The organism is Sphingomonas sp. H160509 (assembly GCF_024124765.2).
Taxonomy (GTDB): Bacteria; Pseudomonadota; Alphaproteobacteria; order Sphingomonadales; family Sphingomonadaceae; genus Sphingomonas.
The window spans coordinates 946,769-1,177,454 of the sequence record NZ_JAMXSR020000002.1; the positions used below are offsets into that span (position 1 = coordinate 946,769).

Consider the following 230,686-nt stretch of genomic DNA (forward strand, 5'->3'; position numbering starts at 1 on the left):
TGTCGGTGGCCGAGACCATGATGCCCATGCCGCAGGCCGACAGCAGGATCAGCACCGGATATTCCGGACGCAGATCGTCGCCGTGCGTGCGGGCGAAGAAGCGCGGCGCCATCACGATCGCGACCGCCGAGGCGATGTAGATCAGCACCTTGGCGAACGCGCCGAACGCGTCTGCGCGGTACAGTCCATCGAACGCATAGCCGCCCGACGACGCCGGACCGACCAATGCGATCCCTGCCCCAACGAGGACGAACACGGCGGCAATCGAGACGGCACGCGTGGACTTGTCCCCGCCCCAGGCCGAGACGAGCATCAGGGCGATCGCACCCAACGCCAGCACCAGTTCGGGCAGCGTCATTGCGATGTTAGCGGCGTAATCCATCAGTGTGCCTCCCCGTGCGCGGCACTATGGACGGTTGCGGCGGGCTTCCCCGCAGTTGGGTTGGAATCGCTGGCCGGCTTGGCGCGGTCGACACGAGCGAGAAGCACGCCCACGTCCTTGCGCATCGGTGCCAGGAAGCTCTCGGGATACACGCCCATCCACAGCACGACGGCTGCGATCGGTGCGAGCAGCCACATCTCGCGGCCCGACAGGTCGACCATCGCACGGACGTCGTCCGACTTGATCTCGCCGAACACGACGCGACGGTACAGGAATAGCATGTAAGCGGCGCCGAGGATGATGCTCGTCGTGCAGAGCAGCGCAGTCCAGGTCGAGACCTGATACGTGCCCATCAGCGACAGGAACTCGGCGACGAAGCCGCTGGTGCCTGGCAGGCCGATCGACGCCATCGTGAAGAACAGGAAGAAGATCGCATACTTCGGCATGTTGATCGCGAGGCCGCCATAGCGCGAGATCTCGCGGGTATGGAGCTGGTCGTAGATCACACCGACGCACAAGAACAACGCACCCGATACCAGGCCGTGGCTCAGCATCATGATCATCGCGCCTTCGATGCCCTGCCGGTTGAAGGCAAAGAGCCCGATCGTGACGATCGCCATGTGCGCGACCGACGAATAGGCGATCAGCTTCTTCATGTCCGACTGAACGAGCGCGACAAGCGACGTGTAGATCACCGCGACCGCCGACAGGCCGAAGATCAGCCAGGTCAGCTGGCCCGAGGCTTCGGGGAACATCGGCAGCAGGAAGCGCAGGAAGCCGTATCCGCCAAGCTTCAGCAGCACGCCCGCCAGGATGACCGAGCCTGCGGTCGGCGCCTGGACGTGCGCGTCGGGCAACCAGGTGTGGACCGGCCACATCGGCATCTTGACTGCGAACGACGCGAAGAACGCCAGCCACAGCCACGTCTGGACGTGCGCGGGGAAGTCGTAGTTCATCAGCGCCGGGATGCTGGTCGTGCCCGCAGTCTTCGCCATGTACAGCATCGCGATGAACATCAGGACCGAGCCGAGCAGCGTGTACAGGAAGAACTTGTACGACGCGTAGATCCGGTTCGCACCGCCCCAGATGCCGATGATCAGGTACATCGGGATCAGGCCGGCTTCGAAGAACACGTAGAACAGGAACAGGTCCTGCGCCGCGAACGTGCCGATCATCAGCACTTCGGTGAACAGGAACGCCGCCATGTATTCCGGCACGCGGGTCGTGATCGAGCGCCAGCTGGCACCGATGCAGATCGGCATCAGGAACACGCTGAGCATGATCAGCATCAGCGCGAAGCCGTCGATGCCGAGAGACCAGCCGAACGGGCCGAAAATGCCGGGGGGCATGCTCGACGAACTGCCACTGCGCGCCGCCGATATCGTAGTTCATCCACAGCATGATGCCGAGAACGAAGTCGATCAGCGTTGCCGCCAGCGCCAGCATCCGCGCCGTGTTCGCCGAGACGAACAGGCACACGACAGCCGCGATCATCGGGACCGCGATCAGGACGGAAAGGATAGGAAAGCCGGTCATTACAGTCCGATCGCCCAGGTTACGGCTGCGGTCAGCCCGATCAGCATGACGAAGGCATAGGTGTAGAGGTATCCCGTCTGGAAGCGGTTGGCCACGCGGCTACCGATCTGGACGACCCAGGTCGCGCCGTCGGGCCCGAACCGGTTGATCGTCTTCTCGTCACCGCGATGCCACAGGAAGCGGCCGATCGCGAACGCCGGGCGAACAAAGATCAGGTCGTACAGCTCGTCAAAATACCACTTATGCAGCAGAAAGTCGTAGAGCACGCCGAATTGTTCGACGACCTTGGCCGGGAACGTGGGTGCCTTGATATAGGCGTACCAGGCGGTCAGCAGGCCGAGCAGCATCGCGATCGTCGCCGACAGTTTGATCAGCAACGGGACGCCGTGCATCTCGTGCATCAGATGTTCGCGGAACGCGAGTGCGCCCTTCCAGAACTCCTCGCCTGCGGTCGGTTCGATGAAGAAGCCGTGGAACACGAAGCCGGCGAGAACAGCACCGATCGACAGGACGATCAGCGGGATCAGCATCGGCAGCGGGCTCTCGTGCGGGTGATACCCACCATCGCCTTCGGCCGGCGCATGCGCTGCGTCGTGATGATCGTGCGGCGCGTGGCCTGCGTCCTCGGCCTGAGCCGGGTTCGCATGATGATCGTCGACACGATGCGCATCACCGTGGTCATGGCCATGCGCGTCATGGAGCGCATGCTGGATGTGCTCCGATGCGGCCCAGCGCGGCTTGCCCCAGAAGGTCAGGAACATCACGCGCCACGAATAGAAGCTGGTCAGCAACGCGACGAGCACGCCGACGAACCACACGCCCGGCTGGCCCGCAGCCCAGCTCGCCTCGATGATCGCATCCTTCGAATGGAAGCCTGCAAACCCGATCGCCGTGTTGCCGAAGATACCGGGGATACCGACGCCGGTGATCGCGAGCGTACCCGCCATCATCGCCCAGAACGTCACCGGGATCTTCTTACGCAGGCCGCCATAGTACCGCATGTCCTGCTCGTGGTGCATCGCATGGATGACCGAGCCGGCGCCAAGGAACAGCAGCGCCTTGAAGAACGCGTGCGTGAAGAGGTGGAACATCGCCGCGCCGTACGCGCCGACACCGGCCGCGAAGAACATGTAGCCGAGCTGCGAACAGGTCGAATACGCGATCACGCGCTTGATGTCGGTCTGCACGAGGCCGCAGGTGGCGGCGAACAGGCAGGTCGCGGCACCGACCGAGGTGACGACGGTCAGCGCGACCGGGCTCATCTCGAACATCGGCGACAGGCGGCAGACCATGAACACGCCGGCGGTGACCATCGTCGCCGCGTGGATCAGCGCCGACACCGGGGTCGGGCCTTCCATCGCGTCGGGCAACCAGGTGTGCAGGCCGAGCTGTGCCGACTTGCCCATCGCACCGACGAACAGCAGCAGGCAGAGCACGGTCATCGTGTCGAAACGGTAGCCGAGGAAGCCAAGCGTCGAGCCCGCCATGCCGGGGGCCGCGGCGAGGATCTCGGGGATCGAGACCGTGCCGAACACCAGGAAGGTGCCGAAGATTCCGAGCATGAACCCAAGATCGCCGACGCGGTTGACGACGAACGCCTTGATCGCGGCTGCACTTGCCGACGGCTTGCGGAACCAGAACCCGATCAGGAGGTAGGACGCGAGGCCCACGCCTTCCCAGCCGAAGAACATCTGGACGAGATTGTTCGCGGTCACGAGCATCAGCATCGCGAAGGTGAACAGCGACAGATACGCGAAGAACCGCGGCTGGTCGGGATCCTCGTCCATATAGCCCCAGCTATACAGGTGCACGAGCGCCGATACCGACGTCACGACCACGAGCATCACCGCGGTCAGCGCATCGACGCGCAACGACCACGCGACGTTCATGTCGCCCGAGTGGATGAAGTCGAGCAGCGGCGCGACGGTGGCCGTGCTGGTGCCCGAAAGGAAGCCGATGAAAATCGGCCAGGACAACAGGCACGATGCGAACAGCGCAGCCGTGGTGACGAGTTTCGCCGGCACGTTGCCGATCGCGCGATTGCCGAACCCGGCAACGATCGCGGCCAGTAACGGCAGGAAGACGATAAGCTGGATCAACCGTATTACCCCTTCATCCGGTTGACGTCGTCGACCGCGATGGTGCCGCGACCGCGGAAATAGATCACGAGAATGGCGAGGCCGATCGCGGCTTCACCCGCGGCGACCGTCAGCACGAACATCGCGAACACCTGTCCGACGAGATCGTGGAGGAACGCCGAGAACGCGACGAGATTGATGTTCACCGCCAGCAGGATCAGCTCGATCGCCATTAGGATGACGATGAGGTTCTTGCGGTTCAGGAAGATGCCGAGCACCCCCATCGTGAACAGGATCGCCGCGACGACCAGATAATGGACGAGACCGATCGTCACAGTTCGACTCCCTGCCCGACGACCGGGCTCGTGTTGCGCGTGGCGTCCTGCGGACGGCGCGCGTTCTGGCGGCTGATGTTCTGCGCCTTGACGCCGCCACGCTGGCGATGGGTCAGCACGATCGCCCCGATCATCGCGACCAGCAGCACCAGGCCGGCACCTTCGAACACGAACAGATAGCGCGTGTAGAGCAGGTTACCGATCGCCTGGATGTTGGGCACGGTATCGTCGATCGGCGCGGCACGACGTGCGAGCTGGATCGGACCCGTGCTCCAGGCGCCGATCGCGATCATCACCTCGGCGGCGAGTGCGACGGCGAGCGCGAGGCCAATCCCGAAATACCGGGCGACGCCTGCACGCAGTTCGGTGAAGTCGATATCGAGCATCATGACCACGAACAGGAACAGCACCGCGACCGCACCGACATAGACGATGACGAGCAGCATCGCGATGAACTCGGCACCGACAAGGATCATGAGGCCGGCCGCGTTGAAGAACGCGAGGATCAGCCACATCACCGAATGGACCGGGTTACGCGACGCGATCGTCAGCGCGCCCGACAGGACGACGACAAAGGCGAAGAGGTAAAAAGCCAAGGCCTGGATCACGCGATCACCCTCCCCGTCGCCCCAGCGAACGCTGGGGTCTTCACGTTGGTGGGTGCGCCCGTGCGGCGCGAGATCCCAGCCTGCGCTGGGACGACGGAGTTAATCTGTGTCATCGCGGCGCTCGCTTAACGGTACGGCGCATCGGCGGCAAGGTTCGCCGCGATCGCGCTTTCCCATCGGTCGCCATTATCGAGCAGCTTCGACTTGTCGTAGATCAGCTCTTCGCGCGTCTCGGTCGAAAATTCGTAGTTCGGACCCTCGACGATCGCATCGACCGGGCACGCCTCGGCACACAGGCCGCAGTAAATGCACTTGGTCATGTCGATGTCGTAGCGCGTCGTACGGCGCGAACCGTCGTCACGCGGCTCGGCTTCGATCGTGATCGCCTGCGCAGGACACACCGCCTCGCACAGCTTGCACGCGATGCAGCGCTCTTCGCCGTTCGGATAGCGACGCAACGCATGCTCGCCACGGAACCGCGGCGACACCGGGTTACGCTCGTACGGATAATTGATCGTCGCCTTTTCCTTGAAGAAATAGCGAAGCGTCAACGCGTGCGCCTTCACGAATTCCCACAGGGTAAACGACTTGATGATCTGAGCGACGCTCATGAACCCACTCCAACGCGCGTCAGCATGAGATAGCCCGACACGAGGAAAACCCAGAACAGCGAGACGGGAAGGAAGACCTTCCAGCCGAGCCGCATCAGCTGATCGTAGCGATAACGCGGCACAGTCGCCTTCACCCAGCTGAACAGGAAAAAGAAGAACAGGATCTTGGCGAACAGCCAGATGATCCCCGGCACGTAGTACAGCGGCGCCCAGTCGACCGGGGGCAGCCACCCGCCCCAGAACAGCGTCGCGTTGAGCGCGCACATCAGCAGCACGTTGGCGTACTCGCCGAGCCAGAACAGCGCGAACGACATCGACGAATATTCGGTCTGGTACCCGGCGACGAGCTCGCTCTCCGCCTCGGTCAGATCGAACGGTGCGCGCTGCGTCTCGGCCAGCGACGAGATGAAGAACATCACCGCCATCGGGAACATCAGCGGGTTCAGGATGTACCCGTTGAAGAACCAGACGTGCGACTTCTGCGCCATCACGATCGCCGACAGGTTGAAGCTGCCGGTCCACAGCACGACCGAAATCAGGATGAAGCCGATCGCGACCTCATACGACACCATCTGCGCGGCTGCACGAAGCGCCGAATAGAACGGGTATTTCGAGTTCGACGCCCAACCCGACAGGATGATCCCGTAGACGCCGAGCGACGAGGCCGCGAGCACGTAGAGCAGCCCGACGTTGATGTCCGCAAGCACGACGCCGACCCCGAACGGCACCACCGCCCAGACGATCAGCGCGACCGTGAAGGTGATGATCGGTGCCAGCAGGAACAGCGTCCGGTTGGCGGCTGCGGGGACGATCGTCTCCTGCAGGAACACCTTCAGGCCGTCGGCAAAGCTCTGCAACAGACCAAACGGACCGACGACGTTGGGACCGCGACGCAGCGCCATCGCCGCCCAGATCTTGCGGTCGGCATAGATGATCATCGCCACCGCCAGCATCAGCGGCAGTGCGATCACGAGGATGTCGATGATCGTCGCGAGGAAGAACGCCCAGTCGTAACCGAGCGAGGATTCGAACCAAGAGATCATTCGGCTGCCTCCGCGTAGTCTTCCCCGTGGAGAAGTTCGGCCGAGCAGCGCTGCATCGTCGGCGACGCACGGCAGATTGCGTTGGTCAGGTAGAAGTCCTTGATCGGATAGCCGGCAAGGACGCCCTCAGCTGCACCGTTGAGCGAAGGCGGGTTCCACTCGAACGGCGCGAGCGCCTGATGACGCAGTGCAGGGACGTCCGCGTACATTTCCTCGCGCAGCCCCTCGAAGCTGTCGAACGGCAGCGTGTGGCCGAGCGTATCGGACAGCGCGCGGAAGATCGACCAGTCGTCACGCGCGTCGCCCGGTGCGAAAACCGCGCGCTCGCCGCGCTGTACGCGGCCCTCGAGATTGACCCACGTGCCCGACTTCTCGGCATAGGTGACACCCGGCAGGATGACGTCGGCAGCCGCCGCACCCTTGTCGCCGTGATGGCCCACGAACACCTTGAAGCCAGCGAACTTCGAATAGTCGACCTCGTCCGCGCCGAGGAAGAAGCCGAGCTTCGCCCCCCATCACGTCGGCGATTCCGCCCTTCTGCGCATAACCGAGCATGAGCCCGCCCATCCGCGAAGCCGCCATGTGGACGACGTTGAAGCCGTTCCAGTCCGCCTTCACGAGACCAAGCGTATCGACCAGCTTCAGCGCAGCCGCATGGCCACCCTTCAGCGCGCCGCCACCGACGATAACCATCGGACGCTCGGCCTTGCCGAACGCCTCGGTTACCGCCTCGGGCAGATTGCCGAGCAACGCCAGATCGTCGCCGAGCCACTCGACCTTGTACGTCAGGTCCGTCTCCGGCCCGATCGCGAAGACCTTCGCGCCCTTCTTGATCGCTTTCCGCACCCGCGTGTTCACCAGCGGCGCTTCCCAGCGCAGGTTGGTACCCACCAGCAGGATCGCATCGGCGCGCTCGGTGCCGGCGATCGTCGTGTTGAAATTGACCGCGGCGATGCTCGTCGCGTCATAATCCATGCCGGTCTGACGGCCTTCGAGCAAGCTCGAACCCATCTTCGCGAGCAGCGCCTTGGCCGCGTACATCGTCTCGCAATCGACCAGATCGCCAGCGACAGCCGCAACGCTCGACCCGGCGTTGACCGCCTTGATCGCCGCGAAAGCCTCGTCCCAGGTAGCGGGCTGGAGCTTGCCGTTCACGCGGACATAAGGCTTGTCGAGACGGCGACGCACGAGGCCGTCGATCGCGTGGCGCGTCTTGTCGGTCGCCCATTCCTCGTTCACGTCCTCGTTGATCCGCGGTACACAACGCAGCACCTGACGACCACGGCTGTCGAGCCGGATGTTGGTGCCGACCGCGTCCATCACGTCGATAGTGAGCGTCTTGCGCAATTCCCAAGGACGCGCCTCGAACGCATACGGCTTCGACGTCAGCGCGCCGACCGGGCACAGATCGACGACGTTGCCGGAGAGCTCGCTCTTGACCGCATTCTCCAGATACGAAGTGATCTGCATGTCCTCGCCGCGGAAGATCGCACCGATCTCCTCGACGCCGGACACTTCCTCGGCGAACCGGATGCAGCGCGTGCACTGGATGCAGCGGGTCATGACCGTCTTGACGATCGGACCCATATACTTCTCGGTGACCGCTCGCTTGTTCTCGTCATAGCGCGAATGACCGCGACCGTACGCGACCGACTGGTCCTGAAGATCGCACTCGCCGCCCTGATCGCAGATCGGGCAATCGAGCGGGTGGTTGATCAGCAGGAATTCCATGATGCCCTCGCGGGCATTCTTCACCATCGGCGAGTTGGTGAAGATCTCCTGCTTGTCCGCCGCCGGCAGCGCGCACGACGCCTGTGGCTTGGGCGGACCAGGCTTCACCTCGACCAGGCACATCCGGCAATTGCCGGCGATGCTCAGCCGCTCATGATAACAGAAACGCGGGATCTCCTTGCCGGCAAGCTCGCACGCCTGCAGCACGGTGGCGCCCTGGGGCACCTCGATCTCTACGCCATCGACTTTGACTAAGGGCATTACTCTGCGGCTTCCATCATCGGCGCGGTGTCGCCACCGCGCTCACGGATACGGCGCTCCATCTCGGGGCGGAAATGCTTGATCAGGCCCTGGATCGGCCATGCGGCTGCGTCGCCGAGCGCGCAGATCGAGTGACCCTCGACCTGCTTGGTGACCTGCTGGAGCATGTCGATCTCGGACAGCTCGGCGTCGCCGGTGCGCATCCGCTCCATCACGCGCCACATCCAGCCGGTGCCCTCGCGGCACGGCGTGCACTGGCCACAGCTCTCATGCTTGTAGAAGTACGAGATGCGGCTGATCGCGCGGACGATGTCGGTCGACTTGTCCATGACGATGATCGCCGCGGTGCCGAGGCCCGAGCCGACCGCCTTCAGGCCATCGAAGTCCATCGCGCAGTCCATGATCTGCGCGGCAGGCACGAGCGGCACCGAAGAGCCACCGGGGATCACCGCGAGCAGATTATCCCAGCCGCCACGGATACCGCCGCAATGCGTCTCGATCAGGTCGCGGAACGAGATGCTCATCTCCTCCTCGACCACGCACGGCTTGTTCACATGGCCGCTGATCTGGAACAGCTTCGTGCCGCGGTTGTTCTCCGCGCCGAAGCTGGAGAACCACGCCGCGCCACGCCGCAGGATCGTCGGCGCAACCGCGATCGATTCGACGTTGTTGACCGTCGTCGGGCAGCCATAAAGACCGGCCCCTGCCGGGAAAGGTGGCTTCAGCCGCGGCTGGCCCTTCTTGCCCTCGAGGCTCTCCAACATCGCGGTCTCTTCGCCGCAGATGTACGCGCCGGCACCACGATGCACGAACACGTCGAAGTCGTAGCCCGACCCGCACGCATTCTTGCCGATGAAGCCGCGGTCATATGCCTCTGTGACGGCTGCGAACAGCGTCTCGGCCTCGCGGATATATTCGCCGCGGATGTAGATGTACGCCGCACGTGCACGCATCGCGAACCCGGCGATCAGCGCGCCTTCGATCAGCTTGTGCGGATCGTGGCGGATGATCTCGCGATCCTTGCAGCTGCCGGGCTCCGGATTCATCGGCGTTGATGACGAGGGAAATTCGGCCGATCGGGCTTCGGCTCCTTCGGCATGAACGACCATTTGGTGCCGGTCGGGAAGCCCGCACCGCCACGGCCACGCAGACCAGACGCCTTCATCACGTCGATGATCGCGTCCTGGCCGAGCGCCATCAAGTCCTTGGTATTGTCCCAATCGCCGCGCATGATCGCCGCGTCGATGGCCCACGGCTGGAAGCCGTAGACGTTAGTGAAGATGCGGTCCTTGTCGGCGAGCATCAGGCCCACTCCCCCGGTAATCGTGGTTCGCGTCGACCATCGCCTTCAGCGAGGTCGGGCCGCCTTCGGGGCAGCTTGCGCGACGACCGAATTGCGGACCCGGCGTCGGGTGCCCGCCATTGGCCAGCGCCTCCAGTATCTCGGTCGTCTTGTCGTAATCGAGGTCTTCGAAGTTATCGTCGTTGATCTGCACCATCGGCGCGTTCGCGCACGTGCCCAAGCACTCGACCTCGGTCAGCGTGAACATGCCGTCCGGTGTCGTGCCGCCCTTGACCAGCCCGCGGTTCTTGCACGCGGCCAGAACGTCGTCCGACCCACGCAGCATGCACGGCGTGGTGCCGCAGACCTGGACATGGAAGCGACCGACCGGCGCCAGATTGAACATCGTGTAGAAGGTCACGACCTCATACACACGCATGTACGGCACGCTGATCTGACGCGCGACGAACTCGATCACCGGCACCGGCAACCAGCCCTGCGTCTGCGTTTCCGCACCGACCTGGCGCTGAGCCAGATCGAGCAACGGGATCGAAGCAGACTGCTCGCGCCCCCTTGGGATAGCGTCCGAGGATCTCGTTCGCTTTCACCTGGTTCTCGTCCGTCCACGCGAACGAACCCCAGCGTGCGCGAGTCTCGGCCTCGTCGGGAATTTTGGGTGCTTCAGCCATCAGCCGTGATCCGTAAGTTCTAGGCGGCGTTCGATCCGCTCGACACGATCGGACATCCGATCGAGCCGCGAATTGACGCCGGAAATCGCGATGATCGAACTGCCGAGATGCTCCTCGACCATCGTCATCCGCGTCTTCAGATCGCGGACGTCGAATTTCATCTCGGACATATCGCCCTGCATCTTCTGCAGAACCGAATAGATCAGCTCGTTGGTGACTGCGCCGTTCTGTGCGGGGGTCATCGGTCGCACTCGCCGAACACGATATCCATCGCGCCGAGGATCGCGGTCGTATCCGCCAGCATGTGGCCCTTCGCCATGAAGTCCATCGCTTGCAGATGCGAGAACGCGGTGGGGCGGATCTTGCAGCGGTACGGCTTGTTGGAGCCATCGGCGACCAGATACACGCCGAACTCGCCCTTGGGGCTTTCGGTCGCCACATAGACGTCGCCGGCAGGCACGTGGAAGCCCTCGGTGTAAAGCTTGAAGTGATGGATCAGCGCTTCCATCGATTGCTTCATCTCACCGCGCTTGGGCGGCACGACCTTGCGATCGAGCGACGCGATCGGGCCCTCGGGCATGTCGCGCAGGCACTGCTTCATAATCCGCGCCGACTGACGCACTTCCTCGACGCGCACCATGAACCGGTCATAGCAATCGCCGCGCGTGCCGACCGGCACCTCGAAGTCCATCTTGGCATAGGCGTCATAGGGCTGCGACTTGCGCAGATCCCAGGCGATGCCCGAACCGCGGATCATCGGACCGGAGAAGCCCCACTTGATCGCGTCGTCGCGGCTGACCACGGCGATGTCGACGTTGCGCTGCTTGAAGATGCGGTTATCCGCGACGAGCGAGATTGCATCCTCGAACAGCCGCGGCAGGCGCGTGTCGAGCCAGTCGCCGATGTCGGCGAGCAGCTTGAGCGGTGCATCCTGATGCACGCCACCTGGACGAAAATAGTTCGAATGCATGCGCGCGCCCGAGACACGCTCGAAAAAGTTCATGCAGTCTTCGCGGATTTCGAACAGCCACAGGTTCGGCGTCATCGCGCCGACGTCCATGACGTGCGAACCCAGATTAAGCATGTGGTTCGAGATGCGCGTCAGCTCGGCGAAGAACACCCGCAGATACTGCGCGCGCTCGGGCACTTCGAGGTCGAGAAGCTTCTCGACCGCCAGCACCCAGCTGTGCTCCATGCACAGGGGCGAGCAGTAATCGAGACGATCGAAATACGGCAGCGCCTGCGTGTAGGTCTTGTACTCGATCAGCTTCTCGGTGCCGCGGTGGAGCAGGCCGACATGCGGATCGACGCGTTCGACGATCTCGCCGTCGAGTTCCATGACGAGGCGCAACACGCCGTGCGCGGCCGGATGCTGCGGACCGAAGTTGATCGTGTAGTTCTGGATCGTGACGTCGCCGGTCGTGGGATCGGCTGCGTCCGCTTCGCCCAGAAGCTCTTCGACATACAGACTCACTGGTTCTGTCCTCCACCCTTGGTCGGGACCACGTCGGGGTTCGCAGGCTTCGGCGTCGCATCGGACTCCGACTTGCCGGCGCCCGTCTGCGCGGTCGACTCGGTGCTCTTGGGTTCGGTCGGCGCCTGCGTCGGCGACTGCGCCGCATTGGCCTTGACGATCGTGTCCGCCGACAACGGCGTCTGCGCGCCCTTGGCCTGGGGCAAAGCGCCCTTCTCGTCGCCGGGGAGCACGTAATTCGTGCCCTCCCATGGGCTCATGAAATCGAACGTACGGAAGTCCTGCGCAAGCTGCACCGGCTCGTACACGACGCGCTTCGACTCTTCCGAGTAGCGTAGCTCGACATACCCGGTCAGCGGGAAGTCTTTCCGCTGCGGATGACCGCGGAAGCCATAATCGGTCAGGATGCGGCGCAGGTCCGGATTGCCGCTGAACAGCACGCCGTACATGTCGTACACTTCGCGCTCGAGCCAGCCGGCGACCGGCCAGATGTCTGTCACCGACGGCACCGACTTTTCCTCGTCGGTCGCGACATGCACGCGCAGACGGTGATTCCGCGTCAGCGACAACATGCAATACACCACCTCGAACCGCTCCGCGCGATCCGGATAGTCGACGCCGGCGATCTCCATAAGCTGCTGGTAGGCAAGCCCCGGTGTATCGCGTAGCGCGCTCATCGCGTCGTACAGGTCTTCGCGACGGACGTGCAGCGCGACCTCACCGACATGATCGACCGCGTCGAGCAGCATGCCGCCGAGCGCCGCGCGGGCGCTGTCGATCACGCCGTCGTTCGACGTGTACGCTGGTGCGGGAGCCCTCAACGCTCGATGCTCCCGGACCGCCGGATCTTCCGCTGCAACTGCATGATGCCGTAGAGCAGCGCCTCAGCCGTCGGCGGGCACCCGGGGACGTAGATGTCGACCGGCACGATCCGATCGCAGCCACGCACGACGCTGTAGCTGTAATGATAATAGCCGCCGCCGTTCGCACACGATCCCATCGAGATCACGTACTTCGGCTCCGACATCTGGTCGTAGACCTTGCGCAATGCAGGGGCCATCTTATTGCACAGCGTGCCGGCAACAATCATCACATCCGACTGACGCGGGGACGCGCGCGGTGCGGCGCCGAAGCGCTCCAGATCGTAACGCGGCATGTTGACGTGGATCATCTCGACCGCACAGCAAGCGAGCCCGAACGTCATCCACCACAGCGAGCCGGTACGGGCCCACTGGAACAACTCTTCGGTCGACGTGACGAGGAAACCCTTGTCCGTCAGTTCACCGTTCAAACCGTCGAAAAAGCCCTGGTCGGGTGGCACCAGCGAACTGGATGCGCCGCCCGCGGGCTGAAGCTCTACTCCCAATCGAGTGCTCCCTTCTTCCATGCGTAGACGAGGCCAAGGGCCAATTCGCCGATAAAGATCATCATCGAAATCCACGCGGTCCAGCCGAGCGTGAAGACCGAGACGGCCCAGGGATACAGGAACGCGGCCTCAAGATCGAAGATGATGAAAAGGATGGCGATCAGGTAGAAGCGTACGTCGAACTGGCTCCGCGGATCCTCGAATGCGGGAAAGCCGCACTCGTATTCGCTGAGCTTCTCAGGCGTAGGCTTGTGTGACCCCGTGAGGCGCGAGACGGCCATCGGCAGGAACACGAACGTGCTCGACAATGCGATGGCGATCCCGAGGAACAGGAGGATCGGAAGATAGTGCGACAGGTCGACCAAATTGCTTCTCGCAAGTGCGAACGGAACGGGGCCGCTTTAGGCCGATGGGTGGTGATGGGCAAGGCGTGGAGGGTGTGAGAATCACTCGCAAGTGGAGGGGCGTGGGTGGTGGGAAACATGCGTTACTCGGCGTGCTCGGCTGTACTTTGTGCCCGGCTACAGCTGGGACTGCTGCAAATAGCGCAACATCGCCAAACTCTGTCCGTCACCCCGGACTGGTTCCGGAGTCCACGATGCCGCAAATCAACGGTGGGAGAGGTTGCGGAACGGTGGATGCCGGAACGAGCCCGGCATGACGGACTTGAATGAAGTCCGCACCGCAACCCACTCCGCCCCCCACCTACCCGTCACCCCAGCGAAAGCTGGGGTATCATGGTTGGCGAGCGCGCCGGCTATCACGGGATACCCCAGCTTTCGCTGGGGTGACGGATAGGGTGGCAGTACCACGTTCACCCGGGTGGACGGATTGCTCTCCGCCCTCACGATCCTCCCCCGCGCGCGTCATCCTGACGAAAGTCAGGATCCAGAGCCATCCAGGCTATCGCTTGAAACCCTGGGTCCTGACTTTCGTCAGGATGACGGGAGAAGAGTGCCGATCCGCTGCGGAACTGCCGTTACGATCCGCCTGCCTTAGCGCAACGCGCCGGCCACCAGCTTATGCAACCGCGAGTGAAGCGCATCGTTCGCAGCCAGGAATTCGTTGCGCTCCATAGCGCGATCGCCGCCGCGGAAGTCGGTGACGAAGCCGCCGGCTTCCTTCACCAGCAGCATGCCCGCCGCAACGTCCCAAGGCTTCAGGTTCGATTCCCAGAACCCGTCGAACCGGCCCGCTGCAAGCCATGCCAGATCGAGCGCAGCAGCGCCCAAACGACGGATCCCCGCAACCTCAGGTGCAACCGCGCCGAAAATCCGGCTCCACTGCGCGAAGTCGCCATGCCCCAGGAACGGAATCCCCGTCGCGATCAGCGATTCCGGACAGATCACGCCGCGACGACACGCGGAGACGCTGGTCGGTGAGCCAAGCCCCCCGGCCCTTCTCGGCCCAGAAGCTCTCGTCGGTCAGCGGCTGATACACCAGCGCGGTGGTGACCTCGCGCTTGCCGTTCGGCATCGGCTCCTCGACCGCGATCGAGATGCAGAAATGCGGAATGCCGTGGAGGAAGTTCGACGTCCCATCCAGCGGGTCGACGATGAAGCGCGGCTTGTTGGGATCACCCTCGACCTCGCCGCGCTCTTCCATAAGCATGCCCCAGTCGGGACGGGCGTGGCTGAGCTCTTCGAAGATCGTCTGCTCGGCGCGCTGGTCGGCTTGGCTCACGAAGTCGGCCGGCCCCTTGCGGCTCACCTGCAACTGCTGGACCTCGTTGAAGTCGCGGCGCAGGCGCGGCGCGGCCTTGCGGGCGGCGCGCTCGATGACGGTCATGATGCCGGAATGGCTAGGCATTGTATTCTATCTCCCCCCCTCCCGCAAGCGGGAGGGGCCGGGGTGGGCTCGCGCTATAAGCGTCGCGCGGCATCGAAATTGTTCGCGCCAGTATCGTCGCGTAAAATGGAGGGCGGGCGCCCACCCCGGCCCCCTCCCGCTTGCGGGAGGGGGAGCAGTTGTCAGTCCGCGCGACGCACGTAGGTCTGCTCGTAAACATCGACCACGATCCGCGTGCCCGCGCCGATATGCGGTGGCACCATCACGCGCACGCCGTTCTCGAGCACGGCAGGCTTGTAGCTCGACGAGGCGGTCTGCCCCCTTAACAACAGCATCCGCCTCGACGATCAGCGCCTCGATCGTGTCGGGCAGCTGGACCGAGATCGGCCGCTCTTCCCAGAGCTCCATCACCACGTCCATGCCGTCCTGCAGGAACGCCGCGGCGTCGCCCAGGATGTCGGCGTCGAGCGAGATCTGCTCGTAATTGATCTTGTCCATGAAGGTGAGCATGTCGCCCTCGCGGAACAGGAACTGGAAGTCGACGGTCTCGAGCCGCACCTTCTCGACGCTCTCGGCGGAACGGAAGCGGATATTGTTCTTGCGGCCGTCGATGAGGTTCTTCATCTCGACCTGCATATAGGCACCGCCCTTGCCGGGCTGGGTGTGCTGAATCTTGACGGCGCGCCAGATGCCGCCCTCATATTCAAGAATGTTGCCGGGACGAATCTCGACCGCGTTGATCTTCATGACCTATTCCTGCTGGAAAGAGCTAGGGGCCGTCCGCGAAGCATGACCCTAGGGCATGACTCTGCGGAAACCCGAAGCGGCGGGCTTTAGCGGGACGACCCCGTTCCGGCAAGCAGCGGGTACGGGTTCACGTTCTCGCCCTGCCACCAGCGCTCACCCGGCCGCATCTTGGTTAGCCCGAAATGCAGGTGGTAATTGCCTGCCCCCGCATCGCCGGTATCGCCGACATAGCCCAGCGTGTCGCCCGCCTTGACTGCCATCCCCTCGCGGATGCCAGTCGCATACCCCGCAAGGTGCGCGTAATAATAGGTCCAGCGGCGGTCGGGCGAACGGACGTACAGCGTGATCCCGCCAAGCCCGCTCTGGAACAGTTTCTCAACCTGCCCCGGCGCAGCCGCGACGACGGGCGTGCCACCCGGTGCCATGATGTCCGTCCCGTGATGGCCGCGTAGACCGCCGCCCCGCGCATCGTTCCAGCTATCGGCAATCGCTTTCCGCGACACGCCAGCCACCGGAACGGCCAGCGCTCCCAGCGTCACCGAAACAGTCGGACCCTCCGCGGCGGGCACCGGCTTGCGCCAAGGTATCCGCCGCTCGATGCCGCTACCACTGCTGCCGAACGACACCATCGAGGCGAACGCGCCGACTGCCACCACGATCAGCCCGAGAATGATCCAGAACGTCCGCGTCATCGCTTCAGGCCTGGAACACGGCCTTGGTTCCCGGCTTGATCATCATCGACAATCGCGCCGCATCCCAGTTGGTCAGGCGGATGCAGCCATGACTCTCCGCACGCCCGATCGTCTCGGGGTTGGGCGTACCGTGAATGCCGTAATGCTCCTTCGACAGGTCCATCCAGACGACGCCGACCGGACCGTTCGGCCCCGGCGGCAGCATCTCCTTCTGCTGCCCCTTCTTCGCATCCCAGAACAGCGCCGGATTGAAGTGGAACTTCGGATTGTAGTCGGAGCCCTTGATCGTCCACGTACCAAGCGGCAGCGGGTCATGGCTCGACCCCATCGTCGCGGAGAACTGCGCGATCAGCTTGTCGTTAGCATCGAGGACGCGCAGCACGCCGTCCGACTTGTCGACGACAACGTGATCCGCCCTGGGCTGGTTCGCATCGACGTTGAGCATGGTCAGCGTCGCGATCCAGTCCGGCTTCAGCTTCGGATCATAGGCGCGCGAGGTCGGCAGCGCATTCGGGAACACCACCTTGGTGCCCGGCGACAGTTTCGTGGTCGGCGAGTTCAGAGCAACGATCACCGCCGGCGTCGTGTGGAACATCTCGCCGAGCTTCTCCATGACATTCTTGTAGCCGAGCGCGGGGAGTTCGGCCTGCTTGGCGGGATCCTTCGGGAACGGATTGACGAACGGCCCCGCCAGCATCTCCGGCGTCAGCGCGACCGTCACGGTCGGCCGCGCGGCGCGGTACGGATACAGCGCCTGCAACGTCCGCGCGTCAGACTTGCCGGTAACTGGCAGCCCCTTCGCCTCCTGGAACCCCTTCAGCGCGGCGACCAACGACTGCCCGCCGCGACCGTCCAGTACGCCCGGCCCGAAGCCGAGATGGTCGAGGATCACCTGCACGTGCAGGATATTGCGATCGATCGGTACGGGCTTGGTCGGCTCTGTCTGCGCCAACGCGGGCGACGCGCCCCCGAACAGGCACGCCGCAAGAACCGAAGCTTTCGTCACAAATGCCGTCATGCCCGTCATCCCAAACCGTTACGCTCGTGCATCAAACGGTCGGGACGACGGTTGTTTCCAACGGTTCAGCGCGATCTCAGCGCCGGGCGAGAACCTCGCCGAAGGCCTTGATGGCCGCGACCTCGTCGCCGCCCCAGACGGCGCCCGACACCGCAATGAAGTCCGCGCCAGCCGCCACGAGCGGCGCGGCGTTTTCCGGCGTGATGCCACCGATCGCGACGCAAGGCATCTCGAACAAGGTCGACCACCAGGACAGGATCACCGGCTCGGCGGTATGCGTAGCGACCTTCGTCGTCGTCGGATAGAACGCCCCGAACGCGACGTAATCGGCCCCCGCCTCGCCCGCTTCCATCGCCAGATGACGACTGCCGTGACAGCTCACGCCGATCTGCGCATTGGGGCCGAGCTGCGCGCGCGCCTCGCGCGGATCGCCATCGTCCTGCCCAAGATGCACGCCGTCCGCATCGAGCCGCTTCGCCAGCCCAATATCGTCATTGACGACGAACGCGACATCACGCTCGGCACAGATCGCGCGCAACGGCTCGCCGAGCGCGGCCGCCGCATGCTGGTCGATATCCTTTACGCGAAACTGGAATGCGGCGACCGGCCCAGCGTCAAGCGCTCGCGCGAGACGCTCCGGAAAGTCGCCCCCGACGTCCAGCGGCGACACCAGGTAAAGCTGGCAAGCCGGCCGACCCATGTCGCGGCGGAAATTCTCGGCGAAATTGGGATCGAGCGCCCCCAGCGGATCTTCGAATTCGTTCATGTCCGCCCCCTAGCCGCTCATACCCGCCACGTCACCCCGGCGCATAACCGAGGTGACGTGCAGGCAAACCGAGGCTTACTCTTCGTTCTTGTAGATCCGGATGATCCGGTCGAGCATCGCCAGCGCTTCGTCGCGCGGGCGCTGGAAGGTGTTGCGGCCGATGATCGAGCCGTTGCCGCCGCCGTCGCGAATGTCGCGCGCATCCTGGAAGATCGCGTCCTCGCCCTTCGACGCGCCGCCCGAGAAGACGTTGATGCGACGTCCGGCAAAGCTCGACTGGACGACGTGCTTCACGCGGTCCGACTGCTTCGACCAGTCGGTGTTCGCGTAGAGCGGCTTGGCTTCCTTCTGCTCGATATGCGCGGTCGGCAGCTTGGTCTTGATGATGTGCGCCCCGAGCAGCGCCGCGATGTGCGCGGCATAGGCGCCGACGTCCAAGGCGAGTTCGCCGTCCTTGGTCAGCTCGCCACCGCGCGGGTACGACCAGATCACCGTCGCGATCCCGACCGACTTCGCCTCTTCGCTGAGCTCACGGATTTCCTCGACGAGGTCGAAGAACTGGTCCGCCCCCCGGATAGATCGTGAAGCCGATCGCCGCCGACCCGAGCCGCACCGCGTCCGACACCGTCGCCGTCACAGCCTGGTCGATTGTCGTCGCCCAGCTGTTCGAGCTGTTGCACTTCAGGATCGTCGGGATCTGCCCGGCAAACGTATCCGCTCCCGCTTCGAGCATGCCGAGCGGCGCGGCATAGGCACTAAGCCCCGCGTCGATCGCCAGCTGATAGTGGTAGTGCGGGTCATACGCCGCCGGATTGACCGAGAAGCTGCGCGCCGGGCCATGCTCGAAGCCCTGGTCGACCGGTAGGATCACAAGCTTGCCGGTGCCGCCAAGCTTGCCCTGCATCAGTATGCGCGCGAGGTTCGCCTTCATCGCCGAACTGGTGGCTTCGTAATTGTCGAGAATGGTTTTGACTTGAGGAGTGATCGTGGATGTCATGGGTAAATCCTCTTTCAGTATTTTAAAGTTCCAGCCATCGGCGCAGTGCCTGATCGACCGCAAACATGGTTTCGTTGGAAGCAGCACCGACCCGTCGACCGATCCGATGCCGCCAGACTGACTGCACCTTGTCGATACTGACCTCGCTCGGCTTAAAGAGCCCCGTGTCGGGGTTTGCAACGATCGGAATGCGGAACATGCCGAGGCCGGCAAGCTGGCTGGTAATCAAACACACCGTAACGCTGTCGTGGTCCCGCAGGAACGCGTCGGTCTGAACGACGAGTGCCGGGCGCGGCTTGCTGGCAAAGTCCCCCGCGCTGGCGTCGGCAATAGTGACAATATCACCGCGTTTCATTCGGCGGCATCACGGCGATTGCTGGCAGGCTCCGGATCATCCCAGGCAACACCCAACCGCTCCCATGCATCGTCTTCTTCGGTCCAGCCAAGTGCCGCCGCCGCGAGCGACTGCCGCTTCGCCTCCGCCAGAAAAGCCTCGTCGTGGCGCTCGACATACCGACGCACTGCTTCACGTGCGATATCGCTCTTGCTGCGCCCTTGGGTGCGCGCAACCGCCGCGAGTCGCTCTTCGAGTTCGCTATCGAGCCTGACGCCGAGCATCCGAGTCTCCGTTTAACATGTTAAACATAGCTCGGATGCACACGTATTTCAACCGTGGAGCGCGGCGACCCCGGGAAGCGTCTTGCCTTCCATCCACTCAAGAAACGCGCCGCCTGCGGTCGAGACGAACGTGAACGCGTCCGCGACGCCGGCGTGATTGAGCGCCGCAACCGTATCGCCACCGCCGGCGACCGAGACGAGCGATCCGCCTTCGGTGAGTGCCGCAGCGGTCTTGGCGAGCGCCACGGTCGCCTTGTCGAACGGCGGCGTCTCGAACGCGCCGAGCGGGCCGTTCCACACCAAGGTGCGGCAGTTCTTCAGCACGTCGCCGAGCGATTCGACCGCGGCCGGGCCGACGTCGAGGATCATCTCGTCGGCGGCGACTTCGTGCACGTTGACCGTACGGGTGGCGGGGTTCGGCTTGAACTCCTTGGCGACCACGACGTCGTACGGCAGGTGAACCGTGCAGTTCGCCTTGTCGGCAGCTTCCATGATCTGTTCGCAAACGCTCGCAAGCTCATGCTCGCAAAGGCTTTTACCGACATCGACGCCGCGTGCCGCCAGGAAGGTGTTCGCCATGCCGCCGCCGATAATCAGATGATCTACCTTGGTGACGAGATGCCGCAGCACGTCGAGCTTCGACGACACCTTCGCGCCGCCGACGACCGCCGCGACCGGATGCTCGGGCGCGCCGAGTGCTTTCTGGAGCGCATCGAGTTCGGCTTCCATCGCGCGGCCCGCAAAGGCGGGAAGAACGTGGGCAAGGCCTTCGGTCGAAGCATGTGCGCGGTGTGCGGCGGAGAAGGCGTCGTTGACGTACAGGTCACCGAGGCTCGCGAACCGGGTCACCACCGCCGCGTCGTTCGTCTCCTCGCCGCCGAAGAAGCGCGTGTTCTCCAGCACCGCGATGTCGCCGGGCTCCAGCGTCGCGACAGCGCCATCCGCCCCCTTCCCAATCGATGTAGCGGACTTCGCGGCCGAGCACTTCGCTGTACGGCTTCACGACTTGCGACAGCGAAAATTCGGGGCTCGGCACGCCCTTGGGACGACCGAAATGCGCGAGGACGAGGACGATCGCGCCCTTGTCGGCAAGCTCGCCAACGGTCGCTACGGTTGCGCGCAGGCGGGTGTCGTCGGTGACGCGACCCTCGGCCATTGGCACGTTGAGGTCTTCGCGCACGAGCACGCGCTTGCCCTGGATGTCGCCCATATCGTCGAGCGTCTTGAATGGCTTGGTCATGGTTCTTCGATCCTGATCTCATCACCGACGGCGATCCTGCCGCCCATCAAAACTCGGGCGCACGCCCCGCCCCGCCAGTCCGGCGTCAGCGCGGCGAACAATCCTGGCGCCAGTGCATCCATGCGGTCGCACGGATCGGTGTGGCGCGTCACCTCCAGCACGACGTCCGCGCCGATGCGGAGCCGCGTGCCGGCTGTCTGGGGAAGGTCGAAGCCGTCGACCAGCAGATTGGCACGCCGTTCGTACCACGGAATATCGCGCCCGACTTCGGCCATCGCCGCGTCCCAGTCGCCACGTTCGAGCAACGTGACCTGCCGCCGCCCGTTGCCACCGGGTTTCACGCGACCGCGGAAGTCGCCGTGCAGGCCAGCCTCGATGGTGATCTCGACATCGTCGATGACCTCCATCGGGGCTTTGGCGCGGGCGTGGCGAGCGATCCCGGCGAGCGTGCCAACTGCCATCATCACGTCACCCCAGCGCAAACTGGGGTCTCCCGATTGGCGGGCGCTGCGACCCGAATGGGGAGATCCCAGCTTTCGCTGGGATGACGGTTTTGGTCGGACCGGAAGTTGTAGGAACGCAGCGTCCGTCTACCTCAGATGAACTTCGCCATCGCGGTTGCCGTATCGACCATGCGGTTCGAGAAGCCCCACTCATTGTCGTACCAGCTGACGACGCGGACCAGCTTGCCGTCGATCACCGCGGTCTCCAGGCTGTCGATCGTCGACGACGCCGGGGTATGCTGCAGATCGATCGACACCAGCGGCTCGTCCGACCAGTCGAGCACGCCGACCAGCGGGCCGCTCTCGGAGGCTGCCTTCAGCACCGCATTCACCTCTTCACGCGTCGTATCGCGCGACGGCGTGAAGGTCAGGTCGATCAACGAAACGTCCGGCACCGGCACGCGGATCGCCGAACCGTCGAGTTTGCCCTTGAGCTCCGGCAACACTTCGGCAACCGCACGCGCGGCACCCGTCGTGGTCGGTATCATCGACATCGCCGCAGCACGCGCGCGACGGAGATCCGGATGGATCTGGTCGAGGATCTTCTGGTCGTTGGTATACGCATGCACCGTCGTCATCAGGCCGCGCTCGATGCCGATCGCATCGTTCAGCACCTTGGCGACGGGCGCGAGGCAGTTGGTGGTGCACGACGCGTTCGAGACGATCGTGTGCTCGGCGGTCAGCTTGTCGTGGTTGACGCCGTAGACCACGGTCAGGTCGACGTTCTTGCCCGGTGCCGAGATCAGTACCTTCTTGGCACCCGCATCGAGATGCTTCTGGCAGCTCGCCTTGTCGGTGAAGAAGCCGGTGCACTCGAGGACGATGTCGACGCCCAACTCGCCGTGCGGCAAGTTGGCGGGATCACGCTCGGCGGTGACGCGGATGCGCTTGCCGTCCACGACCAGCTCGTTGCCCTCGGCCGAAACCTCACCCGGATACTTGCCGTGCACGCTGTCGCGCTTGAACAGCCAGGCGTTCGACTTGGCATCGCCGAGATCGTTGATCGCGACGAGTTCGAGTGCGCCGTTCGACTGTTCGAGTACCGCACGGGCGACGAGACGGCCGATGCGCCCGAAACCGTTGATCGCAACCTTGACCGTCATTGCTGTCTCTCCGCTACGCCCGCGAGTCCGTTCCGGGCGCGCAGCCTTTGCGGGGCGGTGGGGCGCCCTGTCAACACCGTGGATGGTGATGGGTTTCGCCTAAACCGACTTGTCGCACCCCCCGTCCATGCTATCTCGCATGGCATGTCAGAAACACTTCCCGACGGACCAACTGCCGTCGAACGGATCGACGCCGCGATCGCACGGATCGAATCCGCCATTGCAGCCCGCACCGAAGCCGGCGACGCGCTCGCCAAGCGCCACGCCGCCCTCAAGGCGCGGATGGCCGAAGCCGTCGCCGCGCTCGACGACGTCATCACGCGCGGGAGCCCCAACTAATGGCCCAGGTCATGCTTGATATCGGCGGCCGCCCCCACGCCGTCGCCTGCCGTGACGGCGAAGAGTCGCGCGTGCGCCTGCTGGGTGCGATGGTCGCCGAGCGCTGGGCTACCGCGGACCGTGCCGCAGGCGGTCTCAGCGCCGAGCGCGCGATGCTGTTCGTCGCGCTGATGCTCGCCGACGACCTCGACGAAGCCGCGCATCGCCCACCCGAAGGTTCGGCGGTCAGCGAGATCGCACTTACCCGGATCGCCGATCGTCTCGAAGGGCTTGCACAAGCCCTTGAGCTAAGCCCTCCGAACGCCTAGATTGGCTGTGGCGGGTTCTGCCCGGTACGAGCCTTTATTATCCCTGAGGCTATTCATCATCCATAGGGGGCTGTCCCTGTTAGGATCCTGGTCCGAAGCACATGGTCCCCACCTGACGTACCGTGCGTCAGTGGATAACCCGGCACACGGCCATGGTGGGCCCGCCACACCACCATCTTCTCCCTATCTCAGGGTCGCAAGCGCATGACCGACAAGAGCGCGCTGAGAGCCTCGCTCCGCGCCGCGCGGGAAGCGCGCCCGCCGGTCGAGCTTCCTGTGCCGTCGGCGTTCCTTGCACGGCTGAAACCCGGACTTACGGTCGCGTCCTACGTCCCGTTCGGGGGGCGAAGCGGACCCCTCGCCCTTTGCGCGCGCCGCCGTCGAAGCCGGATGCGTCATCGCCCTGCCCCATGTCATCCGCCGCTCGCTGCCGATGCGTTTCCTGTCCTGGGCGACCGAGGCGGCGCTGATCGCCGGACCGTTCGGGCTGCACCAGCCTGCAGAGGACGCGGCCGAACTCGAACCCGACATCATCCTCACGCCGCTCGTCGGCTTCGACCGCAGCGGCAACCGGATCGGCCAGGGCGCCGGCTACTACGACCGCGCCTTCCTCGCGCACCCGAACGCGTGGCGCGTCGGGGTTGCGTTGTCGGTGCAGGAAGTCGACACGCTGACCCCAGACCCGTGGGACGTCCCGCTCCACGCCATCGCCACCGAATCAGACTGGATCACGCCATGACGCCAACCTGGCGCAAACCCGTCGGCATGCTCGGCATCTTGCTCCTGATCCTGGTGTGGTGCGTAGCCATCGTCAGCTTGTCGAACATCGTGGGCAGCTGGCACTGGCTGGGGCAACTGGTGTTCTACCTGTTCACCGGCCTGATCTGGATAGCACCGCTGAAGCCGGTCCTGCGATGGATGGAGCTCGGGCGGTAACCCAGCCCCGCCTGTCGGCTCCTTGATCGGCTCCCTGAGCGGATGCGTTCCGCCCCCCACTACCGCCTCCCTGAGCCGCCGCGCTCCGTCCCCCTACCGTTCGTCCTGAGTAGCCATCGAGTAGCCGCACAGCGGCGTATAGAGAGGGCGTATCGAAGGACAGGTTGGCGCGGGGAACCCATGCTTCGATACGAACCCTCGATACGCTTCTTCGAAGCTACTCGGTCTCTACTCGGCACGAACGGAATGGGGGGATGATCCAGACCTCGGAGGTTGGACGGGATGCTCGCAGCACCCAAAATCTAAAAAGGATTTCGGCCACCCCATTAGGGTGGCGCGAGTGACGGGACTCGAACCCGCGACCTCCGGCGTGACAGGCCGGCGCTCTAACCAACTGAGCTACACCCGCATTCCCAATGACGAACCCTAGCGTCCCAAGGGACACGCGGGAAGGCTCGTCAAAAACCTCACCACTATCTCGAACCATCTACCCGGTCAGGGCAAACGATGGCGCGAGTGACGGGACTCGAACCCGCGACCTCCGGCGTGACAGGCCGGCGCTCTAACCAACTGAGCTACACCCGCTGAAACAGCGTGGAGGCGGCAACTAGGCGAGGGTTCGGATACCGTCAACCCAAATTATCCGCCAGTTTCACGTTGCGCCTCGGGCGGGTCGCCACGACGGCGATTTCGCCCGGTCTTGGGCTGCACCAGCGTCCCGTGCTCGAACAGGAACCCGGCGATATCAGGCTTGCCAGCGGCCTTCACGATCGTCTGGATGATGATCAGCAGTGGCACCGCGAGCAACGCGCCCGACGTGCCCCACACCCATCCCCAGAAGCTCAGCGAGATCAGGATCAGCAACGGGCTGATCGTCAGCCGGTGCCCGACCACGAACGGCGTGATCGCATTCGCCTCGACCAGATGCAGCCCGTACATCAGCGCCGGCGGGAGCATCGCCATCCAGATGTCCGAGAACGTCATCAGCCCGCCCAACGCGAGCAGGAACGCACCGATCACCGGCCCGAAATACGGGATGTAATTGAGCAACGCGACGATCCCGCCCCCACATCGCCGGATACGGCATGCCGATGAACCACAGCGCTACCCCGGTAATGATCCCGAGAACGATATTGATAAGCGTGATCGTGCCAAGATAGGCGGACACGTCGTCGACGATGTCCTGGATGACGCGCGCCGTCGCCATCGCCCCGTCGAAGCTGGTCCGCCCGGTGATCGTCTGCCGCCGCATCCGCGTCCACCCCGACAGAAAGAAGAACACGATCAGGATACCGAACAGGAACTGCACGATCACGGCTGGCGCCGACGTCGCGGCAAGTTCGAGGATCGACCCTGGTGCCGCAACCCCCGCGGTCGCCGGCTGCTTAATCGGCGTCGACGCGACCTGCCGCAGCGTCTTGTTCACGTATTTCTCGAGGCTCGAATACAGGTCGAGCAACGGTGCGAGATTGTTCTGAATTCGGTCCAATCGCGTCGGCAGCAACCGGAAGAAATCGGTCGCAGGTACGAGGATCGCAGCGATCGCGATGTTCGCCGCGATGAGGAAGACGAGAATGCACAGGATCGCGGCAAGCGGCGAAGGAACATGCCGCCGCTCGAGCCATTCCAGCACCGGCACGAGCGCGACCGAAATCACCAGCGCGATGGTCAGTGGCAGAAAGAACTCCGCCCCAGATTTCAACGCAAACGGCGTAGCGAGGGATCAGCCCGACACCCGCGGTCAGCGTCAGTGCCGCGAGCAACCGATCGCGCCGCTGGGCGATCCGCATCGCATCCTCGACCCCGACCGCGATCGGCAACCCGAACGCGCTCTCGGCCGGTGGACCTTCCGCAACGACGCCGTCCCCGCCCCCGGCTGGTGCGTTTCGTGGCGAAGACCCTCATCCGTCATGGCAATTCCTTTGTTCCTCCATCCCGTAATCGTGGCTAGCATTCAAGCATGCCGAACGACGCCAAAGATCTAATTCTCGTCATCGACGAGGGCACCACGTCCACCCGCGCCATACTGTTTGCGACCGACGGCTGCTGCGTCGCTAGCGAAGCTCGGGCACTCGACCAGAAATACCCCCGCGCGGGCTGGGTAGAGCATGACGCCGCAGAGATCTGGCGCAAGACTCTCCGGGTAACCGCGGCGATGGTCGCGCAAGCCGGCGGCGCACACCGGATCGCGGGGATCGGCATCACCAACCAGCGCGAGACGATCGTCTTCTGGGACCGCGAGACCGGCGAACCGCTCGCGCCCGCGATCGTCTGGCAGGACAGGCGTACCGCCGAAACCTGCCGGGACCTGCGTGACCAAGGCCACGAAGCCGAGGTCCAGGCCAAGACCGGCCTGTTGCTCGATCCCTATTTCTCCGCCTCGAAGATCGGCTGGGCCATGCGTGAATGGCCGCATCTCGCGGACGCCGGCGCGCGCCTTGCAATCGGCACGGTCGACAGCTGGCTGATCTGGAAACTGACCGGCGGGTTGCACGTGACCGACGCGACCAACGCCTCGCGCACCGCCTTGATGGACGTGCACAGCGGCGGCTGGGACGACGGGCTCTGCGCGCTGTTCGGCGTGCCCCGCGCAGCGCTGCCCGAGATCGTCAATTGCGCCGGACAATTCGGGGGGGACGACCGCGTTCGGCGCGGCGATTCCGATCTGCGGCATCGCCGGCGACCAGCAGGCCGCGGCGATCGGCCAAGCCTGCCTCGCGCCCGGCCAGACCAAGGCGACGTACGGGACAGGCGCGTTCATCCTCACGCATGCCGGCGCGACGCCGCCGATATCGGGGCACCGGATGCTTTCGACGGTCGCGTGGCAGTTGGACGGCGAGCGAGCTTATGCGTTGGAAGGCTCGGTGTTCGTCGCCGGCAGCCTCATCCAGTGGCTCCGCGACACGCTCGGCCTGATCGGCACGGCCGCCGAAACCGAAGCACTGGCCCGCAGCGTGCCCGACACCGGCGGCGTGTACCTGGTGCCAGCGCTGAGTGGCTTGGGTGCGCCGTGGTGGGAGCCGGACGCGCGCGCGAGCATCTCGGGGCTGAGCTTCGCCACCGGCAAGGCCCACGTGGCACGCGCGGCGCTTGAGGCGATGGCATACCAGGCGCACGACCTGAAGACCGCCTTCGCCGCCGACGGCATCGACTGGCACAGCCTGCGGATCGACGGCGGCATGGTCGCCAACGACTGGATGGCGCAGGACATGGCGGACCTGCTGGGGATCGAGGTGGAGCGGCCGAGGTTCGCGGAGACGACCGCACTGGGGGGCCGCCATGCTGGCGGGCGTCGGTGCCGGGCTGTTCGCAGGGCTGGAGCAGGCGACGGCGATGCGCGGCGAGGTGGAGACGTTCACGCCGTCGCTGGAAGAGGACGAGCGACAGGCGCGGCTGGCGGGATGGAAGGCAGCCGTGGATACCGTGGTAGCTGCCGGCCGCTGCGAAAGCGCAACATGCCCCCCATCCCTGAAAGGGAGGGGTTGGGGGTGGGTCGGCCGGTTTGGGGCACAACGGTTCGGTTTTGCGGCAACCCACCCCCCCCAGCCCTCCCTTCCAGGGAGGGGGAGCAGAAGGTTCACCCGTCTTTTCCGCCTCGATCCGCGAACAGCACCTGCAAATCCTTCTTCAAGATTTTCCCGTTCGCATTCCGCGGCAACGTCTCGTGCACGAAGCGCACCGCGACCGGCGTCTTGAACGCCGCAAGATGCTGCCGCACCCAGCCCTGCAACTCCGCCTCGGTCGTCACTGCACCCGGCGCGAGGTGGACCACCGCCGCCGGCTCCTCGCCGAGAATCCGGTGCGGAATGCCGATCAGCGCCGCGTCGGTCACCGCGGGATGCGCGTAGAGGACGTTCTCGACCTCACTGGAGTAGATGTTTTCGCCGCCGCGGATGATCATGTCCTTGGCGCGGTCGACGATGTAGCAGAACCCCTCGTCGTCCAGCCGCGCTAGATCGCCAGTGCGGACCCAGCCGTCGACGAACGTCGCGGCGCTCGCATCCGGCTTGTTCCAGTATCCCTTCACGATCATCGGCCCGCGCGCCCAGAGTTCGCCGACCTCGCCCAGAGGCATCTCGGTCACGCCGTCGTCCGCCATGATCTTCAGGTCGGCAGCCGCGACCGGTGGCCCCGCACTGGTCGGCCGATTGAGGTAATCCTCGCCGCCGTGATGCGTGACGGTCGCCATCGTCTCGGTCATGCCCCAGCCATTGCCGGGCATCGCGCCGAACTCGGCATAGATGCGCTTCACGAGTTCGGGTGCGGCCGGCGCGCCGCCATAAGCGATCGATTCGAGCGACGAGAGGTCGTATTTCTCGCGGTCGGGATGCTCGAGCAGCTGCCAGGCAATGGTCGGCACGCCGCCGGTGATGTTGACCTTCTCGCGCTCGATGATCTCCATCGCGCGGATCGTGTCCCATTTCCGCATGAATATCATCGTACTGCCCGTCGCGATCACCCCCCATCATCCCCGCCGAGCAGGCGGTGACATGGAACAGCGGGATCACCGTCAGCGTCACGCGCGGCGTCGGTTCGGGCGGTGCCTCGCCGCGGCGCAGGAAGGAGCGGGCGGAGGAATAGCCGCCGGACATGATGTTCGACATCATGTTGCGGTGCGTGCCGAGCGCCCCCTTCGGTGCGCCGGTGGTGCCGCTGGTGTAGAAGATCGTTGCATCGTCGTCGGGTGCGATCGTCGCTTCGGGCAGGCCGACATCGGGCAACGCAGCCCAGTCGTGCGGGGTGCCGATCACGTCCTCCAGCCGCGTCACGATCCCGGTCAGCGGCTCCGCGGCGCGCGCGACGAACACGTGCTCCAGCGCCGGCAGCGTCGCATACGCCGCCTCCAGCCGGTGATGCCGCTCGTCGTCGGTGATCAGCACGCGCGCGCCCGAATCGGCTAAGCCGTATTCCAGCTCCGCGCCGGTCCACCACGCGTTGAGCGGCACCATGATCGCGCCGATGCTCGCACCCGCAAAGAACGCGACCGGCCATTCGGGCAGGTTGCGCATCGCCAGCGCGACGCGGTCGCCGGGGCCGATCCCCATCTCGCGCAACCGGTGCGCCAGCACCGCGATCGCCCGAAAGTTCGCCTCGTAGGTGACGCGCTCGTCCTCATAGGCCGTGAAGACCCGTTCGCCATGCGCGCGCGCCGCCTCGGCCAGCCAGCGCAACGACGGTGGCGCGTTCTTCCAGATGCGCGTCTCGATGCCGTCGATCGTCAGCATCTCCATCTCGAACTTCGCGCCGGGCGCGGTCAGCATTCGCTCGGCATCGGCGAGCGACATCGCGGGCCAGGAGGGATCGAGTGCGATGATCGGTTCGCTTGCCAAGACCGTTTGACTCCAGAGTTGAATTTCGGGTTTGGCTTATCGCCTGTTCGAAGACAGGTTATAGTTGATTCCTGCCGCACTCAAGGCAATAGAGGCAGCAAGTTCGAACTAGGGGGTATGGAGCGGGTCATGGCACGGACGGTCGAATCGTGAAAATCGCTGAACCTGCCGCGCACGGCTTCGATGCGAGCCGATTGGCGGCGATCGATACGCTGCTCCGGACGCGCTATATCGATTCGGGCAAGCTGCCGAATGCGCAATTGCTGATCGCGCGGGACGGCGAGATCGTCCATTTCTCGAACGCGGGCGCGGCGCGTGAGGGGCGGCAAGAGCGTCGACGAAGGATCGCTGTTCCGGATCGCGTCGATGACCAAGCCGATCACCTCGGTCGCGTTCATGATGCTGGTCGAGCAGGGCCTCGTCGCGGTCGATACGCCGGTCCACCACGTGCTGCCCGAGTTCAAGGATATCGGCGTCTATGACGGCGGTGGCGGCGGCGTGCCGTTCGTGACCAGGCCGACGGCCGAGCCGATGCGGATGGTCGACCTGCTTCGCCATACCTCGGGGCTGACGTATAGCTTCCAGAACCGCTCGAACGTCGATGCCGCGTACCGCGACGGCAAGATCGAGGGTTGGCATGGCGGCCATGACCTCGACGGCTTCATCGGCGCGCTGGCGAAGATCCCGCTCGAGTTCTCGCCCGGCACCGCATGGAATTATTCGGTTGCGACCGACGTCCTGGGCGCGGTCGTGCGGCGCGTGTCGGGCCTGCCGCTCGACCAGTTCTTCAAGACACGCATCTTCGCGCCGCTGAAGATGGACGACACCTTCTTCCAGGTCCCTGCCGACAAGCTCGACCGGTTGACCGACTGCTACACGCTGGCGCCGGGCAAGAGCCGCGTGATGTACGATCCCGGTGCGGAGAGTGCGTGGAGCCGGCAGCCGAAGCTCGTTTCCGGCGGCGGGGGGCTCGTCTCGACCGCGCTCGATTATCACCGGTTCAATACGATGCTGCTGAACGGTGGCGAACTCGACGGCGCGCGCATCCTTGGGCGCAAGACGCTTGATTTGATGACGCAGAATCATCTCCCCGGAAAATCGGATCTCGCGGCGATGTCGAAGTCGCTGTTCAGCGAGGCGTCGAACGCGGGTACCGGCTTCGGGCTCGGGTTCGCGATCACGGACGACGTCGCGAAGACGATGGTGCCGGGGTCGAAGGGCGAATTCTACTGGGGCGGGATGTTCTCGACCGCGTTCTTCGTCGACCCCGTCGAACGCCTGTCGATGGTGTTCATGACGCAGCTTTCGCCGAGCAGTTTCTATCCCATCCGTCGCGAGCTGAAGACGATGATCTACGCGGCGATGACCTGATCCCCCAACGGCCGTCATCCCGGCGGACGCCGGGACCCAGGGCCGCACGCACACCGAATTTGGCTCTGGGTCCCGGCGTTCGCCGGGATGACGGGGCCGGCACCAGGAGACTAGAATGACCAACCCGATCCGCACCGAACGCCATGACGACGTGCTCGTCATCATCTCGAACAATCCTCCCGTCAACGCGCTCGGTGCTGCGGTGCGGCAGGGCCTCGAAGCCGCGATCAAGGACGGCGTCAACGACGACAGCATCACCGCGATGGTGATCCGCTGCGACGGCCGCACGTTCTTCGCGGGTGCCGACATCACCGAGTTCGGCAAGGGAAATGGTCGAGCCCGGCCTGCCGACCGTCGTCGACATGATCGAGGCGTCGTCGAAGCCCGTCGTCGCGGCGATCCACGGCACCGCGCTCGGCGGCGGCTGCGAAGTGACGCTCGGCTGCCATTACCGCGTCGCCGTTCCCTCGGCGAGGATCGGCACGCCCGAAGTGAAGCTCGGCCTGCTCCCCGGCGCGGGCGGCACGCAGCGCATCCCGCGCATAGCCGGCGTGAAGCTCGCGCTCGAGATGACCGCGAAGGGCGATCCGATCTCGGCGAAGAAGGCGCTCGACGCCGGCCTGATCGACAAGATCGTCGGCGAGGACTCGCTCGAGGCCGATGCCGTCGCCTTTGCACGCGAGATCGCGACCAAGCGCCCCCTGCCCCGTGCGTCCGAGAAGACCGCGCAGGCCGATCCGGATGCCGTGGCTGCGTTCAAGAAGGAGAATGCGCGCCGTTTCCGTAACTTCGACGCGCCGGCTGCCAACATTGCCTGCGTCGAGAAGGCCGCCGACGGTTCGAGCTTCGAAGAGGGCATCGCGTTCGAACGCCAGGAATTCATGAAGCTCATGATGGGCGTGCAGTCGGCCGCACAGCGCCACATCTTCTTCGCCGAACGCCAGGCCGCGAAGATCGACGACGTCCCCGCCGACACCAAGCTGCGTGAGATCAAGCGCGTCGGCGTGATTGGCGCGGGCACGATGGGCGGCGGCATCTCGATGAACTTCCTGTCCGCGGGTATCCCGGTGACGATCGTCGAGATGCAGCAGGAGGCGCTCGACCGCGGCACCGGCGTCGTACGCAAGAACTACGAAGCGACCGCCGCCAAAGGCCGGATCAAGCCCGAGCAGGTCGAGCAGGCGATGGGCGCGCTGAAGCCGACGCTCGACTTCGCCGATCTCGCCGAATGCGATCTGATCATCGAGGCGGTGTACGAGACGATGGAGGTGAAGAAGGAGATCTTCACCAAGCTCGACGCGATCGCCAAGCCGGGCGCGATCCTGGCGTCGAACACGTCGTATCTGGATATCGACGAGATCGCCGCGTGCACGAAGCGGCCCGAGGACGTGGTCGGGATGCACTTCTTTTCGCCCGCCAACGTGATGAAATTGCTGGAGGTCGTGCGCGGCGACAAGACCGCGGACGACGTGCTCGCGACCGTCATGGCGCTCGCGAAGAAGATCAAGAAGGTCGCTGTGGTGGCAGGCGTCACCTACGGTTTCATCGGCAACCGGATGCTGATGCCGCGGCAGGTCGAGGCGACCAAGCTGTTGCTCGAAGGCGCGAGCCCGGAGCAGATCGACAAGGTGCACGTGGCGTTCGGGATGCCGATGGGGCCGTTCCAGATGAGCGATCTGGCGGGCGTCGACATCGGCTGGCACCGCGATCCGAGCCGGATCGAGAACATCCGCGATGCGCTGGCGGCGGAGAACCGCTGGGGCCAGAAGACCAAGGCGGGCTTCTACGATTACGACGAGAAGCGGACGCCGTCGAACTCGGCGCGGGTCACGGAGATCATCGACGACTTCCGCAAGAAATCGGGCGTGACGCCGCGCGAGATCAGCGACGAGGAGATCGTCGTGCGGACGCTCTACACCATGGTCAACGAAGGCGCGCTGATCCTCGAAGAGGGCAAGGCGCAGCGCGCGTCGGACGTCGATGTGGTGTGGATCTACGGGTACGGCTGGCCGGTGTACCGCGGCGGGCCGATGTTCTGGGCGCAGTCCGAGGGGTTGCCGAAGGTCGTCGCGGGGCTGGAGAAATACGGGTTCCCGGTGGCGAAGTCGCTGAAGGACGCGGCGGCATCGGGTGGTCGACTGAAGTGATCGGTTGCGGTCGTTTCTTGCCGGTAGTCGATCGCTGATGGAGCGGTCTGCGCTCCAGACGGCGGCGGCGATTCGTGCGGGCGAGACGACCGCGCTCGCCGAGTGCGATGCGGCGATCGCGCGGATCGAGGCACGCGACGGTGCGATCAACGCCGTCGTTGTGCGCAATTTCGCGCGTGCGCGTGAGGCGGCGCGGGCGCTCGATGCGGAGGGTCCGGACGACCGGCCGCTGTTCGGCGTGCCAATGACGGTGAAGGAATCGTTCGACGTCGCCGGCTTGCCGACCAGCTGGGGCGTCGGCGTCCACCGTGACAACATCGTCGACCGCGATGCCGTCGCCGTCACCCGGCTAAAGGCGGCGGGTGCGGTGATCCTCGGCAAGACCAACGTGCCGGTGCGGTTAAGCGACTGGCAGGCGGACAACCCGATCCATGGCCGGACGAATCATCCCATCGATCCGACGCTGACACCCGGCGGATCGTCGGGTGGTGCCGCGGCTGCGCTCGCTTCGGGGATGGTGCCGCTCGAGCTCGGCTCCGATATCGGCGGCTCGATCCGCGTGCCGGCCGCGTTCTGTGGCGTATGGGGGGCACAAGCCGACCTATGGCGCCTTGTCCGATATCGGCCACCGCGTGCCCGGCACCGATGGGGCGAGCGCGGCTCTCGGCGTAATTGGGCCGTTGGCGCGCAATCCGGAGGATCTGGCCGTTGCGCTCGACGTCCTAGCCGATCTTCCGCTGTCTCGCCCGAGCGTCGACCTTTCCCGGCCGCGCATCCTGTTGCTGACCGCGCATCCCTCGGCACGCGTCGATTCGTCGATCGTCGGCGCGATCGGGCGCGTCGGTGAAGCCCCTCGCCGCGGCCGGCGCCATCATTTCAAGCGCACCCCCGCCGATCGACCTCGCTGCTCAGCATGCCGACTATATGCGGATGCTCGGCATCGCGATGACCCGTGGCGGACCCGCGCGCGACGGCAAGGTCGCGACGCTGTCGCACTGGTTCGACCTACTCGATTCGCAGGCGCGGTTGCAACGCGCCTGGGGTGCGCTGTTCGAGCAGTTCGACGCGGTGATCGCGCCGGCCAGCGGCGTGAACGCCTTCCCGCACATCGCCGAGCGCAACGTCGCGCGGCGCACGCTGTCGATCGACGGCGAGGACGCCCCGTTCGGCGTCCAGTTCGCCTGGGCGGGCCTCGCCACCTTCCCCAATCTGCCCGCGACCAGCGTGCCCGTCGGGATCGACCCGCGCGGCCTGCCGATCGGCGTGCAGGTCATCACCAACCGTTACCGCGACCACGACGCGATCGCCGTCGCCGCGCTGTGCAATCGACTAAGCAGGAGCTGATCCGATGTCCGACCTCGATACTTTCCGGTCCGAAACGCGTGCGTGGCTCGCGGAGAATTGCCCGCCCGAGATGCGCAAGCCGGTGCGCTCGGAGGACGACGTCTGCTGGGGCGGGCGCCAGTTCAAGCCGTCGTCGCTGGCGCAGAAGGAGTGGCTCGACAAGATGGCCGCCAAGGGTTGGACCGTGCCCGATTGGCCCAAGGCCTATGGCGGCGGCGGTTTGTCGCCCGCCGAGACCAAGATCCTGCGTGAAGAAATGGCGGCAATAAAGGCGCGCAACCCGCTCAATTCGTTCGGGATTTCGATGCTCGGGCCGGCATTGCTCAAATACGGCACTGAGGAGCAGAAGCTCGATCACCTGACCAAGATCGCACGCGGCGAAATCCGCTGGTGCCAAGGGTATTCGGAGCCCAATGCAGGGTCCGACCTTGCCGGGCTCGCGACCTCGGCGGAGGACAAGGGCGACCATTATCTCGTCAACGGGCAGAAGGTGTGGACCTCCTACGCCGACAAGGCCGACTGGATTTTCTGCCTCGTCCGCACCGACAAGACCTCGAAGCAGGGCGGGATCAGCTTCGTGCTGTTCGACATGGCCTCGCCGGGCGTGTCGACCAAGCCGATCCTGCTGATCAGCGGCAATTCGCCGTTCTGCGAGACTTTCTTCGATAATGTCGAGGTGCCCAAGGTCAACCGCGTCTACGAGGAGAACAAGGGCTGGGACGTCGCGAAGTATCTGCTCGGGCATGAGCGCGAGATGATCTCGGGGATGGGGCTGGCGTCGAGCGGCGGCAATCCGCTGATCGACGGGGCGATCGCGACCGTCGGGCTCGGGCATGACGGGCGGCTGGCGGATCCGTTGCTGCGCGCGTCGATCGCGTTGTTCGAGGTGCGCGCGAAGGCGTTCGGGGCGATGTCCGAGCGGTTCATCGACGAGCTGAAGGCGGGCAAGGCGCACCCGGCCCAGCCGAGCATGATGAAATATTACGGGACCGAGCTGAACAAGGGCCGGTACGAATTGATGATGGCGGCGGGCGGCTCCGGATGCGCTCGAATGGGACAGCGATCGGTCGCGCGGCGGGGCGATCCCACGGTCGTGGCTGCGCACCAAGGCGAACTCGATCGAGGGCGGGACGAGCGAGATCCAGCTCAACATCATCGCCAAGCGGATCTTGGAATTACCGGCGTAATTCCCTCGCCCCCTTCGGGAAGAGGGTACCGCAGCGAAGCGCAGGCGGGAGAGGGGGCAGTGAGGCTCGGACGATCCGACCCAACAGAGCCTCTCCCCGACCCCTCTCCCCGAAGGGGCGAGGGAGCAGAAGGACGAAAACATGCCACTGTATCTAGACGACGACCAGACCGTCCTTCAGGACACCATCCGCGATTTCGTCGCGGAGCACGCGCCCGTGAGCCACATGCGGGCGTTGCGCGATGCCGACGACAAGACCGGTTTTTCGCGCGACCTGTGGAAGCAGTTCGCGGAGATGGGCTTTACCGGTATCCTGATCGGCGAGGACCAGGGCGGGCTCGGGCTCGGCCACGTAGAGGCTGGCGTGGTGCTGGAGGAGATTGGGCGGAACCTGTCGCCTTCGCCGTTCCTGTCCACTGCGGTTGCGGCGGTCGAGGCGCTCAAGGGCACGGGTCAGGCTGAGCGCTGGTTCCCCAGCATCATCGCGGGCGAGACAGTTGCGGCGTTGGCGATCGACGAGGGCGCCAAGCACCGCGACACCGTGGCGATGACCGCCGAACGCTCGGGCAACGGGTTCAAGCTGACCGGCGCGAAGCGGTTCGTGACGCATGGCCACACCGCCGACCTGATCATAGTCGCCGCGCGGACCGGTGGTAGCGCCGACGACAAGGACGGTATCACGCTTTTTGCAGTGCCGAAGGACGCTGCGGGACTGACTGCGAACGCCGAGCGGTTGGCTGATTCGAGCTTGGCCGCGCGGCTTGAGTTCGAGGGTGTCGAGGTCGATGCTGACGCGGTAATCGGCGAGGTCGATGCGGGTCGCACGCCTCTCGACCGCCTGCTCCGCGCAGGGCGAACCGGTGCGTCCGCGGAACTGCTCGGCGTCGGCGGTGGCGCGATGGACATGACGATCGGCTACATGAAGGAGCGCAAGCAGTTCGGGATGCTGATCGGCAGCTTCCAGGCGCTCCAGCACCGTGCCGCGCACCTGTATTCGGAGATGGAGGTGGCGCGGGCCGCCGTGCTCAAGGCGCAGCAGTTGCTCGATCAGGGCAGCGATCGGGCGGACGAGGCAGTGTCGGTGGCCAAGGCGATGACCGCGCTGGCGACGACGCTCAGCGTGCAGGAGGGCGTGCAGATGCATGGCGGCATCGGCATGACCGATGAGTACGACATCGGCTTCTACATGAAGCGCGCGCGGGTGCTGGCGGAGATGTTCGGGGATGCGAACTTCCACGCGGATCGGCTGGCCGTAGCCGCGGGGTATTGACCGTAGGGTGCGCCCCCGCGAAGGCGGGGCCCAGTCTGGGCTCCCGCCTTCGCGGGAGAACACGGAGGTCAGATGAGCTTGGATACTGCCGATACGTCGCCCGAAGCTCTCGCGCAGGGGCTCGTCGATCTGCTCGAAATCGAGGGAGGTCGATACCGATCTCTACGTCGGCAAGCGCCAGCCGGGCGGGGTCGGTCGTGTGTTCGGGGGGCAGGTGATCGCGCAGGCGCTCCAAGCCGCGCAACGCTCGACCGAAAGCCCCAAGGCCGCGCATTCGCTGCATGCGTATTTCATGCGGCCGGGGAACGAGGATTATCCGATCGTCTTCCGCGTGGTCCGCGACTTCGAGGGGCGGAGTTTCGCAACCCGGCGCGTGATCGCGATGCAGAAGGGGCAGCCGATCCTCAACATGGCGGCGTCGTTCCAGACGCCGGAGGACGGCCTCCATCATCAGGACGCGATGCCCGATGTCGCCCCGCCCGAAGACCTGCGCTCCGATCGCGAACTGCGCCTGGAGAGCATCGACGGCATCCCCGAGAAGTTCCGCGCGCACATGCTGCGCCAGCGCCCGATCGAGATCCGTCCGGTCAACCCGCGCAGCTGGATCGAGCCCGTTCCGCAACCCGCGGCCCACGCCAACTGGTTCCGGCTGGTCGCACCGATCGGCGACGACCCAGCGATGCACCGCGCGATCCTGTCCTATGCGTCGGACATGGCGTTGCTCGGTACCGCGCTGCTGCCGCACGGCGTCAACTGGATCACGCCGGGGCTGCAGACCGCGAGCCTCGACCATTCGCTGTGGCTGCACGAGGATTTTCGCGCCGACGACTGGCTGCTCTATGCGTGCGACGCACCGTGGTCCGGGCATGCCCGCGGGTTCAACCGCGGGCGCATCTTCTCGCGCGACGGCCGACTAGTCGCCAGCGTTGCGCAGGAAGGGCTGATCCGGATGCGGCAATAACCCGCGCGGTTACTTGCGCACCCAGACCTTTTCGCCGCCGATCCACGTCTCGCTGACCTTGGTCGCGCGTAGGTCGGTCGGCGAGGCCATTGTCGGGTCGCGGTCGACGACGATGAAGTCCGCACGCTGGCCCGGGGCGAGCGCACCGAACTGCTTCTCCGCGAACCCGGCATAGGCCGCGGCGCCGGTCATCGCCCACCACGCCTGTTCGCGCGTGACGAGTTCCTGCGGCTGCCAGCCACCTTGTGGTTGCCCATCGGCGTCCTGGCGCGTGAACGCCGCCGCCCAGGTCGCGAACGGATCGGGCTTCTCGACCGGAAAGTCGGTCCCGAAGGCGAGCTTCGCGCCGTTGGTCAGCATCGATTTCCACGCATAGGCACCGGCCAGCCGGTTCGGGCCGAGCCGTGCCTCCGCCATCGTCCGGTCGCTGGTTTCGTGCGTGGGCTGCATCGAGGCGATCGTGCCGAACTTGCCGAAGCGCGGCAGGTCGGTCGGATCGACGATCTGCGCATGCTCGATCCGCCAGCGGCGATCGCCGGTATAGGTCTCGCTCTCGACCTGGATCGCGTCGAGCACTTCCCGGTTCGCCTTGTCGCCGATCGCATGGACCGCGACCTGGAACCCGTCCATCGCCGCGCGGCTCATCTGATTCTGGAGCTGGTCGTCGGTCAGGAAGCCGAGCCCCGACTGGCCGGGCGCATCGGTATAGGGCTTCAGCAACCACGCACCGCGCGAGCCGAGCGCGCCGTCAGCGTAGAGCTTCACGCCGCCCATCCGCAGGTGATCATTGTACAGCCACGGCGTCGGCCCCTTGCCGCCGATCCGGCTCGCGGTCTCGACGCCCATCGCATAGCTCATGATGCGGACGCGCAACCCGCCGATGTCCGCCATCCGACGATAGGTGAGCCAGTCGTCGAGCGTCGTGCCCATGTCGGCGACCGCGGTGACGCCGTAGCCGAGGAGGATGCGTTGCGCGGTGAGGAAGGCGGCATCGCGCTCCTTGGGAAGCGGTTGCGGCACGACCTTCTCGATCAGTCCTTGCGCGCCGTCGACGAACACACCCGCGGGCGCGCCGCCGGTCTTCTCGATCCGCCCGCCCGCCGGCGATACGGTCGAGCCGGTGACGCCGGCCTCGCGCATTGCCTCGCGGTTCGCCCAGCCGGCATGCCCGTCCGCGCGCGACAGCCAGATCGGGTGGCCGCCGGAAACCGACTCAAGGTCGGCGGCGGTCGGGAAACGACCCAGCCCCCACGCCTCCTGGTTCCAGCCGCGGCCCAGGACCCATTTGCGATCGGGATTGCCGGCGATGTAGGCGGCGATCCGCGACTTCGCCTCATCGAGCGACTTGGTCATCGACAGGTCGAGCGACAGGGCGCCGAAGCCCATTTCGAGAACGTGGCCGTGTGCGTCAATGAAGCCCGGCAACACTGTCTTGCCCCCCATGTCGACGCGCCAGTCGTAGAGCGGCTTGCCAGCGTTCTTCTTGAGTTCCTTGCGGCTCAGCTTCGGTGCTTCCTCGCCGGGGGGGACGAGACGCGTGACGCGACCATCCTTGTCGACCAGGATCGCCTTGAAGTGGATCACGCGTCCGCCGTCAGCAATCGTGACACCGTTGACGTTGTCGACGATCCCGTCGGCAAGCGCGGGGGTCGGGAGGAGTAGCGCCGAAAGCGCCAACATTGCTCCCCTCCCTGAAAGGGAGGGGTTGGGGGTGGCTCGGCTGGTTGGGGCAACGTGCCGCCTGAACGACGGGCCAACCCACCCCCGGCCCCTCCCTTCCAGGGAGGGGAGCAGTGTTGCAGTGACGGAGGCATTCTCGATGAAGGGAAGCAGTGCTGTGGTGTTGCGCTTGATCACTTCGGCAATCTCCGTACCAGCGCGCTCGTGTCCTGGCGGGCGCCGCCCATTGCCTGAACATCGGCGTAGAATTGATCGACCAGCGCCGCGACCGGCAGGACCGCGCCGTTGCGTCGTGCTTCGTCGAGCGCGAGGCCTAGGTCCTTGCGCATCCAGTCGACCGCAAAGCCGAAGTCGAACTCGTCTTTTGCCATCGTCGGCCAGCGATTGACCATCTGCCAGCTCTGCGCCGCGCCGCCCGAGATCGCCTCGAACACCTTGTCGAGATCGAGCCCGGAGTTTTGCGCGAACCGCAGCGATTCGGCGACGCCCTGGATCACGCCAGCGATCGCGATCTGGTTGCACATCTTGGTGGTCTGGCCCGCGCCCGCCTCGCCGACGTGGACGATGCGTGCGGCATAGGCCTGCATGAAGGGTTCGGCCTTCGCCATCGCCTCGGCCGAACCGCCGCACATGATCGAGAGCTTGCCGTTCTCCGCGCCAGCCTGTCCGCCCGACACCGGTGCGTCGACTACCAGCGTGCGCTCGCCCGCGAGGCGTCGCGCGATCGAGGCCGAGACGGTGGTGTGATCGACGAACACCGCGTCGTCGCGCATTGCCGCGAACGCGCCGTCTTCGCCCAGAGTCACCGAGGCCAGATCGTCGTCGTTGCCGACGCAGGCGAATACCGCATCGGCGTCCTTCGCCGCGGCGGCCGGCGTGTCGGCGACCTTGCCGCCATATTTATCGGCCCATGCCAACGCCTTGGCCTGTGTCCGATTATAGACGGTGACGTCGTTCCCTGCCGCGGCGAGGTGTCCCGCCATCGGCGCGCCCATGACGCCGGTTCCGATGAATGCCAGTTTTGCCATAGCGTCCGCGCATAAGCGGTGTTTCCCATGCGCGCCAGATGGTCTAGCGGGTCGGGCATGGCTACCCACGCTGCCGTAGCGGCACCCACCCTCCCCGTCTCGATCGACGACGTCCGCGTCGCGCATGACCGGATCCGCGACTCGATCGTCCGCACGCCGACGCTGATCAGCAAGACGCTGAGCAAGATGACCGGCGCGACGGTGTATCTGAAGTTCGAGAACCTGCAGTTCACCGCGGCGTACAAGGAGCGCGGCGCGCTCAACACGCTGTTGCAGCTGTCGGCCGAGGCGCGCGCGAAGGGCGTCATCGCTGCGTCGGCGGGCAATCATGCGCAAGGCCTCGCCTATCATGCCAACCGGCTCGGCATCCCGACGACGATCGTGATGCCGACCAACACGCCGACCGTGAAGGTCATGCAGACCGAAGGGCACGGCGCCAACGTCGTGCTGCACGGCGAGACGTTCGATGCGGCCTATGCGCACGCGCGCATCCTGGAGGGCGAGTGCGGCTTCACCTTCGTCCACCCGTTTGACGATCCCCGCGTCATTGCCGGCCAAGGCACTGTCGCGATCGAGATGCTGGAGGACGTGCCACAGCTCGATACTCTGGTCATCCCGATCGGTGGCGGCGGTCTGATCTCGGGCATGTCGACGGTCGCGCGGGCGTTGAGCGAAGCGCCCGGCGGTCATCCGATCGAGGTGGTCGGGGTGCAGGCCGAGCTGTTCCCGTCGATGTATAACCGGATCAACGGCACCGACATGGCGTGCGCCGGCGACACGCTGGCCGAGGGTATCGCGGTCAAGGAGCCGGGCGCCATCACCTCGAAGATCGTTGCCGAACTGGTCGACGACATCGTCCTCGTCAGCGAACGGAGCCTGGAAGAGTCCGTCAGCCTGTTGCTCCAGATCGAGAAGACGGTGGTCGAGGGGGCTGGCGCTGCCGGGCTCGCCGCGCTGCTGTCGCATCCCGAGCGGTTTGCGGGGAAGACCGTCGGCATCGTGCTGTGCGGCGGCAATATCGATACGCGGCTGCTCGCCAACGTTCTGTTGCGCGATCTGGCGCGGTCGGGGCGGCTCGCGCGGCTGCGGATCCGGTTGCAGGACAAGCCGGGCGCGCTGTTCCATGTCGCGCGGATTTTCGACCAGGAACGCGTCAATATCATCGAGATCTATCACCAGCGCGTCTTCACGACGTTGCCGGCGAAGGGCCTCATCACCGACATCGAATGCGAGCTTCGCGACCGTGCGCATCTCGATCGGCTGGTGGGGGCTTTGCGGGCTGGCGGGTACGAAACGTCGACCGTCGAGCTGGCATAATCCCATTCTGATACGGTGATTTACCGCGTTAACCGACATTCGTGGTAAACCGATTGCACGTTGCCGCAGGGCGGCCATATACGGGGCGACGCGGCTGATCGCGCCTGCCTGAAGGACTTTTCGCTCGGTGACCGCGCCTTTCCGTTTCCCGCGCTTTTTTCGTCACCAGCCCTGCGCCGTGCCCGTATCTGCCGGATCGGCAGGAGCGCAAGGTGTTCACCGAACTGACCGGGCCGCATGCGAACGAGCTGAACGATGCGCTCGGGCGGATCGGCTTTCGTCGCAGCCAGGGTGTGGCGTATCGGCCGTCGTGCGCGGGGTGCATCGCCTGCGTCTCGGTCCGCGTGGTGACCGACGAGTTCGTGCCCAACGCGACGCAGCGAAAGTTGCTGAAGCGGCTCGGCGACATCGAAGTGACCGCGTGTAAGGCGTGGGCGACCGACGAGCAGTTCCAGTTGCTGCGCCGTTACCTCGGGACGCGGCATCCGGGCGGCGGCATGGCGGGGATGGACGAGGATGATTACGCGGACATGATCGAGCATTCGCCGGTCAATTCGGTGATCGTCGAGTACCGCGAGCCGTCGGTCGACGGTGTGCAGGGCGCGCTGATTGGCGCGTGCCTGACCGATCGGCAGGCGGACGGGTTGTCGATGGTCTACAGCTTCTTCGCGGCCGACGACACCGCGCGGCCGGGGTTCGGCAATTTCATCATCATGGACCACATCCTGCGCGCGCGCGATGCGGGGCTGCCGTACGTGTATCTTGGATACTGGGTGAAGGGCTCGCCGCGGATGGAGTACAAGACGCGGTACCGGCCGCTGGAAGTGCTGGGGCCGGCGGGGTGGCGGCGGCTGGAGGATGCTGATGTGGTGACTCAGGCTGCGCGGGTTGCGGCGTTGGTTTGAAGTTGGCGCTTAAGCCGATGGCTTTGGTTGAGTTGTACAGATTCCCCGAAGGCTACCTCCCCGGCGGAGGCCGGGGCCCAGTTGGGGAACGTTGCCGATTAAGGTCCGAGGTTCGTTACTTCCACCTTTCCAACTGGGCCCCGGCCTCCGCCGGGGTGGTGGTTCCTCAGTGGTTGCCGTCGACTGTCGAACAATAGAACCCCCTGTCCCCTTGTTCTCCCGCGAAGGCGGGAGCCCAGTCTGGATCCCCGCCTTCGCGGGGAAACAGTCTCAGTCCTCGCGCTGCACGACCACATCGACGTCGAGTTCCTCGCCACCCTCGCCCAGTCGCGAGCCCGCCACCGGCGCAGCGCCCGCCGCATCGAGCGCCATCGCGACGCGGACGTAATGCTCCTCCGGCGACATCCCCGTGCACGGATCGAACCCGACCCAGCCGAGCCCGTCGACGAATGCCTCCGCCCAGCCATGCGGCGTCGGCAGATGCACGACCTCGTGATCGTTGTGATGATACCCCGACACGTACCGCGCCGCGGCGCGCCGAGCGACCGTGCGGCAACGGCGAACATCTGCGCCATGTCGCGCGGCGTGGCGCTGTCCATGCGAAACGCGGCGGCGGCCGTGCGCCCCGGTTCGGGACGCCCGGCGTAGAACGCGAACCGCTTGTGGAGCGCTCGGTTCAAACGATGCAACGCGCCGATCCGATCGCGGGCGCCCTCGGCGGCATTGACCGCGAACTTGGCGATTGCCGTATCGAGGGCGGTCGCCTCGGTGGACCGAAGGTACAGCGCTGGCGGCAGCGTTTCGTGAACGCCGTGCAGGACGCCGTCGGAATGGCTGGTCAGGACCTCGCCTTTGACGGTGATCTCGATCCCGTCGACCGGCCCTTCGGCGTAGAGCATGGTCACTGCGTTACCGAAGCCGTCGCGACCGGGGCGCAATCGCGCATCACAATCGACGTCGATCCGCCATGACGCCACGGTCTGATCGTGGGTGTTCTCGGGAGTGAGACGGAGCATCTGCACCAAGCGGCCCTGCGGCTGCGCGAAGCGGTAGATCGTGTGATGGTCGATCGAGAGGCGCATCAGAGGAACTTGAACTGACGGCCGATCGCGCCGTGCAGCAGCGCGTTCTCGGCGATGAACGCCTGGAGATACTGGTGCAGCCCGGAGGCGATGACCTCGCCCGATCGCGTCTTTGCCATCCGCGACGCACGCATCCGCGCCATCCGGTCGGCCTCGCCGTGATTCCCGGTCCGCTTGGCGAGCAGGTTGAGCACGTCGACCGTCTCCTCCACTGACGCGGCGAGACTGCGCGGCAGTTCGGACCGTGCGAGCAGCAGGTCGATGACGTCGGCAGGACGCAGCCCGTCATTGTAGAGCCAGCGATAGGCCGTGACCGCCGACACGGTCTGGAGGATCGTCGTCCACTGGTCACGGTCGATCGCACCGCCGAGCCGTTCGCCCTCGGGCAGCAGGATGTGGTATTTGACGTCGAGCAGACGCGCGGTGTTGTCCGCGCGCTCAACCGCCTGGCCGAGCCGGATGAACCACGTCGTCTGGTTGCGGAGCATGCGGTGGACCGCGCCTTCGAAGCCGCGGGTCTCGTTCTTGACCGCCTCGACGAGGTTCAGCTGCGAGGTCGTGCTCCCCGGCGTCGCGCGGTTCTCGAACAGCAGCCATGCGCGGTTGATCGCGGTCCAGGCCTCACGGGTCAGCGCGGTGCGGACCGCCTTGGCATTGTTGCGCGCCATGTCGAGGCAGCGGACGATCGATCCTGGATGGCTTGAATCCAGCGTCAGGAACCGGACGACGTCGCGCTGCCCGATCTCGACGCCGGTCGCGGCGAAGGCCTCGTCGGTCTCGGTGACGGCCAAAGCGGATGCCCAGGCGGCGTCGCCCGAGGGTTGCGACGAGAGCACGTCGAGGCGGACGGTGGCTTCGACGAGCCGGGCGATGAAGTCGGCCCGCTCGAAATATCGGCCGAGCCAGTAGAGCGAGGGATGCGGTGCGCGACAGCATCAGGCGGTCCCGCCCGACGTCTGTGCGCGCGATGTCTGTGCACCGAGCATCTGCGTCATGCCGCCCATAGTTTGGGTCATCCCGCCGGCGTTCATCCGCTGCGATTGATCGGCCATGAGGACGAAGCTGTCCTTGGTGCCGCCGCCCTGGCTCGAATTGACCACCAGCGATCCCTCCTTGAGCGCAACGCGGGTTAGGCCGCCGGGAACGACCTGCACGCCCTTCGACCCGCTCAGCACGAAGGGGCGGAAGTCGACGTGACGGGGGCTGAGGCCGCCTTGTGCCATCGTCGGGACGGTCGACAGGGCAAGTGTCGGTTGCGCAATGTAGCGGTGTGGCTCCGCAATGAGCGCGGCGCGAAAATCCTCGATTTCCTGTTTCGAGGCGGTCGGGCCGACCAGCATGCCGTAGCCGCCCGAACCGTCGACCAGCTTGACGACGACGTCTTCGAGGTTGTCGAGGACGAACTTCAGCGCCTGCGGTTCCCGGCAGCGCCAGGTCTCGACGTTACGCAGCTTGCACTCGCCGCCCGAGTAGAACTTCACGATGTCGGGCATGTAGCTGTAGATCGCCTTGTCGTCGGCGATGCCATTGCCCGGCGCGTTCATGATCGCAACGTTGCCGGCCGCATAGGCTGCGATCAGACCGGGGACGCCCAGCGCGGAGTCGGGACGGAACACAAGCGGGTCCAGATAGTCATCGTCGATCCGGCGATAGATCACGTCTACCTTCACGCGACCCGCGATCGTCCGCATCCAGACGATGTCGTCGTCGACCACCAGATCGGCGGCTTCGACGAGCTCTATACCCATCGAATCAGCCAGGAAACTGTGCTCGTAATAGGCCGAGTTGTAGTGGCCGGGGGTCAGCAGCACGCAGGTAGGGTTCGAGCCCGTGCCGTGCGGGGCTACCGACTTCATCGTCTCAAGTAGCAGGTCCGGATAGCTGTCGACTGCCGCGACACGGAACTCGCGGAAGAGTTCGGGGCAAAGACGGAGCATCGCCTCGCGGTTTTCAAGCATGTAGCTGACGCCCGACGGGGTGCGGGCGTTGTCTTCGAGCACGAAGAAGTCGTCGGGGCCGGTGCGGACGAGATCGATGCCGCAAATATGCGCCCAGACGCCGTGCGGCGGGCGGATACCGGCGATCTCGGGCCGGAACTGCGCGTTGCCGAGCACGAGGTCTTCGGGGAGGATTCCCTCCTTCAGGATGCGTCGTTCGCCGTAAATGTCGTCGAGGAACGCGTTGATTGCCTCGACGCGCTGGACGAGTCCTTCGGACAGCCGGGTCCACTCGTCGTGCAGGAATACGCGCGGGACAATGTCGAACGGGATGATCCGCTCGGCGGCCTCGTTCTCGCCGTAGACCGCGAAGGTGATGCCGAGTTGCCTGAACGTCGTTTCGGCGGCTTCCTGCCGGCGTCGCAGCTCGGCGTCGGGCGTATCCCTCGATCCACTTGCCGAGAGCCGCCAGTTCGGGCCGGGCGGTCGTGTCGCCCGGGGTGCCCATGATCTCGTCGAACGCTTGTTTCCCCATCGAAACGGTCAATTCCCCATCAAGCGTTGCGGTTCCATGCTGCAACGCATCGCTGCGCTGCACAAGGTCTGAATGTGTATTTGCTCCCCTCCCTGGAAGCGAGGGGCTTGGGGGGGTGGGTCGGCGTGAGGCAGGTACTGCGCCAGCCAATGGACCTACCCACCCCTAACCCCTCCCTTTCAGGGAAGGGAATCCTCTTAGGCTCCCAAGCCTTCCAGTAGGCCGGGGGGTAAGGACCTGTGGGAGGACCATGGGTTCGGCTGCGCCCGGCGCATAGTATAGGTACAGCGGCACGCCGGCGCGGTTGTGGGCTTGGATGAAGCGGCCCATGACCGGGTCGCCGTCGGTCCAGTCGCCGATCAGCGCCGCGACCTTGTGCTTGGCGAAGGCGTCGCGGACGCCGGTCGTGTCGATCGCCGCTTTCTCGTTGACCTTGCACGTCAGGCACCAGTCGGCCGTGAAGTACACGAATACCGGACGCTTCTCGGCGCGCAGCGAGGCGAGCTTGGCCTCGGTGAACGCTTCGTCGCCCGCGGTGGCGGTCTTGGCGGCGACCGGCGGTGCGCGTGAGATCAATACCGCGCTGCCAACGAACAAGACGAGCAACAGAACCTGCGCGACCGCGCCGAACGACTTGCCCTTGCGCTGGCGCGAGCCGCCGATCCACAGCACCGCGCCGACTGCCAGCACCGCGACCAGCGCGAGCGTCAGCGTATCCACGCCGGTCTGGCGCCCGAGCACCCAGCCGAGTGCGATCGCGGTGAGGAACATCGGCACCGACAGGATGTGGCGGAACGTCTCCATCCACGCGCCGGGCTTTGGCAGCCAGCGCCGCCACGAGGGGATGAACCCGATCGCGAGGAACGGGAGCGACAAGCCGATGCCGAGCCCGCCGAACACGGCGAGCGCCGCGGGCCACGGCAGCACCAGTGCCGCGCCGAGCGCCGCGCCCATAAACGGCCCGGTGCACGGCGTCGCGATGAACGCAGCGAGTGCACCGGTCGCGAACGCGCCGCTCGCGCCACTCTCGCCGGCAAACCGCGGTGTCGGGACCTCGAACAGCCCGGCGAGGTTGAACGCGATCGCGGTGCTCAGCAGCAGCAGCGCGACGATCGCGCCGGGATGCTGCAACTGGAACGCCCAGCCGACCGCGGACCCGCCTGCGCGCAGCGCCAGGATCGCGCCGCCGAGGCCGAGACACACCAGGACGACGCCTGCGGTGTAAGCCAAGGCCTCGCCCCGTGCGTCCTTCTCGCTTGCGCCACCGCGGGCGAGGCTGAGTGCCTTGAGGCTAAGGATCGGGAACACGCAGGGCATGATGTTGAGGGATCAGCCCGCCGAGCACTGCGCCAGCGAATGCGATCAGCGCGGTAAGCCAGAGGCTTTCGCCGCTGGCGTTGGTCGCGTCACCGCCGGCTGCTTCGGCCACCGCGCCGGGCGTCGCCTTGACGCCGAGCCCCTGCCCGTCGCCGATCCGCAGCACGCCCTCGATCGGTCCGCCAACCTTGGCGTTCGCCGCGACCTTGGTGCTGATCGTCAAACGGTCGCCGTCGCGCGTGACCGTCTGCGCTGCGCCATTCTCGATCGCGCCGGTGGTGACGGGGAAGAAATACGCCTTGTCGATCTTCGCGCCTGCGGGGAACGGCACCGCGATGCGCATCGTGCCGTTGCTTGTCGCGTAGGTCGCGCCGGCATCGAGCGGCTTGGGAATCGCCTGACGCCAGCCGGCGAACGCGGCGGCCTGCGATGACGCGCCGTCACCGATCGTGAGGTCGAGCGAGAGCGCCTTCTCTTCGGGTACGCAGATCGTCGCCGAGCAGACGAGATAGCTTGTCTTCAGGCGGATCGGGAATCTCGTGCCTGCCGCGAGCCCCGCCGGGACCTGGATCGTCACGAGCGGCGCATAGGGCGCCTCATAGACATAGTTCATCAGGCCCGCGATCAGCAGCGTCGTCGGCACCGGCCATTCCGGCTCACCCGCCTTCGCGCCCGTCGGCAGCGTCCAGTCGAACGTCGCCGGAAAGCCCGCATCGCCCGGGTTGCGCCAATAGCCGTGCCAGCCGGTCTCGGGCGTCGTCGCGAGCGCGATCGTCAGTGGCGCGCCGGCCTTCGGGTGATCGCTTTCGGCGACCAGCTTCATCATCAGATGCTGGCTGGAACCGTTCAGCGACTCTGCAAGCGCGGGCGCACTCGCCAGCCCGCAGACGGCCAGCAAGACCGTCATGAGGACGCAACGTAATCCGCGCATGGCCATCCTTGTTTCGTTCATCGCGCAAAGCCATAGCGGTGACCTTGTCGTATTGCACTTCAAAGCGACGGCCTCGCTCGATGGTGGTCGCTTGCTAAAGGACTGTTCGTGAAAGCACTTATCGCCGCGCTCCTGCTGACTTCGGCCGCTTCGGTCTCCGCCCAGACGGCACCGCCTCCCGCGGCGACTCCGAAGACCCCGCCGAAACTGATCGTCGCGATTTCGGTCGACCAGTTCGCCGCCGACCTGTTCCAGCAATATCGCAACCATTATACCGGCGGCTTCACCCGACTGCTGAACGGCGCGGTGTTTCCGAGCGGGTATCAGAGCCATGCCGCGACCGAGACGTGCCCTGGCCACTCGACGATCCTGACCGGCATGCGGCCTGCGCATACCGGCATCATCGCCAACAACTGGATCGACCAGCGCGCGGGGCGGCCCGACAAGGTCGTCTACTGCTCGGAGGACGAGCGCGTTACGGGCAGCACACACGACAGCTACACCGTGTCCGACATGCATCTGAAAGTGCCGACGCTCGGCGAGATGATGAAGGCGCGCGATCCGCGGACGCGCTCGGTATCGGTCGCAGGGAAGGATCGCGCGGCGGTGATGATGGGCGGCCACAAGGTCGACGAGCTCTGGTGGTGGGACGGCAAGACTTACGTTTCATATGCTGGTCGCGCGGTGCCGCCGGCGGTGCAGCGGACGCGCGACGCGGTCGCCGCGCTGATCGCCAAGCCGCAGGCGGCGCTGCCGCTGCCCGGCTATTGCGCGGGCGTGAACCATCCGATCGTGATCGCGGGCAAGACGTACGGCCAGGGGCGCTTCGAGCGCGAGGCTGGCGACGCGAAGGGCTTCCGCGTGTCGCCGGCTTCGGATGCGGCGGTGTTCGCGATGGCGGCGGCGCTGGTGCAGGACATGAAGCTCGGCAAAGGGCCGCAGACCGACATCATCGATATCGGCGCATCGGCGACCGATTATGTCGGGCATACCTACGGCACGCAGGGCACGGAAATGTGCATCCAGATGGCCGAGCTCGACAAGACGCTGGGCGATTTCTTCGCGGTGATGGACGAGACCGGCGTCGATTACGAGGTCGTACTGACCGCGGATCACGGCGCGCATGACGCGACCGAGCGCCAGCAGCAGCGCGCGATGCCGATGGAGGCGCACATGGACGAGAACGTGCTCGCCAAGCAGGTCGGCACCGCGATCGCCAAGGACATGGGGCTGCCGGGTAGTGTGCTGCTCGGGACCGAAGGCGACGTGTATATCGACGACACGCTGCCGGCCAAGACGCAGGCCAAGGTGCTTGCCGAGGCGCTGCGTCGCTATCGGGCGATGCCGCAGATCGCGGGCGCCTACTCCGCCGCCGAGATCATGGCGACGCCGATGGCGAAGTCTCCGCCCGAGACGTGGACGCTGATCGAGCGCGCGCGGGCGTCGTTCTATCCGGAGCGGTCGGGGCAGATGGTGGTGCTGCTCAAGCCGCGCGTGACGACGATCGTGTCGCCGGCGGGGGGCTATGTGGAGACGCATGGGTCGCCGTGGGATTACGACCGCCGCGTGCCGATCCTGTTCTGGCGCAAGGGGATGACGGGATTCGAGCAGCCGTTGTCGGTGGAGACGGTGGATATCGTTCCGACCTTGGCGGCGACGATCGGTTTGCCTGTGAGTGGATTGGACGGGCGGTGTCTGGATCTCGATCCGGGGGCTGCGAGTACATGCCCAGGCTGAGCGCCGCGTCTCCCCGAGAAGGTTTGTTCTCCCGCGAAGGCGGGAGAACATACTAGACGAGTATGGCGCCCCCTCGCCCGTTACTCTGGATCCTGACTTTCGTCAGGATGACGGAGACGGGGTGGCGAGGGTACGAACGCTCACCGCGTCTCGAACGGCCGCAACCCGGTGCCCAGCCGGTTCGCGCCGAGTGCGAGCTTGTCGTGGCTGTAGTCCGCCAAGAACGCCGGGCTGCTGCTGTCCCCAGGTGACAGCCGCGCGTCGTTCCCCTCGACCCGCAACCCTGTCGATCGGTACGTCTGCGCCTCTGCCGCAACCACAATTAGACCGGTGTGGTTCTCCTTGTTGCGCCCCTGCACGAAGGTGTTGCGCGCGATCAGCCCGGTCGCCCCTTCGGGGGAGGTCGATCATGTAGTTGGTCTTCTTCCCAGCGGTATCGTCGAAGCTGTTGTCGGTGATCGACACATTAGGCACGCGGAGCTTGACGTAATGCCCGCCCGTCCCGCGCTCGAACCGCGAGTTGGTGATCGTCACGCTGCCCTTGTTGGCGAGGTAGATCGCGTGCGAACAGCCGGGCGATTCGTCGCACTGGCCGAGCCCGGCGAAGGTGGAATGGTCGATCAGGATCTTCTGACCGGTCGGTTCGCCGCCGAGGATACCCCTCCTGGCTGTCGAGGAACATCGCGTTGGTGACGGTCAGGTCGCCCATCTCGGTGCGGATGCCGGCGCCGTTGCCGTCCGACACGCGGTAACCGCGGAAGACGAGGCCGTCGACGACCGAACCCTGCCCGCGCAGGACCAGCGCCGCCTTGTCCTCGCAGGCGACCTTCTCGAAGATCGCGGTGCCGGGCTTGACCGCCTTGAAGGTGATGTGGCCGCCGGCCTGGACTGCGCATTGCCGGTAGGTGCCGGGCGCGATCAGGATCGTCGCGGTGCCCAGCCGGATCGACGAGACCGCCTCCTGCAACGTCGCGAACCCCTGCCCGTTGATCGTGAACGGCGCGGAGTTCTGCGCAAACGCGGGAGCGGCGAACAGCGCGAGTGCCAGCAACGATCGTTTCATCCGAAATCCTCTTCGTTCCGCGGCGGTTGCCCACCGACGATATGGGCTGCGTGATCGCACGGAACGTCGCGCTTCGACCAGTCCGTTCGCCCCGCTTTGGCGACGCCTGTCCCGTTATGAAGCATTGGAAAGAATGAACCGGCCTGGGCCGATCCCGGCGGCCGCATATTGTCGTGACCGCGTCGAACGCATAATACCGCTACCGTAACAAGGCCGGCGGGGGGAACCGTCCGGCGCGGGGGATCCACATGCACGCCATGACGCCGACGGAGGTCTTCCTCCTCGCGATACTCATCATCTTTACCGTGCCGTATCTGGTGTGGCGGCTCGGGCGGACCGATTACTGGGCGCCGCTGGTGGTGGTGCAGATCTTCGGCGGCATCCTGCTCGGGCCGGGCGTGCTCGGCGCGGCGTATCCCGATTATTACGCGACGGTCTTCACGCCCGCGACCTTGGGCTCGCTCAACGGCATCGCGTGGTGGGCGGTGATGATGTTCGTGTGGGTCGCCGGGATCGAACTCGATCTCGGCGAGGCCTGGAAACGCCGCGGCGAGACCGGCGTGACGGCGGGGTTAGCGCTCGCAGTGCCGCTGATTACCGGCAGCATCGCCGCGGTGCTGATGTTGCGTTATCCCGGTTGGCGGGGGCCGGACGGCGCGACGTGGCAGGTGGTGCTTGGCATCGGCATGGCCTGTGCCGTGACCGCGCTACCGATCCTGGTGCTGTTCCTCGAGAAGCTCGACGTGCTCCGCCAGCCGATCGGCCAGCGGATCCTGCGTTATGCGAGCCTCGACGACATCGCGATCTGGGGCGTGCTGGCGATGATCCTGCTCGATTGGGAGCGTGTCGGTCGTCAGGGCGGCTTCCTGGTCGGGTTCGCGATTGCCACGTTGCTCGTGCGCAAGTTGATGGCGCGGATCGAGGAGCACGATCGCTGGTATGTCAGCCTGATCTGGCTGGCCGGCTGCGGGTTCGCGGCGGATTGGGCGGGGCTGCACTTCATGGTCGGCGCGTTCCTGTCGGGCGCGGTGCTCGATTCGAAGTGGTTCACGACCGCGAAGATGGACCAGTTCCGCCACTTCGTGCTGCTCGCGGTGATGCCGGTGTTCTTCCTGTCTACGGGGCTGAAGACGCAATGGGCGGTCGGCGGTTACGCGGTGTTCGGTGCGGCGGCGCTGCTGCTGGTCGCGTCGGTCGGCGGCAAGCTGGCCGGGGTTCACGCCGCCGGGCGGATCCTGAAATGGCGGCCGGGCGAGGCTTCGGCGATCGGCTGGCTGCTCCAGACCAAGGCGTTGATCATGATCATCTTCGTCAACATCCTGCTGGATAAGAAGATCATTACGAATGAGACGTTCACGGCGCTGCTGCTGATGGCGCTGGCGAGCACGATGCTGACGGTGCCGGTGGTTGCGCCGAAGTTGAAGAAGCTGGTGGGGTTGGTGGGGAAGAGCGGGTGACGTTTTCTTCCCCCCTCCCTGGAAGGGAGGGGTTGGGGGTGGGTCGGCCTGCTCGTGCCGCCGACTTTGCCCGATGCGGAAGCCTACCCACCCCCCGCCCCCCTTTCAGGGAGGGGGAAGTAGGCTTAGCCGCCCGCGTTAAGCAGGTCGTGGCGTTTCAGGGCGTGGCGGAGTTGATCGTAGCTTAGGCCTAGCGCTTCGGCGGTGGCGCGCTGGTTGAAGCGGTGTTCCGACAACGCGCGCGAGAGCAGGTCGCGCTCGAAGCGGGAGACGCGGGATTTGAAGTCCGAGGGGCCTTCCTCGCACGCGACGACCGGGTCCTCGCCTTCGTCCGGTTCGGCAGCGCGCGGCGCCACAACCACAGGCTTCGGCGCAGTCGACCCGCCGGGGCGGTGTGGCGACTGGAACGGGTCGATCTCGATCGCGTCGATCGGTCCCGCCTGCTCCCAGCGATACACCGCGCGCTCGACGACGTTGCGGAGTTCGCGGACGTTGCCGGGCCAGCGGTAGGCGATCAGCGCATCCATCGCCGCCGGGCCGAACCCCTCCCAGCGTTCGCGCCCCAGCTCGGACGCCATGCGTCGGCCGAAATGTTCCGCAAGTACCACCACGTCGCCGGTCCGCGCGCGCAGAGGCGGCAACGTCACCACCTCGAATGACAACCGGTCGAGCAGATCTGCGCGGAATTCGTGGCGGTCCACCTTGTCGGGGAGATGCTCGTTGGTCGCAGCGACGATCCGCACGTCGACGCGCATCGGCCGAGACGAGCCGATCCGCGTGATCTCGCCATATTCGACCGCGCGCAACAGCCGGTCCTGCGCCGCCATCGACAGCGTACCGAGTTCGTCGAGGAACAGCGTGCCGCCATCGGCCTCCTCGAACCGCCCTACCCGCGCCTTGGTCGCGCCGGTGAACGCGCCCGCTTCATGCCCGAACAATTCCGCCTCGATCAGCGTCTCGGGCAACGCCGCGCAGTTCATGATCACCAGCGGCTGATCCCACCGCGGCGACAGGCGGTGAAGGCGTTCGGCGACCAGTTCCTTGCCCGTGCCGCGCTCGCCGATCACCAGCACGGGCCGGTCCAAGGCGGCCGCCCGCGACGCGCGTTCGAGCGCGGCCATGAACGTGCCGGATTCGCCGATGACCTGGGTTGTTCGTTCCATGGCGAAGATGTGGCGCGGATTCCCAACTCTTGGCAAGCTTCCGCCACAGCCCAAACACCTGAAATCACGCAAACCCCCTGCAATTCCGCCATTTTCGAAACTGGCACGACAGATGCAGTGCTTCAGGCAACCCGCCGAATAGCGGAACCGACCATCCTCAAAGGGGACCCACCATGTTCAACACCAATATCGCCCGCACCGTCGTCGCCGCCCTCTGCACCATCGTCGCCAGCGCAACCTGCGTCATCGGCGCGGTAGGACCTGCGACAGCAACCAACATGACGCCTATCGCGGCAACCACCGCAATCGTGGCATAAGACTCCCGACGCTCGCCGAGAGCATCGGGCCGACCCCTGGAGTAGGATTTACATGGGCATCTTTTCCCGCACCCGCGACATCGTCGCCGCCAACTTCGCCGATCTCATCGAGAAGGCCGAAGACCCGTCGAAGATGATCCGCATGATCATCCTCGAGATGGAGGAAACGCTGGTCGAGGTTCGCGCCTCCGCCGCGCGCACCATCGCCGACCAGAAGGAGATGCGCCGCCATATCTCGAAGCTGGAGCAGCTTCAGGACAACTGGACCGAGAAGGCCGAACTGGCGCTGAGCAAGGACCGCGAGGACCTCGCCAAGGCTGCGCTGGTCGAGCGCCAGAAGGCGTTCGACATGGCCGAGCAGCTGAAGGCCGAAGTCGGCGTGCTCGACGACGCACTTCGGGCTTCCGAAGAGGACATCGCCAAGCTCCAAACCAAGCTCCGCGAGGCACGCACCAAGCAGAACGCGGTGCAGACCCGGCTTGAGAGCGCGAACAATCGCACCCGGCTGCGCGAGATGTACAACGGGCCGAAGACGCACGAAGCGTTCAGCCGCTTCGACATCCTCGACCGCCGCGTCGACGAGGCCGAGGGCCGCGCGGACGCGATGGGGCTCGGGGTCGTCAAGACGCTCGAAGAGGAAATCGCCGAGCTGCGCAGCGACGACAAGGTCAACGCCCAGCTCGCCGCGCTCAAGGCGCGCATGAAGAAGGACGACTGAGATGGATGACCTGACCCCCGTTCTCGTCTGCGCGGTCCTCTTCATCGGGCTGCCGTGGGTGATCCTGCACTACATCACCAAGTGGAAGCAGGCGCCGCGGATTACCGAGGAAGACGAAAAGCTGCTCGACGAGATGCAGGCCTTGGCCCGCCGCCTCGAAGACCGCGTGATGACCGTCGAACGGATCATCGCCGCCGACAATCCCGACTGGAAGCCGGGTCTCGGTACCACGCAATCGCCGTATCTGTCGGACCTTCAGTCCGACCGCACTTCTGATCGGAGGAACTGAAATGTCCGGCAGCCGCACACAGTTTTACCTCGATAAGCAGAACGCCAAGTGGAAGGGCGTCTGCGCCGGGATCGCCGACTATACCGGCGTCGATGCGCTCTTCGTCCGTGTCGGCATGGTCGTCCTGACACTTGCGGGGGGCTTTCCCTGGACGCTGCTGGCCTATTGGATGGTCGCCTGGATGGGGCATGCCAAGCCGATCGGCCTGTACGAGACGCCCGACGACGCGAAGTTCTGGCAGGGCGTCCGGTCGAACCCGAAGCGCTCGACCGCCGAGGTCCGCAGCAAGTTCCGCGACATCGACCGCCGCCTCGCCGACATCGAGACGCACTATACCAGCCGCTCAAGCAACAGCCTCGCGGCAGAGATCGACAGCCTGCGCTGAGACGCGGCGTCAACAGGGAGACAGACGATGGATTGGGGTTTGATCATACCGATCGTGGCGATTTCGATCGGACCGGTTGCCTGGGTTGCGAACAACTGGGTGCGCGCAAAGCATGGCTTCGAGCCAGAAGCGCGCCGCCGCAGGCGCGGGCGGGACGGCGATGTCGACGGTGAGCGCCAGGTATTGCTGCTCAGCAACGAGAACGAGCGCCTGACCGGGCAGGTCTCCCGCCTCGAGGAACGGATCGCGGTCCTCGAGCGCATCGCCACCGATCCCGCCGAGCGTACCGCTCGCGAGATCGAAGCACTCCGCGATCGCTGAGGGACATCGATCATGGACGGATTTACGGTTTTCATGCTCGCGATCGTCTGCGTCGGCGCCCCCGTCACGCTCGGGATCGGCAGCGAGATGTTCAAGAGCTGGTTGCGGCACAAGGAGACGATGGCCACCGCGCTGAACGCGCAGACCGCGGAGAAGGCGGCGCAATATGCCGCCCACACCGAACGTCTCGAACAGCGCGTCCGCGTGCTGGAACGGATCGCCACCGATCGCGGCACCGGCGTCGCCGACGAGATTGAACGGCTCCGGGTCGAACCAACCCCATCCCAGGCGGTACTGTCACCCGCATCCCCACCGATCGCGCTGACGGCCCGCCACCCGAGCCTCGTTGAAGGAGAAACACGATGAACCCCTTTTCGATGGTCGTCTGCATCGTGCTGATCGTGATGGCCGCCAAGGTGCTGACCGCGCGCTACCGCGCGATGGGCGACGCCCCGGCCAAGCCGGCCGACAGCATCGATACGCTGCGGCTGCGCGACGAGGTGCAGCAGATGAAGGAGCGCATCCAGGTGCTGGAGCGCGTGATCACCGACAACCACAAGAGCGTCGATCTCGACCGAGAGATCGAACGGCTCCGCGACCGCTAGGAGGCGGACATGATCGAACCGAACGTCTATATCACCCTGGCGCTGGCGAGCCTTGCGGGACTGGCGATGATCGTCGCCGGTGGATTGGCCGGATGGCGCGAATGGCTCTCGCTGCGGCGGATGGAACTGGATCACATGCAGGACGGCCGCATGCCGGTCGCGGTGTCGACCGGCTCGCGGATCGAGATCGCGGACTTGAAGGAGCGGATCAAGAAGCTCGAGGCGATCGCAGCCGGGGTGGATCTTTAGGGCTCGCCCCGCAAGCATGTTCCCCGCGAAGGCGGGGGGTCCAGACTGGGCCCCCGCCTTCGCGGGGGAACACTGTAGTTGTGGCGCTAAGGCCGACCCGCTACCGCCCACGGCATGGCCACTCTCACCGACATTCTCGAGGAATACGACTTCCTCGAACCCGACGACCGCTATCGCCTGCTGATCGACCTCGGTAAAGAGCTCGAACCGATGCCGGATGCGCTGAAGACCGATGCGACGTTGGTGCGGGGATGTTCGGCTTCGGTGTGGGTGTATCCGACCACGACCGATGATGGCCGGCTGCACTTCCTGGCGGATTCGAATGCGGCGATCACCAAGGGGATCATCGCTCTGGTATTGCTGACGGTGCAGGATCAGGTGCCGGATGCGATCGTCGCGACAGATATCAAGGCGGAACTGGCGCCGTTCGACCTGAGCAAGCAGCTGAGCTCGAACCGGACTCAGGGGATTCCGAATATGATCGCTTTGATTCGCGAGACGGCGGAGCGGTACGCCGGCTGAACCTTTCGATCCTCCCCCGCCAGGGGGAGGTGTCGCCGAGGTGACGGAGGGGGAGGAACACGCAACGGAGGTTACCCCTTCCTCCCCCTCCGTCTGGCAAGGGCCAGCCACCCTCCCCTGGCGGGGGGAGGATCGTCAGGTTGCTGCGTATTCGGTGAGGTTCGCAACGACCTCGGTCAAGTCCGCACCAGCCGGGACGAGCATCCACCGATCCGGCCGAGCGCCATCGACCATCACCACTGCGTTCTTCGGGCAAACCCCGAGGCACTTGACCTCGACCACGCCGCGATCCGCCTTGCGGCCCTTCTTCACGCCGAGTGCCTGACGAAGCAACTTCACCAGCGGTGTCCGGCCCTTTTCGCCAAACCCACCGTCCAGCTTCTTCGAGCATTTGCCGCAGACCAGAACGCTACCTTGCCAGCGACTGGCGAGGACCCGGATCACGCCGGTTTCCAGGTCCGCTGGTCTTCGGCCACCTTCAGAACCTCGTACGCTGCCTGAACGCCCTGGAACCGCTTGGCCGCGTCCTTGTCGTTCGGCCGCACGTCCGGATGGTTCGCCTTCGCCATCCGGCGCCACGCCGCGCGGACGTCCTCGAACGTCGCGTCGGGCTCGAGGTCGAGCACCTCCAACGCGCGCATCTCGTCGCGCGAGCGGCTGCCGTCGCCCGAGCCGGCCCAGGCGTAATGCTTGGGATCGGTGTAGCCGTCCGCGGTACGCGTTTCCGCCGCCTCGCGCTCCGCCGCCTCCTCCGCGCTCAAGCCTTCGAAATAATTCCAGCCGCGATTATACTCGCCTGCGTGGTTCATGCAGAAATACCAGCGGTCGGGACTGTTGGGCGATTTCGGCGCCGGGCAGTTGCCGGGCTCGTTGCAGCCATGCCGATCGCACAGCCGGACGGTCACCGCCTCGGTGCTCGCGCCATACTCGCGCCAGCGCGGGAAACCCCAGTCGGAAGATCGTGTCGTGCTTCGAGCCATAGCGGTCCGAGATAGGCGTCCCCGCGGACAACGCAACCATACGCGGCAAGGCCGGCCGAAACTCCTCGGATTCGCCTATCTTCCGCACCGCAACATTCCGCCTTGAGTCAGACACCGTTCATCGATTACTGAACATGAACTATTTGTCATGTGGCATGGATAGATGCGTCCGGTGCGGACGTATTCCCGGCCGACACCTTAAGGACAGGAGCCCTGGTGCCGACTCTCATTCCAAAGCTTACCACATGGCGCGCGGATCTTCCCGCTTCCATCGTCGTCGCGCTCGTCGCGCTGCCCCTCTGTCTCGGCGTGGCGCTCGCCTCCGGGGCGCCACTGTTCGCCGGCATCATCTCAGGCATTGTCGGCGGTATCGCGGTCGGCCTGTTCTCCAAATCGCCGCTGTCGGTTAGCGGCCCCGCCGCCGGCCTGACGGTGATCGTGCTGACCGCGATCGAGAGCATGCCGAGCTATCAGATGTTCCTGATGGCCGTCGTCTTGGCGGGCGTTCTCCAGATTTGCTTCTCGCTGACCCGTGCCGGCATCCTCAGCGAATTCGTGCCGTCGTCGGTCATCACCGGCATGCTCGCGGCGATTGGCCTCATCCTGATCCTCAAGCAGATCCCGCACGCTGTCGGCTTCGACCGTGAGGCCGAGGGTATCTTCGAATTCACCACCGCGAACGGCATCAATACCTTCTCGCGCATCCTAGACAGCCTCAGCGCGGCCGTGACGCCGGGCGCGATCCTGATCGCTTCGGTCAGTCTCGCCTTCCTGTTCTGGTGGGATGGCGCCAAGCCCAAGGACGGCCCGTTGCGCTTCGTCCCCGGCCCGCTCGTCGTCGTGCTGATCGGCATCTTCGGCAACATGCTGCTCGGTGTCGTGAAGCCCGACTGGCAGCTTCAGGCGACGCATCTGGTGCAGGTGCCGATCACGCAGACGTTGTCGCAATTCCCTTCGCTGTTCACCTTCCCCGACTTCTCCGGGATCACGATGGGTATCGTCTGGAGTAGCGCCGTCACGCTCGCGATCGTCGCCAGCCTCGAATCGCTGTTGAGCGTCAAGGCGGTCGACGAGATCGATCCGCGCCGTCGCTCGACCGACAAGAACTGGGAGCTGATGGCACAGGGCGGCGGCAACATACTGTCGGGCCTGATCGGCGGCCTGCCCGTCACCTCGGTGATCGTCCGCTCGTCGGCGAACGTCGATGCCAAGGCCGAGAGCAAGCTGTCGACGATCCTGCACGGCTTCTGGCTGCTGGTCAGCGTCGCGCTGATCCCCGCAGTGCTGAACCTTATCCCGCTGTCGGCGCTCGCCGCGGTGCTGATCGCGACCGGCTACAAGCTGACCAAGCCCAAGCTGTATACCGAGCGCTTCAAGCAGGGCTGGACGCAGTTCATTCCGTTCGTCGTCACGGTGGCTGCGATCCTGTTCACCGACCTGCTCGAAGGCATCGTCATCGGCCTTGCGGTCGGCTTCGTGTTCGTCGTCGCGCGCAACTTCCGCACCGCGATCACGTTTGCCTGCGACGACGAGGGACTGCCTCGTCCGCGCGCGACGCAACCTGTACTTCATCCACAAGTATGAATTGCAGAAGTCGCTCGCCAAGGTGCCCGACAATGCGAACCTGCTGATCGACCTGTCGTCGACCAGCTATGTCGATCTCGATAATGTCGACATCATCAACGCGTTCATCAAGGGCGCGCAGTATCGCGGCATCACCGTGCTTATCCGCGGCGATCTCGCGATGCGCACGGTCAAGCTGATCAACGCCCCCCAGACCGAGGTCCGTTTCGCATGAGGCAGTACAAGCAGCTCTTGCTCGCCAACAAGGCGTGGGCGGCCGAGATCATTGAGGAGAGCGCCGACTTCTTCCAGCGCCAGCTGGTCGGCCAGAACCCGGAGTTCCTGTGGATCGGCTGTTCGGACAGCCGCGTAGGGCCCGAGCAGATGACCATGACGCCGCCCGGCAACATGTTCATCCACCGCAACATCGCCAATCTCGTCAACGACGACGACATGAACCTGATGTCGGTGCTGCAATATGCGATCGACGTGCTCGGCGTGCGGCACATCATCATCTGCGGGCATTATGCATGCGGCGGGATCCGCGCGACGCTGGACGGCGGCACCACCGGCCCCGTCGACGACTGGCTCTCGACCGCACGCTGCGTGCTGCACGACCATGCCGACGAGATCGACGCGCAGCCCGATCGCGAGCAGAAGGTCAACCGGCTGGTCGAGGTGAACGTCCGCGACCAGCTAGTCCGCCTCGCGCGTACCAAGACGATCCAGGGAGCGTTCGCGCGCGGCCAGGAAGTGCTGCTCCACGGCTGGGTCTACGACATCCGCGACGGGCTGATCAAACCGATGATGGAGATCGATTCGACGACCGTGCTCGAAGAGGTCGGTCGGCCGGACAAGGTGCTGGTGTAAGGCGTTCCCCCCTTCCCACCTTAGCCGTGGGAAGGGGCTATCTTTCGCTTACGAGCCGCGCCGCGCGGAGTCTGGCAGCATGAACTTGATACGGGTCGTCGTGGCGCCGCAACCGAGCCCCCCGTCGGGACGATACGTCTTGGCGTATTTGGCCTTGGTGAAGAACTTGGTCCCCGCCTCGGAGAAGATGAACGGGGGATAGCTCAACAGCGCACGCTGGTTGATGACGTTGCCGTCCGCGCCGATGTCGAACTGAACCTGGGTCCAGCCTTCGAAACCCCAACGCATCGCTTCCATCGGGAATGCTTCCGATCCCGGCTGGGATACCATCTTCGGTGGCGCATCCATGATCGCGCACTGGTTCGCGGTCAGACCACTCGACGCGAATGTCGCCCGCGCCGCGTCGATCTCGCCGTTGCGCTCCTCGATCGATGCGATGCGGATCAGCGCGCCGACGCGCAGCGGATCGTTCGGCTTCAAGGCTTTGTCGTCCGCCACCTGCCGAAGCGTGACGATCGCCGTGTCGTTCTTCTCGGATTTTCGCGTCCGAGCCACGGCGCCGTCGACCATCATCAACCGGATCGCCGCCCGCGCCTGGGGGTCGTTCGCATAGACGGGTTCCGATACCATCGGCGTCAGCGTCCGTTCGAATACCCCCTGGCCGCCAGATGTCGGTCACCGCATCGACGCGTCCCGGCAGGTCGAACGTCAGCCGCGCACTAGGCGGTGCATCGTTTGCGACCGCGATCGCCAGACCCCGCGCAGCCAAGGCCGCACGCTCTTCCCGCGCTACGGTAGGATTGTTCGTCAGGCGGTAGATTGCGGCGAGCGTACGCAAACCATTAGGCGACTGGGCGGTCGCCGATGCGAGTTCGGCGCGCTGTCCGGCGAGTGCGGCCGCCTGCGAACCGGTCGGTGCAGGGGCGACCGTGATGCCCTTGCTGGAAAGCCACTGTTCCAGGACGTCGTCTAGTCCGTCGTCGATCGACGGCCGCTCGAACGCGGTCGAACAGCGCATCTCGACCCGCACGTGATAGCGATAAAAGGCGGGGATCGCCTGGACCTTTTCGGCAGGCCACGACCAACCCTTGACCGCCCGCGCGAACTCCAGCGCGACCTGGCCGCCACCCGCGGCATAGATCGGTGCCGCCTGGTCGATCGTACCGTCGGACGCGATGTTGAATTCGACCACCGCAACGTCCTGCGGCTTGAGACCGGCATCGCCGCCACAATCCGGCGAGCGCATCTCCGCGGCAGGGTCGAACGATCCCTTCACCATGCGTCCCGCACCGGTATAGGCCATGTACCGCCGTGCCTCGTCCGCGTTCCCGCTCAGCAGGTACGCGATCGCGGCATCGGACCGCGCCGATGCGTCCATGATATCGACCTTGTCCGTTTCGAGGCCGCCGAGAAGCCGGATCGCCTGCAAGGCGCTGGCGCGGGCGCCGGCGATGTCCCCGGTGTTGAGCTTCAGGAGCGTCCGCTCACGCGCGAACCACGCGGCGACGCTCTTCTCGAGCTTCACCGTGCCGATCAACGCGTCGCTGCGTGCCAACGTCGCCGCCGCGGCGGTGGGATCGATGAAGATCTGCGCGGTCACCAGCGACAGCATCGCACCCAGCTTGTCGGCGGTACTGATCGCGCTCGCCTCCGCCTGCTGGAGCGCGGTCACGGCGCCCGCATAATCGAGCGTGTCGGTCGCGACTTGGCCGAGGATCAGGAAGGCGCGCGTCCGGTCTTCTGCAAGACTGGCATCGTCCGCCGGCAGCAAGGCGAGCCCGGCCCGTGCAGCCTTAACCGATTCGTCGGCGCGGTTCAGGGCGAACAGTGTCGGCGCCTTGCGGACCAGCACGATACCGCGGCTGCGTGACCCGGACTTGGTCCGCGTTTCCAGTTTCTCCCAGGCAGCAAGCGACGCCGCACGATCGGCCTTCGCATCCAGCGCCGTTGCCGCATCGAAATCTTGCTGGATCGTCGTTGGCGGCGGCGTCTGAGCGCCAACGGGAACTAGCCCACCCGCCATCGCCAACACGCCTGCACCCAACAGCGCGATCGTCTTGATACGCATCACATTCCCCACGTCGCAGCCCAGCGCTATTCCGCCGCAGTCTGCAATGGTTCGGGGAAGGATGCCAGAGGGTCTGTAAGCCGGGTTCTGTCCATTTCCGATCCTTCGATACGGAAGTTAGGCGACCATTCCTCTAGGACGACGGTTGCCCGCCGCCTCAAGCAATCAACCCGGGTGACGAGCTGAAACGAAGCCCATGTGCCACCCCCTATTCGATCTTGCTCCCGGTGGGGTTTGCCGTGCCGCCCCTGTTACCAGGCGCGCGGTGCGCTCTTACCGCACCCTTTCACTCTGACCGCCCCGACCAAAGCCGAGGGTTGGCCGTCTGCTCTCTGTGGCACTTTCCCTGAGGTCACCCTCGCCGGGCGTTACCCGGCACCGTCGTTTCGCGGAGCCCGGACTTTCCTCGCGTGTCCGAAAACACCCGCGGCCGCCCGACCCTCTGGCGAGGCGAGCCCTAGCGCGGGTGCGGGCGATGCACCACCGTTTTCGTTGGCGTATTTTGCGATCCTCCCCCGCAAGGGGGGGGAGGTGGCGCCGAAGGCGACGGAGGGGGGCGGATACGGAGCAGATGTTTCGCATGCCTCCCCCTCCGTCTGGCAAGTGCCAGCCACCTCCCCCCTGGCGGGGGAGGATGAGGATTAGTCGTCGCCCATCGGCTTGGGCAGCAACAACGCAAGAAGAATACACCGGCACTCCGCATCGACTTCGCCGTCGACCAGTTCGGGACGGAATCGCCGCTGGAACGCCATCGTCGCCGCCATGCGGTTCTCGACATCATAGCCGAAGCGTTCGAGTGCGAGGCAGAAGCCGCCCCTCGGTCCAGCCCGGGTCCATCAGATTCTTGGTCGGCCGCGGCAGCGCCAGCCGGCGCCGCGCGAGTTCGTGCCACGGGAACAGCTCGCCGGGATCGCGCTTGCGCACCGGTGCGATGTCCGAATGGCCGACGATGTTGCCGCGCGTGATCTCGTGGCGATCCTTGATCTCGGCGACCAGCTGCACGACCGATGCGATCTGCTCGGGCGGGAACGGACGATAGCCGAACTCGTGACCGGGATTGACGATCTCGATGCCGATGCTCGCGGAGTTGACGTCGTCGACGTCGCGCCAGTGCGACTTGCCGGCATGCCAGGCGCGCTTGTCCTCCGCGACCATCCGCAGGACCGTCCCGTCCTCTTCGACCAAGTAATGCGACGACACCTTCGCCTCGGGATCGCGCAAACGCGCGATCGCCGACGCGCCGTCCTTCATGCCGGTATAATGCAGCACGATCATCGTGATGGGCAGCGAACGATCGTCGAAATTGGGTGACGGGGTCTCGATGAACTTCAAGCCAGCTTCCCTTTTTGCCAACGGGCCAGCACCGATGGCGCAGTCTCGACCGCGATGATCGTGACGTTGCATTGTGACGCCACCGCTCGACCGCATCAATAGCCTACGCGCGTAAGCAGACGCTTCGTGAGGCGCGCGCGGACGGGGCTACACGTCATTTGGCGCGTCCCTCTTGCCGTCGGCCCGCTTCCGGGCGAAAGCCGCTCCCGAAAAGGGAGTTGCCATGTCCGTGATGTCCGACCGCTGGATCCGCGAGCGCGCGCTGGGCGATGCGATGATCGAACCGTTCCACGAAGCGCAGCGCCGCGACGGCTGCATCTCGTACGGGCTGTCGTCCTATGGCTACGACGCGCGCGTTGCCGACGAATTCAAGATCTTCACCAACGTCGACAGCGCAATCGTCGACCCGAAGGACTTCGCGGCGAACAGCTTCGTCGACCGCAAGACCGACGTCTGCATCATCCCGCCGAACAGCTTCGCGCTGGCCCGCACCGTCGAATATTTCCGCGTGCCGCGCGACGTGCTGGTGATCTGCCTCGGCAAGTCGACCTATGCGCGGTGCGGGATCATCGTCAACGTGACCCCGCTGGAGCCGGAATGGGAGGGGCATGTGACACTGGAATTCTCCAACACCACGCCGTTGCCGGCCAAGATTTATGCGAACGAAGGCGCGTGCCAGTTCCTGTTCCTCAAGGGGAACGAGCCTTGCGAGGTGAGCTATGCGGATCGCGCGGGGAAATACATGGGCCAGCGCGGGGTGACGCTGCCGCGGCTTTAGGGTTGGGCTTGGGCTTGGGCTTGGGCTTGGGAGAAACTGAGTCAGGCGGCTACCGCGAACCTCGAGGCAACAAGCGGATCACACGTCCCCGCACCCGACCTCCCCAGCGGAGGCCTGGGCCTCAGTAGCAATGTCTCGGTTACGGCGCTCACCGTTCAATTGACAGCGTCCCCAATTGGGCCCCGGCCTTCGCCGGGGTAGTGCCGTGCTTTTGTTGGTCGACGATGTTTACGGGTATCGACAACGGTACGATCGCTTAGGAAGCGCACACCCGCGGACAAAAATGACACATCGTCGTCTGCATGCAACCCAACAGCGGACGACTCGCCTGCTGCCAAGACGGCACGTCCATATGGCGTAGTGCTTTACAGCAGATAATAGCTCGCCGCCCGGCAGATACAGATCCTATCTACCTGTTTCAGCTTGTTTCCCCGCGAAGGCGGGAACCCAGACTGGGCTCCCGCCTTCGCGGGAGAACAAGGTAGCAAGCCGGCTTTCAGATCACCCCGCTCTGACGAACAGAGAGTGGTGATCGTCGCGCGGTACTCAGCGAGTCGCAATCTGCTGCGATTGTCGCGCCAATGCACGGCTAGCCAGATCGTGCGACGAGGCCACTGCGCCCGATGGCAGGTCCATCGCGACCGCTGGGCGGTCGAGCACCGCCGCATACAGCGCGCGTGCCTCCGACTCGCGACCGGTGCGATGATAGACCGACGCCAGGTTGAGCATCAGTTCGGGGCGCTGTGGGAAGATCTTCCGCTCGGCGACGATGCGCTGTTCCGCCGTCGACAGGTCGCCAGCTGCGATCGCGACGTAGCCAGTGCGATCAGTCGACGCGGACTGGTCCGCCAACGCCGGCGTGGCTGAACCCAAGGTTGCTAGAACGAACAGGACGGTCTTGCGCATCATCCATCTCCACTGACCTTCGCGTATCGGAAGGTTTCATTTTTGTGACAACGGTGTGTCACTTCGATGACTGTCATACAAGTACATTGATCAAGTTCGGTCCCGCGAGCGGATTATCTCTATTCGATGCACCACGACGCGTTCCGCCGCTTCCGTTCGTCCGACGTCCGGTGCCGACCGCACGACAAAAAAGGGCGGTCCCGGAGGACCGCCCTTTGGACGTTCGATACTGTACGCAGCAGGACCTAGAAGGCGTTGCGATACTGCTCGTTGCCGATGAAGCCGAGCTTGGTGATCGCAGACCGCTTGATGACGGCCAGCGTGCGATCGACCACTTCATACTTCGACTCGGGATCGGGCTGGAAGTGGAGTTCGGGCTCGGGCGTCATGCCGGCGGACTGGTCCAGATACTGGCGCAGCGTCACCTCGTCGACCGGCGAACCGTTCCACGCAACCGTACCGGCGGGATCGATCGAGATCTTGTTCTTCTGCGGATCGACCGGGTTCTGCGGCTGGTTCTTGCTGTTGACCGGAAGGTCGACCTTCACCGCATGCGTCTGAATGGGGATCGTGATGATGAACATGATGAGGAGAACGAGCAGGACGTCGATCAACGGCGTCATGTTCATTTCCATCATCGGCGCGCCATCTTCTTTGCCGCCGCTCATTGCCATCTTATACTACTCCTAAATACGTCCGAGCGATCATCAGCGTTCGGCATCAGCGTTCGCCATCAACGTTCGGTGGTGCCGCCGGGAGGCGGTTCGGAGATGAAGCCGACGCGGGCGAACCCAGCCTGCTGCATCGTGTAGATCGTCGCGCCGATGCAGCGATACGGTGCGTTCACGTCGCCGCGGATGTGAGCCTCGGGCAATTCGAGACCAGCCGCGTTGACACCGCCCTGACGTGCGATCTCAGCCTTCAGCTTGTCGACGGCACGCTGCAGCAACTCTTCGTGAGTCACCGGCGAAAGACCCCAGTACACCTGGCACTGTCCGCCAGCCGACGTTACCGACAGCGAGACGTTCTCAGGCTTGGTCATCGTCGGATCGAACCGAACATCCGGCAGCTTCAGCTGCACAGCCTGGACCGCGACGGTCGTCGTCACCAGGAAGATGATCAGGAGCACGAGCATGACGTCGACCAGCGGCGTCGTATTGATGTCCGATATCGAACTCTCGGTGGAATCGCCACCAACACTCATCGCCATGTGCGAACTATCCTATCCATATAATCGCCACCGGAACCGCCGGCGGCAATGAAGCGGGGCGGCTGCGAACAGCAGCCCCGCCTTTCGCGTCTTAGTTGGCGCGCGGTACGCCACCGGTCTGGCCGGCAGTCGTGGTCGTCGTGGCAGGCTTGGCCGAAACCGGCTTGGCAGCCGTTGCGATCGACGGACGCACTGCGCCGTTCGAAGCCAGGAAGCCGAGCACGTCGTTCGAGAAGGCCGACAGGTCCTCTGCGATCGACTTGTTGCGGCGCTGCAGCCAGTTGTACGACAGAACGGCAGGAACCGCGACGACCAGACCGAGGGCGGTCATGATCAGTGCTTCACCGACCGGCCCTGCGACCTTGTCGATCGATGCCTGACCCGAAGCGCCGATCTTCACGAGTGCGCGGTAGATGCCGATAACCGTACCGAACAGACCAATGAACGGCGAAACCGAACCGACCGTTGCGAGGAAGGCGAGACCGCCACCCAGCTTCGAGTTGATCGCTGCTTCCGAGCGAGCCAGCGAACCGTGCAGCCAGTCATGCGCCTCGACCGGATCGGTCAGCTTCGAATGCTGATCCTGAGCGGCCAGACCGTCGTCGACGATCTGCTTGTAGGCCGAGTTCTTCTCGAGCTTGGCCGAACCTTCGCGAAGGCTGTTCGACGACCAGAAGGCCTGACGGACGCGCTTGCCCTGACCGATGATCTTCTGCTGCTCGAACAGCTTCGAGAACAGGATGTAGAACGACACGACCGACATCAGCACGAGAATGCCGAACACGGTCTGCGAAATCAGGCCGCCTTCTCGAAGTGCGGCTTGCAGGCCGTACGGGTTGGCGTCGGCTGCGGCGGGCGCTGCCGCTGCAAGAATGGTGGTGATCATGTTCGCTTAGTCCCTCTGACTGAATTTTATCTGGTGCGGTTGACGTAGGATGGATCATTCCTGAGGCAGGACCCACCTGATGTTCAGCTGGTACGACGACCCGACGGCATTGCCGTTCTCGTCCTTGGCAGGCGTGAAACGCACCCTCGCCTTGGAGATCCGGCAGGTCGCATCATCCAGCGTCGTGTTGCCGCTGGACGACGTCACCGAACAGTCGGTCACGCGACCATCCGTACCGATCGTCAGCTTCGCGGAAACGCGACCCTGAGCACCCTCGCGCTGTGCCGACGGCGGATAATTGTCCGCGCCGAAATACTGCCCTGGGTTACCCTTGAGACCAGCAGCCTGCGAGACCCGTGGCGTCGGCGGCGGTGCCGGCGGCGCTGGTGGTGCGGGCGGCGACGGCGGTGCCGTCGGCTGGAACCGAGGAATGATGCTCGACGTCGTCAGCGCGGGCGCTGGCTGCGGCGTTACCACGACTGGCGGCGGCGTCACGACCGTGGTCGGTGGCGGCGGCAGGTTTGGCTGGTCGGGTGGCGGCGGCGGGGGCTCGTCGGGCGGAGGCGGCGGCGGTGGCGGCTCCACGTCGAACGTCGTCATCTTTTCCTGGGCCTTTTTCACGTACTGGTACGCGAGGCCAGTGACGAAAGCATAGCCCAAGGCCGCATGAATCAGCGCGACGATCACGATCGCGACGATTTTGCCTCCGGACATCTTTTGGTCAGTATAGGCCATTCAGAAACGACACTCCCTTAATCTGCCTGCTCCGTACGCACGTGCCCGCAATGGGTACGCGGCACATGCGTCTGCCGTTGGCCGGAATAACCACGGGGCAGTGAGCAAGTCCTATCGCCACGTTCTGCGACACGCAAACGCTTTGTCGGACGCAACAAACGTACAACCATAGGATGGCAGAATTATTTCTGTATCGTTCAGCTTGCGTAGCGTAGCCTGAAGACATGAATCTTCTCTTTCACGTTACGGCTTCGGCCCTCGCCGTCATCATCGCAGCAACTCCTGTCAGCGCTCAGGAAACCCCGGCCGCACCCCGGGTTTTTGCCGATAGCGCGGGTGCGCCGCAGGGTGCGGTGCAGCGAGAAGCGGCTGGCGGGATTGGATATTCCGACATCGCCGACCTGGTGCTTTCCGCCCCCGTGATCGCCGACGCGACCGTCCGATCGACGACCAAGATCAAGCCGGCCGAGGCGCCGAATCTCGCGGCGGGTCATGTCAGACTATATGTCGAGGTCGACGTCACCGCGCTGATCCGCGGCGCCGACGGGCTGCCACCGCGAATCGGGTATCTGCTCGACGTGATGCCCGACGCAGCCGGCCGGGTGCCGAAATTCAAGAAGGCGCGCGTGCTGATCTTCGCTAGACCCGTGCCCGGCGCGGTGAATCAGGTCCAGCTGGTCGCGCCCGACGCGCAGCTCGATTGGACGCCGACCGCAGATGCACGCGCACGGAAGATCGCCCGCGATGCACTGGCGAGCGATGCGCCGCCGGTCATCACCGGCATCGGCAACGCGTTTCACGTGCCGGGCGCGCTACCCGGTGAAGGCGAGACGCAGATCTTCCTGACGACCGCGGACCAACGCCCGGTGTCGCTGTCGGTGCTGCGTCGTCCCGGCGAACAGCCACGCTGGGCGGTTGCGCTTAGCGAGATCGTCGACGAGTCGGCCGCACCGCCTGCGGCGGAGACGCTGCTGTGGTACCGGCTGAGCTGCGCCTTGCCGCAGGCCTTGCCGGACCGCAGCACGGGATCGCTGGAGGCCGCCGATGCGACGATCGCACGCGAGGATTACGCGTTCGTCCTGGCCGCGTTGGGGCCGTGCGGACGGACTCGGAAAAGCTGAACTACCCTGGGAAGCGCGCAGGCTAGCCGACGACCAGCAATTGTCCGGTCGTGGAGCGCGCCTGCTCGAGAAACGCGACCGCGGCGTCTACATCGGCGCGTCGAGCCGCCTCGGCCGGCACCACCGCATTCACGCGAACCGCTGGCGCCAATTCGATCGCGAGGGGGCCGATCGCCGCCCTCGCCTGCGCCATCGTCAGCGGATCGAGGTTCGCGGGGATCAACACGACCCGCGATTCGCCGATCGCGTCACGGACGAGCGCCGCGATGTCCCCGCCCGGCTCCAGCGTCAGTAGCATGCGATCAGCGGCGATGTCGGACGAGGGTCACGCCGATCGCCTCGTCGGCCTCGGCGATCGCGAGCTTCACGATCTTGACCTTTACCCGCAGCACGCGCGCGTCCTGCAGGAACAACGTCTCGCAGATATGATCCGCGACGCCTTCGATCAGCGTGAAATGCACGCCGGGCGGCAGCGCGGTGGTCGCGGCGTTCTTGAGGTCGAGATAGTTCTTGGATGCCGACAACGGCGTATCCGGCGCGAAGTGTCTCGGGCAGACCATGTCCACAGTCAGCGAGATCCGCAGCGGCTGCGGCAGGTGCGTCTCCTCCGAGTAGATACCGGTCAGGACCTGCACTTCGAGATCGTGGACTTCGAGTTGGAGACTGTCTTCCATCTGCGCGCCTCTAGCAGACGCACCGCAAGATGAAAGTCACACCGTTCGCGCGCCGGGTCGCCCGAGCGTCGATCCGGTTATCCTTGCGTTCAGCGTCGCCAAGGCTAAAGCGCGCTGCCCTTCCCGCGTGTACGCGGCGCAGTCCGGGCCGGAGATGCCGTTGATCACTCTCGTTCCCCTGGCCAGCATCAACCCGACAGCGGTCGAGATGCTGCTTGATGCCGCTTTCGGCCCGGATCGGTTCACGCGAACCGCGTACACGATCCGCGGTGGCACGAAGCCGGTCGCCGCGCTCAGCTTCGCCGCGGTCGAGGATGGCGTGTTGGTTGGCTCGATCCAGTGCTGGCCGATTGCGCTGATCGACGACAACGGACTGTTTCCGCTGATTATGGTCGGCCCGGTCGCCGTAGTACCCGACCATCAAGGCGATGGCATCGGTCGCCGCCTGATGACGCAGGCGCTCGATGCGGCCGCCGTCACTGGGCTCGACGATGCGCTCATGCTGATCGGCGACCCCGACTATTACGGCCGCTTCTTCGGCTTCTCCGCCGAGCGCACCGCACGCTGGGCCGCCCCCGGCCCAGTCGAGCGCCACCGCCTGCTCGCCCGCGGCGATGCGGTGCCGGACAGCACCGGCATGCTCGGTCCCCGCGTTGCCGAGACCATGCCGGTCGCCGCATCCGCATAAGCCACCGCTTTACCTCCGCCCCCCTGCCCGCCTAGTCCGCCGCCATGCCCATGGATGCCATCCCCGATATCGCCTCGCTCAGTCTCGCCGAAATCGCGAAGCTCGTCGAAGAGGCGAAGCTCCCGCCGGTCGAGAAATGGAACCCGACACACTGCGGCGACAGCGAGATGCGGATCGCGCGCGACGGCACCTGGTATCACCAGGGCTCGCCGATCGGCCGCCCGGCGATGGTTCGGCTGTTCTCGACGATCCTGCGCCGTGAGCCCGACGGCAGCCACGTCCTCGTCACGCCGGTCGAGAAGCTCGATATCGAGGTCGAGGACGCGGCCTTCATCGCGGTCGAGATGAAGGCCGAGGGCAGCGGTCGCGATGCGAAGCTCGCCTTCCGGCTCAACACCGGCGACCTCGTTACGGCGGGTCCCGAGCATCCGCTGCGCTTCGTCGAGGACACGACCGACGGAGATGGCGGCCCACGCCCGTATCTCGCCGTCCGCGGCGGGATGGAGGCGCTGGTGGTCCGCTCGGTCTATTACGAACTCGCCGAGCGCGCGATTGCCGACGACGCGACGCCCGCCGGGCTGTGGAGCGATGGCGCGTTCTTCCCGCTGGAGCCCGCTGCATGAGCCTGACGGAACGGATGACCGCGGCGCTGGCGAAGGGCGCCGGGTCGCACATGATCCTGCTTACCGGCGACCAGCATGACGGCGACCTGACCGCCGCCGACACGTTGCTGCCCGCCGCGGTGCTGATCGTGGTGACCGACCGCGCCGATCCCGGCGTGATCCTGACGCAGCGTACCGACACGATGAGCCGCCACCCTGGCCAGATCGCGTTCCCCGGCGGTCGGATCGATCCCGGCGAGGACGTCGTCACCGCCGCGCTGCGCGAGGCCGAGGAGGAGATCGCCCTCCCCCGCGACAAGGTCCGCGTGATCGGCGAGGCCGACAGCTACCGCACCGTGACCGGCTTCCAGGTGACGCCGGTGATCGGCATCATCCCGCCCGACCTGGTCTTCACACCCAGCGAAGCGGAAGTCGCGAGCGTCTTCGAAGTTCCGCTCGCGTTCCTGCTCGACGAGGCGAACCATGTCGAGGCGACGCTCGAATGGCAGGGCCACGACCGGCATTACTATGAGATCATGTGGAACGAGCGGCGCATCTGGGGTGCGACCGCCGCGATGATCGTCAACCTTGCCCGCCGCCTGAGGTGGTCTTGATACTCCCGGCGGCGCCGTGGCGCGAACGGGACGGCCTGGACGCACTGACCAAGGTTCTCGGCGCGGCGGAGGGCGAGTCGCGCTTCGTCGGTGGCGCGGTGCGCGACACGCTGCTCGGGATCGACGTCGCCGATGTCGACATTGCCACGCGCTTGCCCCCGCAGGAGGTGATCGAACGACTCCAGGATGCGCGGATCAAGGCGGTCCCGACCGGCCTGGCGCACGGTACGATCACGGCAGTCACCCCCCGCGGGTCCGGTCGAAGTTACGACGCTGCGCCGCGACGTTTCGACCGACGGTCGCCACGCGATCATCGCCTATACCGACGACTGGCGCGAAGACGCGGCGCGCCGCGATTTCACGATGAACGCGCTCTACGCCGATCCGGCGACCGGCGAGATCTTCGATTATTTCGGTGGTCTCGACGACCTTGCGGCCCGGCGCGTGCGCTTCATCGGCGACCCGTTGCAGCGGATCGCCGAGGATCACCTGCGCATCCTCCGCTTCTTCCGCTTCCACGCGCGGTTCGGCACTACGATCGACCAAGCCGGTCTCGATGCCTGCACCGCGCGCGCCAACGACCTGATGGCGCTCTCCCGTGAACGTATCGCGAGCGAAGTGTTGAAGCTGCTGGTGGCGGCCAACGCCGTGGCGGTCGTCGCGCTGATGGTCGAGCGCGGCATTTTTCGCGCGGTACTGCCCGAGATCGACGCCGGGGAGCGGCGCGTTTGGGCGTGCTGGCCGAGCGAGAGACGGACGCTGGCATCGCACCGGACCCGATCCGCCGCCTCGCCGTGGCGATCGCGCCTGCCGCCGCCGAAGCCGTCGGAGCGAGGCTGAAGCTGTCAAACGTCGACCGCAAGCGCCTGATGGCTGCCACTGCGGGACCCGGTGAGGAAGGCCCGCTAGCCTTGGCCTATCGCGTCGGCGTGTCGGGCGCGGTCGACCGTCTGCTTATCGCTGGCGAAGACGTGTCCGCAATCAAGGACTGGACGCCGCCTGCGTTCCCGTTCTCCGGCGGGGCTCTGGTCGAGCGCGGACTTCGCAAGGGGCCGGACGTGGCTGCGATGCTGCGCCGGGTCGAGACGCAGTGGATCTCGGAAGGGTTTCCGGGCGCCGAGCGCGTGGCGGTCATCGCCGACGGACTGGTGGCGGAGGTTTCCGCCTAACTCGTTTTGAGCCGGCGTGGGCGCCAGTCAGTTCGTAGCAGTTATAGAGTTGATCATCGCATACGCCGCATCCGGCTCCAGCGGTCGTGCGTAGAAATAGCCCCTGCCCGTACGTGCACCCCAACGCCGCGAGCGTCTGGGACAATTCATGCGTTTCGACCCCCTCGGCCGTCGTCCGCATCCCCAGTGCCTGCGCAAGACTGAGGATAGCGCGGACGATCGACACCTTGTCGCGGTCCGCGAGCATGCCCGTTACGAAGCTTCGGTCGATCTTGAGAATGTCGATCGGCAGCTTCTGGAGATAGGCGAGGTTCGAATACCCCGTCCCGAAATCGTCCATCGCCAGGTTCGTCCCGAGCGCTTTCAGCGCGTGCATCGTCCCCGCGATCCGGTCGGGATCCGAGACGATCGCGCTCTCGGTCAGTTCGAGCGTGAACCGATCTCCCGACAGCCCTGTCGAGTCCAACGCCGCCTGCAGCACCGGGGCGATCGCATCGCGCTGCAACTGGATCGCCGACAGGTTGACGGCGAGCCTCACGCCGCACGGTCCGCCATTCGCAGTGTCCCAGCGCGCCAGCGTCTGCGCCGCTTCCTCGATCGCCCATCGCCCCAGCGGCACGATCAACCCCGATTCCTCGGCGACCGCGATGAATTCGGTGGGCGAATGTTCGCGGCCATCCTTATCGGTCCAGCGCGCCAGCGCTTCGAACGACACGATCCGGCCGGTCGCCAAGTCACAGATCGGCTGATACGCCAGCCGCAGGTCGCGGTGCTCGATCGCACGGCGGAGCGCGGTCTCCATACCGAATTGCGCGCGCGCGATCGCGAAATCCTGGACCTGGTAGAACTCGGCGCGACCACTGACTTTGGCGCGTTTGACCGCAAACTGCGCGTGGCGGACCAGATCGACATTGTCGCCGGACTCATCGGCACCAAAGGCGATTCCGACCGAGCACTCGACGTTGATCTCGTAATCGGTCAACCGGAACGGCGTTTGCAACGTCCGGTGGATCCGCTCGGCAAGCGCCTGCGCCTCCTCACGATCCTGATCGATCAATATCAGGATACCGAATTGATTCCCGCCAATCCGCGCCAGCGTGTCGCGCGCGCGCAACGCGCCCTTGATCCGACGCGCCACCGTGATCAGCAATTCGTCACCCGCCAGCGAGCCAAGGCACGAGTTCAGCCGGCCGAACCGATCGAGATCGATCGCGAGTACGGCCCTGACCGTATGGTCTTCGAGCTCCTCGATCAGGTCCGCGAACCCTTCCCGGTTCAACAGTCCCGTCAGGCTGTCGGTCGTCATCTCGCGACGCAGACTGCGCTCGGTCTGGACCTGCGACGTCAGGTCGATGAAACTGATCGTACACCGTTCGCGGAATATGGGATCGGAACGTGCGATCGTGACGCGGTAATGGCGGCAGTCAATCTCGTCGCCCAGGACCCAGTCGAAGTCGGACCTGATCTGCTCCGACCCGAGAAACGCCCGGATCCGGTCGCCGAGCTCGGCGATCATCGGCGAACGTTCCGCAACGACGCCGAACCCCGCCAGACGATACGCGCGATTCATCGCGAACAGCTCGAGTTGCCCCGCGTTCAGGACGATATGAACCGCGGGGATCGGCACGAGTTCAAGCCCGCGTGCGACCATATCACTCGTCACAATCGGCTTTGCAGTCTGTTCGAGGGCGGTCGATGGCATGCTCCCCGGTACCGCGGGTTCGTTAAGAGGCTCTGAAGGACCCTGAATGGGGCCTTTCTCATCCATTATCCGAACCGATTATCGCGCGGAAAGCCCGTTGGCGGCATCCGCCCGGCGGCTCCGCGGGCAGCGCGCCAGGGCCCAAGGTCCGATTCGGTCCGAGTGCGGCCGGTGCCGCCGCCCATCGCCCAGCTGAGGCCCTCGGCGAACGTGAACGTGATCGCATCCGCCAGCCCACCGTCGCGGTAACGCTGCAACTGGAGCCCCTGCCCGCGCGTCATTTCGACCAGTTCGGCGAGCGGGAACACCAGCATCTTCCGATTGTCGCCGATCGCCGCGACATAATCGTCATTGGGGCCGATCGGCCGGACGATCTTTAATTGCGCACCCGGGCGCGGCGTCATCACCGTCTTGCCCTTGCGGGTCTCGGCGATCACCTCCGCCGAACTCACCGAGAAGCCACGCCCGTCGGTTGCCACCACCAGGAGCTTGGGATGCTTGCTCGCCGGCAGCAACGCGACGATCCCGATGCTGCCGTCGAGATCGATCATCGCGCGCACCGGCTCGCCGAATCCGCGTCCGCCCGGCAACTTGTCCGCCGCCAAGGTGTAGAACCGCCCGTTCTCGGCGGCGAGCAACAGCTTGTCGGTGGTCTGCGCGTGGAACGCATAGGCCGGGCCGTCGCCCTCCTTGAACTTCAGCGCTTCCGGGCTCGCCAGATCGTTGTGCCCCCTTCATCGCGCGGATCCAGCCGCGCTGCGACAGAATCACGGTGATCGGCTCGCGCTCGATCATCGCCTCGAGCGGGATATCGCGCGTCGGTGCATGTTCCTCGATCGTCGTCCGACGTTTGCCGAGCACCGTTTCCAGCCCATAGCGATCGCGGATCTTCGCCATGTCGCGCTTCATCCGCGCGCGCTGCTTCTTCGGATCGGCGAGCAGCGCGGCGAGCGTCGCCTGCTCCTTGTCGAGCTTGTCGCGCTCGGTCTTGATCTCGAACTCTTCGAGCCGCCGCAAGCTGCGCAGCCGCATGTTGAGGATCGCCTCGGCCTGACGATCGGTCAGCGCGAACTCGGCGATCATCACCTTTTTGGGCTCGTCCTCGGTGCGGATGATCTCGATCACGCGGTCGAGATTGAGATACGCGATCAGATACCCGTCGAGCAGCTCGACCCGGTCGGCGATCTTCGCCAGCCGGTGCTCGGTACGCCGGCGCAACACGACGAACTGGTGATCGACCCATGCCGCCAGCGCCTCACGCAGAGACATCACGCGCGGTGTGCGATCCTTGTCGAGCACGTTGAGGTTGAGGCTGATCCGCGTCTCGAGATCGGTCAGCCGGAACAGCCCGTCCATCAGGATCTGCGGATCGACCGTGCGGCTGCGCGGTTCGAGCACGATGCGGATCTCGGTGTCCGATTCGTCGCGCACGTCGGCGAGGATCGGCAGGCGCTTGGCGTTGATCAGGTCGGCGATCTGCTCGATCAGCTTGCCCTTCTGCACGCCGTACGGGATCTCGGTGACGATCAACTGCCAGCCGCCACCCTTCTCGCGCTCGATCTCCCAGCGCGCACGGACTCGGAACCCGCCCCGCCCGGTCGCATAGGATTCGCGGATGACGGCGGGCGGATCGACCACCAGCCCGCCGGTCGGGAAATCGGGACCCTTCACATGCTCCAATATCGCCGCATCGTCCGCGTCGGGCGTATCGATCAGGACGATCGCCGCCTCAAGCAGTTCGGCGGCGTTGTGCGGCGGGATGCTCGTCGCCATGCCGACTGCGATCCCGCTCGCGCCGTTCGCCAGCAGGTTCGGGAACAGCCCCGGGAACAGCTCGGGCTCGTGATCCTCGCCATTATACGTCGGGCGATACGCGACCGCGTCCTCGTCGAGCCCGTCCATCAGGTCGATCGCGACCTGCGTCAGCCGCGCCTCGGTGTAGCGGTAGGCTGCCGCGTTATCGCCGTCGATATTGCCGAAATTGCCCTGCCCGTCGACCAGCGGATAGCGCATCGCGAACGACTGCGCCAAGCGGACCATCGCGTCGTAGACCGACTGGTCGCCGTGCGGATGATATTTGCCGATCACGTCGCCGACGACGCGCGCGCACTTCTTGTACCCCCTGCGCCGGATCGAGCTTGAGCAGCCGCATCGCCCAGAGCAGACGCCGATGCACCGGCTTCATCCCGTCGCGCACGTCGGGCAGCGACCGCGCGGTGATCGTCGACAAGGCATAGACGAGATACCGCTCAGACAGCGCGCTGTCGAAGGGGGCGTCGACGATGGAGTCGAACGGATCTTTGAAATCGGTGGCCATTGCGCGCAGCGATAGCAGCCGGGAACGAAACGATCAAAGCATGAACGTACGAAGCGGCCTGCGCGTTCGATCACGATGATATGCCCGCATGACGCGCTCGATCGAGCCCGCTACACCAACCCCATGATCCGCAATGCCTTTCTAGCGCTCGCCGCAATTTCCTCACCCGTCATGGCGCAAACGCCTGCTCCCCCACCGGCCAAGCTGCTGACGTGGCCCGACCTGACCAAGCGGCCAAAACCGACGCCCGACGCGACTATCGGCTATGGCACCGACGAGATGCAGAAGGTCGACGTCTGGCTTCCTAAGGGCAAGGCCAAGGGGCCGTTCCCCGTGGTCGTGATGGTCCATGGCGGCTGCTGGACGGCGAGCATCGCCGATCGCAGCCTGATGAACTGGATCGCAGACGACCTCCGGAACACCGGTGTCGCAGTCTGGAACATCGACTATCGCGGTGTCGACCGCACCGGCGGCGGCTATCCCGGCACCTTTGCGGATGCTGCGACGGCGGCGGATCAGCTCAGGGTAAGCGCCAAGACGTTCAACCTGGACACGCGCCGCGTGCTCGCGATCGGTCACTCCGCCGGTGGTCACCTCGCGCTCTGGCTAGCCGCCCGCCCTAAGATCCCTGCGTCGAGCCCCCTCCGTACCGCGCATCCGCTCCGCATCCGCCATGTCATCAGCCTCGGCGGCCTGCCCGATCTCGAAGCCACCGCGACTAACGCCGACAATGGCTGCGGCACCGAAGTCGTCGCGAAACTAGTCGGCACGCCCACGCCGCAGCATCCGGACGTCTATGCCGACACCTCGGTCCCGCGCGTGCTGCCGCTCGGCGTGAAGCAGGACCTGATCAACGGCCGCGAAGACCGGATCATCCCCTTCGTCATGGCCACCGACTATGTCGCCAAGGCAACTGCGGCCGGCGACACCGCCACGCTCCACACCATCCCGGCGACCGGCCATGTCGAACTGATCGCGCCGGAAACGCCTGCATGGGCCGAGGCCAAACGCCTGATCCTGTCCTATTTCGGAAAGAGCCAGTGACACTCGAAGACGCCCGCGCACTCGACGCGACCGATCCGCTCGCCGCCTACCGCGACAAGTTCGCGCTCCCCGAGGACGTGATCTACCTCGACGGTAACTCGCTCGGTGCGCTGCCCAAGGCCACGCCCGCAGCGCTCGCCGATGTCGCCACCCGCCAATGGGGTAACCGCCTCATCCGGAGCTGGAACGAAGGCTGGATCGAGGCCCCCCAGCGGATCGGTGCGAAGATTGCTCCCCTGATCGGCGCTGCACCGGACGAGGTTATCATCGGCGACACCACCTCGACGCACCTCTTTAAGGCCTTGGTTGCAGGTCTTCGCAGCAACCCCGACCGCCACACCGTCATCAGCGAGGCCGGCAACTTCCCCACCGACCTGCACATCGCCGAGGGTGCAGTCGCCTGCGTCCCCGGCGCGCGGTTGAAGGTCGTCGCCCGCGAGAACCTTGCCGCCGCACTCGACGACGACACCGCGGTGCTGCTGCTCACCCACGTGCACTACAAGACCAGCGACCGCTTCGACATGGCCGCCTGGACTGCCCGCGCGCGAGATGCCGGCGCGTTGATGCTCTGGGACCTGAGCCACAGCGTCGGCGCGGTCCCGATCGACCTCAACGGCGCGAACGCCGACCTCGCCGTCGGGTGCACCTACAAATACCTCAACGGCGGCCCCGGCGCGCCCGCGTTCCTCTACGTCGCCAAGCGCTGGCAGGACGCGCTCGCCAGCCCGCTCTCCGGCTGGATGGGCCACGCCGCGCCCTTCGCGTTCGAGGACACCTACCGCCCCGCCCTCGGCATGAAGCGCTGGCTTGCCGGCACGCCTGCGATGCTCTCGACCGGTGCGCTGGAAACCGCGCTCGATCTCTGGGCTGGCATCGACCAGCACGCCGTCGCGAGCAAGAGCGCCCAACTGTTCGACATCCTCGCCGCCGCCGGCGACGCACTAGGCCTCGACTGCGTCAGCCCACGAGACCCCGCCAAACGCGGCAGCCACATCAGCTTCCGCCATCCGCACGCCTATGAAATCACTCAAGCGCTCATAGCCTGCGGCGTCATCGGTGACTTCCGCGATCCCGACATCCTCCGATTGGGCCTGACACCCTTGTACCTCAGCCATGAAGACGTCTGGCGCGCAGGCAAGATATTGCGGGATACGGTGGAGACCGAAAGCTGGCGCGACCCGGCATATTCACAACGGCTCGTCGTGACCTGAGCACGCTTGACGGCATATCCCAGTTAATCGATGGTGTTTCGATCGATCACGGGAGACTGTCCATGAAGTGGGTTGTTAGTGGCGCTATCGCGTTGTCCCTCGCCGGTTGCAGCAAGGCTCCGGAAAGTAGCGCCGGGGAGCCCGATATTGCCGGCAACTCGGTTGCCGGCGTGGCCTTCGACTATAGCTATGACCTAACGCTTCCCTCGTCCCGGATCTCGGATCTTCAGGAAGAGCATGCGCGGGCCTGCGAACGGCTCGGGGCAACACGCTGCCGTATAACGGGATTGCGCTACACGGTTGGGCAACAAGGCGACGTCAGCGCAAGCCTGTCGGTCAAGATTGCCGCCCCCCCTAGCGCGTGCCTTCGGCCGGGCCGGGGTGAAGCAGGCCGAGAGCGTCGGCGCGACGCTGACGGGGGGCCGATATCAGCGGCACCGATGTCGCCACGGCTGCCGCGGCGACCGCGACCGAACGGACCGACGTCGCTGCCGAACGCGCTCGGATCGACCGCGAACTGGCCCGTGTCGATCTGTCCCCGCGCGAACGTACCGAGCTCCGCCAGCAGCAGGCGGTCGCGCAGGGCCAAGCCACGGCAGCCGCCGCGACGGCATCCGAACAGCGCGAAAGTCTCGCCAATACGCCGATGTCGTTCGACTATACGACCGGCCGCGGGACTGGCCTGGTCGATCGGCTGCAGGACGCTGGCGACACTGCGCTCGGCTCGATCGGATTGACGGTCACGGCGCTGCTATGGGTATTGGCGGCACTCGGCCCGCCGCTGCTGGTGATCTTGCTGGTCTTCCTGGTCTGGCGACGCTGGATCCAGCGTTGGTGGACAGAGTTGATGGCCCGCATCGATCGTCGAACCAGCCGACCGCTCGCGACTGCCCACGACACGTCGTCCCCGCCCTTGCGATGACGTCGGGCAGTATTCCGGGGGCAGTCATGCGCCGCGATTGCACCCCCGCACCCTTCGCCTATAGGCGCGGCCTATTCCGGCCTCGGCTTCGCGGTACATAGCGCGTGGGCTGGGGCCGCTCGATTTTCATCGCTCGATTTCCAGGGGACCGCGCATGGCTCGCCGCCGCCAGATCTACGAAGGCAAGGCCAAGATCCTCTACGAGGGTCCCGGAGCCGGGCACGCTGATCCAGTATTTCAAGGACGACGCGACCGCGTTCAATGCCCAGAAAAAGGGTACGATCAACGGCAAGGGCGTGCTGAACAATCGGATTTCCGAGCACATCTTCACGCTGCTCGACCATATCGGTGTGCCGACGCACTTCATCCGCCGGCTCAACATGCGCGAGCAGCTGATCCGCCAGGTCGAGATCGTCCCGATCGAAGTCGTCGTGCGCAATGTCGCCGCGGGCTCGATCTCGACGCGCCTCGGGATCGAGGAGGGCACCAAGCTGCCCCGCACGATCATCGAATATTACTACAAGGACGATGCGCTCGGCGATCCGATGATCTCCGACGAACACATCGCCGCGTTCGGCTGGGCGAGCCAGGAGGAGATGCACGACATCGCCGACCTGGCGATCCGCGTGAACGATTTCCTGTGCGGGCTGTTCGCCGGCGTCGGCATCCGCCTGGTCGACTTCAAGCTCGAATTCGGCCGCATCTTCGACAACGACTTCGGTCGGATCATTCTCGCCGACGAGATCAGCCCCGATGGCTGCCGCCTGTGGGACATGGAAACCAACGAGAAGATGGACAAGGATCGCTTCCGTCGCGATCTCGGCGGCGAAGTCGAAGCGTATCAAGAGGTTGCACGCCGTCTTGGCCTGCTGCCCGAGGGAGCGGACAACGCCGTCCTCGACCTCGAAAAGCATCGCAAGAACCGGGGCAAGTAAATGAAACTCAAGGTTTTCGTGACATTGAAGCCCGGCGTGCTCGATCCGCAGGGCCGGGCGATCCACCACGCGCTCGGCAGCCTCGGCTTCGACGGCGTGCAAGACGTCCGCCAGGGCAAGCTGATCGAACTGGAAGTCGCCGACGATACCGACGACGACGAGACCATAGACGGCATGTGCCGCAAGCTGCTCGCCAACACGGTGATCGAGAACTACCGGGTCGAGCGCGCATGAAAACTGCGGTCATCGTCTTCCCCGGCTCCAATTGCGACCGCGACATCGCCGTCGCGCTGGAGGCGGTGACCGGCGTCAAGCCGCTCATGGTCTGGCACGGTGATGCGGACCTGCCGTCGGATGTCGGCCTGGTCGCGGTCCCCGGTGGGTTTTCGTATGGCGACTACCTACGCTCGGGCGCGATCGCGGCACGGTCGCCGATCATGCGCGCGGTCGTCGAGCAGGCTGGCAAGGGCTTGCCCGTGCTTGGTGTCTGCAACGGCTTCCAGGTGTTGACCGAGGCGGGGCTCCTGCCTGGCGCGCTGATGCGCAACGAAGGGCTGAACTTCGTCTGCCGCGACGTTGCGCTGACGGTCGAGACGGCGAGCTCGACGTTCACCTCGGGCTACTCAGCCGGTGAGCGCGTGTCCTTCCCGGTCGCGCATCATGACGGCAATTATTTCGCTAATACCGAGACACTCGACCGCCTCGAAGGTGAAGGCCGCGTAGCGTTCCGTTATGCGGAGAGCGTCAACGGTTCCGCGCGCAACATCGCGGGGCTGCTGAACGACAAGGGCAACGTGCTTGGCATGATGCCGCATCCGGAGCGTCGTATCGAAGCGGCGCACGGCGGCACGGATGGCCGGCGTTTGTTTGAGGGCCTGCTGGAAGCCGTCAGCGCTTAACCCTTGTTCCCCCGCGAAAGCGGGGGCCCAGGATACCACTCACATCGACTGTGACCCTGGGCCCCCGCGTGCGCGGGAGAACAGTCAAGGTCGAGGCGTCAAACTCGAGTCCGAAACGGCGAGAAGTCCGTCCCCCGGTCGTACACATCGACCCCCTCGCGCCGCTTCAGCCACCCCACCGCCATATACGTCAGCGGCGTCAGCAGCACCTCCCACGACACCTTCAGCAAGAACTGGCTGACCATCACCATCAGCATCGCCTCCACGGGCCAGTCCGGCGCGCCGTAGAAGGCGAGCGGGTAGAAGATCAGGCTGTCGAACGCCTGCCCCACCACGGTGCTGCCGATCGTCCGCGTCCACAGCATCCGCCCCTGCGTCCAGACCTTCATCCGCGCGAGCACGAAGCTGTTGGCGAACTCCCCCCACCCAGAACGCGCAGATCGACGCGAAGACGATCCGCGGCACTTGGCCGAACACGGACTCGTACGCAGCCTGCCCGGTCCATCCGGCATCGGGCGGCAGCGCAACGACGACCGCCGACATGAACACCATGAACAGCATCGCGCCGAACCCCGCCCAGATGCAGCGCCGCGCATACGCATAGCCGTAGACCTCGGTCAGGACGTCGCCGATCACATAGCTGACCGGAAAGAAGAGAATGCCCGCGCCGAACGGCCACGCGCCGATGAACGGCAGGTCGATCACCGCGCGCTTGCCCGCGCCGATCACGTTCGACAGCAGCAGGATCGTGACGAACGCCGCCATTACGAAGTCGAAATACCGAAACTGCACCCTACCGACTGCATTCGCGTCGACCGGTTCGAGCCCGGGCGCCTGATCCGTTCCAATTTCCATGCCCGGCGTTATGATCGAGGTTCCAAGCCTGCACAATCCGCGCTAGTCGTCGCCGCAGCGCGCGCCCGTAGCTCAGCTGGATAGAGCAAGGAGCTTCTACCTCCTCGGTCGGGGGGTTCGAACCCCTCCGGGCGCGCCAACTCGCAAGCCGCCCACGCCGCGCTTTAAGCAACCATGGGACCTTGCGGATGATTGCCAGGCTGGGCGCTATGATATCGATACCACGGTTTTGCAGCGCCTCTGAGGTTTTCTGTACGCAGTAATCGGCTGCCGAACACCGCCTTCTCATATTTTAATTGTGCGATTAATCGGTCGCGTTTACTTGAATCGTCGTTTCGTCTGGGACGGGTCACCGACGTGACGTCAGGATTGGGGACTTGACGCTGACGCTGCGCAGCATACGGTACCGCTAACAAAAACGGAGGGGATAACATCGTGGAGATCGCATTCACGTCGGCGGGGGCTTTGCCCGTCGACTGGGAACAGGCGGCGTTGCTCGGTCGTATCGACCTTGGCGACGGTCCTACGCCCGTGATCGTTCGCGGTGGCCGCGTGTATGACATGTCCGCCGTCGCACCCACAGTCGCCGATTTGATCGCGGATGGGAATTTCGATACCGATGCCGGCGCCGATCTTGGCGCCCTAGACGATTTGGGCCTCTCGCCGGAAGCAGGTGCTAGGACCCAATTGCTCAGCCCTATCGATCTGCAGGTCGTCAAGGCATCGGGTGTAACCTTCGCCGTATCCGCGCTCGAACGCGTGATCGAGGAACGTGCTCGCGGTGACGCCTCGGCCGCGACCGCTGTGCGCGCCCGTCTCGAAGAGCGCGTCGGCGGCAGCATCCGCTCGGTCGTCCCTGGCTCGCCCGAAGCCGCTGCGCTGAAGGCCGCGCTGATCGAGGACGGCATGTGGTCGCAATATCTCGAAGTCGCGATCGGCCCCGATGCTGAGATCTTCACCAAGGGTCCGACGTTGTCGACGATCGGCTGGGGTGGCGAGATCGGCATCCGCTCTGATTCCACTTGGAACAACCCCGAACCGGAAGTCGTGCTGGTCGTCGATCGCACCGGCAAGACGGTCGGCGCGGCGCTTGGCAACGACGTCAACCTGCGCGATTTCGAGGGGCGCTCGGCGCTCCTGCTCGGCAAGGCCAAGGACAATAACGCGTCGTGCTCGATCGGGCCGTTCATCCGGCTGTTCGACGAGAATTTCGGCATGGACGACGTCCGCGCCGCGCAGATCGCGCTGACGATCGAGGGCGCGGACGGCTACCGGCTCGACGGCAGCAGCTCGATGGACCAGATCAGCCGTGATCCCGAGGAACTCGTCCGTCAGGCGATGAGCGAGCATCAGTATCCCGACGGCTTCGTGTTGTTCCTCGGCACGTTGTTCGCACCGACGCAGGACCGCGACGAGCCCGGCCGCGGCTTCACGCATGCGGTCGGCGACGTCGTCACGATCTCGAACCCGAAGCTCGGCGCGTTGGTCAATCCGGTGACGACGTCGAAGGATGCGGCGCCGTGGAATTATGGAATCGGCGACCTGATGCGCAATCTCGCGAGCCGGGGGCTGCTCGGCCATACCAAGAATCAAGGGGCGTAAGCGCGTGTTGCAGAAGACCGAAATGGCCGACCAGACGGCGATCTATCCGAGCCTGAAGGGCAAGCGCGTCCTGATCACTGGCGGCGCGTCGGGGATCGGCGCCGGTCTGGTCGAGGCGTTCGCGCGTCAGGGGCGCATGTCGCGTTCGTCGACATGGCCAAGGACGCCGCGGAAGCGCTGATCGAGACGCTGACGCCCGACGTCGCGACCGCACCGATATTCCTGCCGCTCGACCTGCGTGACGTCGATGCGCTGAAGACGACCGTCGCGACGATCGAGGACCGGCTCGGCGGGATCGACGTGCTCATCAACAACGCCGCGAACGACGATCGCCACACGATCGAAGAGATCACGCCCGCCTATTGGGACGAGCGGATGGCGACCAATTTGCGCCATTTGTTCTTCGCAGGGCAGGCCGTGGTGCCGTCGATGAAGCGGGCCGGCGGCGGCGTGATCCTCAATTTCGGCTCGATCTCGTGGCATCTCGCGCTGCCCGAACTGCTGATCTACCAGACCGCCAAGGCAGGTATTGAGGGCATGACGCGCGCGATGGCGCGCGATCTCGGTGGCGACGGCATCCGCGTCAACACGATCGTCCCCGGCAACGTCGAGACGCCACGCCAGCTGAAATGGTACACGCCCGAGGGTGAGGCCGAGATCATTGCGGCGCAGTGCCTCAAGACCCGCGTCCAGCCCGCGGACGTCGCGGCGCTGGTGCTGTTCCTCGCGTCGGACGATGCGCGGATGTGCACCGGCCACGACTATTTCGTCGATGCCGGGTGGCGTTGAGATGAGCGGCGCGGTTCCCGTCGAAACGACTGCGGAAAGCATTTGTGACGTCGGCGCGACGCTCGGCGAGGGCCCGATCTGGATCGCGCGCGACGCAGCGCTCTGGTTCGTCGACATCAAATCGCCGTGCGTGCACCGGTTCGATCCGGCGACGGGAGCGCTCGACACCTGGAAGGCGCCAGACCAGATCGGCTGGATCATTCCGGCAGACGATGGCGGGTTTCTCGCCGGCGTCCGTGGCGCCCTCCACCGGTTCGATCCCGCCACCGGCGCGTTCGAGGAGATTGCGGTCGTCCATGCCGAGACTCCCGGCAATCGTCTCAACGATGCCGCGCGCGATCCCACCGGGCGCGTATGGTTCGGGACGATGGACAATGCCGAGTCCGAGGACACTGGCCACGTCTATCATTGGCATGACGGTGAACTGACCAAGACGGAGATCCCGCCCGTCGCGATCACCAATGGCCCCGCGATCTCGCCCGACGGCCGCACGCTGTATGCGGTCGACACGCTCGGCAAGCGGATCGACGCCTACCCGATCGGCGCGGACGGTAATGTCGGCGAGCCACGCCTTTTCCTGACGATCGGCCCCGACGATGGTCACCCCGACGGGGCGATCTGCGATTCCGAAGGTGGCGTCTGGGTCGGGTTCTTCGGCGGCTGGGCGGCACGCCGGTTCGCGCCGGACGGCACCTGCACCGACATTGTCCGCTTCCCCGTCGCGAACATCACCAAGATCGCGCTCGGCGGCCCCGACGGTCGCACCGCCTATGCGACGACCGCCGCGAAGGGCCTCGACGACGAAGCGCTCGCCGCCCAGCCGCTGGCCGGAAACCTGTTCACCTTCCGCGTCGCCATTCCCGGCGTCCCGGTCGAACCCGTCCCACTTTAGTGCACCCCATTTTACGACACCCCATTCACGATAAGCGTCGCCGTTAGAGCGCCGTCACGGAGAGGAAAACCAATGACTATAGCGGCAGAATCCGCGCCCCAAGTGAACCGAGCCCTGATTGCGATGATCGTCATCGTCGCGACCATCGGCGGGTTCATGTTCGGCTATGACTCGGGCGTCATCAACGGCACGCAGGCGGGGCTCGAGAGCACGTTCGCGCTGTCGTCGCTCGGCACCGGCTTCACCGTCGGCGCGATCCTGATCGGCTCGTCGGTCGGAGCGTTCATGGCCGGGCGGCTTGCCGACAATCTCGGTCGCCGCAACGTGATGATGATCGCCGCGGTGCTATTCATCGTCAGCGCACTCGCTGCGGGTGCGGCAACGTCGGCGACGATGTTCGTGCTCGCCCGCATCGTCGGCGGTCTCGGCATCGGCGCCGCCAGCGTGCTCGCGCCGGTCTACATCTCCGAAGTCGTCCCTGCGAACGTCCGCGGCCGGCTTTCGAGCGTGCAGCAGATCATGATCATCACCGGCCTGACCGGCGCGTTCGTCGCTAACTGGTATCTCGCCCGCATCGCCGGGTCCTCGACCGCGTTGTTCTGGCTCGACTATCCGGCATGGCGCTGGATGTTCTGGATGCAGGTCATACCCGCCGCGATCTATCTCGCGACGCTGTTCCTGATCCCCGAAAGCCCGCGCTTCCTGGTGCTCAAGGGACGCTACGACGAGGCGCAGGTCGTTCTCACGCGCCTGTTTGGTGCCGCCGAGGCGACGCGCAAGGTCGCCGAGATCCGCGGCTCGCTGTCAGTCGATGCGCATCGCCCCAAGCTGTCCGACCTGATCGACAAGGCGAGCGGCAAGATCCGCCCGATCGTCTGGACCGGCATCGGCCTCGCGATCTTCCAGCAGTTCGTCGGCATCAACATCGTGTTCTATTATGGCTCGGTGCTGTGGCAGTCGGTTGGCTTTAGCGAGAGCGACGCGCTGCTCATCAACATCCTGTCAGGCTCGCTGTCGATCATCGCCTGCCTGCTCACCGTCGCGCTGGTCGACAAGGTCGGGCGCAAGCCGCTCCTGCTGATCGGTTCGGCCGGCATGACCGTCGCGCTGGCGATCGTCGCGATCTGCTTCGCCAGCGGCGCGATCGTCGAGGGTTCGCTGCACCTGTCGGATCGCAACGGCTTGATCGCACTGATCGCCGCCAATGCGTATGTCGTGTTCTTCAACCTGAGCTGGGGCCCGATCATGTGGGTGATGCTTGGCGAGATGTTCCCGACGCAGATCCGTGGTTCGGGTTTGGCGGTCGCGGGCTTTGCGCAGTGGTTCGCCAACTTCGCGATCTCGGTGAGCTTCCCCACGATGGCGATCTCGCTCGGCCTGTCGCTCACCTACGGCTTCTACGCCCTGTCCGCGTTCGTCTCGTTCTTCTTCGTCTGGAAGATGGTTTCGGAAACCCGCGGCCGCGAGCTGGAAGATATGGTGGGGTGAAGCCGAGTACCGGACCGCGGCTTGGGTTGCGGTCCGGGTAGGTACGGGTCATCTCGGGGTTCGACTTAGCGTGGTCGTGTCAGACCGCCATTGTCCTTCCCACGATAGCACTATCCCGGCGGAGGCCGGGGCCCAGTTGGCGAGGCCGAGATAACGGCACGCCTTCCTCCGTTAGCAACGTCCCCCAACTGGGCCCCGGCCTTCGCCGGGGAGGTGCTTTTGAAGGACGACTTCGGTTCATAATACCGCGTTTTTTTAGCCGCTTAACCGCCTCCCTCGGTCACTCCAGCGGGCGCGCGAAACCATATTGGCTGACCCTTGCGCATTTATTGCAAAGGTCAGCCAGTATGCATTTTCGACGCTGAAGATGATCAGTCGCGTAAAGATGGGGGCGGGACACCGAGCCCCGCCCTCAGGCCTCACGCCTCAGTGATTATGCCGAGGCGTCTTCGCCGAAATTCCGCGATACTTCACCGCGAAATCGAGCACGCCGCCCTCGGCAAGCTGCCCGGTCTTCTCGCGGTATAGTTCCTCCCACGGCGTATTGCTCTCGGGTACCGGCGGCAGCCCCTCGCCCTTGCGTCGCGCGATCTCGTCGGGCTCGACCAGCGCATCGCACCTACCTGCAATCAAATCGATTCGTACTACATCGCCCGTCCGGATCCACGACAAGCCGCCGCCGACCGCGCTCTCGGGCGACACGTTCAGGATCGACGGACTGTCCGACGTCCCAGACTGCCGCCCGTCGCCAAGCGTCGGCAGCGCCAGCACGCCGCGCTGGATCAGCGCGTCGGGCGGCTGCATGTTGACGACTTCCGCCGAGCCCGGCCAACCGATCGGCCCCGCCCCGCGGATCACCAGGATGCAGCCCCTCGTCGATGTCGAGCGCAGGATCGTTGATCCGGTGGTGATAATCGTCTGAACCCTCGAACACGATCGCCCGCGCCTCGAACCGATCTTCCGCGCCTGGCGTCGAGAGATAGCGCGCGCGGAACGCCGGCGAGATCACCGAGGTCTTCATGATCCCGAAATCGAACAGATTGCCCTTCAGCACCAGGAAGCCGGCGCGCTCCATCATCGGCGCGTCGAACGGCTTGATCATCTCGCGATCGCGCGTCTCGCGGCCAGCGATGTTCTCGCCGATCGACCGCCCCGTGACGGTCAGGCAGCTCGTGTCGAGCTTACCGCCTGCGATCAGTTCGTGAAGCACCGCCGGCACACCGCCCGCCCGGTGGAAGCGCTCGCCGAGATACTTGCCCGCCGGCTGCATGTTGACCAGCAACGGCAGGTCATAGCCGTGATCCGACCAGTCCTCCGGATACAGCGTCACGCCGGCATGCTGCGCCATCGCCATGATGTGCGGCTGCGCGTTGCTCGACCCGCCGATCGCGCTGACCACGCGGATCGCGTTGAGGAAGCTGTCGCGCGTGAGGATCTTCGAGGGGCGCAAATCCTCATAGGCCATCTCGACGATCCGCCGTCCGGTCTCGTACGCCATCTGCCCGCGCTCGCGGTACGGCGCGGGAATCGCCGCGCAACCCGTCAACGACAGCCCGAGCGCCTCGGCGACCGCGTTCATCGTCGAGGCCGTGCCCATCGTGTTGCAATGCCCGGCGGACGGCGCACTGTCGGTGGCGCGGTTGAGGAATTCTTCCTCGTCGATCTCGCCCGCGGCCAGCTTGCGCCGGCTGCGCCAGATCACCGTTCCCGATCCGACCAGCTCGCCGTCATGCCAGCCGTCGAGCATCGGCCCGCCCGACAGCACGATGGCGGGGATATCGACGGTCGACGCGGCCATGATGCCCGACGGCGTGGTCTTGTCGCACCCGGTCGTGAGAACGACGGCATCGATCGGATAACCGTACAGCGTCTCGACCAGACCGAGATAGGCGAGGTTACGATCGAGCGCCGCAGTCGGCCGCCGGCAATTCTCGAAGATCGGATGGACCGGAAACTCCATCGTAATGCCGCCTGCGTCACGAATGCCGTCGCGCGTTCGCTTGGCGAGTTCCAGATGGATGCGGTTGCACGGCGAAAGGTCGCTGCCCGACTGCGCGATGCCGATGATCGGCCTTCCCGAGCGCAACTCCGCCGGGGTCAGCCCGTAATTCATGAAGCGTTCGAGATAGAGCGCGGTCATGTCCCGAGCGGGCGGGATCGGCGAACCAGTCGCGCGATCGGAACGGCTTCACCGGTACACGGTCCACTGCAAACTCTCCTGAACGCGGTCGATTATCTCATGGGAGCGCTACCGCGACGGTCGTCGGTCGGTCAAGCGCCAGTCGATGCTATGCGTGAACGCGCGATGGTGGTCGGCGGCGCGGCGCGGCATCTGACTGACGGCGCACCAGCGTATAATCGAGCACGACGTGGCCGTTCGCATCCTTGCCGCCGCTGCGACGATTGAAGATCGCCGAGACGAGCAGTTCGACCGCCGCGCGCGACATGTCGGCGATCGGCTGGTGGATCGTCGTCAGTTCGGGCCAGATCGTCGTCGCGAGCGCGCTGTCGTCGAACCCGCACACCGTCAGGTCGCCCGGTACGTCCAGACCGCGGCGATGCGCGACCGCGACGGTCGCCGCCGCCATGTCGTCGTTGCTGGCGAAGATCGCGGTGGGCGCATCCTTCGCGTCGAGCAATTGCTCGGCACCGTCGAGACCGGAGCGATAGGTAAACAGGCCGCCCACCACCAGCGACTCATCCGGCGCCAGACCGGCATCAGCGATCGCCGCGAGATACCCCTCGTGACGAAGCCGGCTCGCGGTCTGGTTCGGGTTGCCGATAATGAATCCGATTCGCGAATGACCAAGTTTAACAAGGTGTTCGGTCATCGCGCGGGCCGCTTCGAAATCGTCGATCGTGACCGCTGCCGATCCTTCCGGTGGGGAACCGGTCGCGACGACCACGGTCGGCACGCCGGCCTCCGTCAGCACGTCGAGCACCGCGCGCGAATCGCACAGCGGCGGCGGCAGGATGACGCCGTCGATCCCGCTTTCGATCATGTGCCGCGCAACCTCGATCTCATGGTCGCCGATGTCGCATTTCTCGACGATCAACTGCACGTCGCTGCGGCTCGCCTGTTCCAAGCTGCCGACCAGGAATTCGCTCAGATACGCCGCGCTCGGATTGCTGTAGAGTAGGCCGATCCGCATCTGCCCACCACCGGCCAGGCTGCGCGCGGCGCGGTTGGGCGCGTATCGGAGCGTATCGATCGCGACGTTGACGGCCTCGCGTGTCGCCTCCCTGACCTTCGCTTCCCCCGTTGATGACGCGCGAGACTGTCATCGGTGAGACGCCTGCGAGAACCGCGACGTCGGAAATGGTGGGTGCGCCGCTTCTGCGGCCCGAAGTGTTGCGCGGCTTGCGCGTGGCGAGGCTCATGCCCCGCTTTTTAGCAGGTGATTGCAATATTATCAGCATGTAATCTGAGTTACCGTGGTCGTATACTCAGAGAACATCGCGCCGTGGCCGTTCGCTCTTGCGTGTTATCGCTCCCAAGATTAGTCGGACAATCGGGTTTTGCCTTACCGGGCAGTAAGCACACAGGGGGACGGACGGGGAGTGTGCGTGCGATACGATCTGATCCGTACACTCTACCCCAAGCCATGGCCTCGGTGTCACATTGCCGTCCGCGACTGCTGCTACGCACTGGAACATGGTTCGCCTTCGCACCACATTGGAGCAGGTAGCCGAGAGTGATAGCGCGACCTTTGTGGCCTCGGCGCATCTTGGCCGACGATTTCCCGGCGCACCGCCGTTCCGGTCGGTGCGTCCCTCGATTTGATTTGGAGAACTGACATGGACGGTACCTTCCCGATCGGCGCGCGCGCCGTAGACAGCGACGTCACCTTCCTCGCGATCGACCCGTCGACCGATGCAAAGATCGAGCCCGCCTTTGCCGTTTCGAGCGAGGAAGACGTCGCGGAAGCCTGCAAGCTCGCCGAAGCAGCGTTCGATACTTTCCGCGAAACCGATCCCGAAACGCGTGCAAAATTCCTCGAGACGATCGCCGACGAGATCGAGGCGATCCACGAGCCGCTGGTCGCCCGTGCGATCCAGGAAAGCGGCCTGCCCCGCCCACGCCTCGAAGGCGAGCGCGGCCGTACCACCGGCCAGCTGCGCCTGTTCGCCAAGCATCTCCGCGCCGGCACCTGGGCCTCGGTCATCATCGACGAAGCACAGCCCGATCGTAAGCCCGCTCCCCGCGCGGACCTGCGCCAGCGCCGCATCGCGGTCGGCCCGGTCGCGGTGTTCGGTGCGTCGAACTTCCCGCTCGCCTTCTCGGTCGCGGGCGGCGACACCGCCTCCGCACTCGCCGCCGGTTGCCCGGTCGTGGTCAAGGGCCACCCCGCGCACCCCGGCACGTCGGTGATGGTCGGCAAGGCGATTCAGGCCGCGGTCGCCAAGTGCGGCCTGCCCGAAGGCGTTTTCTCGCTGGTCCAGGGTCCGGCGAACGAACTCGGTGCGGCGCTCGTCAAGGACGCGCGCATCAAGGCGGTCGGCTTCACCGGCTCGCGCGGCGGTGGCTTGGCCCTGGTGGCACTCGCCGCAGCCCGCCCCGAGCCGATCCCGGTCTATGCCGAAATGAGCAGCGTCAACCCGGTGATCCTGTTCCCCGCGGCCCTTGCGGCGCGCGGTGAAGCGCTTGGCAAGGCCTATGTCGGCTCGCTGACGATGGGCTCGGGCCAGTTCTGCACCAACCCCGGCATCGTTATCGCGGTCGACGGTCCTGACCTCGACACCTTCGTCGAAGCCGCCTCCGCTGCGCTTGGCGAGGCCGCGCCGCAGGTAATGCTGACCCCCGGCATCCACGCCAGCTACGACAAGGGCGTCGCCGCGCTTGCCGGTCACGACGCGGTCGAGACGCTCGCTCGCGGCACCGAAGCCGAAGGCGCAAACCGCGGTCGTGCGGCGTTGTTCTCGACCACCGGGAAGGCGTTCGTTGCCGACGCTGCGCTGTCGCATGAAGTGTTCGGGGCTGCCTCGATCATCGTCCGCTGCGCCGACCTCGCCGAGGTCCGTCAGGTTCTCGAACAGGTCGAGGGTCAGCTGACGATCACCCTGCAGATCGACGAAGGTGATTATGCCGACGCTGCGACGCTGGTGCCGGTGCTTGAGCGGAAGGCCGGTCGCATTCTCGCGAACGGCTGGCCGACCGGCGTCGAGGTTGCTCCTGCGATGGTGCATGGCGGGCCTTTCCCCGCGACGTCGGACCCGCGCACGACTTCGGTCGGTACCGCGGCGATCGAGCGCTTCCTGCGCCCGGTCTGCTACCAGGACCTGCCGGATGCGTTGCTGCCGAAGGCGGTCAAGCACGACAACCCGCTGGGCTTGCCACGCACTGAGGGCTGATCGACTCGAGAGTACGAGGGGAGGTGGCGCCATCGCAGGGCGGCCCCCCTCTTCCTTGTTCTCCCGCGAAGGCGGGAGCCCAGTCTGAGTCCCCGCCTTCGCGGGGAAACAGGGTTGAGTTCGGCTACCCCTCACCGGCACCACCCCGGCGAAGGCCGGGGCCCAATTGGGTGAAGTTGTCAATTTAGCGTCACCCTTCGTTACTGCGACCTTTCCAATTGGGCCCCGGCCTTCGCCGGGGTGGTATGAGGGAGGGGCAGAGCTTCCCAAACACCCCTAATCATTGACACGCGCGCGCCGCATACCCACTAGTCCGGCATGACAACGCCTGACTCGTCGCGCACCATTTCCCTGCCCGCAGACCTCGGCAGCTATATCGACGAATTGACCGGCGGAGGGCATGGCGACGCCGCCGCCATCGTCCGCACCGCGCTCCAACAGATGCGCGACCGCGACGCTGCCTCGGCCGCACCAGCGGAAATCCTGATCGGCGGCGGCGAATGCGGGATGCTCGTCCGCCAGCGCGATTGGAGCGCGACCTCGCTCGGCCCGATCGACTCGTGGCCCGCCGAACTCCGCGTCACGCTCGCCAACATCCTCAACTCGCCCGTCGCCAAGGTCGTGATGTGGGGGCCCGAGCACATCATGCTCTACAACGACAGCTACCGCGCCGTCGCAGGAGACCGCCACCCCGCCGCACTTGGCAGCCCGGTCGCGACCGCGTTCCCCGAGGTGTGGGACTGGAACCGCGCGGTCCTCGAAGCAGGCTTCCGCGGCGAGACCGTCGCCTACCGTGACCAGCCGATCCTGTTCCAGCGCCCCGAAGGCCTCGAGACGCTAACGCTCGACCTGTTCTATACGCCCGTCTATTGCGCCGGTGGCACAGTCGGCGGCGTCCTGTGCACGATGGTCGACAATAGCGGCCGCGTCGAAGCCGAGCACCGCCTCGCCGCCAGCGAAGCCGAGTTGCGCCGTGTCACCGACGCCGTGCCGATGCTGATCTCGTACATCGACCGCGATCACGTCTACCGCCTCGCCAACGCGCAATATGACGAATGGCTCGGCGTCGCGCCCGAAACGATGATCGGCAAGTCCGTTCGCGACGTGCTCGGCGACGCGGTTTACCAGGATCGCCGCCCGTCGTTCGAGCGTGCGCTCGCCGGCGAGAGCTTCATCGCGCAGACCGTTTTCCCGCACCGCGACGGCCGTCCGCGCCGCTCTGAATTCCGCTATGTTCCGCATGTCCAGGCGGACGGCGCGGTCGCCGGTATCTACGTGCTCGGCATCGACGTCGAGGACCGTGCCGAACGCGAGGCCGCACTCGGCATCAGCAACGGCCGCTTCCGCACCGCGATGGACGCGGTCCACGGCGTGCTCTGGACCAACAGCCCGGACGGCCGGATGATTGGCGAGCAACCCGGCTGGGCCACGCTCACCGGCCAGTCGATCGACGAATACCAGAATTTCGGCTGGGCCGACGCGATCCACCCCGACGACGTCGCATCGACGATCAAGGCGTGGACCGCCGCGGTCCTGAACAAGTCGATGTTCGTGTTCGAACACCGCGTCCGCCGCCATTGCGGGGCATGGCGCACGTTCGCGGTCCGGAGCCTGCCGATCCTCGACTCAGGCGGCGAAGTCATCGAATGGGTCGGCGTCCACACCGACATCACGCATCAGCGCGCCGCCGAGGCCGCCTTGCGCGAACAGGCCGAAGCGCTTGCCCGTCAGGTCCGCCACCGCGAGCGCGCCGAGGATCAGCTCCGCCAGCTCAACGAGACGCTGGAGGCGCGCGTCATCGCCGAGATCGGCGAGCGCCGCGAGGCCGAAGCCAAGCTGGCGCAATCGCAGAAGATGGAGACCGTCGGCAAGCTCACCGGCGGCGTCGCGCACGACTTCAACAATCTGCTCCAGGTCGTCTCGGGCAATCTCCAGCTGCTCGGCAAGAACCTCGCCGGCAACGAGCGTGCGGAGCGCTGGGTCGCCAACGCGATGGCTGGCGTCACACGCGGCTCGAAGCTCGCGTCGCAGTTGCTTGCGTTCGGACGTCGCCAGGCGCTCGAGCCCAAGGTCGTCAACGTCACGCGGTTCGTGCGCGGGATGGACGACATGCTGCGCCGCGCGATCGGCGAAGGCGTCGAGATCGAGACGGTGGTCGGCGGTGGCCTCTGGAACACGTTCATCGACCCCGCGCAGATCGAGAACGCACTCCTGAACCTCGCGATCAACGCGCGCGACGCAATGGAGGGCCAGGGCAAGCTCACCATCGAACTCGGCAACGCGCATCTCGACGATGCCTATGCCCGCAGCCACGAGGAGGTCGAAGCCGGGCAATACGTCCTGCTCGCGGTGTCCGACACCGGCAGCGGCATGAGCCCGGAAATCATCGAGAAGGTGTTCGAACCGTTCTTCTCGACCAAGAGCGAAGGCAAGGGGGTCGGGTCTCGGCCTGTCGATGGTCTACGGCTTCGTCAAACAGTCCGGCGGCCACGTGAAGATTTATTCTGAGGTCGGCGAAGGCACCACGATCAAGCTCTATCTGCCGCGCGCGATGGAGAGCGAGGATTTCGAGGTCGTCGCCGATGCAGGGCCAATCTGCGGCGGCACGGAGACGGTGCTGGTGGTCGAGGATGACGACGAGGTCCGCACCACCGTGGTCGAGCTGCTGACCGACCTCGGCTACAGCGTGCTGAAGTCGGTCGACGCGGCCAGCGCGCTCAACGTGGTCGAGAGCGGCGTGCCGATCGACATCCTGTTTACTGACGTGGTGATGCCCGGAACGTTGAAAAGCCCCGAACTCGCGCGCAAGGCGAAGGAACGGCTGCCCAATCTCGTGGTGCTGTTCACATCGGGCTATACCGAGAACTCGATCGTGCACGGCGGCAAGCTCGATGCCGGCGTCGACCTGTTGTCGAAGCCGTATTCGCGCGAGGCGCTGGCACGGAAATTTCGCGAAGTGCTGGCCAATCGGCAGCGCGGCGACTCGCCTGCTGCCAAGGTCGCGCGCGATGCGCGGATCGAGGCGGAGCGACGGCTGGACGCGTCGGCACGGCGCACCGTCCTGTTGGTCGAGGACGACGAGATGATCCGCGCGAACACTGCCGAGATGCTGCAAGGGGAGTGGCTTCGTGGTGGTCGACGCGGCGAGCGCGGAGGACGCGATGACTGCGCTTCAGACCGTGCCGATCGACGCGCTGGTGACCGACATCAACCTCCCCGGCGTGTCGGGACCGGACTTCGCCCGCACCGCGCGCGCGCTGCGACCGGGTGTGGGGATTGTGTTCGCGAGCGGCGATACCGCGTCGGTCGAGGGCGATACGGACGCGATCATGCTGGGGAAGCCGTACGGGCTCGACGCGCTGACGGCGGCGGTGCTGGCATCGCTGGGGGAGACGGCGCTGGTGGAACCGCTCGCGGCGGACCGGGTGGACTCGGCGGAGTAAAGCCGGTCGGCGTGACTTACGCGCCAGCCTAACGATCCTCCCCCGCAAGGGGGAGGTGGCGGGCACTTGCCTGACGGAGGGGGAGGCAGGTGCACCGATGTTGCGTGTTCCTCCCCTCCGTCACTTTCGGCGACACCTCCTCCTGGCGGGGGAGGATCGTGAGACGGACGATCGGTCTGCATCCCCCCGTCTTGAGCCGTTGGCAGCCTCAATGGTGGAGTGGGTCGAACCACACCAACTAACCACCCCCGGCGAAGGCCGGGGCCCAGTTGGGGAACGTTACCAACTGAGGTGGTGCGTAGTTACGCTGACCGTTTCGATCGGCTATTCCGCTGGAAATAGCTTCACATTTCTACACCCGGGTCTTGCGCCAAACAGGCGCCGCGGCAAAGCCGCGTCGTCGGACGGGGCTCTTGGCCCCGCCGGCCGGGCGTGATGCGGTCGCGGCGGAGCTTGCGCTCCGCCTGCTGCATCACGCCGCAAATTGATTCATCGTATTATGCGCGCCCCCCCGCCTTCAGAGCCGCCTCACCCGCGAAATACTCTTTATGGTCATCGCCAAGATCGGAGCCCGACATGTTCTGGTGCTTCACGCAGGCAATGCCCTCACGGATTTCCTTGCGCTGGACGCCCTTCACATAACCAAGCATCCCCGCGTCGCCAAAATACTCTTTCGCGAGATTGTCGGTCGAAAGCGCCGCCGTGTGATACGTCGGCAGCGTGATCAAATGGTGGAAGATGCCCGCGCGTTTGGCCGAATCCGCTTGGAAGGTGCGGATACGTTCGTCAGCTTCGTCGGCCAAAGCCGTGCCATCGTAATCGACGCTCATCAGCCGCGCGCGCTCATAGGCGGAGACGTCCTCACCCGCAGCCGACCACGCATTGAACACCTGCTGGCGGAAGTTCAGCGTCCAGTTGAAGCTCGGCGAGTTATTATAGACGAGCTTTGCGTTCGGCACGACCTCGCGGATGCGATCCACCATGCCGGCGATCTGCTCGATATGCGGCTTCTCGGTCTCGATCCACAGCAGGTCCGCGCCGTTCTGTAGCGACGCGATGCAGTCCATAACGCAGCGATCCTCGCCGGTCCCCGCGCGGAACTGGAACAGGTTCGAGGGCAGGCGCTTGGGACGGAGCAGCTTGCCGTCCCGGTTGAGGATGACGTCGCCGTTCTGCGCGGTCGCCGGGTCGATCTCCTCGCAATCGAGGTACGAGTTATACTGGTCGCCCAAGTCGCCCACTTCCTTGCTGACCGCGATCTGCTTGGTCAGGCCGGCGCCGAGCGAGTCGGTGCGCGTGACGATGATGCCGTCCTCGACGCCGAGTTCGAGAAACGCGTAGCGGCAGGCGCGGACCTTGGCCAAGAAGTCCTCGTGCGGCACGGTGACCTTGCCGTCCTGATGGCCGCACTGCTTCTCGTCGCTGACCTGGTTCTCGATCTGGAGCGCGCAGGCCCCCCGCCTCGATCATCTTCCGCGCGAGCAGATACGTCGCCTCCGCGTTGCCGAAGCCCGCGTCGATGTCGGCGATGATCGGCACGACGTGCGTCTGGTGGTTCTCGATCGCGTTGAGCAGGCGCTGTTCCTCGATCGCGTTCCCCGCGGCGCGCGCGGCATCGACGTCGCGGAACATCATGCCGAGTTCGCGCGCGTCGGCCTGGCGGAGGAAGGTGTAGAGTTCCTCGATCAACGCGGGGACACTGGTCTTCTCGTGCATCGACTGGTCAGGCAAGGGGCCGAACTCGCTCCGCATCGCCGCGACCATCCAACCGGAGAGGTAGAGATAGCGGCGGTCGGTGGTGCCGAAATGCTTCTTGATGCTGATCATCTTCTGCTGCGCGATGAACCCGTGCCAGCAACCGAGCGACTGCGTGTAGTTCGCCGGATCTGCGTCATAGGCTGCCATGTCCTTGCGCATGATCGCCGCGGTATAGCGCGCGATGTCGAGACCCGTGGTGAACCGGTTCTGCAACCGCATCCGCGCGACGGACTCGGGCGAGATCGCGTCCCACGTGCCGTTTTGGTCGGCGATGAGGTTGGTCAACTGGGCAATGTGCGTCTGGTAGGTCACGGGCGATCCTCGTCTGCTGCGATGATCGACGTGTAGGTATATTTACATGATTAAGTGGCCAAATTGCCCCGAGATTGGCGTGCGCGTGTAACGAACGCCGCTTCCCGAATGTGACGATGTAAACTTTGTGACACTGGGCGGATTTTGCGCGGGGCCGAATGTCCTGATCGATATCAAGTCTTGCAAATTCAAGACCAAGGCGGCGGAACATAGGACTTCGGACACTGTTGGAAGGACTTCGCAGCCAGGAGACGGTGATGACTGAAAGCGATCCAAGAGATGACGCCCCACTAAGCACGTCCAAGCGAAGCGACGCCGTAGCGGACGCTACGCGCGACCTTGCGGACGGCAAGGGCAGCAGCATCGTTGCCCGTGCGGTTACGATCAATCGCCCGGTCGGCGAACTGTTCGCCTATTTCCGCGATTTCGCGAACCTTCCGACCTTCATGGAGAATGTCGAGCGTATCGACGTCCTCGGCCAGCGCCGCTCGCATTGGGTGGTCAAGGGTCCGGCGGGCAAATCCTATGAATGGACGTCGGCGATTACCGACGAAGCGCAGGACAGCTTCATCGCATGGTCGTCGGAGGATGGCGCGGATGTGCCTAACAGCGGCCGCGTCGAGTTTCGGGATGCGGGCGCGCGCGGCACGGTGGTCGTTGCGACCATCCTGTACGATCCGCCGGGTGGCGTGATCGGCAAGTTGATCGCCAAGATGTTCCAGCGCGAGCCTGCGATCCAGGCGCGCCGGGACCTACGCCGTTTCAAGCAGTTGATGGAAACCGGCGAGATCGCGACTGCCGCGATGAACCGCAAGCAGCATGAAGAGGAACTCGCCTAATGCGCGCTCTGGCATGGCACGGTAAGCACGACGTTCGCGTTGATACGGTCGACGATCCCGAAATCGTCAACCAGCGTGACTGCATCATCAAGGTCACTGCGACTGCGATCTGCGGCTCCGACCTGCATTTGTACGACGGCTATATCCCGACGATGCAGGCCGGCGACATCCTCGGCCACGAATTCATGGGCGAAGTCGTCGAGGTCGGCGCCAAGTCGACGCTGAAGAAGGGCCAGAAGGTCGTCGTCCCGTTCACGATCGCCTGCGGCAGTTGCTACCATTGCGGCAAGCACCAGTATTCGGCGTGCGACAACGGCCTCCCCTGCCGACAACCAGGACATCGCGCAGGAGATTTACGGTCAACCCATGTCCGGGTTGTTCGGCTATAGTCACATGACGGGCGGCTATGCCGGCGGCCAGGCGGAATATGTCCGCGTGCCGTTCAGCGACGTCGGCCCGATCGTCATTCCCGACGGCGTCGACGACGAGAAGGTGCTGTTCCTCTCCGATATCCTGCCGACCGGCTGGATGGCGGCGGAGAATGCGCAGATCGAACCCGGCGACACGGTCGCGGTCTGGGGTTGCGGTCCGGTCGGGCTGTTCGCGGTGCAGTCGGCGTTCCTGATGGGCGCCGAACGAGTCATCGCGATCGACCACTTCCCCCACCGACTGGAGCTTGCCAAGAAGTTCGGCGCCCAGACGATCAACTACGAGGAAAGCGCGGTCTACGAGGCGCTGATGGTGATGACCGGCGGCATCGGTCCCGACGCCGTCATCGACAGCGTCGGGCTGGAGGCACACGGCTTCTTCGTCGACAACGTCGTCGATCAGATCAAGGCGTCGACATTTCTCGGCACCGATCGGACGCATTCGATCCGCCAGGCGATCATCGCGTGTCGCAAGGGTGGGCGGGTGTCGATGCCGGCGGTGTACGGCGGGTTCGTCGACAAGTTCCCGCTCGGCGCCTTCATGGAGAAGGGGCTGACGCTCAAGACCGGCCAGACGCATGTCCAGCATTACATGCCCGCGCTGCTCAACGCGATCATGGAGGGCAAGATCGACACCACCTTCCTGATCTCGCACCGCATGGACCTGGAGGACGCCCCCAAGGGCTACGACATGTTCAAGAACAACCAGAACGAAGTGACGAAGGTCGTGCTCAAGCCCGGCTTCAACTGAGGATGACTGACAATGGCTGATAAATTCGCGATCATCACCGGCGCCTCGACGGGCATCGGCTTCGAACTGGCGACCCTGGCGGCGAAGGACGGCTACGACATACTGGTCGTAGCCGACGAGGCGTTGATCGACGCCGCCGCGCAGGACTTCAAGCAGTTCGGCACCGATGTTCAGTCGCTCCAGGCCGACCTCTCGACGATCGAAGGCGTCGACCAGTTGCTTGCGGCCACGAACGGCCGGACGATCGATCTGGTCTGCGCGAATGCCGGGCGCGGGCTCGGCAAGGCGTTCCTCGACCAAGATCTGGCCGAGTGGCGCAAGGTCGTCGACACCAACGTGATCGGCACGGCGTATCTATTGCAGAAAACCCTGCCGCCGATGGTTGCGCGAAACGCAGGCAAGGTGCTCGTGACCGGATCGATCGCAGGCTACATCCCCGGTGCGTTCCAGGCCGTGTATAACGGTACGAAGAGCTTCGTCGACAGCTTCGTCGCGGCGATCCAGAACGAGATCAAGGATGCGGACGGCGTCACACTCACCAACCTGATGCCCGGCCCGGTCGATACCGAATTCTTCGACCGTGCGCACATGATGGACACCGATGTCGGGACCGATCCCAAGAAAAGCGATCCCGCGGACGTGGCGAAGGACGGCTGGGACGCGCTGATGTCCGGCAAGGCGGCGGTCGTCTCGGGCTGGAAGAACAAGGTCCAGTCGGCGATCGCCAACGTCACGCCCAACGCCGTGCTCGCCGAGATGCACCGCAAGATGGCCGAGCCCGGCACCGCGAACGATTGAACGACAGTTTCAACAGGAGAGAGAAGACCATGACACGATTTCTGACTGCCGCCGCGCTGATCGCGCTGCCAATCGCTGCCGTCTCCGCACAGGCGCCGATGCCCGCATCGACCTATGTGATGAAGGCCGGTGCCGGCGACCTGTACGAGAAGACGTCGAGCCAGATCCTGCTCGAGACGACCACCAATCCGAAGCTCAAGAGCTTCGCGCAGATGATGATCACCGATCACACCAAGAGCACCGAGGACGTGAAAGCCGCGGCGATGGCGGCGCATGTAAAGGTCGCACCGCCCAAGCTCGATCCGATGGGTGCCAAGAACGTCGCTGCACTTCGCGCGGCGAAGGGCACGGCGCGCGACCGGCTGTACGTGACGCAGCAGAAGGCGGCGCATGCCAAGGCGTTGACGTTGCAGCAGGGCTATGCCGACAAGGGCACCGTGGCGGGCCTGAAGACTGTTGCAGCCGGGATCGTACCGGTCGTCCAGTCGCACATCACCGAACTGCAGACGATGTAATCATACGGCGTCCTATCGACGGCGGATTACAGACGGCGCTCGCTTCACAAAGCGGGCGCCGTTCTGCATTCGGAACTCCTAATCGTCTGGAAAGCCATCCCCGGCCCCGCTAGGTCAGCGCCATGGAAACCGATATCGCCATCGCTCGCAGCGTCGCCCTGCGCCCTATCGCCGCCATCGCCGAGAGCCTGCACATTCCCGACGACGCGATCGAACCTTACGGCCGGTACAAGGCGAAGATCTCGCTCGAATGGCTGAACGCACCCAAGTCTTCAGCGAACGGCAAGCTCATCCTCGTCACCGCGATCAACCCGACCCCGGCAGGCGAGGGCAAGACCACGACCTCGATCGGGCTCGCCGATGCGCTCCGCCATACCGGGCGCAAGGCCGTCCTTGCCCTTCGCGAGCCCTCGCTCGGGCCCTGTTTCGGCACCAAGGGCGGCGCTACGGGCGGCGGTCGTGCGCAGGTCGCGCCGATGGAGGACATCAACCTCCACTTCACCGGCGATTTCCACGCAATCACCGCGGCGCATAACCTGCTCGCGGCGATGATCGACAATCACATTCACTGGGGCAACGCGCTCCAGATCGACGTGCGGCGCGTGGTCTGGCGGCGCGTGCTCGACATGAACGACCGGGCGCTGCGCGATATCGTCCAGTCGATCGGTGGCATCGCCAACGGCTATCCGCGCAGAATCGGGTTTCGACATCACGGTCGCGTCGGAGGTGATGGCGATCCTGTGCCTCGCCGACGGGCTCGCGGACATGGAGCGACGGCTGGGCGATATCGTCGTCGCCTATACGCGCGACCGCACGCCGATCACCGCGCGCGACCTGAAGGCGGACGGCGCGATGGCGGTGCTGCTGGCGGAGGCGATCAAGCCGAACCTCGTCCAGTCGTTGGAGGGGACGCCAGCGTTCCTCCACGGCGGGCCGTTCGCCAACATCGCGCATGGTTGCAACTCGGTGATCGCGACACGGGCAGCGCTGTCGCTCGGCGACTACGTGGTGACCGAGGCGGGCTTCGGCGCGGATCTCGGCGCGGAAAAGTTCTTCGACATCAAATGCCGCCAGGCGGGGCTGGCCCCCGACGCGGTCGTGATTGTCGCGACCGCCCGTGCGCTGAAGATGAACGGTGGCGTCGCCAAGGCCGATCTGGGGCGTGAGGACGTCGACGCGGTCCGCCGCGGCGCGGTCAATCTCGTGCGGCATATCGAGAACATCCGCCAGTTCGGCGTGCCTGCGGTCGTCGCGATCAATCATTTCTACACCGACAGCGACGCGGAGATCGCCGCGATCGTCGAGGCCGCCGCACACCACGGCTCGCGCGCGATCCTCTGCCGGCATTGGGCCGAGGGTGGCGCCGGCGCGGTCGAACTGGCCGATGCGGTCGCCGAGCTTTGCGACGGGCACGGGGGCGGGTTCGCGCCGATCTACGGCGACGAGCTGTCGCTGTTCGACAAGATCGATACCGTGGCACGCCGCATCTACCGCGCCGAGCACGCCGTCGCCGAGCCGAGCGTGCTGGCGCAGTTGAAGCGCTGGGAGGATGCGGGCTACGGCCATCTGCCCGTCTGCCTTGCCAAGACGCAATACAGCTTCTCGACGGACCCTGCCCTGCTTGGCGCGCCGACCGGGCACATCGTGCCGGTGCGTGAAGTCCGGCTCGCGGCGGGTGCCGGGTTCGTGGTCGCGATTTGCGGGGAGATCATGACGATGCCGGGCCTGCCGCGCGTGCCGGCCGCCGAGGCGATCCGGTTGAATGACGATGGGCTGATCGAAGGGCTGTTCTAAGTCTCAATCCTCCCCCGCCAGGGGGAGGATTGCATGATTGCTACCCGAACATCCGCTTCATCGACCGCTCGAGCATCACGAACTGCCACAACGTGCGACCGTGCTCAGCACGCCCCATCCGGTGCTCGTCGGCGATCCGCGCGATCGTCGCCATGTCGAACCACCCCGTCTCGCCTAGCGTGCGCGACTTGGCGAGCGCCGACGCTTCCCCCGCCAGCGCACCACGGAACCAAGCGCTGATCGGCGTCACGAAGCCCATCTTTTGGCGATAGAGGATGTCGCGCGGCAGATACGGCTCCATCGCTTTCTTCATCAGCCATTTGCCCTCGCCGTGCCGCAACCGCATGGTCGCCGGCAGCGTCGCGCAGAACTCGATCAGGCGGTGGTCGAGCAGCGGTTCGCGCGCTTCGAGGCCGACCGCCATGCTGGTCCGGTCGACCTTGGTCAGGATGTCGCCGGGCAGCCAATGCTTGACGTCGGCATATTGCGCGCGGTCGATCGCGTCGCGCGCGGGCGCGTTCGCCATCGTCGCGACATAGCGGTCCTCGGCGCGGTACCCGCCGAGCTTCGCGCGAGCGCCGGCGTTGAACAACTGCGCGCGGAGTTCGGGTGTGGTGACGCCGACCGATCGGGCATAAGCCTCGCCGCCACCTTGTGCGAGCGCAAGCAGCGTCGACTTTGCGCGAAGCGGCCGCGGCGCCCAGTCGGCCTTCGGATACCAGCGGCCGAGCGTCCCGAAGACGTCGGCGCGGAGATGCGACGGCAGCAAGCCGCGGATGCGCTCCTCGACCGACTGAAACTTGTAGCGCCGATATCCGGCCAGCGCTTCATCCGCGCCGTCTCCAGACAGCGCGACGGTAACGCTCTCGCGGGCGAGTGCGCAGACCTGGTAGGTGGCGAGCGCGGAGGCGTCCGCAAAGGGCTCGTCGAAACTCGCGACCAGCGTGTCGATCAGTCCGAAATCGCCCGACTCGACGACGCGCTCGCGGTGATCGGTGGCGAAGCGGCGCGCGACGGTGTCGGCATAGCTGCGTTCGTCATGCCCGGCCTCGTCGAACCCGATCGTGCAGGTGCGGACCGCCTTGGGGCTCGCCTCGGCCATCAACGCGACGACCGCGGAGCTGTCCACCCCGCCCGACAGGAACGCACCCAGCGGCACGTCGGCGACCATCCGCGACCGCACGCCCGCACGCATCCGGTCGACCAGTTCCTCGCCTAGCGCCTTGGCAGAGCTGGTCGCGCGGTTGGAGAAATCGATGTCCCACCATTTGCGCGGCTGCGGCACTGACTTGCCACGCTCGACCAGCAGGAAATGCCCAGCCGCGAGCTTCTTGACGCCCGCGACCATGCAGGAGTCATCGGGGACGTACCCGAACGCCAGGTAGTCCTCGACCGCGCCCAGATCGGGTACTCGGCGGAGTTGTGGATGCGCGAGCAGACCCTTCAATTCGGACGCGAACGCCAGCGACCCGTCCGCCAGTTCGACATAGTGGAGCGGCTTCACGCCCATCCGGTCGCGCGCGAGGAACAGCGTGTGCGCAGCGGTATCGTGGATCGCGAAGGCGAACATGCCGTTCAGCCGGTCGAGCATCGACGGCCCCCCAGGCGCGCCACGCGTGCAGCAGGACTTCGGTATCGCCGGACGTCCGGAAAATCGCGCCCTTGGCGGCCAGTTCGTCGCGCAGTTCGGCGAAGTTATAGACCTCGCCATTGTAGGTGATCGTCAGGCTGCCATCGGACATCGGCTGCGGCGAGCCTTCGAGGTCGATGATCGACAGCCGGCGATGGCCGAGACCGACGCCGGGCGCAGTCCAGATGCCGTCGCCGTCGGGGCCGCGATGCGACAGCGCCGCGATCATCGCGTGGACGCGGTTCGGGTCGACCGGCTTGGGCGTGCCGGGGTGGAAGATCCCGGCGATGCCGCACATCTAGCGCATCCCCGCGGCGTGATCGGCGACCGGTGCGATCGGTCCGAGCGCGGCCAGGAAGCGCGCGATCGGACGCGCATCGGCGCCCTCGACCGACAGGTGGATCGCCACCGCGCGTTGCGGCCCCCCGAGCAACCGCGCCTTCATCGTCTCGATCTTCACCAGCGTTTCGTCCTGCGTGGTCGTGTCGCCGACCCGGTACCACGTCGCGACGATCCGCTCTACGGGTCCGGGTGCCGTGATCCGCATGACGCTGCCGCCTTCGATATCCGGCAAATCGGCGACGCGGACCCAGCGATCTTCCTCGCGCAACACGCCGGTCCCGTAGGCGATCAGTTCCTTGCCCTCTTGCTGGCTGCCGAACACCGCGACGCTCATGTCGACCAGCGCACCGGTCGCGTCGGCGTAGCGGCCGAACAGATAATGGTCTGCGCCGGGGTAATAGGGCGTCCACGGCGCGCGCGTGCTAACGGGAACGCGATGCCAGCCGGGGATCTCGGGAAGGTCGATATGCGCGGGGGAGTGGCTGCGCGCGGCTGGCGATCGCTGCGCTCCACGCCGGGAACGCTGCAACCGTGGCTAAGGCTAACGCCGTCGCGATGGCAAGATCGGTCCGGTGACGGGGTGTGACCTGGAGCTTCGCCGGATCGAACGCGGAATCATCCGGTGCGCGGTCGAACCAGCGCCAGCCGATCGCCAACACGCCTGCCATGACCAGCGCGAAGAACACCCAGCCATAGACGATATGATCGATCCCCGTCGCCGCCTCGACCGAGGTGAGGTCCGCCGCCCAGATCGTGCCGAACGCGCGAAAGCCGTTGGCGATGACCGGCACCACGACCGAGACCACGAGGAACACCGTGCGGCGCTGCCACGTCACGAAACAGAGGTTGGCGACGAGCACGCCGAACGCGACCATCGCGATGACGAACTTTGAGCCCGAACAGGCCTCGGCCACCTCGAAATAATAGCGCCCGGCGTGGATCAGCACGCCGTCGACCACCGCGGGCACGCCAACGAAATGCAGCAGCGGCATGACGATCGCGACCGTCACGGTCTGCAGCGGCGGTTCGAGACCCTCGCCGAACGGTACGAGGAAGAACGCGTAGGCGAGCGGGAAGAGCAACCCTCGCGCGACGTTGGGGCCGAGGATCGTCACGACCGCACCTTGCAGCATCATGATGAGCCCCAACTGGCGCGCGAACCCGACCGAAGCTGCATCGCCCATCAGCCAGCCGAACCCGCCGATCGCGACGAGTGCTAGGCCGGGCCACCAACCGGTCGGGGTCAATTGCGCCAGCTCGGCGCGGCGTTGCCAGACGAGCCATGCGATTACCGGGCCGATGAAGAGGCAGTGGCCGAAGGTAGTGCTGGTCCACCAGATATGCGCGAGATCGGCGACGTCGCTTCGGAACGTCAGGAGTATCAGCACCGCGACGACCGCGAGCGCGATGCCGTGACGACGCCATGCGGTCATGCCGGGAGGCCGAGCAGCGCGTCGAGCGGCGCGAGGCGGGCGTCCCAGCCGTAGCGGCGGATGACTTGCGCGCGGGCGGACTGGCCGAGCGTTGCCGCGGTGTCTGGCGCTTCGAGCAGGTCGCAGATACGGTCCGCAAACGCCTGCGCGGTCGCGGCAATCCGGATCGTGCCGGCATGATCGATGCCCTCGGCCGCGGCCGTCGAGGCGACGACGGGGCGCGACATCGCCAATGCCTCGAGCACCTTGTTCTGGATGCCGCGCGCGAGTTTCAGCGGGGCGACGCAGACGTCCGCAGCCGCCAGCCAGCCACGGACGTCGTCGACCGCGCCGGTGACGGTGACGTGATCGCTCGCGAGCGCCTGGACGGCGACGGTCGGCGCGCGGCCGACGATCGCGAAGTGGGCGGGGTGGCGCTGGCGGACGAGCGGGAGGATGTCGCGCGCGAACCACGTCACCGCGTCGATGTTGGGCCGGTAGTCCATCTGGCCCGTGAAGACGATCAACGCTTCTGCCCCCCTCCCTGGAAGGGAGGGGTTGGGGTGGGTCGGCCTGCTTGGGTTACGCCCGGTTGCGCCTGGGAAGCCGACCCACCCCCGGCCCCCTCCCTTTCAGGGGAGGGGGGAAGATCGGCGGGCGTCTCTGGCTGCCGGATCGAACTTCGCCGAGTCGATCCCGTTCTCGACCGCAATGATCCGCCCGGTCGCTCCACCCTCCCGGAACAACCCAGCTTCAGCCTCGCTGACGAACAGGCTGGCCGACACCCTGCTCGCCACCTCGCGCTCGAACATACCGAGCAGCCGAGCCTCGCGGCGCATTATCCAACGCATCGGGCCTCGCGCATCGTCAGCAAAACCAGCGAACTTGGCGGAGTCGACGTCGACGAAATCCATCACGACCGGCGGACCGCCAACCGGCAGATACTGCGCCATCTGACCCGAGAAGCAGTAGACGGTACTTATTCCGGGCAAAACGCGATCGACGGCATCCTGCATCGCGGCGCTCGCAAAGGCGGTCAACGAAACCGGCTTACCGGTCGCGAGCGCCTCGATCGCGGCACGCTTCTGCGACTTCCGACGGGGCAAGATCGTGCAACTCGCCAGCATATCGGTGAATACCGCCGGCGGATCGAAGTCCGCCTCGTCGTCGGCAAACGCCACCAGATGCACCGGCGTTCGCTTCGCCAGATACTGGAGGACATGGAAACTGCGGATCTTGTCGCCACGGTCGGGCGGAAAGGGGACGCGGTGCGCGAGGAAGAGCAGGCTCACCCCAGGCCTCGGGAAATCCACGGTCCTGCTGCGTTGGCCGCCCATAGCGGAAGCTTCTTCCACGTCCGCACCATCAGCGCGTATTTCGGGTTCAGCGGGTTCACCTCGCGCGCCGGACCGTTGCTGCGCTTGGCATAGAGCCGCGGTTCGGGCGTGAAGCCCCAGTTCTTCTTGAACGCCGCCGCCCCGGTGCCGGTCTTCGAACGGCCGAAATCGAACCGCGTGCAGCCCCGCGCGCGCGCATGCGCCATCAGCGCGAAATACATCCGGTCGTTGGCGCGCAATCCGCGCGCGGCTTCAGTCCCGCCGCCCCAATAGGGATAGACCGTGCCGTCGAAATACAGGCTCAAGACGCTGGCGACCGCGCGGCCTTTGTGTCGAACGGTGAGAACATCGGCATCCATCACGCTCGCAACGCTGCGGAAAAGCTTGGCGGGAAAAACCGGTGTGCCGAGATTGCGAACCGACTCCGCATAAACCTGATAGTGCTCGGCAAGCAGTTTCCGATCATTGCCGATGACGATCTCAAGGTCGAAGCCGAGCGCACGGCGGACTTCGGCGCGCTGCTTTCGGGGAATCGCGAGCAGTTCCGCATCGTCGTCCGCGGCTAGATCTCGAACGAAGCCGAGATAGCTGGTGTCATCGCTATCCCAGCCGATCGGTGCAGGACCGCCGCGCAATTCTATCGAAGGGCAGCCGATCCGCAGCGCAAGGTTCCAAGCCCCCCGCCGACAGCGCTTCGACCGCGTCACCCAAAGCGCCGCCATCTACGCCAAACCCGGTCGACACCAGCGCACGCCCGAACAGCGGCGAGCGCATCTCGGTCAACGGCAGCACGCCGTCGATCGCGCCTCCGCTCTCCGAAACCAGATAGTGCGCGCGCTGGCCGCAACCGTCCTGCACCGCGAGGCTCCAGGCGGGCAGATGAAACGGCGTGGCACCGTCGCTAGCCTCGACGAACGCCGTGATCCGCGCGCACTCGACCGTATCGCGAAGGTCGACTTCACGCACACCGACAGGCATCGGAGCGGTCACGCCAGCCGGGCCGCTTCGCGTGCGACGACCGTATCGACACGGCCCCATGCGTGGCGCCCGAGCAACCCACGCAGCTTGCCGGCCATCGCGCCGAGGCGCGAATAATGGCGGATCTTCGAACGCATCGGTGCCGCGTCGACCCGAGGCTGCGACGGATCGATCTCCCACGGGTGAAAGTAGAACATCGCCGGGCGGTCTTCGCGATTGACCTGGCGCACCGCGAGATCGGTGATCGCCGCCGGAAGCAGCCGGAAGAATCCGCCGCCCGTCGCCAGCTTGCGCTCGCCGAACTTGGCGACCGTCACTGGGACTTCGATCAAGGCGCTGTCCGCGAGCGGCTTGAACCCGTAGCGCGGCGCATCGAGCCAGCCGTAATGATCGTGCTTCACTGGAGCGACGCTGGAGGAATAGGCATAGCCTGCCTCGGCAAGTTCGACGTGCGCCCAAGGCGTCCGCTGATCGATCGAGAAGCTCGGCGCGCGATACCCCGTGACCCTCGTCCCCGCCGCGTCCTCGATCGCAGTCCGAGCACGTGCGAGGTCGGCGCGAAACACGTCCGGCGTCATGGTAAAGACGCGTTGGTGGTCCCAGCCGTGACTGGCAACCTCATGTCCGGCGTTGACGATGCGGCGGATCAGGGCGGGGTAGCGGTGGGCTACCCAGCCTAAAGTGAAGAACGTTGCCTTCGTGTCGCGCTCGGCAAATAGGGCCAGGACCGCGTCGGTGTTGGCCTCGACGCGCGGCTGGAGCGAGTCCCAGTCGGCCTTGTCGATCACCTTCTCGAACGCGCCGACCTGGAACCAGTCCTCAACATCGACCGACATGCCATTGAGAACAGGCATTTCAGGCAGCATCGTGCCAAGCGGCCACACCGCGGACGGGCGCGTATTCCGGCTTGGTATCGTCGCCCTCGACCCAGTCGACCAGCAGCGTCAGCACGCGACGTAGCGCCTTGTCCTGCATGTCCACCCGCGCCTCGAGTTCAGCGAGCCGCTCCTCGACCGCAGGATCGGCGATAGGCGTGTCGACACGCGGCGTGGAGACGGGTTCGCGCGGTTCGTGCGCGTTATGCGCACCTTTTCCCCGGTCCTGCGCGATCATTGGCAGGTCGCCCTCAAGGTCACGTTGCACCGCCCGCACCGTATCGCCGTCGATCACCGTGAGGTCGTCGATCGCCGCATGGAGCATCACGCGCCCCGCAAGCTGGTTCAAACGACGCGGCACACCAGCCGACCCGTTGAAGAACGCCGCGAACGCATCCTCGGTAAAGTCGGGATTCCCCGTCCAGCCGACCACCGTCAGGCGGTGCGCGAGATACTCGGAGACCTCATGCTCCTCCATCGGATCGAGATGGTGGATCGCGATCACGCGCTGGCGGAGCTGTTCGAGACGCTCCGAGCCGTGGAGGCGGTCGCGGAACTCGGGCTGGCCGAGCAGGACGATCTGCAGCAGCGCGTGGCCGCCGGCCTGGAAGTTCGACAGCATCCGCAGTTCTTCGAGCGCATCGACGGGCAAGGCCTGCGCCTCGTCGACGATCAGCAGCGTCCGCTTGCCGGTGCGCGCGACCGCGTGCAGCCCGCGCTCGATCGCGGTGAGAAGCTCGGCCTTGCTCAGCCCGGCCGGATCGACGTGCAGGTCGGTGGCGACGATCCGCAGCAGGTCGTCCGCCTCGATCGCGGTCGAGACGAGCTTGATCGCGTTCAGGCGCTGTAGGTCGATCGTGTCCATCAGGTGACCGACGAGCGTCGTCTTGCCCGCGCCGATATCGCCAGTGATGACGATGAAGCCCTCGCCCTGCGCCAGACCATAGCCGAGATACGCCATCGCCTTGCGGTGGGTGGCGGTCTCGAACCAGAATTTGGGATCGGGGGTGAGCTGGAAAGGCCGACCCGTCAGTCCATAATGTTGATCGTACATAAGCTGCTCGCCTTCAGAACTGGTACCGCGCACCGATCAGCGCCTGCGCCGACCAGTCGCTGTCGAGGTCGCCGACCTTGAAGCTGTAAAGCCCGAGCGACGCGGTGGTGCCGAGACGCCCGAAATTGTGAAAATATGTCCCCGTCCCGCCGTAAGACCACACGCCGGTATCGCCGGTGATGTCGTCGACGCCGCTGTCGTAATAATTGACGAACAGGTCGGCGTTGACGCCGGAAACCGGGGTCAGCCTGCGCGTGTAGAAGAGCTGGCCGTAATAGCTTTCGTCATCGAGACCCGCGACGACCAAGCCGGGCGCGAGCCGCGGCGCATAGAGCTTGCGATTGGCGTAGCCGATGCCCGCGCCCCAGGTGGAGCGCCCGCGCGTGGCGGAGATCACGCCGTCGATCCCGCGTGCGCGGTAGCTGGCGGTCGAGATCGACTGGAACACGTCGTTGAGGCAGCCGCCGGGTTGCGCACCGGTGGAGCCGAACACGCAGCCATTGAACTGCTGGCCAAAACCCTGCTGGTTGCCGCTCAGGAAGCTGGTCGGCAAATTGCCGATACCGGTCCGGAGCTGACGGCCGAAGGTCTGCACGCCGTCATACACGTTGACCGCGAGGCCGACGGAGTCCGATGCCTGATAGGTCGCTGTGCCGGTGTAGCTGAGCGATCCGTAGCGGCGCCCGACATGCCCCTCCACCGAGGTCCGGCGATTGGGCCGCCAGACGACACCGGCGTCATAATAGATGCCGTCGGTGCGATAGGCGACGCGGCGCGGCGATGCCTCGTTGGTGACGAAGCGACCGTCGCGATCGAGTACGGGCGTGCCGGTCGCGTCGACGACCGGATCCTTCTGGCTCGTCTCGATCTTCTCGTAACCGACGCCGGCGGTGAGCGCGACATAGGGCGAGATCGGCTGGAGTATGTCGCCGCGGCCGTAATAGCCCTCGTAACGCTGCTTCAACTGGCTGGCGGTCTCGCGGTCGTAAGCACCGCTGACCGTGAGCCCGAACGGCGCGATCGCACCGGGGCGCACCGAGGCGCTGGCGGTCACGGTGTTGCCGATCGAGATCGTCGTAATAATCGAGCCGCTGCCCACCCAGGCCGGCATCGCCGAACGTCGGCGTGTCGACCTTGGTATAGCCGAGCCGGTAGTTCGCGTTCAGCGTCACCGGGCCGGCGTTGCTGGTGAAGCTGGGGCCGGCATAGACCGAATAGATCTGACTGACGTTGCTGACATTGCCGACGAGGACGCCCGGCGCCGCGCCGCGGATATCCGAGCGCGACCGGGTGGCGATACCGGCGGCCTCAAGCGTGAGGTTCGGCGTGACGCGGGCATCGACGCGCGCGAGGCCCGAATGGATATCGTCGTCGCCGAGACGATCGCCCCAGCCGAATCGATGCTCGTACCGATAGCTGACTTGGCCCGAGATACGCTGGGTCTGGACCGCCGCGTCGACGCCGGCGGCGAGGCTGGTATAGGTCAGCACATCGCCACCGTTGAGATCGGCGGACAGCGTCTGGTTTGCCTCGACATACGGATTGATCGTGATGCGGCGCGACGATTGCGCGGGCTGCGTCGGCAGATCGGCCTGCGCGACGACCGGCGTGGCGGGCAGTGCGGCGAGCACGCAACCGCCGGCGATCAACGCCAGCTTCAGGGCCATACGCCTAGTGTGCAGTGTCCGCATCACGCCGCATGTCCGTAATAGCTACCGAAGCGTGCGCCGCCCTGGACGAACGACACGGCATTCAGCACGAGCTGGATATGCTCGCACCCGTCGAGCAGGTTCACTGCCGCCCGCAGTTCGTTCTCGGGGGTGTGGTCGGCGCGGACGACGAGCATCACCTGCCCTACCCGCATCGCCAGCACCGATGCCGGCGACGCCGCCAGCGCAGGGGGTGAATCGAAGATCACGACACGGCGCGGATTGGCCTCGAGCAGGCGCGCGATCACCGACTTGGTCCGCGCGCTGGCGAGCAGTTCGGTATCCATGCTGGTCTTGGACCCGGCAGGCAGGATCGAGAGATGCGGCACGTCGGTCTGGATGACGAGATCCTCGACGTCGATCCGGGTATCGCCCAGCGCATCGAGCAGTCCGGGGCCATCGGTGAGGCCGAGCTGCGCGACGACATCGGGCTTTGCGACGTCGGCATCGACCAGCAGCACTTCGGTGTCACGCTCGGCGGCGATCGAGAGCGCGAGGTTGATCGCGCAGAACGTCTTGCCGTCGCCGGGGCGCGCCGAGCAGACCAGGATCATGCGCGCCTTGTCGGCGCTCCCGCTCTCCGCGATACGCGCCCCGGTGATCAGCAACTGCCGCTTGATCAGGCGGAACTCCTCGGCAAGCGGGCCGACGGGCGCACCGGGGACGATCATGCCGTTCGCGGCCAGCATGCCGCGATCGATCCGCACGGTGTCGGATGCTTCGTCGGGTAGGTAGAATTCGTCGGGAAGCTCGTCACCGACCGGTGCGCGCAGTTCTTCCGGGATCGCTAGGAAGGTGGGGTCGACGAATTCGTGCGGCGGCTCGGCCTCGGATACCGGCGCAGACGCCGCAACAGGCGTTTCTTCGACCTGCGTTTCGAGCTTCGGCGACTCGGTTTCCGGCACCTCGACGACGGGGGGACCACGGGCGCGACCGGGGGCGCGACCGGGGGCGCAACCGGGGGGCGCGTCGACCTGCGGCGGAGTCGGCACAACGGTACCGCGCAGCCGGGCGTGCGCGTTGAAATCATACACCTTGGCCGCTCGTTCGAGCAGCGAGGGTTCGCGATCAGGCTTCGTCACGGTCATCCCCCCTATGCCGCCAGTCCGCGCTGGAGGATCTCTACCCCCAGCAACAAGACATAGGCGACGCCCAGTGCGGCCGTACCGCCCAGGAACATCTTCAACTTGTGCCGACGCTGGCCGGATTGCACGCGCGTCACCACTTCGCCGATCGACCCGATCACCGGCATGCCCGCCGCCTTTTCGAGCCGCGCGGTCGTTGCGAACGTGGATCGCAGCTGCCCCATCGCAAAGGCCGCGCCGATCCCCGCCGCGAGTCCCGCGATCAGAACCCCCCGTGAGTAGCAGCAATCTGTTCGGCGCGCTCGGCTTGCTCGGCATCGTCGGCGGATCGATCACGCTGAACTTTACGTGATCGCTCTGCGACTGCGCCTGGCCGACGATCGCGGTCTGTTCGCGCTGTTTGAGCAGCGCGTCGTACTGGTCCTTCAGCACCTGATAATCGCGATCGATCGAGCCCTGTTCGGCGGCGACTTCCGGATCGCCCGACAGCTTCGAATTGAGCAGGTCGAGGTCGCCCTGCAACTGGCTCCGCCGCATCCGCAGCGAGGCGACGGTGGCGGTGCGATCCGCGACCATCGACTGGAGCGACGCGTAGAGCGGGTTCTGCGCGCTGCCCCCTGCACTGCCGCCTGACAGCGGCTCGCTGCGCGCGGCCGCGGTGGCCGATGCGAGCTGGCTCTTCAGCGCGATCACGTCGGGGTGGTTCTCGGTATAGCCGCGCGCGCGAGCGTCGGCGAGCTGACCCTGGATCGCCTGGAGCCGTGCGCGCGCCGGCCCGGCCGCGCCAGCGACGCCCCCCCGTCCCCGCGACCGTTGCCGGCGTCCCGGCCATCTGGCCCTGGACCGCGGCGAGGCTGGACTGCGCGGCGGCGAGATCGCCGTCGACTTGCGACATCTGCGACCGCGCGGCGCTGATCCGGTCGCTGACCGAACCCGTGCCGGGCAGAGCGCCGAGATAGCGGTTCTGGAAGTCGGCGCGCTTGGCCTCGGCATCGGCGAGCTGCTTCTGGCGCGAGGCAAGCTGCTGGTCGAGGAAGGTCAGGCTCTGCGTCGTCTTCGAGCGATCGCCGGCGAGGTTCTGCTCGACGAACAGGTCGATCAGCTTCTGCGTGATCTGGCGTGCGAGCTTCGGGGTCGCGGCGCTCGTCGTGATCTGGAACAGATTATCCTGTTGCGACACGATCTTGATGTTCGGGGCCAGCGCCGCGACTCGGTCGGCGACGTCGCGGTCGCTCGACACGGTGTTCGCGAGATCGGTGCCGCGCACGACCTTTTCGAGGTTTACCGCGGAGATCAGCGTCGTGCGGATCGTGTCGACCGTCATCGGCGCGACCTGTGGCACGCCGTCCATGCCCGAGGGCAGGATCGTCTGCATCTGCACGAAGACGCGCGCGGTCGAATCGTAGCGGCTCGGGATCTGCGACACGACCAGCCAACCGAGCACGCACACGCCCCACGCCACCGCCAGCGCCAGCCAGCGCCGCGTCCAGATCGCATGGAGCGCGATCCGCACCTCGTCATAGATCCCGTTCATCCCGATCGCCTCAGAACATCGATTCGGGGATGATGATCACGTCGCCCGGCGCGAGCCGGACGTTGGCCGACGAATCGCCCTTCTTCAGCAAATTGTTGATCTGCAACCCGAACTCGGTCTGCTTGCCGGTCGCGCGATCGTAGCGCACCAGCCGCGCCTTGTTGCCCGCCGCATATTGGCTGAGCCCGCCGACCGCGATCATCGCATCGAGCAACGTCATGTTGGCGCGGTACGGGATCGACGCGGGCTTCTCGGTCGCGCCGACGATGCGGACCTGCTGGCTGTAGGTGCCGCTGAAATTCTCGACGATCACCGAGACGATCGGGTCCTTGATATAGGCCCCGAGCGCCTTCTTGATGTCGTCGCTGAGCATCGCGGGCGTCTTGCCGACCGCGGGCAGGTCGTTGATCAGCGGCGTCGTGATCCGGCCGTCGGGACGCACCTGTACCTTCGACGACAGCTCGGGATTGCGCCAGACGAAGATGTTGAGCTGATCGAGCGGGCCGATCACATATTCCTCGCCCGGCAATTCCTGCTTCGCGACGAACGAGGCGGGCGGCAGTGCGGGCGGCGTGCTGCCGGTCGTGCACGCGCCGAGCGTGGTCGCGGCGAGGCCTAGGGTCAGCAGGGATTTCGATACAGATCCGGAACGCATGGGTAACTTTCTCCTGGCGCCGCGCCGTCCATCGGTTGCCCGACGGGCGGCTAACTCAGCCTTCGCTATGCAAGTAACAGGTGAAGATAGCGTTAGGAGCGCCCCGTAACCATGCCCCGCCAAGGCACTGCAACTGCGCCTTATATACCAGAAACGATCTCGGACGCCGGTGGATGCCCGAGAAACGCAGTCGGGCTGGCGCTCGCCCCGTAGGCGCCGGCCATGAAGATCGCGATGAGGTCGCCGACGTGGACGGGGGGCAGCGCGACCTTGTCGCCGAGCCGGTCGAGCGGGGTGCAGAGCGGGCCGACGACGGAGACGGTTTCGGCCGGGGCGTGGCCCATCCGCGCGGCGACCGCGATCGGGTAGTTGCGGCGAACGACGGTGCCGAAATTACCGCTGGCGGCGAGCTGGTGGTTGAGGCCGCCGTCGACGACGACGAAGGTCTCGCCCTGGCTTTGCTTTATGTCGATGACGCGGGTGAGGTAGACGCCGGCTTCGGCCACGAGCCAGCGACCGAGTTCGATCGCGAATCGTGTTTCGGCGAGGATCGCGGGGCGGGATGCGAGCGCTTCGGCCAGCGCCTCGCCGACCCGTTCGATGTCGAGCGCCGCGTCGCTGGCGAAATACGGCACGCCGAAACCGCCGCCGAGGTTGACGAGCGGGGGGCGACGCCGGCCTCCTCTGCCAATCGCGCCGCGAGTGCGATCGTCGCGGCCTGCGTCTCGATGATCGCTCCGGCATCGAGCGCTTGGCTGCCGGCGTAGATATGGAACCCGCGCCAGTCCGCGCCCGCTGCGACGATCGCCTTTACGAGCGCTGCCGCCCGCACCGCGTCGACCCCGAACGGCGAGGCGCGACCGCCCATCCGCATGCCCGGAGCCGCGGAGCTCGATGTCGGGGTTTACGCGGACCGCCATGCGCGGTGTTTGCCCGAGGCGGTCGCCGATCGCGAACGCCCGCGCCGCCTCGCCTTCCGATTCGACGTTGAGCGTGGCGCCGGCGGTGATCGCGGCGGAGAGTTCGTCGTCGCGCTTGCCGGGACCTGCGAAACTGATCGAGGCGGCGGGTTTGACGATCATAGCCTTCGCGAGTTCACCCGAGGAAGCGACGTCGAGCCCGTCGACCAGCGGCGCGATCGCGGTCAGCAGGTCGGCGTGCGGATTGGCCTTGATGGCGTAATGGAGGTCGATCGCCGGCATCGCCGCACGAAACCGCGCGATGCGGGCAACGACGATCGCCATGTCGTACACGAACAGCGGCGTGTCGGCAGTGCGCGCGGCCCAGTTGTCGGCCGTCCGTCCGCCGATCTTCAGCAGGCCATTTTGCTGTGCGAACTCCAGAGGAAGAGCACCCATCGGCTTCATGACGCGCTCCCCTCCATGTTCCCCCGCGAAGGCGGGGGCCCAGACTGGACTCCCGCTTCCGCGGGAGAACAAGCTTTTACCTCCGACGCGATGGCAGACCGGTCCAGCTTCCCATTGGCATTGCGCGGTAATTCGTCCCGCCAAAGGTATATCCCCGGCTGCATGAAGCTTGGCAAAGTTGTCCGCAGTCGCAACCGCAACGCCGGCTCCTCGCTCGCATCCCCGGCCAGCATCACGACGATCGCCTGCCCCAGCCGCTCGTCCGGCACACCGATCGCGACTGCCTCGCGCGCCTCGCCGCCTGCCAGCACCGCCTCCTCGATTTCGAGCGGACTGATACGGTTGCCTGCGCTCTTGATCATCTCGTCATCGCGACCGACGAATCGGAGCAGACCGTCCTCGCCCTCGACGACGGTATCCCCGGACCAGACCGCCATACCGTTACCATCGGGCGCCGGCCGGAACCGCTGCGCCGTCCGCGCTTCGTCCTGCCAATAGCCTTGCGCTACGAGTGGGCCCGCATGCACGAGTTCCCCCGCCGCCCCCGGCGCAGCGCGCGTGCCGTCGGGCTTCACCACTGAGACCTCGGCAAACGGAATAGCCCGCCCCATCGCATCGGGATGCGTATCGATCAGCGCCGGGTCGAGATAGGTCGACCGGAACGCCTCGGTCAGCCCGTACATTGCATACACTTCCGCCGTCGGGAACCGCTCGCGCAGGCCCTGCACGAGTCGCGGCGTCAGCGCGCCGCCCGAGTTAGTCAGGCGCTTCAGCCGCGCGGCGGTTTCCACCGGCCACTCTGCTTCCAGTAGCTGAACCCACAAGGGCGGCACACCTGCCAGCGTCGTCGCCTCGACCCGCTCGACCGCCTTCACCACGTCGCGTGCGACGAGGTAGTCGAGCGGCGCTATCGACGCGCCGGCTGCCCATGTGGAGAATAGCTGATTCTGGCCGTAGTCGAACGACAAGGGGAGTACGCCGAGCACGCGGTCTTCAGGCGTCAGCTTCAGATAGTGCGCGACGGAGATCGCGCCGAGCCACAGGTTGGCGTGGCTTAGCATCACGCCTTTCGGGCGGCCGGTGGAGCCGGACGTGTAGAGGATCGCGGCCAGGGTATCGGGATCGGCGTCGGAGGGACCCAACATTCCGTTCCCTCGCAAAGGCAGGGGGCCAGGAATCACTGGCGTCGCGCTCTGCAATCCTGGGCCCCCGCGTTCGCGGGGGAACGAGAGTAGCTCCGTCTCGTCCACGATCGCGCAGCCGTCCGGTACGTCGCCATCGTCTAGCGTCCCGGCCCTCGCGCTTTGGGTCACCAGTAAGCGAGCGCCGCCGTCCCCCAGAATATGCGCGACCTGCGCTCGCCGGAGCAGTGGGTTGACCGGGACATGCACCAGCCCTGCTCGCGCCGTCGCGAGCGGCATCAGGCAGGCGATGCGCGTCTTCGGTAGCCACGTCGCGACGCGGTCGCCCGCCGACAGCCCCCGGGCAGCGAGCCACCCCGCCAGTGCACAGACCCCCTGCCTCAAGCTCGGCAAACGTCATCGTGCCCGCCTTGTCGACCAGCGCGACGGCATCCGGCGCACCACGCAGCGCGATGTGGTCGATGGGGTACGGCTTGGGGTCGAGCGCGATCATGCGCCCCTAATAGCGCCAAGCCCCGTTAGCGCGAACCCGTTGCCGAATTCACCCCCCACACGCTAGCGGAGCCGGGTTCCTAACCGTTCAGGCGATGCTCGTGATCTTCGAAGGCACTTCCCAAGTCGAAACGACGGTACGCGCCGTCCTCGCCGATATTCTCGGCCTCAGCGCCGATCGCGTCGCCGCGTTCACCGCCGACACACCGCTGTTCGGCGCGCTGCCCGAACTCGATTCGATGGCGGTGGCGAGCGTGCTGACCGAACTCGAGGACCGCCTCGGTATCCTCATCGAGGACGACGAGATCGACGGCGAGATGCTCGAGACGTTCGGCGCGCTCGTCCAGTTTGCCGCGAGCAAGGCACTGGTCTAGCCTTAACGGGCGGTCTAGCCTCACCCGTGATGACCGCCCTGCGCTTCGATACCTATGACTGGAGCGGTGGCCGCGAAGCGATGCTGCGGTTCGGCCCCGATACGGGCCCTGTCGTTATCGCCGCCCTCCCGCTGTTCGAAGAAGCGAATCGGACCCGCCAGTTCCTCGTCACGATTTTACGCAAACTTGCTGATCATGGGATCGGCAGCGTGCTTCCCGATCTGCCCGGCACCGGCGAGAGCATCGTCGTCACCGGCGAAGCGCGGCTCCGCGACCAGCGGACAGCCTATACCGAGCTTGCTCAGCGACTTGGCCGGAACACTTACGGCATTTCGATAAGAAGCGGTGCGCTCTTCGATACCGACGCGGCGCTTGCCGGCCGGTGGCAGCTATCCGCGCAAACCGGCGAAGATCTGTTGCGCGAGTTGGATCGCACGCGAACGACGTCCCGGTCCGCTCCCGCTAACGAAACCGAGTATGCGGGCAACACGCTGTCCCGCGAAATGTTGGCCGACCTACGCGACGCCACACCCTATGCTGGAGATGGCCGCCTGCGAGGTGTCAGGCTCGAATCCGATCCGCGGGACGCAGACGTGAAATATGCAGCATCGCCCCTGTGGCGCCGCTCAGAGCCAGACAACGATACCGCGCTGGCTCAGATACTTGCCGACGACATCTCACACTGGATCGCATCGTGCGAAAGCTGATCGCGTTCGCTTGCGAAGGCGAAAGCCTTGCAGCAACGCTGGACGAGGCAGAGGGGTCTACAGGACTGCTCGTCGTGTCCGGCGGCAATGAGATTCGCAGCGGCGCCCATCGCGGCATGGCGATGCTGGCGCATCGACTGGCCGCCGCTGGCATACCCGTGTTCCGTTACGACCGCCGCGGCGTTGGCGATTCGACGGGCGACAATGAGGGCTTCCTCAGCGCCGAACCTGACCTGATCGCAGCCGCCGCCGCGTTCCGCCGCGCGGCACCCAGAGTCACTCGACTGGTCGGCTTCGGCAATTGCGACGCGGCCAGCACGCTTGCGCTGTTCGGACGATCGGCGGGGATCGACCGGATCATCGTCGCCAACCCCTGGGTCGTGCAACCGATCGACGACCTGCCCCCCGCCGACGCGATCCGGGCCCGCTATCAGAGCGCGCTTCGCGACCCCGCGACGTGGCGGCGTGCGCTGGAAGGAAAGGTCAGGTTTACCAAGCTTCTCAGAGGCTTGAAAAGGATTGTGACCGCCAAGGCTGAAGAGCGTGCTTCACTAACGACTAACGTCTTGGCCGCACTTGACGGCTGGCACGACGACGCCGCCATCGTCCTTGCGACGGCCGACGCGACCGCGATCGCCTTTGCCGCACGGTACCGCGGTGGCGCGCAAGTGAAGCGGTTCGACACGGCGTCACATAGCTTTGCCGGGGCGGAGAACGCCGCAGCGCTCCACGCCGCGATCGTCGACGGGATCGAGCAGGAGTAGCTACTCTGGTCCTGATGAACGCAGGACCAGCGCCATAACCGCTATCGTTTGGAAACCTGGATCCTGACTTTCGTCAGGATGACGATGACGATGACGAAGGACGCGGGCGTTATTCCGCGGCTTCGGCCAGCTCCGCAAACTCGGCCGCCGCGAGGAAACGCTCGGCATCCAGCGCCGCCATGCAGCCCGTGCCCGCCGCCGTCACCGCCTGCCGGTACACCTTGTCCGCGACATCGCCACACGCGAACACGCCCTCGACGCTGGTACGGGTCGAACCGGTCTCGACCGAGATATACCCGTCCGAATCGAGGTCGATATGACCGCGGAACAGCTCGGTCGCCGGGTGATGCCCGATCGCCACGAACCCGCCATCGACCGCAAGCCGCGAGCGCTCGCCGGTCACCGTGTCCTCGAGCTCCAGCGCGACCAGACCCGCATTGCCGCCGCCATCGACGAACTCGCGAACCTCCTTGTTCCAGAGCACCGTCACGCCCTTGTGCGCGAACAGGCGTTCCTGGAGGATCTTCTCCGAACGGAGCGAATCGCGGCGGTGGATCAGCGTCACGTCGGGCGAATGGTTGGTGAGGTACAGCGCCTCCTCGACCGCGGTGTTGCCACCACCGATCACGGCGACCTTCTTGCCGCGGTAGAAGAAGCCGTCGCAGGTCGCGCAGGCGCTGACGCCCTTGCCCTTCATCGGCTCCTCGCTGTCGATCCCGAGCCACTTGGCCTGCGCACCGGTCGCGATCACCAGCGTGTCGCCCTCATACACGTCGCCGCTGTCGCCGATCAGGCGGAACGGGCGGCTGGTCAGGTCGACCTGCGTGACGGTGTCCCACATCATCCGCGTGCCGACATGCTCAGCCTGTGCCTGCATCTGCTCCATCAGCCACGGCCCCTGGATCACGTCCTTGAAGCCGGGATAATTCTCGACATCGGTGGTCGTGGTCAGCTGGCCGCCGGGCTGGATGCCCTGCACGACGATCGGCGCCATCCCGGCACGCGCGCCATAGATCGCGGCGGAGAGCCCGGCTGGGCCCGAGCCGAGGATAAGCATGCGGGTCGTGTGCGTCGTCATCGGAGTTCCTTGGAGATTCGAGACTGCATCTAGGGGATGCGCGGGCGGATTTGAACCGCCGGTAAATCTGTCGCGCCTGCATCGAAAGCTTTGCCACTGCGTTGAAGGACAAAAGCGGAGATGAGCATGAGCGACGACCGGACCGTAGAGATCGAGGATTACACCGCACCAGCTGGCGGCTGGGGGTCGATGAAGTCGCTCGTCGAGATTTCCGCGCGCGAGAAGGTCGGGCCTGAGGTGATCCGCGAACTGGCCCGGCAGAACAAGCCGGATGGCTTCGCTTGCGTGAGTTGCGCGTGGGGCAAGCCGGCGCATCCGCATGTTGCCGAGTTCTGCGAGAACGGGGCGAAGGCGACCGCCTGGGAGCTGACTTCGTTCCGGGTGACGCCTGCGTTCTTCGAGCAGCATACGGTCGGCGAACTGATCGGCTGGAAGGACTACGATCTCGAACAGGCCGGGCGGCTCACGCATCCGCTGAAGTATGATGCCGCGACCGACAAGTATGCGGCATGCAGCTGGGACGAGGCGTTTGCCGGCATCGGCGCCAAGCTGAAGACGTATGATCCGACCAAGGTTATCTTCTACGCGTCGGGTCGCGCAAGCCTCGAGACGTCGTACATGTATAGCCTGCTCGCGCGGATGTATGGCAGCCAGAACCTGCCCGACAGCTCGAACATGTGCCATGAGACGACCTCGGTCGGGCTGAAGTCGGCGATCGGTTCGGCGGTCGGCACGATCCACCTGTCGGACTATGAGAAGTGCGACGCGATCTTCTACTTCGGGCAGAACCCTGGGGTGAACAGCCCGCGGTTCCTGCATCCGCTGCGCGATTGTGCGAAGCGCGGGGTCGAGATCGTCGTGTTCAATCCGCTCAAGGAGCGCGGTCTGGAGAAATTCCAGGATCCGCAGAACCCGATCGAAATGGTGACTGGCAAGTCGACGCCGATCGCCTCTCAATACCATCAGCTGAAGACCGGTGGCGACGTCGGCGCGATCATGGGGATGTGCAAATATCTGATCGAGGCCGACGACAACGCCAAGCGGATCAACGGCCTGCCGGTGCTCGATCACGCGTTCCTCGCCGAGCACACGATCGGCTTCGAAGCGTTCGCCGATGTCGCGCGCGCGACCGAATGGGCGACGATCGAGCATGAGAGCGGCCTGCCCCGGACCGAGATCGAGGCGGCGGCGAAGGTCTATGCCAAGTCGAAGGCGGTCATCGCGGTGTACGGCATGGGGCTGACGCAGCATGTCGGCGGGATCGACAACGTCCACATGGTCGTCAATCTGATGCTGCTCCGCGGCAATATCGGCAAGCCGGGTGCGGGCATGGGTCCGGTTCGTGGTCACTCGAACGTCCAGGGCCAGCGCACCGTCGGGATCACCGAGAAGCCCGAGCTCGCCCCGCTCGACAAGCTTGCCGAGCAATACGGGTTCGAGCCGCCGCGCGAGAAGGGCTGGGATACGGTCGAGGCGTGCGAGGCGGTCCTCGACGGCAGCGCGCAGGCGTTCGTCGGGCTTGGCGGCAACTTCGTCCGTGCGATCCCGGATCATGCGCGGATGGAGCCAAAGTGGCGCGCGCTCGACCTGACGGTGCATATCGCGACCAAGCTCAACCGCTCTCACCTGCTGCCCGGCGAGACGTCGTATTTGCTCCCCTGCTTGGGCCGGATCGAGACCGACATGCAGGGCACCGGGCCGCAGAGCGTGTCGATCGAGGATTCGTTCAGCCAGATCTACGGTTCGAAGGGCAAGGCGACGCCGGCTTCCGAGACGTTGCTGTCCGAGCCTGCGATCGTCGCGGGGATCGCCAAGGCGACGCTCGCGCCAAATCCGAAGCTCGATTGGGACGCATGGGTGCGCGATTATGCGCGCGTTCGCGATGCGATCGAGGTGACGTATCCGGACCTGTTCAAGAACTTCAACGACCAGATGTTCACGCCCGGCGGCTTCTGGAAGGGCGTGCCGGCGGCACACCGCGAGTGGAAGACGAAGAGCGGCAAGGCGGAGATCAACGTGCCGCAGGCGCTGAACGTCACCGGGTTCGAGGAGGCGGAGGGCCGCTTCCGGCTGATGACGCTGCGGTCGAACGACCAGTTCAATACGACGGTCTATGGCTATCACGACCGCTTCCGCGGCGTGAAGGGCACGCGCGACATCGTCTTCATGAATCGCAGCGACATGATCCGAATGGGGATCAACGATGGCGACGATGTCGATCTGGTCGGTGACGCAGGCGATAATTCGGATCGCCGCCTGAACAAACTGCGCGTGGTCGAATATGCGATCCCCGAAGGCTGCATCGGTGCCTATTACCCCGAAGGCAATCTGCTCATACCGGTCGCCCACCATGCTCGCGAAAGCCATGTTCCGGCAGCCAAATCGGTACCTGTGCGGATCGAGAAGACGCGCTGACCGAGCGGCGTATTCTCGGCGTCGTACTGGCGGGCGGGCGGTCGTCTCGCTTCGGGTCCGACAAGGCGATGGCAGTGTTGGACGGACGCGTGCTGGCTGAGCATGCGCGGGCGCTGCTGTTGCCTCATGTCGAGGCCGCGGTGATCGCGGGACGCGATGGGGCGATCCCCTGACCTGCCGAGGGCGGATGTCGGGCCATTGGGGGGCATCGCAGGCGCGCTCGGTTACGCAGCCCAGCGCGGGTTCACGTCGGTGCTGACAATCGCGTGCGACATGCCATGGTTGCCGGACGAACTGCTGACGGCGCTGTCCCGAGGCGCCTCCGCCTATTGTCCCGACGCTCCGGTGCTCGGGCATTGGGAGACGGGTTTGCTCGGCAATTTGCTTTCCCATATCGAGGCCGTGCCGCGGCGATCGGTTCGCGAGTGGGCGGAGGCGATCGGGGCTATCCCGATCCCGGCGGGTGCGCCTATCCCGAACGTCAACACGCCGCAGGACCTCGATACCTTATGACCACGTCGCGCAACCAAGCGATCAAGATCCTGCGGCCTGACTCGATTACCGCGGGCGAGCGCGCCATCGCGGTCGAAGTTCCTGTCGCGATCGAGATCGACGGGCTTGGTTATGCGGTGATGATGATGACGCCCGCCGATTTGGCTGAATTTACGACCGGCTTCCTTTTGACGGAGCGGCTCGCGGACAGCGCGGACGACGTGCGCGACATCGACATCTTCGAAGCTGAGGCGGGCTGGATCGTTCGCGTCGGGCTGTCCGATCGTTGCAAGGGCCGCATCCACGACCGCGTCCGCCACCGGACCAGCGACACGAGTTGCGGGCTGTGCGGCATCTCCGGGCTCGAACAGCTTCGCAAACCGGTCCCGAGGACGCCGCCAAAGCCCGACACGCCTGTCGACGCGCTGTTTGCCGCTCTTGGTGGCCTGCGCGCTCACCAGCCTCTTAACGCGGCTACGGGCGCGATCCATGCCGCGGCCGCGTGCGATCGCGAGGGTCGGATCGTTGCGGCGTATGAGGACGTCGGCCGTCACAACGCGCTCGACAAGCTCGTCGGCGGCATCGCGATCACGGGGCAGCCGATCGATGGCTTCATTCTCGTCACGTCGCGGATCAGTTTCGAGATGGTCGACAAGGCGCTGATTGCCGGTGCGCCGATGCTGGTGGGAATATCCGCACCGACCAGCCTGGCGATCGATCATGCGCGCGAGCACGGCCTGACGCTGCTCGCGCTCGCCCGCAGCGACGCGATCTTGGTCGTCAACGATCCGTGGGACGTGTTCGCGTAGCAGCAGACCCGCTGCTGCTACGCGACACCGCTGTTACTTGGCGGCCTGTACCGCGTCCGTCTTCGACGCGACCAGATAGCCGCCGACGACGAAGACCAACGCACCGATCGTGTTGCCGACGGTGACGATCGCGAGATTGCGGATCATGCCGGCGAGGCCGATCGACGAGTTGGGCACCAGCAGGCCGAGCGTCAGCGCGGTCATGTTGGCGACCGAATGCTCGAACCCGGCGGCGACGAACGCGAGCAGGATCCAGGCCATCGCGATGCACTTGGCGGTGTCGCCAGTCATCCGCGCCGCGGTCCAGATCGCGAGGCAGACGAGCCAGTTGCACAGGATCGCGCGGGCCATCAGCGCGGTCGCGTCGACCGACACCTTGTGCAGGACGTACGCGTGGAACATCGTATCGGCGTTGGCGAAGATCGCCCCGCCGCCGCCTGCCGCGAACACCAGCGACAGAACGACGCCGCCGACGAGGTTGCCGATCCACACGACGACGGCGAGCTTGAGCGCGTCTCCGATCGTGATCGTCCGGCGCGCGAGGCCGAAGCCGAGATACATCACGTAGCCGGTAAACAGCTCGGCGCCGGCGAACACCGTCAGGATGAGCCCGAGCCCGAAGGTCGCGCCCATCACCAATGGTCGCACGCCGGGTTCGAGCCCCGAGCCCGTGCTGAGCGCGAGGATCATCGCGATGCCGATATACGTGCCCGCAAGGATCGCGCCCGCGAAGAACCCCGCGGGAGAACGCCGCAACGCCTCCGCCTTGGTCGCCGCTAGGGTCGCATAGGTGTCGATCGTCGACGAATAGCCGGTGCTCATGCGTGTACTTTACTCTCGTGCCCGACGATCCCCGCGCGCACCACGCCGCGATCCGAACCCATGTCGGCGGCGGCGGGACGGACGGTCACCGGGATGGATTTGTAGGAAGGGGTGAAGCTCTGCGGATCGTGATCCTCGAGCGCGATCAGTGGCTGCGTCTCGGGGTAATAGGAGGCGACGCAGCCATCGGGCAGCGCGTAGCGGACCAGCATCAGCTTCTGCACGACGCGGTCGGGCCGCGCGAACTGCAGCGCGGTGGCGATGTCGACGACGTCGCCCTCCTTGTGCCCCAGCCGGGCCATGTCGCGCTCGTTTATGAACAGGATGTCGCGGCGCCCGAACACACCGCGATAGCGATCGTCGAGGCTGTAGACGGTGGTGTTGTACTGGTCGTGCGCCCGCAGCGTCGTCAGACGCAAAACGGTCGGATCTCCCGCGCTTTCGTCCTCCTCGACACCCTTGGCGACGAGGAAGTTCGCCTTGCCGCTGTCCGTCTTCCACTCGCGCATCGCTGCCGAGTTCGGCAGGTGAAAGCCGCCCGGCTTGCGGATACGTGCGTTGTAGTCGGCGAACGCTGGGAACACCGCCTCGATCTTGTCGCGGATCAGGCTGTAGTCGCCGACATAGGCGTCCCAGTCGATCTCGACCGGCGCGCGGCCCTTGGCGGCAAAGGTCGCTTTGGCGATCTCGCCGACGATCCAGATCTCCGACTTAACGTTCTCACCCGGCGGCATCAGGAAGCCGCGCGAGGCGTGGACCATCGACATCGAATCCTCGACCGTCACCGATTGCTGGCCAGTCGCCTGCATGTCGAGTTCGGTCCGGCCGAGGCACGGCAGGACGTACGTGGCCTTCGCCATCAGCAACTGCGTGCGGTTGAGCTTCGTGGTGATGTGGACCGCGAGGTCGAGGTTGCGGAAGCCCTCCGCACACGCCTGCGGATCGGACGAGGCGATCGCGAGGTTGCCGCCGAGGCAGACGATCGCCTTGGCATGGCCGTCGCGCATCGAGGCGATGCTCTCGACCACCGAATGACCGTGATCGCGTGGCGGCTCGAACCCGAACACGTCGCGCATGTTGTCGAGCAGCAGAGGCATTGGCCGCTCGGTGATGCCGACGGTGCGGTCGCCCTGAACGTTGCTGTGGCCCCGCAGCGGGCAGATGCCTGCGCCTGGCCGGCCCATGTTGCCGCGCAGGAGAAGCAGGTTCGCGATCTGCTGGACGTTGGTCGTGCCGGTGCGGTGCTGCGTGACGCCCATGCCGTAGCAGCAGATCGTCGACTTCGACTTCGAATACGCCAGCGCGACCTCTTCGAGGTCCTTACGCGAAAGCCCGCTGGAGCGCTCGATATCCGCCCATTCCGTCGTCGCGAGATCGGCGATATACTCGTCGAGGCCCGCGGTATGCTCGGCGATGAACGCGTGATCGAGCGCGGGCTCGGTGCCGGAGACCTTGGCAGCTTCGTCGAGCGCGACGAGCGCCTTAGCAATTCCCTTCAGCGCGGCTGCGTCGCCGCCGACCTTCACCTGATAATAGCTGCTCGCGATCGGGGTGGCCGACATCGTCGCCATCTCGACCACCGACTGCGGCGATTCGAAGCGTTCGAGCGAGCGTTCCTTGAGTGGGTTGAAGACGATGATCTTGCCGCCGCGCTTCGATACTTCACGCAGCGTCGCCATCATTCGCGGGTGGTTGGTGCCGGGGTTGTGGCCGATCGACAGGATCAGGTCGGCGTGGTCGAAATCCTCGAGGCTGACGGTGCCCTTGCCGATGCCGATCGACTTCGGCAGCCCGACCGAGGTCGCCTCGTGGCACATGTTCGAGCAGTCGGGGAAGTTGTTGGTGCCGTAGAGCCGCACGAACAGCTGGAACAGGAACGCCGCCTCGTTCGAGCAGCGGCCCGAGGTGTAGAACTCGGCCTGGTTCGGATCGGGGACAGCGGCGAGGCCTGCGCCGATCTCGCGCATCGCGTCCGCCCAGCTCACGACTTCATAGTGATCGGTGGCGGCATTGTAGCGGAGCGGCTCGGTGACGCGGCCCTGGTCCTCGATCCAGTGATCGCTCTGCTTCCAGATGTCGGACACGCTGTGCGCGGCGAAGAAGTCGGCGCCGATCGTCTTGGCGGTGGATTCCCACGCGACGGCCTTCGCGCCGTTCTCGCAGAATTCGAACGAGGAGGTGTGTTTCGGGTCGGGCCACGCGCAGCTCGGGCAATCGAAGCCGTCGGGCTGGTTCGACTTCAGGAGCGTCTGGCCGCCGCGGACGACGATCTGCTGCGCCTTAAGCGAGACGGCAACCGCCTTCAGCGCACCCCAGCCGCCGGCCGGACCCGTATAATCGGCGATCCCATCAGGGCGTTTGTCGCGCATACTCGTATCTCCCGAACGGTCGGGCCGACGCGTGCGCCCGAGATGCGGCACACTGGCTGACCATTAACCCAAGGCAATAGAAGCGCATTTTGCGATTGCGAAGACGAGTTTCCCGCAGTTGGTGATCGCTTGCGTCGGTCTGCGGGGATGTGCCGGCGGCGGCGCGCGCCAGATCCGAAATGGTAGCGAAGGAGGGACTTGAACCCCCGACCCCAGGATTATGATTCCCGTGCTCTAACCAACTGAGCTACTTCGCCGTACCGTCCGTCAGGGAAGCGTTCTTCCCTGCGAGGCGCGGCCTATAGGAAGCGGTTTCCAGGCGGTCAAGCGAACATGTGCCGGGAAATCGCTTCCCATGGTCCGCCGCGATACCACCACGCGCCCAGACCGGCGATTTCGACGTCCTTCGGGGGTGAAATCGCGCTGCAGATTGCCGAGCAGGAGCTTGGCGACTTGCGGGCTGACCTTGTTCTGGATCGTGACGTGCGGACGCCAGCCGCCGGCGTCCTGCGGCGTCAGCATGCCGGTGAACGCGTCGGCGAGGCGCGCGCGGATGCCGACGAGCTCGGGGACTCGATCCGGTAGGCCACACCGCGGCCGAGCGACATCAGGCCGCCCACACGGGCCTGTGGGGCACGGATGCCACGCGTTTCCTGGTTGAGGCGGTGCTTGAGCTCGTCGAGGCCCGAGGGCGGCAGATGGTGGAACAGCGTCAGGTGCGCATCGAGCTGGTTGCGCTCGGGCGGGAAATGCTCGCGGCGCATTGCATCGAAGAACGCGGTGTCCTGGCGACCGAACAGGGCCGTGACGATGATCGGGGCTACTTCGGTGGGGCCGGTCATCGGGAAAACACCGCCCCGGCGAAGGCCGGGGTCCAGTTGGGAAACGTCGATGACGGACGTGGCGTTTCGTTACTGCAACCTTTCCGACTGGACCCCGGCCTCCGCCGGGGCGGTGCGACTTTGGCGGAGCGTATGGGGTAAGCCATCAAATCTCGACCTGGCTACCGAGCTCGACCACGCGATTCGTCGGCAGGCGGAAGAATTCCATCGCGCTTTCCGCGTTGCGCAGCATCCACGCGAACAGCTTTTCGCGCCAGATCATCATGCCGGGTTTGTCCGACGCGAGCAGCGTCTGGCGCGACAGGAAGAAGCTAGTGTCCATCATCTTGAAGTCCGCGCCGCAATTATGGACCTGGCGCAGCGCGGCGGGCACGTCGGCGTCCTCCATGAAGCCGTAGCGCAGCACGAGGCGGTGGAAGCCGTCGCCAAGCTCCTCGCGCACCGCACGGTCGTGCGCGGGCCAATAGGGCTGGCCGACGATCTTGACGGTTAGCAGGATGACGCGCTCGTGCAGCACCTTGTTGTGCTTGAGGTTGTGGAGCAGCGCATGCGGCACGCCGTCCGCGGTCGAGGTCATGAACACCGCGGTGCCCGGCACGCGCGATGCCGAACTCGCGGCCGAGCCGATGAACACCTTTATCGGCATTGCCGCCTCGTGCATCCGGTCGATCATCAACTGCCGCCCCTTCGACCAGGTCGTCAGGAAGGTGAAGATGATGAAGCCGACCAGCAGCGGGAACCAGCCACCGGCCGGCACCTTGGTCAGATTGGCCGCGAAATAGGCGCCATCGACTGTGAAGAAGATCGCCAGCAGCGGGATCGCCGCGATCTTCGGCCAGTTCCAGAGGCGGAACAGCACCACCCCGAGCAGGCACGTGTCGATGAACATCGCGCCGGTCACCGCGATGCCGTACGCGCTCGTCAGGTTCGACGAGGTGCGGAAGAACAGCACGAGCAGGATCACCATCACCATCAGCGCACCGTTGACGAGCGGGATGTAGATCTGGCCGGCGGTCGAGGCACTGGTATGCTCGATGCGCAGACGCGGGATGAAGCCGAGCTGGATCGCCTGCTGCGTCACCGAGAACGCGCCGGAGATCACCGCCTGCGACGCGATCACCGCCGCCATCGTCGCGAGGATGACGAGCGGGAGCTGGAGGCTTTCGGGCGCGAGATTGTAGAACGGGCTAACGAGCGCCTCGCGACCATCACGAAACAGCAAAGCGCCCTGCCCCATATAGTTGAGGATCAACGCGGGGAGCACGAAGAACAGCCACGACAGGCCGATCGGCTTGCGCCCGAAATGCCCCATGTCCGCGTACAGCGCTTCCGCGCCGGTGACCGCGAGGACGACCGAGCCGAGTGCAAGGAACGCCCGCTCCGGGTCGATGATGAAGAACTCGACTGCGTAGTGTGGCGACAGCGCCCAGAGCACTTCGGGGGGTCTGGACGATGCTGAGGATACCGAGCACCGCGATGACGCTGAAATACACTAGCATGATCGGCCCGAACACGAGGCCGATGCGCGCGGTGCCGCTCTTCTGCACCCAGAACAGTCCGATCAGGATGACGATCACGATCGGCAGCACGAGGCCGCCGAAAGCGGGCGCGGCGACGGCCAGGCCTTCGACCGCGGACAATACCGAGACGGCGGGCGTGATCATGCTGTCGCCGTAGAACAGCGCCGTCGCGAACACGCCGAGCAGGATGATGCCCTTGCTCCAGCGCTTGGTCTTGGTCTTGCCCGAAACGAGTGCGAGCAGCGCCAAACTGCCGCCTTCGCCCTTGTTGTCCGCGCGCATGATGATGATGACGTACTTGACCGTCACGACGATCATCATCGACCAGAACATCAGGCTGATGACGCCCATGATGTGCGCCGCGTCGAGCGCAAGCTTGTGGTGGCCGGCGAAGGTCTCGCGGAAGGCGTAGAGCGGGCTGGTGCCGATATCGCCGAAGACGATGCCGATCGCACCGAAGGCGAGCTTCAGCATGCCGTCGGAGTTGTGATGCCCCGTCTCGAGATCGAGATTGGCGGGTGGCACGGTCGAGGCCGCGGCGGTCTGGTCGACGCTCACTGGACGGTGAATCGACCCGGAAGTGCAGCAATCTTCATCGAATTTCCGATTTCACCCTGTGCCCCAAGCGCGCGCATTTAGCATGAGGGCCGGAAGGCGGCAACGGCGAGGCGGGCAACGTGGATTAACTGGGGCTGATCGGACCGGCACTTGAGGTGAGAACACTCCGGTTCTCCTGCGAACGCAGGAGCCCAGGGTAACAGGCGCTGGTGTTCTTGACCCTGGATTCCTGCGTTCGCAGGAAAGCGCTATCGCCTGATCACCTCGCGGATGACGAAATGCGACGCCAGCCGCGTCACCCCCGGCAATTGCGACAGTGTCTCGCGATGGATGCGTTCAAACGTCTCGCCGTGACGGATCTCGACGTGGAGCATGTAATCCGCCTCCCCGCTCATCAGGAAGCATTGGACAACCTGCGGACACTCGACGATCTCTGCCTCGAACGCCGCCATCGTTTCCCTTGCGCTGATCCCGCAGCGTGACGTTGACGAGCACGATGCTGGGGTCGCCGCGCGCCGTTTGCGACAGCACCGCACGATAGCCGGTGATCGCGCCACTTTCCCGTAATTGCGCGACCCGGCGATGCACGGCGCTCGCCGACAGCCCGACCGCGTCACCAAGCTCGGCGCTGGTGAGGTCGGAATTGGCGGCGAGCAGCTCCAGAATCCTGCGTTCGATCGTGATGCTCAAGATTATCCCGTTTCGAGGGCAAAGGATGCAATCATCTTGCAGATGCGGTATCGTATCGCGACCAGTTTGCGAACCCTTCCCGTCCAAGGCGCGCTAGTATGGCGCAAACGATAATGGAGTGGAATCAATGCGCGTCGGTGTCCCCAAGGAAATCAAGAACCACGAATATCGCGTCGGCCTGACCCCGCCGTCGGTCGCCGAACTGGTCGCCGCGGGCCACGAGGTCGTCGTCGAGACGCAGGCCGGATCGGGCATCGATTTCGAGGACCAGGACTATGTCGACGCGGGCGCGACGATCCTGCCGACCGCCGCCGCCGTGTTCGCCGGCGCCGACATGATCGTGAAGGTCAAGGAGCCGCAGCCGAGCGAGATCGCGATGCTCGAGCCGCGCCATCTGCTGTTCACCTATCTCCATCTTGCCGCCGACAAGCCGCAGGCCGAGGGGCTGATGAAGTCCGGCGCGACCTGCATCGCGTACGAGACCGTCACCGACAACCGTCGCGGCCTGCCGTTGCTCAAGCCGATGTCCGAGGTCGCGGGCCGCATGTCGGTGCAGGTCGGCGCGCATTACCTCGAGAAGGAGCAGGGCGGCCGTGGCGTGCTGCTCGGCGGCGTGCCCGGTGTCGCGCCGGCGAAGGTCGCGATCCTCGGCGGCGGCGTCTCCGGCGTCAACGCCGCGCAGATGGCGGTCGGCATGCGCGCCGACGTGACGATCTACGACATCTCGAACGATCGTCTTGCCGAACTCGACATGTTCTTCTCCAGCCAGATCAAGACCGCCTACGCCTCGAAGGCCGCGATCGCCGCGGCGGTGAAGAATGCGCATCTCGTGATCGGCGCGGTGCTGGTACCGGGAGCCGCTGCGCCAAAGCTTGTCACGCGCGAGATGCTGAAGACGATGAAGCGCGGCTCGGTGCTGGTCGATATCGCGATCGACCAGGGCGGGTGCTTCGAGACGTCGCACGCCACGACGCACGAGGATCCGGTGTTCGAGGTCGACGGCGTGATCCACTATTGCGTCGCCAACATGCCAGGCGCAGTCGCGCGCACCTCGGCGTTCGCGCTGAACAACGCGACGCTGCCGTTCGCGCTGAAGCTAGCGAATCTCGGCGCTGAGGCGGCGATGAAGGCTGATCCGCATCTCGCCAACGGGCTGAACGTCTACAAGGGCAAGATCGCGTACAAGGCGGTCGCCGATGATCTAGGTTTACCTTACGAAGCATGGGCTGGCTGACTCGGGAACGGATACGGAACATGGGTGTTGGACAGGGGAAAGGAATTTCCAATGTCCGACACCCCGAACCCCAAGTCCGAACCGTTCTCGAACGCCGAGAAGGACCCGGACGACTGGACCACCGGCGACGAGAAGATGACCGGTGCGCAGGCGAGCTACCTCAAGACGCTGTCCGAGGAAGCGCATGAGGAATTCGACGAGACGCTGACCAAGGCGGATGCGTCGAAGAAGATCGACGAATTGCAGTCGAAGACCGGCCGCGGGCAGTAAGCCATCATCCCGTCATCCTGGGTTTGACCCGGGGTGGCGGGATTATTTTGGGCCTGCATTCGGCGTATCCTGCATAGCCAGAAACCGATCCAGCAATGCCAACCGACTAGCGATCTCGCCTCGGTATGAGATGTTGGCCGGCGTCAGCGCCAGCGCCTTTGCCCAATATGGCCGAGCCGTCGCGAATTCTCCCGCACGCACATACGCCAGCCCCAGGAAGAACGGCGGAGCGGGATGTTTCGGCGCCAATCGCATTGCTTGCTGGAAGGCGAACAGCGCGGGCGGCGAAACCTGGTTGGCATCGTGCGCCGCCAGCGCGTTGGCGAGCCCGGTCCACATCACCACGCTCTTTGGGGCGATCCTGAGCCCCCGAGCAATACCTGCACAGCCGCGCGACGGTCGCCGATCCGCGTCATCGCGTCTGCGGCAACCAGGTACGCTGCGGCGCCCGTATACCGCTCGAGCATCTGGTCGCGCAGTTCGAGCATGGCGCTGTCGTCCGGCGTTGCGGCAAGCCCGAGCGACGCTTCATGGCCGGCAAGCCCTGGCTGCCCCTGCCACGCATACCCCGCCGCACCGAGCATGAGCGACGCCGCGACCATCGTCCACAGGACGCGGTTCACCTTCAATACTGCGAGCAGCGCAAACGCACCGGCTCCGATCGCGGCCAGCCAGACGTACCCCATCAGCGTGTTCTCCGCCGGAAGCTCGACCGCGCGATCCAGCCGCCGATGCCAAGCAGCAGGATCGGCGCTAGCCACAACGGCCATGTGAGCCCCGATAACGGCGGATCGTACGTCACGTAGTCGCCGTAGCGTGCGATCAGCCAGTCTCGGATCGAGGCAGGCTTTTCGCCGCGCTCGATCCGCTCGCGGACGAGCGCGCGCATGTCGGCCGCCATATCGGCATCGCTGTCGGCGATCGACTGGCCTTGGCAGACAAGGCAGCGCAGCGTTTCCATGAGCGCTCGGGCGGAGGCTTCCTTGGCGGGGTCGGCGAGTTGCACGTTGGCGTAATGCGCTGGCGGAGTGACCGGCTGGGCGGCGGCTGGCGCGATGCAGAGCAACAGCGCCGCGAGAACCTCCCCTCCCGCTCGCGGGAGGGGTCGGGGAGGGCCGGACCCGCGCGGGTGCTTGGTGAGACACGAGAAGCCCCTCCCTAACCCCCTCCCGCAAGCGGGAGGGGGAACTTGGTTGCGCACGCTCACCGCGCGTCCTTCACGGCTTGCACGATCTCGGGCACATTTTCAGGCCGGATATCGCCGATGATCTGCTTCACGACGATCCCGCGGCCGTCGATCACGAACGTCTCCGGCACGCCCGACGAGCCCAGCGCCAACTGCACCTGGCTGGCGCGATCGCTGCCGATCCGCTCGTACGGATCGCCGTTACGGCGCAGGAACCCGGCAATCGCCGGCGCGGTATCGCGGATCGCGATCGCATCGATCGGCACGCCCATCGCCTTAAGGCGCATCAATTGTGGCGCCTCGGCGATGCACGGGATGCACCAGCTCGCGAAGACGTTCAGCAACCGCGGCTTGCCCTGCCGGAACGACGCGCTGGTCAGGCCCGGCTTGCCGGGGACCATCGCCGGCAGTGCGAAATCGGGGAGCGGTTTGCCGACCATCGCCGACCGCACCACCTTCTCGGCGGGTCGGAACAGCCCGCTCGCCACCACCGCGAACAGCAGGGCGAAGATCGCCAGCGGTGCCCAGAGTGCGAACCGCTTCATGCCCACTCAGCCCGTATCGTAGCGCGTCGCGCGCGCCGCACCCGGCCGAGAAGCGACAGCATGCCGCCGAGCGCGATCAGCACGCCGCCGAACCAGATCAGCGTCACGAACGGCTTCCACCAGAGGCGGAGCTGCCAGCGCCCCCGCCCGTCCGGCTGGCCGAGCACGGTATAGAGCTGGCCATCGAGCACGGTCAGGATCGCGGACTCGTTCGTGCTCGTCGGCGGGTTGGCGAAGAAGCGGAGCTGCGGGCGCAGGATGCTTCCGCTTCCGCTACCGCCACGCGTCGCGGTCAGGCGGGCTTCCAGGGCCGACCAGTTCTCGCCGATAACGGGCGAAATGCCGTCGAGTGTCACGGTGTACGGACCGACCCTAGCCGGCTCGCCCGTCCGCACCGCGACCAGCGTTTCCTTGGTGAAGGCACTGTCCGACGCCATCCCGGCAAGGCTGACCGCGATGCCGAGATGCGCGATGACCATGCCGTAGGTGAACAGCGGCGTGCGCCTCAGATTGCGCTTCCACAAAGGCGCGACGCTGGCGACGGCGAGCCCGGCGGCCAGCGAAAGCCCGGCCCAAGGGAGCACGCCCGGCCAGACGAACAGCAACGCGATTGCCGCCACCAGCGTCGCGCCGATCGGCAACATCACGCGGCGCAGCACCGCTTTCGCATCGTCCCGTCGCCAGCGAAGCAGCGGCCCGACCGCCATCACTGCGACCAGCAGCAATGCGATCGGCCCCGCCGCCTTATTGAAGAACGGCGGCCCCACCGACAGCTGCAAGCCGAAGCTCGCGGCGACGATCGGGTAGAGCGTGCCGATCAGGACGATCCCGAGGATCACCGACAACAGCAAATTGTTCGCGACCAGCCCGCCCCTCGCGGCTGACCGGATCGAAGGTCGTGCCCGCGCGGACGGTGCCGATCCGCGCGGCGAACAACGCGAGCGCACCGCCGATGTAGATCGCGAGTAACGCGAGGATAAACGCGCCGCGCTCCGGATCGACCGCGAACGCGTGCACGCTCGTGAGAATGCCTGAGCGCACCAGGAACGTGCCGATCATCGACATTGAGAATGCGACGACCGCTAGCATGATCGTCCACGCGCGCAGGCCGTCGCGCGTCGCGAGCACCGTCACCGAATGGAGCAAGGCGGTGGCGGCGAGCCACGGCATCAACGAGGCGTTCTCGACCGGATCCCAGAACCACCACCCGCCCCAGCCGAGCTCGTAATAGGCCCAATACGATCCGGCGGTGATGCCGAGCGTCAGGAATATCCAGGCGATCAGCACCCAGGGGCGCATCGCTTTCGCGAACGCCGGCCCGACGTCGCGCGTGACCAGTGCGCCGACCGCGAACGAGAACGCGACCGAGAGGCCGACATAACCGGTGTAGAGCGTCGGCGGGTGGAACGCCAAGCCGGGGTCCTGCAACAGCGGGTTGAGCCCGAGGCCATCGGCCGCGGCGGGGCTCAATCGCGCGAACGGGTTCGAGGAGAACAGCAGGAACGCGTAGAAGCCGAGCGCGATCGTCGCCTGTGCGCCCAGCGTCGCCGTCAGCGTGCGTTCGGGCAGCGAGCGCTCGAAGATCGCCACCGCGCCACCGGCCAGCCCGAGGATCGTCACCCAGAGCAGCATCGAGCCTTCGTGATTTCCCCACGCACCGGCGAACTTGTAGAGCCACGGTTTGGCCGAATGACTGTTTTCGACGACCAGCTTCACGGACATGTCGGAATCGAGAAACAACTCGATCAGCAGCGCCATAGCCAGCAATGCGAGCAGCCCCTGGACGATCGCCACCGGCCGCACCGCCGCCGCGACGTCGTCACGATCGCGCGCGATACCGATCGCCGCCATCACGAGCTGCAACGCCGCCAGCGCCCCTGCGAACCATAGCGCGGCGAGGCCTGCTTCGGCGATCATTGCTTGGCGTCCGGTTCGAGCGTCTTGGTCTCGTGCATCTTGCCGGCCATCTGCGGCGGCATGTATTTCTCGTCGTGCTTGGCGAGCAGGTTCGACGCGACGAAGCTGCCGTTGGGCTGGAACTGGCCTTCGGCGACGACGCCCGATTTCTCGCGAAACAGGTCGGGGACGATGCCGAGGAAGACGACGGGGGTGGTCGCCTGACCGTCGGTGACGGTGAAATGCACGGTGATGCCGTCGGCGGCGCGCTTCACCGAACCGCCCTCGACCATCCCACCGAGCCGGACTGCGCGACCGAGCGGCAGGCCGTCGCGACGCACGTCGGACGGCGCGTAGAAGAACGCGGCCTGGTCCTTGAGTGCCGACAGCGCGAGCAGGCCAGCGACGACGACCGCACCAAGCGCCAGCAGTGCCAGCGTCAGGCGTTGATGCTTGGCCTTCATCGCTCGGCCCTACGCATCGCGAGGTAGCTCAACAACGCGATGATCGCGCCGCCGCCCAGCGTCACGACATACGCGGCAGTCACGAACGGCCAAGGGTTCATGCTCGCGCCATCCGACGCATGCGGGCTTCGGATTTTGCGACGGCCAGCATCGTCCGCATCCGCATCAATACTATCCCCGCGAACACGAACGTAAAGCCGGCCAGCATGATCGGCAGCGGCCACGGGATCGAGGCATCGATCGTGGACTTGGTCAGCCCGATGCTGGGCCCCTGGTGCAGCGTGTTCCACCACACCACTGAGTATCGAATGATCGGCAGCAGCACCGACCCGGCGATCCCGTAGAGCGCCGGCACGCGCCCGTCGCCGCCACGATCCGCGTCGGCTTTCGCGAGCGCCATGTAGCCGAGATAGACGAAGAACAGCAGCAGCATCGAGGTCAGCCGGCCATCCCATTGCCACCACGTCCCCCAGGTCGGCCGTCCCCAGATCGAGCCGGTCATGAGACATAGAGCCGCAAACACCGCACCCGGCAGCGCGATCGCACGCGCCGCGACGCTGGCGAGCGGGTGACGCCAGACGAGGAACATGATGCTGAAGATCGCGATCCCGCTCCACCCGCCCATGCCGAGCCACGCGGCGGGGACGTGGATGTAGAGGATTCGGACCGTCTCGCCCTGGAGGTAATCCGGCGGGGTCTGCGTAAGGCCTGCCCAGCAACCGACGATGATGAGCACGACGCCGGCCCAGAAGAGCGCCGGCGTCAACGGCTTGGCGATCTTCAGGAAGCGCGCAGGGTTTGCGAAGGCGTGTAGGGTGGCCACTAGGGACAGCCATTATGGCAACAATACGAGGCTGTCACCTTGGACTTGAGGCCATCTCTCCATCGGGGAGAGGTAGGCGCCCGCCGCACTTGCGGTCGGAGGGTGAGGGGCGTGAGGCTCGGGTCGTTTACCCCAACAACCCCTCATCCGGCACTGCGTGCCACCTTCTCCCCCGGAGGGGAGAAGGACCGTTACCGGCCGATCAGGCGCTTTGCGATCGAGTCCGACACGTCGGAGGCCGGCTGGCCGGTGCGGTCGCTCTCGTTCCAGACCTCAATCAGGCGCTCGGGGATACGCGCGATCCGTGCCTTAACCTCGGCCTCATCGCCGTGACCCAGATACTCCAGCCCGACATTGATGATCCCGCCTGCGTTGATGACGTAATCCGGCGCGTACAGGATCCCGCGAGCATGCAGCCGAGCACCGTCCTCGCGGACGCTCAGCTGGTTGTTCGCGCCACCGGCCACGACCTTCGCCTTCAATGCGGCGATCGACATCTCGGTCAGGATCGCGCCCAGCGCGTTCGGGCTGAAGATATCCGCCTCGGTCGTCAGGATCGCCTCTGCCGCCACCGCGGTCGCGCCGAGTTCGCCGGCCAGTTTCTGCGCCCGGCCCTCGTCGACGTCCGCCAGCGTCAGCACCGCGCCGTCCTTGGCCAGCAACCGAGCAAGCCCGCCGCCAACCGAACCGACGCCCTGGATCGCGACGCGTACGCCCTTCATGTCGGTCGTGCCGAGCCCGCGTTGCGCCGCCGCCTTCACGCCGAGATAGATGCCGAGCGCGGTGTACGGCCCCGGATCGCCACCCGCAGCGCCGCTCGCGACCGGCAGGCCGGAAACGTAGCGCGTCTGGCTGGCGATCACCTTCATGCGGTCTTCGGACATGCCGACGTCCTCGGCCGTCACATAGCGCCCGCCGAGCGAGATCGACCGCGCGGCCGAACGCCTCGAGCTGGGCGGTCGTGATGACGTCGCCGGGCTTGGCCGCGAGGACCACGCCCTTGCCGCCGCCAAGCTCCAGGCCCGCCATCGCGTTCTTGAAGCTCATGCCGCGCGACAGGCGCAACGCGTCGGTCACCGCACGGCCGTTGTCGGCATAATGCCAGAAGCGTGCGCCGCCGGCTGCCGGCCCGAGCTTGGTCGAGTGCACCGCGATCACCGCGTGCAGGCCCGATTCGGGATCGGTGAAGGCATGAACGCCCTCGTGGTCGTCGAAATCGGGAAGGTCCCAAACCGCTGTCATCGCCGGCTCCTGAGGAGAATAAAATTACCGGGAGGCGAAATATTATTTTCCGGCCGGTTTTACCAGCCCAAAGCGCTCAAGTTGGGGAGGCTCGGTAAAATAATGGGAAAATGGGGCGACCGACGGGACTTGAACCCGCAACATCCGGCATCACAAGCCGACGCTCTAACCAATTGAACTACGACCGCCGCGTAGGCATCGCCCCCTAGCGGGGGTCGCCGGGCGGCGTCAACCGTCGACTTGCCAAAAAGACGTCAAAAACGTCCTTCGATGGCGAGCTTGTACCCGTTCGGGCCGCTCACGAAGCCCGCCTGTTCGAGCTTCTGGACCGCCAGCGGATCGGACGGACGCAGCGACAGCTCGGCGCGGTAGGTCCCCGCCCCCCTCGATCCGGAGCGCGATGCTCTCGGTCCCGGATTGGCTCGCCAGCGGCAACAGCAGTGCCGTGCCGTCGCACCGTGCGGTGCCGCTCACCGACTGCGGCAAGGTGATCCCGCCGACGTCACCCGCGAGCGTCGCGCGGACGCGGCCCTCGGCGGCTTCGCACTGGCCATCGCGGAAGCGAACCGAGACGTCGTCAAGGTCGAGCGCGGAGACGGGCACCGGCGCGAACAGCCGGCCGGTCGCGACCGTAGCGGTCATGTGGTCGACGCCGAAGCCGTGGCGACTGACGCTCGCCGACCCACGCAACGGCTTGGTCGACACCGATTCGGGACCGGCAAAGACGATCGTCGCACGACCGACCAGCAGCGGCAGGGGCGACAGCCGAGCGTGCAGATCGCCGAGCGCGAGATCGCCGAACCGCGCCTCGGTCAGCGTCGCGCCCCCAGATCGTCCCCGACACGCGCCGCGCGACCAGCCCTTCGTCGCCGACGCCGACCCAACCGAGCACCGCGCGCATCGGCAGGAAGACGATCATCGCGATCAGCAGCATCCCGCCGAACAGCGCGGCGGGGCCGGTACGCAAACGGATCCGCCTCATGCCGCGCGTGCCTTCAACGTGAGCGCGACGCCGACGGTCTTGTCCCCCTTGTCGGTCATCGCCACCGAGATCGACAAGGATGCCGAGCCGTTCGAGCCGCGCGAGCCATGCGACAAGTGCAGCAGGACGCGCCGACTGGATGCCGACCCGTACTCGGCTCGCCCCATCCTGATCGAGCGAGGCGAGCGCAAAGCCTGCCTGGTCCGCTTCGGCGCGCACCGCGTCGGCGAGCGTGCCGGTCAGCGGGGTGGCGCGGGTCCGCTGGATATCGCGCAACGTCGCGACTTGCGCGCGCGTTTCGCCGAGCCGGGTGACGGCGTCGGCGTGACGCTCGCGCGCGCTCGACAGGCCGTCGCCGACCGGGCGGATGATCAGCGCCCAGAGCAACGTGAGGACCGCGAGCCCCGCCATTACGAGTAACAGCCGCCGCTCCCGAAGCGAGCGTCCTTCGAACCACGTCTTCAGTCCGGTCATCGTCCGCTCTCCGGGCTTATCGTGAGTTCACCCGTCACGCGGCCGGCGGCGGCCTGGAACACGCCCGCGCGGACGGAGAAGCCGGCGAATTCGAGCGCGCGCTTCAGGTCGGTCGCCAAGGCTTCGCGTTCGACGGCCACCGACAGGCGCAGGTCGCCGTTCGCCTGGAAATCGAGTGCGGTGACTTCGGTGCCGGGCGTCGCACGCACTGCCGCGAAGACCGCCGCGGTCGTGCTGGTGAACCCTAGCCCCGGTCCCCGCACGCGCGACAGGCGCTCATCAAGCTGGCGGCTGGCGTCGACCACCGTCTCGCCGCGCGGCAAGCCAGTGACCGCCACCGTATTGGCCTCCGCCTCCAACGCATCCGCGCCGAAGCTGTACTTGGCGATGCGGACCAGCGAGATCGCCAGCGTCACGGCCAGGATCGTCAGCGACAACAGCGCGAGCCGGCGGATCAGCCCCCCAGTCGATGGCGAACCGTCGCCGCCGCGCGAACGGCCCCTGGCGTAGGTCGAGCGGTGGCGACGCGACGGCGGCAACGATCGCTGCTTCCAGCGTATCACGGTCGACAGTCGCGGGCGCGGTGCCGCCGGTTACCAGCTCCGTCAGCCGCGCCTCGTCGGCGAACCCGCTGGACGTGCCACGTACGACACCGCTGCCAGCGAGTTCCGCCCGCGCGTACCCCTCTTCGGGTCGCGGAAGGAGCATGGGTGCGGGAATGACCGCGACCGGATCGACGCCTGCCTCCGCCAGCATCAGCAGCCAGTCGCGCATCGTCGCGGCACCGACGACCCCGATCGGTCGGTCGGTCGCGCCTTCGTCACCGACCGCGACGTGGAGTTCGGCGAGCGGCGACGCGCTCGCCTCGCTCGCCAGGATACGCGCGGCCGCTGTCGCCTGCGCCGCAGACCGCGACGGCAGTTCCGCCCAGTGCAGCGTCACCGCATCGGCAGGCGCCACCGCGATCGTCTCGTCGTCGATCGCATCGGGGATCCCCTCCCCCCCCCGACCACGCGCGCGTCCGCGACACGCATCCAGCGAAATCCGGTCTCGCCGGCGGGAAGGAACAGCAAAGTGGTCATGATGGCTCGCCCCATTGCCGCGATACGAGCTGCGCGGGAAGCCGGTTCGCGTCGATCAGCGCACGTTCCTGCATTTGTGTCGTGCCGAGCGTCACGTCGATATCGAGCGTGAACCATTTCGACAGCACCTGCGCGTCCACGCCGGGCGCGATATTGGCGGCGCCGAGCAACGACGCGCCCTTCTGCAATTCGTCGAAGGTCGCATAGCCCTGCACCGGTCGCCGCAGCAGCAGTTGCTGGGCGGCACCGACCGACAACGTATCGGGATACATCATCGCCAGCAGCACGCTCTGTTCGGGCAGCAGCGTGTTGACGTTGATCGGCGAGGGCCTGGCGAAGGGCAGCGTGCAGATCCACGGGCGGATCTTCGTGTAGATCTCAGGCGTCATTCCCGCGATCGCGCGCAGTTCGCTGGGGTCGCTCATCAGCGTGCCGGCAGTGCGGTACGACGGCACGCGACCGAGATACGCGCCGTCCTCGGCCCCCATCGGTGACTGGTCCTGATCGCTGTCGATCCAGTCGGTCGTGCCCGCCGCGACCTGTTCCGCGACCTGCACCGGCACGTCGAGCAGCCGCATCAGGCGGACGAACTGCGGCCGGACGTCACCACGCGCGACGTATACGCCCGGGGTCGTCATGCCGACGAGAGAGTTCAGGTTGAAGCAGTTCGCGCCGTCGCGGACGCGCGCGGTTGCGAAGCCTCCGGGTACCGGCAGGCCGAACGGGGTGTTGCTCCAGCCGCCGGCCAGCGTGACCCGCGTAGGCTTTGGCGCGAGCAGGTTGGAGACGCGGGTCAGCGCCATCGTCTCCGCCGCGAGTGCATAGGCGCGTGCCTGCTCGCCGGTCGCGGCGTTGCTCGCGAGCCGGGTCGACAGCCGGAGTTTTTCCAGCGCCGCGCCGGCCATCACTGCGATGATCGCGACGAGCATTAGCACGGTGAGCAACGCTGCGCCCCGTTCTTGCCCGCGTCGAATGCCGAGATCAGGTTCGCGCACCGGGCGTCTCCTGTCTCGGAGGGGTGACGGGTGGCGGCGTGGTCTCCGGACCGGTTAAGTCGGAGCGCGCGGGCACGTAGCTGGTGCCGACGAGAAACATCTGGCGGAACTGCGTCCCGTCATCGCGCTGGACGGTGAGCTCCATTGCATCTGGCAACGGCCTGCCGCTCGCGCCATCCCAACGATCGCTCCACGCACCGGAGATACGATAGCGCAGTCCGACCTGACGAACTTTGGTGAGCAACGCGGCAGGCGGCAACGGTTGCGCACCGTCGACCATCGGATAGGCGATCCGCTGGAACACGCCCCCATCGACGCGGTAGGCGACCTTCTGCATGCTGGACCGGGCCGTACCGTCGATATTGCTCCAGCCGGCGCGGACCAAACGCAGCATCGGCGTGACGCCCGACCCGCTCTCGCCGATGAACGCGGGAACGCTGGTGCCGGCCTCGTCGCGGGTAGCGCGGTTGGTGGCCTGGGCGAGATCGGCGGACAGGATCGACATCGTCCGGGTGAGCGCGCTGATGTCGTCGAGCTTCGCGCCGGTCGAGCTCTGCGCCTTGACGCTGAACGACAGGATCGCGACGCCCGCCGCGGCGATCATGCCGAAGATCATGAGCGACACCATGACTTCGATGAGCGTGAAGCCGGCCTCGGTTTTCGGATGCGTCACATCACCATCCGCGGCGCGGGTCGCACCATAGTCAGACGGCCGAGTTGCGTGCCGGTCCGGTCGGCGACCGCCACGTCGATCCGCAACACGCTCGATCCGCCGAGCGCGCTGACCTGTCGCGTCCACGTCCAGGGTTGCCCGCCGTTCGTCTCGACGCCGGTGACGCGGCCTGCGGTCGGTGGCTGCGCGCTGGTGACCGCGTCGATCGCGACATTGCGCGCGACCATCTGCGCGACGAGCGTTTCGTCGAGGATCGAGGCGCCGCGGATCGTCGCGCTTTCCAGACGCACGAGCGCCATCGCCGCAAGGCTGAACACTGCCAGCGCGACCATTATTTCTATCAACGTGAAGCCGTATTCGGCGTAACGTCGACGAAGCGTGAAGCCGCGCTCAGCCCGCATCGGCTCTTACACTACCGTCGGCGTCGATGTGGACGGTCGCCGCGACGCCACCGCGATCGAGGCGGATCTCCGCCGGACGATCGACGAGGCCGGTCGGGTCGAACGTCACGCGCATCCGGCCGCTGGTGTCGCCGATGCTGGCTCTGGTGCCTTCGTTCCAGCGTTCGACGCGCATCGGTTTCTCCGCGATCGGCGTCCAGCCGCCCGCGAGCCGCCGGTCGAAGCCGTAGCCGCCACCGCTTATCCAGACGCTCACCGGACGTGCTTCGACGATCGCGGAATCGTGCGCGGCGCGGGTGCGCAGGGCGAAGCGCGTCGCCTCGTCGAGCACGCGGCCGCGAGGGTCCGGCATGACTAGCACGGCCACAGCGGAGGCCAAGCCGATGATCGTCACGACGACCATCAGTTCGACGAGCGTGAAGCCAGCGTCCCGCTTATTGCCAGCTGCCGATATCGGCATCGATCCCCTCGCCGCCTTCCTTGCCGTCGGCGCCGAAGGTCCAGACGTCGGCCTCGCCGTGTGCGCCGGGCGAGGCATAGAGATACGGGCGACCCCAGGGATCGTTCGGCAGCTTTTTCAGATACCCGCCACGCTGATAGCGCGACGGATCGGCGAGACCCGCGGGTGCCGAGACGAGCGCGTTCAACCCCTGCGTGGTGTTGGGGAAGGTCATATTCTGAAGCTTGTATAGCTCCAGCCCGCCCCTCGATCTGCGCGATGTCGGCCTTCGCCTTCTGGATCCGCGCGGTGTCGCCCGAGGGCAGCACGTTGAGCGCGACGATCGTCGCCAACAGGCCGATGATGACGATCACCACCATCAGCTCGACGAGGGTAAAGCCGGCCTCGCGGCGCTTCTTTTTTATCTTCGGGACGCATGAACAACCTCATTGTCCGGCCAGCGTGTTGAGCTGGAGGATCGGGAGCAGGATGGATAGCACGATCGTCGCGACGATGCCGCCCATCACGACGATGATTAGCGGTTCGAGCAACGACAACGCGGTGGCGGTGAAACGGTCGAACTCGCGTTCGAGATAGTCCGCGGCGCGCTCCAGCATCTCGTCGAGACGACCCGCCGCTTCCCCGCTCGCCGCGAGATAGGTCAGCAGCGGGGGGAAGACGCCGGCGCGGCGCATCGCGGCGGAGAGCGAACCACCGCCGCGGATCGCGTCGACGATCTGGTCGGAGGCGAGGCGGAGGCGGCGATTGTGGATCGTGCTGGCGGTGAGGTTCAGGCCGTCGAGCAACGGCAGGCGGCTGGCCACCATCGTGCCGAGCGTGCGCGCCATGCGGGCCGCGTGAAGGTCGCGGATCAGGCGGCCGAGTAGCGGAATGCGAAGCAGCCAGCCGTCGAACGCGAGCCGGAGCGTCGGGTCCTTGAGCGCGCGCCATCCGGCCAGGCCGCCACCGACGACGATCAGTAGCATCACCCACCAGTATCCGACGAGGAACGCCGAGAACGCCATGACCATCCGCGTAAGCAGCGGGAGTTGCTGGCCGACCGTGTCGAACTGTTCGACGACCTGCGGCACGACGAACATCATCAGCGCGGTGACGACGCCGAACGCGACGAGCGCTAGGATCGAGGGGTAGGCGAGCGCGGTGATGAGCTTGCCGCGGATCTCGGCCTGGCGTTCGAGCAGGGCGGCGAGCCGGTCGAGGATGGTCGGAAGCGAGCCTGAGCTTTCGCCAGCGGAGACCATCGCGCGGTAGAGCGGTGGGAAGCTTTTCGGCTCTCGCGCCATTGCGTCGGCGAGGCGACGGCCTTCGACGACGCCGGCGTGGACGTGCTGGACTATCGTGCGGACACTGTCCTGTTCAGTCTGGCGCGTGATCGTGCGGAGGGATTCCTCCAGCGGGGAGACGCGGTTCAACGTAGCTAGCTGGCGGGTGAAGAGGGTGAGGTTCTTGCCCGACATCTTCGGCGTGCCGAGCTGTAGGCCGAAGAGCGGGCGGCCTTTCGAGGCCTGTGGCGGCGCGCCGGGGGGTGATCTTTACGACGTAGAATTTACGCGCGTCGAGGGTGGCGCGCGCGACGTCTATGTCCGACGCGGCGACGTGGCCGCGGCGTTCGGCGCCCTTGGTGTCGATCGCGATGTAGTCGAAATCAGCCATCATCCTCCCCTGCAAGGGGGAGGGGGACCGCCGCGCAGCGGTGGTGGAGGGGGCGTGCCGCGAACGTTGCGGTTGTGGTGATGGTGCGCGCGGGAACCTGGTCACGTCCGACTGGCGGTGCGAGCTTGGTGAGCCCCCTCCACCAGCTTCGCTGGTCCCCCTCCCCGTTCCGGGGAGGAATTGGCGCGCGCTACGCAACTACTGTATCCTCGACAACTTCGGTCGTGTCGCGGCGGGATACTCTTACCGCTTCTTCGGCTGTGGTCTGGCCGGAGAGAACCAGATCACGGGCGGATTGGGCGAGGTTCGGGGACTTTGCGAACGCGTGCGCAGTGATCTCCGATTCGTGCCCATCGGTATTGATCAACCGGCGGATCGTGTCGTCGATGCGGACCGCTTCGAAGACTCCTATACGCCCCTTGTAGCCGGTCTGGTTGCAGTCTTCGCAGCCTTGCGCGACGTAGACGACCGCGTCGGAGGCGATGCCGAGCAGCGGGGCTACCGTATCCGACGCGGGTACCGCCTTGCGGCACGTCGGGCACAGCCGGCGCACGAGGCGCTGGGCGATCACCGCGCGGAGCGTCGAGGCGAGGAGGAAGCTCTCGACCTTCATGTCGCGCATGCGGGTGATCGCGCCGATCGCGTCGTTGGTGTGGACCGTCGACAACACGAGATGGCCGGTGAGCGACGCCTGTACCGCGATCTCGGCGGTCTCGCGGTCGCGGATTTCGCCGACCATGACGACGTCGGGATCCTGGCGGAGGATCGCGCGCAAGCCTGCCGCGAAGGTCAGGCCGACCTTCGGGTTGACCTGGGTCTGGCCGACGCCGTCGACCGCGTACTCGACCGGGTCCTCGACGGTGAGGATGTTACGGCTGCCGTCGTTGAGCAGGCGGAGCGCAGCGTAGAGCGACGTGGTCTTGCCCGAGCCGGTCGGGCCGGTGACGAGGATGATGCCGTTGGGCTCGCTCAACGCTTCGTTGAGCAGTGCGAACAGTGCGGGCGGCAGGCCGAGCGCCTCCAAGTCGATGCCGGCGTTTTCCTTGTCGAGGATACGCAGCACCACGCGTTCGCCCGCGCGGCTCGGCAGCGTCGAGACGCGGACGTCGAGTAGCTTGCCGCCTAACGTCAGCCCCATGCGGCCGTCCTGCGGGACGCGACGCTCGGCGATGTCGAGCCGCGCCATGACCTTGATGCGGCTGACGACGACTGGGGCGACGTTGGGCGGCATCCGCAGCGTTTCGCGGAGCACACCGTCGATGCGCATACGGACGACCAAGCCGCTCTCGTACGGCTCGATGTGGATGTCGGACACGCCGTTACGTGCGGCGTCGGCGATGATGCCGTTGATGAGGCGAATCGCGGGGGGCGTCGTCGGCGGTGTCGAGCAGATCCTCCGCGGTCGGCATGTCGCCCGCGAGCAGGTCGAGTTCGTCGCCCATGCCGACTGCGGCGAGCGCGTTGGCCTGGCCGTCCATCGCGTAGACGTTCGAGAGGAGGCGATCGAACGCGATCTGTTCGACAAAGGTCACGTCGAACGGGCGTGCGAGATAGCGGCGAAGTTCGAGCAGGACTTTCGGGTCTGCGCCGGCGCGCATGGCGATGGTGAGGTGGGAGTCGGTGTCGGTGTGGTCGACGACGACGCCGAATTTTCGGGCGAAGGCGTAGGGGATGGTGATCTGGGGGAGGTCACTGCTCCCCTCCCGCTCGCGGGAGGGGGTTGGGGGAGGGAATGACATACCCCCTCGATCGCGTCGTCCGGGAGTAAGACAGGCCCTCCCCCGACCCCTCCCGCGAGCGGGAGGGGGAGCAGAAGCGTCGATCTCGTGGCCTTCGCGGATAATCATTTCTTCGGCCGCACGACCATCGTCGAGGTGCGGACCGGCACCGCGATGCGCGGGTCTTCGATGTTACCGGGGATCGGTGCGCTCGGGATCGGCGGCGCGGCGCCCATGTAATCGCGGACGAGCTGGTCGATCGACGGCTCGGCGCCCGGCTCCTGCAAGCCCTGTTGCAGGCGGACATAGCCGTAGCGCTGCTCGGTCAGCTTGCGGCTGTCCTCTGCGGTGCGCAGGATCGTCGGGCGGATGAAGATCATCAGATTGGTCTTCGACCGCTGTTTCGCCTTCGAGGTGAACAGATGACCGAGCACGGGGATGTCGCCGAGCAGCGGGATCTTCTCGATCGTGCGACGCTCGTTATCGTCGAGCAAGCCGCTGATGACCGCAATCTGACCGTCGTCGACGGTGCGGACGGTCTCGACCTCGCGTTTGTTGAGGATCAGGTCGCTGTTGTCGCTCGACACCGGCCCAGCGATCGAGCTGACCTCCAGGCGCAGGTTGAGCTTCACCGTGCCCGACGAGTTCACCTGTGGCCGCACGGTCAGCTCGATACCGACATTCTGGCGCTGCGTGGTGCGGAAGGCGTTGTCGAAATTGGTGCTGAGCGCCTGCCCCGTGGTGATCGGGATCTCCTGCCCGACGAGGCTGTGCGCCTCCTGGTTGTCAAGCGTGACGAGGTGCGGGACCTGGAGCAGGTTCGAGGTCGTGTCGCTCTTCACCGCGTTGATGATCGCGCCGAAGAACGTGCTGCCGATCTTGCCGCCGAACCCGCCAAAGCCGCCGGTGGCCGCGAGGATCGACGCGATCGCCGACTGCTGCAGCGCGTCCGCCGCGGCATTGGGGGTGTTCGTTTCGGTGCGCGTGCCATCGGGCGCGACGACCGTCGTGCCGTTGCCGCCGATCGAGCGCGCGCCGATCGCGCCCGCGATCTGCAGAATGTTGGGCGCGGAATTCGAGAAGGTCGACGCGCCGAACGCGCCGCCGCTCGGGTCGCCGACGATGAACTGTGCGCCAAGCGTGCGCGCGGTCGAGATCGGAGACCTCGGCGACGATCGCCTCGACCAGCACCTGTTCGCGGCGCGTATCGAGCTGGCGGACGACTTCGTTCAGCTGGCGCTGGATCTCGGCAGGCGCGGCAATGACGATCGCGTTGGCGCCGGCAAAGCGCGTGACGACCACGGCCGACCGGCCAGCAGACGTGATCGCGGCCTGGCCAGAGCTGGACGCGCCGCTCGGCGACGGTCCGGATTGCGGGATTTGTGGTTGCGAGAAGTTCGACTGGCCGCCGGACGCGCCGTTGGTGCTGCTCGATCCGAAGTTCGAGCGCGACAATGCCGTCTGCACCGGCTGCGTCGGGGTCTGGCCGACGAGTTCCTGCAACACTGGTAGCAACTGTTCGGCATCGGCGTTCTCAAGGAAGACGACCTTGATCTCGGTGCCGTTGCGCGCCTTCTGGTCGAGGTCGGCGGCGACCTGTGCGAGGCGGGCGACGGTGGTCGGGTCGCCGCGGAGTGCGACCGCGTTCGAGCCTTCGACTGCGACCACAGATGCGCTCGGGCCGGCGGCGGCACCACCGCCCTGCCCGCCCTGTCCGCCGCCGGTGCCGGCTCCGATCAGCCCCCTGGAGCGCAGTCGCGATTTCCTTCGCACTCGCATTCTTCAACGCGACGACGCGGGTGGAGGAGGTGTCGGTGTCGATCCGGCGAAGGACTTCGCGGATGCGGCGGATGTTGTCGGCGAAATCGACCACGACGAGGCTGTTGCCGCCACGGTTCGCGCTGACGGAGCCCTGCGCGCTGACCAGCGGACGGACGGTCTCTACAGCGGACTGCGCATCGATCGCGCGGAGGCGGATGATCTCGGTGACGTAGCTGTTGCGTGCGGCGCCTGCGACGCCGATCCGGCTCGGCTGCGAGGCGGCGTTGTCGAGCGGCTGGACGCGGAACGCACCGCCCGAGGTCGGTACCGCGACGAGGCCGTTGGCGCGCAAAGTCGAGAGGAAAATCTCGAAATATTCGGAGCGAGACAGCGGGCGATCGGTGACCACCGTCACCTTACCGGCGACGCGGTTGTCGATGATGAACGTGCGCCCAGTGACCTTGGCGGCGTCCGCAATGAACGCGCGGATATCGGCATCGCGGACGTTTAGCGTGGTCTGGGCATGAACGCTGGCCGCCAGTGCGAGAGCCACGACGGGGCCGAGAAACAGTTTTTTCATTGGGGGGGGCGCGATCGTGATGGCGAGCGGCAGGGTATCCTGGCCGCGTTCTACGGTGATGGGGACGTTGCCGCCGCCCGCGAAATCCTTGGCGATGCGGTCGAGGTCGCCGGGACCGGAAACGGGACGCCCGCCGATCGAGGTGACGACGTCGCCGTCCTTGAGCCCGGCCGAGCGGAACGCGTTGCCCGAGCCTTGCGAACGGACGGTGAGCCCACTGATGCGGCCGCCGTCGATGCGGGGGATGAAGCCGATCTCGCTGCGCAACTGCGCCGACGGGGATGCCAACGACGGGGGCAACGGCACCGGGCGCACCGGCTGGCGCCGCGCCGGGGACGACCGGCGTGACGGCGCCCGATTGGTCGAGGAACAGATCCTCGTCGGCACCGCCGCGGTCGATCGTGACGTGATCGAACGCGACCGCCTTGAGACGCACGCCGGGCTGGATCTCGTCGCCGACCGCGACGCTCTGCTGGACGCCGTCGGGACCGGCGATGATCGCGGAGCTGCGGCCCATCGCTTCATCGATCCGCGTGCCGAACAGGGTCAACTGAAGCGACGTGACGGTGGCGGGCGCGCCCGCCGCGCCACCGAGGCGGAAAAACGGATCGAACCCGCGCAGGATATCGGCGGGCGAACCGACCACCATCGGCGCGGCCGGGCGCCAGTCGCCGAGCGGCGTAATCGGTGTCACGATCGTCCACGCCAACCGCGCGCACTGCACCGCCAGCCCGGCCAGCAGCGCGAGTTCGACGACACTATAGACATTCACGACCGGCATACGCCGCAAGATACGGCGCGCCCGCGCGTCCAGCTTCAATCGCATCCGCGACCCACCCCAATTTCCCGCTCTCTTCGTCGCGTAGGCATGCCATGTTACAATTCCGCGTCAATGGCTTGCGCGTTGGTTGCTTCGATTCTGATGGGGTAGCGCTTCGCGTCGGCGATGGGCAGAAGACGCTCATGTCCGATCCTCTCCCGTCCAGCGGCTCCGGCCTGCCTCCCGAAGCGATCATCGCGCGGCTCTCCGTGCCCGGCGTGCAGCGCGTACCGAGCCCGAAGCTCGACCTGTTCGTGCGGCGCGACTTCCTGCCGCCGGACCTGTGCGCGACGCTGATCGAGCGGATCGACGCGGTGCGGCGGCCGTCGACGATCTCCGATTCGAACGGGGATGCGAACTATCGGACGAGCGAGACGGGCGATCTGTCGCCGCTCGATCCGGTCGCGATCGAGGTCGAGCGCCGGATCGCCGCGCTGACCGGACTCGACCCGGTGTACGGCGAACCGCTCCAGGGGCAGCGCTATGCGGTCGGGCAGGAGTTCAAGGGACACACCGACTATTTCGAGCCGAACGGCATCGATTATCAGCGTTATTGCGGGGTCGCGGGCAATCGGACGTGGACCGTCATGATCTATCTCAACCAGCCCGAAGCCGGCGGCGCGACGCGGTTCAAGGCGATCGACAAGATCGTGCAGCCGGAAACGGGCAAGCTGCTCGCTTGGAACAACCGGCGTGCCGATGGGAGCATGAACCCGGCGACGCTGCATCACGGGATGAAGGTGCGTGCGGGGGTCAAGTATGTGATAACCAAATGGTTTCGGGAGAAGCCCTGGGGTTAGGCTTGGTCTGGGGCCATAATTAGTAAGGCGAGAACGGACGGATTGGCGCAGCGGCGACTCCTGCGCCTCAGCACCTAGCACTCTCAATGCACCTCCCCGGCGAAGGCCGGGGTCCAGTTGGGCACGTTGCTGACGGAGGACGGTGCTACGTTACGCCGACCTCCCCAACTGGGCCCCGGCCTTCGCCGGGGAGGTCATCTTCTTGGGAGGTCGGTCGCTCCGACTGCGCTCGCCACTGGAGCGGAACCCGAACGACCGCCCCTTCCTCAGAACGTCGTGCTGATCCCCAGCGTGAACACCTGACCCAGGTTATACCGGTTGATGTACACCTTGTTGCCGTTCTCGAACGTCTGGCCCTCGGTGAAGCGCGTCTTGGTGAGGTTGCGGGCCTCGGCCTTCACCTCGAACTTGGCGCCGCGCAGTTCGACACCCTGACGGGCGACGAGGTCGAGGCGGATGCCGGGCTTCTCGATGATGTCGGGCAGGAAGCCCGTTCCGCCGAGGTTCGACGGGCCGCGGTTGGTTACGCGGTCGCTGGCGTAGTTGAACAACAACGTGATCTGCGACAGCCGCTTGGTGTCCTCCAGCCCGAGCTGGACGTTGACGAGGTGGTCCGACTGGCCGGTGAGCGGCGCGCCGTCGCGGAAGTTACCCGTGGCGGGCGCGAACCCGGTCTGGCAGCCCGCGACCTTGGTCGTCTGGTCCACCACGTTCCGGGACGCAGCTGCCGTCCACGGTGATCGACGACTGCGTATAGGTGTAGTTGGCGATGAACAGCAGGCGGCGCGTCGCGAAGAAATCGCTGCCGAGCGTGTCGAGCGGCACGTATTTCTGGAACTCAACCTCGCCGCCGTACAGCTTGGCCTTGGGCAGGTTAGTAAAGCCGGTCTGGAGACGATCGTCGGCGCCGGTGTAGAAACCGACCTGCTCGATCGGCTTGTCGATCCGCTTGTAGAACGCCCCCCAGCGTAAAGCGCTGGTCACGCGCGAAGAACCACTCGTAGCGCGCGTCGAGATTGTAGAGCTTGGTATCCTGCAACAGCGGGTTACCGAAGAACAGGCGATCCGATTCGGGATCACGGAACTGCTGAGGCGCGAGCTCGCGGAACTGCGGGCGCGAGATCGTCTTCGAGGCGCTGGCGCGAAGCTGCATGTCTGGCGCGAAATTCCAGGTCAGCGTCGAGGCCGGCAAGAAGTAATCGTTCTTCAGACGCGTCGTGGTCGCACCGATCGGGGTAACCCGCTCGTCCGCCGTCTCGTAGCGTACGCCGATCGTCGCGCGGACGCCGTCGGTCGCCTCGGCCTCGGCCTGGACGTAGCCCGCATGAATCCGCAGCGACGCGTCATATTGATACGCACCGAGCGGGGTGTTGAACTGCAATTCGAGCGAGTTGAGCGGATCGTTGGTATCGATCGCCAGCAGGTAGTCCGGACGGAGCAGATTGTACGGATAGCCCGGCGCGGTGCCACCGCCGCGCGGCGTCTGGTAATTGAACTGGAGACGCGACGACGTGCGCTTCGTATCCGAGTAGAAATAGCCGGTCGACAACGTCATCGGCCGATCGGTCGACAGCTTGTACGCGGCGTCCGCCTGGCCGCTGTAGAGGTCTTCCTTCAGTTCGCTGAAGATGATCGACGCGAACGGCGAGAAGCGCTGCGTCACCTGGTAGGCGCCGTTGCACTGCGCACCGCCGGTCCCGTTCGGATCCTGCACCGTGATCGGCTGGCCGGTCGTGGTGGTGTTCGAGCAGAGATAGTCGAACTGCCGCTCGTACGGCGCATTGCGCTTCGAATTGGCATAGGCGCCGCGGACGTCGAGCGTCAGCGCGTCGACTGGTTTGAACGCGCCGACCAGCTGGCTCTCGAACAGCTGGCGTTCGAACCAGTTGGTGTTCTGCTGGAAACGAAGACCGCTCGAGTTGTTATAGGTGGTCGCCGCCGACCCACGCGCCTGCTTCAGCGTGTCGTGGATATAGACGTTGGTCAGCTTGATGCTGTTCTCGCCGAACTCGTAGCCGACGCCGATCAGCGCGTTGGCGACGATCCGGTTGTCGGTCAGCAGGGTCTGGAAATCGTTGCGGAGCAGACCTTCGTTGGTGACCGAATCCTGCTGCGTGATGCTGCGGGTGCGGAAGGTGTTGCTCGCGCTGACCGACGCGATCACGCCGAGCCGGCCCGAACCGATGTCGAACACCGAGCCGCCGCTGATCTCGCCCGAGAAATTGGCGGGGAGCTGGTTGTTGCGCTGGAGCAGCGAGGTCGAGGCGTTGCTGAGCGTCGCGGCCTGCGCGGCCGAGATGTTGCCGGTGCCGCTAGGCGCGTTCTTGATGAAGCTTGGCACCTTGCGCGTGCCGTCGTCGAAGCCGATCCAGTCGGCATCGCCACCATAATAGGTGTAGCCGAGTTCGCTGGTCGTCGCGGTGTCGGCCGAGATCGAGCCGCCGAACGACAGGAAGTTCTTGTCCGGGATCGCCTTGGTCGTGAGGTTGATCACGCCACCGCCGAATTCACCGGGATAGTTCACCGAATAGGTCTTCTGGACCAGCGCGGAGCCGACGATCGTGGTCGGGAAGATGTCGAGCGGGACCGAACGGCGCAGCGGCTCGGGGCTCGGCAGTGGCGAGCCATTCAGCAGCGACGACGAGTAGCGATCGCCGAGACCACGGACATAGACGAAGCCGTTGCCGACGATGCTGAGACCGGTGACGCGCGACAGCGCGCCGGCAATGTCACCTTCGCCGGTGCGTGCGATGTCTTCGGTCGACAGGATCGAGACGACCTGCGGAGTCGCGCGGACGAAATTGGGAATGTTGCGACCGACGACGACGATGTCCTCGCCGCCATTGGGATCATAGCCCGGCGTCGACACTTCGGCCTGCGCTCCGGCGGACTCTGCACCGGCAGCTTGGGGCGCGGAGGTATCCACCGGCGTCGAGGTCGGACCGGTTTGTGTCGTCGAGGCGGGTGGCGAGGTGGCTGGAGCGGGTGCAGCGCCGCCGGTCTGGGCGAGCACCGCGGGCGCGACCAGCTGCGAGGTCAGGAGAAGTAAGGTGGCATAGCCGAAGCGCGTTTGCATGGCCGAATATCCAGATCAGGGGTCTATGGGCGAATGCCGGGGTGGTCTTTGGAACCACCCCGGCATCGCTGCTCACATCATCGACTGCGGAGAGCCGACCGGAAGCGTTACCGGCCGTTGCAGTCGAAGTAGACCGAGGTGAAGATCGGCGGGCCCCTGGTCCTGCTTCGAGGCATCGGCCGCGCGGATCGTCGAGCGATCGGCCTGGCTGGTCTCCTGCGCGATCAGGTTGAGGCAGGCGACGGTCGCCGGCGACTTCACGATACCGTTGATGAAGCGCATGTCCGAACCACCACGCTGGCGGATCGCGGCCGGCGCAAGCGCGGTCTGCACGAACGTGAAGTTCGAATACTGACCGAAGGTACGGGGCAGCAGGTCCTCGGCACCGTTCGAGTCGATCTCGGTCGAAAACGAGTCGGCGGTCGCACCCAGCAGACGCTGTGCGGCGATGATGAACTGCATGAAGCCGCGATAGCCGTTGTCGATATCGTAGCCGTCGTCGTCTGCGCCGGTTACCGCGAAATACTTGATGTTCGTGGTGCCGCCGAAGATCTCGATGCCGTCATCGGCCGAGTTGTGGCTCTGGACGTGATCGATCGTCGTGCCCGACCCGGTGCCGCCAAGCGTCAGGCCCTGCAGCTCGTTGCCGTCACTGATGGCGATGCCGCTGTAGCGGATCTGGACATACTGCATCGTGCCGCTGTTGTCGGCCGCCGTCGGGCCACCGTAAAAGCGACCGGTGACGCCTTCGATCGCCTGCTGGCAGGTCGTGCTCGTGCCGCCGGCGTTGTTCGGACCGGTACCCGTGGCGCAGACCGCGACGGGCGCGCGGCCGAGCAGGATGATCCCGCCCCACTGGCCCTGCGTCGCATCGCTGACGCCGTTGGCGGTCAGGTTCTGCTGCGAGGTGAAGATGATCGGCGCGTCGCGCGTACCGACGGCGCTGATCTTCGACCCGCGATTGACGAGCAGGAGATCGGCGGTGACTTCGGTCGAGTCCGCGGCGACGACGACGCCCGGTGCGATCGTCAGCGTCACGCCAGTATCGGCACCGGTCGTGCCGACATCGGCGCCGACTTCGGTCTGGCCGCGCAGGCGGTAGAACACGCCGGCGATCTTCGGCAGCGTCAGGCTGGACGTGATGTTGGTCGGCAGGCGGCAGGCGCGGAACGTTTGGACCAACCCGTCGTCGATCGTGCCGGTCGGGCACGCTGCGGCCGAACCGCCAGCGCCGACGGCAGGAACCGCGGTGCAGCGCGCGGTCGTGCTGCCGCCGAACTCGGCCGACGTGGAGGCGCAGGTCCAGCCCTGGAACGCGGTGTCGGTCGGGCCGTTGAGCGCGCCGACGAAGTTGGTGCTGGCGAAGAACGGGTTGATCGACGACGGGTCGGTCGCGGTCGTGGCGGACGTCGCGGCGATCGGGTACACGCCGGTCAGGACGTTGGTGCCGCTGACGTTGTTGTTGGTGCCGGCGTTGACGATCGCAAGCTGCTCATCGGCGCTGATCGTGATCGTGCCGTCCGAGCGGCCGCCCGAGGTCGAGGCGAACTGCGCGGCCGTGATCGCCGATGGGGTCGGCGTCGGGGTGGACGGCGTCGGGGTCGGCGTGGCTGGCGGGGTGATGATCACCGTGCCTGCGCCCGGCGAAGCGACGTCGTCGGCACCGCCGCAAGCGGTGAGTGCGAGGCAGGCCGTGCCGGTCAGCAGGATCGTGCCGAGGCGAGTAAAGCTGGTCATGCGAAGGACTCCCGAGTCGTACCGTTGATTGTTCGGATCGACCCAGGCTCCCCCTGCCGACCGTGACATGGCGGTTAGGCTGGCCAGATGACGCCGCGATGCGATTTCGATGACGCTTGCATGACTATGATATGACGGTTCGATGACTGTCGATTGGGGCACCGCTGGCCTGCGGGGTTGAAAACCGCGCTATCGAACACATCTCTTCCGATCCGGCGCGCGATGATTTACAGGCGCTGCCAGAGTCACTGCTCCCAAGACCTCTGGCGCAATCCTGCGTCCGGACGGTCAGACCGATATTACAGGATTATTCGACGACAATGGCCTCTTTCAAGGACCCCAGCTTCCAGGACCGTACGAGCAGCGCAGCCGCCGCCAAGCAGAAGGCGCTCGAAGCGCTGCGTGCCAAGCCGCCGATCGACGAAGCCGTCGTAGCCGAGCGCCTTGCCGCGCGCGAGGCCAAGGAATTGGCCGAGCGCGAGAAGCGTGCTGCGAAGCGTGCTGCAGAGGACGAAGCCAAGGCTGCGAAGAAGGCTGAGGCCGAGGCTGCTGCTGCTAAGAAGCGCGAGGCCGAGGCTAAGGTCGAATTGACCGACGCCGAGAAGAAGGCGATTCGTGACGCTAAGTATGCGGCGCGGAAGAACAAGAAGAAGTGATTTTTGGGCGGTCGTTTGGCCGCCCATTCTTTACCTGCGCGACTGATTGACTTTTCAGGCCAAGAGTTACCACCCCGGCGAAGGCCGGGGCCTAGTTGGAAAGGTCGAGGTAACTAAGCGCAGTCCACCGTTGGCAACGTCCCCCAACTGGGCCCCGGCCTTCGCCGGGGTGGTGGCTAAGGAATGGCCGAACCCCATCAACTAGCTTGTTCTCCCGCGAAGGCGGGAGCCCAGTCTGGGCTCCCGCCTTCGCGGGAGAACACGAAGTGCGGTGTAACGGACCGATTTGAAGCGCGCGCCCCTACTCCGCCTGCTCCCAGCCGCCCCCAGCGCCTTGAACAACGCCACCGTCAGCTGCCGCAACTGCGCATCGCTCGACACCAGCTGTTCGCGCGCGGTCAACACGTCCGTCTCGGCGTTCAGCAGCGTCGTCTGCGCCACGAAGCCGGTCCGGTACTGCGACTCCGCCGCCTTCGCGCTGCTCTGCGCGTCGACCACCGCGCGCTGCAAAGCCGCGTTCCGGCGTCGTTCGGCTGCGATCTGTGCGAGTGGATCCTCGACGTCGCGTAACGCCTGCAACACCGTCGAGCGATAGCGCAGATACGCCTGCTCGCGATCCTCCTCGCGTGACTTCACGGTCGACTTGCGCCGGCCCCAGTCGAGCAACGGGAACTGCGCAGCGCCCGATGCGGTCAGTTGGAGGCTGTCACCCGAGAAGAGATTGCCGAGCGCGGTCGAGATCAGCTGGCTCATGCCGGTCAGGCTGAACTTCGGATACATGTCCGCCACCGCAACGCCGATATCCGCAGTCGAAGCCGCGAGATCGCGTTCGGCCGCGCGGATGTCGGGGCGACGACGCAACAGCTCCGACGGCAACCCCGCCGGGATCGTCGGCACGCCGAGCGGTGCGACCGAAGGTGCTGCGAGTTCGGACATCAGTGTCGCGGGCGGCTCGCCGAGCAGGATCGCCAGTGCGTGCATGCGGACATCGACATCGGCACGGACCGGCTCGGCGCGCGCTTCGGTCGAGGTGATCGAGGCGCGCTGACGCGTGACGTCGATCGGCGGAACGAGGCCCACCTTGGCCGTGTTTCCCGCGATCTCCAGCGCGCGACGCTGGCGGACGATCTCGCCCTCGATCGTCGCGATCTGCGCCTGGTCGAGCCGGAGCGCGAAATACGCCTGCGCGACTTCGGCCGCGAGCGTCACCGCCGCGTCTCGCTTCGACCAAACCGCCGCTTCCGTCCGTGCCCGCGCGCCTTCGGTGCTGCGCCGGACGCCGCCGAACAGGTCGAGCTCCCAGCTGGCATCGAAGCCGACGGAATAGGTCGTGATCCCGCTGCCGGGTAATGCGATGCCTCCGGTCGAGCCGGTGCCCCCCTGCCCCCGTACCGCCGCTGAACGCGCGTGCGATCGACGAGAGGCCGGCATTCTTGCTGAACTCGATATGGCTCGGGCTGGCGCTGGCGTTGACGCTCGGTAACCCTTGCGAGCGCGCGACGATCTCCTGCAACCGCGCCTGGCGCACGCGCGAGGCGGCGATCGCGATGTCGGGATTGCCCTTAAGCGCGCGCTCGACGAGGCCGTCCAGCTGCGGATCGCCGAATGCCGACCACCAGCGCGCTGGATCGACCGTCGTCCCAACTGTGGCCTGCGGACCCACGAACGCCGGCGGCACTGCCATCTCGGGGGCGACGTAATTCGGGCCGACGGTGCACCCCGCGAGCAGGGCCGCAACCGCAACCACCATGAACCGCGCACGCATCAATGCATCCCTCCCGAGGGCGCGCCGCCGGTCTTGCCGGAGCGCATGAATAGAACCAGTGGCGCGACGCACAGCACGACCACCATCATCGCGCGGAACACGTCGAGGAACGCGAGCATCGTCGCCTGCCGCTGCATCTGGCTGTAGAGAACCGCCAAAGGTGTCGTCGCATCGCCCTGCCCGCCGAACACGCTCGTCGCCTTCTGCATCCAGTCGTTATAATTCGGATCGAGCGGATTGAGCGTCTGCGTCAGTTCCGACTGGTGCCGCTGCAACCCGCCTGCGAGTTGCGTCTGCGCGAAGCAGATGCCGATCGTCCCGCCGAGATTGCGCGAGACGTTGAGCAGGCTCGACGCCTGCGCGGTCTGCGTCTGCTTGAGCCCGACATAGGCGATCGCGTTGATCGGCACGAACAGGAAGGGCAGCGCCATCGCCTGGAACAGCCGCGCGAACGCCGCGTCGGAGAACGCGATGTCGGCGGTCAGGTGGCTCATGTTCCACAGCGCGAACGCCTGCACCAGCAACGCCGGGAACAGCAGGAAACGGACGTCGACCAACCCGCTCAGCCGCCCCGCGAACGGGACCATGACGAGCGTCGCGAGACCGCCAGCGGTCAGCGCGAGGCCGGCATCGAGCGAACTGTAGCCGAGCACCTGTTGCAGCATCTGTGGGATCAGCTGCGTGGTGCCGAACAGGATCATGCCGGTGACGCCCATCACGCCGATCGTCAGCGCGAAGTTGCGGTTCTTCAGCAACTTGAGGTCGATCACCGGGTCCTTGTGGTTGAGCTCCCAGATAACCAGCGTGACCAGCGATACCGCGGCGATGATCGCCGACATGACGATGAAGCCGCTCGAAAACCAATCCTCGCGCTCGCCGCGATCGAAGGTGAGCTCCAGGAAGCCGAGCCCGAGCGCGACCAGCGCGACACCGACATAGTCGATCGTCAGGCCGTTCTTGAAGCGCTCGTCACGGTCCTTCTTCACCTGGTCCGGCTCGTCGACGAAGGTCTCGACCAGGAACCATGCAGCGATGCCGACCGGCACGTTGATCAGGAACACCCAGTGCCAGCTCGAATATTCGACGATGTAGCCGCCCAGCGTCGGCCCGAGCACGGGGCCGACGACGACCACGATCGCGAACGCGGCGAACGCCATCCCGCGTTGTTTCGGCGGGAAGGTGTCGGCGAGGATCGACTGCTCAACCGGCGCCAGACCGCCGCCGCCTATGCCTTGCAGCACGCGGGCGACGACGAGCGTAGCGATATTGGGCGCAAGGCCGCACATCAGCGAAGCAAGCGTGAACAGGGCGATCGACAGCAGGAAATACCGCTTTCGACCGATCGCGTCCGACAGCCAGCCCGAGATCGGGATGACGATCGCGTTGGCGACGAGGTAGCTGGTCAGCACCCAGGTTGCCTGGTCGGTGGTGATCGACAGCCCGCCCGAGATGTGATCGAGCGCGACGTTGGCGATCGAGGTGTCGAGCACCTCCATGAAGGTCGGGATCGAGATGATCGCGACGATCAGCCACGGGCTGTACTTGCCCGCCGCCGACCGGCTCGGCGACCACGTGTGACCGCCGCCCGCATCAGCTTTCGCCCCAGTTTTTTGAGCGGGCGCCTTTGCCACTTCAGCGAACCTTGACGGTCGGCACCACCGACATGCCGGGGCCGATCGGATAGCGCTTCGGATCGGGGCCGTTCTTCGCATCGAACACGATACGGACGGGGACGCGCTGGACGACCTTCACATAGTTGCCGGTCGCGTTCTGCGGGGGCAGCAGGGCGAACGCCTGGCCAGCACCGCGCTGGATCGAGTCGACATGACCCTTGAAGTCGACGCCCGGATACGCATCGACATGGATGTCGACGGGCTGGCCGATCTTCATCAGCGTGAGCTGCGTTTCCTTGAAGTTCGCCGTGACCCACATTGTGTCGGGGACGATAGCCATCAACTGCGTGCCGGGCGCGACATAGGAGCCGACGTTGACCGAGCGGTTGACGACCTGGCCTGCGACCGGCGCGGTCAGGCGGAGATCGCCGATCGTGACGTTCGCCTGATCGACCTGCGCGCGGCGGGCGTCGATCACCGACTTGGCCGCGCCGACCTGCTTCCTGGCGACGCTGATCTGCGCGGTGGCTGTGTCGATCTGCTCGCGCGCGGCGGCGGCATCGGCGGCGGTCTGGCGAGCGGTGGCGCGCGCCTGATCGAGCTGTTGACCGGCGACCGCGCTCGCATCGAGCCGAAGCAACGCCTCGTAGCGCGCGAGATCCTGCTGGGCCTTTACCGCGGCCGCCATCGGGACGCGCGCCTGTGCGGCGGCCTGCTGGCGCTGTGCTTCGGCGGCGGTGACCTGCGCTTGTGCCTGCGCGAACTGTGCGCGGGCCTGCGATTCGTTTGCCTGCGCCTCGGCGACCTGCGCGTCGCGGCCGGATGCCTTGATGACCGCGAGCAGGCGGCCCGCTTCGACGTGGCGGTTGTCGATGTCGGCGACCTGGACCAGCGTGCCCGCGACCTGTGGCGCGAGACGGACGATGTGCGTGTCGACGAACGCATCGTCTGTCGACTCGAACTGGCGCGCGTGAAGCCAGTAAAGCACGCCGCCGATGATCAGCCCGCCGACGACAATGACGAGGATGATCCAGAAGAGCGGCTTCTTGAAGACCGACGGCTTCTTGTCGTCGCCCTCGGCCTTGTCGTCGGACTCGTCCTGCTGTTCGGTGTCGGACTGCTGATCCTTGCCGTTCGGATCGTCCTTGCGATCCTCATCGTCGTGGTTGGCGTCGGAGTGGTTCGTCTGGTCGGTCATGCCTGGCCCTGTTCTTCAGCACGCATCGAATCGAGAATGGCGTCGATATTGGCGTCGATACGCGCCTTAATATCGAGGATGTCGTTGGGTTCGAGCGTGTCGCGCTCGAGCAGCTTGAGGCAGGTCGCGCGGTTCGCCCGCAGCGTGATCACCTGCCCCATCAAGGTGATCGTCGCGATCCTGCCGGTGCGGATCTCGGCGCAACCGGTGGCGATGCAGACAAGGTCGCTGAGCCTGCGCACCATCTGGCCCATCACGCCGCCATAGATGCGCTCGAACGCCTCGCCCGGCTTCATCTGTTCGCGGAGGACGAACAGCGTCCAGTCGGCGCTCTCGTTGCTGGCCATCTTGTCCGCAAGCCGGCCGAAGATGCGGTGGATCTGGGCGCGGGCTTCGCTGGCGTCGTCCGCTGCTACGTCGTGCGACAGCTCGGACGGGTCGCCCATCACGGCGGACATGCGGTCGGCGATCCGGTCGGCGGCGGCGAGGTACAAGCCCTCCTTGCCGCCGTAGTGATAGGTGATCGACGACATCGCGGTGCCGGCCGCCGCGGCAATGCCGCGCGTGCTCGCCCCCCTCCAGCCCCTTGGTGCCGAATTCGCTGATCGCGATGTCGAGGAGTCGGGATTGGAGCACGGGGGGCGTTTAGTTCGATCGAACGAACCAGCCTAATGAAGAAAGCGTCATGTTGTGTGGAGGAGTGATCAGCAGGTCACGCGGCCTTTCCCCGCGCGCCCGTCATCCTGACGAAAATCAGGATCCAGAGCCATGGGGTGCGACGCTCGTTACCCTGGATCCTGACTTTCGTCAGGATGACGGATCTTTGGGGGCGAAGCATGCCGCCAGATAATGTTGCCTGCAGCGCCAGAAACAGCAACGCCGGCCCCTTCGTGCGAAGGAACCGGCGTAAATCTGGTGGGCGCGGCTGGGATTGAACCAGCGACCCCACCCGTGTGAAGGGTGTGCTCTACCACTGAGCTACGCGCCCGAAACTCGTTCGGAAGCGGGCCTTTAGGCAGACCCCGTCCACCTGTCCAGCCCTATCGACACCGGTCCTAGTTGACCGCGTCCTTCAGGCCCTTGCCGGCCTTGAACTTGGGCTGCGTCGAGGCCTTGATCGTCATCGGCTCGCCGGTACGGGGATTGCGGCCGGTCGACGCCTTGCGCTTCGAGATCGAGAACGTGCCGAAACCGACCAGGCGAACCTCGTCGCCCTTCTTCAACGATGCCTCGATCGCGTCGAACACCGCCTCGACCGCCTTGACCGCGTCGGCTTTTACCAGCCCGGACGTGTCGGCAACCGTCGCGATCAGCTCCTGCTTGTTCATATAATCCCCCGGGGAAAAACTCGGATCGGCCACGATGGACTCGCGACCGCAATCAGCGCGCAATAATGCGGCGGCCCCGTCTGCTGTCAAACGAAACCGCCGTATTGCCGCTTACGATCCAAACATGGATCAGTGGTGAAGACCACCCCCGACCGGCGCGATCGGTGCCGGCGGCAGTGCCGCCAACTCGTCCGCATCGGTCCACTCGATCGCTTCGAGCGGCTCCGTGAGCGCCAGACGAAGCACCTCGTCGACATGCGAAACGGGGATGATCTTCAGCCCCGCCTTGATGTTCGCCGGAATCTCCGCGAGATCCTTCTCGTTCTCGGCCGGGATCAGCACCGTCTCGATCCCGCCACGGAGCGCGGCGAGCAGCTTCTCCTTGAGGCCACCGATCGGCAGCACGCGACCGCGCAGCGTCACCTCGCCGGTCATCGCCACCTCGCGCCGGATCGGCACGCCGGTCAGCGTCGAAACGATCGACGTGACCATGCCGATACCCGCCGACGGACCATCCTTCGGCACCGCACCCTCGGGCAGATGGATGTGAATATCCTTGCGCGCGAACAGGCTCGGCTTGATCCCGTAGCTCGGCGCACGCGCCTTCACATAGCTGAACGCGGTCTCGATCGACTCCTTCATCACGTCGCCGAGCGTACCGGTGAGCTTGGCCTGCCCCTTACCCGCGACCGTCACGCTCTCGATCGTCAGCAATTCGCCGCCGACTTCGGTCCAGGCGAGGCCGGTGACCGCACCGATCTGATTCTCGGTCTCGCCGAGCCCGTGGCGGTACTTCTGCACGCCGGCATATTCGCCGATGTTCTCGGGCGTGATCGTGACGCTGGTGGTCTTGTTCTCGAGGATCTGGCGCAGCGCCTTGCGGCACAGCTTGGCGATCTCGCGCTCCAGCGTACGCACGCCGGCTTCACGCGTGTACTGCTGGATGAGCGTACGAAGCCCCTCCTGCGTCAACGTGAACTCGCCCGGCTTCAGGCCGTGCGCCTCGATCTGCTTATCGACCAGATGACGCTCGGCGATCTCGACCTTCTCGTCCTCGGTATACCCCTCCAGACGGATGATCTCCATGCGATCGAGCAGCGCCTGCGGCAGGTTGAGCGAGTTGGCCGTGCAGACGAACATCACGTCCGACAGGTCTATGTCGACCTCCAGATAATGGTCCTGGAATTTGCCGTTCTGTTCCGGATCGAGCACCTCAAGCAGCGCCGAGGCGGGGTCGCCGCGGAAGTCCTGGCCGAGCTTGTCGATCTCGTCGAGCAGGAACAGCGGGTTCGACGTGCCGGCCTTTTTGAGGTTCGTCACGATCTTGCCCGGCAGCGAGCCGATATAGGTGCGGCGATGCCCGCGAATCTCGGCTTCGTCACGCACGCCGCCCAGCGACTGGCGGATGAACTCGCGCCCGGTCGCCTTGGCGATCGACTTGCCGAGCGAGGTCTTGCCGACGCCCGGAGGGCCGACGAGGCACAGGATCGGCCCCTTCAGCTTGTTGGTACGCGCCTGCACGGCGAGATACTCGACGATCCGGTCCTTGACCTTCTCGAGCGCATAGTGATCCTCGTCCAGCGTCACCTGTGCGGCGGCGATGTCCTTCTTGATCTTCGACTTCTTGCCCCAGGGGAGGCCGAGCAGCACGTCGAGATAATTGCGTACGACGGTCGCCTCGGCGCTCATCGGCGCCATCGTCTTGAGCTTCTTCAGCTCCGACGTCGCCTTGCCGCGCGCTTCCTTGCTCATCTTGAGCGTCGCGATCTTCTGCGTCAGCTCGGCAATCTCGTCGCCTTCGCCCTCGCCGTCCTCGTTGCCGAGTTCGCGCTGGATCGCCTTCAACTGCTCGTTGAGGGTAATATTCGCGCTGCGTCTTCTCCATCTGGCGCTTGACGCGGCTCTTGATCTTCTTCTCGACCTGAAGGACGCCCAGCTCGCCCTCCATCGCCGCGAACGCCATTTCGAGACGCTTCGACGGATTGGTTTCGAGCAGGATCGCCTGCTTCTCGGCGACCTTGATCTGGACGTTTGCGATTACCGCGTCGGAAAGCTTCGACGCGTCCTCGATCTCCGAAAGCTGCACCGACGTTTCCGACGAGAGCTTGCGGTTGAGCTTGGCGTAGTTCTCGAACTGGTCGACCACCGAGCGCATCAGCGCGATGAGTTCCGGTCCTTCGACCTCGGCGTCGGCGACCGGCTCGACCGTTGCGGTGAGGAAGTCGCCGCTTTCGTCGAGCGTTTCCAAAGTCGCGCGGCCCTTGCCCTCGACCAGCACGCGGACGGTGCCGTCGGGCAGCTTCAGAAGCTGGAGCACGGTCGCGGTGACGCCCATCGAATACAGGTCGTCGCGCGAGGGATCGTCCTCTGCGGGATCGACCTGCGCGACGAGATAGATCTCCTTGTCCGCCGCCATGGCCGCTTCGAGCGCGGCAACGGACTTATCGCGGCCGACGAACAGCGGCACGATCATGTGCGGGAACACGACGATGTCGCGAAGGGGAAGGACGGGGTACTGGGTCATGAACGCTCCGGTGGGTGCCTGCATGGGGGGCATAATCTACAGCTTATATGGTGAGGATGAACCGTCCATCAATTGGTTGGCGGTGGTTAGGGGGTTTTCGCGCGTTGCCAAGCGCCGGCCGTTCCCCTGCGAACGCAGGAGTCCAGGGTAACGGGCGGCGGTATTCGTGATCCTGGGCTCCTGCGTTCGCAGGAGAACCGAAGGTGCCGGATCGCACTTGTGCGCGAGCCGCCCAGGCGCGAGAACGCGGCATGATTTCGCGCTTATTACTCGCCGCCAGTGCCACCGCGCTTCTCGCCGCCGCCCCGCTCCCGAAGAAGGGCGAGCCTGCGATTACCGCGCAGACGCAGCGTTCGGGTGGTGTGTTAACGCCCGAGCAGACCGCGCTTCGGTTCGACAGCGCGGACCTGGCGTTCGAAGTGCTGCCGGAGACGGAAAGCCTGAATGGCGTGGCGACATTGGTCTTTACGGCGAAGGCCCCCTCACCCGCCTGCCGATCGACCTCGACCGCAATCTTCCGGTCAGCGCGATCGCGATCGACGGCGTCCCGCTCGCTCCGTCGGCGTGGAGCAATCCCGAGGGACGGCTGACGATCACGCTGCCCAAGCCGGTCGCGGCGGGCAGCAAGGTCACCGCGAAGATCACCTATGGCGGCACGCCGCACGTCGCGGTGAAGGCGCCGTGGGACGACGGGATGGTCTGGTCGAAGACGCCTGATGGCCGCACCTGGTTCGCGACGACCGCGGAGGGCTATGGCTGCGACCTGTTCTGGCCGTGCCTCGACTTTCCGACCGGCGAACCCGCGCTGGTGACGCTGCACATCACCGTGCCCAAGGGTCTGAAGGCACCGTCGAACGGCGTGCTGCTCGGGGTCGATATGCTGGCCGACGGGCGGACGACGTGGAACTGGCGCGCCAAGCATCCCAACACCTACGGGATCGCGCTCAACGTCGGGCCGTATGAGGAGATCAGCGGCACCTACAAGAGCCGCTTCGGCAACAGCATTCCGATGTATTACTGGTATTTGCCGGGCGAGAAGGTGCAGGCGGAGAAGCTGTTCGCCGAGTTCGCGCCGACGCTCGATTTCTTCGAGAGCATGATCGGGCCCTACCCGTTCGGCGACGAGAAGGTCGGCGTGGTCGAGACGCCGCACAAAGGCATGGAGCACCAGACGATCAACGCGTACGGCAACGAATATGCCAAGGCGCCGGAGGGGTTCGACTGGCTGTTCCAGCACGAGTTCGCGCATGAGTGGTTCGGCAATCAGCTGACCGCCGCGAACTGGGACGATTACTGGCTGCACGAGGGGTATGGCACGTACATGCAGCCGCTCTATGGCCAGTGGCGCGAGGGGCGTGCGCGGTACGCGACGATCATGCAGACCGAGCGCGCGTCGATCATGAACCTCAAGCCGATCACGCAGCAGCGCATCACCACCGAGGAGGAGGTGTACGAACTCGACAAGGGCGGTGCTGGGCAGGACATCTACTACAAAGGCTCGTGGATGCTCCACACGCTCCGGGCGCTCATCGGCGACAAGGCGTTCTTCAACGTCACGCGGCTGGCGGTGTATGGGCGCGCGGATCCGAAACCGGGCAATTTCGCGCCGCGGTTCGGGTCGACCAAGGAATATGAGGCGCTCGTCCGGAAGGTGACGGGGCAGGACTATGCATGGTTCTTCGACGTCTATCTCAGGCAGGCGGCGCTGCCCGAGCTAGTGGAAACGCGGACGGGGAATATGCTGGGTTTGGCCTGGAAAGTGCCGGGTAACGGCCCCTTCCCACTTCCGGTGCAGGTACAGATCGACGGCAAGACGCGAACTTTGCCGATGACTGGCGGGAAGGCGAGCTTGTCGGTCCCCGCGGGCGCGCATGTCGTGGTCGACCCGGACGCGCTGGTATTGCGTCGGAGTATCGCATTGGAGGACGTGGCTGCCTGGAAAGCCGCGCAAGCTGCGAAGGCCAAGCCCCAATGACCTTTCCACCGTTCCCCCGCGAAGGCGGGGGCCCAGGGTCCCCGGAGACGATGCCCGTAACTCCTGGACTCCTGCGTGCGCAGGAGAACATCTGGGGATCGCGCGCGGCAGAGATGGCTGCCATCTTCATGGTTGGGGACGGGTTGATCGGCTTGCTCCAACCCAGCCGCCACGTCGATCTCTGGAAAGACGATGCGCTTGGCACCGAGAAACTGGTGAAGCCCTTCGTCGACCGGCCCGGCCGCCGTCGCCTCTACGCCGTCGTGCAGATCGCCGCCGGTCTCGCCTTGGCTGCGCGCCAAAAGCGATGACCCTGCCGCGGTGGCCCCTGCTGGCACTGGCGCTCGCCGGCTGCGGTTCGAGCCCTGATGCCGGCACGACCAGCCAGATCGCCAGCGGCGAGCGCATCTTTCGCCGCTGCACCGCCTGCCACACGATCGGGCAATATGCGGGCGATACCGATGGGCCGAACCTCTACGGCGTTATGGGCGGCCCAATTGGCGAGCGGCGCACACGCTTCTCGTACACCGCTGGGTTGAAGTCGCTGGGCGGGAACTGGGATGCCAAGCGCATGGACGCCTGGCTCACCAACCCGCGGAGCATGGTGCCCGGCACGACGATGGCGTTCGCAGGTTTGCCCGACTCGAAGGATCGCGCCGACGTCATCGCCTACCTTTCGACACAAGGTCCCTGAGCTTACGGCACCACCGTCGTGAACAGATAGGCGGCGAAGATCACGAGGTGAACGACGCCCTGCAACACCGTCGTCCGCCCGGTGCCGAGTGATAGCGTGGCGACGAACAGAGACAGCGCCAACAGCGTCATGCTCTTCGCGTCGATGCCGAGCGCAAGCGGCAGGTCGAGCGCCAGCGACACGATCGCCACGCTCGGGATAGTCAGCCCGATCGTCGCCAATGCCGAGCCGAGCGCGAGGTTGAGGCTGGTCTGCAACCGATTACGCCGCGCCGACTTGTAGGCTGCAAGGCTTTCCGGCGCGAGCACCAGCGCTGCGATCACCACGCCCACCACGGTCAGCGGCAGGCCGGCACCGAGCACCGCCGCCTCGATCGTCGGCGACAGCGTCTTCGCGAGTAGCACCACCGACACCAGCGCAACCAGCAGCGCGGCGAAGGCGATTCCCGTCGCGCGCCCCGATGGCGGCGCGGCGTGGTCATCCTTGTCGTCGGTCGACGGCAGGAAATAATCGCGGTGGCGCACCGTCTGCACCAGCACAAACGTCCCGTAGAGGATCAGCGACACGACCGCGACGAAGATCAACTGCGACGACGCGTAGGTCGGGCCCTGCGTCGACGAGGTATAGTTCGGCAGGATCAGCGACAGCACCGCCATCGCAGCAAGCACGCCAAGCGCCGCAGTCATGCCCTTCAGCGTGAAGCGCTGCTCATGATGCCGCACCGCGCCCGCGAGCAGGCAGATGCCGATGATGAAATTGAGGATGATCATGATCGCCGCGAACACCGTGTCGCGCGCGAGCGTGGTGGCGTCGCCGGCGTTGGAGAGCATCAGCGAGACGATCAGCGACACCTCGATCACGGTGACCGCGATCGCGAGGACAAGCGTCCCGAACGGCTCGCCCACCTTGTGCGCGATGACCTCGGCATGATGAACCGCGGCGAGCACGCTGCCGATCAGCACGATCACGGCGGCGGCGGTGCCGAGCGTGCCCATCTTGGCGAGCCCGACAAGGACGGCGAGCAGTCCCAGGCCCGGTGCGATCAGCGTCCAGATCGGGAGCGCCAGACGGTCCGGCATCGTCTCCACCACGTGTTCACTCGGTCGGTCGGCCACTTCGATCGCCATGCATGCTCCCTCGTTCCACTTGGTCAACGAATGCGTGAAGGCCGATAAGGGTCCGAGTCGGGGCGATTGCGGGGCGATCAGGATCGGCTAGGTTACGGCGATGCTGGCTTCCGATCTCCTCGAAACGCTCGTCATAACCGTCGATGCGATACGGGATGCTCAAGACCCGTGGTGGGTCATTTCCAGCGCTGCGGTAGCGCTTCACGGGGTGGTGCCGATCGAGGTCGGCGATGTCGATGTGTTGATGAGCGTGGTGGATGCCCAACAGGCGATGGACCAGCTCGGGGTCGTGCCCATTGAGGACGGTGCAAGCGCTCTCTTCCGGTCGATGCTGTTCGGGCGGTGGGAGACGCCGCCTTTGGTCGTCGAGATCATGGCGGGGTTTCATGTTGCGACAAGCGCGGGTTGGGCGGGGGTACTGCCTCGGACGCGCGTGCCTGTCCTCGTCGGAGGGTCCGTCGTTTATGTGCCTGATCGTGCTGAACTGGCCGAGATGCTCAGGCTGTTCGGACGTCCCAAGGACTTGGAGCGGGCTCGGCTTTTGACCTGAGGACCGTAGTGGCGGCGCCGGCCGCACGCGGGTCCCGACGTCGTCGCCGCGAACCCTACAATGTCCCCCAAGATAGAAGGAACGCCAATGGTGTAGTGGGTGAAGACGGGGCATATCGTCCGTTCTCTCTGGGTCAGGTCACATCCTGTCGTTCCCCCGCGAAAGCGGGGGTCCAGGAGACACTACCGCTACAGCCTGGTACCCTGGACCCCCCGCCATCGCGGGGGAACAGTCAGAAGAGCAGCCCGCGCTCTGCCCCAAACGAAAAAGCGCGCCGATCGCTCGACGCCCCTCTCCGTATCTCAACCAACTTCGCCTTAAGCAGCGTCGCCGGTCTTCTTCTTCTCGGCATAGACGCGGATCGGTTCCTTGCGGCCTTCGATCACGTCCTTGTCGATCATCACTTCGTCGACGCCGTCCATCCCGGGCAAGTCGAACATCGTGTCGAGCAGGATGCTCTCCAGGATCGAGCGAAGCCCGCGCGCGCCGGTCTTGCGTTCGATGCCCTTCTTGGCGACCGACACCAGCGCGTCGTCGGTGAAGCCGAGCGCGACGTCCTCCATCTCGAACAGCTTCTGGTACTGCTTGACCAGTGCGTTCTTCGGCTCCTTCAGGATCTTCACCAGCGCGTCGACGTCGAGATCCTCGAGCGTCGCGATTACCGGCAGACGGCCGACGAACTCGGGGATAAGCCCGAACTTCAGCAGATCCTCGGGCTCGACCGACTTCAGCGTCTCGCCCGTCTTGCGCTCGTCCGGCCCGGCGACATACGCGCCGAAACCGATCGACTTGCCCTGGAGGCGATCCCCGATGATCTTCTCAAGACCCGAAAACGCACCGCCACAGATGAACAGGATGTTGGTCGTATCCACCTGCAGGAATTCCTGCTGCGGATGTTTCCGCCCACCCTGCGGCGGCACCGACGCGGTGGTGCCTTCCATCAGCTTGAGCAACGCCTGCTGCACGCCTTCGCCCGACACGTCGCGCGTGATCGAGGGGTTCTCAGCCTTGCGCGAAATCTTGTCGATCTCGTCGATATAGACGATCCCGCGCTGCGCCCGCTCGACGTTGTAGTCGGACGCCTGGAGCAGCTTGAGGATGATGTTCTCGACGTCCTCGCCGACGTACCCCGCTTCGGTGAGCGTCGTCGCATCGGCCATCGTGAACGGCACGTCGAGGATGCGGGCGAGCGTCTGCGCGAGCAGCGTTTTGCCGCAACCGGTCGGCCCGACGAGCAGGATGTTCGACTTGGACAGCTCGACATCGGCACCCTTGGCGCCATGGTTGAGCCGCTTGTAGTGATTGTGCACCGCCACCGACAGGACGCGCTTGGCGCGCTTCTGGCCGATCACGTAATCGTCGAGGACATCGCAGATCTCCTGCGGAGTCGGCACGCCGCCGTCCTTCTTGGACACCAGCGCCGACTTCGTCTCCTCACGGATGATGTCGTTGCATAGCTCGACGCACTCGTCGCAGATGAAGACCGTCGGCCCGGCGATCAACTTGCGGACCTCGTGCTGCGACTTCCCGCAGAACGAGCAATAGAGGGTGCTCTTCGAGTCGCCACCGCTCAGCTTCGTCATTCAATCACCTCTCGCGCATGTCGGTGCACGTGCCGTTTCCGGGGCCGCTACCGTAACGCACCCCGGAGTTCCTACAATCAAATAAACCGGCGGGGTCTACGATTCGCCCCATGCCAGTGTCGCTTAAGCGGGTTTCGCACCATCCTCGGATACCGCCGGACGCTTGTCGAACACCTCGTCGATCAGCCCGAAATCCTTCGCTTCGTTCGCTTCGAGGAACGTATCGCGGTCCATCCGGCGCTCGATCTCTTCGATCGGCTGGCCGGTATACTGCGAATACAGTTCGTTCATGCGCTTGCGGATACGCAGGATCTCGCGTGCCTGGATCTCGATGTCGCTGGCCATGCCCTGTGCACCACCCGATGGCTGATGGATCATGATGCGTGCGTTGGTCATCGCGACGCGCATGCCGGGCTCGCCGCTCGCGAGCAGGAAGCTGCCCATCGACGCGGCTTGGCCGATGCAGACGGTGCCGACGCGCGGACGGATGTACCGCATCGTGTCGTGGATCGCCATGCCCGCCGTGACGACACCGCCCGGCGAGTTGATGTACATGAAGATGTCCTTCTTCGGGTTCTCGGACTCGAGGAAGAGCAGCTGCGCAGTGATCAGCGAGGCCATGCCGTCCTCGACGCCACCGGTCACGAAGATGATGCGCTCGCGGAGCAGGCGCGAGAAGATGTCGAACGAACGCTCGCCGCGGTTCGACTGCTCGATGACGATGGGAACCAGGCCTGCTTGCGTCTGCTGCAGGCCGAGCCCGGCGCTGGCCAACGGGCTCGCGAAATCGCCGGTCTCGAACGGATTGTGCATGGAAATCTCTCTTATGCCCCAGTGAACCGCTAACATCGGCGGTCCGAGAGGGGAGTTCAAGCCCTGCCTGCCGCTGGGGGCTTTGGGGAAAGGGAGGGCACGCATGCGCTTGTGCGTAGGAGCGTGCGGGGAGGTTGGCGGATCCCAACTTCCCCTCTCCCTCCCGTCGCCGAGTGGCTCCTCCTTCCCTCTCCCCCGGAGGGGCGAGGGAGTTAGATGCCTGGGGCGGGGTAGGCGAGGTAGGCGAGGCGGCGGACTTCTCGGCGGCCTCTTACGACCGTGTCCAGGATCAGGCCGGTGAAGACGTTGAGCGCGGCGAAGATACCGAGGCCGGTGATCAGGATCGCGGTCGGGAAGCGCGGGACCTGGTGAATCTCGATATACGTCAGCACCAGCGGGATGCCGAGGATCAGCGCGAGCAGGCCGAACACGCTGCCGATCGCGCCGAAAAACCAGAGCGGGCGCTCGATCCGGTAGAGCGTCATGATCGTGCGGAGGATGCGCCAGCCGTCGCCGTACGTGCTGAGCTTCGATTCGGAGCCTTCGGGACGCGCGTAATAGGGCGTCTCGACCTCGCCGATCGGCATCTTCAATTCGAGCGCGTGGACGCTGATCTCGGTCTCGATCTCGAACCCGGCGGACAGCGACGGGAAGCTCTTCACGAACCGGCGCGAGAAGACGCGGTAGCCCGAGAGGATGTCGGTGAAGCTGCGGCCGAACAGGCGGGCGAGCATACCGGTGAGCAGCGCGTTGCCGAAACGGTGGCCGCGGCGGTAGCTTTCCTGGACCTGGCTGATGCGTGAGCCGACGACCATGTCGAGCTGCTCGTCGAATACGCGCTTTACCAAGTTCGGGGCGGAGGCGGCGTCGTAGGTCGCGTCGCCGTCGGCCATGACGTAGATGTCGGCGTCGATGTCGGCGAACATGCGGCGGACGACGGCGCCCCTTGCCCTGGATGCGCTCGGTTCGGACGACAGCTCCGGCGGCGCGCGCGACCTCTATCGTGCGGTCGGCGCTGTTGTTGTCGTAAACGTAGATGGTGGCGCCGGGCAGCGCCTCGCGGAAGCCGGCGATCGTCTGCGCGATCGCGGCTTCCTCGTTGTAGCACGGGAGCAGGACGGCGATTCTTGGTTCGGTCATGGCCTGCCCTGCGAAGTTGATAGACGGGATCGGAGATCGAGCAGCAGTCGAAACGTCAGTCACCGAACCATCCCAAAACGCACTTCCCCGGCGGAGGCCGGGGCCCAGTTGGGGAAGGTCCATAACGGAGCTTTGCGCGCCGTTACAGCTACCTTTCCAACTGGACCCCGGCCTCCGCCGGGGAGGTGACCCGATTATGGGTTGAGTGCCTCAATCATGAGGCACTCAGATAGTTTTACGCCTCGGTCTTGGTCGGAGCCTTCTTCGCGCGCGGCTTCTTCACCGGTGCGTCGGCGGCTTCGGTGCCCTCTGCGTTCTCGGCAGCGACCGGCGACGATTCCGTCACGGCGGTCTCCGCTTCGACAGGAGCCGCCTTCTTCTTGGCAGGCGCCTTCTTCGCAGGCTTAGCCTCGTCCGCTGCGTCCGAAGCCGGTGCCTCGTCCGTCACGGCGTCATCCGAAGCAGCCCTCGTCCGAAGCTGGCTTGGCCTTCTTGGCCGCGGCCTTCTTCTTCGGCTTGTGATTGTCGTGGTCATGCGTGTGCGTGCCGCTGGCGAAACCGTCCTCGCTCTCGATCGCGGCTTCCAGCTCCTCGCGCGTGGCTTCGCGGTCGGTGATCTCGGCCTTCTCGAACAGGAAGTCGACGACCTTGTCCTCATACAGCGGCGCGCGCAGCTGGGCGGCCGCCATCGGCTCCTGCTGGACGTACTGCATGAACTGCTGGCGCTGCTCGGCGGGATACTGCTGCGCTGCCTGTGCCAGCAGACGCTGCATTTCCTGGTTCGAAACCTCGACGCCGTTCGCCTGGCCGATTTCGGACAGGAGCAGGCCGAGGCGCACGCGACGCTCGGCAATCTTGCGGTAATCGTCGCGCTCGCCTTCCATCTCGGCCATCGCCGCCTCGGGATCGGCCTCGTGCGTGGCTTCGTGCTGGAGCTGCGACCAGATCTGGTTGAACTCGGCTTCGACCATCGACGGCGGCACTTCGAAGTCATGACCCTCGGCGAGCTGGTCGAGCAGCTTGCGCTTCATGTGCGTGCGCGTGAGACCGTTATGCTCCTGCTCGATCTGACCCTTCAACAGCCCCGTGAGCTGCTCGAGGCTCTCGAGACCGAGCGACTTCGCCAGATCCTCGTCGATCTTGCTCTCGCCCGCGGTCTTCACCGACTTGACGGTGATGTCGAACGTCGCCGGCTGCCCTGCGAGCGACTTCTCCTGATACTCCTCGGGGAAAGTCACGTTGAGGACCTTGTCGTCGCCGGTCTTCACGCCGACGAGCTGATCCTCGAAGCCTGGGATGAGACGACCCGAACCGAGCTCGACGCCCATGTCGGTGCCCGTGCCGCCCTCGAACGCGACGCCGTCGGCGGTCTTGCCGACGAAATCGACGGTGACGAGATCGCCCATTGCCGCGACGTAATCGTCAGCCGCGTCGTCCCACTTCTTCTGCTGGTCGGCAAACTTCTGGAGCTGCTCGGTGACCGCGTCGTCGGCGACGGGCACGGTCAGGCGCTCGAGCTTCAGGCCGTCGATCGCGGGTGCGGGGACCTGCGGGAGGACCTCCATCTCGACCTTGACCACGGCGTCCTTGCCGAGGTCATAGCCGTCTTCGAGCTCGACCGAAGGCTGCATCGCGGGGCGAAGCTGCTTCTCGGCGACGAGCGTCTGGACGCTCTCCTGGATCGCCGCGTTCAGCGCGTCCTGCGTCAGCGCCGGGCCGTGCATCTTGCGGATGAGGTTCGCCGGCACCTTGCCCGGACGGAAGCCCGGCATCTTCATCTGCGGCGCGAGGCGCTTCAGCTCGACATCGACCTTGGCATCGATATCCTTCGCGGTGATGGTGAGCGTAAAGGCGCGCTTGAGGCCCTCGTTCAACGTCTCGACAGTCTGCATGTCCGGCCTTTGTCTAAAAGAGCATTCAGGATAATTCTTCGGGCGGTCGCCTCGCCTGCGCGGCGGGCTGGTGCGGGCGAAGGGACTCGAACCCCCACATCTTGCGATACTTGGACCTAAACCAAGCGCGTCTACCAGTTCCGCCACGCCCGCACAGGACATCGCCGTAGCGGGCGCGTCTATACCAACGTTGCATGCGGGGGCAAGCAGATAGGCAACTCCCGGTGATTACGGGCGTTGAACATCCAGAAGGAGAGACATCATGGCTACCCAACCCCCGGCAGAATTTCCGACCCCGACGTCGCCCGTCGAGCCGACCGCGCCGCCGCCCGAGTTCAATCCGCCCGCACCGGACGTCGATTTTCCCGCGCCGGGAAGGCCGTCGAACGATCCCGCACCCGTCCAGCCGGAGTTTTGAGCATGAGTGATCCGCATTCCGGCACGAACCCCCGAAACGCTCCCCGAGGATCGTGACGAGGACACCCGCAGCGACATCGAACAGGCGGTTGAGACGCGGTCCGACGCGGCCGAGCGTGGCGAAGGCGGCGACGAGCCCGAGACGTTCACGGATACCGGCATGCCCGATGGCGTCGGTGGTACCGGTGGCGTCGTGAAGAACCAGGACAACGACGCGCAGTAAGCTTGCGTCAGCAACCATACAGGCGGGGGTGGCTATATATACGATGCCATCCCCGCTGATCAGGACCCGATAATCTCCACGATTCCCACCTTCGCCGAGCACCAGAGCCTCTATATCGCGCTCGGACTCGCCATATTGCTGCTGATCCTGGCGCAACGCATCCCCATCATCCGCACGCTCGTGAATCTGGCGATGACGCTTGTCCTCGTCGGACTGCTGTTCGTCGCGGTCGATCAACGGCGCCAGTTTGATCCCTATGTCGGCAAGATCGCGCGGTTCCTGAAGATCGAGGACCGGCAGGTGGTCGGCGGCGAGGTTCGCATCCGCATGTCGCCGGATGGGCACTTCTGGGCACGTGCGACGATCGACGGGGTGAGCCAGCGGCTGCTGATCGACAGCGGCGCGACGATTACAGCGATTTCGGAGAAGACGGCGGAGACTGCGGGGGTTGAGGCACGGGTCGGCGTGGTGCCGATCGTTTTGCAGACGGCCAATGGGTCTATCGCGGCGAAGACGGGGAAGATCGCGAGTTTGCGTCTCGGTGCGATCGTCGCGCGGGATTTGCAGGTGGTGGTGTCGCCGGCGTTTGGCGAGACCAACGTGCTGGGGATGAACTTCCTGTCGCGATTGGCGTCGTGGCGGGTGGAGGAGAACACGCTGATCCTGGTGCCGCATCATCCGCAGAAGGTGGACGGGTAACGCTCTTCCGTCCTGCCCTCGCCTTCAATCCAACCCACCCAACTACCGCCACCCCGGCGAAGGCCGGGGCCCAGGTGGAAAGGTCGCAGTAACGAAGCGCAGCGTTCAATTCGCGCCGTCCCCCAACTGGGCCCCGGCCTTCGCCGGGGTGGGGTTGGTAAAGCGACCGAACTTCACTTCTGCTAGTTCCCTCGCGAACGCGGGGGCTCAGGAATCAAGCAGCGCTGCGCTCCGTTACCCTGGACTCCCGCCTTCGCGGGAGAACGGACATGGGCGGAAAACCGGTAGGTGCAGGAGAGCGCGAAAGTCGGTAGCTTTACGAAGCCGCCGACTCCCCAAGCATCCCTTTCAGAACCTCGTTCACCACAGCAGGGTTAGCCTTCCCCCCATCGCCTTCATCGTCTGGCCCACAAAGAACCCGAACAGCTTGTCCTTGCCGCCACGATAATCCGCGACCTTGTCCGCATTCGCCGCCATCACCTCGGCGATCACGGCCTCGATAGCGCCGGTATCGCTGGTCTGCTTCAACCCGCGATCCTCGACCACCTTCGCCGCGCCGTCGCCGGTTTCGAGCATCACCTCGAACACCTGCTTGGCGAGGCTCCCCGACAGCGTGCCGTCCGCGATTAGCCCCAGCAGTTCCGCCGCCTGCGCCGGCGACACCGGCGAATTCTCGATGTCCTTGCCGGTCCGGTTGAGCGCGCCGAACAGCTCCGACGTCGTCCAGTTCGCCGCCGCCGCGGGCTTCACGCCAGCATCGAGCAACGCATCGAACCACCGCGCCGCCTCGACCTCGGCGGTCAGCACCGTCGCCTGATACGCGGTGATCCCGAGCGCCTCGTACCGCGCGCGCTTCGCATCCGGCAGCTCCGGCAACGACGCACGGCACTCGGCCAGGAACGCGTCGTCGAGCACCAGCGGCAACAGGTCGGGATCGGGGAAGTAGCGGTAATCATGCGCGTCTTCCTTCGACCGCATCGATCGCGTCTCGTTGCGATCGGGATCGTAGAGTCGCGTTTCCTGCTGGATCTTGCCGCCGGCCTCGAGCACCTCGACCTGACGCCTGGCCTCCTGCTCGACCACCGCCATCACGAAGCGCACCGAATTGACGTTCTTCGTCTCGGTCCGCGTGCCCAGCTCGTCGCCGGGCTTGCGCACGCTGACGTTGACGTCGGCGCGCATCGAGCCCTCTTCCATGTTGCCGTCGCACGATCCGACATAGCGCAGGATCGATCGCAGCTTCCGCAGGTAAGCCCCTGTTTCCGCTGGCGAAGCGAGATCGGGCTTCGACACGATCTCCATCAGCGCGACGCCCGACCGGTTGAGATCGACGTACGACTGGGTCGGATGCTGGTCGTGCATCAGCTTGCCCGCATCCTGCTCGACATGGATGCGCTCGACGCCGATCCGCTTGCCCGCGGCATCCGGATTCTTCTCGTCGAGGCTGATGTCGATCGCGCCTTCGCCGACGATCGGATGATAGAGCTGACTGATCTGATAGCCCTGCGGCAGATCGGCGTAGAAATAGTTCTTCCGGTCGAACCGCGACCATTTGTTGATCTGCGCCTCGATCGCCATGCCGGTGCGGACCGCCTGGCGGATGCACTCGCGGTTCGGCACCGGCAGCATCCCCGGCATCGCGGCGTCGACCAGCGACACCTGCGTATTGGGCTCCGCGCCGAACGCGGTCGCCGCGCCCGAGAAGAGCTTGGCGTTCGACGTCACCTGCGCGTGCACTTCGAGGCCGACCACGACCTCCCACTCGCCGGTTTCGCCCTGGATTCTGTAATCGCTCATGTTACCACCAAGCCTCTGGTCGCGCGGTAAATCCTGCTCGCTGTTCGATCGCGAGCCCTGCGTTCAGCACGCCTTGTTCGTCGAGTGGCTTGCCGATGATCTGCAGCCCGGAGCGGCAGACCCTGCTTGTCGAGACCACCCGGTACCGACATCGCCGGCAGCCCTGCGAGCGACGACGGCACGGTGAAGACGTCGTTCAAATACATCGCGATCGGATCGGCCGACTTCTCGCCGAGCGCGAACGCTGCCGACGGTGCGGTCGGGGTGAGCAGCACGTCGCACGTCTCCCAAGCCCGCTCGAAATCGCGCGCGATCAGCGTCCGGACCTTCTGCGCCTGCGTGTAATACGCGTCGTAGAAACCGGCCGACAGCACATAGGTGCCGATCATGATGCGGCGCTTAACCTCGGGACCGAAGCCATCCGCACGCGTCGCGGCGTACATGTCCTGCAAGCCGGCGCCGGTCGGCAGGTCGCGGATACCGTAGCGGACGCCGTCATAGCGCGCGAGGTTCGACGACGCTTCGGCGGGCGCGATAATGTAATAGGCGGGCAGCGCGTATTTGGTGTGCGGGAGCGAGACCTCGACGATCGTCGCGCCGGCATCCTTCAGCCAGTCGATGCCCTGCTGCCAGAGCGCCTCGATCTCCTCAGGCATTCCGTCGACGCGATACTCCTTGGGAATGCCGACGCGCAGGCCGTTGAGATTGCCGGACAAACCCGCTTCCCACTTCGGCACATCGAGCTGCAACGAAGTGCCGTCCTTGGCGTCAAACCCGGCCATCGCCTCGAGCAGGATCGCGCAATCCTTGACGTCGCGTGCCATCGACCCGGCCTGGTCGAGCGACGACGCGAACGCGATCGTCCCCCAGCGCGAGCAGCGGCCATAAGTCGGCTTGATCCCCGAGATGCCGGTAAAGGCGGCGGGCTGGCGGATCGAGCCGCCGGTGTCGGTGCCGGTCGCGCCGGGGCAGAGCCGCGCGGCGACTGCCGACGACGAACCGCCCGACGAGCCGCCGGGGGCGAGCGAGGCGTTACCGCCGTCGTTGCGCTTCCAAGGCGAGATCACGTTGCCGAACGCGGAGGTCTCGTTCGACGAGCCCATCGCGAACTGGTCCATGTTCAGCTTGCCGAGCATTCCCGCGCCCGCGTCCCACAGATTCTGCGAGACGGTCGATTCGTAAGTCGGCGTGAAGCCTTCGAGGATATGGCTCGCCGCGGTCGTGGTGACGCCCTTGGTGCAGAACAGGTCCTTCATGCCGATCGGCACGCCGGCCAGCGGCTTGAGCGTCTCTCCGGCCTGGCGCGCGGTATCGGCGGCGGTTGCGGCGGCGATCGCGTGCTCAGGCGTCTCGACAAGAAACGCGTTCAACGCCTTGGCCCGGCTCACCTTTACGATGAACGCATCGGCGATTTCGCGCGCCTTGAAGGAACCATCGCGGACGCCGTCGCGGATGCCTGCGATCCCGAGGTCTGTAAGGTCGGTCATTATTCGATCACCTTGGGCACGGCGAAGAACCCGTGTTCGGCCACGGGCGCGTTGGCGAGAACCTGCTCGCGGATGCCGCCGCCGGTCAGCGGGTCGGCATTGACGACGTCGTCGCGCAGCCGCAGCGTGTTGGGGATGACGGCGGTCATCGGCTCGATACCGGTCGTGTCGACCTCTTCGAGCATCTCGATCCAGCCAAGGATGTTTCCGAGTTCCGGCGCCATGCGGGCGGCGTCCTCGTCGGTGATCGCGATGCGCGCAAGGCTCGCGATCCGCTTCACGGTTGCAGTATCTACGGACATGCCGTGCGGCTAGCACCGCGTGGCGCGGGCGCGCAACACCCTTCTAGCGCCGCGTCTTGTTCTGGTTCCCCCGCGGAGGCGGAGGCCCAGGATTACCAACGATACCGCCCGAGATCCTGGGCCCCCGCCTCCGCGGGGGAACGAGGCATTTCCGCGCCGCCGCCAGTTTCCCCAATAAGAACGCACCGATTGCAACCTTCCCTCGCTTCCGGCACGGGAGCCTCAACGCCTGCACGGAAGGTCCCGCTTGGCCCGCAAGTTTCTCTATTTCGTCGCCGCGATGATCGTCCTCGCGATCGCCGCCCTGCTCGCCTACCGCCTGTTCGGCACGCAGCTGATGCGCGCGGTGATGGTGCCAAGCGAGACTTTCCAGGCGCAGCGCGAAGCCCCGCGGAACATCTATGCGCGGAAAATCATGTGGCTCGCCCGCCCCGATGCGCCGGGTAATCCCGCGCTGTGGACGCCGCCCGGTTACACGGCTGGCGAGCGCGGCAAGGGTGCGGCGATCTTCTTCATCCACCCGACGTCGTACATCAACCGCGACCACTGGAACGCGCCGATCGACGACCCCGAGACCAATGCGCGAGCGGAACTGTTCCTGCGCGGCCAAGCGAGCGCGTTCAACGAAGCGGGCGACATCTGGGCGCCGCGGTATCGCCAGGCGACGTTCGGCGCGTTCCTGACCAGCGTTGCGGATAGTGAACGCGCACTGGCGCTCGCTTACGGCGATGTGTCTGCGGCGTTCGACCGATTCCTCAAGGAAGCCGGCCCGACCCGCCCGATCATCCTTGCCGGGCATAGCCAGGGCGCATTGCACCTCACCCGATTGCTCCGCGACCGCGTTGCGAACGACCCGAAGCTGAAGGCGCGGATCGTCGCGGCGTATGTCGTCGGCTGGCCCGTGTCGCGCGCGACCGACCTGCCCCGCATGGGCCTCTCAGAGTGCCGCGCCGCCGACCAGACCGGCTGTATCCTGTCGTGGGAGAGCTTTGCCGAACCTGCGGATCCGTCGCTGATTGTCGATGCCTACGATCAGACCACCGGCTTCAACGGCCAGCCGCGAAAGGCCACTCCGATGGTCTGCACCAACCCGCTGACCGGCACCGCCGACGCGACCGCGCCCGCCACCGCCAACCTAGGCACGCTGGTACCGTCCGCCGACCTCAAGACCGCGACCATTGCGATCGGCAGCGTCCCCGCGCGCTGTGCCGACCGCGGCTTCCTGCTGATCGGTGAGGGCCCGAACCTCGGGCCGTACGTGCTGCCCGGCAACAACTACCACGTCTACGACTACAGCCTGTTCTGGGCAAACATCCGCGCCGACGCCAACCGCCGCCTGAAGGCCTTTAAATGATTACGCTCTCCGCCGCGCAGTTCCGCGACGCGCTCCCGAACGGCGGCCGGCTGATCGGCCTCGACGTCGGCACCAAGACGATCGGCACCGCACTCTGCGACGCAGGCTGGTCGTTCGCGAGCCCTGCCCTCCTGATCCGCCGCACCAAGTTCCAAAAGGACAAAGCCGCGCTTGCCGAGATCATCAAGGCGCAGGCGGTCGTCGGGCTCGTCATCGGCCTGCCAATCAACCTCGACGGTAGCGAGAGCCCGCGGTCGCAATCGACGCGGGCGTTCGCGCAGAACCTCAAGGACATGGGCCTGCCCATCCTGCTCCAGGACGAGCGCTGGTCGACCGTCGCGGTCACCCGCACGCTGATCGAACAGGACGCCAGCCGCGCCAAACGCGCCGAACTCGTCGACAAGATGGCCGCCGCCTACATCCTCCAGGGTGCGATCGATGCACTGGTGACGGCGCAGATCTAGCGCGCGACCTGGTAGAGGGTGGACTGGCCGTCGGTCCATATGACGTGCAGGTCGGCGGCCTTTGCAGCCCCTGGCGGGAAACCGATCGTCCAGACGTGTGTGAACGCGGCACGGGGAAACCGTGCGATCGTCTTGGCGAAGTTGGAGCCGACGGTCGAACAGATCGACGGAAAGACGCTCTGGGTCGGGTCCCCGGTATAGGGTGCGGCGATCGCGTAGCGGATGTGCAGCGATTGCTGTCCTTCGATCGCCCATTGCTCGTTGGTGAATGCGTCGCGGCGGACGATCGCGAGGGCTGGAAGGTGATTTCGCCGTGCGTCGTCCCACGCGCCTCCGCATGGCAACTCGACTAACGAGAGTACCGCAGCGCCGTGCGGGATGGCTGCAACAGCCGCGAGTTCGCGTTGTTGTTCGCTGGAGCGTTCGACAAAGCTCAGCGTCGTGCCTGCCAGGCGCAGGACCAGGAATGCGGTGGCCATCACGGCCAGCGTGCGTGCCATTCGCGAATCGCGCGGCGCGATCGCGATCAACCCCAGCATTACCGCGGCGGGTGCCATCCGCATGTCGACATAGGCGCCCCCCATCAGCAATCGTGGGAGGACGACGAACGCTGCGAGGCACAACAGCGCGGGGATGCCCAGCAGCGGCAAGAACCCGAGGCGAGCGCTCCGCATTCCCGCATACAGGATGGCGATCAACGGCAGCAGCGAGAGGAGATCGAACCATGGCCAGTGGTCGCGAAACAGCGAAACGAGCCATACCAGCTTCACCGGTGCGTCGAACCAGCCCTCCCCCACCGAGTCCGCCCGCTGCCGCGCCCGTCCCGGCCCCGATAGACGCCAGCATGACGAGGAGCGGGACCGTCATCGACAGACACTGGATCGCCGCACCGACGAGCGCCGCCGGCCAGCCACGGCCTGCGGTGCGGAGCCGCGCGATGTCCGCGCCTGCCGCCATCAGCCCCAGCAGCCCCCAGCCGAAGCTGTGCGAAATCCATATTACGCATGCGATGGGTACGAAGAGCAGCGCGCGCATGATCAGGCGATCCTGTCGCCCTAGCCGGATCCACAGTGCCAGTGCGCAGAACGCCAGCGCCTGCGACAGCGCGAAGTTGACGAAGCCGAACTGGAACGGCCACGCATAGGCGAGCGGCAACGCGAACATCGCGGTCGGCGGTATGCGCCCATGCGCCTCTCGCGCGGCCCATAACAGTCCGGTGGCGGTCAGCATCGGGATCGCGATCACCGCCAGCTTGGTTGCGACCTCGAAGGGGAACAGGTGCGACAACGCTGGTACGAGCAGGTCCATGCCCAGATTGGGGATCAGCGCCCAGTGGTACGCGTAATAGCGTTGGAGATCGGGCGAGGTCGGCAGCGCCATGGCGATATGCCAGCGGCCCATATGGCCGGGCAGGTCGCCGAGCGGGGGCAGCGCGGGCCATAGCAACGGCACCGCGGACGCCAGGACGAGTGCCAGCGCGAACCACCGCGTTTCCCACCATCGCCCCATCGTCCGTGCCGCTGCGTCCTGCATATTCCCCCCGTTCGCCATCGCCATCCCATGCCCGCGCTAAAATGCGGTTAACCATGCGGATGCAGCGAGGCGTCGCGCGACGCTTGCCCCCTGCCCCCCGCGGACACTATCCCGCGCTTTTAATGCGAACCTCAGATCACCGCCCCGCCGCCCTCATCGAAGGCGGCGCCGTATTCCCGCACCGGCATCTCACCGGTATCGACGGGCTCCAGCCACACGAGATCGCGTTCCTGCTCGACGAGGCGGAGACGTGGGTCGGCGCGAACCGGACGCACGCGACGCCCGACAAGCGGCTCGCGGGGCTCACCCAGATCAACGCGTTCTTCGAGAACTCGACGCGGACGCTGCTGTCGTTCGAGATCGCGGGCAAGCGGCTCGGCGCGGATGTCGTCAACATGCACGCCGCGCAGTCGAGCGTGAAGAAGGGCGAGACCCTGATCGATACGGCGATGACGTTGAACGCGATGCGCGCGGACGTGATCGTGATCCGGCACATGTCGAGCGGCGCAGTGCGGCTGATTGCGGACAAGGTCGACTGTCCGGTGCTGAACGCGGGCGATGGGCGGCATGAGCATCCGACCCAGGCGCTGCTCGATGCGCTGACGATCCGGCGGCGGAAGGGCTCGATCGCGGGGCAGCGCGTGGTTATCTGTGGCGATCTGCTGCACAGCCGGGTCGCGCGATCCAACATCCTGGCGCTCACCGCGCTTGCAGCCGAGGTCCGCGTTTGTGCGCCGTCGACGCTGATGCCACCGATGATCGAGCGGATGGGCGTGCGTGCGTTTACCGATTTCGACAAAGCGTTGGAGGGTGCGGACGTGGTGATGATGCTGCGATTGCAGAACGAGCGGATGGATGGCGCTTATGTCCCCTCCACGCGCGAATACCGACTACGCTACGGCCTGACGCTCGACCGGTTGGCGAAGGCGGCGCCGGACGCGCTGGTGATGCATCCCGGCCCGATGAACCGGGGTGTGGAAATCGACTCCGCGGTGGCGGATCATGCGCGATCGGCGATTACCGAGCAGGTCGAGATGGGGGTCGCCGTCCGGATGGCGTGCCTTGACGTGCTGACGCGAAGAGCGCGCGGCGTGGAGGGGTGGGCATGATCCTCGCACTCACCAACGCGACGCTCGCCTGCCCGGTTGGCGGCGTGACGAAGGGTAATGTGCTGGTTCGCGACGGTGTGATCGTCGCGACCGGGATCGTCGATATTCCGGCCGATGCGGACATCGTCGACTGTGGCGGCAAGACGGTCGCGCCCGGGATCGTCGATCTCGGCGTGGCGAACGTCGACCGTGCCGCCTTCCGCGCTGGCGGGATCGTGCGGATCGGATTGATGCCCGACCAGTCGCCGGTGCTGGACGACCCCGGTATCGTCCAGCGCGCCGCGTTGATCGGCAAGCCAGACCTCTGGATCCACCCGATCGCCGCCGCCACGCGCGGGCTCGAAGGCCACGACCTTGCAGAGATGGCGATCTGTCTTTCGGCTGGTGCGAAGGCGGTGGGCACGGGCAAGCACTGGATCGCCGATAGTGGCGTGATGCGGCGCGCGCTGGCCTATGCGCGTGATCTCGACGTGACGGTGATCGCGCATGCCGAGGATGGCGGACTGACCGCCGGGGCGGTCGCGACCGAGGGCGAGACGGCGACGCGGCTTGGCCTGCCTGCTGCGCCCGCGGTGGCGGAGGCGCTGGCGATCGCGCGCGACCTGATGCTGGCCGAGGATACTGGGGCTCGGATCCATATTCGCCAGGTTACGACGGCTGCCGGATTCGACCTGATCCGGGCGGCGAAGCGTCGCGGCGTCTCGGTAACCTGCGGGATTACGCCGGCCCATCTGCATCTGTCGGAGATCGCGGTCAGTGATTTCCGGTCGTTCGCTTTGCTATCGCCGCCTTTGCGCGCGGAGAGTGACCGGCGGGCGGCGCTCGAGGCGATCGCAGACGGCACGATCGACGTGCTGTGTTCGGGACATGAGCCGCGGGGGGCCCGAGGAAAAGCGGCTGCCGTTTACCGATTCGAGCAGTGGGATGGCGGGGGGCGGAGACGCTGTTGCCGCTCGCGCTGATGCTGGTGCGTGACGAACTGCTGACGCTGGAGCGGCTGTTCGCGTTGCTCGCCAGCAATCCGGCGCGGGTGCTGGGGCTGGATACGGGGACTTTGGAGGTCGGCAAGCCCGCGGACCTGATGCTGTTCGACCGGCTCGCGCCTTGGCAGATCGTCGGGGAAGAGTTTCTGGCGGAGGCGGGGAATACGCCGTTCGATGGCTTGCCGGTGCAGGGGCGCGTGTTGCGGTTGTGGAAGGGTGGGCGCGAGGTTCTGTGAGTCCGTCGCGTCGACTGTATACTTAAGCGCCCCGGCGGAGGCCGGGGCCCAGTTGGGGGACGTCGCAAACTGAGGACAGCGCTCCGTTACGCCTACCTCCCAACTGGGCCCCGGCCTTCGCCGGGGTGGTCGTTGCTCTGGCCGAGGCGCCCCCTCCTATCGCGACGCCATCTGCATGCCGGGCTTGCGCAACCACTGCGCCATGACGTCGCCCGCGCCTTGGCGGACGAAACAGGCGCCGCCCTTGGCGTGATACTGGCGGCACATCGCATTCGCCGCCGACTTGCTGAACCCGCCGACCGAGAGGCGATAGACATCCTCGCCCTTCGCTTTGAACGTCATGCCGTTCGGCGAATAGCTGGCGAGTACCGCGAACCGGCGTGCGGCGCGGGCCCAGCCGTCTCTTGCGACCCCCGCGCTCTCGAAGGCGCCAAGCTGGACGTACCAGTTGCCGGTTGCCGGCGCCTTCACCTGATACGCCGCAGTCGCCATGGCGCGACCCGACGACATGGGCGCGGACGCGACCTTGATCGGGCCGCCGGCCGGACGGAGCATCATCGTCGGCAACGCCTGGACGACTTCCTGTCGCGGTCCGAACGCGATTCTCGAGACGCCAGCTGCTGATACCGAAGCGAGCTGCACAGGCGCAGCTTCGGTCGGCGCGATGACCGGATCCGCTGCAGCCAAGGCCTGTTCCGGAACACCCGGCGCAGGCGCGTTCAACGCCAGCGCGACCGGCTGTCCCGCATCCGCCACTGCGCGAACGCCGAGCAGGCTCGCCACCTGGTCCGACGCCTTGGCCGGCTGGGCGAATAGCGCCCATTGCTCGAGCCGGGCGTCGACGTCTGCTGGTGCCATGTCCGCCGCGGCAACGACGCGTGCTTCCTGCCAGCGTCCCGCCAGCGCGAAGCTCAGCGCGAGGTTCTGGCGCACCTTCGCGCTCGACGCGGGCGAACGGGCGGCTTCGGTCAGGACCGCGATCCCGCCGGCGGTGTCGCCCGCCAAAGAAAGAGCAAGGCCGCGATCGACCGCCGGGATGATCGCAGCGTTTGCTTCGAGGCTGTGGCGTGCCGACTGCCAGTCTCCGGTCGCGATCTGCGACAGCGCGAGGTTGAGCGCCGCCCCTGCCGTTGGTCGGCGACAGTTGCAGCGCGTCGGCGAACGCGTGCGAGGCCGAGGCGAACCGCCCGCCCTTGAGATAGCTCTGGCCGAGCAGCATCCGGTAGTCCGCCTGCTGCGGCATCAGCGCCACCGCACCCTCCGCATAGCCGATCGCGATGGGACCATCGTTGCGCGCAAGTGCCGCCTGCGCCTGCCCCGCCGTGCCGGCCGCGGCCTTTGTCGCGAGGGCCGCATTGCGGTCGCTGGCCGAGGCGATGCCGCCCCCGTTCGCGGCACAGCCGACCATCGTACCGCCGAGCAGTAGGGCGGAGATGCCGCCGAGGAGGAGGGCGCGCGTGGTCATCGGGGCAATCCCTGTTTCATGGCAAACGCTAGACCGCACATAGTTCCCACTCCCGGTATTCGCGTACGGAGTGCCATATCGGTTTAAAGAAGCGGTTAACGCGACTTCATAATGACTTACGGAGGCGCGATGTTGGGGATCGGGAACGGTCGCCCTTTGCCTTGCGCGACGAACGGCGGCATGGTGGCGGCGAGACGGTATGAGGGATGGCGATGACGGTTCGGCGTAAGCTTTTGGTGGGTGCGATCGCGTTGAGCGGAATGCTGGCCGCCGCCCCCGCGTTTGCGGATGTGAAGGCCGGCGTCGATGCCTGGGCGAAGGGCGATTATCCGCGTGCGATCACCGAGTGGCGCCCACTAGCGGTAGCAGGCGATGCGGACGCGCAGTTCAACCTGGCGCAGGCGTACAAGCTCGGGCGCGGCGTACCGCTTGATCCGGTGCTGGCCGAGAGCTGGTTCCGGAAGGCGGCGATGCAAGGGCATGTGCAGGCCGCCGATAATTATGGGCTCGCGCTGTTCCAGGCCGGCAAGAAGACGGATGCGCTGCCGTGGCTGCAGAAGTCGGTCGCGCATGGTGAGCCGCGGGCGCAACTCGTGCTCGGGACGATGCTGTTCAACGGCGATGGCATACCGCGCGATTTCCCGCGGGCGTATGCAATGATGACGCGGGCCTCGGCTTCGGGATTGCAGTCGGCCTCGCAGACGCTGGCGCAGATGGACCAGTATATCTCGCCCACCGACCGCGAGAAGGGCACCGCGCTGGCGCAGCAATATGCGTTACAGTCCCCGCCGCCGGGGCCTTCGCGTGCTACGGTCGGGCAAACGCCGGTGGCGCCGTCGCGTATCGCCAGCGCGCCGCGTCCGTCGAAGCTGCCGCCGAGTTCGCTTCCTGCGCGCATTCCCGGGCCGACCCGCGAACCGGCCCCTACGCGGGAACCGACACCGACGCGCGAGCCGACACCGGTCAGGCAGGCGCAGGTGAAACCGCCCAAGCCTGCGCCGACGAAACCTGCTCCGGCAAAAGCTATAGCGGCCAAGCCCGCGCCCGTGCGTGCGACGGGCAATTGGCGCGTCCAGCTCGGCGCGTTCCGCGACCAGGGCAATGCCGAGACGCAGTGGAACAAGGTCCGCGGCAAGCTACGTGGTGCTCAGCCCTTCTACGCGAAGGCCGGCAGCGTGACGCGGCTCCAGGCGGGTGGCTTTGCGTCGAAGGCGGATGCGACGCGGGCTTGCTCGGCGTCTGGCGTGGCGTGTGTGATCGTCGCGCCCCTGAGCGAATGAGCCCGGCCGCTACGATACTCATGACGAGGATGTGCGAATGTTCTTTCTGACCTTGGCGCTGTTGTCGGCGCCATCGACCTGCACCGAGGTCAAGCAACAGTGCCGCGCGTGTCCTTCCGCGGGTAGCGTCAAAGGGTGTTCGACGGTCGGGATTGCGTGCCAACCGACGCGTCGCATCTGCGACCCTGCCGTTCCGCCGAAGTCCGTCGCGCGGGTGCACCGGGTGGCTGACAAGAGGGCGCGCTGAGTGATCGTGCCTTTGCCCGGCGGATGAGCGATCGGGTGCGGCAGGGATCAAATAGCCGGACCGGTCGTTTCGTTTCGACATCGACCGGGAGCTAGATGCATGATTTCGAAGACCTTGGCGCTGGCAGTTGCCGGCGCAACGCTGTTGGCCGCGTGTTCTGGCGAGCAGCCTGCGACGACTATGAGCAACGACGCGATGGTGGATAATGGCGTGTCGTTGCGCAACCTTGCCGAGACCGAGGTGGCGGTGCCCAAGCCCGAGCAACTGACCGTGAAGGGGCGGCTTATCCCGACCCCGTCCGATCCTACGTCGCGGCATTTCCTGTTGCGCGAGCGGAAGGCGGCCAGCGGTACGATCATCGCGATCCTGCGGCAGGAGCATGATGGTAAGGTCGCCTATGCGCGTACCGAGACGGATTGCGGCAAGCGGTTGTTCCATGTGCTGGGGGTCGGTCCGAACCGCGCGCTGGTCGAGACCAATGTGGCGCATGATGGCCCGCTGCGCCCGATCAAGGGTTTGCCGTTGCGTGAGGAACTCGCGACGTATGTGTGCAACGCGAGCGGTACGCCGTTGGCGAAGGGGTAAACCTCACTCCAGCTTCACTTCTGCTACCCTCCCTGGAAGGGAGGGGTTGGGGGTGGGTTGGCCGGCTCGAGCCACGACGGTCCGAACTCGCGGAAACCGACCCACCCCCTGCCCCTCCCTTCCAGGGAGGGGTAAGAACCTAGTCCATCACCCAATCGTGCCGCGCGATACCCTGCGCGTAGAGTAGTGCCGTCAGGTCGCCGTGATCGATCCGCGCCGCCGCAGCGGCCGCGACGATCGGCTTGGCGTGGTAGGCCACTCCCAGACCCGCCGCCTCGATCATCGCAAGGTCGTTCGCACCGTCGCCGACTGCGAGCGAATCTTCGACTACGATCCCCTGCTCGGCGATCGCCGCCCGTAGCGTGGTAAGCTTCGTGTTCGACCCGACGATCGGCTTGGTCACCGTTCCCGTCAGCACGCCACCCTCGATCTCCAGCACGTTGGCGATCGCGCGATCGAACCCGATCTCCTTCGCCACCGGTTCCGCAAACCGCGTGAAACCGCCCGACACCAGCACCGCGAGAGCCCCCCCGCGAGCGCATCGTCCGCACCAACGCTTTCGCGCCGGGCATGATCTTCACGCGTTCGGTCAGACAGCGTTCGATGTCGCTTTCGGCCAGCCCCTTTAGGAGGGCCACGCGAGCATCGAGCGCCGCTTCGAAATCGAGTTCACCGCGCATCGCGCGCTCTGTGATCTCCGCGATCTGCGGCTTGATGCCAGCGTAATCCGCGAGTTCGTCGATGCATTCGACGGTGATCACGGTGGAATCCATGTCGGCGACGATCAACGTCTTGGTGCGCGTCAGGCTCGACTGCACGACGACGTCCGTCGCAGCAAACGCCCCCTCGAGCGCAACCCGAGCCGCATCCGGCGCCATCCCGAAGATCAGGTCGGCGGCATCGCCATCGTCGATCCAGCCGCTCGCGCCCGGTGCGCAGCCGGCGTCGCGCAGGCGGTCCATCGCGGTCGAAATATCGCCTGCGGTCAGCGTGCCCGAGGCTATAAGCGTTGCCGTGAACATTGAACATCTCCCGAAGGTCGCGCTCATCGCAGGGCCGACCGCGAGCGGCAAGTCCGCGCTCGCGCTGGCCATCGCCGCGCGCCACGATGGCGTCGTCATCAACGCCGACTCCGCGCAGGTCTATGCCGACCTCCGCATCCTCACCGCGCGACCTTCGGCGGAAGACGAAGCAAGCGCCCCGCACCGGCTGTTCGGCCATGTGGATGCCGCCGATGCGAGCTACTCCGCCGCGCGCTGGGCCGCCGAGGCGACGGTGGCGATCCACCATACGCTCGCGGAGGGGAAGCTGCCGATTTTGGTGGGTGGCACGGGGCTCTATATCCGCACCTTGCTCGAAGGTATCGCTCCCGTACCCGAGATCGACCCGGCCCTTCGCAAGCAAGTCCGTGCCCTCCCTGTCGCCGAAGCACACACCGCGCTCGCGCAACTTGACCCGCAGGCCGCCGCCAAGCTCAACGCAGCCGACACCACCCGCGTCGCTCGCGCGCTCGAAGTCATCCGCGCCACCGGCCGGACGCTCGCCGACTGGCAGACCGAGAAGGTCGGCGGGATCGGCGAGACGATCGATATCCGCGCGCTCATCCTGATCCCCGACCGCGACTGGCTCAACGCGCGCATCGACCAGCGCTTCGCCGAGATGGCCGACACCAGCCGCGAGGAAATCACCGCGCTGCTCGCGCGCACCGATATCCCGCCGGACGCCCCGATCCGCCGCGCGATCGGTGTGCCCGAAATCGCCGAGCTCGTCCGCGGCGAGACCTCGAAACCCGATGCCATCGCCGCCGGATCGCTCGCCACGCGGCGCTATGCCAAGCGGCAATATACGTGGCTCCGGCACCAGCCGCCGCCCATCTGGACCCGCACCGAAGCCCTCGATCTCTCAACGCGCCTGCAGCAATTTGAAACTATATTGCTCAAATGATGTTTGACACGCATCTTTTATATCGATAGCCGGCCCCTCCACGAGACGCTAAAGGCTGCGTTCCCGCAAAGGATGATATGAAATGACCGAGAAGAGTGGAGCCGATATCCTGATCGAGGCGCTGTGCGATCTCGGCGTGGAGGTCGTCTTCGGCTATCCGGGTGGTGCCGTGCTGCCGATCTACGATGCGCTGTTCCGCAGCGGCCGGATCAAGCACATTTTGGTGCGCCACGAACAGGCCGCGACGCATGCGGCGGAAGGCTATGCCCGCTCGACCGGCAAGCCCGGCGTGGTGCTCGTCACCTCGGGCCCCGGCGCGACCAACGCGGTCACCGGCATCACCGACGCGCTGATGGATTCGATCCCGATGGTCGTGATCACCGGCCAGGTGCCGACGGCGCTGATCGGCACCGACGCGTTCCAGGAGGCCGATACCGTCGGCATCACGCGCCACTGCTCGAAGCACAACTACCTCGTGAAGGATCCCGCCAAGCTTGGCGACGTGATCCACGAGGCGTTCCACATCGCCACCTCGGGGCGTCCGGGGCCGGTGGTCGTCGACATTCCCAAGGACGTGCAGGTCGCGACGGCTAGGTACAAGAAGCCGGGCCCGATCCAGCACAAGACCTATCGCCCGCAGGTGAAGGCCGACCAGTCGCAGATCGAGCAGCTGGTCGACATGCTCGCCGCGGCCGAACGTCCGATCCTGTATACCGGCGGCGGCATCATCAATTCCGGCCCCGCCGCGAGCCAGTTGCTGTGCGAACTCGTCCGCATCACCGGCGCGCCGGTGACGTCGACGCTGATGGGCCTCGGCGCCTATCCCGCGTCCGGCCCGCAGTGGCTCGGCATGCTCGGGATGCACGGCACGTACGAGGCCAACATGGCGATGAACCAGGCCGACCTCGTCGTCGCGCTCGGCTCGCGCTTCGACGACCGCGTGACGGGGCGGCTGGATGCGTTCAGCCCGAACTCGCGGAAAGTGCATATCGACATCGATCGCTCGTCGGTGAACAAGACGGTGCGCGTCGATCTCGGCATCATCGCGGACGTCGGTCATGCGCTCGAGGACATGGTCCGGATCTGGAAGAGCCGCCAGCATCCCAAGCCCGACACGACCGACTGGCAGCGGCGGATCGCCGGCTGGCGTGCGGTGAAGTGTCTCGATTTCCCCGAGAACGATCCGACCGAGATCATGCCGCAACGCGCGATCCGGGCGCTGTTCGACGCCACGCACGCGCGCTCGCCGATCATCACGACCGAGGTCGGCCAGCACCAGATGTGGGCGGCACAGCATTTCGGGTTCGAGAAGCCGAACAAGTGGCTGACCAGTGGTGGTCTCGGGACGATGGGCTACGGCCTGCCCGCGGCGATCGGCGCGCAGCTCGGCAACCCGAACGCGCTGGTGATCGACATCGCCGGCGAAGCGTCGATCCAGATGAACATCCAGGAGCTGGCGACCGCGTCGCAATACCGGTTGCCGGTGAAGATCTTCATCCTCAACAACCAGTATATGGGCATGGTCCGCCAGTGGCAGGAGCTCACCTATGAGAGCCGCTATGCCGAGAGCTATTCGGATTCGCTGCCCGATTTCGTCAAGCTAGGTGAGGCGTATGGCTGGAAGGGCATCCTGATCGAGACGCGCGATCAGCTCGACAGCGGGATCGCCGAGATGCTGGCATATGACGGCCCGGTGATCGTCGATTGCCGCGTGTCGCAGCTGACCAACTGCTTCCCGATGATCCCGTCGGGCGCCGCGCATACCGACATGATCCTGCAGGCGAACGAAGTGTCCGGCACGATGGACGACGAAGCGAAGGCGCTGGTGTGATGGCAGCCCAGATCGCCACCGAATTCCCCTTCCGCCTGCGGGAGGGGTTAGGGGAGGGCCTGATGACCATGCCGTCGGCAGCCCCTCGCCTCCCCTCCCCCAACCCCTCCCGCAAACGGAAGGGGAGAGTAAAGAACCATGCACATTTCCCAGGAAAAGGCCGAGCGGCACACGCTCGCCGTCATCGTCGACAACGAACCGGGCATCCTCGCCCGGATCGCCGGTCTGTTCACCGCGCGCGGATATAATATCGAGAGCCTGACGGTGAGCGAGATCACCGCCGACAAGTCGGTCAGCCGCATCACGATCGTCACCAGCGCGTCGCCGGCGACGATGGAGCAGATCATCGCCCAGCTCGACCGGCTGGTGCCGGTGCACAAGGTCACCGACCTCACCGCACAGGGCGCGCATGTCGAGCGCGAGCTCGCGCTGGTGAAGGTCCGCGGCACCGGCGACCACCGGATCGAGGCGCTGCGCCTCGCCGACGTCTACCGGGCGCGCGTGGTCGATGCGACGACGTCGAGCTTCGTGTTTGAGGTCACCGGCGGCATCGACAAGATCGACAAGTTCGTCGAACTCATGGGTGAAGTCGGTCTGATCGAAGTCGCCCGAACCGGCATCGTCGCGATCGCCCGCGGCAAAGAGCCGGCGTAACACTTCTCCGCTTTTAAAGTTTTGTTCTCCCGCGAAGGGCTTTCCTTCAAAGTAATACTTTGAAGGGCGTCCGAAGGCGGGAGCCCAGCCTGGACCTCCGCCTTCGCGGAGGGACACACCTTATCGAAAGGACCATTCCAATGCGTGTCTATTACGATCGCGACGCCGACCTGAACCTCATCACCGACAAGAAGATCGCGATCGTCGGGTACGGTTCGCAGGGTCACGCCCACGCGCAGAACCTCCGCGATTCGGGCGTCAAGGACGTCGCGATCGCGCTCCGCGAGGGCTCGGCGACCGCCAAGAAGGCGATCGAGGCAGGCTTCGCGGTCAAGTCGAACAAGGAAGCTGCAGTCTGGGCCGACATCGTCATGATCCTCGCGCCTGACGAGCATCAGGCGGCGATCTACGCTGCCGACTTGCACGACAACCTCAAGCAAGGCGCGACGATCGCGTTCGCCCACGGCCTCAACGTGCATTTCGGCCTGATCGAGCCGCGCGCCGATCTCGACGTCATCATGATCGCGCCCAAGGGCCCCGGCCACACCGTGCGCAGCGAATATGTCCGCGGCGGCGGCGTTCCCTGCCTGATCGCGATCGACCAGGACAAGTCGGGCAACGCGCATGACATCGCCCTCGCCTATGCCAGCGGCGTCGGCGGCGGGCGTTCGGGTATCATCGAGACCAACTTCCGCGAGGAATGCGAGACCGACCTGTTCGGTGAGCAGGCCGTGCTGTGCGGCGGCATCACCCACCTGATCCAGGCCGGGTTCGAGACGCTGGTCGAAGCCGGCTACGCGCCCGAAATGGCGTATTTCGAGTGCCTCCACGAGACCAAGCTGATCGTCGACCTGCTGTACGAGGGCGGCATCGCCAACATGCGCTATTCGATCTCGAACACCGCCGAATATGGCGACATCACGACGGGTCCGCGGATCATCACGGCGGAGACCAAGGCCGAGATGAAGCGCGTGCTGGCGGACATCCAGTCGGGCCGGTTCGTGAAGAACTTCATCCTCGACAACCGTGCTGGGCAGCCTGAGCTGAAGGCGGCGCGCAAGCAGGCGCTGGCGCATCCGATCGAGAAGATCGGGTCGGAGTTGCGTGGGATGATGCCTTGGATTGGTAAGAATGCTCTCGTTGATAAGGCCAAGAACTGACGCGAGCGCGCGACAGCGCGTGAGCGCGGCCGGCACGACGGAGCCTGCCCATAGGGCACGGCTTCGCCGGGTCCGACGGGTTGGCGTTCCCGCGCGTGCCACCACCCCGGCGAAGGCCGGGGCCCAGTTGGGAAGGTTCGAGTAACGGAACGCTGTCTTCCGTTAGCGACGCCCCCCCATTGGGCCCCGGCCTTCGCCGGGGTGGTATTATTATTATAAGGTGGGAGCAGTCTCCCCTTTCTGTTCCCTCGCGAACGCGGGGGTCCAGGATCTCGGGCGGTAATCGTGGTTTAGTTGGGCCCCCGCGTCCGCGGGGGGAACAAGAACGAGCGGTGCCCCTCTCCGCCCCCTCCCCACCGACTCAATTCCGAAACACAGCGTTGGCATAACGTCGTTTGACGCGCTCGCCCCGCTCGGCCAGCATCGCGCGTCAAACAGGAGACCCCGCATGCGCCTAGTCCTAGCCACCATTCTCGCCCTCACCGCCGCGCCCGTTCTCGCGCAGACCGCAGGCGTCCCCGGCGCCCCCGTCAAGGCGCGCGTCGCCGCCGGCACCTACGCGGTCGATCCCAACCACACGCAGGTCACGTGGCAGGTTAACCACATGGGCTTCTCGATGCTCGAAGGGCAGCTCGGCGCGTCGGGTGGCAGCATCACGATCGATCCCGCCAAGCCGAACGCGACCAAGGTCGAGGTGAACTTCGCGATCGACCAGCTCTCGGTCACCGCGGCACCGTTCGCCGGTCATCTGAAGTCGAAGGATTTCTTCGACGCCGCGACCTACCCGACCGCCAAGTTCGTCTCGACCAAGGTCGTCGCGACCGGCGACAAGGCGACGATCACCGGCGACCTCACGCTCAAGGGCGTCACCAAGCCGGTCGTGCTCCAGGCAACCTTCATCGGCGCGGGCGCGAACCCGATGAACAAGAAGCTCAACTTCGGCTTCCGCGCGACGACCTCGATCAAGCGCAGCGACTTCAATCTCGGCGCCTACGCCCCGGTCGTGTCGGACAAGGTCGACCTGACGATCAACGCTGCGTTCTCGGCGCAATAATCTGTCGAATTTTCTATCGCGCTGGACACGGACTGTGTCCGCGCGATAGGACGACGTTAATGACGTATGGCCGCCTCCTGCTGCTTCGACTTACGCGCCCTTAGGCGCGCCGATCGTTTGCGCGGTGGCCATGCCCCGCGCCTCGCGCCTAAGGGCTGACCCGAACGCTCCCGACGACGAGAGACACGAGCCATGCTGCGCGACCCATCGACCAAATACCGACCCTTCCCGCAAGTCGACCTGCCCGACCGCCAATGGCCGTCGAAGACGATCGTCAAACCGCCGCGCTGGCTCTCCACCGATCTGCGCGACGGCAACCAGGCGCTGATCGATCCGATGGACGCGGAGAAGAAGACGCGTTTCTTCGACCTGCTCTGCAAGGTCGGCCTGAAGGAGATCGAGGTCGGTTTCCCGAGCGCGGGCGCGACCGAATTCGACTTCATCTCGGGCCTCGTGAAGACCGGGCGGATCCCCGACGACGTATCGATCCAGGTGCTGACCCAGTCGCGCCGCGACCTGATAGAGACGAGCTTTGCCAGCCTGGTCGGCGCGAAGACCGCGATCGTCCATCTCTACAACGCGGTGTCGCCGGCGTGGCGCAAGATCGTGTTCGGCATGGACCGTGCGCAGGTGAAGCAGATCGCCGTGGATGGCGCGAAGGTGTTGCGCGACGAAGCCGCCAAGCAGCCTAACGTCCGCTGGCAGTTCGAATACAGCCCGGAGACGTTCTCGACCGCCGAACTCGATTTCTCGCTGGAAGTTTGCGAGGCGGTGATGGACGTGCTGATGCCAACGTCCGACAATCCGATCATCTTCAACCTGCCCGCGACCGTCGAGTGCGCGACGCCGAACATCTATGCCGACCAGATCGAATGGTTCGGCCGCAACATTCGCAACCGTGAGGCGGTGGCGATATCGCTGCACACGCATAACGACCGCGGCACCGGCGTCGCGGCGGCGGAGCTCGGCATGATGGCGGGCGCGGACCGCGTCGAGGGCTGCCTGCTCGGCAATGGCGAGCGCACCGGCAATTGCGATCTCGTGACCGTCGCGCTCAACATGTACACGCAGGGCGTCGATCCGAAGCTCGACCTGTCGGACATCGACGGGGTCGTGAACACGGTCAATTACTGCACCAACATCCCCGTCCACCCGCGCACGCCCTATGCCGGCGACCTGGTCTTCACCGCCTTCTCGGGCTCGCATCAGGACGCGATCAAGAAGGGCTTCGCGGCGCAGGAGGCGAAGAACGACACGCTGTGGGAGGTGCCCTATCTGCCGATCGACCCCGCCGATCTCGGCCGCAGCTACGAGGCGGTGATCCGCGTCAACTCGCAGTCGGGCAAGGGCGGCGTCGCCTGGGTGATCGAGCAGGACAAGGGGCTGAAGCTGCCCAAACGGTTGCAGGCGGACTTCAGCCGGCATGTCCAGGCCTATGCCGATGAGACCAGCCGCGAGCTGAACGCAGGCGATATCTGGACCCTGTTCGAGCGGACCTACATGCCGCAGGCGGACGACCGGGTAGAACTGCGCGATTACGAGGAGAGCGGCGCCTCGGGGCAGCGGGTGTTCATCGGCCGCGTCGCGATCGATGGCGAAGAGCGGTCGATCTCGGGGCGCGGCAACGGCCTGATCTCCGGCGTGATCGCGGCGATCGCGGAGTCGACCGGGCCTACGCTCGACGTCGTCGATTACAACGAGCACGCGATCGGCCACGGGGCGGACGCGCAGGCGGCGGCGTATGTCGAATGCCGGACTGCCGAGGGTCGGACCGTGTTCGGCGTCGGCATGGATACCGACATTGCCACTGCCTCGGTCCGTGCGGTCCTGAGCGCCGCCAACCGCGCCTGACGTCATAAAGACGGCCACCGGGTGAACCGGTGGCCGTTTCTCCTTACGCCAGCTTTGCCAGCAACGCCTGTGCCGCCTTTGCTGACGAGGCGGGGTTCTGGCCGGTGATCAGCAGGCCGTCCTCGACCACGTACACGCCCCAGTCGGCGGTCTTGGAATAGGTGCCGCCCTTCTGCTGCAGCATGTCCTCGACGAGGAACGGCACGACATCGCTAAGCCCAACGGCCGCCTCTTCGCTGTTGGTGAAGCCGGTGACCGTTTTGCCCTTCACGAGCGGCGCGCCATCGGCGGCCCTCACGTCGCGCAGCACGCCGGGTGCGTGACAGACCAGCGCGACGGGCTTGCCTGCGCCGATCGCGGTCTCGATCAACGCGATCGATGCCGGATCGTTGGCGAGATCCCAGAGCGGCCCGTGCCCACCGGGATAGAATACTGCGTCGTAGTCGGCGATCTGCATGTCGGACAGTACGCGCGTATCGGCGAGCGCCGCGGTGGCCTCCGCATCGGCGTCGAACCGCCGCGTCGCATCGGTCTGCGCTTCGGGCTTGGCGCTGCTTGGATCGAGCGGCGGCTGGCCACCGGCCGGCGACGCGAGCGTGATGTCAGCACGCGCATCCTTGAACACGTAATACGGCGCGGCGAGTTCCTCGAGCCAGAAGCCGGTCTTGCGGCCGGTATCGCCGAGATCGGCATGCGAGGTGAGGACGACGAGAATTTTCAACTTTGGTCTCCGGATCGGGGATTACGGGGAGAGAACGACCCGGCACTAGGATCGGCGCCTTACGCATATGAAACGAAATGCGCCCGAACGTGGGACTATCGCCTTGGGCAGGGCCGGTCGGCAATCATACGACGCCATGCCCCTCCTTGTTCTCCCGCGAAGGCGGGAGCCCAGGCTGGATCCCCGCCTTCGCGGGGAAACAAGTCTTTCCCAAACGCTGATCAATCTCCAGCTAGATCAGGCGATCCCGTACGATCCGACACCCGATCGCGGCATCGGGGTAGACGTCGGTCTTCATCGTCTCGATCTCGACCCGCCTGACCCGTTCGTCACTCAGGCAAAGCGCGGCGATCGCCTCACAGAGCGTCTCCTGCAACTTGAACGGGCGCTCCTCCACCATCGCCAGGATTCCTGCGCGGACGAAGTCGTAATCGAGCACTTCCCCGATCGCATCCTCGCCGAGCGGGCCTGGATACACGACCGTCATCTCCACCGAGACGACTACGCGTTGCGGCGCGACCTCGTGCGGGTGGATGCCCAGCCGCATCATGACCTCAAGCCCGTCGAGGATCGTCGTGAACTCAGCCATGTCGTCCCTCAAACATCACGTCGCCATCGCGGCGAAGAAACCGCTGCCCGCAATCGACGAACACATTCTGCCCCGTCACGCCTTTTGCGGTCAGCAGCCACGCAACCGCGTCCGCAACCGCTTCGGCGCCGACCGGTCGCTGGAGCAGATTGTCACTCGCTACGGCCGCGAACTCCTCCCTCGCTCTGGTCTCCGCTCGGCAAGGTCAGACCCGGCGATACCGCGTTGACCGCGATGCGCGGGCCGAGCGCCTGTGCCAGCATCGTCGTCGCCCCCCTCCAGCGCGATCTTGCCGCAGCTATACGAGAAGAAGTCCGGGTTGAGGTTGGCCACCTTCTGGTCGAGCACATTGACCACCGCGCCATCGGTGACATCGTCCTGCGACGCCAGCGCAGAGGCCAGCAGCACGGGAGCGCCACAATTGATCGCGCCAAGCTCGGCGAACAGCATCGGATCGACGGTCGGCGGTCGGTCGAATTCGAACTTCGACGCGCAGTTCACCAGCCCGTCGATCGGCCCGCCAATCGCCGAGCGTGCCGCCGCGAACAGGTCGCCGATCGTGCCCAGATCGCTCAGGTCACCCGCTATCGAAGCAGCATGCCCTCCCCCGTCGACGATCTCCGCCACCAGCGCGGCCGCCTCGTCGGGCGAGTGTCCCTGATGCACGACCACGGCATGCCCGTCCGCAGCCAGCCGCCGGACGATCGCCGCACCCAGCCGCTTCGCCCCGCCCGTCACCAGGACGGTTCGCATCAAACGCCACGCCCCATCAAGGCCAGCACTTCCTTGCGGCTGCGCTCGTCGTCGCGGAACACGCCCATCATCCGGCTGGTGACCATCGTCACCCCCGGCGTGCGGACGCCGCGCGCGGTCATGCAGGCATGGCTCGCCTCGATCACCACCGCGACGCCCTGCGGCTTTAGGTTGTCCCAGATGCAGTCCGCCACTTCCGCGGTCAGCCGCTCCTGCACCTGCAGCCGCCGCGCGAACCCGTGCAGCACGCGCGCGAGCTTCGAGATGCCGACGACATGATTGCGCGGCAGGTACGCGATGTGCGCCTTGCCGATGATCGGCGCCATGTGATGCTCGCAGTGGGACTGGAACGGGATGTCCTTGAGCAGCACGATCTCGTCGTACCCGCCGACTTCCTCGAACACGCGTTCGAGGTGTTTCGCAGGATCGTCGCCATAGCCCGCGCAATATTCCTTCCACGCACGTGCAACACGGCGCGGTGTATCGAGCAGCCCCTCGCGGGTCGGATCGTCGCCCGCCCAGCGGATCAGCGTACGGATCGCCGACGCTACGTCTTCGGGCACAATCACCTTGCCGTCGGGACCCAGTACATCGCCCCCAGCTGGCCGCCCCTCGGACCCGTTCAGTTCATCCCGCATCGCAACACCCTTTGTCAGCATACCCAAACATCGGAACATGGGTCCTCTTTTGCAACTGTTTCATTTCAGCAACGCGCCATAAATCCCAGTAATCCGGGGCTCAAAATGCGTTGACGCTAGATCGTTTTCGTCGTTACTTCGCCATACCTGAAAAACTAAATCGTGAATCGGCACAGACCGGCACGATCGGGGGAGAGGACTGACATGGCCAAGTTCGAATTGCTCGCCGCCTCGGCGATGATACTCCTGTCGATTGCGCCGGCAATGGCCCAGACGGCCACCACATCGGCTGGAAATGCCGGCCCCACCAATGGCCCCGGGCAGGAAGCGCCGTCGACGCCCAGCACATCGACCCAGACCACCCCCGCCGATACCGCGGCCAGCGCCTATGCGTCGCAGGATATCGTGGTTACCGCGCAACGCCAATCGCAACGTTTGCAGGATGTTCCGATTGCAGTGAGCGCTTTTACCGCGGACACGATCTCGAAGCAGCAGATCGTCAACCCGAGTGCGCTCCAGCAGACGTTGCCCAACGTCACCTTCACCAAGACCAATTTCACCACGTCGAGCTTCACGATCCGCGGCATCGGCGATCTCTGCGTCGGCGCGACCTGCGACCAGGCGACCGCGATCCACGTCAACGACATGCCGCTGGTCACCACGCGACTGTTCGAAAGCGAGTTCTTCGATCTCGAGCGGATCGAGGTCCTGCGCGGCCCGCAGGGTACGCTGTTCGGCCGTAACGCGACCTCGGGCGTGGTCAACTTCATCACCGCCAAGCCGGACCTGTCGGGGATCCACGCCGCCGCCGAGGCCGAATACGGCAATTATGATTCGAAGCGCGCGCGGGCTATGATCAACCTGCCCTTCACCGACACGCTCGGCATCCGCGTCGCGGGCACGTATCTCAACCGCGACGGCTATACCAAGAACACCTATGACAATTCAAAGATCGATGGGCGCGACCTGTATTCGATCCGCGGCACGTTGTCGTGGGAGCCGACCAGCGATACCCGCGTCGACCTGATCGGCTATTATTTCCGCGAGAAGGACAATCGCAGCCGTATCCAGAAGCAGCTCTGCCACCGCGATCCGACCGGCATCCTGGGCTGTCTTCCCGACCGGCTCGCGAACGAGACGCCGAACGGCAACTCGACGCTGGCCGCGACGCTTGCCTCGACTCAGTATTTCGGGATCGCCGGCACGCAGCTCGGGCATCCCGAGATTGCCGCGATCGGCCTGCAGAACCTGTATGCGACCGACACCTATGCCGGGGTGGTCAATCCCGGCGACGTCCGCACCGTCCGGATCGACTCAAACCCAACCTATTTCGCCGAGGAAGAGCAGTACACCGCCAAGATCTTCCATGATTTCGGTCCGGTTTCGTTCAACTTCACGGGCGGGTTCTCGCGCAACACCGTCGACAGCACGACCGATTTCAACCTCGCGGTCGAGAATCCCCTCGCGGCCAATGTCGGCCTGAACACGCTGAACGCGATCGGCCGCCCCGGCGTGGTGATCCCGCTTCCCGGCGGCGCGCTGGTCAATACCGGCTATCTCAATGGCGTCCGTTCCGTGCTGATCCCCAATGGCCCGGCCGGCGGCGCGTGCCAGTCGGGTGCCGATCCGAACAATGTCGGCGTGTTCGGCGGCAACGGCATCGGCTGTTATGCGCAGAGCCTCGACGTCGATCGCTCGCGCCAGGTGAACCGGCAATATTCGGCCGAGGCGCATATCGACAGCTCGTTCGACGGCATGTTCAATTTCCTGCTCGGCGGCATCTATGTCGACTCGCGCAGCCAAAACACCGACTATTTCGTCAACGCGTTCGGGCTGGATTACGCATCGGGCGTGCTCGGCGCGGCCAGCTCGGCGGCGATCCCGGGCGTCAACGGCAACGCGTTCCTCGCGACGCCGTTCTACCGCAACGACGGAGACGATTTCCGCCTGAAATCCTACGGTATCTTTGGCGAGACCTATTTCGAGTTCAACGACAAGCTGAAGCTGACGCTCGGCCTGCGCTACAATCACGACGAGAAGGACGTGAAGGCGCGCAACATCACGCTGAACGTGCTCACCCCGATCGGCGCGACGAACATGACGCAGGGGCTGAACTACACCACCACCGATTTCGACTCCACGCGTGCCGGGGTGCAGGAATATGCGCTCGACAAGGTCAGCTTCTCGCGGCTCACCGGCCGTGCGGTGATCGACTACAAGATCTCGCCCGACAATCTGATCTACGTGTCCTATTCGCGCGGCTACAAGTCGGGCGGCATCAATCCGCCACTGCCCGCGACCTTCTCGGTGCCGACGACGTTCACGCCCGAGAAGATCGACTCGTTCGAGATCGGCTCGAAGAATACCTTCGGTAACGGCGCGCTGCGGCTCAACGTCACGGGCTTCTACTACAAGTACAAGCAGTTGCAGCTGAGCCGGATCGTCGCGCGGACCGCGGTCAACGACAATGTCGACGCCAATGTCTACGGCGTCGAGGCGGAAGCGATCCTCAGCCCGATCCCGGCGTTCGTCGTCAACATGAACGCGAGCTACCTTCACAGCGAGGTGTCGGCGGACAAGTTCCTGGTCAATCCGCGCGATCCGTCGGGCGGCCGCTCCGACGCGGTGATCATCAAGGATCTGCAGAGCGCCGCGAACTGCGCGGTCGTGCCGACCACCGCGGGCAATATCGTCGGGGTGAACACCTATGTCGGCGCGGTGAACTCAGGTCTCGGCTTGCGCGCACCCGTGGCGATCCAGACGACCAACACCACCGGCGCGTACAGCCTGTGCTCGGTGCTGGCCTCCACTGCAGCCAATCCTCCAGCGGCGCTGCGCGCGCTGTTCGGCGTCCCGACCGGTGCTCTGCCGTACAGCGTCATCGACGGCGTCGGCGTCAACATCCGCGGCGGCAAGCTGCCCCAGGCACCGACCTACAAATTCTCGGCGGGCGCGCAGTACACGATCGGGTTCGGCAACGGCATGTCGATCGTGCCGCGCGTGGACCTCAACTACACCGGCGGCTTTACCGCATCGATCTTCAACCAGCTGGTCGACCGCGTGCAGGGCTACGAGGTGATCAATGCGCAGGTGCAGCTGAACGGCGCCGAAGACCGCTGGTTCCTGCGCGGCTTCGTGCAGAATTTGACGAACAATGACTCGATCACGGGTCAGGCGGTCGGCGATCAGTCGTCGGGGCTATTCACGAATATCTTCACGATCGACCCGCGCCGGTATGGGATTGCGGCTGGGTTCAAGTTCTGAGGGGGGGACTGGAGCGATCCTCCCCCGCCAGGGGGAGGTGGCGGCGAAGGTTACGAAGGGGGAGGACATGGAGCAGAGGGCGGTGCGTGCCTCCCCTCCGTCTGGCAAGTGCCAGCCACCTCCCCCTTGCGGGGGAGGATTTCAAACCCTCCCCCGCCTCGCAATGGCGGGGACACTAACCGGTCTCCCGGCGGCGTGACGGAACCGGAGCAAGGTGCCTGCCGTACGGCACAGACTTGAGCTTTCGAAGGATAGCCACCGCATTGCTCCCCTCCCTGGAAGGGAGGGGTTGGGGGTGGGTCGGTCTGGATTGGCCGCGGTGTTCACCAAGCAGCCTACCCACCCCCGGCCCCTCCCTTTCAGGGAGGGGGGAAGATAGCAGATGCTCGTCCTCACCGAAGAGGAAAGACGATCACTTCAGGCGCTTGGCGTGCCACGCGACATGATCCGGCATGAACGTCGAGATGAAGTTGTAGCTGTGGTCATACCCAGGCTGCATCCGTAGCGTCAGATCGATCCCCGCCGCCGTGCACGCGTCTGCCAGCAACTCAGGCTTCAACTGTTCGACCATGAAGCCATCGGCTTCGCCCTGGTCGACCAGGATGTCCTCCACCCGCGCGCCATCTTCGATCAGCGCACAAGCATCATAGGGGCGCCACGCCATGCGGTCCTCCCCGAGATACCCGCCGAGCGCCTTCTCGCCCCAAGCACACTGCAACGGCGCGACGATCGGGGCGAAGGCCGACACACTCCGGAAGCGCTCCGGATTGCGCAGCGCGATCGTCAGCGCGCCATGGCCGCCCATCGAGTGGCCGAAGATCCCCTGCCGCGCCATATCCGCCATCGGAAATGCCGCCGCGAACAGGGCGGGGAGTTCGTCCTCGACATAGGTCCGCATGCGGAAATTCTTCGCCCAGGGCTCCTCGGTCGCATCGACGTAGAAGCCCGCGCCCTTGCCGAAGTCGTACGCCTCGTCATCCGGCACGTCGTCGCCACGGGGCGAGGTATCCGGTGCGACCAGGATCACGCCAAGTTCTGAACACGCGCGGCGATACTCGCCCTTGTCCATGACGTTGGCGTGCGTGCAGGTGAGCCCCGACAGGAACCACAGCACCGGCAACCGCGCGCCCCTCGTCATGCGGCGGCACGTAGACCGCGAAGGTCATGTGGGTGCCGGTCGCGGTCGAGGCGTGGCGGTAGACGCCCTGCGTGCCGCCATACGCCTTGCTGGTGGATACGGTTTCCATCACGCGATCCGGTGCAATGCGCAAAGCTTGTTGCCCGACGGGTCGCGCAGATATGCCAGATACATCGTGCGACTGGCGGTACCCTGGCGGATACCGGGCGGGTTCTCGCAGGCAGTGCCGCCGTTTGCGAGGCCCGCGGCGTGCCACGCATCGGCAGCCTCGGGCGACGCGGCGACGAAGCCCATCGTGCTGCCGTTGCCATGGCTCGCCGGCTGCCCGTCGATCGGCTTGGTCAGCAGGAAACGGCCGCCGGCGTGGGCGTAGACCACCCGGCCCCATTCATCGACCACGCCCTCGGGCACGCCGAGCGCGCCCAAAGCCGCGTCGTAGAACGCCTTCGACGCGGCGATATCGTCGGCGCCGAGCATGATGTGACTGAACATGGCCCCGCCTCTCAGTAGATTACGACGGAGCGGATGCTCTCGCCAGCGTGCATCAGGTCGAAGCCCTTGTTGATCTCGTCGAGCGTCAGGCGGTGGGTGATCATCGGGTCGATCTCGATCATCCCGTTCATGTACCAGTCGACGATCTTCGGCGTATCGGTCCGTCCGCGCGCGCCGCCGAACGCGGTGCCGCGCCAGTTGCGCCCGGTGACCAGCTGGAACGGCCGCGTCGAGATCTCCTTGCCCGCCTCGGCCACGCCGATCACGATCGAGGTGCCCCAGCCGCGATGGCACGCCTCGAGTGCCTGCCGCATCACCGTCGTGTTGCCGGTCGCGTCGAACGTATAGTCCGCGCCGCCATCGGTCAGCGCGACGATGTGTGCGACGATGTCACCCACATCCTTCGGGTTGGCAAAGTGCGTCATGCCGAAGCGACGGCCCCATTCCTCACGGTCGGGGTTGATGTCGACACCGACGATCATCCCTGCACCGGCAAGCCGCGCGCCCTGGATCACGTTCAACCCGATCCCGCCGAGCCCGAACACGACAACCGTGTCACCCGGCTGCACCTTCGCCGTGTGCACCACCGCGCCGACGCCGGTCGTCACGCCGCAACCGACGTAGCACGAGGTATCGAACGGCGCGTCCTCGCGGATCTTCGCCACCGCAATCTCCGGCAACACGGTAAAATTGGAGAAGGTCGAGCAGCCCATGTAATGGAAGATCGGCTGGCCCTTGTAGCTGAACCGCGTCGTCCCGTCGGGCATCAGCCCCTTGCCCTGCGTCGCGCGGATCGCGGTGCACAGGTTGGTCTTGCCGCTGAGGCACGACTTACACTGGCGGCACTCGGGGGTGTAAAGCGGGATCACGTGATCGCCGACCGCGACGCTGGTCACGCCCGCGCCCACTTCGCGGACGATGCCCGCGCCTTCATGCCCAAGCACGCTCGGAAACAAGCCTTCCGAATCAAGCCCGTCGAGCGTGTACGCGTCGGTATGGCAGATGCCCGTCGCCATGATTTCAACGAGGACTTCGCCGAATTTCGGCCCTTCAAGGTCCAGTTCGACGATCTCGAGCGGTTTTTTTGCCTCGAAGGCTACGGCGGCGCGGGTCTTCATGAGTGGGTCTCCTTGATTGCCGCCCTGATGGCCCTCGCGCCACGTCTCCGCAACCCGCAGGCGATGCAACCATTGCCGCGTTGCCGCGCTTGATCCTTTCAAATCAAGGAGATGGCGCGATGAAGGATCCGAAGAAGGGCGACGAGGTCACTTGGAAATCGCACGGCGGCGAGGCGCACGGTACGGTCGAGAAGAAGCAGACCACCGATACGAAGATCAAGAGCCACACCGTCAAGGCGTCCAAGGAGGAGCCGCAGTTCATCGTAAAGAGTGACAAGGGCGGCAAGGCAGCGCACAAGGCGGACGCGCTCACCAAGGCGTGACCACGCGCGCAGTGCCCAACGCACGCGCGCAACAGGAAGGAATGCTTATGGCTACAGCTCCCAAGACCGGCGGCATCCACGCCCCCGTCCAGCCCTCTCCCGAGCTCGGCGAGATCGTCGGCAACGACAAGCTGCCGCGCAGCGAAGTGATCAGCAAGGTGTGGGTCTACATCAAGGCACACAACCTCCAGAACCCCGAGAACAAGCGCGAGATTCTGGCTGACGAGAAGCTGAAGAAGGTCTTCGGGCGTGACAAGTGCACGATGTTCGAGATGAACAAGTACATCTCGCAGCACGTCAAGGCCTAACCGCCAGCACTGCACGGCAAGCGGCGACGGGGCATCGTGAGCGATACCCGTCGCCCCTTGATCTAACCCCGTCGAGGGTTCGTAACATCGAGATTATCGTAGTGGCTCGAACGTTACCGCGCACGATCGGACGCTAGCCCCGCGCTTGATCGTCCCACCCGACCGGCGTAATGCGCCAGCCAATGCCCCCGTAGCTCAGCCGGATAGAGCGACGGTTTCCTAAACCGTAGGCCGCGTGTTCAAATCTCGCCGGGGGCACCAGCTTTTCCGCGGAAATCCGCCGAAAACTGGCACTGCACAAAGCGCGAAACGCGCGAAAACCCACGGTTCACCCCGACACAGCAAGCGGCACAATCTGTTCCGCGCCCGTTCCGCCGACGAACCACGTTTTGTCGGCGTCAAATTGCGCGTGCGCCGCCCCCCGACACCTAGCCTGTAGAGGCTTCCGCGCCTGCACTTACCGGCGCTTTTCACCCCAAAACACGTCCGCGCGGCTGAACACACCGATTCAGCTGGCGCTTTCGTGCGCCCATCGACTTCCCACCGGGAGCCGACACGATGTCGCTTATCTTCTCTTCCACACCTACGCTCCGGGGCTTCGGCCAGATCGCAGGCACCATCGCCAAAGCTGCAGACGGATCCGTCCGAGATCGCGGACCCGACGCGCAGGTTCGCCGCGGCTGCGTCGACGAGGCCGCGCCAGCCGCGCAGCCTTGGGACCGCAACCGGTTCGGGTCGACCGCCGAACGGATCTCGACCGTTGAATCGCTGGTGGCGGTCGCGAAGGAGCTGCAGGCAGAACATGCTGCGGAATTCCCGCGGGGCCGGAAGCTGCAGCTCGAGCACGATCACGAGGTGCTGTCGGCCGAGCTGAAGGAACTGATGGGCCGCCCCGTCGCGGATCGTCCAGTCGGACGGCCCGCCACCATCCGGATCGCGCTGGACGCCATCGAGGTCGATCTCAAGAAGCACTCGCTCGGGATTACCCGCACCGACGTCGCGGTGTACGAGGCGGTTTTCAACTTCCTTTGCTTCGCGGGTTCGGGACGCTGGTTTCCGTCATGGGGTAAGATCGCGCAGGCCGCTCGATGCTGTGAGAAGAGCGTCGGCCGAGCGTTACGCCGCCTCGGGCATCACGGCCTGCTCGCATGGATTAGCCGCAGCACTACTAAGTCTCGGCGGAGCGATCCTGCGCTGAAGCAGCGGGTGCAAACCAGCCACGCATATTTCCTCGATCTGAAGAAGCGGATGGCCGAGCGCGTCTATCAGCGCTTCCTGCAGCTGCGCGAGCGTCGTGAGCGTAGGTTCGGCCGGTCGACTGTCGCTGAGCCTGTCCAGGCACCACCGCCGCCCCCAAGCAAGGAAGTCGCCGCACAACGCAGTGCGATCGCCAGCCTCGGCGCTTCCCTCTTTAGCTCAGACGGACATCTTGGCCGAGTATGAAGCATATAGGTTTATAGATCAGAAAGAACGTCTCCGCTGAACGCGGAGCCGGCGCTAGTTTGATTTCCCCCAAGGCCGAAACGGCATGCCTCCAAGGACCCGACCGCCAAGACCCGGCTGTCGGAACGAGGCGGCTTGCGCCGCCCCGGGCTGTCGATGGGGGAAGTGTGCGAAAGTCGTTGTTCTTTTCTTGCGTCGCGTATGCGGCGCTGGATCATAGACTGACCAACAGATCCGCCCACTCCTGGAACAGATCGCGGAGGCGCTGAAGCTGAGCGCTACGATCGTAAGCGATCCCTCACCTTGTCCTTAGGCGTATGTGCCAGGGCCTTCTCGATAACGTCGCGGTCTGCCCCTTCCGATCGCTCGTTCATCAGCGTCGAGAACGTAGCGCGCCAGCCGTGAGGGACATGGCGCCCCGCGAAACCGGCGCGATCATACAACGCGCCGATCGACTTCTCCCCAATCGGGTTGCCGGCGCCGGCCGACCGATCGAAGATCAGACCGTGCAAATTTGCATCCTCCGGATGCAAATTGACACGAACCTCGCGCAGCAACGCGACCGCCTGGCGCGACAGCGGCACTAAGTGGTCGTTCTTAGCATCGAGCTTTTTCGCTGCCGCCAGTTTCATCCGGGCGGCCGGTACCCGCCAGAGCGGCGCAGCCCCGTCGAGATCGTCGATCTCCTCCCAGCGCGCGCCGCGGACCGCGGCGAACCGTACAGCGGTCAGTGCCAGGAACCGCGAGGCAAGTTTCACCGCCGGCGCGACGTCGACCAGCTCGGCCGCGGCGAGCAGTTCGCGCGCGTCCTTGATCTCGAGCAACGCCGGATGATGCTGCGCCGGCGCCGGCGGGATGAGCGCGCGGCTAACGATCGCCGCGGGATCCTGGTCGACCAGATCCTCCGCCATTGCGTACGCAAATACGGCCGAGATCCGCTGCCGGACTCGGCTCGCCGTGACCAAGCTGCCGCGCTCCTCGATAACGCGTAGCGCGTTCAGAATGACAGGCACGGTGACCGCGCTGATTGGCATCGCGCCGATCGCCGGGAACACGTCGCGTTCGAGGCTCGCCAGGACGTCGGCAGCATGCACGTCGGTCCAGCGCCGGCGCATGTGCGCGTGCCACTGGCGCGCGACGTTTTCGAAAGCACGAGCCTTGCCGGATTGCGCAACTTCGCATGTCCGAGGATCCTCGCCGCGGCCGAGCTGCTCGCGCACCTGGTCGCACCGGCCCCGGGCAGCATCTAGCGACACTTCGGGAACAGCACCGATCGTCAGCAGCAGCTCCTTGCCGTTGAAGCGGCACTTGATCCGGAACGACTTCCGGCCAGTCGGCGCGACGTAGAGGTGTAGGCCGCCCTGATCGAACAGTTTGTAGGCGGCCGCGCGCGGCCGCGCGGCTTTCACCGCAGCGTTGGTCAGCATAGGATGCCTTTCAGGGGTGGTTAAATGATACAAGAATCGATCGACGTTGTCGGGAAGCTCGGTCCGCTAGCTGTTGCGGTCGCGGTGTTTTTGACGAACCGCTCTCAGACAAAGTGGGCGAATGGACTCGCACGTAGAACGGCTGCAGTCGAAGATCAGAAGTTCCGCTTGGCGCTTCTCGATCGACGCCTGGTTGCGCTGGAAAACGTTCAATTTGCAGTGAACGAATTTTGGATCGCAGGCGCGGCCCGGCAGGATTCCGCTGCAAAGGTAAGTGAAGCTCTTCGCATTGCGGAACTGGTTTTCGATGATAAAGAAAAGGCTGCCGTCGAGCGATTCCTGCAGCAGATCTACAAGTGGCAGGAGCTAAACCGCCGCTTGGATACTTACCGCGACCGAGGTGATCCCCGCTTCCAGGCGGTATGCGATGAGCTTTTCGCATTTGAGGATACGCTGACGGACGGGTTTGTTCCGGTGCTTACTACGCTGCGGGAGGCCATCCGAGTTCGGTCTATCCCCGCCCTTGCGCCGCCTACATCGTGGCGCAGCACCCTCAAGCGTCTAAGGCGTGCAAATTAAAGCGTCACTGCGGCGGAGACGTTCTCCGCCGCGACGACGCATTCCCGCAGCTTGAAACTCAGCCACACCCCACCTTTTGAGGTTGAATACCCCACGAACCGCGGACGGAACCGTCATTTTAGTGCGTTCTTACAATCGGCGCTTTGTGCCCCACTAGACCTTGATCGAGTCAAAGTGGGGGCTAAAAGCCAGTTGGACCTGACGATCGACGGATTCGAAAATCATGGCTATCCCATCGGTGAACGCTCAGCGTCTCGATACATTACGAGCAGCCGTTGCGTGGGCACTCCAGATCGCCGACGATCTCGAACAAAACCTCATCGCTACGCATTTAGCGACTGCACTCTCGCTGACCGAAGGGTCAGTAGAAGCGGAACTCAATCTTCCCTGCCCCTGATTGCGGGGTGACATCCTCCGCCGCAAATGCGGTTATCCCGAGTTCGAAGCGGCGTCGGTACCCCGTTTCGAGCACACGGTACCCACAGCCGCGCTGTCTGCAATTCTTACAATCCTGATAAAGATTTTTGCAGGGATCGGTGCGCGATCTATGAAACGTCGCATGCAAGGTATCGAGCGCATAACGGAGCGAACCTTCGAGGCGGGATTGATCAACAGCCGGACGGCTGATGGCACTCAAGACGACTGCCCGTACGATGAATGGCTCGCTCCAAACCTGAGGCGCGCCTGGATATACGGTTGGGTATCTGGAAAGCAGGGTCGTCCGTGCAGGCGGACGCTACGACTCAGTTAACCGAGCCCGCGCCGAAGGACGTCTCCGGTAAGATCGACGTCTTTTCCGACGCATTGCATCGTCATCGAATTTTGGCCTGCCTATACCATATCCAATAGTGCCAGGTGACCAACGGCAGGATTGGCAAACTGTCACAATCCTTTCGAATATTGATCCATATTGACTCGAACCGCATACTTGCGTTTATTTCGTCTTGAATACGACGCCGCGTTGAACACCGGTAACAATAGCTGGTCTCTGTAGCCTGACGTTCATCGCAACATCCGTACCTCCCGTCGCCGAGGCTTGGAGTGCAAAAGTATGCATAATGTATCGAAGATGCCAAACTATGATCGGCTAATTGCGAATGAGCAAATAACGGTTGAGGGCCCGAATGGTCACAAACTGGGAGGCGATGCCTCTGAGGTATCTCTTCATTCCTGGGAACGTGTAGGTACTCTCGCCCATGCGAAACGCAGCGCGATCGTATCGGCTCTCCAAGATTGTGACTACAATGTCGCGGCGACCGCCGCGAAGCTCGAGATTGGGCGGAGCACGATTTACCGCCTATTCGAGGAGTACCGCATCGAGCCGTCTGTCCGAAAAGCTTCGGTCGTACTCGAGAATGGCGGACCAATCTGTCACGTCGTCGTAGACCAGCCCCCCAACGTTCGCTCCAGACTGTTATTTGAGGATGGCAAGCTGAAGCTGGTCGAGCTGGCGGTTCGAAACTGAGATCTAATGGAAAATGCGGCGGAGACACCCTCCGCCGCAGCAACGGTTCTCTGCGGGTTTACACCGGTGATGTACCCCGGTTTTGGGGGCGTGATACCCCGACGATCGCCGCGTATTTGATACTCGATAGCACGAACGTCGCAGGGGTTTTCCGAGTCAAAGCACGAGCCTAGCGGTCGACGGATTAGTCGACCCGGTAACTAAAAGCACGAGGCCCCGATCGCGCTTGAGTCATTAACCGTCAGACTGCTGTCGGACCGGTCCGAGAACCCTCGCCGTCCATCGACCAGGTGTTGCAACAGGTCTTAGCGAAGCTGATTTTCGGCAGCAAACTGGGTCGTCGCCAACCTACTTTGGTGGTTTGCCTCGCGAGACTTCCGAAACCTGTAGAGTGGCTTCTCTACTCCAATATTCATTATCCAAGCATACACCAGCGTTAAACCTGCCGCGACGAACGCGATGACGATGAAATGCTGGCCAGGAAAGAACCTCTCAGCAAGTTTTATAGCGATGATCTGGAACAGGTATACGCTGTAGGAAACCCGACCAATCCACTGAAGCCAAGGCATCAGCAAGACCGGGGACGTGACGCGGTTTGGCGTTAGAATAAAGGCGAACACGATGTAAAGACCAACGCCCTGGACAGTGTACCGGAACACCTCGGCAAAGATAGGATTGCGGACCAGCGCAGCGCCGAGAATGAGTGCTAAGCCCAAGCCAAACTGCCAAATGGACGGTCGCCAGCCATCTGCATCGAGGACGGGGTTCTTGAATAGTGCCAGCGCGCACCCGGCCAGTATCGAGTCAGCGCGCGTATGACTGAAAAAGTAGTTCAGTGTGATATCGTGCCCGACCGCCATATGCCCGATGCGAGCCAACAGGGGGGATGAGGCAGGCAGCGGCACAGGCAATTGCCGCAGTGCGCGAAGTAAGGCGCATCAGCGCGAGACCGAACACGAAGGGGAATATTAGGTAGAAGTGTTCCTCGACTGCCAACGACCATAGCGGAGGGCCTGGAAGGCCCGCATGCGGCCCCCAAAGGCGCTCATAGTTCGATAGAAACCCGATTTGCGACAGCACGCTGCCGATATCCAGGCGCTGGACCGTCAACAACCCGAGCGACAAAAGCAGACCGCTTACTGCTAAGGTTATGTACAGGGGCGGAAATATACGGAACGAACGACGCACGTAGAAGGCTATCAGGTCAATCTTACCGGTATTTCCGGCCTCTACTCGAAGCAGTGATGTGATGAGGTAGCCGCTGAGGAAAAAGAATACCGTTACGCCGAGACCTCCGGGAACAAGGTTATGAAGCGGTCCCAGGTGGCTAGCAAAAACGATCAGAACCGCGATTGCTCTGACGCCGTCTAGTTCGGCGATCTTTGGAAACTCCGGCATCAACGTATCGACTATGCGCATATTATCCCCCTGCACACCGCCTTATAAGGTCAAAGCGGAAAGGGGTAACTTTAAGGTTTCAATCCTGTGCACAATTGGGACGATGATGCCTTTTGTAAAAACTTAATCGTTACGGCACCACCTCATACCGAAACCCGTCCCAATGACGGACGACGGTATTCGTCTTGAGCTTGAGCTTCGCCGCCCATTTTGCGCCGAGTGTGATCAGGCCGTCCTTAGAACCGTCCGGCAGCAGTTGCCCCGCGTCGACGAGTTGCCCGGTCGGAGCAGTAGCCTTTATCGGCGCGACCACCACCTTACCGCCCTGGACGCACGTCGGCCCCAGGATCAGCTTCGTGTTCTTCGATCCCGGCTTGATCCACGAGACGCGATACGAGGGTGGAACATGAAGCTCGCACTCATCAATCCGCACAATGCCACCGTCACCTTGAAACCCAACGAGCAGCCCGTTGGGGTCTTCGTTCCAAACAACCAGCTTCCGAAGATGGATGTTCCCGGTCACCACCGGCGACTGCAAAGCCGCCACGTCGCCATCACGTGCGTTGCGGCTCACCAGCGTATCGCCGACCAGCGGCCCCCATACCTTGAGGCTTACTCGGCTGTCCTCAACCGTGACGGTTCCCGTCATGGTCGTTGTGGCCTTCGTGTCGATACCGGCGTCCCAGAAGCGCTTAAACGTGCCCCCGTTGATCGTAAGGAAAGTGCGCTGCGCCGCCATGATACCATCGCGGTTCGGGAACGCGGCCTTTGGCTTGACGCTCGTTAAGTAGTTGCCGATCGCCGTCACGTTGCGGATCGTCATGCTCCCCGCGACCAGCGAGAAGGCGGCGCCAATCGAATCAGGGCTGCCCGCATCGCGCCATGTCCCTCCGTCAATCGTGACCCGCTCGGACTCGTCCTGGATACGCACACCTATGTTCGTATAGGTTCGATTTACGTCCTTCGCCGTGAAGTCGTCGTACTTATGCATGCCCTTTTTAGGTTGCGCGTCGATCCAGTTATATACCTTGGCATCTGGCATGGGACCGACTGCCCGCGGGGCAGTTTGCGCAAAAAACGGTCGCGCAGCACAGCATGCCGATCGCGGCGATGAGGTGACGGATCATGGGCGGCTCTCGATCATCTCTTGCTGATGCCATTGGCCGTCAGCATCGTACTGAACTGTCCACAGCTCTGCGTTGACTATGAAGGTGCCGAACACCGCGTTGTTTAGGACTTCGACCGCAGCATCGCGATCTTCGAAGGGGCCGTATTCGCGCACGGACCCTCCACCGCTGTCAACAATCTTGATCATGTAAGCCATGCGATATCTCCAAGGTTGTTTAGGAAAGGATGCCGATCTTGGCGTTGTCGATCCACGGAACGGTCAATGCGCTGCGCCCATGATAGCCAACGCGGGTCGAGGTCAGCATTGCCCCCGTCAGCCCGGTTGGGGTCCACTGGATGACTTCGTCACCGTTCATGAGCACGCGACATTCGTCGATGTTGCTCACCGGGTTCAGGCGAGCCTCAATAATTGTTTCATTATTGAGAGGACGGGGCACGGGGTTTGGCGTCGCGACAACCAGGGTTAGGATGCCATTGATGTAGCGGAAGATTTGGATGGTGCCGGTCTCGTTGATGTTCGACTGCCACCGGAACCCGAGATAATCCGAACCAACCATCCGTACGCAGACAAGCGAGCCCCAGTTGGCCATGCCAATGTCAGTGATGCCGTGATAAAGGTTGCTGCTTGCAAGAACCTTCTTGTCCCGAACTATACCACCACCGGAGCTTGTCGTAACGCAGTTGATATGGCCATCCTGAACTTGGATTGCCCCCGCCAGGCCCGATACCAGTTCGAAGTCGGCTGATCCGGTCGCGTTCAGATTTCCATCGTCGTAATTGAAATCCCTGATCGTTGGTAAGACCGCAACTACCGAGACGGTAATTGGAACCAGGGTATAGTTACCGTTTGCGGCGGTAGCACGCAGCACGATCCGGTAAACGTTGTCCTTATCACTGTCCGCCGGGGCCGCGATATTCAGCGTACCGGTCGTCAACACAAGCCCGGCCAAGGCGAAGTCGTCAACATCGTCTCCGCCCTCGATAACGACATTCTGAAGCGTCGAGTTCGGCACCACGAACGTCAGCGTCGTGTTTAGCGAGCCGGTCTTCTCGATGACGAAGCTGCTTGGCGAAGTCAGCTGTGGTCCCTGCGTGGCGATCGGCGGATCGAAAAAGGCGCTGTTCGGATCGATCTTTTCTAGGATCGGACTGTTCGGACGCCGCCTGATCGTATGGTTGGTGATAAGCATCGGATAAGGCGCAGTGAAATCAGCACCTCCGATAATTAGAGGCGCGCCGGTGAACTCCTCCAGCGTGACGTTCTCCATCTCGACGGTGGCATTGTAGCTGCCCTCTTCTGGATACGCGACGGAGCCGACCCAGATCAGCGCACCGCTGCCGTTCTCGCCATACTGCTCCCCGACGCGCTGGAACTGCGCGAACAGGCTGTCGGCGATGTAGACACCCTTGCCCCAGATACGAGCAATCCGTTTGCTGAAGCCGCCATAAACAATGAGGTATTCGTTGCAGGTACCTTTGCAGTCGAACGATCCGTCCGTGTGCCAATCGCTCTCGACGAACCGGTACATATTGCCGTAACTGGCGCCGTTGTCTTCGCCGCCATCACCGTTCCAATAGGCGGTTCCACCATCCTGGTAGGCTCGTGAAATCTTGACGCGCGAGTAGGTTACCCGACAAGGCCCGCAAGCGTTTGACGCGCCTGCGACAGCAGTGAACGAGGTGGGTTCAAGCGAGAACAGCGAGGCGAACGGATCGCCGAACACGCGCCGACTGTCGCCAGACACGTTCTCGAACACGGCGTCGAGGCTGCTGTAGCGCAGCCGGCTGAAGCTCCGTTCTGTCCCGTAGAGATGGCAGTTTCGAACGACCAGATCGAGGATCGACGCATCGCCCGAGCTGGTGCCGAGATACCCAGAATTCTCAATCAAGCGGTACAGGTTTTCTGCATCGATGTCCTCGAACGTCACGCCTTTACTGGTCGTCGCGAAGTTGATCGATCCGCCAGGGCCACCGTTCTGAACAATCAGGTTTTTGAAGGTCAGAAAGTTTGGGCCAACCTCGACGTGTCCGAGGCGAATGCCGTGAGCACCACTGCCGGCGTCGCTGATCTTGATAACGGCAGACGGCGCCTCGATCGTATGGATGCCCGTGCCGGCGTCCACGATATCGATCGCAGCACCATTAGGGGTGGCAGAAATCTTGAAGGTTCCGCCCTGCTTACCGTTGGCGCCACTGCGCACTGCGTAAACAGTCTGGCCCTGAGTAAGGTTGGCGGGCAGCGTTCCATTGCTCCGCAGAATACCCGGCTCTCCGGTCACGAACCACCGGGCGAACTTGCTGTTGGTTCCGGGGAAGGTGAGCTGGTCGGTCGCTGGATCGAATGCGATCCGAGCCACCATGTTCGCGCCTCGCGTACTTCCCGAGAGACGCAACACGTTGGGCGTTGCTGTCTTTATGACACAGTAAGGGCGATCGGCGGTATAGTTTGCCGGCAGCGCGCCTCCGGTATTACTGAGATAAACGATCTGTCCGGTACGCACCTCCGCATAAGTTATCGGGTCGACAGTGATAGTCTCGTCTGCTGCATTGGCGGTAAATGTCCGCGTCGCAGCAATCGCGGTAAGCGTATGAACGCCGGTCCCCGCGTCCGTGACATCGATTGCGACACCCGCGGCCGCATTCGCCGGCGACGTGGCTAGTTTGGCCTGCTGTGCGTTCGCCAGTTTGATGACAAAATAGTCGGTGTTAGCTGCGGACCCGCCCGGCAATATGCCCGTCGTGGTAAGCCGCACTCGAGACCCGGTAACCAAGGCATGCCATGTCTCGGTGGTCGGCAGGGTGAAGATGTCGTTGGCCGGATTGACGGTAAAGGCCGAATAGGCGTGATGCATCCGCATCATACCACCGCCGACGGTCAGAGGCCGGGCGAAGCTTTTTCCGGCGTCAATGAGCGGCCCACGGCCTCCGTCATGCACTGCCTTCCAGTTCTCGCCGGTCGCGCTGTTCACACCGCAGATGAGGACGGGCTGGTTCTCAAGGCCACCTGCCCGCACGTTTGCATAGGCAGTGATTGGGCCGTTCTGGGCCTCGACGTGAACGGTGCCGCCTGGCCCTGCCGCAACGATCGCACGGGTCAGTTCAGAGAATGCCATTGCGTTCGACCAGCTGGTGCCGTCACCGGTGCCACGGGCAACGTTGGCGACGCGAACTACTGTGCCGGCGGTCGGCGCCATACCGCGCGCAATCGTAGGCGCTGCGGTCGCTACCGTTGGAACGCCCTGAGGAGATGCAGGAATTGAACCAGCGCTGCTCGCAGGTCAGCGCAGTTCCAATGTCCGCCGCCTGGCGGGTATACACTTCCCGGAACGCGCCGGGAATGTCGGCGCCATTACGCTTCCACTGGTAGAGATTGTACGGCGACGGGAAACCGGTTACGCGACCGTCGATGCACATGACGGTCTGCCCGACTTCGTTTCCGCCTACGATCTGAGCAGGGCTGGTAATCTGCACCGCCTGCGCTGCAACATCGGTGTCAACCAAAGCATCGACAACAGCGCGGCTAAGCGACCAGCCGAAGTCGTCGACTGCACGCACGGTGGAAAGAAGGTATAGACGACGTCCGAATGCGCCCTTTACCTTGCGGGTCGTACCGTCGAGGGAAAAGAAGGTCGACCCGTCGGTGAACACCTTCGGAAGGTTCTGGCCGGCAGGAGCGATGGCGGAGTCGATAAGCTTATAATCGGTCATGCGATTACTCCTGCGCCGCTGCCCACTAGGGCGGTACGGCTGATCTGATTTGCTGTGATGACGAAGGTCTTGAGGCGTTGAGCCATGCTCGGAGCGATTTCGCCGGCAGGTGAGCCGACCCCCGATGTTCGGGTCATCGACGGAGCGGACATCGCGAAATTACTGATCCGTAGCGACGTTTCCGGGGAGGGTGTCGGCGTCGGCGTCGGCGTCGGCGTAGGGCTCGGAGCCGGAGAGACTCCGCCAGCGATGGGCGTGCCGATCGCGGCGAGGATGCCGGCCAGCGCCCCAATCATGACGACGCTGTACGGAAGGAAGACCCGCCGGGTCGCACCCGCATAGCCATGCTGGATTACGACTTCCGTCAGCATCGTCGGATCGAGAGCGCCGCCTGCCGACAAGACGCCGGCCTCCAGCGGGTTCGCGGCCGTGGCAATGCCCGACCGAACAGCAGCCGACGCGACGGTATCTTCAAGAGTAAGGCGCGCGGGGCGGCGATCTGGGAACCGAGGGTCCCAGAGAAGAATGGTCTTCATGGTCAGATCCTCAGTTCGTAGGCGGACAGTCGGCGGGCGCATGGCCGGTCGAAAGGATTGCCGACGTGCAGCGGCGTTCGAGCTTCACGGCAGCAGCGCGGGTGTTGCCTCGCAAGACAGCGGCGATGGCCTCGGCAAAGCGCTCGTACAGTTCGGCCAGGACGCCCTTGTCGATCGCCACCAGCTCGCCGGTCGGCTTGGCGCTGAGTGGCGTCAGGCGTTCGGCTTTCGTCAGTTCAGGGGGCAGCGTCGGCAACTTCGGCCGCTCGGTTCGCGCGATCGATGCCGGCGTTGATGCTGTCGCGCAGGCGGTCGACAGGAGCGGCAGGCAGAGGCACGCTAGGAGCAGCGGCCGGAACGGCATCGAGAGCATCGCGGAGATCCTTGATCGTGGTTTTGACGAGGGCATCGGCCAGGTCGTCGGAGCGGCTGACGCTGCGCGCGATCGCGGCGGTGGTGTCGGAGGCGGAGCGCTCGTCGGTGCGCGCTTCGGCAACGCCGGCAGAGTGCGCGCGCTCGGTCTTCGCGGTGACCTTCGCCGCGCCAGCCGTCTCGCCGTTGTGGCGGATCAGCGCGACGCCGGCGACGATCGCCAGCAGTAGACCGACGGCGATGATGATGCGGATCCGCGTCATGTGACCACCGCCTGGCACTTGGCGCGATCGACGTTGCCGACCCGGTGCGCGATCCAGCCCTTGTAGAAGACCTTCAGCTTCGGGTTCACGCAGACCAGGCGCGCATATTCGAACCCCTGCGCCGCATCGAGCTGGTCGAGTGTAACGGCGCAGAGGTTTGCCGCGCCAATCCGCGACTGGCACGCGCGGTACGCTGCGATCGTGCCCGGGCCGACGCGTCCGTCGACCGTCAGCGTGGTACCACACACCGCATTGGTCGAGGCCTGGAACCACCGCGACGGCCGCGCGGAACCCATGTTCACGGTGGTGTCGAACAACTCCTCGGTGACTGCGGCGTCGATCGGCACAAGTGCCGCGTAGCCAGGGTCAATCAGGTACCGGCGGTAGTAGATGCTTTCGGCCACCTCGCGGGGTAGCGTCCGCATGGGCCCGGTGTAGCCGTTTTGGATGGCAACCACCTTGGTGATGCCCATGTGCGTCTCACCGCCGGGGTCTGCCGGATGATTCACGTAGCCGCCTTCAACAGCGATCACGCTTGCGATCATCGCCAGCGCCGCGGCTGCGATGCCCCCGGCTGCCTTCGGCGCGACCTTGCCGCTGATCGAATTCCACAGGCTCTGACGCTCGGCCGCGGGCTTCTGCGGAATCAGCCGGGCGACGATCGTCGCAACGAACAACAGCGTCGGGATGACGTGTGCGACGGACTCGGGAAGAAGGCTGCGCACGTCTTCGGGCAGGCCGTTCCAGATTTGCAGCAAGGTATCGGGAGCAGCTGCGGCCAGCGCAGTCAGCAGGGCGCCGAACGCAGACAAGCGTACGGACCACAGGCGCCAGGCATGGCGCCAGTTGTCGATCAGTTTCATGATGGTCTCCGGTGGGTGGCGGCGATCGGCCGCGGCGTTCAGACCTGGTCGTAGGTCGACGAAAGCGCGCGGACGCCGCGCAGCAGACCGTCGCGATCGAGCGCAGCTTCGGCCTGCCCGATCAGGATAATGATCGCCGGGGTCGGCGCGATCGGCGGGTAGGCCGTGTTGAGAACAGCCTTCAGGGATCCGGCATCGCGCCGCGTGCGGCTCGCCGCAGCCGGTACGAGCATGAACAACGTACTGACGACGATCATGACCAGGCCACCGTCGATCATGGCGCTTTGCTCCCTGTCGAGTTTGGTACTGCCAAGACCTCGAGCTTTGCCTCGATCCGGGTCGTGCGCGCGTCGATCGCCCGGAGCTGCTCGTCGCGTTGCTCGAGCACCGTGATGCGGCGGTCCTGCTCACGCACCTGGTTGATGACCCCGCCGATCGTCAGCAGTGCGCCGATGATCAGACCAGCAGCGGTGATGACAGGGACCCAGGCTAGCCAGCGAGGCGGCGCGACAGAGGCGCTCATAGGGGACCGGTCCGCGCGACTGCGCGGGCCGCGAGGCGAACGTTATTCATGATCGTCTCCTGGACCTTAGAGCGTCACGCCGGCCATGGCGGCGAGCTGGCGTTCGATGCGGAACCGCTCTTCGGTCTGCTCGTCGCGGTTGGTGATGACGCAGCCGTAAAAATCGCCGAACATTGCGTTCTGGCCGTTGAAATCGGCACCGATGCGGCACTGCCCTGCGACCGGGTAAGGGTGGGTCGGACTATCGACGATATCGATCTGCGGCGGTTCGCCAGCGTTCACGCGACCGTACCCTGGCACCGTCTGAAGCGTGAGCACGCACCGGGTGCCGATGTTGGCCGCCTGCGTGTTGCCGCTGGTACCGCCTCGAAGGCGGATCGCGTAGGTCGCGCCGCCTTGAACAGACATCCACCACGCGCCGTTGAAGGTGGTCGCAGTACTCAGCGACCGCGGCGTGTGCAGCAGGATCTTGTTGACCGACGACTGGTTCTGAATTTCCTGCGGGTCGCGGCGCTGCATCAGAACAGCGGTTACTTGCGCGAAGTTCATGTCGCCCGGCTGGCCGACATCCCAGTAGCAGTTGTCCATGTAGGCCATGTACGCGCCGTCGATGATCTTCAGCGCCGGGACAAAGGTTGGATCAGCCTGCCGCGCGTGCTTGCCCTTGCCCGACTGGTCAGTGATCGCGGCAATCGGATCCCCCGGGATTGATCGCCGGGATCGTCATTTCATAGTCCTGCCAGATGAAGCCGGGCTCGATCGTGAGCCACGCTCCGGCGGTTGCGGGCGGGCGGTATGCGCCGGTCTCTGTGTAGGTGCCCTTATTGAACAGGTCGTTCGCCGCGATCGGATCGTCGGCAACGTTGTTGATCGTCACGTTGACCGTGCGGACCGCCGAGGGGTTCCGCTTGAGATCGTACATCACGATGTCGCACGAGACCGTCGGGCTGGCGAGCTTCTCATAATCCTGCCGGAAAATGTTGAGCCGCCAGCCGTAGGTCGAAAACTTGTCGCGGTTCTTTCCAGGCAGGATGCGGAGCTGTGCCGGTTCGTTCGCCGTGATGATCCAGCCGGCGGTCACATTCTCGTTGATGGCGAAGTCGGTCGCGGTCTGGATCACAGGCGACGTGGTGTCGGCAGCAGTCGACATGGTCGTGATCGATCCGGCCGGGTTCCCCTCTCCTGCAGCTTCCGCGATGTAGAGCGCCTGGCCGCTAGGTACCTTCGTGTTCGACACGGTCGCCTGGTCGAGCACGAGGATGCCGCCCTGCTCAGCGCGAAACGGCTCCCCGGTGATGCCGGTCTTCTGTTCGAAGCGGCAGTTATAGGCCCGCACCAGCGAACCGTAGAACACGGACAGCTGCGCCTTGGAGAACGGCTTTGGGGGGCCGCGGTGCCGCGTTGTCCGCGCGCTGGTCGTATCCTTCGCAATCGTACAGATCGACGAAGCCCCACAGGCGGTAGTTGCGGTGGTTCTCGCGCATGACACAGCGCCGCAGGACGATGTTGTCTCCTTTGAAATCAACGCCGCCATCGGTGCAGTTATGCGCGACGCAGTCTTCCATCACGATGTTGATGTTGCCGCGTTCGCCGGAGTAGCCGTCGCCGTTCTGGTAGGCGTGCAGGCTGTCGACGACGTTGCCCATCGTGCAGCGACGCATGACGATGTCGCGTGCGTTATCGTCGAACACGATACCGCTGGCGAAGTTATCACCGTCCTGCTTCTCGCTGTCGCCGATGCAGTCTTCGAGCAGGATGTTCGTGCTGTTCCACTGGATCTTGGCAAAGAACTTCGAGAAACCGTTGACCGTTACACGCTGCATCGTGAGGCCGGTGATGTCGGCCGGATCGGTAGCGACGGCAGCGTCGTTGACGAAGAACGCGGCCACGTTGGTCGCGAGCATGTCGGTGATCGTCAGGTTGCTCAGCGACTGCCGCGCACGGAAACAGCCCCGGCCCAGATTGCGAAACGCCAGATGCCTGAAGGTAAGGTTGTCGGCGCCGCGATTGAGACGGAACACCTCGATCCCGTAGATCCCGGCCGCGGCATCGTTCTTTGCGTTCCACATGTGGCTGCGGTCCGGATCGACCAGCCGCTTGCCGACAAACTCCGCCATCATCGGATTGCCGTTCACGTCGACGCCGCGAACGGTAGCGCCGCCGTTGGTGATCGTCAGGGTCGAGGTGAAATTGTAGCTGCCCGCGTCTGCGCGGATCCAGACCTCGGCGCCGGTGATCGCCGCTCGCGAAATGAAAGTGTTGAGCTGCGATAAGCGGCCAGCGTTTGCGACGTCGGAGCCTGACAGGTCACCGTTGCCGTTCGGTGATATCCACAGCGGCATGGGACCGGTCGCCGGAGGCGTCTGGTCGACGTCGGGCGCGTAGAACAGTTCGAAGCTGGTGACCTCCTCCTCCAGGTCGAGCTCGATGCGCGAGCAGCACAGCCTGGCATCGACCGCCTGTTCGACGTCGACCAGGCGAACGGCCGGCGTCGCGACCGATGGGTCGGACCATACCAGGGCCGCGACGCTGACCGAGAAACGCGGATCGCCGGCGAGCACCAGGCCGCGCTCGTCGACGACAGTCTTGGCGTTGGCCAGGAGATCGAAGAACCCTTCCGCTGGTTGCAGCGAGCCGTCGCGGGCACCGGTAAGCGCATCGCGCACCGCGGTGTTCTCGTAGCGCTCGATGATCGCTTCGCGCGTCGCCGCGGCGATGTCGTTAGGGAGCGCGCTCAAGATGTCTTCCAGATGACGGTCGCCGCCTTCACCGCGTCGGTTTCGGACGCCGCGGCCTTGACAGCTCGCTTGGCGATCTGCGCTTTTGCCTCGATAAGCTCGGCACTGCCCGACGAAGTAATGCCATCGGCAAACCGCTTCAGCACCGCCGAGAGCTTTTCGCCGGTCAGCGCAGCTTCAGCGGCCGCATACGGATACTTCGCCTTGCGATCGGTCAGCGACAGAGCATCGAGCACTGTGGCGACAATGCCGGCGGAACGGTCAACTTCGACGCTCTTGCGGCTGTAGATGTACTTCTTAGCGCCACCGGTGGTCAGCAGCGTCATCTGCCGCGTCTCGCGTTCGTCATCGATCTGGGCGAGCAACCGTGCCTTGACCAGGGCCATGTCGGGTACCCATCCGGTGACCGGCACGTACTTCTCGCGCGCGAGATCGCCGAACCGCGGCACCTCGTAAGCGGTCCAGGTGGCATTCCAGGACCGCGTTGCGTTCATGCTCGGATGGACGTCCGAATAGACCTGCGCCTGAACATCGCCGGTGCTTAAGAGGATAACCCACTGCTTCACAGTCCAGTCCTCACGGTGAATGCGCCGGCGGGATCGCCCTGCCCTTTGCTCGTGCCGGCAACGGGGAGCGCGCGGAGGAGCGGCGCAGCATCATACGTCGCACCCGGCGTCAGGCCGGATACGGTGATGACACCCGTATTGAGCCGCCCCTGCACGACATCGATCTTGCCCGTCGTGGTGTTGCCCTGGCGGTAAGCATCGGTGCCGACGATCTCGGCAGCCGCGTCGGTCCAGCTCGAGCCGCCAGCCGGACGATACTGCAGGCGGGTTGCTGCCGTGAGCACACCGTAGTCGAACGCGGGCGAGCCCTCGTTGCGGAAGTAGTAGGTGACGTCCATCACCATCGAGATCCTGCCGGCGCTGTCCGCCTTGGCCGAGACGAATGATGTCGGTGCCGCTGGATAGGTCGGCGCACGGCTCTTGATCGTCGGGAAGGTTGTCAGCGATGCGCTGCTGTCGGTTGGAGGCGGTGCGACTGCGTCGGGCAGGTTAATCGTCACGGTACCGGGCAACACGGCATCCGCCAGCTTGGAGACGATCTGGATCGTGCCCGACGTCATCACGCCGGTGATCGTCAGCGTACCGCGTGCGATCGACGCCGGATCGTTGTCGATCGAGGCAGCGATCGACCCGGAGATGACGATCGCGAAGTCGGTCTGCGCGGATACGTCAGCACCACCGCGACGTCGGGTCGCCTTGACCGAGACGGGCAACTGACCGGCGACGATCGCACCCGATGCGTCGGTCGAAATGTTGATGACGGTGTCGGAAAGGTCGAGGCTCTTCGTGATGTCCGAACCAAGCTCGGCCGGCTTCCATTCGTCGATCGGCGAGCCGTCGGCGTAGGTCGCCTGGATCGCCGGGTTCATCTGGTACCAGCTGGGCCCGGGCAGCGCGGCCGTCCCGGGCGTCGTCGAAATATACAACCAGCGTGAACCGTCGGCGAGGTCGACGATATCGCCTTCGCGGTACGTCATCGTGGCGACGTAGAGACCGCGCGGTGTGAGCGGCGCTTCGAAGGCGATGTCGGACAGCGCATGCACGGTCCAGGTCGGCTGCGCCTTGATATCGACGCGCCACCACGGCGTGCCGTTCTCGATCTGCTTTACCGACGATACGGGCGGCAGCGCCGAGCCGTCCGCCTGCAGCGTTGCCATCACGTCGCCGATCGCGCCGACACGCGCGACGAACAGCTTGCCCAGCCAGCTGACGCCGGCGACGGCGTTGACGCTCTGCGCGATGCGCTGAATCAACTCGCGCGCAGTGGTCTGGGACGTAACCTGGATCGACAGCGGCATCGGCCGAAATGCGTCGAGCGCGTTAAGCGATGCCTGGTCGACGCGATCGCCAGCGCCGACGATATCGGCGATACGACGGATCAGCTCGCCCGGGTAGCGCGGGTAGCTGCCTGACTGGCCGCCGGTGTCGCCCTTGACCAGGTAGCTGAGCGTTCCTTCAGGCGGCGCACCGTGGCGGACCTTGCCCTCGGCCAGACAGGTTGCGAACCGTCCGGCCGGGATCGTCGCGGCAACCAGCGCCGCGTGATCGGCATAATCGGCGATCGCCGCGGGAAAGCGCGAAAGCTCATCGAGCGCGGCTTCGACCGCGTAGATCGGGCCGGCGCCGGAGATCTGCACAACGGAATTGGCGACGTCGACGAGAACGCCGGTCGCATAGCGCGGAGCGCCCAGCGCTAGCGGCTTAGCCGTACCCTTCAGGTCGGCCGGACCTTCCGCTCCGCCGGTGCCGGCATAGGTGCCGAGCACTGGCTGATCGAGCCAGGCGTCGTCGACTGCGATCGAGGCGGTAGCGATGCCGGCATCGATCGACGGCTGCGCCTTTACGCGGCCCTCGAAACGCTGCGTCCAGCTCGCGAACGGTGCACCGACGTCGCCGGTCCAGATCCGCACCGGGGCGCCGGCGTAGCGCAGCGCTGGCGCGTCCTTGAACGGCACGCACGAGAACGACAGGTTCGACGCCGGCGTACCGACCTGCCCGTCGAACTCGCCGGAGAACAGATCGTAGGACAGCTTGGGCAGCTTCGCGATCGCTGGCCACCACACGGTATCATTCAGATGGCAGACGCTGCTTTCGTCGACGCTGGCCATGCGCAGGGTCACAGGCGCCAGCGTGCCGGCAACACGCGCGACGATCTCGATCAAGACGCCCTTCATCGGATCAAGCTGACCTGGTTGATCTGCCAGCCCCAACCGGCCGCGCGGCGCTGGATGGCGGTCAGGTCACCGACGAGCGTGCCGTAATAGCAGCGGCGCTGACGCTGGACGTCCGGCGTCGGGTCGGTGCAGACGAACACTTCGCCGGTGTTGCCGACGCGCTCGATCAGCGGCCGTACAGCCGACTCGACCTCGTCCTTATGCACCGCGTTGAACTCGATCGCGATCGTCGGCAGCTTCACGCCGTCGCGCTTCAGCGGCACCCCCGCGAGGACAGGTCGTAGCTGCCGAGATCCTTGACGCCGAACTTGCCACCGAACCCGAAATTGCGGTGCAACTGCAGCTTCGCGCCGAGCACCAGGCGGCCGACGGTCGCGGCCGCATTGCCGAGCCCGGCGATCGTCAGGCGGACATAGCGGCCGACGATCGACGCACCCGACCACCAGCCGATACCGCGGCCGCTTTCCCATGCCGCAGCCCCGGCGAGGAACGGCAGCACACCAGTCGAAAAGGTGCCGGCCGGGAAACCGGACCCCTGCCCTGCAGTCGCGACCTCGACGGTGAGCGTCCAGGCCCCGGTTGCGCCGTCGCAGCCGAGCAGCGCTGCAAAGTCGAGCGGCCGATCGGCGCCGAGATCCACGACCAGGCTCTGCGAAGCCGTGCCGGCAGCCGACTGCCAGGTCACGCCGAGATAGTCGTTGCCGACATACGCCGGATCGTGACCGGCCGCAGCGGAGCTGGCCGTCACGCCGGCGAAGGCGAGCGGCTTGACGATGATCGCATTCGCCATGTCTTACCCCGCCGCTACGAAAGACCGGCCGCTGCCGATGAAGTTGCTGTCGTTCGCCGCGGCCGCGGTGAGCCGCGCCAACAGATCGTTGGTGACCGCCGCCTGCTGGCTCATCTGATCGAGCAGCTCGTTGGTGGTCTGCGTATTGGTCGCGGTCGTGGCCGCGCTTGCAGCCGTCGCCTTGGCAAAGGGCGATTCAGTCGCCGTGCCGATCGGCGTTGCGTTGTCGATCGTGCTGATCGCCTTGTTGGTCGCGGCCTGGACGGCATCGAGCGCGTCGAAATACGCCTTGGTCGAGCCGTAAAGCTGACGCTCGATGTCGAGATAGGTCTGCGCCGCGGCCTGGTACTTGCCCTGGTCGATCGACTTCCCGCCGGCGATCTGTGCGAGATACGGTGCCAGCGCCGACTTCGCGGCCTGCTCCTGGTCGCGCAGCGAGTAGGGCGAGTTGGAGCCCATCTTGAGGCTGGCGAGGAAGTCCTTGAGGCTGGCGCTGGCGGTCGCGGTGCTGTTCTTCACCTGGGCGAGCTGCAGATCGTACAGCTGCTGCGCCTGCGTCATCTGTTCGGCGGTTGCGCCGCCCTCCTTCAGAGCGTCGACCGTCTTCATGAACTTGGCGTTCAGTTCGTCGATCGCCGCACCGACGGGATCGAGCATCGCCTTTAGATCCTTGGGCACCGCTTCGATCATCAGCGCCTTCGACAGCGCCTTCTCGAGGTCGCCGCCCGCCGCCAGGATCCTTTTCGATGCAGCCGAGATCCCGCCGATCACGCCATCCGACAGAGCGTCGGCAATCGCCGCGCGCACCGCCTCTTCCTCGGTCGCATAGGCGTCGACGCCAGTGAGCTTGCCCTGCCCGGTCGTATCGACGCGGTACGCGCCCGCCTTATGGCCGGGGCGGTAGCCTATCGACACGGATCCTGCGCCCGTCACGGTACCGCCCAACGCCTCGGCGATGCGGCTGAGTGAACCGGCAACGCTCGTTGCCGATGCGGACGCTGCCGCCTTCTCGGCCGTGCCGTTGCCTTTGGCGGTACCGGCCGCGAGGCCGTCGCTGCCGAACGTCAGCGTCGACGAACCTTCCTTGGTCTTCTTGAACAGGCCACCAACGACGCTGCCAAGAATGCCGCCGGCGATCGCGCCGAGCGGTCCGGCCGCGCCGCCCAGCGTTTTGCCGAGCGTCCCGCCGATCGTCGACGCGACGGTCTTGCCGAGTGCGTCGCCGGCAACCTTGCCGAGCGCACCACCAACGGCACTGCCGAGCTGGTTCTGTTTGCCACCGGTGATCGAAGCAAACAGCGAGCCGCCGATCTGCCCGTACGATGCGCCGCTTAGAACGCTGCCGATGCCCTTCTCGAGACGATCGAGCGATTCACTGCTGATCTTCAGCGGCGAATTGCGCAGGCCGTCAATCAGCGACTTTGCCGCGTCGCCGGCGGGCTTCTCGACGCC

The 230,686-nt window shown here is 65.3% G+C and carries 178 protein-coding genes, 8 tRNA genes, 1 other RNA gene and 59 pseudogenes (2 of these 246 cut by a window edge); 94 read left to right on the forward strand and 152 right to left on the reverse strand.

The window, feature by feature from the left end:
• From nuoN to gap, 26 genes and pseudogenes are all read right to left on the reverse strand, one after another.
• A pseudogene (gene nuoN / locus NHF48_RS06140) lies at positions 1-382 on the reverse strand (NADH-quinone oxidoreductase subunit NuoN); it reaches 1,066 nt to the left of the window's first position.
• Positions 382-1,918, reverse strand: a pseudogene (locus NHF48_RS06145) (NADH-quinone oxidoreductase subunit M). Before NHF48_RS06145 ends, nuoN begins: the two co-directional pseudogenes overlap by 1 nt.
• Positions 1,918-4,017 (reverse strand): NADH-quinone oxidoreductase subunit L, encoded by a 2,100-nt coding sequence (gene nuoL / locus NHF48_RS06150; protein WP_253070586.1) that lies wholly within the window; start codon positions 4,015-4,017, stop codon positions 1,918-1,920. The pseudogene NHF48_RS06145 and the gene nuoL overlap by 1 nt, the downstream one beginning before the upstream one ends.
• Positions 4,018-4,022: 5 nt before the next feature.
• Positions 4,023-4,331 carry an NADH-quinone oxidoreductase subunit NuoK gene (gene nuoK, locus NHF48_RS06155; protein WP_082441002.1) on the reverse strand — a complete coding sequence of 103 codons (309 nt, stop codon included), beginning with the start codon at positions 4,329-4,331 and terminating at the stop codon, positions 4,023-4,025.
• Positions 4,328-4,939, reverse strand: a complete 612-nt coding sequence (locus tag NHF48_RS06160; protein WP_056048540.1) for an NADH-quinone oxidoreductase subunit J — start codon at positions 4,937-4,939, stop codon at positions 4,328-4,330. The genes nuoK and NHF48_RS06160 overlap by 4 nt, the downstream gene beginning before the upstream one ends.
• 125 nt (positions 4,940-5,064) lie before the next feature.
• A complete protein-coding gene (gene nuoI, locus NHF48_RS06165) occupies positions 5,065-5,550 on the reverse strand; it encodes an NADH-quinone oxidoreductase subunit NuoI (RefSeq protein ID WP_031393837.1) in 486 nt (161 codons plus the stop codon).
• Positions 5,547-6,593: an NADH-quinone oxidoreductase subunit NuoH gene (nuoH, locus tag NHF48_RS06170; protein ID WP_056058320.1), complete on the reverse strand. Its 1,047-nt coding sequence runs from the start codon at positions 6,591-6,593 to the stop codon at positions 5,547-5,549. The genes nuoI and nuoH overlap by 4 nt, the downstream gene beginning before the upstream one ends.
• Positions 6,590-8,585 (reverse strand): annotated as a pseudogene (gene nuoG, locus NHF48_RS06175) (NADH-quinone oxidoreductase subunit NuoG). The gene nuoH and the pseudogene nuoG overlap by 4 nt, the downstream one beginning before the upstream one ends.
• Positions 8,585-9,888, reverse strand: a pseudogene (gene nuoF / locus NHF48_RS06180) (NADH-quinone oxidoreductase subunit NuoF). The pseudogenes nuoG and nuoF overlap by 1 nt, the downstream one beginning before the upstream one ends.
• Positions 9,857-10,556 (reverse strand): annotated as a pseudogene (locus NHF48_RS06185) (complex I 24 kDa subunit family protein). The pseudogenes nuoF and NHF48_RS06185 overlap by 32 nt, the downstream one beginning before the upstream one ends.
• Entirely contained in the window at positions 10,556-10,798 is a 243-nt protein-coding gene (locus tag NHF48_RS06190; RefSeq protein ID WP_056482261.1) for a hypothetical protein, read from the reverse strand. Before NHF48_RS06190 ends, NHF48_RS06185 begins: the two are co-directional and overlap by 1 nt.
• The gene (locus NHF48_RS06195; RefSeq protein ID WP_274705252.1) at positions 10,795-12,006 is read right to left on the reverse strand and encodes an NADH-quinone oxidoreductase subunit D; all 1,212 of its coding nucleotides are present in this window, start codon (positions 12,004-12,006) and stop codon (positions 10,795-10,797) included. Before NHF48_RS06195 ends, NHF48_RS06190 begins: the two co-directional genes overlap by 4 nt.
• 20 nt (positions 12,007-12,026) lie before the next feature.
• Positions 12,027-12,851 carry an NADH-quinone oxidoreductase subunit C gene (locus NHF48_RS06200; protein WP_253070587.1) on the reverse strand — a complete coding sequence of 275 codons (825 nt, stop codon included), beginning with the start codon at positions 12,849-12,851 and terminating at the stop codon, positions 12,027-12,029.
• The gene (locus tag NHF48_RS06205) at positions 12,848-13,396 is read right to left on the reverse strand and encodes a NuoB/complex I 20 kDa subunit family protein (RefSeq protein ID WP_446741112.1); all 549 of its coding nucleotides are present in this window, start codon (positions 13,394-13,396) and stop codon (positions 12,848-12,850) included. Before NHF48_RS06205 ends, NHF48_RS06200 begins: the two co-directional genes overlap by 4 nt.
• Positions 13,387-13,761, reverse strand: coding sequence for an NADH-quinone oxidoreductase subunit A (locus NHF48_RS06210; protein ID WP_056048518.1), 375 nt, complete (start codon positions 13,759-13,761; stop codon positions 13,387-13,389). The genes NHF48_RS06205 and NHF48_RS06210 overlap by 10 nt, the downstream gene beginning before the upstream one ends.
• A 630-nt stretch (positions 13,762-14,391) precedes the next feature.
• Positions 14,392-15,205: pseudogene (locus NHF48_RS06215) on the reverse strand (inositol monophosphatase family protein).
• 161 nt (positions 15,206-15,366) lie between these two features.
• A pseudogene (gene efp, locus NHF48_RS06220) lies at positions 15,367-15,931 on the reverse strand (elongation factor P).
• Between the two features lie 86 nt (positions 15,932-16,017).
• Entirely contained in the window at positions 16,018-16,623 is a 606-nt protein-coding gene (locus tag NHF48_RS06225; RefSeq protein ID WP_253070589.1) for a M23 family metallopeptidase, read from the reverse strand.
• 4 nt (positions 16,624-16,627) lie between these two features.
• Complete coding sequence (locus NHF48_RS06230; protein ID WP_253070590.1) at positions 16,628-17,641, reverse strand: L,D-transpeptidase family protein; 1,014 nt, start codon at positions 17,639-17,641, stop codon at positions 16,628-16,630.
• Positions 17,642-17,717: 76 nt separating this feature from the next.
• Positions 17,718-18,407 (reverse strand): thiamine phosphate synthase, encoded by a 690-nt coding sequence (gene thiE, locus NHF48_RS06235; RefSeq protein WP_253070591.1) that lies wholly within the window; start codon positions 18,405-18,407, stop codon positions 17,718-17,720.
• Positions 18,408-18,482: 75 nt separating this feature from the next.
• A pseudogene (locus NHF48_RS06240) lies at positions 18,483-19,404 on the reverse strand (class I fructose-bisphosphate aldolase).
• Between the two features lie 22 nt (positions 19,405-19,426).
• The gene (locus NHF48_RS06245) at positions 19,427-19,759 is read right to left on the reverse strand and encodes a type II toxin-antitoxin system PemK/MazF family toxin (protein WP_253070592.1); all 333 of its coding nucleotides are present in this window, start codon (positions 19,757-19,759) and stop codon (positions 19,427-19,429) included.
• Positions 19,756-20,022: a type II toxin-antitoxin system RelB family antitoxin gene (gene relB / locus NHF48_RS06250; RefSeq protein ID WP_093397274.1), complete on the reverse strand. Its 267-nt coding sequence runs from the start codon at positions 20,020-20,022 to the stop codon at positions 19,756-19,758. The genes NHF48_RS06245 and relB overlap by 4 nt, the downstream gene beginning before the upstream one ends.
• Before the next feature lie 48 nt (positions 20,023-20,070).
• Positions 20,071-21,262 (reverse strand): annotated as a pseudogene (locus NHF48_RS06255) (phosphoglycerate kinase).
• Complete coding sequence (locus NHF48_RS06260; RefSeq protein WP_253072352.1) at positions 21,259-21,726, reverse strand: MOSC domain-containing protein; 468 nt, start codon at positions 21,724-21,726, stop codon at positions 21,259-21,261. The pseudogene NHF48_RS06255 and the gene NHF48_RS06260 overlap by 4 nt, the downstream one beginning before the upstream one ends.
• A 131-nt stretch (positions 21,727-21,857) precedes the next feature.
• Positions 21,858-22,868 (reverse strand): type I glyceraldehyde-3-phosphate dehydrogenase, encoded by a 1,011-nt coding sequence (gene gap / locus NHF48_RS06265; protein WP_253070593.1) that lies wholly within the window; start codon positions 22,866-22,868, stop codon positions 21,858-21,860.
• Positions 22,869-23,012: 144 nt separating this feature from the next.
• On the opposite strand from gap, the gene NHF48_RS06270 reads away from it, so the two are divergent.
• The 4 genes from NHF48_RS06270 to NHF48_RS06285 all read left to right on the forward strand — a co-directional run bounded on the left by NHF48_RS06270 (position 23,013) and on the right by NHF48_RS06285 (position 24,451).
• Positions 23,013-23,207, forward strand: coding sequence for a hypothetical protein (locus tag NHF48_RS06270; RefSeq protein ID WP_181321090.1), 195 nt, complete (start codon positions 23,013-23,015; stop codon positions 23,205-23,207).
• Between the two features lie 11 nt (positions 23,208-23,218).
• Complete coding sequence (locus NHF48_RS06275; protein WP_263816766.1) at positions 23,219-23,515, forward strand: cell division protein ZapA; 297 nt, start codon at positions 23,219-23,221, stop codon at positions 23,513-23,515.
• Between the two features lie 397 nt (positions 23,516-23,912).
• Positions 23,913-24,254, forward strand: coding sequence for a 5-formyltetrahydrofolate cyclo-ligase (locus NHF48_RS24785; protein ID WP_342454725.1), 342 nt, complete (start codon positions 23,913-23,915; stop codon positions 24,252-24,254).
• Entirely contained in the window at positions 24,251-24,451 is a 201-nt protein-coding gene (locus NHF48_RS06285; RefSeq protein WP_056048481.1) for a DUF2842 domain-containing protein, read from the forward strand. The genes NHF48_RS24785 and NHF48_RS06285 overlap by 4 nt, the downstream gene beginning before the upstream one ends.
• Positions 24,452-24,783: 332 nt before the next feature.
• Here the strand turns inward: NHF48_RS06285 and NHF48_RS06290 are convergent.
• From NHF48_RS06290 to NHF48_RS06300, 3 genes and pseudogenes are all read right to left on the reverse strand, one after another.
• Positions 24,784-24,860, reverse strand: a tRNA-Asp gene (locus NHF48_RS06290).
• A 99-nt stretch (positions 24,861-24,959) separates the two neighbouring features.
• A tRNA-Asp gene (locus tag NHF48_RS06295) sits at positions 24,960-25,036 on the reverse strand.
• 54 nt (positions 25,037-25,090) lie between these two features.
• Positions 25,091-26,241 (reverse strand): annotated as a pseudogene (locus tag NHF48_RS06300) (AI-2E family transporter).
• Between the two features lie 170 nt (positions 26,242-26,411).
• On the opposite strand from NHF48_RS06300, the pseudogene glpK reads away from it, so the two are divergent.
• Positions 26,412-27,883: pseudogene (gene glpK / locus NHF48_RS06305) on the forward strand (glycerol kinase GlpK); the annotation flags it as partial.
• A gap of 145 nt (positions 27,884-28,028) precedes the next feature.
• Here the strand turns inward: glpK and NHF48_RS06310 are convergent.
• Positions 28,029-29,736, reverse strand: a pseudogene (locus tag NHF48_RS06310) (class I adenylate-forming enzyme family protein).
• A gap of 194 nt (positions 29,737-29,930) precedes the next feature.
• Here NHF48_RS06310 and NHF48_RS06315 point away from each other — a divergent pair.
• From NHF48_RS06315 to NHF48_RS06345, 7 genes and pseudogenes are all read left to right on the forward strand, one after another.
• A pseudogene (locus tag NHF48_RS06315) lies at positions 29,931-31,152 on the forward strand (serine hydrolase domain-containing protein).
• Between the two features lie 115 nt (positions 31,153-31,267).
• Positions 31,268-33,299: pseudogene (locus NHF48_RS06320) on the forward strand (3-hydroxyacyl-CoA dehydrogenase NAD-binding domain-containing protein).
• A gap of 37 nt (positions 33,300-33,336) precedes the next feature.
• On the forward strand, positions 33,337-34,146 hold the full coding sequence (locus NHF48_RS06325; protein ID WP_263816767.1) for an amidase family protein: 810 nt from the start codon (positions 33,337-33,339) through the stop codon (positions 34,144-34,146).
• Entirely contained in the window at positions 34,143-34,643 is a 501-nt protein-coding gene (locus NHF48_RS06330; RefSeq protein ID WP_253070595.1) for an amidase family protein, read from the forward strand. The genes NHF48_RS06325 and NHF48_RS06330 overlap by 4 nt, the downstream gene beginning before the upstream one ends.
• Positions 34,644-34,647: 4 nt before the next feature.
• A pseudogene (locus tag NHF48_RS06335) lies at positions 34,648-35,830 on the forward strand (acyl-CoA dehydrogenase family protein).
• A 141-nt stretch (positions 35,831-35,971) separates the two neighbouring features.
• The gene (locus NHF48_RS06340; protein WP_253070596.1) at positions 35,972-37,099 is read left to right on the forward strand and encodes an acyl-CoA dehydrogenase family protein; all 1,128 of its coding nucleotides are present in this window, start codon (positions 35,972-35,974) and stop codon (positions 37,097-37,099) included.
• Between the two features lie 72 nt (positions 37,100-37,171).
• Positions 37,172-38,060 (forward strand): annotated as a pseudogene (locus NHF48_RS06345) (acyl-CoA thioesterase).
• A gap of 9 nt (positions 38,061-38,069) precedes the next feature.
• Here the strand turns inward: NHF48_RS06345 and NHF48_RS06350 are convergent.
• Both NHF48_RS06350 and NHF48_RS06355 read right to left on the reverse strand, forming a co-directional pair.
• Complete coding sequence (locus tag NHF48_RS06350) at positions 38,070-39,740, reverse strand: amidohydrolase (RefSeq protein ID WP_253070597.1); 1,671 nt, start codon at positions 39,738-39,740, stop codon at positions 38,070-38,072.
• A gap of 173 nt (positions 39,741-39,913) precedes the next feature.
• Positions 39,914-40,768, reverse strand: coding sequence for an NAD(P)-dependent oxidoreductase (locus NHF48_RS06355; RefSeq protein WP_253070598.1), 855 nt, complete (start codon positions 40,766-40,768; stop codon positions 39,914-39,916).
• 57 nt (positions 40,769-40,825) lie between these two features.
• Here NHF48_RS06355 and NHF48_RS06360 point away from each other — a divergent pair, with 57 nt between their 5' ends.
• The gene (locus NHF48_RS06360; protein WP_056048458.1) at positions 40,826-42,085 is read left to right on the forward strand and encodes a threonine ammonia-lyase; all 1,260 of its coding nucleotides are present in this window, start codon (positions 40,826-40,828) and stop codon (positions 42,083-42,085) included.
• 127 nt (positions 42,086-42,212) lie between these two features.
• Positions 42,213-42,990 (forward strand): annotated as a pseudogene (locus NHF48_RS06365) (arginyltransferase).
• A 270-nt stretch (positions 42,991-43,260) separates the two neighbouring features.
• Here the strand turns inward: NHF48_RS06365 and NHF48_RS24790 are convergent.
• Entirely contained in the window at positions 43,261-43,509 is a 249-nt protein-coding gene (locus NHF48_RS24790; protein ID WP_342454595.1) for a hypothetical protein, read from the reverse strand.
• A 164-nt stretch (positions 43,510-43,673) separates the two neighbouring features.
• On the opposite strand from NHF48_RS24790, the gene NHF48_RS24795 reads away from it, so the two are divergent.
• Positions 43,674-43,961 (forward strand): hypothetical protein, encoded by a 288-nt coding sequence (locus NHF48_RS24795; RefSeq protein ID WP_342454596.1) that lies wholly within the window; start codon positions 43,674-43,676, stop codon positions 43,959-43,961.
• On the opposite strand, the pseudogene NHF48_RS24800 reads toward NHF48_RS24795, so the two are convergent.
• The 5 genes and pseudogenes from NHF48_RS24800 to NHF48_RS25800 form a co-directional block, all read right to left on the reverse strand.
• A pseudogene (locus NHF48_RS24800) lies at positions 43,893-44,072 on the reverse strand (transglutaminase N-terminal domain-containing protein); the annotation flags it as partial. The gene NHF48_RS24795 and the pseudogene NHF48_RS24800 sit on opposite strands and share 69 nt — an antisense overlap.
• Positions 44,072-45,008: pseudogene (locus NHF48_RS06375) on the reverse strand (alpha-E domain-containing protein). The pseudogenes NHF48_RS06375 and NHF48_RS24800, both read right to left, overlap by 1 nt.
• Positions 45,008-46,544: pseudogene (locus NHF48_RS06380) on the reverse strand (circularly permuted type 2 ATP-grasp protein). The pseudogenes NHF48_RS06375 and NHF48_RS06380 overlap by 1 nt, the downstream one beginning before the upstream one ends.
• 165 nt (positions 46,545-46,709) lie before the next feature.
• Complete coding sequence (locus NHF48_RS25795) at positions 46,710-47,861, reverse strand: protein-disulfide reductase DsbD family protein (RefSeq protein ID WP_446741113.1); 1,152 nt, start codon at positions 47,859-47,861, stop codon at positions 46,710-46,712.
• The gene (locus NHF48_RS25800) at positions 47,836-48,792 is read right to left on the reverse strand and encodes a protein-disulfide reductase DsbD domain-containing protein (protein ID WP_446741114.1); all 957 of its coding nucleotides are present in this window, start codon (positions 48,790-48,792) and stop codon (positions 47,836-47,838) included. The genes NHF48_RS25795 and NHF48_RS25800 overlap by 26 nt, the downstream gene beginning before the upstream one ends.
• A gap of 108 nt (positions 48,793-48,900) precedes the next feature.
• Between NHF48_RS25800 and NHF48_RS06390 the strand changes: the two genes are divergently transcribed.
• Entirely contained in the window at positions 48,901-50,529 is a 1,629-nt protein-coding gene (locus NHF48_RS06390; protein WP_253070599.1) for an alkaline phosphatase family protein, read from the forward strand.
• Positions 50,530-50,669: 140 nt separating this feature from the next.
• Here the strand turns inward: NHF48_RS06390 and NHF48_RS06395 are convergent.
• Positions 50,670-51,592 (reverse strand): annotated as a pseudogene (locus NHF48_RS06395) (right-handed parallel beta-helix repeat-containing protein).
• 248 nt (positions 51,593-51,840) lie between these two features.
• Here NHF48_RS06395 and NHF48_RS06400 point away from each other — a divergent pair.
• Positions 51,841-53,049 (forward strand): cation:proton antiporter, encoded by a 1,209-nt coding sequence (locus tag NHF48_RS06400; RefSeq protein ID WP_253070600.1) that lies wholly within the window; start codon positions 51,841-51,843, stop codon positions 53,047-53,049.
• A 125-nt stretch (positions 53,050-53,174) separates the two neighbouring features.
• Here NHF48_RS06400 and pspF read toward each other — a convergent pair whose 3' ends face one another.
• A complete protein-coding gene (pspF, locus tag NHF48_RS06405) occupies positions 53,175-54,212 on the reverse strand; it encodes a phage shock protein operon transcriptional activator (protein WP_253070601.1) in 1,038 nt (345 codons plus the stop codon).
• Between the two features lie 173 nt (positions 54,213-54,385).
• Between pspF and NHF48_RS06410 the strand changes: the two genes are divergently transcribed.
• The 9 genes from NHF48_RS06410 to NHF48_RS06450 all read left to right on the forward strand — a co-directional run bounded on the left by NHF48_RS06410 (position 54,386) and on the right by NHF48_RS06450 (position 57,618).
• Entirely contained in the window at positions 54,386-54,529 is a 144-nt protein-coding gene (locus NHF48_RS06410) for a hypothetical protein (protein ID WP_165895165.1), read from the forward strand.
• A 52-nt stretch (positions 54,530-54,581) separates the two neighbouring features.
• The gene (gene pspA, locus NHF48_RS06415) at positions 54,582-55,247 is read left to right on the forward strand and encodes a phage shock protein PspA (RefSeq protein ID WP_056482347.1); all 666 of its coding nucleotides are present in this window, start codon (positions 54,582-54,584) and stop codon (positions 55,245-55,247) included.
• Between the two features lies 1 nt (position 55,248).
• Positions 55,249-55,536, forward strand: coding sequence for an envelope stress response membrane protein PspB (gene pspB, locus NHF48_RS06420; RefSeq protein ID WP_056482350.1), 288 nt, complete (start codon positions 55,249-55,251; stop codon positions 55,534-55,536).
• Position 55,537: 1 nt separating this feature from the next.
• Positions 55,538-55,921, forward strand: a complete 384-nt coding sequence (pspC, locus tag NHF48_RS06425; protein WP_056482352.1) for an envelope stress response membrane protein PspC — start codon at positions 55,538-55,540, stop codon at positions 55,919-55,921.
• Between the two features lie 27 nt (positions 55,922-55,948).
• Complete coding sequence (locus NHF48_RS06430; protein WP_253070602.1) at positions 55,949-56,242, forward strand: hypothetical protein; 294 nt, start codon at positions 55,949-55,951, stop codon at positions 56,240-56,242.
• A 12-nt stretch (positions 56,243-56,254) separates the two neighbouring features.
• Positions 56,255-56,608, forward strand: coding sequence for a hypothetical protein (locus NHF48_RS25805; RefSeq protein ID WP_446741115.1), 354 nt, complete (start codon positions 56,255-56,257; stop codon positions 56,606-56,608).
• Entirely contained in the window at positions 56,605-56,847 is a 243-nt protein-coding gene (locus NHF48_RS06440; RefSeq protein WP_136190431.1) for a hypothetical protein, read from the forward strand. Before NHF48_RS25805 ends, NHF48_RS06440 begins: the two co-directional genes overlap by 4 nt.
• A 9-nt stretch (positions 56,848-56,856) precedes the next feature.
• Positions 56,857-57,096 (forward strand): hypothetical protein, encoded by a 240-nt coding sequence (locus NHF48_RS06445; protein WP_253070603.1) that lies wholly within the window; start codon positions 56,857-56,859, stop codon positions 57,094-57,096.
• Between the two features lie 114 nt (positions 57,097-57,210).
• Positions 57,211-57,618, forward strand: a complete 408-nt coding sequence (locus NHF48_RS06450; RefSeq protein WP_253070604.1) for a SufE family protein — start codon at positions 57,211-57,213, stop codon at positions 57,616-57,618.
• Between the two features lie 135 nt (positions 57,619-57,753).
• Here NHF48_RS06450 and NHF48_RS06455 read toward each other — a convergent pair whose 3' ends face one another.
• Positions 57,754-58,059, reverse strand: a complete 306-nt coding sequence (locus tag NHF48_RS06455) for a (2Fe-2S) ferredoxin domain-containing protein (protein ID WP_446741202.1) — start codon at positions 58,057-58,059, stop codon at positions 57,754-57,756.
• Positions 58,059-58,598: a J domain-containing protein gene (locus NHF48_RS06460; RefSeq protein ID WP_056058203.1), complete on the reverse strand. Its 540-nt coding sequence runs from the start codon at positions 58,596-58,598 to the stop codon at positions 58,059-58,061. Before NHF48_RS06460 ends, NHF48_RS06455 begins: the two co-directional genes overlap by 1 nt.
• A gap of 216 nt (positions 58,599-58,814) precedes the next feature.
• On the opposite strand from NHF48_RS06460, the gene NHF48_RS06465 reads away from it, so the two are divergent.
• From NHF48_RS06465 to NHF48_RS06475, 3 genes are read left to right on the forward strand one after another with little or no spacing between them, the layout of a single operon-like run.
• Positions 58,815-60,182, forward strand: coding sequence for a SulP family inorganic anion transporter (locus tag NHF48_RS06465; RefSeq protein ID WP_253070606.1), 1,368 nt, complete (start codon positions 58,815-58,817; stop codon positions 60,180-60,182).
• A gap of 1 nt (position 60,183) precedes the next feature.
• Entirely contained in the window at positions 60,184-60,396 is a 213-nt protein-coding gene (locus tag NHF48_RS06470; protein WP_253070607.1) for a hypothetical protein, read from the forward strand.
• Positions 60,393-61,031, forward strand: coding sequence for a carbonic anhydrase (locus NHF48_RS06475; protein ID WP_120300044.1), 639 nt, complete (start codon positions 60,393-60,395; stop codon positions 61,029-61,031). Before NHF48_RS06470 ends, NHF48_RS06475 begins: the two co-directional genes overlap by 4 nt.
• A 48-nt stretch (positions 61,032-61,079) precedes the next feature.
• Here NHF48_RS06475 and NHF48_RS25810 read toward each other — a convergent pair whose 3' ends face one another.
• Positions 61,080-61,661: an energy transducer TonB gene (locus tag NHF48_RS25810; RefSeq protein WP_446741116.1), complete on the reverse strand. Its 582-nt coding sequence runs from the start codon at positions 61,659-61,661 to the stop codon at positions 61,080-61,082.
• Positions 61,662-62,061: 400 nt separating this feature from the next.
• Here NHF48_RS25810 and NHF48_RS25815 point away from each other — a divergent pair, with 400 nt between their 5' ends.
• Positions 62,062-62,901 (forward strand): hypothetical protein, encoded by an 840-nt coding sequence (locus NHF48_RS25815; RefSeq protein WP_446741117.1) that lies wholly within the window; start codon positions 62,062-62,064, stop codon positions 62,899-62,901.
• A 258-nt stretch (positions 62,902-63,159) separates the two neighbouring features.
• On the opposite strand, the gene rnpB is transcribed toward NHF48_RS25815, so the two are convergent.
• Together rnpB and NHF48_RS06490 are read right to left on the reverse strand one after the other, a co-directional pair.
• Positions 63,160-63,545: RNase P RNA component class A (rnpB, locus tag NHF48_RS06485), an RNA gene on the reverse strand.
• Between the two features lie 195 nt (positions 63,546-63,740).
• Positions 63,741-64,374 (reverse strand): annotated as a pseudogene (locus NHF48_RS06490) (N-acetylmuramoyl-L-alanine amidase).
• 280 nt (positions 64,375-64,654) lie between these two features.
• On the opposite strand from NHF48_RS06490, the gene dcd reads away from it, so the two are divergent.
• Positions 64,655-65,209, forward strand: a complete 555-nt coding sequence (gene dcd / locus NHF48_RS06495) for a dCTP deaminase (protein ID WP_055878967.1) — start codon at positions 64,655-64,657, stop codon at positions 65,207-65,209.
• A gap of 546 nt (positions 65,210-65,755) precedes the next feature.
• Here dcd and NHF48_RS06500 read toward each other — a convergent pair.
• The 5 genes from NHF48_RS06500 to NHF48_RS06520 form a co-directional block, all read right to left on the reverse strand.
• Positions 65,756-66,115 carry a tetratricopeptide repeat protein gene (locus tag NHF48_RS06500; protein ID WP_253070609.1) on the reverse strand — a complete coding sequence of 120 codons (360 nt, stop codon included), beginning with the start codon at positions 66,113-66,115 and terminating at the stop codon, positions 65,756-65,758.
• 245 nt (positions 66,116-66,360) lie between these two features.
• Complete coding sequence (locus NHF48_RS06505) at positions 66,361-66,789, reverse strand: ExbD/TolR family protein (protein WP_056058196.1); 429 nt, start codon at positions 66,787-66,789, stop codon at positions 66,361-66,363.
• Between the two features lie 59 nt (positions 66,790-66,848).
• Complete coding sequence (locus tag NHF48_RS06510) at positions 66,849-67,325, reverse strand: ExbD/TolR family protein (RefSeq protein ID WP_056058193.1); 477 nt, start codon at positions 67,323-67,325, stop codon at positions 66,849-66,851.
• Between the two features lie 91 nt (positions 67,326-67,416).
• The gene (locus tag NHF48_RS06515) at positions 67,417-68,211 is read right to left on the reverse strand and encodes a MotA/TolQ/ExbB proton channel family protein (protein WP_056058190.1); all 795 of its coding nucleotides are present in this window, start codon (positions 68,209-68,211) and stop codon (positions 67,417-67,419) included.
• A 54-nt stretch (positions 68,212-68,265) separates the two neighbouring features.
• The gene (locus NHF48_RS06520; RefSeq protein ID WP_056058187.1) at positions 68,266-68,946 is read right to left on the reverse strand and encodes an energy transducer TonB; all 681 of its coding nucleotides are present in this window, start codon (positions 68,944-68,946) and stop codon (positions 68,266-68,268) included.
• Positions 68,947-69,170: 224 nt separating this feature from the next.
• Between NHF48_RS06520 and NHF48_RS06525 the strand changes: the two genes are divergently transcribed.
• On the forward strand, positions 69,171-70,067 hold the full coding sequence (locus tag NHF48_RS06525; RefSeq protein ID WP_253070610.1) for a hypothetical protein: 897 nt from the start codon (positions 69,171-69,173) through the stop codon (positions 70,065-70,067).
• Between the two features lie 22 nt (positions 70,068-70,089).
• On the opposite strand, the gene NHF48_RS06530 is transcribed toward NHF48_RS06525, so the two are convergent.
• Together NHF48_RS06530 and NHF48_RS06535 are read right to left on the reverse strand one after the other, a co-directional pair.
• Entirely contained in the window at positions 70,090-70,365 is a 276-nt protein-coding gene (locus tag NHF48_RS06530) for a Rossmann fold domain-containing protein (RefSeq protein ID WP_253070611.1), read from the reverse strand.
• 4 nt (positions 70,366-70,369) lie between these two features.
• Positions 70,370-70,741: a dihydroneopterin aldolase gene (locus NHF48_RS06535; protein WP_253070612.1), complete on the reverse strand. Its 372-nt coding sequence runs from the start codon at positions 70,739-70,741 to the stop codon at positions 70,370-70,372.
• Positions 70,742-70,901: 160 nt separating this feature from the next.
• Between NHF48_RS06535 and NHF48_RS06540 the strand changes: the two genes are divergently transcribed.
• The 4 genes and pseudogenes from NHF48_RS06540 to NHF48_RS06555 all read left to right on the forward strand — a co-directional run bounded on the left by NHF48_RS06540 (position 70,902) and on the right by NHF48_RS06555 (position 73,814).
• Positions 70,902-71,429, forward strand: coding sequence for a GNAT family N-acetyltransferase (locus NHF48_RS06540; RefSeq protein WP_253072353.1), 528 nt, complete (start codon positions 70,902-70,904; stop codon positions 71,427-71,429).
• 44 nt (positions 71,430-71,473) lie between these two features.
• A complete protein-coding gene (locus NHF48_RS06545; protein ID WP_253070613.1) occupies positions 71,474-72,052 on the forward strand; it encodes a DUF1285 domain-containing protein in 579 nt (192 codons plus the stop codon).
• Positions 72,049-72,645 carry a CoA pyrophosphatase gene (locus NHF48_RS06550; protein WP_253070614.1) on the forward strand — a complete coding sequence of 199 codons (597 nt, stop codon included), beginning with the start codon at positions 72,049-72,051 and terminating at the stop codon, positions 72,643-72,645. Before NHF48_RS06545 ends, NHF48_RS06550 begins: the two co-directional genes overlap by 4 nt.
• A pseudogene (locus NHF48_RS06555) lies at positions 72,636-73,814 on the forward strand (CCA tRNA nucleotidyltransferase). The gene NHF48_RS06550 and the pseudogene NHF48_RS06555 overlap by 10 nt, the downstream one beginning before the upstream one ends.
• A gap of 27 nt (positions 73,815-73,841) precedes the next feature.
• On the opposite strand, the pseudogene NHF48_RS06560 reads toward NHF48_RS06555, so the two are convergent.
• Together NHF48_RS06560 and parC are read right to left on the reverse strand one after the other, a co-directional pair.
• Positions 73,842-75,516: pseudogene (locus tag NHF48_RS06560) on the reverse strand (putative bifunctional diguanylate cyclase/phosphodiesterase).
• A 65-nt stretch (positions 75,517-75,581) separates the two neighbouring features.
• Positions 75,582-77,833, reverse strand: a pseudogene (gene parC, locus NHF48_RS06565) (DNA topoisomerase IV subunit A).
• Between the two features lie 123 nt (positions 77,834-77,956).
• On the opposite strand from parC, the gene NHF48_RS06570 reads away from it, so the two are divergent.
• Together NHF48_RS06570 and kynU are read left to right on the forward strand one after the other, a co-directional pair.
• Positions 77,957-78,877 carry an alpha/beta hydrolase family protein gene (locus NHF48_RS06570; RefSeq protein ID WP_263816776.1) on the forward strand — a complete coding sequence of 307 codons (921 nt, stop codon included), beginning with the start codon at positions 77,957-77,959 and terminating at the stop codon, positions 78,875-78,877.
• Positions 78,874-80,088, forward strand: coding sequence for a kynureninase (kynU, locus tag NHF48_RS06575; protein WP_253070615.1), 1,215 nt, complete (start codon positions 78,874-78,876; stop codon positions 80,086-80,088). The genes NHF48_RS06570 and kynU overlap by 4 nt, the downstream gene beginning before the upstream one ends.
• 292 nt (positions 80,089-80,380) lie before the next feature.
• On the opposite strand, the gene NHF48_RS06580 is transcribed toward kynU, so the two are convergent.
• A complete protein-coding gene (locus NHF48_RS06580) occupies positions 80,381-80,677 on the reverse strand; it encodes a hypothetical protein (RefSeq protein WP_253070616.1) in 297 nt (98 codons plus the stop codon).
• Positions 80,678-80,734: 57 nt separating this feature from the next.
• On the opposite strand from NHF48_RS06580, the gene NHF48_RS06585 reads away from it, so the two are divergent.
• From NHF48_RS06585 to purQ, 4 genes and pseudogenes are all read left to right on the forward strand, one after another.
• Positions 80,735-81,010 carry a hypothetical protein gene (locus tag NHF48_RS06585; RefSeq protein WP_253070617.1) on the forward strand — a complete coding sequence of 92 codons (276 nt, stop codon included), beginning with the start codon at positions 80,735-80,737 and terminating at the stop codon, positions 81,008-81,010.
• A gap of 154 nt (positions 81,011-81,164) precedes the next feature.
• Positions 81,165-81,945, forward strand: a pseudogene (gene purC, locus NHF48_RS06590) (phosphoribosylaminoimidazolesuccinocarboxamide synthase).
• Complete coding sequence (gene purS, locus NHF48_RS06595; protein WP_253070618.1) at positions 81,946-82,179, forward strand: phosphoribosylformylglycinamidine synthase subunit PurS; 234 nt, start codon at positions 81,946-81,948, stop codon at positions 82,177-82,179.
• Entirely contained in the window at positions 82,176-82,844 is a 669-nt protein-coding gene (purQ, locus tag NHF48_RS06600; protein WP_253070619.1) for a phosphoribosylformylglycinamidine synthase subunit PurQ, read from the forward strand. The genes purS and purQ overlap by 4 nt, the downstream gene beginning before the upstream one ends.
• A 98-nt stretch (positions 82,845-82,942) precedes the next feature.
• On the opposite strand, the pseudogene NHF48_RS06605 reads toward purQ, so the two are convergent.
• Positions 82,943-83,699: pseudogene (locus tag NHF48_RS06605) on the reverse strand (queuosine precursor transporter).
• Between the two features lie 61 nt (positions 83,700-83,760).
• Between NHF48_RS06605 and NHF48_RS06610 the strand changes: the two are divergent.
• The 5 genes and pseudogenes from NHF48_RS06610 (at position 83,761) to NHF48_RS06630 (ending at position 88,470) form a co-directional block, all read left to right on the forward strand.
• Positions 83,761-83,838, forward strand: a tRNA-Arg gene (locus tag NHF48_RS06610).
• A 293-nt stretch (positions 83,839-84,131) separates the two neighbouring features.
• Complete coding sequence (locus NHF48_RS06615; protein ID WP_446741203.1) at positions 84,132-85,301, forward strand: fumarylacetoacetate hydrolase family protein; 1,170 nt, start codon at positions 84,132-84,134, stop codon at positions 85,299-85,301.
• Between the two features lie 22 nt (positions 85,302-85,323).
• Positions 85,324-86,090, forward strand: a pseudogene (locus NHF48_RS06620) (SDR family NAD(P)-dependent oxidoreductase).
• Between the two features lies 1 nt (position 86,091).
• Positions 86,092-86,982: an SMP-30/gluconolactonase/LRE family protein gene (locus NHF48_RS06625; protein ID WP_253070621.1), complete on the forward strand. Its 891-nt coding sequence runs from the start codon at positions 86,092-86,094 to the stop codon at positions 86,980-86,982.
• Positions 86,983-87,054: 72 nt separating this feature from the next.
• Positions 87,055-88,470 (forward strand): sugar porter family MFS transporter, encoded by a 1,416-nt coding sequence (locus NHF48_RS06630; protein WP_082452776.1) that lies wholly within the window; start codon positions 87,055-87,057, stop codon positions 88,468-88,470.
• A 426-nt stretch (positions 88,471-88,896) separates the two neighbouring features.
• Here the strand turns inward: NHF48_RS06630 and NHF48_RS06635 are convergent.
• A pseudogene (locus NHF48_RS06635) lies at positions 88,897-90,677 on the reverse strand (IlvD/Edd family dehydratase).
• Positions 90,678-90,758: 81 nt separating this feature from the next.
• Positions 90,759-91,851: pseudogene (locus NHF48_RS06640) on the reverse strand (LacI family DNA-binding transcriptional regulator).
• Positions 91,852-92,268: 417 nt separating this feature from the next.
• On the opposite strand from NHF48_RS06640, the gene NHF48_RS06645 reads away from it, so the two are divergent.
• From NHF48_RS06645 to NHF48_RS25820, 3 genes are all read left to right on the forward strand, one after another.
• Entirely contained in the window at positions 92,269-93,822 is a 1,554-nt protein-coding gene (locus tag NHF48_RS06645; protein WP_253070622.1) for an aldehyde dehydrogenase (NADP(+)), read from the forward strand.
• 318 nt (positions 93,823-94,140) lie between these two features.
• Positions 94,141-96,330: a PAS domain-containing protein gene (locus NHF48_RS06650; protein ID WP_253070623.1), complete on the forward strand. Its 2,190-nt coding sequence runs from the start codon at positions 94,141-94,143 to the stop codon at positions 96,328-96,330.
• A complete protein-coding gene (locus NHF48_RS25820; RefSeq protein WP_446741118.1) occupies positions 96,278-97,297 on the forward strand; it encodes a response regulator in 1,020 nt (339 codons plus the stop codon). Before NHF48_RS06650 ends, NHF48_RS25820 begins: the two co-directional genes overlap by 53 nt.
• 440 nt (positions 97,298-97,737) lie before the next feature.
• Here the strand turns inward: NHF48_RS25820 and NHF48_RS06665 are convergent.
• Positions 97,738-99,335 (reverse strand): annotated as a pseudogene (locus NHF48_RS06665) (isocitrate lyase).
• A gap of 257 nt (positions 99,336-99,592) precedes the next feature.
• Here NHF48_RS06665 and NHF48_RS06670 point away from each other — a divergent pair.
• The 5 genes and pseudogenes from NHF48_RS06670 to NHF48_RS06690 all read left to right on the forward strand — a co-directional run bounded on the left by NHF48_RS06670 (position 99,593) and on the right by NHF48_RS06690 (position 104,460).
• Entirely contained in the window at positions 99,593-100,174 is a 582-nt protein-coding gene (locus NHF48_RS06670; RefSeq protein ID WP_253070624.1) for an SRPBCC family protein, read from the forward strand.
• Positions 100,174-101,353: pseudogene (locus tag NHF48_RS06675) on the forward strand (zinc-dependent alcohol dehydrogenase). The gene NHF48_RS06670 and the pseudogene NHF48_RS06675 overlap by 1 nt, the downstream one beginning before the upstream one ends.
• A gap of 12 nt (positions 101,354-101,365) precedes the next feature.
• A complete protein-coding gene (locus tag NHF48_RS06680) occupies positions 101,366-102,151 on the forward strand; it encodes an SDR family NAD(P)-dependent oxidoreductase (protein ID WP_253070625.1) in 786 nt (261 codons plus the stop codon).
• Between the two features lie 29 nt (positions 102,152-102,180).
• Positions 102,181-102,666 (forward strand): DUF4142 domain-containing protein, encoded by a 486-nt coding sequence (locus tag NHF48_RS06685; RefSeq protein WP_253070626.1) that lies wholly within the window; start codon positions 102,181-102,183, stop codon positions 102,664-102,666.
• A 122-nt stretch (positions 102,667-102,788) separates the two neighbouring features.
• Positions 102,789-104,460, forward strand: a pseudogene (locus tag NHF48_RS06690) (formate--tetrahydrofolate ligase).
• A gap of 40 nt (positions 104,461-104,500) precedes the next feature.
• Here NHF48_RS06690 and NHF48_RS06695 read toward each other — a convergent pair.
• The 13 genes and pseudogenes from NHF48_RS06695 to NHF48_RS06755 form a co-directional block, all read right to left on the reverse strand.
• Positions 104,501-106,388, reverse strand: a pseudogene (locus NHF48_RS06695) (XrtA/PEP-CTERM system amidotransferase).
• Entirely contained in the window at positions 106,389-106,961 is a 573-nt protein-coding gene (locus NHF48_RS06700) for an exosortase C-terminal domain/associated protein EpsI (RefSeq protein ID WP_253070627.1), read from the reverse strand.
• Positions 106,855-107,865, reverse strand: a complete 1,011-nt coding sequence (gene xrtA / locus NHF48_RS06705) for an exosortase A (protein ID WP_253070628.1) — start codon at positions 107,863-107,865, stop codon at positions 106,855-106,857. Before xrtA ends, NHF48_RS06700 begins: the two co-directional genes overlap by 107 nt.
• Positions 107,862-109,181: pseudogene (locus NHF48_RS06710) on the reverse strand (glycosyltransferase). Before NHF48_RS06710 ends, xrtA begins: the two are co-directional and overlap by 4 nt.
• A pseudogene (locus tag NHF48_RS06715) lies at positions 109,133-110,159 on the reverse strand (FemAB family XrtA/PEP-CTERM system-associated protein). Before NHF48_RS06715 ends, NHF48_RS06710 begins: the two co-directional pseudogenes overlap by 49 nt.
• 8 nt (positions 110,160-110,167) lie before the next feature.
• The gene (locus NHF48_RS06720) at positions 110,168-110,995 is read right to left on the reverse strand and encodes an XrtA system polysaccharide deacetylase (RefSeq protein WP_263816779.1); all 828 of its coding nucleotides are present in this window, start codon (positions 110,993-110,995) and stop codon (positions 110,168-110,170) included.
• A 19-nt stretch (positions 110,996-111,014) separates the two neighbouring features.
• The gene (locus NHF48_RS06725) at positions 111,015-112,088 is read right to left on the reverse strand and encodes an ExeA family protein (RefSeq protein ID WP_253070630.1); all 1,074 of its coding nucleotides are present in this window, start codon (positions 112,086-112,088) and stop codon (positions 111,015-111,017) included.
• Positions 112,089-112,101: 13 nt separating this feature from the next.
• Positions 112,102-113,142, reverse strand: a complete 1,041-nt coding sequence (locus NHF48_RS06730; protein ID WP_253070631.1) for a hypothetical protein — start codon at positions 113,140-113,142, stop codon at positions 112,102-112,104.
• 636 nt (positions 113,143-113,778) lie between these two features.
• Positions 113,779-114,885: an AAA family ATPase gene (locus tag NHF48_RS06735; RefSeq protein WP_253070632.1), complete on the reverse strand. Its 1,107-nt coding sequence runs from the start codon at positions 114,883-114,885 to the stop codon at positions 113,779-113,781.
• Between the two features lie 5 nt (positions 114,886-114,890).
• Positions 114,891-116,416, reverse strand: a pseudogene (locus tag NHF48_RS06740) (XrtA system polysaccharide chain length determinant).
• Positions 116,417-116,426: 10 nt separating this feature from the next.
• The gene (locus NHF48_RS06745; RefSeq protein WP_056058093.1) at positions 116,427-117,071 is read right to left on the reverse strand and encodes an XrtA/PEP-CTERM system exopolysaccharide export protein; all 645 of its coding nucleotides are present in this window, start codon (positions 117,069-117,071) and stop codon (positions 116,427-116,429) included.
• A 140-nt stretch (positions 117,072-117,211) separates the two neighbouring features.
• Positions 117,212-118,438, reverse strand: a complete 1,227-nt coding sequence (locus NHF48_RS06750; protein ID WP_253070633.1) for a pyridoxal-dependent decarboxylase, exosortase A system-associated — start codon at positions 118,436-118,438, stop codon at positions 117,212-117,214.
• A 77-nt stretch (positions 118,439-118,515) separates the two neighbouring features.
• Positions 118,516-120,073 (reverse strand): annotated as a pseudogene (locus NHF48_RS06755) (acyl-CoA ligase (AMP-forming), exosortase A system-associated); the annotation flags it as partial.
• Between the two features lie 94 nt (positions 120,074-120,167).
• Between NHF48_RS06755 and NHF48_RS06760 the strand changes: the two are divergent.
• From NHF48_RS06760 to NHF48_RS06770, 3 genes are read left to right on the forward strand one after another with little or no spacing between them, the layout of a single operon-like run.
• A complete protein-coding gene (locus tag NHF48_RS06760) occupies positions 120,168-120,446 on the forward strand; it encodes an acyl carrier protein (protein WP_093397165.1) in 279 nt (92 codons plus the stop codon).
• 29 nt (positions 120,447-120,475) lie between these two features.
• On the forward strand, positions 120,476-121,153 hold the full coding sequence (locus NHF48_RS06765) for a hypothetical protein (RefSeq protein ID WP_253070634.1): 678 nt from the start codon (positions 120,476-120,478) through the stop codon (positions 121,151-121,153).
• Positions 121,141-121,917: a hydrolase 1, exosortase A system-associated gene (locus NHF48_RS06770; protein ID WP_253070635.1), complete on the forward strand. Its 777-nt coding sequence runs from the start codon at positions 121,141-121,143 to the stop codon at positions 121,915-121,917. The genes NHF48_RS06765 and NHF48_RS06770 overlap by 13 nt, the downstream gene beginning before the upstream one ends.
• Before the next feature lie 109 nt (positions 121,918-122,026).
• Here the strand turns inward: NHF48_RS06770 and trxB are convergent, their stop codons facing one another.
• Entirely contained in the window at positions 122,027-122,995 is a 969-nt protein-coding gene (trxB, locus tag NHF48_RS06775) for a thioredoxin-disulfide reductase (RefSeq protein WP_056058078.1), read from the reverse strand.
• 126 nt (positions 122,996-123,121) lie between these two features.
• On the opposite strand from trxB, the gene NHF48_RS06780 reads away from it, so the two are divergent.
• The 4 genes from NHF48_RS06780 to fdhD all read left to right on the forward strand — a co-directional run bounded on the left by NHF48_RS06780 (position 123,122) and on the right by fdhD (position 126,711).
• Positions 123,122-125,410, forward strand: coding sequence for an FdhF/YdeP family oxidoreductase (locus NHF48_RS06780; protein ID WP_253070636.1), 2,289 nt, complete (start codon positions 123,122-123,124; stop codon positions 125,408-125,410).
• Between the two features lie 68 nt (positions 125,411-125,478).
• Entirely contained in the window at positions 125,479-125,583 is a 105-nt protein-coding gene (locus NHF48_RS06785) for a hypothetical protein (protein ID WP_253070637.1), read from the forward strand.
• Positions 125,567-125,923: a molybdenum cofactor guanylyltransferase gene (gene mobA, locus NHF48_RS06790; RefSeq protein ID WP_263816783.1), complete on the forward strand. Its 357-nt coding sequence runs from the start codon at positions 125,567-125,569 to the stop codon at positions 125,921-125,923. The genes NHF48_RS06785 and mobA overlap by 17 nt, the downstream gene beginning before the upstream one ends.
• The gene (fdhD, locus tag NHF48_RS06795; protein WP_253070639.1) at positions 125,920-126,711 is read left to right on the forward strand and encodes a formate dehydrogenase accessory sulfurtransferase FdhD; all 792 of its coding nucleotides are present in this window, start codon (positions 125,920-125,922) and stop codon (positions 126,709-126,711) included. The genes mobA and fdhD overlap by 4 nt, the downstream gene beginning before the upstream one ends.
• 33 nt (positions 126,712-126,744) lie before the next feature.
• Here the strand turns inward: fdhD and NHF48_RS06800 are convergent, their stop codons facing one another.
• The 7 genes and pseudogenes from NHF48_RS06800 to NHF48_RS06825 all read right to left on the reverse strand — a co-directional run bounded on the left by NHF48_RS06800 (position 126,745) and on the right by NHF48_RS06825 (position 133,512).
• The gene (locus NHF48_RS06800) at positions 126,745-127,533 is read right to left on the reverse strand and encodes a formate/nitrite transporter family protein (RefSeq protein ID WP_253070640.1); all 789 of its coding nucleotides are present in this window, start codon (positions 127,531-127,533) and stop codon (positions 126,745-126,747) included.
• A complete protein-coding gene (locus NHF48_RS06805; RefSeq protein ID WP_253070641.1) occupies positions 127,530-129,902 on the reverse strand; it encodes an FdhF/YdeP family oxidoreductase in 2,373 nt (790 codons plus the stop codon). The genes NHF48_RS06800 and NHF48_RS06805 overlap by 4 nt, the downstream gene beginning before the upstream one ends.
• 180 nt (positions 129,903-130,082) lie before the next feature.
• A tRNA-Met gene (locus tag NHF48_RS06810) sits at positions 130,083-130,159 on the reverse strand.
• Between the two features lie 66 nt (positions 130,160-130,225).
• Positions 130,226-130,744, reverse strand: a pseudogene (locus NHF48_RS06815) (2'-5' RNA ligase family protein).
• A 145-nt stretch (positions 130,745-130,889) separates the two neighbouring features.
• Positions 130,890-132,789 (reverse strand): annotated as a pseudogene (locus NHF48_RS06820) (potassium transporter Kup).
• A 281-nt stretch (positions 132,790-133,070) separates the two neighbouring features.
• Complete coding sequence (locus NHF48_RS24810; protein ID WP_342454600.1) at positions 133,071-133,217, reverse strand: Lrp/AsnC ligand binding domain-containing protein; 147 nt, start codon at positions 133,215-133,217, stop codon at positions 133,071-133,073.
• Entirely contained in the window at positions 133,159-133,512 is a 354-nt protein-coding gene (locus tag NHF48_RS06825) for a winged helix-turn-helix transcriptional regulator (RefSeq protein ID WP_342454601.1), read from the reverse strand. Before NHF48_RS06825 ends, NHF48_RS24810 begins: the two co-directional genes overlap by 59 nt.
• 127 nt (positions 133,513-133,639) lie before the next feature.
• On the opposite strand from NHF48_RS06825, the gene ald reads away from it, so the two are divergent.
• Complete coding sequence (gene ald, locus NHF48_RS06830) at positions 133,640-134,746, forward strand: alanine dehydrogenase (protein ID WP_056048250.1); 1,107 nt, start codon at positions 133,640-133,642, stop codon at positions 134,744-134,746.
• 51 nt (positions 134,747-134,797) lie between these two features.
• Positions 134,798-135,016: a DUF3072 domain-containing protein gene (locus NHF48_RS06835; RefSeq protein ID WP_056058060.1), complete on the forward strand. Its 219-nt coding sequence runs from the start codon at positions 134,798-134,800 to the stop codon at positions 135,014-135,016.
• Positions 135,017-135,058: 42 nt separating this feature from the next.
• Here the strand turns inward: NHF48_RS06835 and NHF48_RS06840 are convergent, their stop codons facing one another.
• The 22 genes and pseudogenes from NHF48_RS06840 to NHF48_RS06945 all read right to left on the reverse strand — a co-directional run.
• Positions 135,059-135,355, reverse strand: coding sequence for a tetratricopeptide repeat protein (locus NHF48_RS06840; protein WP_253070642.1), 297 nt, complete (start codon positions 135,353-135,355; stop codon positions 135,059-135,061).
• On the reverse strand, positions 135,355-135,702 hold the full coding sequence (locus tag NHF48_RS06845) for a hypothetical protein (RefSeq protein ID WP_253070643.1): 348 nt from the start codon (positions 135,700-135,702) through the stop codon (positions 135,355-135,357). Before NHF48_RS06845 ends, NHF48_RS06840 begins: the two co-directional genes overlap by 1 nt.
• On the reverse strand, positions 135,702-136,085 hold the full coding sequence (locus tag NHF48_RS06850; RefSeq protein WP_274705260.1) for a cytochrome c-type biogenesis protein: 384 nt from the start codon (positions 136,083-136,085) through the stop codon (positions 135,702-135,704). Before NHF48_RS06850 ends, NHF48_RS06845 begins: the two co-directional genes overlap by 1 nt.
• A gap of 134 nt (positions 136,086-136,219) precedes the next feature.
• On the reverse strand, positions 136,220-136,747 hold the full coding sequence (locus tag NHF48_RS06855) for a DsbE family thiol:disulfide interchange protein (protein ID WP_253070644.1): 528 nt from the start codon (positions 136,745-136,747) through the stop codon (positions 136,220-136,222).
• Positions 136,744-138,664, reverse strand: a pseudogene (locus tag NHF48_RS06860) (heme lyase CcmF/NrfE family subunit). The gene NHF48_RS06855 and the pseudogene NHF48_RS06860 overlap by 4 nt, the downstream one beginning before the upstream one ends.
• Positions 138,661-139,107: a cytochrome c maturation protein CcmE gene (gene ccmE / locus NHF48_RS06865; RefSeq protein WP_253070645.1), complete on the reverse strand. Its 447-nt coding sequence runs from the start codon at positions 139,105-139,107 to the stop codon at positions 138,661-138,663. Before ccmE ends, NHF48_RS06860 begins: the two are co-directional and overlap by 4 nt.
• A gap of 97 nt (positions 139,108-139,204) precedes the next feature.
• Positions 139,205-139,930, reverse strand: a complete 726-nt coding sequence (ccmC, locus tag NHF48_RS06870; protein WP_253070646.1) for a heme ABC transporter permease CcmC — start codon at positions 139,928-139,930, stop codon at positions 139,205-139,207.
• A gap of 191 nt (positions 139,931-140,121) precedes the next feature.
• Positions 140,122-141,172, reverse strand: a pseudogene (locus NHF48_RS06875) (Leu/Phe/Val dehydrogenase).
• A 111-nt stretch (positions 141,173-141,283) separates the two neighbouring features.
• Positions 141,284-141,360: transfer RNA gene (locus NHF48_RS06880), tRNA-His, on the reverse strand.
• A gap of 40 nt (positions 141,361-141,400) precedes the next feature.
• Positions 141,401-141,988, reverse strand: coding sequence for a type II secretion system protein N (gene gspN, locus NHF48_RS06885; RefSeq protein ID WP_342454727.1), 588 nt, complete (start codon positions 141,986-141,988; stop codon positions 141,401-141,403).
• A 298-nt stretch (positions 141,989-142,286) separates the two neighbouring features.
• Positions 142,287-142,628: pseudogene (gene gspM, locus NHF48_RS06890) on the reverse strand (type II secretion system protein GspM); the annotation flags it as partial.
• Entirely contained in the window at positions 142,625-143,026 is a 402-nt protein-coding gene (locus NHF48_RS06895; RefSeq protein WP_253072357.1) for a GspL/Epsl periplasmic domain-containing protein, read from the reverse strand. The gene NHF48_RS06895 and the pseudogene gspM, both read right to left, overlap by 4 nt.
• A complete protein-coding gene (gene gspL / locus NHF48_RS06900; protein ID WP_253070647.1) occupies positions 142,908-143,588 on the reverse strand; it encodes a type II secretion system protein GspL in 681 nt (226 codons plus the stop codon). Before gspL ends, NHF48_RS06895 begins: the two co-directional genes overlap by 119 nt.
• Before the next feature lie 118 nt (positions 143,589-143,706).
• Positions 143,707-144,705, reverse strand: a complete 999-nt coding sequence (gene gspK, locus NHF48_RS06905; protein ID WP_253070648.1) for a type II secretion system minor pseudopilin GspK — start codon at positions 144,703-144,705, stop codon at positions 143,707-143,709.
• The gene (gspJ, locus tag NHF48_RS06910) at positions 144,692-145,378 is read right to left on the reverse strand and encodes a type II secretion system minor pseudopilin GspJ (RefSeq protein WP_253070649.1); all 687 of its coding nucleotides are present in this window, start codon (positions 145,376-145,378) and stop codon (positions 144,692-144,694) included. Before gspJ ends, gspK begins: the two co-directional genes overlap by 14 nt.
• On the reverse strand, positions 145,375-145,779 hold the full coding sequence (gene gspI / locus NHF48_RS06915; RefSeq protein WP_253070650.1) for a type II secretion system minor pseudopilin GspI: 405 nt from the start codon (positions 145,777-145,779) through the stop codon (positions 145,375-145,377). Before gspI ends, gspJ begins: the two co-directional genes overlap by 4 nt.
• Positions 145,769-146,239 carry a GspH/FimT family pseudopilin gene (locus tag NHF48_RS06920; protein WP_253070651.1) on the reverse strand — a complete coding sequence of 157 codons (471 nt, stop codon included), beginning with the start codon at positions 146,237-146,239 and terminating at the stop codon, positions 145,769-145,771. The genes gspI and NHF48_RS06920 overlap by 11 nt, the downstream gene beginning before the upstream one ends.
• Positions 146,214-146,598: pseudogene (gene gspG / locus NHF48_RS06925) on the reverse strand (type II secretion system major pseudopilin GspG). The gene NHF48_RS06920 and the pseudogene gspG overlap by 26 nt, the downstream one beginning before the upstream one ends.
• A 66-nt stretch (positions 146,599-146,664) precedes the next feature.
• Positions 146,665-147,892, reverse strand: a pseudogene (gene gspF / locus NHF48_RS06930) (type II secretion system inner membrane protein GspF).
• Between the two features lie 190 nt (positions 147,893-148,082).
• A pseudogene (locus NHF48_RS06935) lies at positions 148,083-149,631 on the reverse strand (GspE/PulE family protein).
• 104 nt (positions 149,632-149,735) lie between these two features.
• Positions 149,736-151,951, reverse strand: a pseudogene (gene gspD, locus NHF48_RS06940) (type II secretion system secretin GspD).
• Positions 151,952-152,375: 424 nt separating this feature from the next.
• A pseudogene (locus tag NHF48_RS06945) lies at positions 152,376-152,777 on the reverse strand (type II secretion system protein N); the annotation flags it as partial.
• A gap of 137 nt (positions 152,778-152,914) precedes the next feature.
• On the opposite strand from NHF48_RS06945, the gene NHF48_RS06950 reads away from it, so the two are divergent.
• A complete protein-coding gene (locus tag NHF48_RS06950; RefSeq protein WP_253070652.1) occupies positions 152,915-153,571 on the forward strand; it encodes a prolyl hydroxylase family protein in 657 nt (218 codons plus the stop codon).
• A 266-nt stretch (positions 153,572-153,837) separates the two neighbouring features.
• Here NHF48_RS06950 and NHF48_RS06955 read toward each other — a convergent pair.
• Together NHF48_RS06955 and NHF48_RS06960 are read right to left on the reverse strand one after the other, a co-directional pair.
• Positions 153,838-156,647: pseudogene (locus NHF48_RS06955) on the reverse strand (TonB-dependent receptor domain-containing protein).
• A 72-nt stretch (positions 156,648-156,719) separates the two neighbouring features.
• On the reverse strand, positions 156,720-158,384 hold the full coding sequence (locus NHF48_RS06960) for a hypothetical protein (protein WP_253070653.1): 1,665 nt from the start codon (positions 158,382-158,384) through the stop codon (positions 156,720-156,722).
• Between the two features lie 320 nt (positions 158,385-158,704).
• Here NHF48_RS06960 and NHF48_RS06965 point away from each other — a divergent pair, with 320 nt between their 5' ends.
• Complete coding sequence (locus NHF48_RS06965) at positions 158,705-159,040, forward strand: DUF6481 family protein (protein ID WP_056058003.1); 336 nt, start codon at positions 158,705-158,707, stop codon at positions 159,038-159,040.
• Between the two features lie 201 nt (positions 159,041-159,241).
• Here NHF48_RS06965 and NHF48_RS06970 read toward each other — a convergent pair whose 3' ends face one another.
• The 8 genes and pseudogenes from NHF48_RS06970 to lon all read right to left on the reverse strand — a co-directional run bounded on the left by NHF48_RS06970 (position 159,242) and on the right by lon (position 167,468).
• A complete protein-coding gene (locus NHF48_RS06970; RefSeq protein WP_253070654.1) occupies positions 159,242-160,471 on the reverse strand; it encodes an efflux transporter outer membrane subunit in 1,230 nt (409 codons plus the stop codon).
• A gap of 76 nt (positions 160,472-160,547) precedes the next feature.
• Positions 160,548-160,805, reverse strand: a pseudogene (locus tag NHF48_RS06975) (TolC family protein); the annotation flags it as partial.
• Positions 160,805-162,436, reverse strand: a complete 1,632-nt coding sequence (locus tag NHF48_RS06980) for a DHA2 family efflux MFS transporter permease subunit (RefSeq protein WP_253070655.1) — start codon at positions 162,434-162,436, stop codon at positions 160,805-160,807. The gene NHF48_RS06980 and the pseudogene NHF48_RS06975, both read right to left, overlap by 1 nt.
• A 1-nt stretch (position 162,437) precedes the next feature.
• The gene (locus NHF48_RS06985) at positions 162,438-163,616 is read right to left on the reverse strand and encodes an HlyD family secretion protein (protein WP_253070656.1); all 1,179 of its coding nucleotides are present in this window, start codon (positions 163,614-163,616) and stop codon (positions 162,438-162,440) included.
• Positions 163,613-164,173, reverse strand: coding sequence for a CerR family C-terminal domain-containing protein (locus NHF48_RS24815; RefSeq protein ID WP_253072358.1), 561 nt, complete (start codon positions 164,171-164,173; stop codon positions 163,613-163,615). Before NHF48_RS24815 ends, NHF48_RS06985 begins: the two co-directional genes overlap by 4 nt.
• Positions 164,174-164,529: 356 nt before the next feature.
• A tRNA-Val gene (locus tag NHF48_RS06995) sits at positions 164,530-164,604 on the reverse strand.
• Positions 164,605-164,671: 67 nt separating this feature from the next.
• The gene (locus NHF48_RS07000; RefSeq protein ID WP_056048186.1) at positions 164,672-164,944 is read right to left on the reverse strand and encodes an HU family DNA-binding protein; all 273 of its coding nucleotides are present in this window, start codon (positions 164,942-164,944) and stop codon (positions 164,672-164,674) included.
• A gap of 129 nt (positions 164,945-165,073) precedes the next feature.
• Positions 165,074-167,468 (reverse strand): annotated as a pseudogene (lon, locus tag NHF48_RS07005) (endopeptidase La).
• A gap of 251 nt (positions 167,469-167,719) precedes the next feature.
• On the opposite strand from lon, the pseudogene NHF48_RS07010 reads away from it, so the two are divergent.
• The 3 genes and pseudogenes from NHF48_RS07010 to NHF48_RS07020 all read left to right on the forward strand — a co-directional run bounded on the left by NHF48_RS07010 (position 167,720) and on the right by NHF48_RS07020 (position 170,137).
• A pseudogene (locus NHF48_RS07010) lies at positions 167,720-169,443 on the forward strand (M1 family metallopeptidase).
• A 50-nt stretch (positions 169,444-169,493) separates the two neighbouring features.
• On the forward strand, positions 169,494-169,754 hold the full coding sequence (locus NHF48_RS07015; RefSeq protein WP_253070657.1) for a hypothetical protein: 261 nt from the start codon (positions 169,494-169,496) through the stop codon (positions 169,752-169,754).
• Positions 169,751-170,137, forward strand: coding sequence for a c-type cytochrome (locus NHF48_RS07020; protein WP_253070658.1), 387 nt, complete (start codon positions 169,751-169,753; stop codon positions 170,135-170,137). The genes NHF48_RS07015 and NHF48_RS07020 overlap by 4 nt, the downstream gene beginning before the upstream one ends.
• Positions 170,138-170,139: 2 nt before the next feature.
• Here the strand turns inward: NHF48_RS07020 and NHF48_RS07025 are convergent, their stop codons facing one another.
• Positions 170,140-171,264: a calcium:proton antiporter gene (locus NHF48_RS07025; RefSeq protein WP_253070659.1), complete on the reverse strand. Its 1,125-nt coding sequence runs from the start codon at positions 171,262-171,264 to the stop codon at positions 170,140-170,142.
• Between the two features lie 100 nt (positions 171,265-171,364).
• On the opposite strand from NHF48_RS07025, the gene NHF48_RS07030 reads away from it, so the two are divergent.
• Positions 171,365-171,814, forward strand: coding sequence for a hypothetical protein (locus tag NHF48_RS07030; protein WP_253070660.1), 450 nt, complete (start codon positions 171,365-171,367; stop codon positions 171,812-171,814).
• 317 nt (positions 171,815-172,131) lie between these two features.
• Here NHF48_RS07030 and clpX read toward each other — a convergent pair whose 3' ends face one another.
• The 5 genes and pseudogenes from clpX to NHF48_RS07055 form a co-directional block, all read right to left on the reverse strand.
• Positions 172,132-173,397 (reverse strand): ATP-dependent Clp protease ATP-binding subunit ClpX, encoded by a 1,266-nt coding sequence (clpX, locus tag NHF48_RS07035; protein WP_056048170.1) that lies wholly within the window; start codon positions 173,395-173,397, stop codon positions 172,132-172,134.
• A gap of 123 nt (positions 173,398-173,520) precedes the next feature.
• The gene (locus NHF48_RS07040) at positions 173,521-174,210 is read right to left on the reverse strand and encodes an ATP-dependent Clp protease proteolytic subunit (protein ID WP_107954964.1); all 690 of its coding nucleotides are present in this window, start codon (positions 174,208-174,210) and stop codon (positions 173,521-173,523) included.
• Between the two features lie 212 nt (positions 174,211-174,422).
• Positions 174,423-175,350 (reverse strand): annotated as a pseudogene (locus NHF48_RS07045) (glycosyltransferase family 2 protein).
• 235 nt (positions 175,351-175,585) lie between these two features.
• A pseudogene (gene tig, locus NHF48_RS07050) lies at positions 175,586-177,242 on the reverse strand (trigger factor).
• 68 nt (positions 177,243-177,310) lie between these two features.
• Positions 177,311-177,395: transfer RNA gene (locus NHF48_RS07055), tRNA-Leu, on the reverse strand.
• A gap of 109 nt (positions 177,396-177,504) precedes the next feature.
• Between NHF48_RS07055 and NHF48_RS07060 the strand changes: the two genes are divergently transcribed.
• From NHF48_RS07060 to NHF48_RS07070, 3 genes are all read left to right on the forward strand, one after another.
• Positions 177,505-177,660: a hypothetical protein gene (locus NHF48_RS07060; protein WP_253070661.1), complete on the forward strand. Its 156-nt coding sequence runs from the start codon at positions 177,505-177,507 to the stop codon at positions 177,658-177,660.
• A gap of 6 nt (positions 177,661-177,666) precedes the next feature.
• Positions 177,667-177,882, forward strand: coding sequence for a hypothetical protein (locus tag NHF48_RS07065; protein ID WP_253070662.1), 216 nt, complete (start codon positions 177,667-177,669; stop codon positions 177,880-177,882).
• A 135-nt stretch (positions 177,883-178,017) separates the two neighbouring features.
• Entirely contained in the window at positions 178,018-178,581 is a 564-nt protein-coding gene (locus NHF48_RS07070; RefSeq protein WP_253070663.1) for a retropepsin-like aspartic protease family protein, read from the forward strand.
• Between the two features lie 316 nt (positions 178,582-178,897).
• On the opposite strand, the pseudogene gatB reads toward NHF48_RS07070, so the two are convergent.
• The 3 genes and pseudogenes from gatB to gatC form a co-directional block, all read right to left on the reverse strand.
• Positions 178,898-180,378, reverse strand: a pseudogene (gene gatB / locus NHF48_RS07075) (Asp-tRNA(Asn)/Glu-tRNA(Gln) amidotransferase subunit GatB).
• 1 nt (position 180,379) lies between these two features.
• A pseudogene (gatA, locus tag NHF48_RS07080) lies at positions 180,380-181,865 on the reverse strand (Asp-tRNA(Asn)/Glu-tRNA(Gln) amidotransferase subunit GatA).
• Positions 181,865-182,167 carry an Asp-tRNA(Asn)/Glu-tRNA(Gln) amidotransferase subunit GatC gene (gene gatC, locus NHF48_RS07085; protein ID WP_056048145.1) on the reverse strand — a complete coding sequence of 101 codons (303 nt, stop codon included), beginning with the start codon at positions 182,165-182,167 and terminating at the stop codon, positions 181,865-181,867. Before gatC ends, gatA begins: the two are co-directional and overlap by 1 nt.
• A 247-nt stretch (positions 182,168-182,414) precedes the next feature.
• Here gatC and NHF48_RS07090 point away from each other — a divergent pair, with 247 nt between their 5' ends.
• Positions 182,415-183,521, forward strand: coding sequence for a DUF3089 domain-containing protein (locus tag NHF48_RS07090; RefSeq protein ID WP_253070664.1), 1,107 nt, complete (start codon positions 182,415-182,417; stop codon positions 183,519-183,521).
• Positions 183,518-183,985: a Holliday junction resolvase RuvX gene (gene ruvX / locus NHF48_RS07095; RefSeq protein WP_060524389.1), complete on the forward strand. Its 468-nt coding sequence runs from the start codon at positions 183,518-183,520 to the stop codon at positions 183,983-183,985. Before NHF48_RS07090 ends, ruvX begins: the two co-directional genes overlap by 4 nt.
• Here the strand turns inward: ruvX and NHF48_RS07100 are convergent.
• Complete coding sequence (locus tag NHF48_RS07100; protein WP_253070665.1) at positions 183,982-184,782, reverse strand: hypothetical protein; 801 nt, start codon at positions 184,780-184,782, stop codon at positions 183,982-183,984. The genes ruvX and NHF48_RS07100 overlap by 4 nt on opposite strands.
• Positions 184,783-185,640: 858 nt before the next feature.
• Between NHF48_RS07100 and NHF48_RS07105 the strand changes: the two genes are divergently transcribed.
• Together NHF48_RS07105 and NHF48_RS07110 are read left to right on the forward strand one after the other, a co-directional pair.
• A complete protein-coding gene (locus NHF48_RS07105) occupies positions 185,641-186,627 on the forward strand; it encodes an aspartate carbamoyltransferase catalytic subunit (RefSeq protein ID WP_253070666.1) in 987 nt (328 codons plus the stop codon).
• Positions 186,624-187,846 (forward strand): annotated as a pseudogene (locus NHF48_RS07110) (dihydroorotase). The gene NHF48_RS07105 and the pseudogene NHF48_RS07110 overlap by 4 nt, the downstream one beginning before the upstream one ends.
• 156 nt (positions 187,847-188,002) lie before the next feature.
• On the opposite strand, the gene NHF48_RS07115 reads toward NHF48_RS07110, so the two are convergent.
• The gene (locus NHF48_RS07115) at positions 188,003-188,851 is read right to left on the reverse strand and encodes an SPOR domain-containing protein (RefSeq protein WP_253070667.1); all 849 of its coding nucleotides are present in this window, start codon (positions 188,849-188,851) and stop codon (positions 188,003-188,005) included.
• 106 nt (positions 188,852-188,957) lie between these two features.
• Here NHF48_RS07115 and NHF48_RS07120 point away from each other — a divergent pair, with 106 nt between their 5' ends.
• The 3 genes from NHF48_RS07120 (at position 188,958) to NHF48_RS07130 (ending at position 191,423) form a co-directional block, all read left to right on the forward strand.
• Positions 188,958-189,272 (forward strand): hypothetical protein, encoded by a 315-nt coding sequence (locus NHF48_RS07120; RefSeq protein ID WP_263816792.1) that lies wholly within the window; start codon positions 188,958-188,960, stop codon positions 189,270-189,272.
• A 251-nt stretch (positions 189,273-189,523) separates the two neighbouring features.
• Complete coding sequence (locus NHF48_RS07125; RefSeq protein ID WP_253070669.1) at positions 189,524-190,591, forward strand: SPOR domain-containing protein; 1,068 nt, start codon at positions 189,524-189,526, stop codon at positions 190,589-190,591.
• 346 nt (positions 190,592-190,937) lie between these two features.
• Positions 190,938-191,423, forward strand: a complete 486-nt coding sequence (locus NHF48_RS07130; protein ID WP_253070670.1) for a hypothetical protein — start codon at positions 190,938-190,940, stop codon at positions 191,421-191,423.
• A 139-nt stretch (positions 191,424-191,562) separates the two neighbouring features.
• Here NHF48_RS07130 and serB read toward each other — a convergent pair.
• Positions 191,563-192,445 (reverse strand): annotated as a pseudogene (gene serB, locus NHF48_RS07135) (phosphoserine phosphatase SerB).
• Here serB and miaA point away from each other — a divergent pair.
• From miaA to leuA, 6 genes are all read left to right on the forward strand, one after another.
• On the forward strand, positions 192,438-193,367 hold the full coding sequence (gene miaA, locus NHF48_RS07140; protein ID WP_253070671.1) for a tRNA (adenosine(37)-N6)-dimethylallyltransferase MiaA: 930 nt from the start codon (positions 192,438-192,440) through the stop codon (positions 193,365-193,367). The pseudogene serB and the gene miaA sit on opposite strands and share 8 nt — an antisense overlap.
• A gap of 82 nt (positions 193,368-193,449) precedes the next feature.
• Entirely contained in the window at positions 193,450-195,198 is a 1,749-nt protein-coding gene (locus NHF48_RS07145; protein ID WP_107954978.1) for an acetolactate synthase 3 large subunit, read from the forward strand.
• Between the two features lie 138 nt (positions 195,199-195,336).
• The gene (gene ilvN / locus NHF48_RS07150; protein WP_056048113.1) at positions 195,337-195,852 is read left to right on the forward strand and encodes an acetolactate synthase small subunit; all 516 of its coding nucleotides are present in this window, start codon (positions 195,337-195,339) and stop codon (positions 195,850-195,852) included.
• Positions 195,853-195,992: 140 nt separating this feature from the next.
• A complete protein-coding gene (gene ilvC / locus NHF48_RS07155; protein WP_253070672.1) occupies positions 195,993-197,012 on the forward strand; it encodes a ketol-acid reductoisomerase in 1,020 nt (339 codons plus the stop codon).
• 448 nt (positions 197,013-197,460) lie between these two features.
• Positions 197,461-198,066 carry a YceI family protein gene (locus NHF48_RS07160; RefSeq protein WP_253070673.1) on the forward strand — a complete coding sequence of 202 codons (606 nt, stop codon included), beginning with the start codon at positions 197,461-197,463 and terminating at the stop codon, positions 198,064-198,066.
• A 192-nt stretch (positions 198,067-198,258) separates the two neighbouring features.
• Positions 198,259-199,917 carry a 2-isopropylmalate synthase gene (leuA, locus tag NHF48_RS07165; protein WP_253070674.1) on the forward strand — a complete coding sequence of 553 codons (1,659 nt, stop codon included), beginning with the start codon at positions 198,259-198,261 and terminating at the stop codon, positions 199,915-199,917.
• A 43-nt stretch (positions 199,918-199,960) separates the two neighbouring features.
• Here the strand turns inward: leuA and NHF48_RS07170 are convergent, their stop codons facing one another.
• From NHF48_RS07170 to folE, 4 genes are all read right to left on the reverse strand, one after another.
• A complete protein-coding gene (locus NHF48_RS07170) occupies positions 199,961-200,638 on the reverse strand; it encodes a type 1 glutamine amidotransferase domain-containing protein (protein ID WP_253070675.1) in 678 nt (225 codons plus the stop codon).
• Positions 200,639-200,870: 232 nt separating this feature from the next.
• Complete coding sequence (locus tag NHF48_RS07175) at positions 200,871-201,227, reverse strand: dihydroneopterin aldolase (protein WP_253070676.1); 357 nt, start codon at positions 201,225-201,227, stop codon at positions 200,871-200,873.
• 159 nt (positions 201,228-201,386) lie between these two features.
• Positions 201,387-201,980 (reverse strand): SDR family NAD(P)-dependent oxidoreductase, encoded by a 594-nt coding sequence (locus NHF48_RS07180; RefSeq protein WP_342454602.1) that lies wholly within the window; start codon positions 201,978-201,980, stop codon positions 201,387-201,389.
• Positions 201,980-202,618, reverse strand: coding sequence for a GTP cyclohydrolase I FolE (gene folE, locus NHF48_RS07185; RefSeq protein WP_253070677.1), 639 nt, complete (start codon positions 202,616-202,618; stop codon positions 201,980-201,982). Before folE ends, NHF48_RS07180 begins: the two co-directional genes overlap by 1 nt.
• Before the next feature lie 204 nt (positions 202,619-202,822).
• Between folE and NHF48_RS07190 the strand changes: the two genes are divergently transcribed.
• Positions 202,823-205,882 (forward strand): TonB-dependent receptor, encoded by a 3,060-nt coding sequence (locus NHF48_RS07190; protein WP_253070678.1) that lies wholly within the window; start codon positions 202,823-202,825, stop codon positions 205,880-205,882.
• A 412-nt stretch (positions 205,883-206,294) separates the two neighbouring features.
• Here the strand turns inward: NHF48_RS07190 and fghA are convergent.
• The 3 genes and pseudogenes from fghA to NHF48_RS07205 all read right to left on the reverse strand — a co-directional run bounded on the left by fghA (position 206,295) and on the right by NHF48_RS07205 (position 208,630).
• Positions 206,295-207,129, reverse strand: a pseudogene (gene fghA, locus NHF48_RS07195) (S-formylglutathione hydrolase).
• The gene (locus NHF48_RS07200) at positions 207,129-207,512 is read right to left on the reverse strand and encodes a VOC family protein (protein WP_253070679.1); all 384 of its coding nucleotides are present in this window, start codon (positions 207,510-207,512) and stop codon (positions 207,129-207,131) included. The pseudogene fghA and the gene NHF48_RS07200 overlap by 1 nt, the downstream one beginning before the upstream one ends.
• An 11-nt stretch (positions 207,513-207,523) precedes the next feature.
• Entirely contained in the window at positions 207,524-208,630 is a 1,107-nt protein-coding gene (locus NHF48_RS07205; RefSeq protein WP_253070680.1) for an S-(hydroxymethyl)glutathione dehydrogenase/class III alcohol dehydrogenase, read from the reverse strand.
• Between the two features lie 119 nt (positions 208,631-208,749).
• Between NHF48_RS07205 and NHF48_RS07210 the strand changes: the two genes are divergently transcribed.
• From NHF48_RS07210 to NHF48_RS07225, 4 genes are all read left to right on the forward strand, one after another.
• On the forward strand, positions 208,750-208,953 hold the full coding sequence (locus NHF48_RS07210; protein ID WP_253070681.1) for a DUF2945 domain-containing protein: 204 nt from the start codon (positions 208,750-208,752) through the stop codon (positions 208,951-208,953).
• Positions 208,954-209,000: 47 nt separating this feature from the next.
• A complete protein-coding gene (locus tag NHF48_RS07215) occupies positions 209,001-209,261 on the forward strand; it encodes an SWIB/MDM2 domain-containing protein (RefSeq protein WP_031394799.1) in 261 nt (86 codons plus the stop codon).
• Between the two features lie 184 nt (positions 209,262-209,445).
• Positions 209,446-209,522, forward strand: a tRNA-Arg gene (locus NHF48_RS07220).
• Positions 209,523-209,819: 297 nt separating this feature from the next.
• Entirely contained in the window at positions 209,820-210,704 is an 885-nt protein-coding gene (locus NHF48_RS07225) for a hypothetical protein (RefSeq protein WP_253070682.1), read from the forward strand.
• Between the two features lie 278 nt (positions 210,705-210,982).
• On the opposite strand, the gene NHF48_RS07230 is transcribed toward NHF48_RS07225, so the two are convergent.
• On the reverse strand, positions 210,983-212,131 hold the full coding sequence (locus NHF48_RS07230) for a tyrosine-type recombinase/integrase (RefSeq protein ID WP_253070683.1): 1,149 nt from the start codon (positions 212,129-212,131) through the stop codon (positions 210,983-210,985).
• A 168-nt stretch (positions 212,132-212,299) separates the two neighbouring features.
• On the opposite strand from NHF48_RS07230, the gene NHF48_RS07235 reads away from it, so the two are divergent.
• From NHF48_RS07235 to NHF48_RS25825, 3 genes are all read left to right on the forward strand, one after another.
• On the forward strand, positions 212,300-212,710 hold the full coding sequence (locus tag NHF48_RS07235; protein ID WP_263816807.1) for a hypothetical protein: 411 nt from the start codon (positions 212,300-212,302) through the stop codon (positions 212,708-212,710).
• A gap of 223 nt (positions 212,711-212,933) precedes the next feature.
• On the forward strand, positions 212,934-213,107 hold the full coding sequence (locus tag NHF48_RS07240; protein ID WP_263816808.1) for a hypothetical protein: 174 nt from the start codon (positions 212,934-212,936) through the stop codon (positions 213,105-213,107).
• Positions 213,108-213,779: 672 nt separating this feature from the next.
• Complete coding sequence (locus NHF48_RS25825; RefSeq protein WP_446741204.1) at positions 213,780-214,175, forward strand: helix-turn-helix domain-containing protein; 396 nt, start codon at positions 213,780-213,782, stop codon at positions 214,173-214,175.
• 305 nt (positions 214,176-214,480) lie between these two features.
• On the opposite strand, the gene NHF48_RS07245 is transcribed toward NHF48_RS25825, so the two are convergent.
• The 20 genes from NHF48_RS07245 to NHF48_RS07340 all read right to left on the reverse strand — a co-directional run.
• Positions 214,481-215,035, reverse strand: coding sequence for an acyltransferase family protein (locus tag NHF48_RS07245; RefSeq protein WP_253070685.1), 555 nt, complete (start codon positions 215,033-215,035; stop codon positions 214,481-214,483).
• Positions 214,980-215,594 (reverse strand): acyltransferase family protein, encoded by a 615-nt coding sequence (locus NHF48_RS07250; protein WP_253070686.1) that lies wholly within the window; start codon positions 215,592-215,594, stop codon positions 214,980-214,982. Before NHF48_RS07250 ends, NHF48_RS07245 begins: the two co-directional genes overlap by 56 nt.
• 109 nt (positions 215,595-215,703) lie before the next feature.
• The gene (locus NHF48_RS07255) at positions 215,704-216,564 is read right to left on the reverse strand and encodes a hypothetical protein (RefSeq protein WP_253070687.1); all 861 of its coding nucleotides are present in this window, start codon (positions 216,562-216,564) and stop codon (positions 215,704-215,706) included.
• A gap of 132 nt (positions 216,565-216,696) precedes the next feature.
• A complete protein-coding gene (locus NHF48_RS07260; RefSeq protein WP_253070688.1) occupies positions 216,697-216,897 on the reverse strand; it encodes a hypothetical protein in 201 nt (66 codons plus the stop codon).
• A 19-nt stretch (positions 216,898-216,916) separates the two neighbouring features.
• On the reverse strand, positions 216,917-219,895 hold the full coding sequence (locus tag NHF48_RS07265; protein WP_253070689.1) for a hypothetical protein: 2,979 nt from the start codon (positions 219,893-219,895) through the stop codon (positions 216,917-216,919).
• Entirely contained in the window at positions 219,837-220,409 is a 573-nt protein-coding gene (locus NHF48_RS07270; RefSeq protein ID WP_253070690.1) for a hypothetical protein, read from the reverse strand. The genes NHF48_RS07265 and NHF48_RS07270 overlap by 59 nt, the downstream gene beginning before the upstream one ends.
• A complete protein-coding gene (locus NHF48_RS07275; protein WP_253070691.1) occupies positions 220,406-220,945 on the reverse strand; it encodes a hypothetical protein in 540 nt (179 codons plus the stop codon). The genes NHF48_RS07270 and NHF48_RS07275 overlap by 4 nt, the downstream gene beginning before the upstream one ends.
• Before the next feature lie 10 nt (positions 220,946-220,955).
• Positions 220,956-221,201: a hypothetical protein gene (locus tag NHF48_RS07280; protein WP_253070692.1), complete on the reverse strand. Its 246-nt coding sequence runs from the start codon at positions 221,199-221,201 to the stop codon at positions 220,956-220,958.
• Positions 221,182-221,580 carry a hypothetical protein gene (locus tag NHF48_RS07285; protein WP_253070693.1) on the reverse strand — a complete coding sequence of 133 codons (399 nt, stop codon included), beginning with the start codon at positions 221,578-221,580 and terminating at the stop codon, positions 221,182-221,184. The genes NHF48_RS07280 and NHF48_RS07285 overlap by 20 nt, the downstream gene beginning before the upstream one ends.
• Complete coding sequence (locus NHF48_RS07290; RefSeq protein ID WP_253070694.1) at positions 221,577-222,443, reverse strand: glycoside hydrolase family 108 protein; 867 nt, start codon at positions 222,441-222,443, stop codon at positions 221,577-221,579. The genes NHF48_RS07285 and NHF48_RS07290 overlap by 4 nt, the downstream gene beginning before the upstream one ends.
• Before the next feature lie 38 nt (positions 222,444-222,481).
• The gene (locus NHF48_RS07295) at positions 222,482-222,721 is read right to left on the reverse strand and encodes a hypothetical protein (RefSeq protein ID WP_253070695.1); all 240 of its coding nucleotides are present in this window, start codon (positions 222,719-222,721) and stop codon (positions 222,482-222,484) included.
• A complete protein-coding gene (locus tag NHF48_RS07300) occupies positions 222,718-222,966 on the reverse strand; it encodes a hypothetical protein (protein WP_253070696.1) in 249 nt (82 codons plus the stop codon). Before NHF48_RS07300 ends, NHF48_RS07295 begins: the two co-directional genes overlap by 4 nt.
• Positions 222,967-223,032: 66 nt before the next feature.
• On the reverse strand, positions 223,033-223,563 hold the full coding sequence (locus NHF48_RS07305; protein ID WP_253070697.1) for a hypothetical protein: 531 nt from the start codon (positions 223,561-223,563) through the stop codon (positions 223,033-223,035).
• A 79-nt stretch (positions 223,564-223,642) separates the two neighbouring features.
• Complete coding sequence (locus tag NHF48_RS07310; protein ID WP_253070698.1) at positions 223,643-224,302, reverse strand: DUF515 domain-containing protein; 660 nt, start codon at positions 224,300-224,302, stop codon at positions 223,643-223,645.
• A complete protein-coding gene (locus NHF48_RS07315) occupies positions 224,289-225,704 on the reverse strand; it encodes a hypothetical protein (protein WP_253070699.1) in 1,416 nt (471 codons plus the stop codon). The genes NHF48_RS07310 and NHF48_RS07315 overlap by 14 nt, the downstream gene beginning before the upstream one ends.
• A complete protein-coding gene (locus NHF48_RS07320; protein WP_253070700.1) occupies positions 225,701-226,270 on the reverse strand; it encodes a hypothetical protein in 570 nt (189 codons plus the stop codon). The genes NHF48_RS07315 and NHF48_RS07320 overlap by 4 nt, the downstream gene beginning before the upstream one ends.
• The gene (locus tag NHF48_RS07325) at positions 226,267-228,444 is read right to left on the reverse strand and encodes a hypothetical protein (protein ID WP_253070701.1); all 2,178 of its coding nucleotides are present in this window, start codon (positions 228,442-228,444) and stop codon (positions 226,267-226,269) included. Before NHF48_RS07325 ends, NHF48_RS07320 begins: the two co-directional genes overlap by 4 nt.
• A complete protein-coding gene (locus NHF48_RS07330; protein WP_263816810.1) occupies positions 228,441-228,707 on the reverse strand; it encodes a hypothetical protein in 267 nt (88 codons plus the stop codon). Before NHF48_RS07330 ends, NHF48_RS07325 begins: the two co-directional genes overlap by 4 nt.
• Entirely contained in the window at positions 228,698-229,234 is a 537-nt protein-coding gene (locus tag NHF48_RS07335) for a discoidin domain-containing protein (RefSeq protein ID WP_253070703.1), read from the reverse strand. Before NHF48_RS07335 ends, NHF48_RS07330 begins: the two co-directional genes overlap by 10 nt.
• Positions 229,235-229,237: 3 nt before the next feature.
• Positions 229,238-230,686, reverse strand: partial view of a hypothetical protein gene (locus NHF48_RS07340; RefSeq protein WP_253070704.1) — the 3' portion only. It continues 2,187 nt past the right edge of the window; 1,449 of the gene's 3,636 nt are visible here — the last part of the coding sequence; its start codon lies beyond the right edge, outside the window; the stop codon is at positions 229,238-229,240.

Coding starts and splice junctions, on each gene's coding strand:
- nuoI (WP_031393837.1), bottom strand. CDS start 5,550: ATGAGCGTCGCTCAGATCATCAAGTCGTTTACCCTGTGGGAATTCGTG.
- nuoH (WP_056058320.1), bottom strand. CDS start 6,593: ATGATCTCTTGGTTCGAATCCTCGCTCGGTTACGACTGGGCGTTCTTC.
- NHF48_RS06190 (WP_056482261.1), bottom strand. CDS start 10,798: ATGACCCCCGCACAGAACGGCGCAGTCACCAACGAGCTGATCTATTCG.
- NHF48_RS06225 (WP_253070589.1), bottom strand. CDS start 16,623: ATGACGCGGACGTTCTGGATCATTCTCGGGCTGATCGTGGTGGCAGTC.
- NHF48_RS06230 (WP_253070590.1), bottom strand. CDS start 17,641: ATGACGGCATTTGTGACGAAAGCTTCGGTTCTTGCGGCGTGCCTGTTC.
- thiE (WP_253070591.1), bottom strand. CDS start 18,407: ATGAACGAATTCGAAGATCCGCTGGGGGCGCTCGATCCCAATTTCGCC.
- NHF48_RS06245 (WP_253070592.1), bottom strand. CDS start 19,759: ATGAAACGCGGTGATATTGTCACTATTGCCGACGCCAGCGCGGGGGAC.
- relB (WP_093397274.1), bottom strand. CDS start 20,022: ATGCTCGGCGTCAGGCTCGATAGCGAACTCGAAGAGCGACTCGCGGCG.
- NHF48_RS06260 (WP_253072352.1), bottom strand. CDS start 21,726: ATGATGGCAGTTGGCACGCTCGCCGGGATCGCTCGCCACGCCCGCGCC.
- gap (WP_253070593.1), bottom strand. CDS start 22,868: ATGACGGTCAAGGTTGCGATCAACGGTTTCGGGCGCATCGGCCGTCTC.
- NHF48_RS06270 (WP_181321090.1), top strand. CDS start 23,013: ATGTCAGAAACACTTCCCGACGGACCAACTGCCGTCGAACGGATCGAC.
- NHF48_RS06275 (WP_263816766.1), top strand. CDS start 23,219: ATGCTTGATATCGGCGGCCGCCCCCACGCCGTCGCCTGCCGTGACGGC.
- NHF48_RS06285 (WP_056048481.1), top strand. CDS start 24,251: ATGACGCCAACCTGGCGCAAACCCGTCGGCATGCTCGGCATCTTGCTC.
- NHF48_RS06325 (WP_263816767.1), top strand. CDS start 33,337: ATGGAGCGGTCTGCGCTCCAGACGGCGGCGGCGATTCGTGCGGGCGAG.
- NHF48_RS06340 (WP_253070596.1), top strand. CDS start 35,972: ATGCCACTGTATCTAGACGACGACCAGACCGTCCTTCAGGACACCATC.
- NHF48_RS06350 (WP_253070597.1), bottom strand. CDS start 39,740: ATGTTGGCGCTTTCGGCGCTACTCCTCCCGACCCCCGCGCTTGCCGAC.
- NHF48_RS06355 (WP_253070598.1), bottom strand. CDS start 40,768: ATGGCAAAACTGGCATTCATCGGAACCGGCGTCATGGGCGCGCCGATG.
- NHF48_RS06360 (WP_056048458.1), top strand. CDS start 40,826: ATGGCTACCCACGCTGCCGTAGCGGCACCCACCCTCCCCGTCTCGATC.
- NHF48_RS24795 (WP_342454596.1), top strand. CDS start 43,674: ATGCAACGCGCCGATCCGATCGCGGGCGCCCTCGGCGGCATTGACCGC.
- NHF48_RS25795 (WP_446741113.1), bottom strand. CDS start 47,861: ATGCCCTGCGTGTTCCCGATCCTTAGCCTCAAGGCACTCAGCCTCGCC.
- NHF48_RS25800 (WP_446741114.1), bottom strand. CDS start 48,792: ATGCGCGGATTACGTTGCGTCCTCATGACGGTCTTGCTGGCCGTCTGC.
- NHF48_RS06400 (WP_253070600.1), top strand. CDS start 51,841: ATGCACGCCATGACGCCGACGGAGGTCTTCCTCCTCGCGATACTCATC.
- pspF (WP_253070601.1), bottom strand. CDS start 54,212: ATGGAACGAACAACCCAGGTCATCGGCGAATCCGGCACGTTCATGGCC.
- NHF48_RS06410 (WP_165895165.1), top strand. CDS start 54,386: ATGTTCAACACCAATATCGCCCGCACCGTCGTCGCCGCCCTCTGCACC.
- pspA (WP_056482347.1), top strand. CDS start 54,582: ATGGGCATCTTTTCCCGCACCCGCGACATCGTCGCCGCCAACTTCGCC.
- pspB (WP_056482350.1), top strand. CDS start 55,249: ATGGATGACCTGACCCCCGTTCTCGTCTGCGCGGTCCTCTTCATCGGG.
- pspC (WP_056482352.1), top strand. CDS start 55,538: ATGTCCGGCAGCCGCACACAGTTTTACCTCGATAAGCAGAACGCCAAG.
- NHF48_RS06430 (WP_253070602.1), top strand. CDS start 55,949: ATGGATTGGGGTTTGATCATACCGATCGTGGCGATTTCGATCGGACCG.
- NHF48_RS25805 (WP_446741115.1), top strand. CDS start 56,255: ATGGACGGATTTACGGTTTTCATGCTCGCGATCGTCTGCGTCGGCGCC.
- NHF48_RS06440 (WP_136190431.1), top strand. CDS start 56,605: ATGAACCCCTTTTCGATGGTCGTCTGCATCGTGCTGATCGTGATGGCC.
- NHF48_RS06445 (WP_253070603.1), top strand. CDS start 56,857: ATGATCGAACCGAACGTCTATATCACCCTGGCGCTGGCGAGCCTTGCG.
- NHF48_RS06450 (WP_253070604.1), top strand. CDS start 57,211: ATGGCCACTCTCACCGACATTCTCGAGGAATACGACTTCCTCGAACCC.
- NHF48_RS06460 (WP_056058203.1), bottom strand. CDS start 58,598: ATGGCTCGAAGCACGACACGATCTTCCGACTGGGGTTTCCCGCGCTGG.
- NHF48_RS06475 (WP_120300044.1), top strand. CDS start 60,393: ATGAGGCAGTACAAGCAGCTCTTGCTCGCCAACAAGGCGTGGGCGGCC.
- NHF48_RS25810 (WP_446741116.1), bottom strand. CDS start 61,661: ATGGTATCGGAACCCGTCTATGCGAACGACCCCCAGGCGCGGGCGGCG.
- dcd (WP_055878967.1), top strand. CDS start 64,655: ATGTCCGTGATGTCCGACCGCTGGATCCGCGAGCGCGCGCTGGGCGAT.
- NHF48_RS06500 (WP_253070609.1), bottom strand. CDS start 66,115: ATGCGCAAGACCGTCCTGTTCGTTCTAGCAACCTTGGGTTCAGCCACG.
- NHF48_RS06505 (WP_056058196.1), bottom strand. CDS start 66,789: ATGGCAATGAGCGGCGGCAAAGAAGATGGCGCGCCGATGATGGAAATG.
- NHF48_RS06510 (WP_056058193.1), bottom strand. CDS start 67,325: ATGGCGATGAGTGTTGGTGGCGATTCCACCGAGAGTTCGATATCGGAC.
- NHF48_RS06515 (WP_056058190.1), bottom strand. CDS start 68,211: ATGATCACCACCATTCTTGCAGCGGCAGCGCCCGCCGCAGCCGACGCC.
- NHF48_RS06520 (WP_056058187.1), bottom strand. CDS start 68,946: ATGGCCTATACTGACCAAAAGATGTCCGGAGGCAAAATCGTCGCGATC.
- NHF48_RS06525 (WP_253070610.1), top strand. CDS start 69,171: ATGAATCTTCTCTTTCACGTTACGGCTTCGGCCCTCGCCGTCATCATC.
- NHF48_RS06530 (WP_253070611.1), bottom strand. CDS start 70,365: ATGCTACTGACGCTGGAGCCGGGCGGGGACATCGCGGCGCTCGTCCGT.
- NHF48_RS06535 (WP_253070612.1), bottom strand. CDS start 70,741: ATGGAAGACAGTCTCCAACTCGAAGTCCACGATCTCGAAGTGCAGGTC.
- NHF48_RS06545 (WP_253070613.1), top strand. CDS start 71,474: ATGCCCATGGATGCCATCCCCGATATCGCCTCGCTCAGTCTCGCCGAA.
- NHF48_RS06550 (WP_253070614.1), top strand. CDS start 72,049: ATGAGCCTGACGGAACGGATGACCGCGGCGCTGGCGAAGGGCGCCGGG.
- NHF48_RS06570 (WP_263816776.1), top strand. CDS start 77,957: ATGATCCGCAATGCCTTTCTAGCGCTCGCCGCAATTTCCTCACCCGTC.
- NHF48_RS06585 (WP_253070617.1), top strand. CDS start 80,735: ATGTCGTTCGACTATACGACCGGCCGCGGGACTGGCCTGGTCGATCGG.
- purS (WP_253070618.1), top strand. CDS start 81,946: ATGAAACTCAAGGTTTTCGTGACATTGAAGCCCGGCGTGCTCGATCCG.
- purQ (WP_253070619.1), top strand. CDS start 82,176: ATGAAAACTGCGGTCATCGTCTTCCCCGGCTCCAATTGCGACCGCGAC.
- NHF48_RS06625 (WP_253070621.1), top strand. CDS start 86,092: ATGAGCGGCGCGGTTCCCGTCGAAACGACTGCGGAAAGCATTTGTGAC.
- NHF48_RS06630 (WP_082452776.1), top strand. CDS start 87,055: ATGACTATAGCGGCAGAATCCGCGCCCCAAGTGAACCGAGCCCTGATT.
- NHF48_RS06645 (WP_253070622.1), top strand. CDS start 92,269: ATGGACGGTACCTTCCCGATCGGCGCGCGCGCCGTAGACAGCGACGTC.
- NHF48_RS06650 (WP_253070623.1), top strand. CDS start 94,141: ATGACAACGCCTGACTCGTCGCGCACCATTTCCCTGCCCGCAGACCTC.
- NHF48_RS25820 (WP_446741118.1), top strand. CDS start 96,278: ATGGTCTACGGCTTCGTCAAACAGTCCGGCGGCCACGTGAAGATTTAT.
- NHF48_RS06670 (WP_253070624.1), top strand. CDS start 99,593: ATGACTGAAAGCGATCCAAGAGATGACGCCCCACTAAGCACGTCCAAG.
- NHF48_RS06680 (WP_253070625.1), top strand. CDS start 101,366: ATGGCTGATAAATTCGCGATCATCACCGGCGCCTCGACGGGCATCGGC.
- NHF48_RS06685 (WP_253070626.1), top strand. CDS start 102,181: ATGACACGATTTCTGACTGCCGCCGCGCTGATCGCGCTGCCAATCGCT.
- xrtA (WP_253070628.1), bottom strand. CDS start 107,865: ATGACCGCATGGCGTCGTCACGGCATCGCGCTCGCGGTCGTCGCGGTG.
- NHF48_RS06720 (WP_263816779.1), bottom strand. CDS start 110,995: ATGTCGGTCGATGTTGAGGACTGGTTCCAGGTCGGCGCGTTCGAGAAG.
- NHF48_RS06725 (WP_253070630.1), bottom strand. CDS start 112,088: ATGTACGATCAACATTATGGACTGACGGGTCGGCCTTTCCAGCTCACC.
- NHF48_RS06735 (WP_253070632.1), bottom strand. CDS start 114,885: ATGACCGTGACGAAGCCTGATCGCGAACCCTCGCTGCTCGAACGAGCG.
- NHF48_RS06745 (WP_056058093.1), bottom strand. CDS start 117,071: ATGCGTTCCGGATCTGTATCGAAATCCCTGCTGACCCTAGGCCTCGCC.
- NHF48_RS06750 (WP_253070633.1), bottom strand. CDS start 118,438: ATGAAGCCGATGGGTGCTCTTCCTCTGGAGTTCGCACAGCAAAATGGC.
- NHF48_RS06760 (WP_093397165.1), top strand. CDS start 120,168: ATGCTCGTGATCTTCGAAGGCACTTCCCAAGTCGAAACGACGGTACGC.
- NHF48_RS06765 (WP_253070634.1), top strand. CDS start 120,476: ATGACCGCCCTGCGCTTCGATACCTATGACTGGAGCGGTGGCCGCGAA.
- trxB (WP_056058078.1), bottom strand. CDS start 122,995: ATGACGACGCACACGACCCGCATGCTTATCCTCGGCTCGGGCCCAGCC.
- NHF48_RS06780 (WP_253070636.1), top strand. CDS start 123,122: ATGAGCGACGACCGGACCGTAGAGATCGAGGATTACACCGCACCAGCT.
- NHF48_RS06785 (WP_253070637.1), top strand. CDS start 125,479: ATGGCAGTGTTGGACGGACGCGTGCTGGCTGAGCATGCGCGGGCGCTG.
- mobA (WP_263816783.1), top strand. CDS start 125,567: ATGGGGCGATCCCCTGACCTGCCGAGGGCGGATGTCGGGCCATTGGGG.
- fdhD (WP_253070639.1), top strand. CDS start 125,920: ATGACCACGTCGCGCAACCAAGCGATCAAGATCCTGCGGCCTGACTCG.
- NHF48_RS06800 (WP_253070640.1), bottom strand. CDS start 127,533: ATGAGCACCGGCTATTCGTCGACGATCGACACCTATGCGACCCTAGCG.
- NHF48_RS06805 (WP_253070641.1), bottom strand. CDS start 129,902: ATGCGCGACAAACGCCCTGATGGGATCGCCGATTATACGGGTCCGGCC.
- NHF48_RS24810 (WP_342454600.1), bottom strand. CDS start 133,217: ATGAGCGGGGAGGCGGATTACATGCTCCACGTCGAGATCCGTCACGGC.
- ald (WP_056048250.1), top strand. CDS start 133,640: ATGCGCGTCGGTGTCCCCAAGGAAATCAAGAACCACGAATATCGCGTC.
- NHF48_RS06835 (WP_056058060.1), top strand. CDS start 134,798: ATGTCCGACACCCCGAACCCCAAGTCCGAACCGTTCTCGAACGCCGAG.
- NHF48_RS06840 (WP_253070642.1), bottom strand. CDS start 135,355: ATGTGGACCGGGCTCGCCAACGCGCTGGCGGCGCACGATGCCAACCAG.
- NHF48_RS06845 (WP_253070643.1), bottom strand. CDS start 135,702: ATGGGGTACGTCTGGCTGGCCGCGATCGGAGCCGGTGCGTTTGCGCTG.
- NHF48_RS06855 (WP_253070644.1), bottom strand. CDS start 136,747: ATGAAGCGGTTCGCACTCTGGGCACCGCTGGCGATCTTCGCCCTGCTG.
- ccmE (WP_253070645.1), bottom strand. CDS start 139,107: ATGAAGGCCAAGCATCAACGCCTGACGCTGGCACTGCTGGCGCTTGGT.
- gspI (WP_253070650.1), bottom strand. CDS start 145,779: ATGCGGGCTGAGCGCGGCTTCACGCTTCGTCGACGTTACGCCGAATAC.
- NHF48_RS06920 (WP_253070651.1), bottom strand. CDS start 146,239: ATGCCGATATCGGCAGCTGGCAATAAGCGGGACGCTGGCTTCACGCTC.
- NHF48_RS06950 (WP_253070652.1), top strand. CDS start 152,915: ATGTCCGATCCTCTCCCGTCCAGCGGCTCCGGCCTGCCTCCCGAAGCG.
- NHF48_RS06960 (WP_253070653.1), bottom strand. CDS start 158,384: ATGACCAGCTTTACTCGCCTCGGCACGATCCTGCTGACCGGCACGGCC.
- NHF48_RS06965 (WP_056058003.1), top strand. CDS start 158,705: ATGGCCTCTTTCAAGGACCCCAGCTTCCAGGACCGTACGAGCAGCGCA.
- NHF48_RS06970 (WP_253070654.1), bottom strand. CDS start 160,471: ATGCCGGCCTCTCGTCGATCGCACGCGCGTTCAGCGGCGGTACGGGGG.
- NHF48_RS06985 (WP_253070656.1), bottom strand. CDS start 163,616: ATGACCGACCAGACGAACCACTCCGACGCCAACCACGACGATGAGGAT.
- NHF48_RS07000 (WP_056048186.1), bottom strand. CDS start 164,944: ATGAACAAGCAGGAGCTGATCGCGACGGTTGCCGACACGTCCGGGCTG.
- NHF48_RS07015 (WP_253070657.1), top strand. CDS start 169,494: ATGCCCGTAACTCCTGGACTCCTGCGTGCGCAGGAGAACATCTGGGGA.
- NHF48_RS07020 (WP_253070658.1), top strand. CDS start 169,751: ATGACCCTGCCGCGGTGGCCCCTGCTGGCACTGGCGCTCGCCGGCTGC.
- NHF48_RS07025 (WP_253070659.1), bottom strand. CDS start 171,264: ATGGCGATCGAAGTGGCCGACCGACCGAGTGAACACGTGGTGGAGACG.
- NHF48_RS07030 (WP_253070660.1), top strand. CDS start 171,365: ATGCTGGCTTCCGATCTCCTCGAAACGCTCGTCATAACCGTCGATGCG.
- clpX (WP_056048170.1), bottom strand. CDS start 173,397: ATGACGAAGCTGAGCGGTGGCGACTCGAAGAGCACCCTCTATTGCTCG.
- NHF48_RS07040 (WP_107954964.1), bottom strand. CDS start 174,210: ATGCACAATCCGTTCGAGACCGGCGATTTCGCGAGCCCGTTGGCCAGC.
- NHF48_RS07060 (WP_253070661.1), top strand. CDS start 177,505: ATGGCTACCCAACCCCCGGCAGAATTTCCGACCCCGACGTCGCCCGTC.
- gatC (WP_056048145.1), bottom strand. CDS start 182,167: ATGTCCGTAGATACTGCAACCGTGAAGCGGATCGCGAGCCTTGCGCGC.
- ruvX (WP_060524389.1), top strand. CDS start 183,518: ATGATTACGCTCTCCGCCGCGCAGTTCCGCGACGCGCTCCCGAACGGC.
- NHF48_RS07105 (WP_253070666.1), top strand. CDS start 185,641: ATGCGAACCTCAGATCACCGCCCCGCCGCCCTCATCGAAGGCGGCGCC.
- NHF48_RS07125 (WP_253070669.1), top strand. CDS start 189,524: ATGACGGTTCGGCGTAAGCTTTTGGTGGGTGCGATCGCGTTGAGCGGA.
- NHF48_RS07130 (WP_253070670.1), top strand. CDS start 190,938: ATGATTTCGAAGACCTTGGCGCTGGCAGTTGCCGGCGCAACGCTGTTG.
- NHF48_RS07145 (WP_107954978.1), top strand. CDS start 193,450: ATGACCGAGAAGAGTGGAGCCGATATCCTGATCGAGGCGCTGTGCGAT.
- ilvN (WP_056048113.1), top strand. CDS start 195,337: ATGCACATTTCCCAGGAAAAGGCCGAGCGGCACACGCTCGCCGTCATC.
- ilvC (WP_253070672.1), top strand. CDS start 195,993: ATGCGTGTCTATTACGATCGCGACGCCGACCTGAACCTCATCACCGAC.
- NHF48_RS07160 (WP_253070673.1), top strand. CDS start 197,461: ATGCGCCTAGTCCTAGCCACCATTCTCGCCCTCACCGCCGCGCCCGTT.
- leuA (WP_253070674.1), top strand. CDS start 198,259: ATGCTGCGCGACCCATCGACCAAATACCGACCCTTCCCGCAAGTCGAC.
- NHF48_RS07175 (WP_253070676.1), bottom strand. CDS start 201,227: ATGGCTGAGTTCACGACGATCCTCGACGGGCTTGAGGTCATGATGCGG.
- NHF48_RS07180 (WP_342454602.1), bottom strand. CDS start 201,980: ATGCGAACCGTCCTGGTGACGGGCGGGGCGAAGCGGCTGGGTGCGGCG.
- folE (WP_253070677.1), bottom strand. CDS start 202,618: ATGCGGGATGAACTGAACGGGTCCGAGGGGCGGCCAGCTGGGGGCGAT.
- NHF48_RS07190 (WP_253070678.1), top strand. CDS start 202,823: ATGGCCAAGTTCGAATTGCTCGCCGCCTCGGCGATGATACTCCTGTCG.
- NHF48_RS07200 (WP_253070679.1), bottom strand. CDS start 207,512: ATGTTCAGTCACATCATGCTCGGCGCCGACGATATCGCCGCGTCGAAG.
- NHF48_RS07205 (WP_253070680.1), bottom strand. CDS start 208,630: ATGAAGACCCGCGCCGCCGTAGCCTTCGAGGCAAAAAAACCGCTCGAG.
- NHF48_RS07210 (WP_253070681.1), top strand. CDS start 208,750: ATGAAGGATCCGAAGAAGGGCGACGAGGTCACTTGGAAATCGCACGGC.
- NHF48_RS07215 (WP_031394799.1), top strand. CDS start 209,001: ATGGCTACAGCTCCCAAGACCGGCGGCATCCACGCCCCCGTCCAGCCC.
- NHF48_RS07225 (WP_253070682.1), top strand. CDS start 209,820: ATGTCGCTTATCTTCTCTTCCACACCTACGCTCCGGGGCTTCGGCCAG.
- NHF48_RS07230 (WP_253070683.1), bottom strand. CDS start 212,131: ATGCTGACCAACGCTGCGGTGAAAGCCGCGCGGCCGCGCGCGGCCGCC.
- NHF48_RS07240 (WP_263816808.1), top strand. CDS start 212,934: ATGGCTATCCCATCGGTGAACGCTCAGCGTCTCGATACATTACGAGCA.
- NHF48_RS25825 (WP_446741204.1), top strand. CDS start 213,780: ATGCCAAACTATGATCGGCTAATTGCGAATGAGCAAATAACGGTTGAG.
- NHF48_RS07245 (WP_253070685.1), bottom strand. CDS start 215,035: ATGGCGGTCGGGCACGATATCACACTGAACTACTTTTTCAGTCATACG.
- NHF48_RS07250 (WP_253070686.1), bottom strand. CDS start 215,594: ATGCGCATAGTCGATACGTTGATGCCGGAGTTTCCAAAGATCGCCGAA.
- NHF48_RS07255 (WP_253070687.1), bottom strand. CDS start 216,564: ATGCATAAGTACGACGACTTCACGGCGAAGGACGTAAATCGAACCTAT.
- NHF48_RS07260 (WP_253070688.1), bottom strand. CDS start 216,897: ATGGCTTACATGATCAAGATTGTTGACAGCGGTGGAGGGTCCGTGCGC.
- NHF48_RS07265 (WP_253070689.1), bottom strand. CDS start 219,895: ATGGCGCCGACCGCCGGCACAGTAGTTCGCGTCGCCAACGTTGCCCGT.
- NHF48_RS07270 (WP_253070690.1), bottom strand. CDS start 220,409: ATGACCGATTATAAGCTTATCGACTCCGCCATCGCTCCTGCCGGCCAG.
- NHF48_RS07275 (WP_253070691.1), bottom strand. CDS start 220,945: ATGAAGACCATTCTTCTCTGGGACCCTCGGTTCCCAGATCGCCGCCCC.
- NHF48_RS07285 (WP_253070693.1), bottom strand. CDS start 221,580: ATGACGCGGATCCGCATCATCATCGCCGTCGGTCTACTGCTGGCGATC.
- NHF48_RS07290 (WP_253070694.1), bottom strand. CDS start 222,443: ATGAAACTGATCGACAACTGGCGCCATGCCTGGCGCCTGTGGTCCGTA.
- NHF48_RS07295 (WP_253070695.1), bottom strand. CDS start 222,721: ATGATCGACGGTGGCCTGGTCATGATCGTCGTCAGTACGTTGTTCATG.
- NHF48_RS07300 (WP_253070696.1), bottom strand. CDS start 222,966: ATGAGCGCCTCTGTCGCGCCGCCTCGCTGGCTAGCCTGGGTCCCTGTC.
- NHF48_RS07305 (WP_253070697.1), bottom strand. CDS start 223,563: ATGGCCTACATGGACAACTGCTACTGGGATGTCGGCCAGCCGGGCGAC.
- NHF48_RS07325 (WP_253070701.1), bottom strand. CDS start 228,444: ATGAAGGGCGTCTTGATCGAGATCGTCGCGCGTGTTGCCGGCACGCTG.
- NHF48_RS07335 (WP_253070703.1), bottom strand. CDS start 229,234: ATGGCGAATGCGATCATCGTCAAGCCGCTCGCCTTCGCCGGCGTGACG.